This window comes from Tamlana crocina, assembly GCF_012037625.1.
In genome coordinates, this window is the sequence record NZ_JAAVJS010000004.1 from 1 (window position 1) to 208,384 (window position 208,384).

Annotated in this window: 173 protein-coding genes, 7 tRNA genes, 1 other RNA gene and 6 pseudogenes; 75 read left to right on the plus strand and 112 right to left on the minus strand. The window is 38.0% G+C overall.

Annotated features, from left to right (window positions below; all coding sequences use genetic code 11):
- Positions 1-104 (plus strand): annotated as a pseudogene (locus tag HC176_RS19950) (ISAon1 family transposase); the annotation flags it as partial.
- A 142-nt stretch (positions 105-246) separates the two neighbouring features.
- Here the strand turns inward: HC176_RS19950 and HC176_RS03485 are convergent.
- The 21 genes and pseudogenes from HC176_RS03485 to HC176_RS03585 all read right to left on the minus strand — a co-directional run bounded on the left by HC176_RS03485 (position 247) and on the right by HC176_RS03585 (position 42,345).
- A pseudogene (locus HC176_RS03485) lies at positions 247-1,438 on the minus strand (IS256 family transposase).
- Positions 1,439-1,664: 226 nt separating this feature from the next.
- The gene (locus tag HC176_RS03490) at positions 1,665-3,578 is read right to left on the minus strand and encodes an ulvan lysase-like protein (protein WP_167916807.1); all 1,914 of its coding nucleotides are present in this window, start codon (positions 3,576-3,578) and stop codon (positions 1,665-1,667) included.
- Positions 3,579-3,611: 33 nt separating this feature from the next.
- On the minus strand, positions 3,612-5,159 hold the full coding sequence (locus HC176_RS03495) for a T9SS type A sorting domain-containing protein (RefSeq protein ID WP_167916808.1): 1,548 nt from the start codon (positions 5,157-5,159) through the stop codon (positions 3,612-3,614).
- Positions 5,160-5,408: 249 nt separating this feature from the next.
- Complete coding sequence (locus tag HC176_RS03500) at positions 5,409-8,627, minus strand: BNR-4 repeat-containing protein (RefSeq protein ID WP_167916809.1); 3,219 nt, start codon at positions 8,625-8,627, stop codon at positions 5,409-5,411.
- Positions 8,628-8,965: 338 nt separating this feature from the next.
- The gene (locus tag HC176_RS03505) at positions 8,966-12,424 is read right to left on the minus strand and encodes a glycosyl hydrolase (protein WP_167916810.1); all 3,459 of its coding nucleotides are present in this window, start codon (positions 12,422-12,424) and stop codon (positions 8,966-8,968) included.
- Positions 12,425-12,522: 98 nt separating this feature from the next.
- Entirely contained in the window at positions 12,523-15,120 is a 2,598-nt protein-coding gene (locus HC176_RS03510; protein ID WP_167916811.1) for a glycoside hydrolase family 2 TIM barrel-domain containing protein, read from the minus strand.
- A gap of 28 nt (positions 15,121-15,148) precedes the next feature.
- Positions 15,149-16,894 (minus strand): sulfatase family protein, encoded by a 1,746-nt coding sequence (locus HC176_RS03515; protein ID WP_167916812.1) that lies wholly within the window; start codon positions 16,892-16,894, stop codon positions 15,149-15,151.
- A 68-nt stretch (positions 16,895-16,962) separates the two neighbouring features.
- Positions 16,963-18,090: a glycoside hydrolase family 88/105 protein gene (locus HC176_RS03520; RefSeq protein WP_167916813.1), complete on the minus strand. Its 1,128-nt coding sequence runs from the start codon at positions 18,088-18,090 to the stop codon at positions 16,963-16,965.
- Between the two features lie 6 nt (positions 18,091-18,096).
- A complete protein-coding gene (locus HC176_RS03525) occupies positions 18,097-20,358 on the minus strand; it encodes a glycoside hydrolase family 3 N-terminal domain-containing protein (RefSeq protein WP_167916814.1) in 2,262 nt (753 codons plus the stop codon).
- A 23-nt stretch (positions 20,359-20,381) separates the two neighbouring features.
- On the minus strand, positions 20,382-21,734 hold the full coding sequence (locus tag HC176_RS03530; protein ID WP_245234830.1) for a family 43 glycosylhydrolase: 1,353 nt from the start codon (positions 21,732-21,734) through the stop codon (positions 20,382-20,384).
- Position 21,735: 1 nt separating this feature from the next.
- Complete coding sequence (locus HC176_RS03535; RefSeq protein ID WP_209309651.1) at positions 21,736-22,707, minus strand: Gfo/Idh/MocA family protein; 972 nt, start codon at positions 22,705-22,707, stop codon at positions 21,736-21,738.
- Positions 22,708-22,970: 263 nt separating this feature from the next.
- On the minus strand, positions 22,971-24,830 hold the full coding sequence (locus HC176_RS03540; protein WP_167916815.1) for a DUF5060 domain-containing protein: 1,860 nt from the start codon (positions 24,828-24,830) through the stop codon (positions 22,971-22,973).
- An 11-nt stretch (positions 24,831-24,841) separates the two neighbouring features.
- Entirely contained in the window at positions 24,842-26,938 is a 2,097-nt protein-coding gene (locus tag HC176_RS03545; protein WP_167916816.1) for a BNR-4 repeat-containing protein, read from the minus strand.
- Positions 26,939-27,038: 100 nt separating this feature from the next.
- Positions 27,039-30,566 carry an alpha-L-rhamnosidase-related protein gene (locus tag HC176_RS03550; protein ID WP_167916817.1) on the minus strand — a complete coding sequence of 1,176 codons (3,528 nt, stop codon included), beginning with the start codon at positions 30,564-30,566 and terminating at the stop codon, positions 27,039-27,041.
- 3 nt (positions 30,567-30,569) lie between these two features.
- A complete protein-coding gene (locus tag HC176_RS03555) occupies positions 30,570-31,781 on the minus strand; it encodes a Gfo/Idh/MocA family protein (RefSeq protein WP_167916818.1) in 1,212 nt (403 codons plus the stop codon).
- Between the two features lie 3 nt (positions 31,782-31,784).
- A complete protein-coding gene (locus HC176_RS03560) occupies positions 31,785-33,128 on the minus strand; it encodes a Gfo/Idh/MocA family protein (RefSeq protein WP_167916819.1) in 1,344 nt (447 codons plus the stop codon).
- A gap of 2 nt (positions 33,129-33,130) precedes the next feature.
- Complete coding sequence (locus HC176_RS03565; protein WP_167916820.1) at positions 33,131-34,519, minus strand: 3-keto-disaccharide hydrolase; 1,389 nt, start codon at positions 34,517-34,519, stop codon at positions 33,131-33,133.
- Positions 34,520-35,090: 571 nt separating this feature from the next.
- Entirely contained in the window at positions 35,091-39,131 is a 4,041-nt protein-coding gene (locus HC176_RS03570) for a hybrid sensor histidine kinase/response regulator transcription factor (protein WP_167916821.1), read from the minus strand.
- Positions 39,132-39,290: 159 nt separating this feature from the next.
- On the minus strand, positions 39,291-40,349 hold the full coding sequence (locus tag HC176_RS03575) for a GntR family transcriptional regulator (protein ID WP_245234831.1): 1,059 nt from the start codon (positions 40,347-40,349) through the stop codon (positions 39,291-39,293).
- 740 nt (positions 40,350-41,089) lie between these two features.
- A tRNA-Arg gene (locus HC176_RS03580) sits at positions 41,090-41,163 on the minus strand.
- 186 nt (positions 41,164-41,349) lie between these two features.
- Positions 41,350-42,345, minus strand: a complete 996-nt coding sequence (locus tag HC176_RS03585; protein WP_167916822.1) for a metal-dependent hydrolase — start codon at positions 42,343-42,345, stop codon at positions 41,350-41,352.
- 161 nt (positions 42,346-42,506) lie between these two features.
- Between HC176_RS03585 and HC176_RS03590 the strand changes: the two genes are divergently transcribed.
- The 5 genes from HC176_RS03590 (at position 42,507) to HC176_RS03610 (ending at position 46,624) form a co-directional block, all read left to right on the plus strand.
- On the plus strand, positions 42,507-43,136 hold the full coding sequence (locus HC176_RS03590; RefSeq protein ID WP_167916823.1) for a Crp/Fnr family transcriptional regulator: 630 nt from the start codon (positions 42,507-42,509) through the stop codon (positions 43,134-43,136).
- A gap of 225 nt (positions 43,137-43,361) precedes the next feature.
- Entirely contained in the window at positions 43,362-43,919 is a 558-nt protein-coding gene (locus HC176_RS03595) for a YeeE/YedE family protein (protein ID WP_167916824.1), read from the plus strand.
- Positions 43,920-43,924: 5 nt separating this feature from the next.
- Complete coding sequence (locus HC176_RS03600; RefSeq protein ID WP_167916971.1) at positions 43,925-44,338, plus strand: DUF6691 family protein; 414 nt, start codon at positions 43,925-43,927, stop codon at positions 44,336-44,338.
- Positions 44,339-44,341: 3 nt separating this feature from the next.
- Complete coding sequence (locus tag HC176_RS03605) at positions 44,342-45,133, plus strand: sulfite exporter TauE/SafE family protein (protein ID WP_167916825.1); 792 nt, start codon at positions 44,342-44,344, stop codon at positions 45,131-45,133.
- A gap of 78 nt (positions 45,134-45,211) precedes the next feature.
- Complete coding sequence (locus HC176_RS03610) at positions 45,212-46,624, plus strand: MBL fold metallo-hydrolase (protein ID WP_167916826.1); 1,413 nt, start codon at positions 45,212-45,214, stop codon at positions 46,622-46,624.
- 43 nt (positions 46,625-46,667) lie between these two features.
- Here the strand turns inward: HC176_RS03610 and HC176_RS03615 are convergent, their stop codons facing one another.
- From HC176_RS03615 to HC176_RS03665, 11 genes are all read right to left on the minus strand, one after another.
- Positions 46,668-46,943, minus strand: coding sequence for an ATP-dependent Clp protease adaptor ClpS (locus tag HC176_RS03615; protein ID WP_167916827.1), 276 nt, complete (start codon positions 46,941-46,943; stop codon positions 46,668-46,670).
- A 30-nt stretch (positions 46,944-46,973) separates the two neighbouring features.
- A complete protein-coding gene (gene prmA, locus HC176_RS03620) occupies positions 46,974-47,810 on the minus strand; it encodes a 50S ribosomal protein L11 methyltransferase (RefSeq protein ID WP_167916828.1) in 837 nt (278 codons plus the stop codon).
- A gap of 36 nt (positions 47,811-47,846) precedes the next feature.
- Positions 47,847-48,482 carry a response regulator gene (locus HC176_RS03625; RefSeq protein WP_167916829.1) on the minus strand — a complete coding sequence of 212 codons (636 nt, stop codon included), beginning with the start codon at positions 48,480-48,482 and terminating at the stop codon, positions 47,847-47,849.
- Positions 48,472-50,403 (minus strand): tetratricopeptide repeat-containing sensor histidine kinase, encoded by a 1,932-nt coding sequence (locus HC176_RS03630; RefSeq protein ID WP_167916830.1) that lies wholly within the window; start codon positions 50,401-50,403, stop codon positions 48,472-48,474. The genes HC176_RS03625 and HC176_RS03630 overlap by 11 nt, the downstream gene beginning before the upstream one ends.
- 85 nt (positions 50,404-50,488) lie before the next feature.
- A complete protein-coding gene (locus HC176_RS03635) occupies positions 50,489-51,679 on the minus strand; it encodes a T9SS type A sorting domain-containing protein (protein ID WP_167916831.1) in 1,191 nt (396 codons plus the stop codon).
- 12 nt (positions 51,680-51,691) lie between these two features.
- On the minus strand, positions 51,692-52,828 hold the full coding sequence (locus HC176_RS03640; protein WP_167916832.1) for a right-handed parallel beta-helix repeat-containing protein: 1,137 nt from the start codon (positions 52,826-52,828) through the stop codon (positions 51,692-51,694).
- Positions 52,829-52,987: 159 nt separating this feature from the next.
- Positions 52,988-53,737 carry a triose-phosphate isomerase gene (gene tpiA / locus HC176_RS03645; protein WP_167916833.1) on the minus strand — a complete coding sequence of 250 codons (750 nt, stop codon included), beginning with the start codon at positions 53,735-53,737 and terminating at the stop codon, positions 52,988-52,990.
- A 35-nt stretch (positions 53,738-53,772) separates the two neighbouring features.
- Positions 53,773-54,264, minus strand: coding sequence for a TlpA family protein disulfide reductase (locus HC176_RS03650; protein WP_167916834.1), 492 nt, complete (start codon positions 54,262-54,264; stop codon positions 53,773-53,775).
- A 41-nt stretch (positions 54,265-54,305) separates the two neighbouring features.
- Positions 54,306-55,382 (minus strand): ABC transporter permease, encoded by a 1,077-nt coding sequence (locus tag HC176_RS03655; RefSeq protein ID WP_167916972.1) that lies wholly within the window; start codon positions 55,380-55,382, stop codon positions 54,306-54,308.
- 35 nt (positions 55,383-55,417) lie between these two features.
- Positions 55,418-56,728, minus strand: a complete 1,311-nt coding sequence (locus HC176_RS03660) for a BT_3928 family protein (RefSeq protein WP_167916835.1) — start codon at positions 56,726-56,728, stop codon at positions 55,418-55,420.
- Positions 56,729-56,841: 113 nt separating this feature from the next.
- On the minus strand, positions 56,842-57,381 hold the full coding sequence (locus HC176_RS03665) for a DUF1599 domain-containing protein (protein ID WP_167916836.1): 540 nt from the start codon (positions 57,379-57,381) through the stop codon (positions 56,842-56,844).
- A gap of 141 nt (positions 57,382-57,522) precedes the next feature.
- Here HC176_RS03665 and folP point away from each other — a divergent pair, with 141 nt between their 5' ends.
- The 3 genes from folP to HC176_RS03680 are packed head-to-tail and all read left to right on the plus strand — an operon-like array spanning position 57,523 to position 59,860.
- Positions 57,523-58,353, plus strand: a complete 831-nt coding sequence (gene folP, locus HC176_RS03670; protein ID WP_167916837.1) for a dihydropteroate synthase — start codon at positions 57,523-57,525, stop codon at positions 58,351-58,353.
- 5 nt (positions 58,354-58,358) lie between these two features.
- Entirely contained in the window at positions 58,359-59,039 is a 681-nt protein-coding gene (locus HC176_RS03675) for a hypothetical protein (RefSeq protein WP_167916838.1), read from the plus strand.
- Between the two features lie 35 nt (positions 59,040-59,074).
- Entirely contained in the window at positions 59,075-59,860 is a 786-nt protein-coding gene (locus HC176_RS03680; protein WP_167916839.1) for a diadenylate cyclase, read from the plus strand.
- Here HC176_RS03680 and HC176_RS03685 read toward each other — a convergent pair.
- Together HC176_RS03685 and truA are read right to left on the minus strand one after the other, a co-directional pair.
- The gene (locus tag HC176_RS03685; RefSeq protein WP_167916840.1) at positions 59,857-61,626 is read right to left on the minus strand and encodes an ABC transporter ATP-binding protein; all 1,770 of its coding nucleotides are present in this window, start codon (positions 61,624-61,626) and stop codon (positions 59,857-59,859) included. The genes HC176_RS03680 and HC176_RS03685 overlap by 4 nt on opposite strands.
- Positions 61,627-62,370 (minus strand): tRNA pseudouridine(38-40) synthase TruA, encoded by a 744-nt coding sequence (truA, locus tag HC176_RS03690; RefSeq protein ID WP_167916841.1) that lies wholly within the window; start codon positions 62,368-62,370, stop codon positions 61,627-61,629.
- Between the two features lie 91 nt (positions 62,371-62,461).
- Between truA and HC176_RS03695 the strand changes: the two genes are divergently transcribed.
- Entirely contained in the window at positions 62,462-62,959 is a 498-nt protein-coding gene (locus tag HC176_RS03695) for a metallophosphoesterase family protein (protein ID WP_167916842.1), read from the plus strand.
- Between the two features lie 125 nt (positions 62,960-63,084).
- Here HC176_RS03695 and HC176_RS03700 read toward each other — a convergent pair whose 3' ends face one another.
- Positions 63,085-63,495: a DUF4293 domain-containing protein gene (locus HC176_RS03700; protein ID WP_167916843.1), complete on the minus strand. Its 411-nt coding sequence runs from the start codon at positions 63,493-63,495 to the stop codon at positions 63,085-63,087.
- A 191-nt stretch (positions 63,496-63,686) separates the two neighbouring features.
- Between HC176_RS03700 and rho the strand changes: the two genes are divergently transcribed.
- The 5 genes from rho to arsB all read left to right on the plus strand — a co-directional run bounded on the left by rho (position 63,687) and on the right by arsB (position 67,996).
- The gene (rho, locus tag HC176_RS03705) at positions 63,687-65,318 is read left to right on the plus strand and encodes a transcription termination factor Rho (RefSeq protein WP_167916844.1); all 1,632 of its coding nucleotides are present in this window, start codon (positions 63,687-63,689) and stop codon (positions 65,316-65,318) included.
- Positions 65,319-65,428: 110 nt separating this feature from the next.
- On the plus strand, positions 65,429-65,758 hold the full coding sequence (locus HC176_RS03710; RefSeq protein ID WP_167916845.1) for an ArsR/SmtB family transcription factor: 330 nt from the start codon (positions 65,429-65,431) through the stop codon (positions 65,756-65,758).
- A 46-nt stretch (positions 65,759-65,804) separates the two neighbouring features.
- Complete coding sequence (locus HC176_RS03715) at positions 65,805-66,275, plus strand: DUF6428 family protein (protein ID WP_167916846.1); 471 nt, start codon at positions 65,805-65,807, stop codon at positions 66,273-66,275.
- Between the two features lie 21 nt (positions 66,276-66,296).
- Positions 66,297-66,929, plus strand: coding sequence for a low molecular weight phosphatase family protein (locus HC176_RS03720; protein WP_167916847.1), 633 nt, complete (start codon positions 66,297-66,299; stop codon positions 66,927-66,929).
- A gap of 2 nt (positions 66,930-66,931) precedes the next feature.
- Entirely contained in the window at positions 66,932-67,996 is a 1,065-nt protein-coding gene (arsB, locus tag HC176_RS03725; protein WP_167916848.1) for an ACR3 family arsenite efflux transporter, read from the plus strand.
- Between the two features lie 76 nt (positions 67,997-68,072).
- On the opposite strand, the gene HC176_RS03730 is transcribed toward arsB, so the two are convergent.
- Positions 68,073-68,471, minus strand: a complete 399-nt coding sequence (locus tag HC176_RS03730) for an acyl-CoA thioesterase (RefSeq protein WP_167916849.1) — start codon at positions 68,469-68,471, stop codon at positions 68,073-68,075.
- A 189-nt stretch (positions 68,472-68,660) separates the two neighbouring features.
- Between HC176_RS03730 and dnaA the strand changes: the two genes are divergently transcribed.
- The 5 genes and pseudogenes from dnaA (at position 68,661) to HC176_RS03755 (ending at position 72,724) form a co-directional block, all read left to right on the plus strand.
- On the plus strand, positions 68,661-70,088 hold the full coding sequence (gene dnaA / locus HC176_RS03735; protein ID WP_167916850.1) for a chromosomal replication initiator protein DnaA: 1,428 nt from the start codon (positions 68,661-68,663) through the stop codon (positions 70,086-70,088).
- 12 nt (positions 70,089-70,100) lie between these two features.
- Positions 70,101-70,556 (plus strand): low molecular weight protein-tyrosine-phosphatase, encoded by a 456-nt coding sequence (locus HC176_RS03740; RefSeq protein WP_167916851.1) that lies wholly within the window; start codon positions 70,101-70,103, stop codon positions 70,554-70,556.
- A gap of 156 nt (positions 70,557-70,712) precedes the next feature.
- A pseudogene (locus HC176_RS19955) lies at positions 70,713-71,563 on the plus strand (PQQ-dependent sugar dehydrogenase); the annotation flags it as partial.
- Between the two features lie 189 nt (positions 71,564-71,752).
- Entirely contained in the window at positions 71,753-72,007 is a 255-nt protein-coding gene (locus HC176_RS19960; RefSeq protein ID WP_245234834.1) for a T9SS type A sorting domain-containing protein, read from the plus strand.
- The gene (locus HC176_RS03755) at positions 72,008-72,724 is read left to right on the plus strand and encodes an SAM-dependent methyltransferase (protein ID WP_167916853.1); all 717 of its coding nucleotides are present in this window, start codon (positions 72,008-72,010) and stop codon (positions 72,722-72,724) included. It abuts the gene before it with no gap.
- A gap of 5 nt (positions 72,725-72,729) precedes the next feature.
- Here HC176_RS03755 and HC176_RS03760 read toward each other — a convergent pair whose 3' ends face one another.
- From HC176_RS03760 to dapF, 5 genes are all read right to left on the minus strand, one after another.
- Entirely contained in the window at positions 72,730-73,398 is a 669-nt protein-coding gene (locus tag HC176_RS03760; RefSeq protein ID WP_167916854.1) for a lysozyme family protein, read from the minus strand.
- Positions 73,399-73,510: 112 nt separating this feature from the next.
- Entirely contained in the window at positions 73,511-74,452 is a 942-nt protein-coding gene (locus HC176_RS03765) for a DUF2279 domain-containing protein (RefSeq protein WP_245234832.1), read from the minus strand.
- Between the two features lie 74 nt (positions 74,453-74,526).
- Positions 74,527-75,570, minus strand: a complete 1,044-nt coding sequence (gene mltG, locus HC176_RS03770) for an endolytic transglycosylase MltG (protein WP_167916855.1) — start codon at positions 75,568-75,570, stop codon at positions 74,527-74,529.
- Positions 75,571-76,098 (minus strand): GNAT family N-acetyltransferase, encoded by a 528-nt coding sequence (locus HC176_RS03775; protein WP_167916856.1) that lies wholly within the window; start codon positions 76,096-76,098, stop codon positions 75,571-75,573.
- Positions 76,095-76,868, minus strand: coding sequence for a diaminopimelate epimerase (gene dapF / locus HC176_RS03780; RefSeq protein WP_167916857.1), 774 nt, complete (start codon positions 76,866-76,868; stop codon positions 76,095-76,097). The genes HC176_RS03775 and dapF overlap by 4 nt, the downstream gene beginning before the upstream one ends.
- A gap of 173 nt (positions 76,869-77,041) precedes the next feature.
- Here dapF and HC176_RS03785 point away from each other — a divergent pair, with 173 nt between their 5' ends.
- The 14 genes from HC176_RS03785 to HC176_RS03850 all read left to right on the plus strand — a co-directional run bounded on the left by HC176_RS03785 (position 77,042) and on the right by HC176_RS03850 (position 92,532).
- Complete coding sequence (locus tag HC176_RS03785) at positions 77,042-78,469, plus strand: S1C family serine protease (protein WP_167916858.1); 1,428 nt, start codon at positions 77,042-77,044, stop codon at positions 78,467-78,469.
- A gap of 203 nt (positions 78,470-78,672) precedes the next feature.
- Entirely contained in the window at positions 78,673-80,121 is a 1,449-nt protein-coding gene (locus HC176_RS03790) for a glyceraldehyde-3-phosphate dehydrogenase (protein ID WP_167916859.1), read from the plus strand.
- Between the two features lie 141 nt (positions 80,122-80,262).
- On the plus strand, positions 80,263-80,871 hold the full coding sequence (locus HC176_RS03795) for a coiled-coil domain-containing protein (protein WP_167916860.1): 609 nt from the start codon (positions 80,263-80,265) through the stop codon (positions 80,869-80,871).
- A 124-nt stretch (positions 80,872-80,995) separates the two neighbouring features.
- The gene (locus HC176_RS03800) at positions 80,996-81,178 is read left to right on the plus strand and encodes a hypothetical protein (protein ID WP_167916861.1); all 183 of its coding nucleotides are present in this window, start codon (positions 80,996-80,998) and stop codon (positions 81,176-81,178) included.
- Positions 81,179-81,335: 157 nt separating this feature from the next.
- Positions 81,336-82,781, plus strand: a complete 1,446-nt coding sequence (locus HC176_RS03805) for a RimK family protein (RefSeq protein WP_167916862.1) — start codon at positions 81,336-81,338, stop codon at positions 82,779-82,781.
- Between the two features lies 1 nt (position 82,782).
- On the plus strand, positions 82,783-84,009 hold the full coding sequence (locus tag HC176_RS03810; protein WP_167916863.1) for a glutamate-cysteine ligase family protein: 1,227 nt from the start codon (positions 82,783-82,785) through the stop codon (positions 84,007-84,009).
- Complete coding sequence (locus HC176_RS03815) at positions 84,006-84,692, plus strand: N-formylglutamate amidohydrolase (RefSeq protein WP_167916864.1); 687 nt, start codon at positions 84,006-84,008, stop codon at positions 84,690-84,692. Before HC176_RS03810 ends, HC176_RS03815 begins: the two co-directional genes overlap by 4 nt.
- Before the next feature lie 623 nt (positions 84,693-85,315).
- Positions 85,316-85,870: a nucleotide exchange factor GrpE gene (locus HC176_RS03820; protein ID WP_167916865.1), complete on the plus strand. Its 555-nt coding sequence runs from the start codon at positions 85,316-85,318 to the stop codon at positions 85,868-85,870.
- A gap of 54 nt (positions 85,871-85,924) precedes the next feature.
- Complete coding sequence (dnaJ, locus tag HC176_RS03825; protein ID WP_167916866.1) at positions 85,925-87,043, plus strand: molecular chaperone DnaJ; 1,119 nt, start codon at positions 85,925-85,927, stop codon at positions 87,041-87,043.
- A 272-nt stretch (positions 87,044-87,315) separates the two neighbouring features.
- Positions 87,316-88,242, plus strand: a complete 927-nt coding sequence (locus HC176_RS03830; protein WP_167916867.1) for an ABC transporter ATP-binding protein — start codon at positions 87,316-87,318, stop codon at positions 88,240-88,242.
- A gap of 4 nt (positions 88,243-88,246) precedes the next feature.
- Entirely contained in the window at positions 88,247-89,551 is a 1,305-nt protein-coding gene (locus HC176_RS03835) for an ABC transporter permease (RefSeq protein ID WP_167916868.1), read from the plus strand.
- Between the two features lie 7 nt (positions 89,552-89,558).
- On the plus strand, positions 89,559-90,437 hold the full coding sequence (locus tag HC176_RS03840; protein ID WP_167916869.1) for a mechanosensitive ion channel family protein: 879 nt from the start codon (positions 89,559-89,561) through the stop codon (positions 90,435-90,437).
- 82 nt (positions 90,438-90,519) lie between these two features.
- Positions 90,520-91,365 (plus strand): DUF6268 family outer membrane beta-barrel protein, encoded by an 846-nt coding sequence (locus HC176_RS03845; RefSeq protein WP_167916870.1) that lies wholly within the window; start codon positions 90,520-90,522, stop codon positions 91,363-91,365.
- 3 nt (positions 91,366-91,368) lie between these two features.
- A complete protein-coding gene (locus HC176_RS03850; RefSeq protein WP_167916871.1) occupies positions 91,369-92,532 on the plus strand; it encodes a sigma-54-dependent transcriptional regulator in 1,164 nt (387 codons plus the stop codon).
- 182 nt (positions 92,533-92,714) lie between these two features.
- Here HC176_RS03850 and HC176_RS03855 read toward each other — a convergent pair whose 3' ends face one another.
- On the minus strand, positions 92,715-93,374 hold the full coding sequence (locus tag HC176_RS03855; RefSeq protein ID WP_342448662.1) for a YceI family protein: 660 nt from the start codon (positions 93,372-93,374) through the stop codon (positions 92,715-92,717).
- 119 nt (positions 93,375-93,493) lie between these two features.
- Here HC176_RS03855 and HC176_RS03860 point away from each other — a divergent pair.
- Positions 93,494-94,373: pseudogene (locus HC176_RS03860) on the plus strand (IS1595 family transposase).
- Between the two features lie 117 nt (positions 94,374-94,490).
- Here the strand turns inward: HC176_RS03860 and HC176_RS03865 are convergent.
- From HC176_RS03865 to recR, 14 genes and pseudogenes are all read right to left on the minus strand, one after another.
- The gene (locus HC176_RS03865) at positions 94,491-95,177 is read right to left on the minus strand and encodes a peptidoglycan DD-metalloendopeptidase family protein (protein ID WP_167916872.1); all 687 of its coding nucleotides are present in this window, start codon (positions 95,175-95,177) and stop codon (positions 94,491-94,493) included.
- Positions 95,178-95,271: 94 nt separating this feature from the next.
- Positions 95,272-96,576, minus strand: a complete 1,305-nt coding sequence (gene rimO, locus HC176_RS03870) for a 30S ribosomal protein S12 methylthiotransferase RimO (protein WP_167916873.1) — start codon at positions 96,574-96,576, stop codon at positions 95,272-95,274.
- An 80-nt stretch (positions 96,577-96,656) separates the two neighbouring features.
- A pseudogene (locus tag HC176_RS03875) lies at positions 96,657-97,025 on the minus strand (SRPBCC domain-containing protein); the annotation flags it as partial.
- 159 nt (positions 97,026-97,184) lie between these two features.
- Positions 97,185-98,159 (minus strand): signal recognition particle-docking protein FtsY, encoded by a 975-nt coding sequence (ftsY, locus tag HC176_RS03880; protein WP_167916874.1) that lies wholly within the window; start codon positions 98,157-98,159, stop codon positions 97,185-97,187.
- A gap of 407 nt (positions 98,160-98,566) precedes the next feature.
- The gene (locus tag HC176_RS03885; RefSeq protein ID WP_167916875.1) at positions 98,567-98,719 is read right to left on the minus strand and encodes a DUF4295 domain-containing protein; all 153 of its coding nucleotides are present in this window, start codon (positions 98,717-98,719) and stop codon (positions 98,567-98,569) included.
- Positions 98,720-98,731: 12 nt separating this feature from the next.
- Entirely contained in the window at positions 98,732-98,914 is a 183-nt protein-coding gene (rpmG, locus tag HC176_RS03890) for a 50S ribosomal protein L33 (RefSeq protein WP_154368514.1), read from the minus strand.
- Positions 98,915-98,939: 25 nt separating this feature from the next.
- Positions 98,940-99,176, minus strand: coding sequence for a 50S ribosomal protein L28 (rpmB, locus tag HC176_RS03895; RefSeq protein WP_027136933.1), 237 nt, complete (start codon positions 99,174-99,176; stop codon positions 98,940-98,942).
- 79 nt (positions 99,177-99,255) lie between these two features.
- Positions 99,256-100,509: a competence/damage-inducible protein A gene (locus HC176_RS03900; RefSeq protein ID WP_167916876.1), complete on the minus strand. Its 1,254-nt coding sequence runs from the start codon at positions 100,507-100,509 to the stop codon at positions 99,256-99,258.
- Between the two features lie 2 nt (positions 100,510-100,511).
- Positions 100,512-100,853: an Hpt domain-containing protein gene (locus tag HC176_RS03905; protein ID WP_167916877.1), complete on the minus strand. Its 342-nt coding sequence runs from the start codon at positions 100,851-100,853 to the stop codon at positions 100,512-100,514.
- A gap of 2 nt (positions 100,854-100,855) precedes the next feature.
- Positions 100,856-101,467, minus strand: a complete 612-nt coding sequence (locus tag HC176_RS03910) for a fumarylacetoacetate hydrolase family protein (protein ID WP_167916878.1) — start codon at positions 101,465-101,467, stop codon at positions 100,856-100,858.
- A gap of 86 nt (positions 101,468-101,553) precedes the next feature.
- Positions 101,554-102,330 (minus strand): 3'-5' exonuclease, encoded by a 777-nt coding sequence (locus HC176_RS03915; protein WP_167916879.1) that lies wholly within the window; start codon positions 102,328-102,330, stop codon positions 101,554-101,556.
- Positions 102,331-102,432: 102 nt separating this feature from the next.
- Positions 102,433-103,770: a dihydrolipoamide acetyltransferase family protein gene (locus tag HC176_RS03920; RefSeq protein ID WP_167916880.1), complete on the minus strand. Its 1,338-nt coding sequence runs from the start codon at positions 103,768-103,770 to the stop codon at positions 102,433-102,435.
- A gap of 86 nt (positions 103,771-103,856) precedes the next feature.
- The gene (locus tag HC176_RS03925) at positions 103,857-104,960 is read right to left on the minus strand and encodes a glycosyltransferase family 2 protein (protein ID WP_167916881.1); all 1,104 of its coding nucleotides are present in this window, start codon (positions 104,958-104,960) and stop codon (positions 103,857-103,859) included.
- A 72-nt stretch (positions 104,961-105,032) separates the two neighbouring features.
- A complete protein-coding gene (gene recR / locus HC176_RS03930) occupies positions 105,033-105,650 on the minus strand; it encodes a recombination mediator RecR (RefSeq protein ID WP_167916882.1) in 618 nt (205 codons plus the stop codon).
- Positions 105,651-105,889: 239 nt separating this feature from the next.
- Between recR and HC176_RS03935 the strand changes: the two genes are divergently transcribed.
- Positions 105,890-107,338: a sodium:solute symporter gene (locus HC176_RS03935; RefSeq protein ID WP_167916883.1), complete on the plus strand. Its 1,449-nt coding sequence runs from the start codon at positions 105,890-105,892 to the stop codon at positions 107,336-107,338.
- Here the strand turns inward: HC176_RS03935 and HC176_RS03940 are convergent.
- Positions 107,309-107,671: a CoA-binding protein gene (locus tag HC176_RS03940; RefSeq protein ID WP_167916884.1), complete on the minus strand. Its 363-nt coding sequence runs from the start codon at positions 107,669-107,671 to the stop codon at positions 107,309-107,311. The two genes, HC176_RS03935 and HC176_RS03940, sit on opposite strands and share 30 nt — an antisense overlap.
- 176 nt (positions 107,672-107,847) lie before the next feature.
- Between HC176_RS03940 and HC176_RS03945 the strand changes: the two genes are divergently transcribed.
- Positions 107,848-110,325: a TonB-dependent receptor gene (locus tag HC176_RS03945; RefSeq protein WP_167916885.1), complete on the plus strand. Its 2,478-nt coding sequence runs from the start codon at positions 107,848-107,850 to the stop codon at positions 110,323-110,325.
- A 419-nt stretch (positions 110,326-110,744) separates the two neighbouring features.
- Here HC176_RS03945 and HC176_RS03950 read toward each other — a convergent pair whose 3' ends face one another.
- Positions 110,745-111,749, minus strand: a complete 1,005-nt coding sequence (locus tag HC176_RS03950; RefSeq protein ID WP_167916886.1) for a 3-oxoacyl-ACP synthase III family protein — start codon at positions 111,747-111,749, stop codon at positions 110,745-110,747.
- Positions 111,750-111,964: 215 nt separating this feature from the next.
- Here HC176_RS03950 and htpG point away from each other — a divergent pair, with 215 nt between their 5' ends.
- The 7 genes from htpG to HC176_RS03985 all read left to right on the plus strand — a co-directional run bounded on the left by htpG (position 111,965) and on the right by HC176_RS03985 (position 118,869).
- Positions 111,965-113,875 (plus strand): molecular chaperone HtpG, encoded by a 1,911-nt coding sequence (gene htpG, locus HC176_RS03955; protein ID WP_167916887.1) that lies wholly within the window; start codon positions 111,965-111,967, stop codon positions 113,873-113,875.
- Positions 113,876-114,065: 190 nt separating this feature from the next.
- The gene (locus HC176_RS03960; protein WP_167916888.1) at positions 114,066-114,749 is read left to right on the plus strand and encodes a DUF4377 domain-containing protein; all 684 of its coding nucleotides are present in this window, start codon (positions 114,066-114,068) and stop codon (positions 114,747-114,749) included.
- Positions 114,750-114,881: 132 nt separating this feature from the next.
- The gene (locus tag HC176_RS03965; protein ID WP_167916889.1) at positions 114,882-115,343 is read left to right on the plus strand and encodes an FKBP-type peptidyl-prolyl cis-trans isomerase; all 462 of its coding nucleotides are present in this window, start codon (positions 114,882-114,884) and stop codon (positions 115,341-115,343) included.
- A 188-nt stretch (positions 115,344-115,531) separates the two neighbouring features.
- Positions 115,532-116,479 (plus strand): competence protein CoiA family protein, encoded by a 948-nt coding sequence (locus HC176_RS03970; RefSeq protein WP_167916890.1) that lies wholly within the window; start codon positions 115,532-115,534, stop codon positions 116,477-116,479.
- 35 nt (positions 116,480-116,514) lie between these two features.
- Positions 116,515-117,150: an MOSC domain-containing protein gene (locus tag HC176_RS03975; protein WP_167916891.1), complete on the plus strand. Its 636-nt coding sequence runs from the start codon at positions 116,515-116,517 to the stop codon at positions 117,148-117,150.
- A gap of 64 nt (positions 117,151-117,214) precedes the next feature.
- Entirely contained in the window at positions 117,215-117,595 is a 381-nt protein-coding gene (locus tag HC176_RS03980) for a hypothetical protein (RefSeq protein WP_167916892.1), read from the plus strand.
- Positions 117,596-117,627: 32 nt separating this feature from the next.
- Positions 117,628-118,869 carry a DEAD/DEAH box helicase gene (locus HC176_RS03985; protein ID WP_167916893.1) on the plus strand — a complete coding sequence of 414 codons (1,242 nt, stop codon included), beginning with the start codon at positions 117,628-117,630 and terminating at the stop codon, positions 118,867-118,869.
- A 54-nt stretch (positions 118,870-118,923) separates the two neighbouring features.
- Here HC176_RS03985 and HC176_RS03990 read toward each other — a convergent pair whose 3' ends face one another.
- Entirely contained in the window at positions 118,924-119,589 is a 666-nt protein-coding gene (locus HC176_RS03990) for a M15 family metallopeptidase (protein ID WP_167916894.1), read from the minus strand.
- A 39-nt stretch (positions 119,590-119,628) separates the two neighbouring features.
- Here HC176_RS03990 and HC176_RS03995 point away from each other — a divergent pair, with 39 nt between their 5' ends.
- Together HC176_RS03995 and HC176_RS04000 are read left to right on the plus strand one after the other, a co-directional pair.
- Positions 119,629-120,222: an alpha-ketoglutarate-dependent dioxygenase AlkB family protein gene (locus HC176_RS03995; protein ID WP_167916895.1), complete on the plus strand. Its 594-nt coding sequence runs from the start codon at positions 119,629-119,631 to the stop codon at positions 120,220-120,222.
- 560 nt (positions 120,223-120,782) lie between these two features.
- Positions 120,783-121,490, plus strand: coding sequence for a DUF4369 domain-containing protein (locus tag HC176_RS04000; protein ID WP_167916896.1), 708 nt, complete (start codon positions 120,783-120,785; stop codon positions 121,488-121,490).
- Between the two features lie 180 nt (positions 121,491-121,670).
- Here the strand turns inward: HC176_RS04000 and HC176_RS04005 are convergent.
- From HC176_RS04005 to HC176_RS04035, 7 genes are all read right to left on the minus strand, one after another.
- Positions 121,671-121,744 (minus strand) — tRNA-Thr (locus tag HC176_RS04005).
- A gap of 63 nt (positions 121,745-121,807) precedes the next feature.
- A complete protein-coding gene (locus tag HC176_RS04010; RefSeq protein WP_167916897.1) occupies positions 121,808-122,074 on the minus strand; it encodes a hypothetical protein in 267 nt (88 codons plus the stop codon).
- A gap of 135 nt (positions 122,075-122,209) precedes the next feature.
- Entirely contained in the window at positions 122,210-122,620 is a 411-nt protein-coding gene (locus tag HC176_RS04015; protein ID WP_167916898.1) for a 6-pyruvoyl trahydropterin synthase family protein, read from the minus strand.
- The gene (gene idi / locus HC176_RS04020; protein ID WP_167916899.1) at positions 122,617-123,144 is read right to left on the minus strand and encodes an isopentenyl-diphosphate Delta-isomerase; all 528 of its coding nucleotides are present in this window, start codon (positions 123,142-123,144) and stop codon (positions 122,617-122,619) included. The genes HC176_RS04015 and idi overlap by 4 nt, the downstream gene beginning before the upstream one ends.
- Before the next feature lie 42 nt (positions 123,145-123,186).
- On the minus strand, positions 123,187-125,148 hold the full coding sequence (locus HC176_RS04025) for an OmpA family protein (RefSeq protein WP_167916900.1): 1,962 nt from the start codon (positions 125,146-125,148) through the stop codon (positions 123,187-123,189).
- 11 nt (positions 125,149-125,159) lie between these two features.
- A complete protein-coding gene (locus HC176_RS04030; RefSeq protein WP_167916901.1) occupies positions 125,160-126,095 on the minus strand; it encodes a PorP/SprF family type IX secretion system membrane protein in 936 nt (311 codons plus the stop codon).
- A gap of 12 nt (positions 126,096-126,107) precedes the next feature.
- Complete coding sequence (locus HC176_RS04035) at positions 126,108-133,073, minus strand: DUF7507 domain-containing protein (RefSeq protein WP_167916902.1); 6,966 nt, start codon at positions 133,071-133,073, stop codon at positions 126,108-126,110.
- A 398-nt stretch (positions 133,074-133,471) separates the two neighbouring features.
- Between HC176_RS04035 and HC176_RS04040 the strand changes: the two genes are divergently transcribed.
- Together HC176_RS04040 and HC176_RS04045 are read left to right on the plus strand one after the other, a co-directional pair.
- Entirely contained in the window at positions 133,472-135,061 is a 1,590-nt protein-coding gene (locus tag HC176_RS04040) for a peptide chain release factor 3 (protein ID WP_167916903.1), read from the plus strand.
- 133 nt (positions 135,062-135,194) lie between these two features.
- On the plus strand, positions 135,195-135,473 hold the full coding sequence (locus HC176_RS04045) for a (4Fe-4S)-binding protein (RefSeq protein ID WP_167916904.1): 279 nt from the start codon (positions 135,195-135,197) through the stop codon (positions 135,471-135,473).
- Positions 135,474-135,535: 62 nt separating this feature from the next.
- Here the strand turns inward: HC176_RS04045 and HC176_RS04050 are convergent, their stop codons facing one another.
- The 18 genes from HC176_RS04050 to rpsU all read right to left on the minus strand — a co-directional run bounded on the left by HC176_RS04050 (position 135,536) and on the right by rpsU (position 150,906).
- The gene (locus HC176_RS04050; protein ID WP_139697966.1) at positions 135,536-135,853 is read right to left on the minus strand and encodes a DUF3467 domain-containing protein; all 318 of its coding nucleotides are present in this window, start codon (positions 135,851-135,853) and stop codon (positions 135,536-135,538) included.
- 96 nt (positions 135,854-135,949) lie between these two features.
- Entirely contained in the window at positions 135,950-140,251 is a 4,302-nt protein-coding gene (gene rpoC / locus HC176_RS04055) for a DNA-directed RNA polymerase subunit beta' (protein WP_167916905.1), read from the minus strand.
- Positions 140,252-140,335: 84 nt separating this feature from the next.
- Positions 140,336-144,148, minus strand: coding sequence for a DNA-directed RNA polymerase subunit beta (rpoB, locus tag HC176_RS04060; protein WP_167916906.1), 3,813 nt, complete (start codon positions 144,146-144,148; stop codon positions 140,336-140,338).
- 124 nt (positions 144,149-144,272) lie between these two features.
- The gene (gene rplL, locus HC176_RS04065) at positions 144,273-144,650 is read right to left on the minus strand and encodes a 50S ribosomal protein L7/L12 (RefSeq protein WP_167916907.1); all 378 of its coding nucleotides are present in this window, start codon (positions 144,648-144,650) and stop codon (positions 144,273-144,275) included.
- Positions 144,651-144,716: 66 nt separating this feature from the next.
- Positions 144,717-145,238: a 50S ribosomal protein L10 gene (gene rplJ / locus HC176_RS04070; RefSeq protein WP_167916908.1), complete on the minus strand. Its 522-nt coding sequence runs from the start codon at positions 145,236-145,238 to the stop codon at positions 144,717-144,719.
- Between the two features lie 20 nt (positions 145,239-145,258).
- A complete protein-coding gene (gene rplA, locus HC176_RS04075; protein WP_167916909.1) occupies positions 145,259-145,948 on the minus strand; it encodes a 50S ribosomal protein L1 in 690 nt (229 codons plus the stop codon).
- Positions 145,949-145,967: 19 nt separating this feature from the next.
- A complete protein-coding gene (gene rplK / locus HC176_RS04080; RefSeq protein ID WP_167916910.1) occupies positions 145,968-146,405 on the minus strand; it encodes a 50S ribosomal protein L11 in 438 nt (145 codons plus the stop codon).
- Positions 146,406-146,476: 71 nt separating this feature from the next.
- Entirely contained in the window at positions 146,477-147,031 is a 555-nt protein-coding gene (nusG, locus tag HC176_RS04085; protein ID WP_167916911.1) for a transcription termination/antitermination protein NusG, read from the minus strand.
- Between the two features lie 34 nt (positions 147,032-147,065).
- The gene (secE, locus tag HC176_RS04090) at positions 147,066-147,260 is read right to left on the minus strand and encodes a preprotein translocase subunit SecE (RefSeq protein ID WP_167916912.1); all 195 of its coding nucleotides are present in this window, start codon (positions 147,258-147,260) and stop codon (positions 147,066-147,068) included.
- Between the two features lie 44 nt (positions 147,261-147,304).
- Positions 147,305-147,377 (minus strand) — tRNA-Trp (locus HC176_RS04095).
- 63 nt (positions 147,378-147,440) lie between these two features.
- Positions 147,441-148,628 carry an elongation factor Tu gene (gene tuf, locus HC176_RS04100; protein WP_167916913.1) on the minus strand — a complete coding sequence of 396 codons (1,188 nt, stop codon included), beginning with the start codon at positions 148,626-148,628 and terminating at the stop codon, positions 147,441-147,443.
- A gap of 71 nt (positions 148,629-148,699) precedes the next feature.
- Positions 148,700-148,771, minus strand: a tRNA-Thr gene (locus tag HC176_RS04105).
- A 62-nt stretch (positions 148,772-148,833) separates the two neighbouring features.
- Positions 148,834-148,906 (minus strand) — tRNA-Gly (locus HC176_RS04110).
- Between the two features lie 79 nt (positions 148,907-148,985).
- Positions 148,986-149,068 (minus strand) — tRNA-Tyr (locus HC176_RS04115).
- Positions 149,069-149,136: 68 nt separating this feature from the next.
- Positions 149,137-149,210, minus strand: a tRNA-Thr gene (locus HC176_RS04120).
- Positions 149,211-149,311: 101 nt separating this feature from the next.
- The gene (gene hpf, locus HC176_RS04125; RefSeq protein WP_167916914.1) at positions 149,312-149,614 is read right to left on the minus strand and encodes a ribosome hibernation-promoting factor, HPF/YfiA family; all 303 of its coding nucleotides are present in this window, start codon (positions 149,612-149,614) and stop codon (positions 149,312-149,314) included.
- Positions 149,615-149,649: 35 nt separating this feature from the next.
- Positions 149,650-150,540: a tyrosine-type recombinase/integrase gene (locus HC176_RS04130; RefSeq protein ID WP_167916915.1), complete on the minus strand. Its 891-nt coding sequence runs from the start codon at positions 150,538-150,540 to the stop codon at positions 149,650-149,652.
- Positions 150,541-150,711: 171 nt separating this feature from the next.
- Positions 150,712-150,906 carry a 30S ribosomal protein S21 gene (gene rpsU / locus HC176_RS04135; protein WP_167916916.1) on the minus strand — a complete coding sequence of 65 codons (195 nt, stop codon included), beginning with the start codon at positions 150,904-150,906 and terminating at the stop codon, positions 150,712-150,714.
- A 192-nt stretch (positions 150,907-151,098) separates the two neighbouring features.
- Between rpsU and HC176_RS04140 the strand changes: the two genes are divergently transcribed.
- Positions 151,099-152,787, plus strand: coding sequence for a hypothetical protein (locus HC176_RS04140; protein WP_167916917.1), 1,689 nt, complete (start codon positions 151,099-151,101; stop codon positions 152,785-152,787).
- A gap of 32 nt (positions 152,788-152,819) precedes the next feature.
- Here HC176_RS04140 and HC176_RS04145 read toward each other — a convergent pair whose 3' ends face one another.
- From HC176_RS04145 to HC176_RS04170, 6 genes are all read right to left on the minus strand, one after another.
- Positions 152,820-153,989, minus strand: coding sequence for an acyl-CoA dehydrogenase family protein (locus HC176_RS04145; protein ID WP_167916918.1), 1,170 nt, complete (start codon positions 153,987-153,989; stop codon positions 152,820-152,822).
- Positions 153,982-154,869: a ComEA family DNA-binding protein gene (locus HC176_RS04150; RefSeq protein WP_167916919.1), complete on the minus strand. Its 888-nt coding sequence runs from the start codon at positions 154,867-154,869 to the stop codon at positions 153,982-153,984. Before HC176_RS04150 ends, HC176_RS04145 begins: the two co-directional genes overlap by 8 nt.
- 22 nt (positions 154,870-154,891) lie before the next feature.
- Positions 154,892-156,514: an alanine/glycine:cation symporter family protein gene (locus tag HC176_RS04155; protein WP_167916920.1), complete on the minus strand. Its 1,623-nt coding sequence runs from the start codon at positions 156,512-156,514 to the stop codon at positions 154,892-154,894.
- A 105-nt stretch (positions 156,515-156,619) separates the two neighbouring features.
- Positions 156,620-157,639 carry a potassium channel family protein gene (locus tag HC176_RS04160; protein ID WP_167916921.1) on the minus strand — a complete coding sequence of 340 codons (1,020 nt, stop codon included), beginning with the start codon at positions 157,637-157,639 and terminating at the stop codon, positions 156,620-156,622.
- A 6-nt stretch (positions 157,640-157,645) separates the two neighbouring features.
- Positions 157,646-157,870: a PspC domain-containing protein gene (locus HC176_RS04165; protein WP_167916922.1), complete on the minus strand. Its 225-nt coding sequence runs from the start codon at positions 157,868-157,870 to the stop codon at positions 157,646-157,648.
- Positions 157,871-157,905: 35 nt separating this feature from the next.
- The gene (locus HC176_RS04170; RefSeq protein ID WP_167916923.1) at positions 157,906-159,177 is read right to left on the minus strand and encodes a DUF2851 family protein; all 1,272 of its coding nucleotides are present in this window, start codon (positions 159,175-159,177) and stop codon (positions 157,906-157,908) included.
- A 66-nt stretch (positions 159,178-159,243) separates the two neighbouring features.
- On the opposite strand from HC176_RS04170, the gene HC176_RS04175 reads away from it, so the two are divergent.
- Positions 159,244-159,639 carry a DUF2721 domain-containing protein gene (locus HC176_RS04175; RefSeq protein WP_167916924.1) on the plus strand — a complete coding sequence of 132 codons (396 nt, stop codon included), beginning with the start codon at positions 159,244-159,246 and terminating at the stop codon, positions 159,637-159,639.
- Here the strand turns inward: HC176_RS04175 and HC176_RS04180 are convergent.
- Together HC176_RS04180 and HC176_RS04185 are read right to left on the minus strand one after the other, a co-directional pair.
- Positions 159,636-160,475 carry a sterol desaturase family protein gene (locus HC176_RS04180; RefSeq protein ID WP_167916925.1) on the minus strand — a complete coding sequence of 280 codons (840 nt, stop codon included), beginning with the start codon at positions 160,473-160,475 and terminating at the stop codon, positions 159,636-159,638. The genes HC176_RS04175 and HC176_RS04180 overlap by 4 nt on opposite strands.
- 226 nt (positions 160,476-160,701) lie before the next feature.
- Positions 160,702-161,193, minus strand: coding sequence for a YkgJ family cysteine cluster protein (locus HC176_RS04185; RefSeq protein WP_167916926.1), 492 nt, complete (start codon positions 161,191-161,193; stop codon positions 160,702-160,704).
- Positions 161,194-161,353: 160 nt separating this feature from the next.
- Between HC176_RS04185 and HC176_RS04190 the strand changes: the two genes are divergently transcribed.
- The gene (locus HC176_RS04190) at positions 161,354-162,058 is read left to right on the plus strand and encodes a class I SAM-dependent methyltransferase (protein ID WP_167916927.1); all 705 of its coding nucleotides are present in this window, start codon (positions 161,354-161,356) and stop codon (positions 162,056-162,058) included.
- Positions 162,059-162,176: 118 nt separating this feature from the next.
- Complete coding sequence (locus HC176_RS04195) at positions 162,177-163,331, plus strand: acyltransferase family protein (RefSeq protein WP_167916928.1); 1,155 nt, start codon at positions 162,177-162,179, stop codon at positions 163,329-163,331.
- Positions 163,332-163,343: 12 nt separating this feature from the next.
- Here the strand turns inward: HC176_RS04195 and HC176_RS04200 are convergent, their stop codons facing one another.
- Both HC176_RS04200 and HC176_RS04205 read right to left on the minus strand, forming a co-directional pair.
- Positions 163,344-165,101 (minus strand): porin family protein, encoded by a 1,758-nt coding sequence (locus HC176_RS04200; protein ID WP_245234833.1) that lies wholly within the window; start codon positions 165,099-165,101, stop codon positions 163,344-163,346.
- Positions 165,102-165,124: 23 nt separating this feature from the next.
- Entirely contained in the window at positions 165,125-168,163 is a 3,039-nt protein-coding gene (locus HC176_RS04205) for a tetratricopeptide repeat protein (protein ID WP_167916929.1), read from the minus strand.
- A gap of 190 nt (positions 168,164-168,353) precedes the next feature.
- On the opposite strand from HC176_RS04205, the gene HC176_RS04210 reads away from it, so the two are divergent.
- Both HC176_RS04210 and HC176_RS04215 read left to right on the plus strand, forming a co-directional pair.
- Positions 168,354-169,037 (plus strand): cell division ATP-binding protein FtsE, encoded by a 684-nt coding sequence (locus HC176_RS04210; RefSeq protein WP_167916930.1) that lies wholly within the window; start codon positions 168,354-168,356, stop codon positions 169,035-169,037.
- Positions 169,038-169,040: 3 nt separating this feature from the next.
- The gene (locus HC176_RS04215; protein WP_167916931.1) at positions 169,041-169,784 is read left to right on the plus strand and encodes a methyltransferase domain-containing protein; all 744 of its coding nucleotides are present in this window, start codon (positions 169,041-169,043) and stop codon (positions 169,782-169,784) included.
- Between the two features lie 17 nt (positions 169,785-169,801).
- Here HC176_RS04215 and HC176_RS04220 read toward each other — a convergent pair whose 3' ends face one another.
- On the minus strand, positions 169,802-170,638 hold the full coding sequence (locus HC176_RS04220; protein WP_209309652.1) for a 2OG-Fe(II) oxygenase: 837 nt from the start codon (positions 170,636-170,638) through the stop codon (positions 169,802-169,804).
- A 56-nt stretch (positions 170,639-170,694) separates the two neighbouring features.
- On the opposite strand from HC176_RS04220, the gene HC176_RS04225 reads away from it, so the two are divergent.
- From HC176_RS04225 to HC176_RS04235, 3 genes are read left to right on the plus strand one after another with little or no spacing between them, the layout of a single operon-like run.
- Positions 170,695-171,606 carry a glycosyltransferase family 2 protein gene (locus tag HC176_RS04225; protein WP_167916932.1) on the plus strand — a complete coding sequence of 304 codons (912 nt, stop codon included), beginning with the start codon at positions 170,695-170,697 and terminating at the stop codon, positions 171,604-171,606.
- Positions 171,606-172,511 (plus strand): glycosyltransferase family 2 protein, encoded by a 906-nt coding sequence (locus tag HC176_RS04230; protein WP_167916933.1) that lies wholly within the window; start codon positions 171,606-171,608, stop codon positions 172,509-172,511. The genes HC176_RS04225 and HC176_RS04230 overlap by 1 nt, the downstream gene beginning before the upstream one ends.
- Before the next feature lie 19 nt (positions 172,512-172,530).
- Complete coding sequence (locus HC176_RS04235) at positions 172,531-173,481, plus strand: glycosyltransferase family 2 protein (protein WP_167916934.1); 951 nt, start codon at positions 172,531-172,533, stop codon at positions 173,479-173,481.
- 14 nt (positions 173,482-173,495) lie between these two features.
- Here the strand turns inward: HC176_RS04235 and HC176_RS04240 are convergent, their stop codons facing one another.
- The 8 genes from HC176_RS04240 to typA all read right to left on the minus strand — a co-directional run bounded on the left by HC176_RS04240 (position 173,496) and on the right by typA (position 181,975).
- Positions 173,496-173,897: a sugar 3,4-ketoisomerase gene (locus tag HC176_RS04240; protein WP_167916935.1), complete on the minus strand. Its 402-nt coding sequence runs from the start codon at positions 173,895-173,897 to the stop codon at positions 173,496-173,498.
- Positions 173,898-173,999: 102 nt separating this feature from the next.
- Entirely contained in the window at positions 174,000-175,046 is a 1,047-nt protein-coding gene (locus tag HC176_RS04245; protein ID WP_167916936.1) for a glycosyltransferase family 2 protein, read from the minus strand.
- Between the two features lie 2 nt (positions 175,047-175,048).
- Positions 175,049-176,338 carry an O-antigen translocase gene (locus HC176_RS04250; protein ID WP_167916937.1) on the minus strand — a complete coding sequence of 430 codons (1,290 nt, stop codon included), beginning with the start codon at positions 176,336-176,338 and terminating at the stop codon, positions 175,049-175,051.
- A gap of 5 nt (positions 176,339-176,343) precedes the next feature.
- Positions 176,344-177,435: a DegT/DnrJ/EryC1/StrS family aminotransferase gene (locus HC176_RS04255; protein WP_167916938.1), complete on the minus strand. Its 1,092-nt coding sequence runs from the start codon at positions 177,433-177,435 to the stop codon at positions 176,344-176,346.
- Entirely contained in the window at positions 177,432-178,409 is a 978-nt protein-coding gene (locus HC176_RS04260) for a GNAT family N-acetyltransferase (RefSeq protein ID WP_167916939.1), read from the minus strand. The genes HC176_RS04255 and HC176_RS04260 overlap by 4 nt, the downstream gene beginning before the upstream one ends.
- A 32-nt stretch (positions 178,410-178,441) precedes the next feature.
- Complete coding sequence (locus tag HC176_RS04265) at positions 178,442-179,752, minus strand: O-antigen translocase (protein ID WP_167916940.1); 1,311 nt, start codon at positions 179,750-179,752, stop codon at positions 178,442-178,444.
- 173 nt (positions 179,753-179,925) lie between these two features.
- Positions 179,926-180,165: a uroporphyrinogen decarboxylase gene (locus HC176_RS04270; protein ID WP_167916941.1), complete on the minus strand. Its 240-nt coding sequence runs from the start codon at positions 180,163-180,165 to the stop codon at positions 179,926-179,928.
- A gap of 10 nt (positions 180,166-180,175) precedes the next feature.
- Positions 180,176-181,975 carry a translational GTPase TypA gene (gene typA / locus HC176_RS04275; protein WP_167916942.1) on the minus strand — a complete coding sequence of 600 codons (1,800 nt, stop codon included), beginning with the start codon at positions 181,973-181,975 and terminating at the stop codon, positions 180,176-180,178.
- A gap of 140 nt (positions 181,976-182,115) precedes the next feature.
- On the opposite strand from typA, the gene HC176_RS04280 reads away from it, so the two are divergent.
- Complete coding sequence (locus HC176_RS04280) at positions 182,116-182,478, plus strand: hypothetical protein (protein WP_167916943.1); 363 nt, start codon at positions 182,116-182,118, stop codon at positions 182,476-182,478.
- A 31-nt stretch (positions 182,479-182,509) separates the two neighbouring features.
- Positions 182,510-183,328, plus strand: coding sequence for a 3-deoxy-8-phosphooctulonate synthase (kdsA, locus tag HC176_RS04285; protein WP_167916944.1), 819 nt, complete (start codon positions 182,510-182,512; stop codon positions 183,326-183,328).
- A gap of 35 nt (positions 183,329-183,363) precedes the next feature.
- On the opposite strand, the gene HC176_RS04290 is transcribed toward kdsA, so the two are convergent.
- A complete protein-coding gene (locus tag HC176_RS04290) occupies positions 183,364-184,353 on the minus strand; it encodes a helix-turn-helix transcriptional regulator (RefSeq protein WP_167916945.1) in 990 nt (329 codons plus the stop codon).
- A gap of 78 nt (positions 184,354-184,431) precedes the next feature.
- Here HC176_RS04290 and HC176_RS04295 point away from each other — a divergent pair, with 78 nt between their 5' ends.
- Positions 184,432-186,759, plus strand: coding sequence for a TonB-dependent siderophore receptor (locus HC176_RS04295; protein ID WP_167916946.1), 2,328 nt, complete (start codon positions 184,432-184,434; stop codon positions 186,757-186,759).
- 101 nt (positions 186,760-186,860) lie between these two features.
- Positions 186,861-187,577, plus strand: a complete 717-nt coding sequence (locus HC176_RS04300; protein WP_167916947.1) for a DUF4198 domain-containing protein — start codon at positions 186,861-186,863, stop codon at positions 187,575-187,577.
- Between the two features lie 44 nt (positions 187,578-187,621).
- Here the strand turns inward: HC176_RS04300 and HC176_RS04305 are convergent, their stop codons facing one another.
- On the minus strand, positions 187,622-187,882 hold the full coding sequence (locus tag HC176_RS04305; RefSeq protein ID WP_167916948.1) for a hypothetical protein: 261 nt from the start codon (positions 187,880-187,882) through the stop codon (positions 187,622-187,624).
- Between the two features lie 36 nt (positions 187,883-187,918).
- On the opposite strand from HC176_RS04305, the gene HC176_RS04310 reads away from it, so the two are divergent.
- Both HC176_RS04310 and HC176_RS04315 read left to right on the plus strand, forming a co-directional pair.
- Complete coding sequence (locus HC176_RS04310) at positions 187,919-188,218, plus strand: hypothetical protein (protein ID WP_167916949.1); 300 nt, start codon at positions 187,919-187,921, stop codon at positions 188,216-188,218.
- Positions 188,219-188,221: 3 nt separating this feature from the next.
- Positions 188,222-189,766, plus strand: a complete 1,545-nt coding sequence (locus HC176_RS04315) for a PepSY-associated TM helix domain-containing protein (protein ID WP_167916950.1) — start codon at positions 188,222-188,224, stop codon at positions 189,764-189,766.
- Between the two features lie 177 nt (positions 189,767-189,943).
- On the opposite strand, the gene HC176_RS04320 is transcribed toward HC176_RS04315, so the two are convergent.
- Positions 189,944-190,672 (minus strand): hypothetical protein, encoded by a 729-nt coding sequence (locus HC176_RS04320; protein ID WP_167916951.1) that lies wholly within the window; start codon positions 190,670-190,672, stop codon positions 189,944-189,946.
- A 256-nt stretch (positions 190,673-190,928) separates the two neighbouring features.
- Between HC176_RS04320 and HC176_RS04325 the strand changes: the two genes are divergently transcribed.
- Entirely contained in the window at positions 190,929-191,258 is a 330-nt protein-coding gene (locus HC176_RS04325) for a hypothetical protein (protein ID WP_167916952.1), read from the plus strand.
- A gap of 4 nt (positions 191,259-191,262) precedes the next feature.
- A complete protein-coding gene (locus tag HC176_RS04330; protein ID WP_167916953.1) occupies positions 191,263-191,946 on the plus strand; it encodes a class I SAM-dependent methyltransferase in 684 nt (227 codons plus the stop codon).
- On the opposite strand, the gene HC176_RS04335 is transcribed toward HC176_RS04330, so the two are convergent.
- Genes HC176_RS04335 through HC176_RS04350 form a run of 4 tightly spaced genes read right to left on the minus strand, consistent with a single transcriptional unit; the run spans position 191,939 to position 194,785 of the window.
- A complete protein-coding gene (locus HC176_RS04335) occupies positions 191,939-192,316 on the minus strand; it encodes a DUF1801 domain-containing protein (protein WP_342448663.1) in 378 nt (125 codons plus the stop codon). The genes HC176_RS04330 and HC176_RS04335 overlap by 8 nt on opposite strands.
- 19 nt (positions 192,317-192,335) lie before the next feature.
- On the minus strand, positions 192,336-193,115 hold the full coding sequence (locus tag HC176_RS04340) for an SDR family NAD(P)-dependent oxidoreductase (RefSeq protein WP_167916955.1): 780 nt from the start codon (positions 193,113-193,115) through the stop codon (positions 192,336-192,338).
- Positions 193,116-193,146: 31 nt separating this feature from the next.
- Entirely contained in the window at positions 193,147-194,355 is a 1,209-nt protein-coding gene (locus tag HC176_RS04345) for an NAD(P)-dependent oxidoreductase (protein ID WP_167916956.1), read from the minus strand.
- Positions 194,356-194,365: 10 nt separating this feature from the next.
- Positions 194,366-194,785 (minus strand): DUF1801 domain-containing protein, encoded by a 420-nt coding sequence (locus tag HC176_RS04350; protein WP_167916957.1) that lies wholly within the window; start codon positions 194,783-194,785, stop codon positions 194,366-194,368.
- 174 nt (positions 194,786-194,959) lie between these two features.
- Between HC176_RS04350 and ssrA the strand changes: the two genes are divergently transcribed.
- Both ssrA and HC176_RS04360 read left to right on the plus strand, forming a co-directional pair.
- Positions 194,960-195,368, plus strand: a transfer-messenger RNA (tmRNA) gene (gene ssrA, locus HC176_RS04355).
- Positions 195,369-195,555: 187 nt separating this feature from the next.
- Positions 195,556-195,978: a DUF3995 domain-containing protein gene (locus HC176_RS04360; RefSeq protein ID WP_167916958.1), complete on the plus strand. Its 423-nt coding sequence runs from the start codon at positions 195,556-195,558 to the stop codon at positions 195,976-195,978.
- A gap of 79 nt (positions 195,979-196,057) precedes the next feature.
- On the opposite strand, the gene HC176_RS04365 is transcribed toward HC176_RS04360, so the two are convergent.
- The gene (locus HC176_RS04365) at positions 196,058-196,327 is read right to left on the minus strand and encodes a hypothetical protein (RefSeq protein WP_167916959.1); all 270 of its coding nucleotides are present in this window, start codon (positions 196,325-196,327) and stop codon (positions 196,058-196,060) included.
- Between the two features lie 374 nt (positions 196,328-196,701).
- Positions 196,702-197,019 carry a rhodanese-like domain-containing protein gene (locus tag HC176_RS04370; protein ID WP_167916960.1) on the minus strand — a complete coding sequence of 106 codons (318 nt, stop codon included), beginning with the start codon at positions 197,017-197,019 and terminating at the stop codon, positions 196,702-196,704.
- Positions 197,020-197,213: 194 nt separating this feature from the next.
- Between HC176_RS04370 and HC176_RS04375 the strand changes: the two genes are divergently transcribed.
- From HC176_RS04375 to HC176_RS04410, 8 genes and pseudogenes are all read left to right on the plus strand, one after another.
- Positions 197,214-199,364, plus strand: a complete 2,151-nt coding sequence (locus HC176_RS04375) for an OstA-like protein (protein ID WP_167916961.1) — start codon at positions 197,214-197,216, stop codon at positions 199,362-199,364.
- Position 199,365: 1 nt separating this feature from the next.
- Complete coding sequence (locus HC176_RS04380) at positions 199,366-200,562, plus strand: aspartate aminotransferase family protein (protein ID WP_167916962.1); 1,197 nt, start codon at positions 199,366-199,368, stop codon at positions 200,560-200,562.
- 135 nt (positions 200,563-200,697) lie between these two features.
- On the plus strand, positions 200,698-202,086 hold the full coding sequence (locus tag HC176_RS04385; protein ID WP_167916963.1) for a tetratricopeptide repeat protein: 1,389 nt from the start codon (positions 200,698-200,700) through the stop codon (positions 202,084-202,086).
- Between the two features lie 53 nt (positions 202,087-202,139).
- Positions 202,140-203,057, plus strand: a complete 918-nt coding sequence (locus HC176_RS04390; protein WP_167916964.1) for a polyprenyl-phosphate transporter — start codon at positions 202,140-202,142, stop codon at positions 203,055-203,057.
- A 2-nt stretch (positions 203,058-203,059) separates the two neighbouring features.
- On the plus strand, positions 203,060-204,076 hold the full coding sequence (locus HC176_RS04395) for a DUF368 domain-containing protein (protein ID WP_167916965.1): 1,017 nt from the start codon (positions 203,060-203,062) through the stop codon (positions 204,074-204,076).
- Entirely contained in the window at positions 204,073-204,813 is a 741-nt protein-coding gene (locus tag HC176_RS04400; RefSeq protein WP_167916966.1) for a shikimate dehydrogenase family protein, read from the plus strand. The genes HC176_RS04395 and HC176_RS04400 overlap by 4 nt, the downstream gene beginning before the upstream one ends.
- Positions 204,814-204,918: 105 nt before the next feature.
- On the plus strand, positions 204,919-206,916 hold the full coding sequence (locus HC176_RS04405; protein WP_167916967.1) for a DUF349 domain-containing protein: 1,998 nt from the start codon (positions 204,919-204,921) through the stop codon (positions 206,914-206,916).
- Positions 206,917-207,009: 93 nt separating this feature from the next.
- Positions 207,010-208,230: pseudogene (locus HC176_RS04410) on the plus strand (IS3 family transposase).
- Positions 208,231-208,384: the final 154 nt, after the last annotated feature.

The following is a 208,384-nucleotide window of genomic DNA, read 5'->3' on the forward strand; positions in this document are numbered from 1 at the left end:
CAGCGGAATCCTTTAATGCCAAAATTAAAGCGTTTAGAATGCAACTTAGAGGTGTAAGAAATAAAGAGTTCTTCCTGTTCAGATTAACTCAAGTTTATGCTTAGTCCCCAACTTTTGTACTTGATCCAAAAACACACACTTTTTAAAATTTTAACATTTGGAACTAAATTTTAATGGACTTGCAACAAAAAAATGGAGACACTATCCCGAGAAGTGTGTAAGTTATAAATCGAGGGTTTGGCTTGATTAAAGCCGGACCCTTTTTTCAAATATAGTCAAAAACTGGTTTAAAATAATGCCCCAGTTCCTAATGGGCATCGACCATTTTTTGGTAGCCTCTCGTAAAGCTAAAAAAGTGGACTTCATAACGGCCTCATCAGTTGGGAACGAGAGCTTGTTCTTGGTGTATTTCCTGATTTTTCCGTTAAGGTTCTCAATAAGGTTGGTAGTGTAAATGATTTTTCTGATTTCAACAGGGAACTCATAGAAAGCGGTAAGTTCTTCCCAGTTATCTCTCCAGCTTTTAATGGCGTAAGAGTACTTGTGTTCCCATTTCTGGGCAAAGTCTTCCAGAGCGGCTTTTGCTGCGCTTTTGGTGGGTGCATCGTAGATGTTCTTCATATCCTTTGTGAACTCCTTTTTGTCCTTCCAGACCACATAGCGGCAAGCATTCCTGATTTGGTGCACCACACAGATCTGGGTCTTGGATTCAGGAAAAACGTTTTTAATGGTATCTGTAAAACCGTTGAGGTTGTCCGTGGCGGTTATAAGCAGGTCCTGAACGCCCCTGGCCTTTATATCGGACACTCATCCAAAAGGCTGCCGATTCATTCTTGCCAAGCCAAAGTCCCAAGACTTCCTTTTTACCGTCCCTGCGCAACCCTACGGCGATGTACATGGTCTTGTTGATGACTTTGGAGTTCTCCCGAACCTTGAATACAATGCCATCCATCCAAGTAATTAAATATACGGGCTCCAGTGGTCTGTTCTGCCAGGCAACAATATCATTGGGCACCTTATCCGTGATGCGGGATATGGTGGAGGTGGACACATCAAAATCGTAGACTTCACGGATCTGTTCTTCTATATCGGAATTGCTCATTCCCTTGGCGTAAAGGCTGATAATAACGTTTTCTATGCCATCGACCATGTTGGTGCGTTTAGGGACCAGCATAGGATTAAAAGAGGATTCGCGGTCCCTGGGAACTTTAATATTGGTCTCTCCCAATGCTGTTTTTATCTTTTTGGAAGCATAGCCGTTACGGGTATTGCTGTTATCGGATTGTTGGTGTCTATCATAATCCAGATGCGCATCAAGTTCTCCCTCCAACATCTTTTCGATGCCCCGCTTTTGGATGGATTTTAGAAAGGAGGTCAGTTCGTCCCCTGTCTTGAACTGTTTTAAAAAATCATCGTTCAGAAAATCTTCTTTCTTCATAAGTGTATAAAATTTAAAATTAAACAAAAAAAAATATCGAGGGTTGCAACCCTCGATATTTAAACTTTACACACTTAGTGAGATACTGCCATTTAAAACAGATCTAATTCAAACTATTTTTTTGCCTTCTAAACGGCTAAAAAAAATCTTTTGAACGTCTAAATAGTAACCAAAAAAAGGTCAACCTATTTCAGTATAATACAGTCCACTAAACGCCAAGTTCAAATTACCCCACAGAAATACTAACTTCTATAAGCTTTGCTTTATTAAAGAATACTTCAAAAGGCAGTGCTTCCACCCCAGGCACCATGTTAAAAGTTCTTTCGCCTTCAAGAGCTTTCATTTTAATCGGTACGCTTGCTTTAATCGTAACTAAGCCTTCTGGTTTTTGAACTGTAATTTCAGTGTCACTCACCTTAGTTACTACTTCATTATTTGGTGAAACAATTGGCAATACAAAAGCTGTAGGAGAAGTAATTTCTTGATTCGTTTTAGCCAAAATAGTTGTTCCTTTGGCGCTGCATCTATAGGTAATATCAAAATCGCTTGCAGTTCCTTCTACTAATTCTCTATCTCCATTTTTCAATTTTACATGGGCAACCAAATCTACAATACCATCAGTATCTTTTGTGGCTACAGTAGCAGGTAAATCGTATAAATTGGTATACCAAACCTCATCTTTAAAAGTTTCTATACGCGGCGTTAAGCAAATGTCCTTTCCTGGTTGTACTTGTTGGTTATTCTTTTCAACCATTTCATATTTTGCCATACTTGCGGCACAGATTAAACCAACTTTATTGTGATACAAAATACCTAAACTACCACCTGACGCTTGCCTAAAATCTTCTTTGTAATGGTATTCGGCATCATAAGCACTTACCGTCCCCCTCCAGTCACCTTTGGCAAATAAGTATACATCCAAATCTTTAAAATGTGTTACACCGTCTGCCGAAGTTCTTGGCAACTCTGCGTTTGTATTTATTTCAGGAAGATGTTCCCAATGATCTAAAAGCGCTGTTAAAGGTTTTGCATGTGTAAAGGTGTGGTGAATACAAGGTAAAATACCTGCAGACACGTAATGCGGTCCGCCATGAATTAAACCATCTGATGTACATTGTTTTAAAAGCTTTGTGTTTTTTACAGCAGCTGTTCCAAAAGCGGGATTGATGTGCGCCATCATACCGAATGCTGGTTGACTGCCATCACAAGTTCTACTACCCCAATAGGTCCATTTGTACATGCGGTTACCCCAGCTGTTGTCCCAACCACCATCTGGCATCATAAATTCTAGGTGACTATTTAAAGATTTGGTTAATATTTGTATTAACTCCTCATCGTTATGTTTCAAAGCATACATCACCAAACTATTTAAAGTTTCCTCTACGTTATATCCCAAATCTACACCATGCAGACCTTTTTCACTTAGTTTACTGGAACTCTTTTTACATTCACCAAACAACAATCCTTCATTAGCTGTGAAATACGATTTTACTTGTGACGCCAACGTTTTACTCTTAGCTTTAAAATCGTCTCTTTTCACAACACCTCCAATTAAATCTAAACCATAGACTGCCGTACCTGGGTAATTGATATTTGTAAAATCAATTGTAAAGGTATCGTGAATATACTGTCCTGCTTTTTCAAGACGTTTTGTCCAAGCCTCACGAGTTTCTTTATCTAAAATATGACCATGATAATGCAATGCTTCCGCCAGTGCTATAGCGCCAAAAACAGTAATTCCTTTCCATGATTTTGGGTTTTTTATTACCGTCCAACTACCATCATCTTGAGACACGTTGTTTTCAGCCCAAAGCATTACGAGTTTTGCTGCATCAATATATTTTTTATTACCAGTTTTATCTGCCATATGTAAAAATGGATAGACGGCATCCATACAACGGCCATGTATATGCGAACAAGAAGGACAATCTAAAGCACCATGTTCCGCTACATTAGATGGGTTTACTATTTGCTGCTTTAACATGCCCTCGCACCAATCCTTTAAAAGCCCTGAAATTAATTTTTTGAATTCTATGGAATGTTCGGCATGGTTTTCACATGAATTCAAAATAACTGAAAATGGTAGAGAAACCCCGATTCCTGCAAGGGTGGATAGTTGGATGAAATTGCGTCTTTGCATTTTAATTTTTATATATTTTTGCTCCTAAAAATCTTATTTTATTACCAATTTAGAATTATATATTCGGTTGTCATTTGCCTTAGCTTTTACCAAATAAATCCCGGAAGGCATACTATTATTTTGGGGTATACTAATGACATTGTTGCTAGTTGAATTGCTGTAAACTAGCTCGCCAATTACATTATAAATTTCGATATTTTTTACTCCATCAATGTTTTTAAATGCTACAGTAAATTTGTCTTGTGTTGGATTTGGATATATTTTTAACGACGGTGATGTAAAATTGGCGTCCGCGAGGCTTAAGCTTTCTGCAATGAGTTGCCATTTACTTCTATCATCAGTAGCAAGAGCTTCTATATTAGTAACGTTACCTCCTACTTCGTGGTATATAAACCTTCCGCTGCTACCGGCTTCAAACCTATAGGTGTTGTCTGATTCGTTATAATGTACGGTCCATACTTTATCGCCATCACTTGCTGGAGGGACTTTGGCGGTACTAACAACCGCATAGGCTCCTCCAGAAAACCCAGAACCTGTGGCTCTCAAGATGCCGTAACTCTCACTATCGATATTATAAAAAGCCCCACTTTCAACGAAGTTCCAACGCGTGTTTTCTGCTTCATTTGAATCACTCATGGTAACGGGTGTTGCTCCAGCACCGGCATCGGTTAAAAATTTCCCTGTTGCCACATTTTTTAAACTGTACACCTCGCCAGTTAAACCAGGACTGCTATTATCTACAACTTCTTCCTTTTGGTAGGTTGTATTTGCCCATCTAATTTGGGCTCTCCCCCCTTTAACTCTATAAGCACCATACCTAATACCAGATTCTGTACCTCTTTCCGGTTCAGGAATATTCCATTTGAAATCTGTTCCTCCAATTTTCGCATTACAATAATGAATTTTCTTTGAGGCATTACTTGGGTTTTGTGCAAACCCGACTTCCAGCTCAAAGCTCGTTTCGGCATCTTTAAGAACATTTTTTAAAAACACGATTTCCCTTCCACTGCCTTCTCCTCCGCGAAACAAAATGCGCTCGGCATAAATATCGAATGACACCTGTTTACCAGCATTGGCGCCTGTGCCATAAACAGGTTTCGCCAAATACAAGCAAATTGCTGGATCTGGTGAACCACCACCTCCGGTGTGTTTTCCTTTGGCTTGCGCAATATAGCTGCCATCACCACCAGTACCCGAGGTATCACCAACTTCAAGAATTCGAAATGTTCCTGTGAACTTTGCATAGCTACCAATACCTGTTTCGCCAGATCTGCTCAAAGAACGTTCAATTCTGGGCTGCAAAGTTCCACCGAAATGATTTGAGCCATCCGTTATATTATATACTCCCCAAGTTTTACCATAAACGGAACTTTCACTATAATCAGCGTAACAACTGCGGTCATCAATGGTTCCTACATTAACTGGGTTTGGTAAATCTGATGATGTTCTCGTGGCATTTGTGAATTCAGGAGAACAGCTTAGGTCTGAACTTGTATCTTCATCGGGTGCTGTTTGCGCCGTTATAAAAAGCGAAAAGAGCATAAAACCGAAAAACAAGGGATAAAAAGTAGTTGTTTTCATAGCTATCTTAATTTATAGTTTAATTGATATTATATCAATCTTATGAAATTAAACAGTCCCCAATAAATCTCTGTCCTGTTTTATCCTGATTTCAGGAAAAACAAGGTAATTATTCATTAAAAGATATAAGCTAAGTTATATATAAGTATTAACAACCTTCAATTCACATTCAAAAAAAACAGTTTCAAAGCTGTTTTTTTTGAATGTGAATTTCATATCTCTTCAGTTAGTTCGATGTTATCTATCTACTTATTTCACAATTAACTTAGAATGATGCACCCTATGACTATCTGAAAACACTTTAATGAGGTACATACCAGATTCAAATATAGACTGGCTTTGTATTTGTAATGAATTATTTGATAAGGTATTACTATATACCCGTTCACCCAACAGGTTATAGATTTCTACGTGCTTTTCACCTAACATGTTTTCAAATTCTAATGTGAATTTGCCCATGGCTGGATTAGGATACACCTTTAAAGCTGCATTTTTTAACTGTTGGGGTTCGGCACTCAGCAACGGGCCTCCGGAGCCTATTACGCGCCACTTACTTCTACCATCATCAGCATCCGCTTCAAGGTTATAACACTTACCATCGGTTTGATGATAAAGAAACCTTCCGTAGTTTCTAGCTTCAAACCTAAAAGTATCATCTACTTCGTTATAATGTACTGTCCATATCTTATCAGTATCTGCTGCTGGCGGCGCTTTACCTGTGCTAACAGTTAAATATGGTCCCGCTGAAAAACCTTCTCCAGTAGCACGCAAAATACCATTAACATGGCTATCAATATTATAGTAATCTACACCATCTCGAGTGGTTTTTATAAACTCCCATTTGGTATCATTTGCATCTCCACTATCGTGCATTATCACTGGTTGGCCAGCAGTGGAATTAGTCCCTAGATATTTTCCGGTAGCCACATTAACGAGTTGATAAACGCCTTCGCCATCACCTCCAGTACCGCCACCAGTACTCCCAGATATTTTCATTTTATCGTAATTAAAACCACCTACTTCACCTACAACTTTAATGTTTTGAGCACCTTTTTGAAGCGAAATGGTTGCTTTAGTCCCTTTAAAGTTTGTTAAATTGGGGGTTTTGGTAAGTGATATTGAAGCGAGAATGGTTGTTCCTTTGACTATTTTTAGTTTTTTTGTGGCTCCAGGTGATGCAGCAAATACTTCAACCTCATATTCTCCATCTTCTGGCACATCTATAGTATATTCGGCAAAATCATTAGCTCCCCAAGAGTTTAGATAAAATACCGTATTACTCCATCTGGTAACATTTACCCCACTTTTAGAAGTATAATACTCTGCTTCTATAGTTGATGGAACTTGATGTATTTTAGGATTTACAGTAAGGGTTTTTGATGCTTGTGCGGAAGTAAAATAATCGTTTCCATTTTCTGAAACTGTTATCGTTGCACTACCTGCTCCCAAAATCTGCCTTACTTGGTCATCCCACACAACAGCAACTTGATTATTTGGGCATAAGAACCTTAAATTGGCATCTGGATTATTACTAGTTGCAACCAGACTAAATGCCGGATCTCCAGAAGTTACTTCGGGAATATCCTGAAAAATAATTTCCTGTTGACGTATTGGAACTGTAAGTTCGTGCCCCACAATTGGTGCCGCATTATATGTTTCGTCACCAAACTGTGTGGCATTTATTGTAGCTGTACCAGCACGCTTTACATGTAACTTATTCCCATCTAATATTTCAGCTACATCTGTATTTGTGCTTTCGTACTGTACTGGCAAACCAGAACTGGCGGTAGCATTTAAAGTTTCGTCTGGATTTCCCCAAATGTGAGTCGTTGTGGCTAAAGTGAAATCGATAGTTTGGTTTAACTTTGATGTGTTTGCATTAACCACTAAAGTTTGCCGTATCTCTGGAGCTTCATCATAAGTGCCATCACCTTTTTGGTTTGCAATAATTTCGCAAGACCCTACCCCGATAATTTGCACTTCATTGCCATTAACAATACGTGCAATATTTGGGTTTGAAGATACATAAGATACGGGTAATCCAGAACTTGCTGTTCCATTTAATGTAAAATTAGAATCCCCTTCTATTTTTTCTGCTAAGGCATCGAAACTGATGGTTTGTGCTGTGTATTCTTCTTTTTGTAACTGGAACACAAAACAATGAATTGGCACGGTATCGTTATTTACGGCCTCACTAAATACTACAGCAATTACTCCGTTATCCATGACTGTAATGCTCTTTCTATCGTTTATACCTATAGTAGTTCTAAAATCTTCCCGCCAATTATACGTGCCGGCCAAGGCACTTGTTACAATAAAATCGCCCCCGGTTAAGTTGAATTTATACATTCTGTTTCCATAAAACACCCCTAGAGAACCTTTGTTTCTGTCTTCTTCAAATGCTGTTTCGCCATCTTTTTTGAGGTAGTTGTACGAATCTGTATTTTTCGGATTTATATAAGCATAAATATCATTTTTAGGAGAAATCGCCAACTGTGGCCCTCCTGCCCAACCTGCATTATCTGGAACACTACGTGGGTCTGCAATAAAAAACGGGGTGTGGTCTATAATGGGTAAATCGTAACTTTTCCCATCAAGTGTAGTAGCTTTACTGTCCATACGGGCACCCAATTCCATAACATAAACGCCTTCGTTTAATCTTGTGGGAGATTCAGCCCATCTTGGTGAGTATACATAGTAAAATTTACCGTTAATATACTTAGCTGTACCATAGCAAAAATTGCGTTCGCCTTGGGTTACTTCGTTACCTCTTCCTTTAATAATAGTGACTTCTTCCGACCATGCATCGCCATTGTAATAGGTCATTACAATGTCTCCACCAACCGCAGAGCCCAATCGGCGTTCAAAATACATCTCCCCTTGATCGTTATTGAATAAATCTGGATAGGTAACACCGGTTACTTTTTTTCCTGGGATTAAATAATTTTGCTGCGGCAGAAAGTTGTCCGCTATAAAATCTTCATCTGGGCCAAATGCAATGTTCTTTTTAGACCTAATGTAATTCAAATCTTCATTATGGTGATCGAACATAAGATGTATGGTTCCATCTATTGGGCAAATGCCAATATTGGTGGTTAGATGGGTATCCCCCTTTCCGCCAACCAAACTCAACTTTGCTGGCAGCTCTACATGTACCCAATTACCCTCACCAATCTTTTTGCGAGATACCATTAAACTACGGTCTGCCCATCCGCCACGGTACCAAGTGTAAAACACATAACCGTTCGTTACTTTCATACAATTACCATGTGGGTTTATACTAGCTCCGTAGTGATACGGTTTTGGGTCATCTGGTTTCCAGAAATAAAATGCCTCATCGGTAATTTTTGTATTCTCTAAGAAAGTGACTTGTGCCGATAATTCTTTTGTGAATGCATTAGCCACCAAGAGGAACAATAAAAATAGTTTGTAATTCCTAAATAGTTTTAGTTGTAAAGTTGTTTTCATAATAAGTTTAGTTTGTAATATTTAGTTGGTATGTTTACTTGCCCTTTATTATTAGGTGCTCACAGCTTAGCCATGAGGGCCTATATAAAACCTGAGCTTGGTTATGTTACCTGAAGCTAATTAAAGGGAAGGCACTCCATTCCATATGTTATATGAAATAGAAACACCATCCTAAAAAAGAATGTAAAGGACTCTCTGAGATATGTTATGCATTATTGTGGTAAAGTTTAGTTGTTATAATTAGATGTAAATATCTAAAACACAACACATATAACTATCCTGCACTATATGGTTGGGTGTTCTCTTCTAAATGGAAAAAAAGAATGGGGTAAAATAAATTAATCTACCAACCTCAGTCTCACAGGCCCAATTAAACCAGAATCCTCAAGTTCTGTTTCGTGTTTTTTGGGAGGATTTGTAGTCCAAGTTTTTTTAGCCCCTTTAGCACGTTTATTATCAAAGATTAATTGATTACGCCAAGTGTTAGTCACTTTAATTTTAAGGGTGTTATCTCCTTTTTTTAGCCAATCAGTTATATCAAACTCAAAAGGCGGCGCCCACCTTACCCCCACTTTTTCACCATTACACCAAACCTCGGCGATATTGGCCACTTCACCTAAATTTAAAATTGTAGGTTTAACCATTTCTTCTATTAGCAATGATTTTGAATACGTCATGGTTCCTGAATAATGCTGAATGGCTTCATTGCTTAACTTTGTTAAAGACTTTAATTCTGGAAGTTGAATCGCTTCAGGTGTATCCCACCCATTTTCAAACTGTAAGTTCCAATCCTTTTGAAGTGCTATGTTTTCAACGGAAATCGTTTTAGTTATTTTGTTTCCATTTTGATGAAAGACATAATCTCCCGAAACAGAGGCTACAAACACATTTCCCTTTCTTGATAATTTTGGAAAATCAGCAATATCATGAATCTTAAACCAACCTATCTTTGAATCTAAAATAACCTGTTCATTCAGTGTTACTTTTGAAGCTAAAGCCGTTTTATCTTCTTTTGAAAATACCACAACAGCACTGCCACTCTTTGGCAAAGATAAGGCCACATTTGTTCTGTTATTCTCTCGACTCCAAACCATGGCGTCCTTCTGTTCTCCTGTTAAAGCATCCCAAATTTCTGGACTTAGGTTATTTTCCCTAAAACTTACCGCAACATCTATTGGTTTTTTGTGTTTTGAAGCTACAAAATAAATATGTGCATCAGCAGTTTCTCTATGTATCCAATTGATATCCAAACCTTCTGGAACGATAACATCAGGAGTTATAGTTTCCTCTTTAAGTACCTCATCTAAGGTTTTACCCCAATATACTTTTCCTTTACCAACTTGTTTTTCGCCGCTCTCGGTATCATCCCACATTTCATCCGCAATGGCAAGTAACTCTTTTACATCATCGTCATTATCCATTAAACTAGGTGAGTCTTTAGGTTTATTTCCTAAAATAACTGCCCCATTTTCAACAAGTTCTTTTAGTTTTCTAGCCGTAGAAAGCAACATATTTTCAGAATCCCGAAGTTTAATAACTCTGTAATCACCTCCATTTTCCACATGAATTTTACCGTTTTCCACACTCAGCTTTTCTTGAAGAATTTCAGCATTTAAGTAATCAAAACGATACCCTTTAGGGAATGCATCTAAATCAAACGGCGGACGCTCATAATGGTCGCCATAATACCACAGTACATCTGCCACATATTCGCCTTGCTGTAGTAAATACTGGTTTCTAGTTAAATAATCGGTCCAATCCTTCATGTATGGCCACCATGTTTGTTCTCTAACCAAAGGAAATCCAATATTACCTCCAAAGCTTGACCCTGGATACACCTTTTTTTGCGGTGTATGAGAAAAGGTATGAAACACTAAATGATTAACACCTTTGGCAAAATTATAATCGATTAAATATTTAACAGAAAACGGATGTTCATTCCACTTTACACCAACTTGTGTGCAAGCCTCGGCAGCCAACATGGGTTTGTTGTATAAATGGGTGGCCGAGGCCGCATTGTAAATGGGTTTGGCATACTCGTTTTGAGCCGACGGTGCACTGGGGTACCAAAACTCTGTCATAGGAATATCACTCACACCATAATATCTCATAGGGTCTACAGGCAGCACTTCCCCTCCTGCTCCTTCGGTGTAAACTTCGGCCCCCATATCGTGTGCTACGGTTGCAAAATGCTTGAAGAAATTGTCTATAAAAACTTCGTCCATCGTTTGCCTTAAATCTCTTAAAAATTTCGTAGTCGTTTTTTTGTTATCCACAATGTACCCCATAGTTGCCGGCAGGTATTTTTTCATACTGTAGCCACGTCTGGTTTCAAATTCTTTGAACATATCTTCAGAATTAATTGTCCAAGTTGGCACATGGCTCTCCCAGCTATCTATTAATAAGCCATGTAATTTTCCATCGCCTATGGGGCCGCCATCTTTTATTAAGTTTCCAATCATTCCATTTCGCAAATGGTTTTCAATAGCCACTTTATCGAGTTTGCTCGACTCCCAACCTGTTGCCTCGGGAACTGCTGGCTTATTGGTTAAACGCATATTGATATGGCCAAAACGAACAATAGTCCAATTGCCTTCCGGAATATCCCATGTTAATTTTCCATTGACAGACATTTTATCGGTTAGATTAACAATCGATTCTGTATTTATTATGGTATTTTCAGCATAATCAATCTCTACATATTTCTCTAAACGGCGTAACACTTTGGCGGCTTTTGCTTCATGATTATGCAACCTTGGCTTTGAATTTAATCGAATAAATTCTGGAGCAATACTATGGCTGCCTTCAAACGTAAAAATGAACTCTTTTGCTGTAGTTTCGGGAATGGTTAACGTGAGGTGTTTTCGTCGGTCATTCCAATTGGCATCAGGAATATTTAAGGTTGCAATCTTTACGCGTTTATTATCAATTAATGCTTCAACTTTAACATCAACATCTATAACGGGGTATTCTGTACCCATAATCATATGTCGTGTTTGCGGGAAGGTAATGGTTCTTAAAGTAACAGGTGCATCAAAACTTGTTTTCACCCAAGTATTTTGATTATTTACTTTTGATATACCTTTTGAACGATATGCTTCAAGAGGTTTGTCTAAACGCGTCGTTTTTCGGGTAACGATAATTTTTGAATTTGGGTTGAACATATCCTCCCAAGGCACTACAGTATTATTGGTTTCAATCTTTGAAGGGGTTAAAGGTTTTGAATCATCGCCTTCAACCGTTGGAAAAGCTAAAACTTGAATATCTTTATAATCAAAATCTGTGGTATGATATAAGGAATCTATTTCTAATATTTCATCGAAAGTTTTTCCTCCAGAAATGTGGTATGTGGCTTCAACAACTTCGCGTTGCGCCTCCTCAACAGGCACCCACGGACCACCAGTCATAGACCAGCCTGGACAATTTTGCATAGTAAACTTTAATCCTAGTCGTTGGCATTCGTCGGCCGCATGACGAATCATATCTTCCCATTCGGGCGAGAGAATCTTTATTGGGTCTACACCTGGGTAAGGCCTTCCCGCTTTATTAAACAAATGAATGCCTTGCAAACCAGCTTCTTTTATCGCCTCTAAATCTAAGGTCAAACCCTCTTTAGATATATTATTCCCGTTAAGGTGAAACCAAGTTTCGGGGCGAAACTGCTTTTCGGGATTATTAAAACCTTGACCTAGTTGTTCAAGGCTAATCGTGTTTTGAGCAGTTTTATTTTTTTCAAGTTTCGATTGACAAGTAAAAAATAAAATTGCAAAAAGGCTTAATACAGAAAGACTTTTCATTTGTAATTTTTATTAACTCAATATAATTTGCTGATTAAGCAGTAAATGATCGACAAGGTTTAAATCTATTGGAAATCTAGAAGTTTTTAGTCTCCAAATTAATTTACCTTTCTCAGCTTTATCCCACTCAATCGGGTTTCCCCTTTTTCGGCATTAAAGTCGACAGTTAAACCCTTATCGTCCTCAACAGTAATTAAAAAACGTTTAGAAACACTACAATCGTCCCCAAACTGTTCTTTCAAATTCAAATCCTTCCAAATTGGTTTTCCATTTATAGCGATAGTCATCACATTTTCACCTTTAGATTTGAGTTCAGCAAGCAATAAAGACAACTCATACGTTCCGTCTGGTACGTCAAATTTATAGGATTTAATGCCAATACGCTGGGTTTGATAAATCGGGTCGTTCTCCGTGCCCTTAACACTCACATTGGTACCGATATTATTTCTTCGTTTACTTTTGAACCTTAAAAAATCACCTCCAACATATCCAAAACCACCTTCTTCATAGGGTTTATCGGGCATCCATAAATAATCTACATTATCGGTTTCTATAAAATAGCAGTATGAACCCACATTAATGGCTATTTCTTGGAATGGATTGGTTTCACTTTTCAAATTTTTAGGCTGAAGGGTAAAATCTATAATTGCGAAGTCTTTAAGCGTTTTTCCATCTTTTTCTGAGACCACTTCAATTAAATTTTGCCCCTGTTTAAATGGTACCTCAAAGGTTGCCGTTGCAAAATCAAACTTTCGTTTTCCTTGTGAAGTGCCGTTTATGAACAACTCTACCTCTGTTCCATTTCCAACCACAGTTATGGGTTGGGTGGCCACATTAGTCCCTTCATTATCTTCAACACCGGAGCGCTTATTCCATCCCTTTGAAGAAATGGCTAAAAAGGGTGTTTTCTTTAAAAGTGCTTGATATAAATAATAGGCGTCTTTCTTTTCTCTTTCAGCAGAAACAATACCTTTATTATTGATATGTGGTACAGCGTCTATTCTATGTTCTACCTGAAAATCGGCATAATTCCAGACATTCGCCCCAACAATTTCGGGTATATCCAAAATGGCCTTCATATAAGCTTTATGTAACAAAAATTGGTACTCTACACTAAAATCAAATCGGGTGGGGTTGTAGGTTCTTAACCTTGGGTCCGAACCTCCCCCGTATTCACTTAAAATTAAGGGTTTATCAGGGTTAAAGGCCTGTGTTCGTTTCACTAAATCCCGCAAATTTTCATCTATTTGCTCCAGTTCATCCCTATACCAACCATAGTATTTATTATATCCAACTAGCTCTGTTACGCGAATACCTAACTTATCCTGATACGCCGGTTCCCTGAAGAACACGGTGTATGAATAGCGTGTTTCATCTTCTTCTTTTATCGTTTTAGCTAAAGCTTTATGCGTCTCTATAAAATGTTTTGTGTAATCTTCCCCTAACTTATCCGGGGCTTGCATCGTAGTTTCGTTTCCTAAATTCCAAGCTACAATAGATGGGTTATTATAATTAAAACGAATAGCCTCTCTAAGCATTTTAATACTGTTCTGTTTTCCGGCTTCATTGGCCGCCGCCTTATCCACAAAAGGGATTTCTAGTGTTGCCACAAAACCCATTTTATTACACATTTCTAGAATAGCAGGGTCTTGAGGATAGTGGGCAATACGTAAAAAATTAGACCCCATGTCCTTCAGTAGTTTCATATCGTTACGATGAATTTCATCACTTACCGCATTGGCTTTACCTAAAAAATCCTGATGGCGACAGGTCCCTATTAATTTGGTTTGCTTCCCGTTAATAAAAAAGCCTTTGTTAGCATCGAAACTAAACCATCTGAAGCCTACTGGGTTTTCGATTCTATCGTAAATATTTCCCTTTGTATCCACAATTTCTGAAACCAATTTGTACAGATACGGGGTTTCTGGCGACCATAAATTAGGATTTGTTATTGCAAATTCACTGAACACATCTTTCCCGTATGAAGACTTGGTTTTTACCTGCTTTACTAAACTACCATTCGCATCGTATAATGACTGCTTAACGTAATACCTTCCTTTTTTAGGTTGAACCAACTTAGATTGTACTGAAACTTTTGCCAATGTTTCCGAAACCTCTGGTGTTCTTATAAAAATAGCATTCGCCCCTAAATTGGCCACTTCAAAGTGTACAGGTTTTGTAATGATTAAATGCACGTCGCGATATATTCCTCCATAAAATGAAAAGTCAGCCGATTGCGGTATAATTTCGTCGTTATGGGCATTATCTACTTTTACGGTAATTTCATTTTTACCCGCTTTAAGTGATGCCGTAATATCTCTTGCAAATGTGGTATAACCACCAATATGATTTTCACCCACGGCTTTACCATTTATGTAAAGTGACGTTACTTGATTTGCCGCTTCAAAAAGTAAAAAGACCTGCTGGTTTTCATAAACCTGCGGAATATTTAGTGTCCTTTTATACCAACCCTCGCCACGATAATAACCATCCTCATCATCTAAAATATCTTCCGTATTCCATGAATGTGGGATAGTTACGTTTTCCCAAACAATAGTCTCGTCAGTATCAAAAGGTTGCTCTAAACTTCCTTTATAAAAATGCCAAGCTTCATTTATGGTTTCTATATGTCTTACTTGTTGTGCATAATTCCACAGAGAAGATAGCAATAATAGTAGTGATAGTAGTTTTTTCATTTAGTTTAGTATATTTCGAAAAATGATATTAGTTAAATTCAATAACATCGCTTGGTTCAAAACCTATACGATGCGCTTGAACCATTAACTTGTATCCTTTGGGCAGTTGTACTGGCTCTTGATACACTTCCCACGATTGTGGTGCGTTGCCGTTCTGATCCATAATTTTATAGCCAATAGAAGCTCCTTCTGTTTCACAAAACACTTGCACTAAGCCATCTTTAGCAGTAATAATGGGTTGTGCTGTTTCGGGCTTCGTGTCTTTACCGGACCATAGTTTTTCAACTAATTTAGCCTCGTCAAGATTTGGTTCGTCTCCAATTTCACTCAACCATCGATCCATTTCAGAACTGAGTTCGTCCAACTTTTCCTGATATTCTGGTTGGTCTGCCAGATTGTTCAGCTCGTAGGGATCAACCGCACAGTCAAATAATTCTTCCTTTGGCTTTTGCTCCCTAAACCATTGCATCTGGACATCGTTTAATTTACCTTCGGCCTTCAATCTTAACAATTCCTGCATGGTTGGTATTTTTTCCCTATAAGCCACTGGCAAATAGTAGCCTTGTTCTGGCCGGTAATTGCGGATGTATTTAAAGCGACTATCCCTAACGGCTCTTATGGCGTCCGTAAACCCATCAAACCTGTCGGCGGCGGCGTGGATGTATTTTCTATCTTCGGCTTTATGGTTTCCTAGAAAGGCTTGCCCTTGCATGTATGGTTTTGGTGCTTCCCCTATAATTGACAATAAAGTTGGCGCAAAATCTATAAAACTGATTAATTGATTATCCTTTGTACCTGCTTTCATTTTATTAGGAAAACGAATGATCATCGGGGTATTCAAACCAGAATCATAAATTAAGCGTTTTTCCCTTGGCAAAGGTCCACCGTGATCACCGTAGAAGCATATAATTGTATTTTCGAGCAATCCATCCTCCTCTAACTGTTTCAGTATGGTACCTACTTGGCTATCCATTTCAGCTATATTATTGTAGAGCTTCCACATATCGCGTTTTACGGCATCAGTATCTGGAAGATATGGCGGTATGTTAAATTCGGTATCTTTTGGTAAATGCTGTTTTGTTGCATCTTCAACTGTACGATTTTTGGCGTGATTCGCCCCTTTGTTCTTCCAACTGTAACTTCTATCTCCAGAATGGTAATGTCTGGTTTCTATTTGTCTGAAGCCATAAGGTTCAAATAAGCCAGACTCGTGGGTTTCCGTAAAATTAAACACGGCAAAAAATGGTTGATTATCCTTTCTATTGCGCCAGTGTGCATAAGGACTGCTTTCATCCCAGGCCGTAACGGGCTCCTTAAATTGATAATCGGTTTTGTAATTGTTGGTGCAATAATACCCCGCTTGTCTTAACCACTCACTTATCATTTTCGCTTCAGAGGGTGGTACAGCTTCATATTTTGGTATACCAATTTCATCATTATAAGAATTGACACGCATGTGATTAGCACCAATACTTGATGGGTACATGCCAGTTGCAATGGCGGCCCTACTTGGTGCACAAACCCCTGAGGTAGAATACAAATTAGGATAAATTACGCCCTCGCTTGCCAGTTTACTTAAATTAGGAGTGGCTACTGTGGAATCCCCAAAGGGCGGTATGTACGGCCCCATGTCTTCGGTTACCAACCATAAAATATTAGGTCTATCAGGAAGGCTTAAGGTGGCCTCCCCACTAACCGTTGTTTGTGATTTATCTTTTGAATGGCATCCCACCAAACAGACAAACGCGAATAATAAGGCTTGAAAAAATTTCATAAAAATAAAATGAAAAGAAAAAAGGATAGTAATTAAATTAATATCCTTTTTGATTCTTGTTTTTGAGTTTAGTCTAATTTTAAGATTTCGCTACCTGCCAATAAAAAGGCTCCTGTTCCAAAGTTCTGCCAGGAGTCAGCCGACGCAGGTTCTGGGAAGGCTCCAATATTTTGAACCCAACCTACACGTCCGTCATCGTGCTGACAGGCTTTTAAAGCATGCCAAGCTTTTTTAACAGCGGTCGTATGTTTTTTATCAATCAAACCATTATTAATGCCCCAAGCTAGTGCAAAGGTGTGGAAACCACTACCACTTACCTCTCCGTGGTCATAGGATTCTGGGCATAACAAACTGGTTCTCCATAAACCATCCTCTGGTTGCAATTTTAATATGGCTTCTGCCATTTCTTTATAAAGGTTCTCATAGAAGGGGCGATGCTCATAATCTGTTGGCATATCGTCTAAAATCAACGCTAAACCAGAAAACACCCAACCATTTCCTCTGGACCAAAATACTTTTTTACCGTTTGGCTCTTTAGTGGGATTATCATTGCCTTCCCAAACAAAACGCATATCTCTGGCAAATAATTGCTCTTCTTCATCGTACAACTGATTGTACGTTTGCATATAAAACTTATGCATTTCATCTAAATACTTGGGTTGTTTAGTATGCTTAGCATATAAATTAAGTACAGGAGGTGCCATAAAAAGGGCATCGCACCACCACCAAAGAATGGTTCTGCCGTATTCACTTTTATCAGTTCCTGCTTTCCAGTTATCATCTTCGTATAAATGCGCATCTAAGAACTTTTTAGTTGGCTCTAAATCTACAAAATTTTTCCTTTTCTCGTTCCTGTCGATGTATATATAACTATATGAAATAGCAACATCATCGGCATGATGCAAGCGTGTGTAGGTTTGCCAATTGTTCCAATAGGCTTGATTTTTTAGGGCGGCCATGTACATCATATCTTTGGTGGTCTTGTGGGCTCTTGCAACTCCTACATAATAGGCTCCTGCCGTCCAATCTGTTGGTGCTAAAGCAAAAATAGGGTGAGCTTCTTGCCATTCCAGAGCCTTAATCATAGAGGACTTGACCTCCTCTTTATTTATAGCCTGTACTTCTGCAACTTTTTGTGCAGTGGAACAATTGAATAATAATACAACTGCTAAAAGTGTTAAAATTGTTTTATTCATTATATCTTATTTTTTTAGTTTAAATGTTGTTTCTAAATAGTCTTTTGAAGACGTCCCAACCATTACGGTGTAATCGCCTGCCTCTAACACTTTTTCCATAGTGATGCCTGTAAACTCTAACATTTTAGGTGTAATTTTAAATGAAACCGTTTTACTTTCTCCTGCATTAAATTCTATCTTTTGGAATCCCTTGAGCTCTTTATCAGGGCGTGTAACTGAACCAATTTCGTCTTTAATATACATTTGAATCACTTCCTTGGCTTTCATACTTCCTTTGTTGGTAACCTTGACACTTACCTCGAGTTCCGTATCTGGTGTAATTTCTCCGTTAGAAATAGAAATGTCTGAATATTCAAAATCACCATAGCTTAAACCATGACCGAATGGATACAATGGTCCTTTACCTAAGAACAAGTATTCTTTCTTATAATTGATTTCCTTCATACTATAATGAAATGGAATTTGCCCAATAGACCTTGGAATAGTGACAGGCGATTTACCCGATGGCGACACCTCACCGAAAATGATTCTTGCAGTAGATTCGTCCCCAAACTCACTTAAATCCCAAGTATCCAGAATAGCATCAGCATGCTCCGCAATGGCATTAATAGAAAGTGTTCTTCTATGCTTTAATACCACAATAACTGGTTTACCCAAGGCTTTTACACGCTCAATCAATTCGTCTTGTGGCCCTACCGGATCTATGGTGGCTCTATCACCTAAGGCATGGGTAAAGAACGCTTCTTTTGACGTAAATTCATCGCCTCCCATAAATAAAACAATAACATCAGAACTTCTAGCAATGGATACCAATTTATCTAAGGCTTTTCCATCTCTTGGCAACAGTTTTGGTTCTCCACCTTTTTCATCTGTTAAATGAAACCCTTTTTCTGCAACAAATTTAATATTGTCGTCTGCCACAGATTCAAACATAGCTTTGGTATTTTCTGTAACAAGAGGACCTAAAAGCGCAATTTTAGTAGGTTTTTTAGCATCAAGCGGTAGCGTATTAGCTTCGTTCTTTAGAAGAATAATAGACTCCAAATCTGATTCTTTCGCTAATTCTAAAGACGATTCTGCTCTGTTTCCTTTCTCCACATCTTCGATATTAATGTAAGGATTATCAAAAAGCCCTAAAATGAATTTAGTTCTTAAAACACGTCTTACAGATCTATCAATTAGTTTTTCAAGTTCTGGATTTTTCTTTACCATTTCAGGAAGATAGGCATAAGAATCTTCTGCATATAAATCGATATCAATTCCAGCTTCTAGTCCCATTTGTGCAGCAGCTTCTGGAGATTCGGCAACATTCATAAAATAAAATAAACGGGCTATATCATTTGAGTCTGAAACTACATAACCTTCAAATCCCCATTGGTCTCTTAAAACACCAGTAAGCAACTCTGGATTACCATGAGACGCCACACCATTTATATCTCCATGTGATGCCATTATACCTAAAGTTTTAGCTTCCTTAACCGCAGCTTCAAAGGGCGGATATATTTCATCAATTAATGTTCTAGGAGAAATTTCAATAGCTGCAAAGTTAGAGCCACCTAACACTTGTCCGTAAGCTGCAAAATGTTTAGTCACTGCACCAATATGGGTACCATTACCTAAACCTTCGTAATTACCTTGTACACCAATAACAGCGTTTTTTACCATTTGCGTGGTTAAATATGTGTCTTCACCAAAAGCCTCACTCATACGACCAAAACGAGGATCGCGCACTAAATCTGCTTCAGGTGAATGGCACATGTGCATCCCTCGTAGTCTTGCTTCTCTACCCACAACATCCCATTGGCGCTGCACCAATTCTGGGTTAAAAGATGCTGCAGATGTCATTGGGCGTCCAAATCGAGTACACCCCTCTGCATCAACACCGTTGTATGACTCTGTTACGAATAACGCTGGTATACCCCAACGGTTATTTTCAATGATGTATTTTTGAAGCTCGTTGTTCATTTTTGCGGCGGCAACGGCATCAATATGCTCTCCAGGGTTCTTAATTCCTGCAATGCCCAACTTTAATTTTTCTATAACTTTTTTTGACAATTTTAAGTTGCCATTAGCATCAGGTTTTGTACCAATATTGGCATGAAAAATTCGCATTTGTGCCACTTTCTCTTCAATGGACAACTTTGGTAATAGTGCTTCTACACGTTCATCTATTGACAACGAAGCATCTTTGTAATCTTTGGAATTTGAGTCTCCCTTTTCACATGAAACAAAAACTGCCAATAACGCTAAAAAAAGTAATTTTCTCATTAGTTTGTAATGTTTGTATAGTTTTAGTTATTAAATGTAAATCGATTTATTGCTAAGGTTTGATCATTATTTTTAAACACAAAGCAAATTGAGGTTACATCTTTTAAATTTTTTATATCAAATTGTCTTTTTTGAAAGGTATAAATATCATTTTTAGGTATTTCTAGGATTGCTAATAATTTACCATCTGCATTGGAATCTCTTATTTCAATTTTACTAGCCTCGCTTGATAAAACTTCTAATTCCAACACTGTTTTATCATCCAACCCTTTCACATTAGGGTAAATTACATAATTGTTATCTTTTAATGGTTTAATAGAAAATCCTCCCAACGTGTTTTCAACTTTTTTGACACCCTTGGCATTAAAATAATCCTCTGCCTCAATACTCATATCGGCATCATAATTACCTACTCCAATACCATCAACTCTTATGGCCGCCATTTTGCCATCGTCCTTATAATGAATATAACTTATGAAACTTTCCCTAAAATAACGATTTCCTGTCTGACTAACATCACAATAAATATAATACCATTGGTTATGCCATTCAAAGAAAGATCCATGACGCCCTTGTAAAAATCCGTTAGGCCATGTGGGAGCCTCAAAACCTTCTGCAAAACTCGATTCCTTTATCACAGAATCTTTATAATCATACGGTCCATAAAGATTATCAGCCATAGCATAAAAACAACCCCATGATAAATAATACTTGCCGTTATATTTATGCACAAAAGGCTTATCGTCTGTTGGCATTTTTTTGTTGTCTCCATAAGGATTATAGGGCCCTCGCGGGTTATTTATTACAATTTTCTTTGGAGATTCTGCTAAACTTATCATATCCTCATTTAGTTTAGCTATATAATAATCCCATACACCAAATACGATATAATGTTCTCCATTGTCTTCAAAAATGGCCATATCGTATTCATGTGTAGGTGTTAAATCTGAGGACAATAGTGGTTTACCTAAAACATCCTTCCAAGGGCCTACTGGTGTTTCTCCAACTACCACCCCTGTTTGTTCGTTACCTTCGGAAAAATAAAAATAATAGTTCCCATTTCTATAGGCAGCATCGGTAGCCCAACATCTTGAAAATTCTTTTCCAATATAGGTGTCTTTGGGTCTTAAAACACTGCGTTTAGTCCAGTTAACCAAATCAGGCGAGGACCACACCCACCAATCTTCCATAATAAAATTATCATTGTCAATAGATTTATCATGCGAAGCATAAACGTAAGCAGTATCGTTGAATATATGAATATGAGGATCGTTTAACCCTACGTTCGGTACAATAGGATTTTGAGTAAATGCTGTTGTAATAACTAATAACATTACTCCTACAATTCCGTTTGATATTTTAATATTTCTTTTCAAATTATTCAATTCCACAAAAGCTATCCATAATTTTTGTAACTACTGCGACCTCTTCTACGGAGCATGGATTTTCGTTTTCTCCTAAAAAGTAGCTAACCACTTGTTCTATCATAGGTTGCTGCACGTGTTTAGGATTTTCGAACTTAAAAGTTTCCGTTTTATCACTAGTTTCAACACTAATTTCATCACTGTAAAAAGAAAACGAAATAGTGCCTTTTTCTCCAGTAATAATGCATCTATCCCTGTCTTTAGACGCAGCGAAATCCCAACTACCTTTAAAATGAACACCATTTTTAAATGCTACTTCACCCCTAACAACATCACCTGTTGAGATATTATTATCAATATACCCTTTGTTTATTTTGGTTACTTCACCAAAATAATGACACATTAAATCTATTTGGTGTGGTGCTATATCATGAAAATAACCACCACCCGAAATTTCAGGGTTTAACCGCCAATTTTCATCGGTTTTGGCTATTAAATTGGCGTTTTGAGATTGTGCAATATCAATTTCTGCCGAAGATACTTTACCAATTGCATTGGCTTCTAACAATTCCTTAACCTTGATAAACAAAGGTAAATTTCTACGATAATGCGCTACGGTAACCTTTACATTACTTTGGTTCACTATTCCTAAAAGCTCATCAGCCTCCTTACTGTTTAGTACCATAGGCTTTTCTAAGTACACATTTTTACCTGCTTGAATGGCTTGTTTTGTATAGTTTAAGTGTGAAGAAGGCGGAGTTGATATATACACTGCATTCACCTTTTTATCGTTAATTAACTCTGAAGCACTCGTAGTATAATTTGGCACATGATGCCGCGCGGCAAAATCCTTTACTTTTTCCTCATTTCGACGCATGACACTTATTAAAGACGAGTTCTGTACCTTTTGAAAAGCAGGACCACTTTTAATTTCCGCAACATCGCCACAACCTATAATCCCCCAATTGATATTTCTTATAGTCATATAATTACAAGTTATCTCGCTTAAAGTAGCATTTTGCACTTGAGATGATGTTTTGTCCGATTTTAAATAATGTAAATTGATAAATTCATTGACTAAAACCTCTACTTATGCCCGAGGGCAGAGGTCCTAAATTCAATTTTCAAAAATAATGTTAAAGATAAAATTTGAAATCTGTAGACCTGTCCTGTACTGTGCGGTAATTGCTAGGGAAAAAGAAAAAATCACTTTACATTGAACGAACAAACCATTTTGACCCAATTAGCTCAAATGGAATCTGTACTTACCAAAACCATCCAATCTTTATCAATTTCTGACGGTGGCTCTCCTAATCCAACTATTCCCGGGCCCTTGACCGAAGAAATCCTGCCTTCTTGCAAATCACCGCCCTTCCTTGGGTCAAACCATTTTATTTTATATGAGTTAGTAGAGGGTCCTAAATCTAGGTTTATTTCACCTGCATTCGCTTCTGTATAAATAGCATAAACCTCCCCTTCCTTGGCTAAACAATATGATATGTCTTCGGAAATCACTAAATCATCACTCGGTTCCATTTTCCAAAACGGGATATAATTATTGAAAAAGTGCAAAGCATATCTGTTTTGATCCCAAAACAAGTCGCGACTTCTAAAATCCTGACATGTTAAATCGGAATTAGGACTGGCATAGCCAAAATACCATTCAACCCCATAACCACCTGCCATCAGCGTACCGTACATAGCCCTTCCTCTGGCATAATTATGTTCTGAATCTTCATCGTCGGGTAATAATGCAATATTTGCTTTTCCCGGTTCATCAACGGCCAAAGCCCACTTTTTACCTGTGGCATACGATTTTTCCTGCCATTTTAAAACCCTTCCATGAACATCATTAAAATCTGGATGACTAAGTTGCAAAGACGCTCCCGTTAAGGGTGATTTGTCTCCAATAAAATCGTAGTACCTATCGTCCTTATTTGGGAAGGTATGCAGAACCAAATGACTCTTATAAGCATCTAATTTTGAAACGTAGTCCGCTACTTTTAGGACTTCCTCAGTAGGTTGATTATTTTCTTCTCCTAAATTCCAGTTCATTGACAAATGGTGCCCAAAACGTGCAATAAGCTCGCGGTAATACAATTTACCTTCTGTACCAAAAACGCCCTTATCCATTAAATGGTCGGTTTCAGTTTCGTGGGTTTTAAAATGTAAAAACATGCCTTTGGTTTCAGCATATTCAAATATGCGCTCCCATTGGTCTAGTTTAGAAACATCAAACCGTGTTTTGTGGAACATGCTTTCCCACGCTTCTTTATTTTTCTTTACACTGGCGTAAGTTTCGTAATCTTCAATCGGGACTTTTAATAAATGAGGGAAAATATTTCGGTCGTCTCCATCAACATTAAAGGTTAAAAAAGAAAATACATTTAATTCCTCACCGGCCAGATAATTAATAGCACCTAAAAGGTTCTTCCCTTTGGTTTCCTTCCATAAAAAAGGTGTCCCACTGTCGTCGAAATCTTTGGCATGTGGCTCCCATGTTTTTTGAAAATCGAGTGCATTGGTGGACACATCAAAATCAGTATAGGCGAGTAAATTCTCGGGAGCATCCACTCCTAATTTTATAAAATACTTTTGGCTGTCGGCAAATTTTAAATATGATTCACCAACATACTGTAACTTTCCTTTAGCTCTATTGTCAACACCCGTTTTATCAGATTCTGCAATGGTAAAACTACCCGTTTGCCCATCCATAAAACCGGCATTTGAGGCATTGGACACATCTTCTGCAATGGCAACATTTTCTCCTTCCTTAAAAGAAACGTTATAGGTCCATTCCCCAATAGCATTGGGCGTAAAACGGACCTGCCAAATATCTCCTTTATCTGCACTTGTATTGGCAGCATTGCCATCGGCAGCATAAAACCCTGGGACAACAAATGTGTTTTCACCATTTTTGAACGTTACATCCAAGCGATAGTTCAAAAATGGATTATTAGCATTCATTTCACTAGTTTCCGGGCCTTCAAAATTAAGCACAATTCTGTGCCACTTTTTTAATTGACCATCAATTTTAGCAACCTTTTGTTGTTGACAAGAACTGAGAATTAGGAGAAAGAAGAATAGAAAATTAAGAAGTTTATTCATTTTATATTGACTTAATCAACAACTATTTTTTTAACTAGCTTACTATTTCCATTGGATAATTCTAAAAAATAAATCCCTTGTATGTGGTTTGAAAAATCTACTATATTTTGAGAAACTATGCCACTTTGAATAATTTGACCTTGGATATTTAATAAGTTGTACCTAAGGTTTTGAATATTGGTTTTGATATTGAAAACACCTTCACTAGGATTAGGGTAAATCAGTACTTTTTGGATATTAAAGTCGTTTGTACTTAAAGCTGACTTCAACTCAAACTCAATTTTATCAGGTTCGCTTGATAATGATCTTCGTTGCGTAAGTCTTACTGTGTTTTCACCTTGATTTAAGGTAATATTTGGAATTCTTGTCTTTAAATATATATTCCAGTCAAAGGTCCTTGTAATTAAAACATCGTCATATAAAGTTCCGTTTATTTCAATATCCATGATGGAATCATCTCTATTTCTATTTGCGGCAAAAAGAATAAAATCATAACTACCAGCTGTGGCAACTTGAAATTTATGTTCTATAAACTGATTTGAAGCAAAAGCGTCTATATATTCTCCTCCTGATGCCGAAGTGCTCGACCCTATATTTATGTCAGTACTAGCTGTTGTATAATCTTCGGCCTCTAGTGATATCAAAACTGGGGCATCAACTTCAGATAGTGTAAATTCTTGAAAATACAATGGGCGCTTATCACCAACTCCAGGCGTATTGTTTCCAGTATCTTCCATGAGATAAACATATAGTTTATTACCATCAACAAAAGCATCAAAATGTGCATAATTTGTGCTTTCTGTACCTGCATAAACTATTTCCCAATTACTCTGATCCTCCAATGTAGTTTTGATATTTACTTTTCCGCCTAAAAGCTCTACCATAAACACATGGTTTTTGTAGCTATAAATTTCCCCACGAACTTGTGGATTTGGGATAAGTCCACCTACATTACTAGAAAAATTAGTATCAGTAGCCAACTTATAATAGTGCACATTTCTATTATCAACACGTTGCACAAAATGAATCGCACCATTTGCAGTAACGGTCCACGCTGGATCGGAAGACGACCGAGGCAATGAAGCTGTCCCATAATCATCTCCTGGTTGTGCTATTTGAACCGGATCTGAATTAGGATTAATATTATTTCTGATCGGTAAAGCAATAGAAGTATCATTTACATCAAACCAAGGTATAGATGCATTTGAAGGAATTCCATTAGTATAAGCGTAATATAATCCACTATTTAACATATATCCATTACTAGTATTAGTATCACTATTAGTGGAGTATCGTATAGAAAAACCAGAATAAAACTTGCCGTTTAAAAAACGCTCACCACCATACATATTGTTTCTATTAGGTAACGCAAGCGTACCTTCATGAAATAACCAATTATCACTCCACACACTACCATCATAATGTGCTAAAAGTATATCGCCATTACCAGAACCACCTTGCCTGTATCTCGCAATTAAACTTCCGTCATCGGCTCTGTGAATCATTGGGTAGGTCATTCGTTCATAATCCTCACCAGATTTTAAATAATTTCGTTTAGGATTGAAAATATCCAAAGTAAACTCATTATCAGGTACAAAAGCCATGTTTGCTTTTGAAACTGAATAATTAAAGAAATGATTGGGCAATGAAGATGACCTATAAGCGTGCATGTCATATAATATATGAATCGTATTGTCTATTGTACTCACACCAATAGCTGCTGTATTATGAGAATCGCCACGTATACCTGTACCATTTAGAAGTTCACCGCCTTGTCCTACATGTTGGTGAGGAAATTCAATAGTAACCCAATTGGAATTTGGTACATTCAAATTCTTTCTTGACAACATTAAATTTCGTGCATCCATTCCTCCTTTATACCAAGTAACAAAGGCATAACCATTAACAACATCTACACAATCGCCATGTGGAGTTATTCTTGGAGAAAACCTATAATTTACATTCCTAGCTCCTGCAAAATACAAACCACCTTCACCATCACCAGACACTCTAGTTGAACTATCTAAAGTAGCAACTAATTCATTTTGAGCTTCAACTAAAGAACAAAACACTAATAACAAACATAATACAAAGTAACTCTTTTTCATTTTTCATTTTTTTAAAAGTCTTGTCTTTATTACTTTAGAAGACTTACAAAAAAAGCCAGTAAAAATATAATCTTACTGGCCTTAAATTATTCATTCTACTTTAAAATGAATTAATTTTAAGCTGAATAGTGTGTTTACCCGGTGACAATCTTATATATTTAAAAGCAGATGGTACTTTTTCTCCATTATAGATTAGGTCTTTTCCTCCTAAGTCATTTAGCGAAAATTCGCCAACCATGTTTCCTGGAATTTCAATTTCGTAGGTTTGTAACCTTGGCCCATTATGAGTGTACTTTGCTTTTATACCACCACGTACAGTTGGTACAACTATTTCACTAGATTTTAGCTTGCCCATTTGTGGTTTTATGGTGGCTATACCAAATCCAGGAGTTTTTGGCTTTATGCCCCATAAGCCTCTTGGTATTATGTTGGCAGGTGCAGCACCCCAAGCATGATTCCAATCTAAATTTACTTTATAGTCGTAATCCCAAGCTTCTAAGGTGATTGTTGAACCTACTCTAATCATATTATACCAACTTCTTTTTGCTTTACTAGTTAATAACTCAAGCGCATAATCTTCTTCGCCTGCGTTATATAAGCCATCCATTAAAAATTGTGCTCCGTAAACACTACAAGCCAAGCCTCTCGATTTTACATAATCTACAACAGAGTCAAAATGTTCCTCTGGCACCAAACCAAAGGCTAATGGCATCATATTGGCATGCAATGAGGCATGATCGGTTCCTATTCCGTCTACATATATGCCGCGTTCTTTATCGAACATTTGTTCGTTAACCGCCTTTTTGGCTTTGGCTGCACGATATTCAAAGTCTAAAGCTTCTTGCGTTTTTCCTAAAAGCTGAGCAAATTCTGCCATGATTTTCATGTTTTCATAGAAGAAGGAGTTTATTACAGTACTGTAAGGCATGAAAACAAAACCATCGCGTTCACCTTTAGTTTTACTTCCTGCAAAATTCTTTGAGGGCCAATCTACAATATCGGTTAACGGTTTTTTGTATCCTTCAGGAAAGCCTAACTTTTTCATAAATTCGGCATCCACTTTTGTAGAGGTGATGAGTCCATCTTCATTGGAAAGTTCATAAAGTGACTTATGTTTTAGGGCTTCATAATAGCGCTCAATAAGCTCGGTGTTCCCTGTGTACATATAATCTGCATAGATGAGAAGGGGCACATGTTGTTGCCACTCTGTTGGCCAAGTAGGATGCTTCATGAAATACTCTATAGTTCTTCTTGCCATGGCATACTCCCTGTCTGTGGTATAGTGACTTAGCTGATTTAAGTAGGCATCTGCTTCATATGGAATACGCTCTCTGTCTCCATCAACATACAAACCATTGAAGGTTGTTGCCTTTATGGAGTATTTACATAAATCCCAAACTTGATTCAATATATCGTTATCACTTTCAAAATTACTGGCTTTGTCATCCCAATAGGTACGAAATGCCAGTTGCTCAACATCGCTTAATTTGATTTCCGACTGAGCGCCTTCAATTTCGGCATATCTAAACGGCACTAAGGGCGGAAAACCATCTGGCAATGGAATGGCCTGATTGGGGCGTGTATTCCTTTCATCGGTCTGTACCGGTATTCTGTACTCTGTTTGTCCTGGCTTAACATTAACCTTTAACTCTTGGTACCGAATATTACTTCTTGCCGGGGGCGTTCTGTTAACGTTTCCTTTATCGTCAACCATTTCTCCAACTCTTACCGTTAAAGTATGTGGGGTTTTCGCATGGTAAGTAAAATCCATGGTGGCAAAAGCGGCTTTACCAAAATCGATAAAATATACGCCATTTCTATTTTCAAATTTCGTTGGTTTTATTTTATCCGTAACAAATTGATTTTCGGTAGAAATGATATAGCTATCACTTTTTCCCGTTTTAAATTTTTGAGCTTTTGAATAATCAACCAGTCGATTTTCTTCGTCCCAAATTCTAACTTTCCAATAATAGGTTTTACCTATTTCTAAAGCGTTACCTTGGTATTCTACATCTGTAGATTGAGATGAACGTACTTGGCCGCTATCCCAAACGTTACCGTTATTAGCATTGATACTGGCTTGGTTTGATGCAACCAATATCTGGTAAGCCGATTGAAATTTTGAACCTAAAGGCACAGTCCAACCAAACTCTGGTTTCAAATCGAATACCTCAACTTCCATTTCTGGTTCTCTTATCAACTCGACCGTCAAATCGGTTGGTGCAGCTCTGTATTCATTACTATTTTTAGTTATTAGTTCATCAAGTTTTGCACGAAGCTTATCTGCTACTTTTAGATATTTTTTCTTACCGATTAAGTTATTAATTTCTTTTGGGTCTTTCTTGAGGTTATAAAGCTCTTCAATGGTTTTATCGTTAACATAACGGAAATATTTCCATTCTTCGGTGCGTACCCCCTCACTTGGAGGTATATTTTCAAAATCCCATAAATGCTCTATGAGAATTGTATCTCTACCCATGGTATTTGTTTCTTGCTTTACAATGGGCATTAAACTTTTACCCTGCCAAGATTCCGGAGCCTTTATTCCTGCTAAATCAGCTATGGTTGATGGCACATCAATATTAAGTGCCATATCGGTTATATCTTGATGCTTATTTACTCGCGGGTCAAAAACGATTAACGGTACGCGCACCGAGTTGTCGTACATCAACCACTTTCCTGCCAATTGGCGTTCGCCTAAAAAGTAGCCATTATCACCCATTAAAATGATAACCGTGTTTTTATCTACTCCCTTTTCTTTTAGCTTCTCCCTAATTTTTTTGATTTCCAAGTCTATTCCAGAAATCATTCTGTAATAACCCTTTAAACTGTGCTGGTACTTTTCAGGAGTATCGTAACGCCAAGTCCAGCGCAATCTATTAAACCCATCTCTAACGGCCTTTGGCTGTGCTTCAAAATACTTGTCCTCTCCTAATTCTGGATCCGGAATAGTGGTATTTTGCAAAAGATTGTCGGTGGTATTTTGCCAAAAGTATTGTTCGGGTGCACCGTCATGGGCATGAGGCGCGCTAAAGCTTAATGACAAACAAAATGGTTTTTCATTTTTAGCATTCTTTTCAATAAAATCGAGTGCCTGTTGCCCGGTATACCTCGTTAAGTGAACGGTATCTTTATCTATAGTCTTATAGTAATAACCTCGTCTATCTTTAAACCTATTATTGCGGTCATAGTCATCATGCTCATCAAATTGCTTATCTAAATCGTTATAACGCACACCATACTTACCGTAAAAACCAGTATAGTAACCATTATCCTTTAAAAGCTTCGGATATGAATTTGCCATATACTCCTCACGAACGTTCCCTGTCTGGAAATTGAAATTGTGTGACCTTTCGTGAAGCCCCGTTAATATGCTTGCCCTACTCGCAGCGCAAATAGGAGTTGTAACAACTGCACTATGGAAATACGTACCCGACTTAGCCAGGTTATCCATCTCTGGAGTGTCAACATATTTATTTCCGGCATAACCAATAGCATCAAACCGTTGGTCGTCGGTAAGTATAAAAATGATATTTGGTTTATCACTACTATTATTATTTTGGGCTTTGGCTACGTTTAAACCAGCCAACACACTCATTACTGCAATTAAAAAAATGTTGTTATACATATCTTAGTTTAGTTTATCGCTTTTTATTTTATGAAAATTGGTAGGCCACTCGACCACTTTGTTTCCGTATAGAGCATCAAGCCCCATCTGGACGCAAACCGCGGTATTTGCACCTGTATTAATATTTGATTTTGGTTGTTTTTGGCTATCAATAGCTTTTTTAAAATCCAATAGGGCTTGTTCACTTGGGTTTAAGTGCTCTACATTCAAGGAATAGCCTTTTTCTTCATCCCATGAATTTGTGGCACCGCTAACACCATCAACGTCCTTAACTATTTTATTTTTCTTTCCTTCAGGGTAAAACCAAGCTTTTTTGGTATCTATAACTATCGTTCCTTTATCACCTAATACCTTTATTTGATAACCATTATTGGCATTACCTGTTAAACAGGTAAATTTGGCTTTAACACCACTTGGATATGAATAGATTAGATGAACGTTGTCGAGGGTTTCCCTTCCATCCTTCCAGTAATCAATGCCCCCGGTACCAAAAACCTGACTTGGAACTTCATTTAAAACCCAATTCACAAAATCGATTTGATGCGAACATAACTCAGCTGTTAAACCACCCGAAAACTCTTTATACATTCTCCAGTTTACAGCCTTTTCATATTCTGGCTTTGGTACAGGTCGCCTCCAATTACCATGTCGGTTCCATTGACACTCGAAAGCTTGTATTTTACCAACCAAACCATTTTTTATCAACTCATGAACGTGGGTATAAAGCCGAGAACTATGGTATTGGTGTCCTGTTTGAAATATTAAATTGGATTGATTTACTTTTTCGACCAAATCATGAATCCCGCTATAACCCATGGCCAAGGTTTTTTCGCAATACACATGCTTTCCTGCATCAAGGGCATCACAAGCTATTTTTGAATGTGTGCTGAATGGCGTGGCTACAATTACAGCATCAACATTTTTATCATCCAATAATTTGCGATAATCAGTATATCCCACGCTTTTGGAATCGGCTCTCGACAGGCCTTTTTCTAATCTAAAAGGCAAAATATCGCAAGAAGCCACCACACTAATCCCATCTATTGAGTTGATAATAGAAGTAAGTCCTCCGCCTCTAGCACCTGTACCAACAACCCCAATATTAAGTTGATTATTAGCGTCGCTACCAGAGAACACATTACCGTACAACAATGATGAGCTGGCAATTGCTGCCGAAGCTATTCCTGCTTTTTGTATAAATAATCGTCTTTTCAAATTTTATAGTTTTGGTTCCCAACCTGGTTCATACTGTCTTGACCATAACTTCATGGCTTCCTTATCGTAAATTCTACCTGTTTGCTCATCGACCTCAAAACCTTTATTTACCCTATACGAGATATTTGCATAGTGGGTTAACATTTGTGACATAGCACCAATTTCGATAGGAGAGGTTAAGGCTTCCTTACCTCTAATCGCGTTAAAAAAGTTGACGGTATGCATGGTTGACAGGTTTCCGCCACCACCTAAAGCGACTCCGCCTTCTGAACTACCAGACTTCCATTCATCTATTTTTTCTCCACGTCTATCAAAAAGTTCATATCCGCTTCGGTCAATCATTGCAGAGCCCTCAGTTCCCATTATGATAGTCCCTCTGGCTTTACCGTATTTCTTATATGAATTTCTACTCACACCGTCCCATTGGATTACCTTGTCTTTTTCGAAAGTGTATGTTGCCAACATTTCATCATACATTTCCCAACCGTCGTCTTGAAAGTGGTTTTTCCAGCCCAAAGCCTCGACATGTTTTGGATAGTTTACGTTCAACGCCCAGCGTGCTATATCCAACTCGTGCGTAGCATTGTTTCCCATTTCTGCTGTTCCAAAATCCCATCCGTACCAATGCCAGTTATAATTCCATGTATCGTGGGTATAATCTTTTCGGGGAGAAGGCCCTTGGAACAAATCCCAATTCAAACCATTTGGAGGTGTTGCCTTTACAGGTAGAGGTACCTTCCCCCTAGCATTAGCGTAAAACGCAATGGCTTTGTAAGCCTCACCTATTTTTCCGTCATGGATTTCCTTTATGATTTTTATACTCTGCGCAGAGGAGCGTTGTTGATTCCCCATCTGCACTACTTTATTATATTTTTTTTGTGCAGCAACAACCAGCTCATTTTCGTGAGGGTTATGGCTACATGGTTTTTCTAGATAAACATGTTTACCCGCTTTCATAGCCATTATGGCTCCGGGGGTGTGCCAGTGATCTGGGGTAGCCATAAAAACGGCATCAACCTCTTTATCGTCCAGTATCTTACGGATATCTTCTTCTAAACTTGGCTTGTATTTAATTTTTTCACCCACCTTTTTAAGTGCCTTATCCATTTGACTAGGCATCACATCACATAAGTAACTTATACGGGCATTACTCTGTTTAGCAATTATCCCATCTATAAAAGCTCCATATCGTCTTCCTAAACCCTGAATAGCCACATTTATCCGGTCATTGGCACCAATTATATTATTATAACTTTGCGCCGTCATGGCATTTACACCACTGCCTATAGTTATTCCTGCAGTTGCCAATGTAGCTTTCTTTAAAAAATCTCTTCTTTTGTTATCCATAATTATTTCTTCTTCGGCACACGAATTTTAATATTTCTAAACGCCACTTTATCTCCGTGATCCTGCAACAAAATTTGTCCTTTCTCCAACATACCAAAGTTTGGCCATTTTTCGTATTTACTTTCAGATACCAGTTTTAAAAACGCATCGCTTCCACGGTCGTACTCCAACACCTTTACTCCATTTAACCAATGTTCTACATGATTATTAATCGATTTTATGTGCGCCGTGTTCCACTCACCAATCGGATTTATAGGCTTATTAGGATCGGCCTGAATTAAATCGTAAAGCGAAGCTACCGTTCTGCTCCCCTCATGCGAGCCCAACTTTGCATCAGGATGTAAATTGTCATCCAATATTTGATATTCCAAGCCTATGGACGAACCAGGACCTTTGTTAATTTCGGTATCTACATAATATTTTATACCGCTGTTGGCGCCTGGCGTTAGTTTAAAATCTACCTTTAATTCGAAATCGCCATAAGAGTCTTCTGTCACAATATCTCCACCTGCGGCAGATTCTGCTCCACCAGTATCGGCCACTATCAACTCACCGTTTTCAATAGACCAGCCCTTTTCCGGAAACCCATCAAGTTTAGCTCCTCGCCAGCCCTTGGTGGTTTTTCCATCCCAAAGCATTATCCAGCCATTTTTCTCCTCAAGCACCGTCAGGTTGTTTTTAGTTATAACAGGTTTTAGCGGTGATGTTCTGGAATATTGAGACAGGTTTTCAGTTAATATTTTAGCATTTCTCCATTTTACTTGCTTACCCAGTTTTTCTTTACTTTTCCCTATGGAGTGCACTTGCAACCCTATAAACCCTGATGCCGTTTTATCATCAATCAAATAGGCCGCAGGCACATTGTTTATCCATGTTTTAATAGTATCTCCTATGGCCTCTATTCTATAATGGTTCCAGTCGTTTTGCTTAAATGCTTTTTGCGCATCTTTATTGTGCTCTAGTGTATTGAGCCATTTCCGCCTACCCTCATCGTAAATACCTCCACTCCACGACCGTTTTGAAGGATCTATTTCTACTTGATAACCATGTACACGGCCATTTTCATAATACGGATAACTATTACTTCGAATTTGTATTCCGGAATTCATTACCGAATCAGCATTAAACTCAATCTCCAAAATAAAATCATCATACATTTTATCTGTAGTTAAAAACGTATTGGGTGTATTGGCCGCAGTAGTTCCTATTATAACACTATTTTCATTTTCATAGGTTGCTTCACCGCCTTTGATATTCCAACCTTGCAGAGAGCTATCTGTTATTAATTGTTTCCAAGGAATTTTGTTAGCCTCATTTTTACAGGAGTACAAGCCCAATACTGTTATTATTGTGAGAACCAAACTTAATTGAATATTTTTAACAATTTTCATTATCTGTATTTTTATTTTGGATGTTTGAATTTGAAACAATTGCTAGACGAAATAAAAGCCCTCTATATTTTTAAACAGAGGGCCCTTTAAACTAAACTCCAACGACTAACTCAATCAACTACTTTTAAACCTATCATTTTGTTATAATTACAATGTTAATGTTTTAGATTACAACCTCTGTCCTGTTTTGTGATGCTTTACTAAACAAAGTGCATCTTTTTCGTTCATTTATGGATCAGAAACCGTCGTCACCATTAAACTTCTTTATTTTTTCAAAAAACTACTCAGCAAAATAAATAATCATTAAAGAAAACAACACCATAATAAGAATTATGGTTAATTCCAAGAAACTTGTTTTCTTGTTTTTCATTCGCTTAATTAATTCGTTTTGCAATCACAAAAAAGATTATGAAATAAACTATTACTCGCTATAGTTTTTCAAAGTTAACAAATAACAGGAGTAAATATGTCCACAAAAGGGAGGAGATAATACTTTTGGACAGTGATAAACAAATAACTAACAAGTAGGCTTAGCTAAATTTGAAGAAAACCAACAAAACCTCTCTAATTATTAGTAATCTGAAAAGGTTTTAATATATTCAGTTGGAGTTTTACCGAATTTTTTCCTGAAACATTTACTGAAGTATTTTGGATTTTTAAATCCAAGATTATAACTGATTTGGGAAATATTGAGTTTGCCTTGCTCTAAATACTGAGCCCCCCTTTTCAATCGGATATGTTGAATAAAATCTTTTGGAGAGAAACCAGTCCACGCTTTTATTTTTTTAAAAAGCACTGTTCTGCTTACGCCTAATTCTTCACAAAAAAACGGGATGTCAAATTGTTCGTTACTTATATTATCTTCAACAATGGACAATGCTTTTTTGTATAACTTTTCATCTATTGAAGATAGCACAATATCATCGGGCTGAAGAACTTCATTAGAATTTATCTTTTCCTTTAAGCGCAAAATAGTCGCCAATACATTTTTTATCCTGAGCCTGAATTCTTTTACGTTAAATGGTTTACTGATGTAATCGTCTGCTCCACTTTCCAATCCATCCATTTTGAAAATTAAGGAAGATCTTGAGGTTAACAAAATTACTGGAATGTGGCTTGTCCTAATATCTTCTTTAATTAAAGAACAAAGTTCTGTACCGGTCATCTCTGGCATAACCACGTCGCTTACCACAAGATCAATCTGTTCTGCTATGGCCAATTTGTAGGCAACCTTACCATTTTCTGCTTCTAAAACGTTATAATCTTTTATGAGAATGTCCAGTATAAACTTTCTTAGTTGTTTATTATCTTCAACAATTAAAATAGTGGGTTTCTCATCAACATGTTTTCGTTCAAGTACATCTTTTTCAAGTAAAACTTGTTCGTCATCCAATTGCGTAACGTATTGCGATAAATCATCAGAAAATTTAAAATCTTGTATAATTTCAGTATCCTCCAAATGTTCTTTTCCTAATGGAAGTTCAACTGAAAAGACGGACCCTAAACCAGCCTCGTTATCAAAAACCTTAATTTGTCCTTTGTGCAGGTCTACGATATTTTTCACAATAGATAGCCCTATCCCCGTGCCCTTGTTATAGTTATTATCAGGTTTTCTGTTGATTGATAGCTCAAAAAACCGTTCAAAAATTTTATCTTTATATTCTTCGGCTATACCAACACCCGAATCTTCAACCCGAATACAAATTTTATCGGTCTCTTCAATAACTCTCAATGCTATTTTTCCTCCTTTCGGTGTGTACCTGAAGGCATTTGAAATAAGGTTGTAAAATACCCGCTCCAGTTTATAGCGATCGTAGTAAACCTGTATATCATCAGATGTGGCCTCAAAAGTATAATCGTAATTTCCATTTTTAGCGTATTCCGTGAAAGACAAATAAATTTCTCTCAAAAATTTTACCACATTGCCTTCTGCTGCCTCTAATTTCATCAAGTTGTTTTCAAGTTTTCTGAAATCCATCAACCGGTTTATTAACTGAAGCAAATGGTTGGCGCTACTTTCTATTACTTTTAGCTTTTTGTACATGGAACTGCTTCCTCTGTAATTATCCAATATTTGATTTAACGGCCCCAAAATTAGTGTAAGTGGCGTTCGAAACTCGTGGGACATATTGGTGAAAAATTCTAATTTAGCTTTATTCACATCTTTAGCTTGCTTTGCTTCGATTTGCTCTAAAGCCAACTGGTGTTTCAACTTTGTTCTTGATTTTAATATATTCATTAAATAATAGAGCACACAAAATATAAGTAATCCATAAAGTAAAAAGGCCCACCAAGATCGCCAAGGGGCAGGACTTACATAAACATTTAATCGTGTTGGTTCTTTATTGGAAAAGCCATCATTATTTATACCTTTTACTTCAAAGGTATAACTCCCTGGGGTTTGAATAGTGTAAGTTGCGGTGTTCCCTGTAGTTTCTATCCACTCTTCCTCTAGCCCTTTCAAACGATATAAGTACCTGTTTTTACTTGAATTGATAAAGTTGGGCATTGAAAACGTAATACTGAAATTTCCTTGGCCATGCGAAAGTTCTAGGTTATCCGTAAAGGTAATTGTTTGGTTTAGCACGCCATCACTACTATTTACGTCAACAGATTTATTTTTTATTTTAAAATCTGTAATCAGCACTTGTGGTGCATATTGGTTTTTTACTATTTTATTGGAATTAAAATAAGATACCCCCGATGGCCCACCGAACATAAACTGTGAATCCCCTATGCGCAAACTAGCATTATTGTTAAATTGATTACCCACCAAACCATCCTTTTTGGTATAGTGTTCAATAATGCTGCTCTCTGGACGGTTAAAACATACTATACCCTGATTTGTTGTGCCGAGCCATAAATTACCGTTATCGTCTTCAACTATGCTTCTTACCCCAATAACAGAAGCATCATCTTCAATTTTTAAATCTACCGGAACAAACTCTCCATCAACAAACCTAAAAAGTCCGTCAAACTCGGTTCCCGCCCATATTGTACCATTAGAATCTTCAAAAACAGTAGTGGCACTTAAGCCCATTTTTGTATTTAAATCATAAAAATAGTGGCTTATTGCCCCTTCTGGACTAATAGAATTAATTCCCCTTAACGTGTTTACCCATATATTATTTTTAGAATCTACATGTATTGATTTTACAATGTTAATGGCTAAACCTTCGTTTATAACACTAAAAGATTTATTTATTGGATTGTATTTTATTAAACCTTTTCCCTTGGTTCCAATTAATATGTTCTTGTTCAAATCTTCGCTTATTGAGCTTATACCTATGTTCTGGGTGTAATCAAGTAACTCTTTTGGTAAGATATTATTTATTGTTTTTTTATCTTTCAAGTTATACAAAGCCAGTCCATCTTCAAAAGTGCCTATCCAAAGGTTCTCATTTCCAGACAAAAACAAGGATTTAACATTATCGCTCTTTAAGCTAGGTGTATTTTTCGATGTTAAGTATTCAAAGGATTTATCTTTAGTGTTTAATATGGAAACCCCTCCCCCTTCTGTACCAAAAAACACTTTATCATTATAATTCACTATAGTACTTACCGCCTTAAACCCTAATCCTTTCCTACCTGATTTTTGAGTAATATTTATAAAATTGATGTTTGACACATCCCAAATATTAATGCCTCCATAATAGGTGCCTATCCAGATGGCCCCCTTTTTATCTTTGAATATACTTTTTATAAAATTACCACTAATTGATTCATCATCATTTATATCACTATAAAGAGGTAATAAATTTTTATTTTGATCTATTATTTGAACACCTCGATAGGTACCTGCCCATAAATTTCCCATATCATCAAATTGCAGTTCCCTAACATTTCTATCTACTTCCGTGAGTTGAGAATCATGAAGATAAGGCGTTAACGAATTGTCATGAGCATCATAGAGCAAAATATTTTGGGTTCGAGTCCCCAAAAGGAGTTTTCCACTTGGGCTTTCTTCAATATCTTGTATTACAATCCCTTCTGTAGCCTCCAACAACTTAAATTTGTACTCCTTTTTATCTTTATGAAGTAGCTTTACCAACCCATTATTGGTTCCTAAAAAAATTGAACCCTTTTTTGTTTCAAAAATGACGAGTACTTGACCGGTAACTAAAAAATTTTTAAAAGAATCTTCAGATACATTGTACACAGCAAGCCCCGAGGGGGTGCCCACCCAGATTTCTTTATTTGACAGCTCCTTAACTGTCCAAATGATGTTACTTACAAGTGAAGTGTTTTGTTCGCTTTTCAGAAAAGTCTCAAAGGTATCATTCCGGGGGTCGTACTTATTTAAACCAGAGTAAGTCCCCACCCACATGAAACCATCACTGCCATTTTCTATGCAAAGTACATCATTGTTGCTTATTGAGAGAGAATCATTTTTACTGTGTCTGTAAATTGTATACTCTGTCCCGTCATATTTATTAAGCCCATCTCTTGTAGCAATCCAAATTTGACCTAAATAATCCTGGTTGATATCTATTATTGTGTTCTGTGATAAACCATCGGCTGCTGTTAAATGCTTAAACTTATAAACATCATTTTGAGAGGATCCAAAGGTTACAAAACAAAAAATAAAGAGTATTGCAAAATACTTTTGCATATTTAAAAAGCACTGTTTAGTTAATGGTGTTTTAAGGTAAGGTAAAGTTAACCAAAGTTTTTGTTTCCCCAAGCGAGACAAACTAGATAACTTTAATTCTTTTATCTACAAATACCTGTTCTAATACTTTAAAAATATATCTTTAATTTAATATTTAAATTACACGGAAGCTCTATCTATAAAATAAAAAGGAACTTTAATTTTACTATTTTCGCCACTCAAAATCATTTGCGCCGCCATTTCACCCATTATTCTAAAATCTGTAGATACTACAGCTATTCCCAACAATTGCTTAAGCGGTGTGTCATTGTATGAGATCACCCCTACTTCATCTCCCATCTTGAGTTCATTTTCTCTTATCTGATTAACCAAATCAACCAAATCGGATTCCTCAATGGTTATAAACAGATCTCCTTTCTTAAATACCATATCGTCACACACTTCGCCCAGAATTTCATAATCAATTTCATTCTCTAAACAGAACTTTCTGAAACCATGTAAAATCCTTCTTGGAAACGGGTAAACAGAATTTTCCGGATAAATTAAAACCATTTTTTTATACTTAGATATTTTAGACATGCCATCATTCAACGCTTCGTAAATATCTTTGTCAAATTCTTGATAAACAGCCCCAATACCGTCTGTAAACGGAGGCATCAAATTATCTAAAATCATCAATTTGCTTTTTGGTATGGTGTTTATGGCTTTGATAACCGCATCTGTATAGCTAGTGTGCTGTAATGTTTCTGTTTTGAAATGGGGCATAATAACATAATAATCATACCCAGCCTTGTTATTTTTTAGGGTATTTAAAAAGAAAAATTCATCACAATGATAAACCACTAAATCTATTTTTGAGTTGAGCCCTATTCTATCGAGAAATGAATTGTACATTTTCATTTTATACGAACTCAGTTTGTTTACAAGAAACAGAATTTTCAACTTGTGCGTGGCCTCTATTTTAGATACATAATATCCCCTTCTCGGTATTGATACTATTATATTTCTCTCTTTTAATATACCGTATGCTTTTTCAACTGTATCACGTGATAAATAAAAATCCTCACTAATGGTATTGATAGAAGGTAGCTTCTCATTTAGAACAATGTTGCCATTAGATATATTATTGATTATCGAATCAACAATTTGTTGGTACATTGGCACCCTCGAATTCTTGTTAATGTCTATATAGTTAATTGCGTCCATCACTGTTTCCATAAATCAAAAAGCTTAAGGTTTCAAAAATTACAAATGCAATTTACTGTAAATAATGAGTTAAATTATACCTAAAAGGGGGCGAAAAGTACTTTTTGATGATATACACCCCTAAACGGAAAGAACTCCACAGTACTTCACATAATACTCTCTATATATTTAGATTTTTTTACCACCAGGATCTGTTCTCAAATTTAACTAATAATAGTTAAACTTCTGTTATTTCTTTACCTCTTTATCTTACCGAACCCTAAGTGAAAATTTACACTGAACAAAAATTGATTGATGTCTTTTTTTAATTCTAATTAGTTATAAATAAGTGGGCACCCTGATTCATTTGATTTACAAAACAGCTTCCTGTACTTATAATGCTTATAAATAGTTTTCCCAGTTAGTTTTCAAATGCTTTCCCTCCAACTAATTTATCAATACAATCTTGCCGAAAAAACAAAACCATTTAAGTTTGGTATAAAAGGTATGCACTAATGAAGAATGTGGAATATTTTGCTTTAACAATGAAGAGTTTACCTAATTTTTTTTCTATTCGAATTATAAAGCGCCACACACATCGGATAGCCGTTTTTTTGTCTTTCTTTGTGATATGAATAAAAAAACTGAAGCTTTCAAATTGCATACACTTTTAATACAATTTTACCACTTTTTGACACCAAAAACCAATGTTTTTAAAAATTTATTTTCGGACAGAAAACAAAAACCCCAGCATTGCTGGGGTTTTAGGAAAGTGACCACGCCAGGATTCAAACCTGGAACCTCTTGAGCCGTAATCAAGTGCGCTATTCAGTTGCGCCACGTGGCCGTTTTTGCGGTTGCAAATATACACTTTTTATTCAAACAAAAACAAATCTTATTTTAAAATAATTTGAAAATCTCGAGCGGTCATTTATAGTAGACTAAAAAAGAATTGATTAACATTTTGCAACTCACTTATAACCAAAATACAAATCCACTAAGTTTTTGGTGAGGTATAAGGTTTTAATCTTGTTTAATTCCCTTTTATTCGTTTCCATAGTTCTGCCATTAGTTTTTTAGCATCACGATTCGTTTTTGGCATTTCTACAAAACTCACCTTATCATCATCAACGTCAATTCTATATTGAAACACGAAGTTTTCAGAATTCAGGTTTAATCCCAAAAGCCCGAACCTCAAATCGTTAAAATATAGACTTCCCTCCTTTTCCCTTATGGTAAACCATCCTTCAGAAATGGCAATCATACGTTGTACTTTTTCGTTTTCAGCAAGGTTCCCTAACACATCATGATTTTTTGGATGACTTACAAATAAAATCGGTTGAGTATCAAAAAAAGAATAATTGGCCAGGAAATAAGCATCTTTGGTCTCTACATTGGCACTCCACAGCACCGTATTTAATGGCGACGGCCTAACATCTAGGTTTTTATAATCTATATTTTGGTTGTTCAACGCCTCTTGGAACGCCCCAAAAGCCATGTATTTCAATAAAAAAGTAAGAGCTAAATAAGCTGTACTAATCGTTAAGCCTAGCGTATTATAAAACCGCCGTTTGTGGGAGGTTCTCTTTCGAAACATAGCCAAAACCAAACACACTAAAAACGGCAGGGTGTAAAGCGGATCGATAACAAATATAGTTTTAAAGGCCAGGCGCAAATCTAAAGGCCACAATAATTGGGTTCCCCAAGTTGTGTGGGCATCTAATATAGGGTGCGTTATGAACGCCAAAAAAAACAACCACGACCAATCCTTAAAGGATTTATGCCTTTCAAAGCGAGAAACCAGCCACCCGAAAATGGGAGCAAATAACACCGAAAACACCACCGAATGCGTAAACCCACGGTGTATAGAAAGCGCTGTTACCGTATCTGCAAAATGCGAAGCAAACACGTCAAAATCAGGAATGGTACCCGCAATAGCACCATAAAGCATGGCTTTGTTTCCTACTTTTTTTCCTAAAGCCGCTTCTCCTACGGCAGCTCCTAATACAATTTGAGTTAATGAATCCATGGTCGGCATAAAAGTAAAGCATGTCAAGTTAAAAATGCAACATACCACACCCTTTTTAACTTAATTTATCCGCTAATTATAGACCTTAACACCTAAGTCACCTCCATCAGAATTATGTTTCCCTGCAACATAAGTTCTTTTTTAAATTGTTATTTTTGAGCATGGATAAAGACTTACTTCAAGAGAAATTTGCGCATATTTTAGACACCGAAATCTTATCGGAAATTTCTAAAATAGGAATATTTAAAACCTTTAAGCAAAACGATATCATTATTGATGTTAACCAACCCTTGGAGTATATCCCGTTGATTTTATCTGGCGACATTAAAATTTTACGCGAAGACCAAAACGGCAACGAACTACTAATATATTTTCTAGAAGCTGGCGAAACCTGTGCCATGTCGCTAACCTGCTGCTTAGGCACTCCAAAAAGTAAAATAAGAGCGGTTGCAGAAAAAGATTCGAGCTTAATAATGGTGCCGGTAGAAAACATGAAAAACTGGTTTCATAACAATGTTAGTTGGAGGGAATTCATTCTTCAAAGCTACCAAATACGCTTCGATGAAATGCTAAACACCATCGACAATATCGCGTTTATGAAAATGGACGAGCGCCTATACAACTACCTAAAAAGCAAAGCCATGCTAAATGGTTCAGAAAACATAAACATAAAGCACCAAGACATCGCCGAAGATCTGCACACCTCCAGAGTGGTGATTTCAAGAGTGCTAAAGCAACTCGAAAACGAAAACAAAATAAAACTTAGCCGCAGTAAAATCGAAATTCTTTAGCGGGCGCATCAATCGATTTGGGCGCCCCCCTTCCCTACAGCCACATCCATCGCCTGGGTCGGGCTTTCGGCAGTCGCTCTGTTCCAGGAGCTCCAACAATAGCCTCAATCCCTAGCGCAACCTTCCCAAGGTATTTGTCAGAATTAATTGTGCTTCACTTTCCTGAGTAACATTTATTACAAACAATAAAAACCTAAGATTTAATTTTGTGAAAAATATTAAAACATGGAACACATTTTAAACCCTTGGCCTTGGTATGTTTCGGGGCCTTTAATAGCCTTAGTCATGGCGCTGTTGCTCTACTTCGGAAAAACCTTCGGCATGTCTTCAAACCTACGAACGCTGTGTGCCATTGGTGGTGCGGGTAAGTTTTCAAGCTTTTTTAAGTTCAATTGGAAAAGCCAACTCTGGAACCTCACCGTAGTTTTAGGCGCTATTATAGGCGGGTTTATCGCTACCCAATATTTATCAAACGACAGCAAAACCGACCTCAACCCCAAAACCGTTGTCGAGCTTCAAAACATGGGCTTTAAAAACGCAGGAGCTACACTGGTTCCCGATAAAATGTTTAGTATCGAAGCTATCAATTCCCCAAAAATATTACTCATTTTAATTATTGGCGGTATTTTAGTTGGCTTTGGCACCCGATATGCCGGCGGATGTACTTCGGGGCATGCCATTACGGGGCTAAGCAGCCTTCAAAAACCTTCGTTAATCGCCGTAATTGGCTTTTTTGTTGGCGGACTAATTATGGCCAATTTAATTCTCCCCTTAATCTTTTAGTTATGATGAAGTTTATAAAATTTTTATTGGTCGGTATATTTTTCGGAATTGTTTTAGTAAAATCTGAAGCGGTTTCATGGTACCGTATTTATGAAATGTTCAGGTTTCAATCCTTTCATATGTATGGCATTATAGGCACAGCCATTGCTTGCGGCGTACTGTTTTTACAGATTTCAAAAAAAGGATTCATTAAAAGCATTAGCGGTGCCCATATTTTTGTCCCTAAAAAAGACAATAGTATAGCCAGATATATTATTGGCGGCTCTATTTTTGGTTTAGGTTGGGCCTTAATCGGTGCTTGCCCTGGCCCCATGTACATTTTGCTTGGTACAGGCGTTTACGCCATGCTTATTGTAATTGCCGCTGCCATTTTGGGCACCTTTATTTATGGTGTTTTAAAAGACAAACTGCCCCACTAAACTATGGATTACACCTCAATTTTTGGATATGTTGGCGCATTGCTCATAGGTCTCGTTTTAGGACTTATTGGCGGTGGCGGCTCTATTTTAACAGTACCGGTTATGGTGTATATTTTAGGCCTAAATCCCATTGTTGCCACTGCATATTCCTTGTTTGTGGTGGGTGTTTCGTCTTTGGTAGGCACCTTTCAAAAGCACAAAAAAGGGCTGGTCGATTTTAAAACTGGGCTAGCATTTTCTTTCCCATCGTTTTTGGCCGTATATGCTACCCGTCGTTACATAGTGCCCAGTATTCCGGATACTGTTTTTTCCATCGGAAGTACAACCTTAACCAAAGATGTCGCCATTATGATATTTTTTGCCATTATCATGTTACTGGCTTCGGTTTCTATGATAAAAAAACAAAAATCGAAAACTCTTAAAACTGAAAACCAATCCTACTACAAAACGTTTTTCCAAGGATTAATTATTGGAACTATTACGGGTTTAATAGGCGCAGGCGGCGGATTTTTATACGTACCAGCTTTGGTACTTTGGGCGAGAATCCCCATGAAAAAAGCCGTGGGCACCTCACTTATTATTATTACCATCAATTCGTTGATTGGCTTTTTGGGCGATGTTCAAACCCTTGAAATCGATTGGGTATTTTTACTTTTATTTACCGCTATTGCTATTTTGGGCATCGTTTTGGGTGTATTTTTTTCAAAATACATCAGCAGCAAAAAACTCAAAAAAGGTTTCGGTTTTTTTATACTCATTATGGCCGTTTATATCATAAACAAGGAATTGAATTGATAATCGATATGTAATACATGTTACAGATTGAAATAAAATCCTTTTGTAATTTTACTAAAAAGCACAAAGTTAAAAGCTATGAAAATAGAACAAATATATACAGGATGTTTGGCACAAGGTGCCTATTATATTGAATCGAATGGCCAAGTGGCGATTATCGACCCCTTGCGCGAAACCCAACAATATGTAGACAAAGCCAAGAAAAAAAATGCTAAAATAAAATACATTTTTGAAACCCATTTTCATGCCGATTTTGTTTCGGGCCATGTAGATTTAGCCCAGAAAACAGGAGCTACCATTGTTTACGGTCCGGGTGCAGAAACGGAATACGATATTTACTCCGCCAAAGACAATGAAACTTTCAAACTAGGAAATATCACTATAAAAGTGCTTCATACGCCGGGGCATACTTTAGAGTCTTCAACCTATCTCTTACTGGACGAAAGCGGAAAGGAACACGCCATTTTCTCTGGCGACACCTTATTTTTAGGGGACGTAGGCCGACCCGATTTGGCTATAAAATCCGATGTAACTAAAGAAGATCTAGCAGGCATGCTATTCGATTCGCTACGTAACAAAATTATGCCGTTACCCGATGATGTTATTGTTTACCCAGCTCACGGAGCAGGCTCGGCATGCGGCAAAAACCTAAGTAAAGAAACTGTTGGTATTTTAGGCGAACAGAAAAAAACTAATTACGCCCTTAGGGCCGATATGACCAAGGAAGAGTTTATTGAAGAAGTACTTTCCGGTATTGCGCCCCCACCACAGTATTTTGAAAAAAATGCCATGATGAACAAATTGGGCTATGATAATTTTGAGTCTGTACTGGAAAAAGGAAACACACCGTTAAGCCCAGAAACTTTTGAAAACGTTGCCAACCAATATGGCGCCTTGGTGCTTGATGTGAGAAAAGAAAAAGATTTTATTGAAGCACACATTCCCAACTCTATTTTTATTGGCCTTCACGGTTCGTTTGCACCTTGGGTTGGTGCTTTAATCACCGATTTGAAGCAGCCTATTTTGCTAGTTACTCCCGAAGGTAAAGAAGAAGAGGCCGTTACCCGACTATCGCGAGTGGGTTACGACAACACTCTTGGCTATTTAGAAGGTGGCATAGAGGCTTGGAAAGCCGCAGGAAAAGACATTGAAACCGTTAATTCAATTACCGCCAATGAATTTGCTGAAGATTTTAAAACCAAAAAGGTAAATATTCTTGATGTAAGAAAAGATGGTGAATACAAATCGGAACATGTAAAAAGTGAACAGGTGCAACATTTTGCTCTAGACTTTATAAATGACAACATGAACGCCATCAATAAAAAAGATACTTATTACGTACATTGTGCCGGTGGTTACCGTTCGCTCATCGCAACCTCGATTTTAAAGGCCCGTGGTTTCGATAAGCTAGTAGACATTGCCGGTGGCTTTGGCGCTATAAAACAAACAGATGTACCAACATCAGATTTTGTTTGCCCTTCAACACTATAATGAATGTAAATAGACCAAAGCTTTACCGTTAAAAGAACACTCCTTAAACAATTTCAGCACTCAAACCAGCTTCTAGAAGCATTGAGCATCGGGGTTTTAAATCGTCATAAACCCCGGTTTTCACCGTACATTTCCCTTTGTAGTGCACAATCAACGAGCACTGCTCGGCTTGTTCGGGCGTGTGGTCGCAAGCGTAAATAAGTGTATCAATAACATGATCGAACGTATTCACGTCATCATTATACAGCACAATCTCGTTTTGGGTAACAACCTCTTCTTCCAGTAATAATTCCTCTGATACTTTTTCTTGGGAACTCATAATACTCGTTTTTGGGGTAATTTTATGCCACTAATTTAAAAATTTTAAAGCAACCCATTGGTTTCTTTCTAATTTTTCATCAAATTTTAACATCTGATTTTCACAGGCTTGCCGAATAATCGGGATATCATCATTGTAAAAACCGCTCAAAAACAACACCCCATTTTTATTTAAGCACGCTGTATAAACAGCCATATCCTGAAGCAGGATATTTCTATTAATGTTGGCTATAATGATGTCGTATTTTTTGTTTTTTAATACGGAAGCATCGCCCTCAATCACTGTGATATGTTCACAATTATTACGCTCTACATTTTCCAAACTATTAAGGTAGCACCAATTATCGTAATCGACCGCATCAATGGGCTTAGCACCTTTCATTTCGGCTAGAATAGCTAAAACCCCAGTTCCGCAGCCCATATCGAGTACCGATTTATCTTTAAAATCGTTTTTCAAGATATGCTGAATCATCATATGAGTCGTTTCGTGGTGCCCCGTACCGAAACTCATTTTGGGCTCGATAACAATATCGAATTCTGTATTCGGTTTTTCATGAAACGGTGCACGAACCGTAACCACACCATCTACTGCAATAGGATTAAAATTTTTCTCCCACTCCTCATTCCAATTGGTCTGTTCGATTTCCTCTAAAGTGTAGCTGATTGTAAATTCCTCTGAATTCAAAATTTGAACGTCTTCCAAAATGGCATCATGCCATTCATCCTTTTGAATATAGGCCGTAACGCCGTCTTCGGTTTCAACAAAACTCTCAAAACCTGCATACCCCAGTTCTGCAATTAATATTTCAACAGCGGGCTGCAAAGGTTCTACCTTAAAATAATATCCTAAATAAATGGTATTCGACATGCTTACTTTTTGAAAGCACAAAGATAACCTTAAATGCTAAAGCAACTGCTTTTCAATAGCGATTTTGATGATGCCCACGCTATTTTTTGCACCAAGTTTGCTCATAATATTCATACGGTGGGTTTCAACGGTTTTAGGACTGATGAAGAGTTTTTCTGAAATTTCCTGTGTGGTCAATTCTTCTGAAATAGCCAAAAGCACTTCGTGTTCGCGACGTGTTAAATTCGGTTTCAATCCATTGTCTACCGTCTTTTTAGGAGCTTGACTCAATAAACGCTTTTGGATGTTTTCAGGCAAAAACAACTCTCCCTGCAACACCGTTTTCATGGCTTTAATCAATTCAATCTTGTCAGTATTTTTTAATAAATAGCCATTTACGCCGTTTTTCAACATGCGTTTCACATACGATAAATCCTCAAAATTGGTCAATGCTATAATTTTTAGTTCTGGGTATGCTTTCAGCAACCTTTTACTCAAATCAATACCGTTGATATCAGGGAGATTGATATCCAAGAGCAAAATATCAGGAGAATCCTTTTCTATCCTTTCCAATGTTTGACCAGCATTTTCATAAGCCCCCACCACCTGAATATCGGGTGTTCCTTCCAGCATCGACGCGATGCCGTTAAGCACCAAAGGATGATCGTCTGTTATGGCTATTTTAATTTTCATTGATCAAATTTTTATCAATATCTATGGTATATGAAGTGCCTTTGTCGTTTGAAATAAAATCAATCTCGGCCTTTAAATAATCCACTCTAGATTGCACGTTGCTCAACCCAATTCCCGAAGCGTCCACTTCGTTTTTGTCAAATCCTTTTCCCTCGTCTTCAACCGTAATTTGAACGTTATCGCCATGGGAGCTAATTTGTACGTTTATGGTGGTAGCTTCTGCGTGTTTTATACTGTTGGCTACCAACTCCTGAATGATTCGATAAGCATTTATCTCGGCCTTTTTGCGCATATTAACCGCATCGCCCAAATGCTGAAAAACAATATTTAATCCCGAATGCAATTCGTTTAAATTATCGCAATACACCTGTGTGGCCTCCACTAAATTAAAACTTTCTAAAGAAGGTGGCACCAAATTATGCGAAATGGCACGAACCTGTTTACAAGAATCGTCAATCATAGCAATAGCTTCCTTTATCACCGCATTGTTCATTTCCATAAGGGAAGACAGTTTATATTTTATGGCCGATAAATCGCCGTTTACCCCATCGTGCAACTCTTTGGCGATACGTAACCTTTCCTTTTCTTCACCTTCAATCAACGACTCTAAAGTTTTTATTTGGAACTCACGTTTTAAGGTTAATATCTCCTGGTTTTTGCGTTTTTGACGCTGTTTAAATAGGAAAAACAGCAAGATTGACATCAGTACCAAAAAAATAAGTGTTCCGAACATGAAGCTGTTTTGGGCTTCCTGTTTTTGCAGTTTTAATTGTTGTTCAACAATTGCCTTGTCTTTTTTCTCGGTTTGATATTTAATTTCAATTTCGCTGATGTTCTTTAAATTATTATCTAACAACACACTATCTTTAAACTGAGCGTGGTTTTTAAAATTTTGAAGCGCTCTTGAATGGTTGTTTTGAAGCACATAGCTATCGCTCATGGCCAAGTACACTTCAGATATCAATGATTTATCGTTTATTTTTTTGGCAATTTGCAGTGCCTTTGAAAAATGCAATTCCGATAGGGTTTCGTTTTTCATTTTTCCATAAACCGTTCCTAAAACCATTTGGGTTTCAATCTGCTCGTCTTCATCTTTTAAATCTTCCCTGATTTTCAAGGCTTTTTTGAGCACATGTAAAGCCTGTTCGAAATCACCCTTTTCATGGTAAACAACCCCTAAATTATTGTAATTTCTGGCTATTTCCTTGGTGTTTTGGTTTTCGGTATTGACTGCTAACGACTCGTTAAAATACTGCAAGGCCTTATCGTAATCTTTCAATTGTGCATAGCCTCCTCCAATATTGTTTAACAAAGTGCCGAGGGCGAATTGCATGTTTTCATTTTTTGATATTTTGGCCAACTTTAACGCTTGCAACTCATACTCTGTACTTTTGGTTAAGTTACCCATCTTGGAATAGACGTTCCCTATATTAATCAGCTTAATGAATTTACCATAGTCGTTATTGGTACTTTCATCGTAAGCTATGCCCTCAAAATAAGTATCAATAGCTTTTTCGTAATTCCCTTCGGCTTTATAAAGTATGCCCAATGAACTATAAACCGCAGATTTTTTTACATTGTACTGATCGCAAATTTTGGAAGCCGCATTAAAATAATATCGCGCCGAATCGTATTGATTGGTGAACATAAAGGCATTGCCAATATATAAATTGGCTTTTGCCCGCCCAGCGTGGAAACCCAACCGTTCTGCTCTTTTTAAAGCATCCCTCGCATAGACAAAGGACGTATCAATATTTTTGTACGAGTAGTAATAAGCCAGTTCATTTAAAATCTTAACCTGGACACTATCGGGTTGTGGTTTTGTCAATTCGAATTTCAAACTATCAATAGGCGATTCGTTTTGCGCAAAAGCACTTGTCAAAACAAACCACAGACCAACTATTGATAGTATCGATTTCAACGTTTTTATTTTTTTAGAATAAATTTAAGAAAATCAGCGCCCATTTCTTAACCTAGGTGCATAAATTAGGTATTCCATTTAACATTCAATGTTTTACAAACTTCCTTGAAACTTGGACGTTTTCAGTTTTCAAATAAAACAGATATACCCCTGGGCTTAAAAAACTAAGATCTATTTTATAATTTTCCAATTGGTTTTCGAACATTACTGCTCCCTTTAAATTAATGACTTTTAAGTCGAGAATTCCTTGATTCTGCAACTTAAAATGTACCACATCCTTCACAGGGTTTGGGTAAAACTTAAACTGTACTCTTTCCTCTTCAACAGCCGACAACGGGTCTTGCAACTCCCCTAAAGCATATAAACTCCATTGGCCATTGGTATTTTTAACCCGCATGTACAAAAAATGGTCGCCCTCTGGTAAATCGGTGGGCACATCAATGGCCATATCCATGTCAATCGTTTCCTCATCGTCCAAATCAATTGCCGTGGCATTTCCAATTCCGGGGTCGATATCAAAAAAATATTCCGCCGCCGTAATCAATGCCGTATTCGAATGGCCCTGATCCACATAAAACACATTTTTATCGTACAGACTCCACGTGTCATCGGTATTGACCATTCGAACATATAATTTATGAATACCGTTTGAAAGCCCAGTAGTTGGTATGCTCAAATTTTGATCAATTATATTGCCCGATACCGCTAAAGCTGTTCCGTTGCCAACCCCCGGATCGGTATCAAAAAAATATTCAGCGGAAGCGATATTTGCTGAATTTTCATTGTCCGGACTCACATAAAACACGTTTTTGTCGTACAGACTCCAAGTGCCATCGGTATTGACTAACCTTACATACAATTTGTGCACACCGCTTGAAAGTCCTGTGGTTGCTATGCTAAAATCTTGATCAACCACATTACCCGAAACGGTTAAACCCGTTCCGTTACCCACACCGGGGTCGGTATCAAAAAAATATTCAGCGGAAGCGATATTTGCTGAATTTTCGTTATTGGGATTCACATAAAACACGTTTTTATCGTACAAACTCCAATTTCCAGATTGATCTAAAACCCGCACATACAAATTATGCACGCCGCTTGAAAGTCCAGTTGTCGGGATATTAAAATCTACATCCAACTCATTGCCCGAAAGTGTTAACGCGATGCCGTTTCCTATCCCGGGATCATTATCGAAAAAATACTCTCCGGCGCTTATCTGCGCCCGCAACTCTGTAAAAGCCACGAGGATTATTAATATTAAAATAAGCCTTTTCATAATAACTGGATTTTAATTATTAAGATTGGCATTTGCCTTTATGTTAACATTCAAGGTACTTCCGGGAGTAATAATATTATTGAATATCACAAAATCGGTTAAATAAGGTAGTTCGGTTGGATAGCCTCGTGGACTAAACGGAAAACCGCCATTATAAACCCCTAAATCGTTACCATCTGTTCCTGCGTTTTCTGCTGGCGACCCCGTTTGAATGTGGTAATCGCTGGCCGTGGTATTTAACGATGCATTCGAGTTGAAGGCCACGAATTGAGGGTCTGCATTATCGATATTTCCTGAGCCTGAAAGTACATCTAAAGTACCGTTGTAGTTGTACGTTAAGTTATTCTGAAAACTTAAAGCGTTGTTTGACCCCAAATTGAAATTTGAAACACTCGTGCCTTTAAACAGAAAAATATTATTGGTAATTTGCGTGCCGCTACAATTAGCAAATAATTGAATAGCCCCGCTGCCGTTGCCGTTTTGCCGCGTCAATACAATGTTGTTATTAAAAATGATTGATGAATTAAATCGGTTGAAAGAGCCCCAAGTAGCACTTGTATTAGGCTGTTCTATAATATTGTTTGAAACAATCCAGTTTTGGGAATTGTAAGGGTCAATGGCATTAAAATTCGCATTTCTGATATAATTTCCAGAGATTACCACGTTATTGGCTTGGGTAGTGGTACTGTTCCCTACTATATAAGCCACCCTGTTGTTTGTAATCACCACATCATGGTTGGTGTAGGTTGTGTTATCCAAATAAATGTTATTGATGTAAAGCCCAGATAATTTTGATCCAGACGCATTGGCACTCCTGAAAAAAATGTTAGAAACACTGGCATACTGCCCCGCATTTAATTCTGGAATGTGCCCCAGTCCGTAAATGGTAATTGGTTTGGTCATATTTATGTTTCCATAACCGTTAGGTGACGGCTGAACATAAATGATATCATTTGCCGCTGCAGCATCAATAGCAGCCTGTAAACTCGTGAATTCCGCTCCCGAGCCTTGGTTATTATCTACTACGTAAACCGATTGGGCAGAAAGAATACAGCATAGCCCTGAAAGGAAAGTGAATGTTATTATACATTTTTTAAGATCAAAAAGATGGGCATTGACCAAATTACGGTGTTTGTTTGAAAGCTTCATGATTAAAAGTTTTATTGGTTAATAGACCTTCACAAGTTACTTTCAAACATTCGGAAAAAATTAAGGGCATTCCTTGATTTATTAAAAATCAGGGAATACCCTTAAAACTTAGTTATTTTTAATAAGATTGCCGCGCTATGCTCGCAATGACAGTCTTACTTAAAATGCATTTACAATAGCAAAAAAGTCTTCAGCGTTTAGTGAAGCGCCACCAATTAAACCTCCATCAACATCGGTTTTCGAAAAAATCTCTTCGGCGTTGTTGGGCTTTACACTTCCTCCGTAAAGGATGGACACAGACTCAGCGATATCACTTCCGTATTTATCGGCCAAAGTTTTTCTAATAAACGCATGCATTTCCTGTGCTTGGTCTGGGCTTGCAGTTTCTCCTGTGCCAATAGCCCAAACGGGTTCGTAGGCCAAAATAATATTTCTGAACGCCGAACCTTCTAAATGGAATAGAGCATTTTTTATTTGGCTTTCCACCACTTTTTCTTGGTTTCCAGCTTTTCTATCGGCCAATTCTTCACCAAAACAGAAAATAACATTCATCCCTTTTGCCAAAGCGGCATCAACCTTTTTTGCTAAAAGTTCGTCAGTTTCATTAAAATATTCACGACGCTCGCTATGTCCTAAAATAACGGTGTTAATCCCAATGCTCTTTAGCATGTTGGCACTAATTTCGCCTGTATAAGCACCATTTTCTGCAAAGTGCATGTTTTGCGCAACTACTTCAATATTTGAGTTTTTCAAACTGTTGTATGCCTGCCACAAGTTGGTTGCCGTTGGTGCTATCATCACCTCGGCGTTCGATGTATTTTTGTGTGACTTTAAAGCGGTAATTAACGTTTCGGTTTGTGCCAAATCGTTATTCATTTTCCAGTTTCCGGCTACTATTTGTTTTCTCATTACCTTGTTACCTTTTCAAAAAAGGATTTTTTATTTTAGTTATTAATTAAGTTCTCTATTATACGCTCGTCATCGGCCTCAACAGCCTCAAACAACTTTATGTTTCCTTGAGGGCCAACCACCATGTAACGCGGAATCCACCCCACATCGGCAAAGTCTGTAAACGCACTGTCATCAGCCGAAGGGATAAAATAATGCTCTCCGGTTACGTTATACTTTTCAATGCCTTTTTTCCAGGATTTTGGTCCTCTATCTAACGACAGAAACAGATAAACCACGTCTGTGTATTTCTCCTGAAGCGCCTTTACCTTAGGCATGTTTTTGATGCAATCGCCACACCACGAGGCCCAAACATCAACAAAAACGGTTTTGCCTTCGTATTGTTTCAATATGTCTTTAAACGCTATGGAGGAGCCATCTAAAGTAATCATGTTATCATTTAACGCAGCTTCCGAAAATTCTGTAGGTTCCTTAGTATTACAACTTAAAACCGTGAACAACAACACTACACCAAGTAACTTTTTCATTTATTCTTCTTTTATTTTTATCGCTTCCGCGGAATAATCTTCTACTCTAATTTTACTTTCGGATCCAGCCAAACGTAAATAACGTCCACAAAAATATTGATTATTATAAACAATACCGCGATAATTAACACCGAACCCATAATTACGGGCAAATCTAAGGTGTTTAGTGCATTTACGATTTCTTTTCCGAGGCCGTTCCACCCGAAAATATACTCCACAAAAACGGCACCTGCCAACATCGAGGCAAACCAACCCGAAATAGCTGTCACTACTGGATTTAACGCATTTTTAACAGTATGCTTTTTTATAATTTGATATTCGCTCAACCCTTTGGCTCGGGCGGTACGAATGTAATCTTGATTGAACACTTCCAATAGTGAATTGCGCATGAGTTGAATCACCACCGCCAACGGACGAATTCCCAAAACCAGAGCGGGCAGAATGAGGTTTTTCCATTTTATGTGCATGGCCTCGCCAAAATCGTCGAGTTCGTAAAGGCTCCCCGTCATTTCCAAGTTGGTATATTCGTGAAGGATAAACCCAAAAAACCAAGCAAACAAAATAGCACTGAAAAAGGAGGGCACGCTCATGCCCAAAGTACTCAATACTTGTATGGCTTTATCGAGCCATTTATCTTTATACAACGCGGAAACAATACCGAGGGACATCCCTAAAATCATGGCTATGGTTATGGCTGACATCGCCAAAACAAAGGTGTTGGGCAAAGTCTCACCCAACACTTCGCTCACCCGCTTGCCCTGCTTGGTGAACGATTCGCGTAAATAAGGCCACTTTATAACCGTTGTGGTATTTCCGATGGAAAACAATTTGGTGGCGCTGTACTTACCTTTTCTTAAAAAAGTGTAATCATCTTCGTTTTTTGAATGGAATGAAACAAGCGACAAATCGTTTAAATAATACAAATATTGTGTACCAATGGGCTTATCGAAGCCGTATTTTTGTTTAACGGCCGCCAATTGCTCGCTGTCTTCGTTTTGCCCCATCATCATTTGTGCGGGATCGCCCGGAAGCACACTGAACAAAAAGAATATCACCGTTACCACTCCAAATAGGGTGAGCAGTGCGTAAAAGGTTTTATTTATCAGATAGGTTATCAGTTGCTTGTTATTGGTTTATGGTTATAGGCTGAAAACTATTCTTCTTTAAGTTTAATTTCAATTTTACCCGTGTAAAATGTATTATTTTGTGCATTTAACTCGTTAAGCAGAATCGAATCCTTAAGTACATTCACACTTTCTATTTTCGATGAATCCAAAGCCTCAACCGCTTCTTTTGAAGAGGGTTCACCGTTTACAAAATAAGCGATATTTTGGTCGATGGTTTTTGGTTTTTCTTTTCGCTCAACCTTTGGCAATTTTAAATCCTCCAAATCGTTCCAATGTACTTTTTGCTTTATCGTTCCGCTGTCCAATTCCAAAATCCCAGGGTTAGAGCGCACCACGGTTTTCAGTGCTTTTTCGTCACACAAATACCAATTGAAATCCAATTTGTAGGTCTTGTTAATGTACGCTTTGGCCTCTTTGCCCGAGGCTGTCAGACCGATAACTGTATAACCATTTTCAATCGCTTTATCTTGTAAGGCTTTCAGCTTTAAAGCACCATCGCGTTCTATCTTTTCCAAACTATACGAAATGACCACAATCAGGTTTTCTTCGTTTAAAAAGTGTTCGGTTAAATCTTCATCTTCATTTTCAATTGAAAAATCGACCACCGGTGGCGTGTAACCTTCCTCAATCACTTTGGTATCCACCCCAATAAAATCGCCTTCCACAGAAGGGTACGAGCCGTTGGTAACAATGGTTTGTTCTTCGCCATTTACATTGAATTTCCAAGTATATTCAATTACTGGTTTTGGAGCATCTTCGGGAATGGCCATGCCTTCCTTTATGTTGTTTCCAATCTTATAAGCTCGGAAATCGATGGCAGGCAAATGCATGAGTACATGGTAGGCAAACCACAGGCTCAAAATAAAACTCAACAGTGCCAAAACTGTAGTTTGCAATCGGCCAAAAACAGGTTTTATATGCTTTACGCCAAAAAATAAAATGAGGATAAAAATGAGCAGCACCACATCTTTTGTGAAGCTTTCCCAAGGGGTGAGCTTAAGTGCATCGCCAAAGCAACCGCAATCTTTTACCTTATCGAAATAGGCCGAATAGAAGGTTAAAAAGGTAAAAAACACAATCATAGCCAACAAACTCCAAACCGTAAATTTGGGTTTGTAGCCAATGATTAAAAACACGCCCAAAACGACTTCAAAAACCACCACCAACACCGAAATAATCAGTGCATAGGGCTCCAAAAACGGCATATTCAAAACATCTGGGCTGAAATACTCCTGTAATTTATATGAAAACCCTAGCGGATCGTTCAGTTTTATAAATCCGGAAATAATGAATAGGATTCCGACCAGTATTCTGCTTAAACTTACGAGTACTTTCATGCTTTTTTTATATTCTTGGAAGGAAAGGAGCCCTTTATATTCTTAATTAATTTTTATCAGTGAATGCTGCTTTACAATTCGACTGCGCTCAGTGTGACACAACTGAATGCTCGCTATTTTTCATTAAGGTGAATCAATGCAAATACCGAATAATTAATCATATCCTGGTAATTGGCGTCGACACCTTCGCTCACTTGGGTTTTTCCTTTGTTGTTTTCAATAGATTTAACGCGCAATAGTTTCTGCAAAATCAAATCGGTTAAACTACTCACCCTCATATCTCGCCAAGCCTCGCCATAATCGTGATTTTTGTTTTCCATGAGTTGTTTGGTTTCGCCTATCTTTTCAGTGTACAATTCAACAGCTTCCTCGGTGGTCATGTCCGGTTGTTCTGCCACACCTTTTTCCAACTGGATTAAAGCCATTATACAGTAGTTGATAATACCAATAAACTCACTCGCTTCACCTTCTTCTACTCTTCTAACCTCGTTTTCCTGAAGACTTCTTATGCGCTGTGCTTTTATAAAAATTTGGTCTGTAAGCGATGGCAATCTCAATATGCGCCAAGCACTGCCATAATCACTCATTTTCTTCTCAAATAAACTTTTGCAAGTATCTATTACGGCATCGTACTGTTGTGAGGTGTTTTGCATGTATCTATTGAATTTTGCGTAAATTTCGCTTAAATTGTTAAGAGTTCAAAGTTACAGATTCTAAATTCAAAATTTTTATTGATTTTGAGCATTTTTAAAACTAAAACCTTGAACTTTGACGTCGAAATTTGAAACCAAAACATGACCATTAACTGTAAAGGACAACTCATTGATTTGTCGTCGCCCAAAGTGATGGGCATTTTAAACCTTACGCCCGATTCGTTTTACGATGGCGGAAAACACAAAAACGAAAGCGATATTTTAAAACATGTGGAACGCATGCTTGCCGAAGGAGCTACGTTTATAGATGTTGGCGCCTACAGCTCGCGCCCCAATGCCGACCACGTGGACGAAGCCACAGAACTAAAACGCATACTCCCTATTGTTACACTTATTTTAAAGGAATTTCCAGAAACACTGCTCTCAATCGATACGTTTAGAAGCAAAATAGCAAAGGAATGTGTTGAAGCTGGCGCGGAACTAATCAATGATATTTCGGCTGGAAAATTAGACGAACAAATGCTTCCAACGGTAGCCAGTTTGCATGTGCCTTATATAATGATGCACATGCGCGGCACGCCAAAAACCATGCAGCAACAAACGGACTACAATAACTTAACAAAAGACATCATTTTTTACTTTGCTGAAAGAATACATGCTGCACAAGCTTTGGGCATAAAAGATATTATTGTTGATCCCGGTTTCGGGTTTGCCAAAACTTTGGAGCAGAATTTTGAATTGATGAATCAATTGGAACTTTTCAAAATAATTGAAAAACCTTTGTTGGCAGGTGTTTCAAGAAAATCAATGATTTACAAAACCTTGGGCATATCGGCCAAGGAAGCCTTAAATGGCACATCGGTTTTAAATACCGTTGCTCTACAAAAAGGTGCTTCTATTTTAAGGGTGCACGATGTAAAAGCAGCTATGGAATGTATTAAGTTGGTTGGAAAATTAAAAGTCAGATATTAGTTGTTATGAAATATGTAATGGGTATTATAACCTTGATGGTTTTGGCATGCGCAAATGAAAAAACCATCCAATTACCAAAAATTGAACATTCTGAAACCACCGAAATACACGACATATCGGCAGCCTATTTGTTTTATGATGAAACCCAAAAGGACAGTGTAGAATTCAACCGAAAAAACCTGATTGGCACTACCAATTGGTTGGTAAATGTTGATAAACGACTGACTTTAAAACAAGCAATTCCCCACATAAAATATTTACAGGACAAAAGACGAAACTCCCAAATGCACAAAAACGAAAACGCTAAAAATTATTTTACCTGCAACGATATCAGTCGGAACAATTTGGGGTTTATTGAGTTTACGGAAGTGAAATATAAAACTCCTGATGAGGAAACCATTAATTCTGAGGAAGATTCCGATTCAATTTTATTTGCAACAGAGATAGATTTTGATTCGAAAGAGTCTATAAATATTCATCAGTCCGATGGAAATCACGCCACAATGAACTGGAAAGATTTATTAAAAAACTATAACAATTTCGACTTCGAGTTAAACAAAGATTCAATTTACATTTCATTTGATAAAAACTTGCCATTTCAAGATTATATTACTTTTAAATCATTCCTAAAGACAGTGGAGGAAAAAGGAAATTTAATATCAAAAGAAGAACTCATTTCAAATTAACCATAAATCACTAAATTTACCAAAACCCATTGCCCTTGGAAATTTTTAAAGATATTCTTGACCTTTCTGTAGTAGACATCATCGATGTTATTTTGGTAGCACTCCTGCTCTACTATGTTTACAAACTGGTAAAGGGCACCGTGGCCATTAATATTTTTATAGGCATCATCATCATTTATCTGGTTTGGAAACTGACCGATTTTCTTGAAATGGAACTGCTTACGGGTATTTTTGGTGGTTTTATGCAAGTGGGGATTATCGCATTGATTGTGGTTTTTCAGCCCGAAATACGAAAGTTTTTGCTCATGGTAGGATCGACCAACTTTAACCGTCGGAAAAAATTCATGCAGCAGTTCAAGTTCTTAAAAACCGAGCAAGATGTTGAAACCGACGTAGATGCCGTAGTTTCTGCCTGCAACAAAATGAGCATGTCTAAAACGGGGGCACTTATTGTTTTTGAACGCAACAATAACCTCGATTTTTTATCGGAATCGGGCGATGAAATGAATATTAAAGTCACCCAACCCATCATTGAAAGTATCTTTTTTAAAAACAGTCCGTTGCACGATGGCGCCATCATCATCAGCAATAACGTGGTAAAGGCCACTAGGGTTATTTTACCCGTAAACAACGACAAAAATATTCCACAACGCTTTGGTTTACGTCACCGCGCAGCCATTGGCGTTACCGAAAAAACCGATGCTGTAGCCTTGGCCGTTAGCGAAGAAACCGGGCATATTTCGTATTTTAAAGATGGTGAGTTTGTAGTTTTTGAAGACAGCTCTGAACTCAGTTCCATGATAAAAAAGGATTTGGGTTAAACCGCCTCTTCCTGCAAAAACTGCACTTCGTAAAGGTTTTTGTAATAACCGTTTTCTTTACTTAACAATTCGTTGTGTGTGCCTTGTTCCACAATTTCTCCCGCATCCATCACAATAATATTATCGGCTTTTTTAACTGTTGCCAATCTGTGGGCAATCACTATTGAAGTACGCCCTTTAGTGATTTTATCGGTAGCATTTTGGATAAGTTGTTCCGAATACGAATCGACCGAACTCGTCGCTTCATCAAGCACCAAAATACTGGGGTTGGTTACATAAGCCCTCAAGAACGAAATCAGTTGACGTTGCCCGGAAGACAACATGGCCCCACGTTCCTTGACGTTGTAGTGGTAACCATTGGGCAGGCTCATAATAAAATCGTGAATACCAATATCTTTTGCAGCTTGGTACACCTGCTCTTCAGAAATCTCAGGATGATTTAGAGTAATGTTGCTCATAATAGTATCGGCAAACAAGAACACATCCTGCAAAACCACAGCAATTTGGGTCCGTAACGACGCCAATGTCACCTCCTTTATATCAACTCCATCAATGGAAATCGTGCCACCTTTTATTTCGTAAAAGCGGTTCAATAAATTGATGATGGTCGATTTTCCGGCTCCGGTAGCCCCAACAATGGCCACAGTTTCACCCACATTCACATTAAATGAAATTCCCTTTAAAACATCTTCGTCTTCAACATAATTGAAATAGACATTGTTAAATTTTATTTCACCTTTAAACCCATCGGCTTCAATAAGGCCATGGTCATCAATTTGTGAGGTGGTATCGAGCACCTTAAATACACGGGTTGCCGCAACCATGCCCATTTGCAGGGTATTGAACTTATCTGCTATTTGGCGCAATGGCCTAAACAACATGGGCACAAACATAATGAATGCCACCAAATCGCCCTGCGATACATTGGTCCCGTCAAAAACCACATTGAGTCCGCCGTACCAAGCCACCAAGCCAATGGTTACCGACGAAGCCAAATCGGCTATCGGGAAAAATATGGAATTGTACCAAACCGTTTTTAGCCAACCTTTTTTATGGCGTTCGTTTATGGTTTTGAATTTTTCGTATTCAACAGTTTCACGCGTGAACAACTGCAAAATTTTCATTCCCGTAAGGCGTTCCTGCACAAAAGAGTTTAAGTTGGACACTTCGGTACGCACTTCCTCGAAAGCTTTTTTCATGTATTTTTGGAATACCCGCGTCGCGTAAAGTAAAATGGGCAACATGGCAAAAACGATAAGTGAAAGCTTCACATTGATGTAAACCATTACGGCGAAAACCACTGCCATGGTAAGCAAATCACGCACAATCATAAACAAGCCCTGCCCGAAAATATCGGCGATACGTTCCATATCTGTTACGGCACGGGTAATGAGCACGCCCACTGAGGAATTATCGTAATATTTCATTTTGAACTTCAAAAGGTGGTCGAAGAGTTTTACGCGAACGTCCATCACCAAATTCTGCCCCAACCAAGCCGCGTAATAAATAAACAGCAATTGGAATACGGTTTGTAGCACCAAAACACCCAACATCAACACCATATAAAATAAAAAGTTTTTGGTGTCTTTGTTAGTGATGCTATCATCAATAGCATCTTTGGTAATGTATGGCGTGGCCGAACTAAAAATGGCCAAAAGCACCACCAAAACGATAAGCCCCATAAAAACACCTTTATACGGTTTGATATATTCAAAAAGGCGCTTGAACAGTTGGTAATCAAAAATACTTTCCTTTGTCTTGCTCATTTATAATTTTATATCCTCCGGATATTCAATTTTTGTTAAATATAAGGCATGCGCTGGTACCGAAAACCCGGCCTCGCTCCTATTTTTCGATTGGATGATTTGATGCAAATCGCCCACCTCGATCTTGCCTAAACCAATGTTTACCATGGTGCCCACAATAGCTCGTACCATGTTTCTTAAAAATCGGTTGGCCTTTACCACAAAATGTAGCTCACCATCCTTGAAAAACCAATCGGCCTGCACCACATCACAATAATACGTTTTTACATCGGTTTTACTTTTTGAAAAGCATTGAAAATCTTTATAGTGCAACAAGATTTTTGAAGCTTGATTCATTTTTTCAACATCCAATGGTTGTTTCACATAATAGGCCGAATTGAAATTAAACACATTTTTGCTTAGGCTTATACGATATAAATATGTTCGGCTCAAAGCATCAAAACGTGTATGTGCTTCTGGTTTCACTTTAAAAACATCGTGAATAGCGATATCTTTTGGCAAAAAGGAATTGAGCTTGTAAGCTAAATCAGTTTCATTAATATCCTTTTCCGTATCGAAATGCGCGAACATTTGACTGGCATGCACACCAGCATCGGTACGTCCGGCACCCACAATAGCCATATCTTCCGCCAAAAGTGTCGACAACCCTTTTTCTATAACTTCTTGCACAGAAATGGCATTGGGCTGGTTTTGCCAACCGTGGTAGGCTGTTCCGTTATACGAAAGTTCTAAAAAATACCTCAATGTGTTTTAATACTTTTGTAGTTGCACAAAGATAACACAAACACCCAAGCTTGAAGACGGATGCCTGAAGTTTTAAGAATAGTTTAATGAAATGACAAAAATTTTACTCCTTTCTGATACCCACGGGTATATTGACAACGACATTTTAAAATACGTTAAGCAAGCCGATGAAGTGTGGCACGCCGGAGATATTGGCGATTTAAAGGTGACGGATGCCATTAAGGCTTTAAAGCCATTAAAAGCAGTTTACGGCAATATTGATGACGCCAAAATAAGAGGTGAATTTCCTGAGCACAATCGCTTTATGTGCGAAGACATAGATGTTTGGATAACCCATATTGGAGGCTATCCGCCAAAATACAATGCCCGTGTTTACAGCGCAATCAAACAAAATCCTCCACGAATTTTTATTTGTGGTCATTCGCATATTTTAAAGGTGATGCCCGATAAAAAATTGAACTTAATCCACATGAATCCAGGCGCTGTGGGCAAACATGGGTTCCATAAAGCACGTACCATGTTGCGCTTTACCATTGATGGAAAAAAGATTGAGAATTTGGAAGTTATTGAGTTTGATAAGCGATATTAGAAAAGCTTTTTTTAGAGTTGAGTTTCTCCTTCCCTATGGGAAGGGCTAGGGATGGGCTTTCATTAAAAAAACCCAAAGCTTTCACTTTGGGTTTTTAACGCACTAATACTACTAAGATGTTAGGTTTAACGCAATCGATCCACAGATTTTACAAGATCTTCATCCTTTTTGATGGCTTTATTGGCCAAGGCCAAAAACACGATAGAAACAATGGGGAGAAGCATCCCAATACCTTTCTCAGAAACCGCCGTTTCTCCAGATAAATTTAGCGATCGGTACACGAAAAATCCTAGTAAAATAAAGTTCAATATGATGTTAAGTCGCCCCAAAACAAACTGAGACTTCCTATTTTTATAACTCATTATACCAACCAACGATAACAAAACCGACAACAAAAACCCCGCTAAAACAATGGGCACATCGGCTGCAAATACTTTTTCGGCATCATCGGTTTGCCACAATTCAAACACGAAAATCAAGCCTCCGGAAATTCCGGCAGCAATTAAAAGATAAACAGTTTGGATACGCTGTAGCATACTTTTTTTTAAAACTAGACCGCAAAAATAAAAGAATTAGCCGTAAAAAATAAAATAAAGTTGTATAATTGCAGTATTAATTCTCAACAACCGCAGTTACAAGCGGTTATTTCTTCAGAAAATAAAAAAAAATCATTTTTCAGAATATAACTACAGTTTGTATTCACAAATAAAATCTTCAATTAACATAGATGTTTGAAATTTCACAACTAAAAGCAAAGAAGCTCGCTGAACTACAGGAGATTGCTAAAAAATTGAACGTTCCAAAATACCGTTCGTTAAAAAAGCTGGATTTAGTGTACCAAATACTAGACCAACAAGCTGCCGACCCTACCGCCGTGAAGGAAGCAGTTGCCCCAACCACAACAGAGGCAAAAACAGAAGATAAAGATAATAGTAAGCCCGCAAGAAAGCCAAGGCAAAGGGTACAGCGCAAAGCGCCTGCTAAAGCCGACAATAAAACGGCTTCTGAAAAAAGCAACGACGCACCTAAAAAAGAAGAAAGCGCACCAAAACAAAAAACAGACGAACAAAAGGCCGATAGCAGTTCTAATCAAAAAAACCAGAACCAAAATCAGAACGATAACCAGCCTAAGCAAAATAAAAGAAACCACAACAACAAGGGCCAAAACAAAAACCAAAAGAATAGCAACGTAGATAAAGGCAATAAGGACAACAGAAACCGCTATCGCGAACCTGATTTTGAATTCGATGCCATTATTGAAAGTGAAGGTGTGTTGGATATTATGCAAGATGGCTATGGGTTTTTACGCTCTTCAGACTATAATTATTTATCATCTCCAGACGATATTTATGTATCGCAATCGCAAATTCGATTATTCGGACTTAAAAAAGGCGATACCGTTTTAGGAAATGTACGTCCGCCAAAAGAAGGCGAAAAATATTTTCCACTCATTAAAGTAAACCGCATTAACGGGCAAAAACCTGAAGTGGTGCGCGACCGCGTATCGTTCGAGCACTTAACGCCTTTATTTCCACAGGAAAAATTCAATATTGCCGAAAGACAGAGCACCATTTCCACAAGGATAATGGATTTATTTTCCCCTATCGGAAAAGGGCAACGTGGTATGATTGTCTCTCAACCCAAAACAGGTAAAACCATGTTGTTGAAAGATGTAGCCAACGCCATTGCCGCCAACCACCCTGAGGTTTACCAAATGATTTTATTAATCGACGAGCGTCCTGAGGAAGTTACCGATATGCAACGTAATGTGCAGGGCGAAGTTATTGCGTCTACTTTCGATAAGGAAGCTCACGAGCACGTAAAAATAGCCGACATTGTACTTGAAAAAGCTAAACGCTTGGTAGAATGCGGCCACGACGTGGTAATTCTTTTAGACTCCATTACCCGTTTGGCGAGAGCTTACAACACGGTTCAACCGGCATCGGGCAAAATATTAAGTGGTGGTGTTGATGCCAATGCACTTCACAGACCAAAAAGATTCTTTGGTGCGGCCAGAAATATTGAAAACGGCGGGTCACTAACCATTATCGCTACGGCACTTACAGAAACTGGGTCGAAAATGGACGAAGTAATTTTTGAAGAATTTAAAGGAACAGGTAACATGGAACTTCAGTTGGATAGAAAAATCTCCAACCGTAGAATTTTCCCAGCTATCGACCTGACGTCTTCGAGCACGCGTCGTGACGACCTATTGTTGGACGACAATACTATTCAGCGTATGTGGGTAATGCGTAAATATTTGGCCGACATGAATCCTATCGAGGCCATGGAATTTATTAACGACCGCATCAAACAAACCAGAAACAACGAAGAGTTTTTGATTTCAATGAACGGTTAATTCCATCAACAAAAACATATTAATAAAAAAAGACCTTAAAAAAATTTTTAAGGTCTTTTTTTTGCTAAACAACTTATTAATCGTAATATTGCAATATATAAATAATAACAATGGGAATTTCTAAAACTGAAATATTTACCGAAGCGCAAAACGAAATCGCTGTTTTTGCAAAAGTATTTGGGCACCCTGCCAGAGTCGCCATTTTACAGCATTTGTTTAAAATAGACACTTGTGTTTGTGGCGATTTGGTTGATGAAATCGGCTTGGCCCAACCCACCATTTCACAACACTTAAAAGAGCTTAAACAATTAGGGCTAATAAAAGGCAGCGTGGAAGGCACTAGCGTTTGTTACTGCATCGACACCGAAAACTGGACTAAAATGAAAAATGTAATGCTCCAATTTTTAGACCAAGACCTAAACAAGCAAAGTTGTTGTTAAAAAAATTTAGAACCTTTAATCGTAAAATTACAATAAAACAATTAATATGAAACTTTCAGAAATAAAAAACATCCTCGAAAAGACGAACAGCATCGCCTTTCAATTACCAAACGGACAATTGGTACCAAAACATTTTCATGTTACCGAAGTAGGGAAAATAACCAAGCACTTTATTGATTGCGGCGGCACCGTTCGCAACGAGGAAGTAGTAAACTTTCAATTATGGAGCGCCGATGATTACAACCACCGTTTGCACCCAGAAAAGCTACTGCACATCATAGAGCTTTCTGAAAAAACCTTAGGCATTGGTGGCGATTTAGACATTGAAGTGGAATACCAAGGAGAAACCATTGGCAAGTTTGGATTGGAGTATAACGGTGAAAACTTCTTGCTCACAACCAAACAAACCGATTGTTTGGCCAAAGACAACTGCGGAATCCCCGCCGAAAAACCAAAAGTACGATTGTCTAACCTCAACAACGAACCTTGCTGTGAGCCTGGAGGAAACTGCTGCTAATTAAAAAAAACACAATTAATAATGATATCAACACAAACCCACTTATTCACCGAAATAGAACAAACCATAAAAAGTCTGAAACCAGAAACCATTTCAGAGGAAAGAAAGGCGACTTTACAACCTTTAATTGAGTTTGTTCAAGAAAAAGTGTCAAACCAACAAGACATCCGAATTAACTTTATTTGTACGCACAATTCGCGACGTAGCCACTTATCCCAAGTTTGGGCACAGGCTATTGCAGCGTACTTCAACATAAAAAATGTATTTTGTTATTCGGGAGGCACCGAAGCTACGGCACTGTTCCCCATGGCCGCCGAAGCGTTAAAAAATTCAGGATTCTTAATACAAACCCTTTCCGAAGGTAAAAACCCTGTTTACAGCATTAAGTATTCTGAAAATGCCCATCCGGTTATTGGCTTTTCAAAAAAACTGGACGACGATTTTAACCCGAAATCTGCTTTTGCAGCCATTATGACCTGTGACTCGGCTAATGAAGCTTGCCCATTTGTTCCCGGAGCCGAAAAGCGCATCCCCATTACTTTTGAAGACCCAAAAGCATTTGATGGCACCCCACAACAAACTGAAAAATATAACGAACGTAGCATCCAAATTGCTACCGAATTGTTTTATGTATTTTCAAAAATTCAATCGTAAGCATGGGAAAAACTAAAAAATTAAGTTTCCTCGACAGAAACCTAACCCTTTGGATTTTTGTTGCCATGGCCCTTGGGGTGGGTATTGGGTATTTCTTCCCCACATTTCCAAATGTTATCAATGCCATGAGCAGCGGGACTACCAATATCCCCATAGCCATTGGCTTAATTTTGATGATGTACCCACCATTGGCCAAAGTGAACTACGCGCTATTACCGAAAGTGTTTAAAAACACTAAAATCCTTTCCATTTCATTGGTTTTAAACTGGATTATTGGCCCCGTGTTGATGTTTGTATTGGCCATCACATTTTTAACGGACTACCCCGAATATATGGTCGGACTCATTTTAATTGGGCTCGCACGTTGCATTGCTATGGTTTTAGTATGGAACGACTTAGCCGATGGAAGCAGTGAATACGGCGCAGGATTAGTTGCGTTAAACAGTATCTTTCAAGTGTTTGCGTACAGCTTTTACGCTTGGATTTTTATTACCATCCTCCCGCCCTATTTCGGATTTGAAGGCGCTATTATAGATATTTCTATTGCTACCATTGCCGAAAGTGTAGCCATCTATCTGGGGATACCATTTTTAATGGGCATTTTAAGCAGATGGATTTTAGTAAAACTAAAAGGTGAGACTTGGTACAACCATACCTTTATTCCGGCTGTTTCGCCATTAACGCTCATTGCGCTTTTATTCACCATTATAGTCATGTTTTCTTTAAAAGGTGAGTTGATTGTTGAAATTCCGATGGATGTGGTAATCATTGCCATCCCACTATTGGTTTATTTCACTTTAATGTTCATCATTGGCTTTTTCTTTACCAAAGCCACGGGAGCTGAATATGACAAAACCGCATCGGTAGCTTTTACGGCTGCGGGAAACAACTTCGAATTGGCCATTGCCGTGGCCATAGCCGTTTTCGGTCTCAATTCTGGACAAGCATTTGCCGGGGTCATTGGTCCGTTGGTTGAAGTTCCAGCTCTAATTTTATTGGTGCGCGTTTCATTTTGGCTTCGGAAAAAATATTACGGAAAAAAAAATGCGGCCACCAAGGCGGCATAAACATAATAAAAACGGTTCCGTTGTAATGAGCGGAACCGTTTTTCATTATTTATCTTTTAAATTAAAAAAAAGAAATCTATTCTTCTAACAAATCTATAACATATTTAGGTGCCCTAATGGGGCGGTTGGTTTTCTTGTCTATAAATGCCAAAACGGTATTTGCAGTAGTTAAAATTTCACCTGCTTCATTGGTAATCTCATAGTCGAATTCAATCTTCGCCGAGGGCTTCTTCTTAAGTTGCGTTTTTACAAGAATTACATCATCATAAACCGCTGATTTTTTATAATTTATGCTCAATGAAATAACCGGAAGCATCACTCCGTTTTCTTCCATCGATTTATACGATATTCCGTGCTTTCGCAACCACTCAATCCTACCCATTTCAAGATATAATGCGTAGTTTCCGTGGTATACAATGCCCATTTGGTCGGTTTCACCGTACCTCACTCTTATTTGTATTTTGTCGAATTTCATAAGTCTATTTGGATATTTTTTTGTAGCTTCGGCATAAGATAAACATGCGGAAAAAATTCTAAAAATTCAACACTATTTGATTTTTTTTTTAAGAATTTTGTTCACATATTTGCCACTCCTAATGGGGGACACAGAAAGGTATTTTTCTTTCATTATCTAGCTAACTTTTAAAAATCTGTATATTTAAAAATGAGTGTAACTGCGCAATCGGTTTGGAATAACTGTCTTGAATTTATAAAGGATAATATCCAACCGCAAGCATACAAAACATGGTTTGAACCCATCGTTGCAGTGAAGCTTACAGATACTGCTTTGAGCATACAAGTGCCCAGTAAGTTTTTTTACGAATGGCTTGAAGAGCACTATGTGAAAATTTTAAAAGTAGCCCTTACCAAAGAGTTGGGCGAAACTGCCAAGTTGGTTTACATTATTAAAATGGAAAACACCTATGGCAACAAACAACCTTTTACAGAAAAAATTCCTAGTTCTAACCGAAGTGCGGTAAAATCGCAGGATGTTGATATTCCTTTAAATAACAAAAATCCAGAGTTGCGAAATCCATTTGTTATTCCAGGAATAAGAAATGTTAAGATTGAGTCGCAACTTAACCCGAACTACAGTTTTGAAAATTTCTTGGAAGGCGATTCCAACCGATTGGCCAGAAGTGCCGGCTTAGCAGTAGCCGCCAAACCAGGAGGCACATCGTTTAACCCTTTGCTTATTTTTGGAGGTGTTGGTTTAGGAAAAACCCATTTGGCGCATGCCATTGGTGTAGACATTAAAGACAAATACCCCGAGAAAACGGTACTGTATATTTCTGCGGAAAAATTTACCCAACAATATATCGATGCGATAAAAAAGAATAACCGAAACGATTTTATTCATTTCTATCAAATTATTGATGTGTTGATTATTGACGACGTACAATTCCTTTCTGGAAAAACAGGAACGCAAGATGTTTTCTTCCATATTTTTAACCACTTACACCAAAACGGCAAACAAGTGGTATTAACCAGTGATAAAGCACCGGTTGATATGCAGGACATTGAGCAACGTTTGTTATCACGTTTTAAGTGGGGACTATCGGCCGAATTGCAGAGCCCCGATTTTGAAACCCGTGTTTCTATTTTAAGAAACAAACTGTACCGCGATGGTGTTGAAATGCCCGAGGACATTATTGAATATGTCGCCAAAAACATCAAGACCAATGTTAGAGAGTTGGAAGGCGCCATCATTTCATTAATTGCACAATCCTCGTTCAACAAAAAGGAAATCACTTTAGATCTGGCCCGAGTCATTGTTGAAAAATTTGTAAAAAACACCAAAAGAGAGGTGTCTATCGATTATATCCAAAAGGTGGTTTCAGATTATTTTCAAATGGACGTAGATACGCTGCAATCGAAAACCAGAAAACGCCACATCGTTCAGGCCCGCCAATTGGCTATGTTTTTCGCCAAAAAATTCACTAAAGCGTCATTAGCCAGTATTGGTTCGCAAATAGGAAAACGCGACCACGCTACGGTACTGCACGCTTGTAAAACGGTAGACAACCTGTCTTCAACCGATAAGCAATTCAGAAAGTACGTTGACGATATTACTAAAAAACTGTCGGTTTAAAATCTTTTAAAAATGACAAAAATACTCATGGTTTGCCTCGGAAACATTTGCCGTTCTCCGTTGGCAGAAGGTATTTTAAAATCTAAATTACCCTCTAAGGGTTTTACTGTAGATTCGGCTGGAACCGCTGCTTACCATATTGGAAGCACACCCGACCAACGCTCGGTGGCCGTGGCCAGAAAACACGGATTGGATATTTCAAAGCTAAGAGGACGCCAGTTTGAAATTGAAGATTTTGACAGGTTCGATTTCATTTATGTCATGGATAGTTCCAACTTTCAAAACGTGATAAAACTGGCAAGAAACGACAACGACATCTCGAAAGTAAACATGATACTGAACGAAGTTCACCCTAAAAAAGACTTCGAAGTGCCCGACCCTTATTACGGCGGCGACCAAGGTTTTGAAAATGTTTATAACATGCTTAACGAAGCCTGCGATATTATCGCCCAAAAAGTAACCCACTAATTTAATGACATTTAGCACCTTATTTATTAACTTTACGTAAAAAGGTGCACTATAAAAAATTTAACTACGCTTGGTTTTTGCCTTTTAACTATTTTAAATTTTTCACAAACCATCCAACTCGAACCCTTTGCTTCTGGGTTTTCAAATCCTGTTGAAATCGCTCACGCCAACGACAACCGATTATTCGTTGTTGAAAAGGCAGGAACTATTAAAATAGTCAACCCAGATGGGAGCATCAACTCTACTCCGTTTTTAGATATTTCAAACTTGGTGGGCTCCGGCGGCGAACGTGGACTATTAGGCTTGGCTTTTTCGCCAGACTACAGCTCTTCAGGAAAGTTTTATGTGAATTATACCGATAACTCCAGCACCAACACCCCCAACACAATCATTGCAAGATATACCGCAAGCGCCAATCCGGATGTCGCAAACACCAACGGAGAAATATTGTTAACTTACCAACAACCTTACAGCAATCACAATGGCGGCAAATTGGCTTTTGGCAATGATGGTTATCTGTATATTGGATCGGGTGATGGCGACAGTGGTGGCGACCCACAAAATAGAGCACAAAATACAACCACCTGCTTGGGAAATTATTACGCATTGATGTGAGTGGAAACAGCGGCTATACCATCCCCAATTCAAATCCCTATTCTAATTCGGCCAACGGACCTGATGACCCAAGACCCGAAATTTATGCTATTGGATTACGAAATCCATGGAAATTTTCATTTGATAAAACTACCAGCGATTTGTGGATTGCCGACGTGGGCCAAAATGCCTACGAAGAAATTAATATGGTAAGTGCATCGGGCGCACCCGGCCATAATTATGGTTGGCGGTGTTACGAGGCCAGTCACGAATTCAACACCAGTGCCAATTGTCCGCCTGGCGGGTTCAATGCTACTGTAGCCCCCATTGCCGAATACCCTCACGAAGGCAGCGGTTGCTCTGGCTCTGTTACAGGCGGTTACGTTTACCGCGGTACAAACTACCCCAGTTTTAACGGGAAATACGTTTTTGCGGATTATTGCAAACAAAACATAGGCCTTTTAACAAACAATGGAAGCAGCTGGACCTTAGACTTTCAAACAGCAAATATAACCCACGGCTGGACCACTTTGGGTGAAGATGCCAGTGGCGAATTGTACATTGCCGGAGGTTCTAACATTTACAAAATAACTGATGCCAATTTGAACACCACTGCCATCATTAATACGGATTTCGATGTACTCCTGAACCCTTCCACAAAACGGGTTTCTGTCCAGCTCCCTAGTTTAACAACAAACATTTTAATTTATAATATTCAGGGCCGACAAGTAAAAACCTACTACCCTACTGAAAAAACATTTCAATTTTCTGTTGAAACTTACCAAAAAGGGCTTTATTTTGTGGAGGTAAATTTGAACTACGGTTCAAGAATTTCTAAAAAGCTCATCATTTATTAAATGACAAAAACAATAGGCCAACTTTATTTGATTCCGACCACTTTGGGCGACAACGACCCTATGGAAGTGCTCCCGGCTTCAGTAAAACACATAGTTGAAAACACAGATACTTTTATTGTTGAAAACGAAAAAACGGCAAGACGTTTTATAAAACGCATTTGCCCGGAAAAGCCACAACCATCACTCAACATTTTTCTGTTGAATAAATTCACTGAAGCCACCGAGGTGCCCAGTTTTTTAAATCCTTGCCTACAAGGAACAGATGTTGGTCTGCTTTCGGAAGCCGGATGCCCTGGTGTGGCCGATCCTGGAGCCGATGTGGTAAAAATAGCCCACGACAAAAACATAAAAGTAGTGCCGCTTGTTGGCCCTTCTTCTATTCTAATGGCTATGATGGGTTCGGGCATGAACGGACAGCGTTTTGCCTTTAATGGTTATTTACCCATCGATAAGAACGAGCGCAAAAAAGAAATAAAACGTTTGGAACGCTTATCATTCGAGCATAACCAATCGCAAATATTTATTGAAACCCCTTACCGAAACAACAAAATGCTCGAGGGGCTAATTTCTGTTTTAGACGCCAATACAAGTGTGTGCGTGGCATGCGACATTACACTTCCATCTGAATTTATAAAAACCCAAACCGCCAAGCAATGGAAAAAAAATATGGTAGACCTTCATAAAAGACCTACCATTTTTATAATCCATAAATTCTAACCTAATTAAATCGCTTTCGCCTTTCTATTGGGTTTTACGAAGGATGTATCATATCCAGAAAAACGCTTCATGTAGTAATAAACCGTTGTTCCGTAGCCATCGGCAAAATTGTCTAAACCATAACTGCGCAAATACTTTTTCACACTACCTGGTCCAGCCAAGTGGGCGGCTGCCAGAATACCTGACTCGGTTACAACAATACCGTTAATGCGCTTTCCAACGAAGTTTTTAATATCGCGTCTTAAAATCCACTTGTTACGAGCCGTATTGGCCAAAAAAGCTTTTTCTTGTAACCTTGGGTTCTTTAAAAACTTAGCAGGATTGTGTATGCCTATAAGTTTTAAGGTAGATGCCCCAAATTGGTACTTTCCTAAATACCCATAAGTATTCACCGAATTGTAATTACCGCCAGACTCTTTAAACGCCAAGGCCTCTTTAAAGCCAACAAACGATTTTCCTAAGTACGGAGTAAACGCTTCATCGGAATCATTCTCATTCAACAACGCCAAAAGTTCGTCGCTTTCTTGAATATCGTCAATAACGGTGTAGTTTAAATTTAAGCCTTCTGTAGAATAGTTGCCCAAATCAATGGTTTCATCAGTTTGAAACGAAGTGCCCAAAAGCACTATTACTGTAAGCGTAAGGGTTGTAAAACCTGCTATATGCTTTACCATAGTTTTAAATTTTTTCAGCCTACTTAAGTACAAAAAGTGTGCCTTGAAATTTGAGCGTGCAAAAGTAGTTATAATTTCAATAACTTCAAAATTAATCGATTAAGTACTTTTTTTAATGGAAGAATAGATGAAATGCAGACCCTTTCTTGCTGATTTCCAGTGTAGGAAAGGGTATTTTTATCATATTAAAAACATCAAAAACAGTCATCAATAATCTTGATTCGGTTCTAATCTTACTCAAATTTATATCAAAACTTAAATAGAACTGCCTGTACCTATCGTAATTTGTTAACAACTGATTGTCAATATCTTTTGAACCATACAGCATCCCTTCTGCACCATACCCCACCGCAACGTTGAGCCACCGTGGAATATTACTCTGCTTAAAAAAAGCATGCAGATTAAAACTTAACCAATACGTTTGCCCGTTATAATCCTTTAAAATTTGCTCTATATACGTTGCCCCGAGCTTATTTGGATTTAAGGATGCGTATTTTGTTTGGTGAAACGAATACTTTAAGGCAATACGTTGCTCATTCCAAAGCAATTCCTGCCCAACATACAGCCCTGCCCCTAAACCATTGGCAGCGATATCGCCCCACGAAAAGCCCCATTCTTTAGAGTAACCATCGAGCGCCTCAACAGCCGCTAAAAAGGTAAAACCTAAAGTAGCACCATAAAGTAGCTGGTCTTTTTTTTGTACGCCACTCCAGTTTAGAAGTTGAGCCCCATGTTTTCCCATTTGGTAAGCCGTAAAGACATGCCCCAACTTATCCATTTGTAGCCATTGGCTATTATCATTAACCGTATGGAATTTTGAGCGCTCGAAATCAGCATACCAGATCTGGTTAAGCCCCAGCAACGTTAAGGAGGATAATGATGCTTCGGCTGCAACCACAGCGTTTCTTCGTGATGTATTTAAACTATCGCTGGGTGTTAGAAAAGTATTGAACTTAGATTGTGAAAACAAGCTAAACGGCAAGAAAACAATACAAACGATATGTTTAATCACCCATGTTTTCATATGTTTTTTTAATTGTTTTTCAAATGTCATGCTTCGGCTCCACTCAGCACCGGCATGCAATATTCATTTCGCTGTCTGACCAGGTTTTTGCAATGGATGTTTCACTACCTGTTGATGCCCTGTTGTGATAGGTAACGCTGGTATGCCCGTGCATTAGCATTATGTTGGGAAAGGTTTTTGGCAAACTTATGGAATCCCAAACGACTGGCATCGGCAGCAAAATATAAATACTTGTGCTTTTCGTAATTGAGCACTGCATTTATGGCCGAAATATCGGGCATAGCTATTGGCCCAGGAGGCAAGCCTCTTCTTTTATAGGTGTTATAAGGCGATTCGATTTCTTTATGAACATTCAAAACGCGTTTAATAATGGTATTTTTATATTTTGGAAGCTGATAAGCGGCGAACTTTAAAGTTGGGTCGGCTTGAAGTGGCATGCCAATTCGCAGTCTGTTCATGTATACACCGGCAATTCGTGGCTGTTCGCTGGCTTGTTTAGATTCTTCGTGAACGATGGACGCCAAGGTAATGACCTCGGCTGGCGTAAGCCCAATGGCCTTAGCCTTAGCCAATCGGTTTTCGTTCCAAAACCGATTGTATTCTTTTAACATTCGGCTTCTAAAATCTTCCGCGGAAGTATTCCAAAAGAATTCATAACTGTTTGGTAAATACATCCCCAATGCAGTGGCTTCACTAAAATCATTTTCCGATAAAAACGTTTCTTCGGTCATCGCTTCCAAAAGTGACAAACTATCGGCTTCAATTTGATTGGCCACCCGTCCGGCCAATTTTTCTAAAGTTTCCTGATTGTTGAACGATAACTTTATGGGCATGTTTTTACTTCGAATGGAATTGATAATATCGTTATTGCTCATGCCCTTTTTTATCATGAAACGGCCCGCTTTGATATTTGAAGTGTATTTTTTCCGTTCGGCTAAAGCATCAAACGAGTCCATATCGTCGAGCAAAGTTTCCAATTGGCTCCTAACTTCATCGTATGAAGTATTTGTAGGCACATAGATATAAGCTTCCTCGTTATTAAATGCTGTATTGGGCCTTAGCATGGCGTTGTAAACAAAGTAGGCAAAATAGGCGGCCACTACCAAACCTAAAACCGCGATGGCGAGGAGTATCTTTTTTATGTACATTTAATTGTTTTTAATAAGCTGAAATAGATATTCGTTTTTAAAACTACCGTTAACTACGTTCCAATCTTTTTTAAGGCCAACTTCCTGAAATCCTTGATTAACGAACAACTTTTTACTGGCTTCGTTTTCTTCTGAAATATTACAGTACAGTTGATGCAAACCCAAGTGGACAAAACTGTAATTAACCACCAATTTTAAAGCTTCCTTACCGTAACCTTTAGCACGATCACTGACCGATTTTACCAAAATGCCCACTCCGGCACGTTTGTTTTTAAAATCGAAATCGAACAAATCAATCAATCCGATAGTTTCATTATGGTAATTTGAAATTACCAAACGCAATTGCTTCACCTCATAAATATCTTTATGGGCATTCTCTAAATATTGTTTGATTAAAAATTTGGAATACGGCGTTTGCGTATTGCTGATTTCCCAAACGGCTTCATCGTTTTCTACCTCATGGACAAACTCTAAATCTTCAGGCTCAAGCGCACGCAAAAATATGTTTTCGCCTTTTAGAGTAATCATATCGTTCCTTTGAAAACAAATTTAGCAGGGCCAATGAGCCAAACATTTTTATAGGCACCGTTTTCAACATCGAAACGTACTTGCAGTTTGCCGCCTTCAACATTCAGGTTTATTAAGTTTTTTTCGGTTTCGCCAATATAGTGCATACCAATGGCTACCGCGGTAACGCCCGTTCCACAAGACAGGGTTTCATCCTCTACCCCGCGTTCGTAGGTGCGTACCCGAAAGGCATCATCGGCCATCTTTTTTACAAAATTTACATTAGTGCCCTCTTGATTATATGGTTGCCCGTATCTTATTTTTGCACCGATATTCTTTATGTCGAAACCTTCAATTTTATTTTCAAACTGAACGTGGTGCGGCGAACCCGTATTTAAAAATACGTGGTTACTAAATTGCTCAACCTTATCGACATCCTGCATTTGCAATTCAACAATGCCGTCGTTTATTTTGGCGTGGTGCAGGCCGTCAATAGCCTCAAAGGTGCATTCGTTTTCTATTACGCCGAGTTGTTGGGCAAAGGCCACCAAGCAACGTCCGCCATTACCGCACATGGTACTTTCGTTACCGTCGGCATTGTAATACACCATTTTAAAATCATAATCATCATGATTTTCCAATAGAATTAGGCCATCGGCACCTATGCCAAAACGTCGGTCGCACAACCAATTTACACGTTTGGTATTATTTTTGTCGAATGTTTGTTGACGATTATCAATCATCACAAAATCGTTTCCCGTTCCTTGATATTTGTAAAAAGTCTGCTGCATAATTTGCTGCAAAGATATGAATATTATAGCGTTTTATCGACTGTTAAATCACCGTTAAACGTGAAGTTAAAAATCGTTAAAAGCAGAATGGGCAATTCAATAAATAATTAATTTTAATCGTTAAATAATTACTCAATTAACAGTAAAAACAAAAAAAGGATAAATTTTAAATTATGAAGAAGTTTTTTGCACTAGTAATGGTTTCTGTGCTAGGAGGTATTTTCACTCTGGGAGCCTACAAGCTTTTTTTAGAAGAGAAACAACCCGTTGTGGTAACCTCACAAACGGACACCCCAACATTTTTACCCACAAGTAATATTGGCAATTTAAATAGCATTTTAGAGGCACCCGATTTTTCCCTTGCCGCAGAAAATACGGTAAATGCCGTGGTGCACGTTAAAAATGTAACCCTAAGTTCTGGTCAGTTTACGTTACAGGATTTGTTTTCCGGACGGCAACCACAACAGCGCGCCCAGATGGGAACAGGCTCGGGAGTGATTATAAATTCCGATGGTTACATTATTACCAACAACCACGTTATTAAAAACACGCATGAGCTTTCGGTAACACTGAACAACAATAAAACCTACACGGCGGAACTGATTGGTGCCGATGCCAAAACCGACATCGCGCTATTAAAAATCAATGCCGATGAAGACCTACCTTATGTTACTTTTGCAGATTCAGACACGGTAAAAGTTGGTGAATGGGTATTGGCGGTGGGCAACCCGTTCAACCTGACTTCAACGGTAACGGCAGGCATTGTTAGTGCCAAATCGAGGGATTTATCAGGAACCAGTTCGCAATCGTTTATTCAAACGGATGCAGCGGTTAACCCAGGAAATTCTGGAGGTGCTTTGGTAAACACCAACGGTGAATTGGTGGGCATCAACACGGCCATTACCTCTCAAACGGGATCGTACATTGGTTACTCGTTTGCCGTACCCAGCAACATTGCTCGAAAGGTAATTGAAGATATTATGGAGTATGGTAACGTTCAAAATGGTATTTTAGGTATTGAAGGCGTTCCTTTACCCATTGACGATAGAACAGCAGAGCGCTTAGATATTGACATATCTGCGGTAAAAGGCGATACCGAGGGAATTTACATTGGCGGTGTTGTTGAAGATTCGGGAGCCGATAAAGCCGGATTGAAAAAAGGCGACATCATCAAGGAAATCGACAACATTAAAGTATCTAAATTTTCAGATTTAACAGGCCATTTAAGTGCCAAACGTCCTAACGACGTGGTGCAATTGAAGCTGTCGAGAGATGGCAATATTGAAACGGTACCTGTAACATTGGCCAAACGCCAAACCTACAACATGCCTTTGGTTGGCCTTGTAAAGAACGCTAAAGCCGCAGACTTGAAAAAGTTTAAAGCGCCCAACGGTGTTAAGATTTTAGAACTTAACGACCGTTACGAAGAATATTGGAGAAGAAATGGCATTACCGAGGGTTGTATCGTTACGGCCATAAATGATGAAAAAGTAAATTCGGTTGATGACATCCAAAGAATTTTGAAAAATAACATGACCTCTGAAATGCGCATTGAACTCATAAACGCTAACGGCGAAAAAGAGCGTTATAATTTCAGATAAAAATTAAAAACCTATTGTAGCTATACCCCGTTAAAATTTTTTAGCGGGGTATTTTTTTTTGCACTTTCTCGATAAAAACAGCCCTAAAAACAAGCCTCATCCTTTCTTATTTACTGATGAACGATTTTTTTCTCAAATACTTTACGAAAACGTTTGAAATATGGTATTTTAGAGTAACCAAGTACAACTAAAACTAAACGCTCATGAATTCCATTAAAACTTACGACAAAGAACTCGCCTTCCAGGCCGATCGCAGAAAAGCCACCGTAGAATTCATTAAAATTGTAAACGATTTGTGGTACGACAAATCCATCGAGTTGGTCATTTTCAGAAACCAGTTGATTGACAAAAATGTGAGCCAAATTTTAAATCTACACGAGTACGCTGGCAAGTTTGTGCAAAAACCCATTTCTATTTTCGATTCTGTTGAAATAGCGCAAGCAATAAAATCACTAAATATTCCGCCGGCAAAACTAGATATAGGAAAACTTACTTACGAATTCCATTTAGAAGAGAACAGCCAAATTAATGCCACCCAGTTTGTGGCGTCTAAATTAAAAGACGCCCACAAAAACGGCAGTTTTGCCCCAAAAGATGTGGTTCTTTACGGTTTTGGGCGTATTGGGCGTTTGGTAGCTCGCGAACTTATGGTACGCACTGGAAAAGGCAGCCAACTACGGTTACGTGCCATTGTAACCCGAGGAGAACTCAACGAAAGTGTTTTGGAAAAACGTGCTGCACTATTGCGAAACGATTCGGTACACGGCGAATTTTCAGGAACGGTTTCGGTCGATTTGAAGAAAAAAGCTCTTATTGTAAACGGCACCACGGTTTATATGATAACGGCAAATTCCCCCGAAGAGATAGACTATACAACCTTTAATATAAACAATGCTCTTGTTATAGATAACACCGGTGCTTTTCGAGACAAACCCGGACTTAGCAAACACCTAAAAGCCAAAGGTATTGATAAAGTATTGCTAACCGCCCCGGGAAAAGAGGTGCCCAACATTGTTTATGGGGTTAACCACAAAGATTACAGCCCCGATGCTTTGAATATTTTTTCGGCAGCATCGTGCACAACCAATGCCATAACTCCCGTTTTAAAAGCAATTGAAGATTCTTTCGGCGTTAAAAGTGGCCACTTGGAAACGATACACGCCTATACCAACGACCAAAATTTAGTGGATAATTTCCATAAAAAATACCGTCGGGGTCGCGCTGCAGCCCTAAACATGGTAATTACAGAAACTGGTGCCGGCCAAGCCGTTGCCAAAGCATTGCCGGCTTTGGAGGGCAAACTCACCTCCAGCGCCATTCGCGTTCCGGTTCCCAACGGATCTTTAGCTATCCTCAATTTAGAATTGAAAAACAAGACTTCGTTAAATGGCGTTAACACCATCTTAAAAAAATATGCTTTGGAAGGCGATTTGGTAGAACAAATTAAATATGAATTGAGCGACGAGCTGGTATCGAGCGATATTGTTGGTTGCTCTGCCCCTTCTATTTTCGACAGTAAGGCCACCATAGTTAGAAAAGATGGAAAAAACTGTATTCTATACATTTGGTACGATAACGAGTATGGTTATAGCCACCAAGTGATTAGGTTAGCAAAATATATTGCCAAGGTAAGACGTTATACCTATTATTAAAATAAAAACATCTAAAATAAACTTAGCTTCGTATATAAAAAAGCCTCATTTTATGGGGCTTTTTATATGATTTATAATCAATTAATAAACAATATTTTATAAATTCGCACACCAAATACATTTATTAAAATCACACCCGAAATGAACCCTATCAAATCGTTATTTTTTATAGTATTTACATGTCTTGTTACATTTAATTCATTTTCGCAAAACGACCAAGAGGAAGAAAAACTATCGTTGAACAGTGGCTCTATCGACAATCAATTTGAATTTGTAATAAGACGTTCCAACAGCTGGCAAGAATACAAAACCGTAAAAAAAACGTGGCTCTATACTTTAAAGGCCCATACTTTAGATTCCTTAAAGGCCGTTCATAAAGATTTGGCCGAAACCCAGGCCGTAGTAAAATCACAGGCTAAGGAAATTGAAGATTTAAAATCGAACCTGTTAAACACTCAAGATAAGTTAGAAAAAACCAATGCCGAGAAAGACAGTATGGCGCTGTTTGGCATGCAGATGAGCAAAGGTGGCTACAACGGGCTTATGTGGTCTATCATCGCCGGACTATTGGCTTTGCTACTATTATTCATTTATAAATTCAAGAACAGTAACGCTATTACCCGAGATGCCAGAAAATCGTTGGCTGAAATTGAAGAGGAATTTGACGAACACCGAAGAACGGCTCTAGAGCGCGAACAAAAGGTAAGACGTCAATTGCAAGACGAAATTAACAAACAGAAGAAAATTTAACGCTCTTTAAACTCCAATAGCTGCCAAAATTTCATGGTGCGGTTTCTTCTAAAATTGGAACATTTTTTGCAAGTGAATTCAGTGCTAATTTTATAGTTTAATCTTTTTTTAAAAATTTTAGATTATGGAAAAAACACCTGTAAGCGTTCAGCTCATTGGAAAAGAAAAGGAGCATTACCTTATCAAGTTTCCAAATTTAAAGATTCCCGTTAAGGTTAACCACAACCTTTACACCAAGATGAAGCATAGTAAAGACTATGTTTTCAAGGAGCAAAACAAAAAACGTTTTAAAAATAACTCGGCATAAACAATACATAAATCCATACATCAAAAGGTTGAATTCAGAGCTGAATTCAACCTTTTTTTATTCATAAAAACCCAAACAACAGAAGAAATAAAAAATCAGTTTGAATTCAAAAAAACACTAATTTTGTTTAAACTATTTTTCGTTGTACATTACCTAAATGCAGAAATATATTGTTGTCAATCAGCCAGAAAAATGGAATTTTTCGATTGAGAATATTACGGTAATTTCATCTCAAGATTACCTAACCAATCCCCAATTTTCTTTACTTAAAAAAGCTCGTATTTTTAATCTTTGTAAAGATTACAATTACCAATCTAAAGGCTATTACGTATCTCTTTTGGCAGAAGCCCGAGGGCATTTGGCCATTCCTACGGTAAAAAATATGGTCGATTTAAAAACCTTAAAACTGGTACGCATCGTATCGGATGAGTTTGACGACATCATCCAACAAAGCCTAAAAAACATTAAGTCGCGCGAGTTTACTTTGAGCATTTATTTTGGGCAGAACGTGGCTCAAAAATACAAGGAGCTCAGCAACCTATTCTACAAGCATTTTCAAGTGCCTTTTTTTAGGGTGAAATTCAATTATAGCACCAAATGGAACATACAGAGCGTTAAGGTGATTTCGGAATCGGAAATTCCCGATGAACACTTGGAAAGCGTGCAGCAGTTCGCCAACCAGTATTTTTCCAAAAAGCGCTACGATACGCCCAAATTGACGAAAAGCGATTTCGATTTGGCCATTTTGGTAAATCCCAACGACCCCGCACCGCCCAGCAATCCGAAAGCGTTAAAGAAGTTTGTCGATATGGCTGAAAAGATGAACATTTATGCCGAGATTATCGAGCCCAAAGATTTAACGCGCTTATCATCGTTCGACGCCCTGTTCATTAGGCAAAGCACCGAGGTGAACAACGAGGCCTATGCTTTTGCCCGAAAGGCGCAACAGGAAGGCATTGCTTTGGTGGATTATCCCGATGCCATTTTAAAATGCTGCAATAAAGTATATATGGCCGAAGCGCTGCAAAACGCCAACATTGCCACGCCCAAAACCATCATTGTACACAAAGAAAACCTGAACGAGGTGTTGGCAACAACCGGGCTGCCCTGCGTGCTAAAAGCACCCGATTCCACCTTTTCATTCGGGGTAAAAAAAGCTAAAACCGAAGAAGAATTTGGTGCATTGGCCAATAAAATGCTGAAAGAATCCGATTTAATTATTGCCCAGGAATATTGCCCATCCGATTACGATTGGCGCATTGGCATTATTGACGGTAAACCCTTTTTCGCCTGTAAATATTATATGGCCAAAGGGCACTGGCAAATCTATAATTGGAAAGCCAAAAAGAAAAACGAACAGGATGGCGATGCCGAGAGTTTCCCCATTGAAAAGGTGCCTAAAAACATTATTAAAATGGCATTGAAATCGGCGAAACTCATTGGAAAAGGTCTGTTGGGAATCGATATAAAAGTGGTGGACAACAAACCGATGGTGATTGAAATTAACGACAACCCCAACATCGATTTTGGTGTTGAGGATGCCTTTTATGGCGATTTGGTTTACACCGAAATATTAACGGCCTTAAAAACACGAGTGGATTAGCATGGGAAAAAAGTATCATTTATTTGAAGTCTTCGGTATTGAGTTGGAATACATGCTCGTTAACCGCTCCAATTTAAACGTGATGCCGACTGTGGACGAACTATTAACAGCCAAAAATGGCACATTGACTTCCGATGTTGAAAATGGCGACATCGCATGGAGCAACGAACTGGTAGCCCATGTAGTGGAATTAAAAACCAATGGTCCCACCAATAATCTTGATGGTCTGTCGGCGTTATTCCACAAAAACGTTACAGAAATCAATACGCTTTTGGCCAGCCAAAATGCCCAATTGTTGCCCACGGCGGCCCACCCTTTTATGAATCCGCTCACCGAAACCCAACTTTGGAAACACAGTTACAGCGAGGTTTACGCGCTGTACAACCGTATTTTCAACTGCAAAGGTCACGGTTGGAGCAATGTACAGAGCACCCACATCAACCTGCCTTTTTATGATGATAGTGAATTTGAAAAACTACATGCCGCCATTCGGATTATATTACCGCTCATTCCGGCTTTGTGCGCCAGTTCACCTATTTTGGAAGGCCAACAAACGGCTTTTAAAGATGCCCGATTGAACTATTACAAAACCAACCAAAAGGAAATTCCGGAAATGACGGGACTGGTAATTCCAGAGTCTGTGTTTACAAAAACCGATTACGAAAACACCATTTTCAATCCCATAAAAAAAGCCATTAAACCGTTCGACACCGACAATATTTTAGATCATTATTTTTTAAACTCACGTGGTGCCATCGCTCGTTTTGATAGAAATGCCATTGAAATCCGGCTTATCGATATTCAAGAATGTCCGCAGGCCGATATCACCATTTGTGTGTTTATCATTGAAGTTTTAAAACTATTGGTTTCTGAAAAATTGGTCGATTTAAACACGCAAAAGTCATGGCAAAAAGAACCGCTTTTTGAGATTTTAAATGCCTGTATTAAGGATGGCGAACTGGCCATAATCACGAATACGAATTATTTAGCGCTTTTTAAAATTGAAAACGAAAGCACCGCACAGAATGTTTGGAAACAGCTTTATCAATTGGTGAAACCAAATATTGACAACAGTCACCATCAAGCCATTGAAACCATTTTGGAACACGGTACTTTATCCACCCGAATTTTAAAGGCTGTTGGAAACGATTTTTCGGAAAAGCACTTAAAAACCGTGTATTTTAAATTGGCTGAATGTTTACAGAACAATAAACTATTTATGCCGTGAAACTGGTATTTACTTGCGAGCACGGCGGAAACCATATTCCTGAAGAATTTAAGCCTTGTTTTAAAAACCAGGAATCTGTTTTAAACACGCACCGCGGTTACGATATTGGTGCACTCGATATGTTCCGTACGTTGCAACCTTTGGCCGTTTATTCAAAATACTCGAAAACCAGCCGGCTATTGATTGAACTGAACCGCTCGTTGCACCACCCCAATTTGTTTTCGGAGTTTACCAAAGGGCTTTCAAAACCTGAAAAGCAGCAGCTGATAAGCCGTTACTACCTACCCTACCGAAACGCAGTGGAGCAAACTATAAAAAACTGGATAGCCAAGGGCGAAACGGTTTTACATCTTTCGGTGCATTCCTTTACCCCTATTTTAAACGGCGAAGAGCGCTACTGCGACATCGGTTTGCTATACGATTCCTGTCGCATTGAAGAAAAAGCATTTTGCGAACAATTCAAAAAAGAACTACTGCTGCAAAACCCAAAATTAAATGTGCGCTTTAATTATCCCTATCTGGGAAAGGCGGATGGCTTTACTACTTATCTTCGTAAACAATTCGATAAAGATTATTTGGGCATTGAATTGGAAGTGAACCAAAAGTATGTTGTGGGTAATCAGTTTCCGGAGGAATTAAAATCGGTTTTGGTTTTGGCTTTAAAGCAACTTTTAAAACATTAGTGTTTTTCGACTTATATTTATAGAAAATTTCAACTAGATTCGTTTAACGACGAATATAAGTCATTGAAACGACACATATCCCAAAAGTTAGGCTAATATAAAAAACCTAATCAGAAATACAACCCAATCGACCTAATCGTTGAAAGGTTAGCGGATAATTTTTTCAAAATAAAGGACTTTGGTAAACTTCAAGATTAGGAAGAAGGAAAAAAACTGTTTGACTTGATAATCAAATCAACTTCGGAAATGAAAAATTTTCAAACCTTATTCCCGAATTATTACATTCCATCTGCAAATAAATCAATTGCGGACAGTTGGACTCAAATTTAAAAGTCTAAATACAAACATTTATTAAATATTTCAAAAGACAACTAAAGGAAAATCTACACGAAACTGTACAACTTGGTTACGTTGGACTTTTCCATAAACATGAGTCTTATTTAAAAGCTTTAATTGATGCTAAAACTTCTTTCTGAAAGAGGTTAATGAAGAAAATAATCTTTTAAGTATTGAGGAATAAAAAGAAATACAAAATAAATTTTTAATGCCATTATGGCATTTTTACAATAATGGCAGTACTTTTGCCAATCAATTTTTGTATTCTATTAAAACTAAGATACGTAATGAGCAAAAAAAACAAAGCAAACGATATAGAAAACCCGCAAATGGAAGAGGCCGCACAAAACGAAACGGTTGAAGTTGAAGAACAAGTAGCTGAAGAGCAAAGCGTCGAAGAAAAACTTAAGGAAGAGTTGCAACAGGAAAAAGATAAGTTTCTACGCTTGTTTGCTGAATTTGAAAATTATAAAAGACGTACTGCCAAAGAGCGTATCGATTTATTTTCAACGGCCAGCGAAGATGTTATGAAAACCTTACTGCCCATTATTGACGATTTTGAGCGCGCCCTAACGCATATTAACGAAGACAAAGAAGCTGAAGAATTGCGCAAAGGCGTTTTGTTAATTTACCAAAAACTGGTAAATACTTTAGAGCAAAAAGGACTTAAAGCCATTAAGGTAGAACAAGGCGACACCTTTAACGCCGATGCCCACGAGGCTGTAACGCAAATACCTGCACCAAGCGACGACCTTAAAGGAAAAATTATCGATGTGATTGAAAAGGGATACAAACTTGGCGAAAAGGTAATCCGTTTCCCTAAAGTGGTTATCGGGCAATAAATTACAAAACACAAAAGTCCTTTTTTTTTTATACAAGGATTTTAAATTACGATTATGGCGAAAAGAGATTATTACGAAATATTAGGTATTGACAAAGGGGCAAGCACTGCCGAAATTAAAAAAGCCTACCGTAAAAAGGCGATTGAATTTCACCCCGACAAAAACCCAGACGATAAGGAAGCCGAAGCCAAATTTAAAGAAGCGGCCGAGGCTTACGAGGTTTTAAGCAACCCCGACAAAAAAGCACGCTACGACCAATTTGGTCACCAAGCCTTCGAAAATGGTGGTGGCTTTGGCGGTGGCGGCGGCATGAATATGGATGACATATTCAGCCAATTTGGCGATATTTTTGGTGGTGGATTTGGCGGCGGATTCTCTGGTTTTGGCGGTGGCGGAGGCCAGCGTCGCGTAAAAGGCAGCAACCTACGTATTAGAGTAAAATTAACCCTCGAGGAAATTGCCAACGGCGTTGAGAAAAAAGTAAAGGTAAAACGTAAAGTACAGGCACCGGGCACAACTTATAAAACCTGCCCTACTTGTAACGGTTCTGGCCAGGTTACCCGTATTGCCAACACTATTTTGGGCCGCATGCAAACCTCTGCGCCTTGTAACGCCTGTGGCGGTGCAGGGCAAATCATCGATAAAATGGGCAGCGGGGCCGATGCACAAGGTTTAAAAGTTTCGGAAGAAACCGTTTCAATAAAAATACCTGCAGGTGTGGTTGACGGCATGCAGTTAAAAGTATCCGGTAAAGGAAACGAAGCTCCGGGCAATGGTATTTCGGGCGACTTAATTGTTCTTATTGAAGAAGAACAGCACGCCAAATTACAGCGCGAAGGCGATAATTTACATTACGATTTATATGTAAGTTTCCCTGAGGCCGTATTGGGAACTTCAAAGGAAATTGATACCGTTACCGGAAAAGTACGCATTAAAGTTGAAGCCGGCGTGCAATCGGGAAAAATATTGCGCTTACGCGGAAAAGGCATCCCGAGCATCAACGGTTACGGTAAAGGCGACCTTTTGGTACACGTTAATGTTTGGACTCCAAAAACCCTTAGCAAACAGCAAAAAGAGTTTTTTGAAGCCATGCAAGACGACGAACATTTTTCGCCAAAACCGGAGAGCTCAGACAAATCGTTCTTCGAAAAAGTAAAAGATATGTTTTCATAAAAAATGAACAATAAAATTAAAAAATCCGCTAAAAAAGCGGATTTTTTTTGTTTAAACCTTTAACATATCAATAAAATTTGCATTTCGTATGAAAAAAAAAACTATATTTGGCTATCACTAATTCACTTTAGTGGTAATTTTTCTTTTTCATAGCAATTTTTTTCCCATCCTTATCTTTTTAAGGGTGGGTTTTGTTTTTATTCGATTTTTTGCTTCAAATTCGCAAAACTTCTCCCTTAACATTTAATATATTTACCATTTAAAACGTACGTATGGCGAACCTACTTGAGGTCAATAAAGTTTCAAAAAGTTTTGGCAACCATAAAGCCCTTAACGAGGTATCTATTACCGTTCCTAAAGGAAGTATTTTTGGGCTTTTGGGTCCCAATGGCGCTGGAAAAACCACATTAATCCGTATAGTAAACCAAATCACATTGCCCGATTCGGGTTCGGTACTTTTGGACGGTGAGCCACTAAAGCAACTCCACATAAAAGACATTGGCTACCTGCCCGAAGAACGCGGCTTGTACAAATCGATGAAAGTGGGCGAACAAGCCTTGTATTTGGCCCAGCTAAAAGGCTTAAGCAAAGCTGAAGCCAAAACCCGATTGAAATATTGGTTCGATCGTTTGGAAATTGGTGATTGGTGGAACAAAAAAATACAAGAGCTCTCCAAAGGAATGGCACAAAAAGTGCAGTTTGTGGTTACCGTATTACACCAACCTAAACTTTTGATTTTTGACGAACCCTTTTCGGGCTTCGACCCTATAAATGCCAATTTGATTAAAGATGAGATTTTAAAGCTGCGCGACGATGGTGCTACCGTGATTTTTTCAACCCACAGAATGGAATCGGTGGAGGAATTGTGCGACGATATTGCGCTAATTAACAAATCCAACAAAATATTGGAAGGGCAGTTAAATGAGGTAAAACGGCAATACAAAATAAATACTTATGAGGTGGGCATAAAAGCCGATAATCAATCTGCTTTGAGGCAACGGCTCGCTGACAAATTCAGCATCAGCGACGCCCATTTCAAGTCGTTAGACAATGAGCTGAAGTTAAATATAAAACTCACGCCCGAGCAATCGCCCAACGCCCTTTTAAACTACTTAACACAACAAGGCGAAGTATCGCATTTTATAGAGTTGATACCGAGTGTTAACGACATTTTTATAAAAGCCGTAAAGAACAATTAAATTCATGAACCACTTACCACTAATTATAAAACGGGAGTACTTAACCAAGGTTAAAAACAAGGCGTTTATTATCATGACCTTTTTAAGCCCCATTATTTTTATAACGCTCATCGCGGTTGTGGCCTACTTAACGCAACTCAACAACGAGAGCACAAAAGTCATTTCCATTTTAGACGAAACCAATACCGTTGAAAAAAGCTTTAAAAGTTCCGAAAACACCACTTATACCATTTTAAACATGCCCTTAAAGGACGCCAAAGGATTGGTGCAAACCACACAGGGCTACGGTTTGTTACACATTAAAAAAAATAGTGACGGCAGTTCAAATACGATTACATTTTATTCAAAAGAATCACCTTCGCTAACTTTAATTTCAGATATCGAAAGGACTTTAGAAAAGGAGTTCACCAATTTAGAACTTCAAAAAAGAGGCGTTGACCCCAATATGATAAACGCGTCAAAAGTAACTTTAAACATTGCCCAAGAAAGCTTTGAAGGCGAAAAAACTTCAAAAATCGATAGCATCATCAAACTCATATTTGGAGGGGCAGCAGGCTATCTACTCTTTATGTTCATCATTATTTATGGCAATATGATTATGCGCAGCGTTATTGAAGAAAAGACCAGCCGAATTATCGAAGTGATTATTTCTTCGGTAAAACCCGTTCAATTAATGTTGGGCAAAATCATTGGCACCTCTTTAGCTGGTATTACACAATTTGTTATTTGGATTATTTTAGGCGGTATTTTAATGTTTGTGGTGTCACTTGTTTTGGGCATCGATATGTCTCAAATGCAAACACCGCAACAGGAAATGATGCGACAAGCCATGGAAAATCCCGAAGTAAACCAACAAGCCCAAGATTTAGCCAACGCCTTTATGCATTTGCCATTGGTGAATCTAATATTTGCATTTATCCTGTTTTTTATTGGAGGTTATTTACTTTATAGTTCGTTGTACGCTGCTATTGGCGCTGCCGTGGATAACGAAACCGACACCCAGCAATTCATGCTTCCTATTTTAATGCCGCTTATTTTAGCCGTTTATATTGGTATATTTACCGTGGTTGAAGATCCGCATGGTACGGTTTCAACCATTTTTTCGTTTGTACCGTTTACCTCTCCGGTGGTGATGCTTATGCGTATTCCTTTTGGGGTGCCGCTTTGGCAACAGTTGGTATCGTTGCTTATTTTGATAGGCTCGTTTATCTTTACGGTTTGGTTTGCAGCCAAAATTTACCGAGTTGGCATTTTAATGTACGGCAAAAAACCATCGTACAAGGAAATTTTTAAATGGATTAAATATTAATTTAAAAATGATTCAGAACCTGGAAAACATCGAGGAAAAAATAAAAGAAAGTTCGGCTTGGGAGAGTGTTCAGAACTTTCTGAATCTCCATATCAATTTCACTGAAAAGATTAGCGTTTCTATTATGGACCTCATCATAGTAGTTACCGCTATTTTTATTACCACCATTTTTTTAAGGGTGGTTTTAAAACTTCTGACCAAAAATTTACCAGAAAACGACAAATCGAAATTCAATGTGGTTTATGGCTATTTTAGGTGGCTGGTCTATTTGGTCATCCTACTTATTACCCTGCATTCGGTAGGCGTTAATGTTACGGCCGTTTTTGCTGCTTCTGCTGCCTTGCTCATTGGTATTGGTTTGGCTTTGCAAACGCTGTTTCAGGATATCATTTCGGGCATTTTTATACTTGTTGACCAAACCGTTCATGTGGGCGACATTATTGAAATTGAAGGCAAAGTAGGCCGTGTTGAAGAAATCAAATTAAGAACCACCAGAGCGGTCACCATCGACAATAAGGTTTTAATCATTCCCAACCATTTGTATTTAGAAAACAGTTTGTATAACTGGACCCAAAATGGCACTACCACAAGAGAATCGGTAAGCGTAGGGGTTGCCTATGGCAGCGATGTACAGTTGGTAAAAAAACTATTATTGCAGGCAGCCAGTACGCACCCCGACGTGTTAAGCGAACCGGAACCCACTGTAATTTTTACCGATTTTGCAGATAGCTCGCTAAACTTTAACATCGTTTTTACCCTTAGCGATAGTTTTAAAGCACAATTTCCGAAAAGCGATATACGTTTTGAAATAGACAGAATCTTTAGAGAACACAACATTACCATTCCGTTCCCACAGAGAGATGTGCATATTTATAATTCGAAATAATAACCTATAATTTTTTAAATATAATTTCCACCTGAAAACCTCCATTTCAAATACAGCTATTAGATTTAAAACCTTGTGTTTTATGCTGATGCTTGTTCATTTTGGCCACGCGCAACTCACCGATTTGGCCCGTTTGGAATATTCCTTTATACCGAAATCGGATTCCGAAGACCAATACACCAGACTAAGAGCGCTTTTAAACTACCCCGTAGAACTTAAAAACGATTCGTATTTGGTAATTGGTGGTGAATACAACAACGTTATACTCAACCTAGAGGACCGTTACCCGTTCGATACCTCTACGCTTAATAAAATCCATGTCATTGACCTCAACATTGGCTACACCTTTAAATGGAACGAAAAGTGGCGGTTTGGTGCCAAATTCAACCCGAGAATCGCTTCTACGTTAAGCCAATCGCTCACTTCTGATGACTATTTTATGAACGGTGGGATTTACGCCATTAATGATCGTACTGATGCAGATGACCTAAAACGACCCTACCGACTCATTTTGGGGCTAACCTACAATGCCACCACCGGCATACCCTTTCCGTTGCCTTTTGTAAGTTACTACCGCGAGGTTAACGCCCATTGGAGCTTTAATTTAGGTGTACCAAAATCGAATGTAAAATACGCCTTAAACGAAAAAAACAACATACAAACCTTTGTGGGTCTTGATGGCTATTTGGGGCATTTACAGGAGCCTTCGGTAATAAACGGCGAAAGTGTAGACCACATTTCTATGTCGGTAGTTGTTGGCGGTTTGGGCTACGAATATTTACTATCGAAACATTTGGTAGGGTATTTGTACACAGGTTACACGTTTAGAATGAACAATGTTTTGCGTAACAAAGACCGCGACGAAATTTTTAAATTAGACGATGTCAATGCGTTTTATTTAAGAACGGGAATAAAATTCAAAATATAGAATATGCCAAAAATATTAGTAATTGAAGACGAGGCCGCCATTAGAAGAGTGTTGGTAAAAATCCTTTCGGAAGAAAACGACACTTACAAAGTTGAAGAATCTGAAGATGGTTTGAGCGGCATAGAAAAAATAAAAAACGACGATTTCGATTTGGTGCTTTGCGATATTAAAATGCCCAAAATGGATGGTGTTGAAGTACTGGAAGCCGTAAAAAAAATAAAGCCCGAAATACCTATTGTAATGATTTCTGGTCACGGCGATTTAGATACCGCTGTAAACACCATGCGCTTGGGCGCCTTCGATTATATTTCGAAACCGCCAGATTTAAACCGACTGCTGAATACGGTGAGAAACGCATTAGACCGCAAGGAATTGGTGGTTGAAAATAAAATCCTGAAAAAGAAGGTCAGCAAAAAATACGAAATGATTGGCGAGAGTGATGCCATCGTTCAAATTAAAGACATGATTGATAAGGTGGCTCCCACCGATGCACGTGTGTTAATTACTGGCCCTAACGGTACGGGAAAAGAATTGGTAGCCCATTGGTTGCACCAGAAAAGCGCCCGTGCCAAAGGCAATTTAATAGAAGTTAACTGCGCCGCTATTCCCTCAGAACTTATAGAAAGTGAGCTGTTCGGCCATGTAAAAGGGGCTTTTACCAGCGCCAATAAAGACCGCGCCGGAAAATTTGAAGCCGCCAATGGCGGGACTATTTTCCTGGATGAGATTGGCGACATGAGTCTTTCTGCACAGGCCAAAGTACTCCGTGCCTTGCAGGAAAACAAAATACAGCGAGTAGGCAGCGACAAAGACATAAAAGTAGATGTGCGCATTGTTGCCGCCACCAATAAAAACTTAAAACAAGAAATTGAAGACGGCAAATTCCGTGAAGATTTGTACCACAGGTTGGCCGTTATATTGATTAAAGTTCCGGCGTTGAACGATAGGCGTGAAGACATTCCGTTACTCATTAATCATTTCGCAAAAAAGATTTCGGAAGAACAAGGCACGGCCAACAAGTCATTTTCAGACAAAGCCGTTAAGTTACTACAAGAATACGATTGGACCGGAAACATCCGCGAACTTAGAAATGTCGTGGAGCGGTTAATTATTCTAGGCGGAAATGAAGTGAGTGAACAGGATGTAAAAGCCTTTGCTTCAAAGTAACGTACCTTAAGGTAGTATCTCTTAAAGTGCTATTAATTTATACAACCAAATAAGATTACATGTATCTTTAGATTATAAAACACCAAATATGGTATATTTAAAAACAGCGTAAATCAATTTTTTAACTTGTAGTCATATTTCAGGACTAGACAGTTTCCGTAAAACTTAAATTATAATTTCCACTAAGCCTTTGTAGCTTTTACAGTTACTTTTAACTCGATATCGTCGTTAATAAACTTATCGCCCAAGTCATCAAAAAACGATTTAGAACCGTATTTTACGTTCCATTTAGAGCGGTCAATTGTAAAAGTTTCACTCTCTAAAATAAGTTCATCGCCATTTTGCGATACCGACACCGGAAAGATAATGTTGTTTTTAGCATCCTTCAAAGTTAAATTACCCGACAGCATGGTTTTTCCTTCTCCATTTTCAGCTCCGGTAATTGTAAAAACAGCATTAGGGTACTTTTCAACATCAAAAAAATCGTCACTTTTTAAATGTCCCGTAAGCTTGGTGTTCTTTTCATCGTCGGCTGGTAAATCGTTCACCACGATAGAGTTCATATCAATAATAAACGAACCACCAACAACTTCTCCATTGGTTACATCAAAAGTGCCGCTTTCTATATCAATTGTGCCATAGTGTTCGCCTGTAGGCTTAAACCCTTTCCACTGAATGGTCGAAGCATCCACATTAGCCTTGTAGCTTTCGGCAGTGGCCTCGGCAGTTGCAGGCATTTCGGCTTCGGTGGTTTCGGCTTCCTTGGCTTTATCCTTACAGCTTAAAACGCTAACCGATAAAGCGGTTATAAATAATAGTGTTGCAAATGGCTTTCTCATCATGATTGTTTTTAATGTTTATCGTAAAATTACACAATCAAATGTTAAAATAAAATTAAAATAAATTTTTAGAGATCAGTAGATAATTTCATTACTTGTGTGTCTGTAAAAATAGGAGGGGTATGGAAATTTTTAAGGGTCAAAACCTCCTAGAGTTTACGGAACGCTTCAAAACGGACTTGGATTGTAAAGAATATCTGGGTCAAATCAAGTGGAAGGACAGCTATATTTGTCGAAAATATGGCAACAGCAGTTACCAATTGCGCAAGAATTTTTCAAGAGCGTGCAATAAATGTGGTGACACAGAAAGTCCAACGGCCATTACCATTTTCCACATAGTCAGGTTTGGTGTTCGTAAAGCCTTTTTTGTATGTTTTGAAATGGCAACCACCACCAAGAGCTTATCCGGTATCCAAATGGGCGTACGCTATGGCTTAACAGAGAAGACCGTTCGTTTGTTTATGCTTTAGGTAAGAGAAGCTATGGCTTCTAGTGAAAACAACCCCATGGATGGCAATGTACAGGTTGATAAATTTGTACTTGGCGGATATGAGCAAAACAAGATTGGGCGCAGTTATGATGCCAAAAAGAAGAAAGCTATTACTGCTGTTTAGCTTACTGATCATGGTAAGGTCAAGCGCATGTACGCTCTTAATATCAAGGACTTTTCCGCACGTCACTTTAGTATATATACATCATGCATGTTGACAGAAACGCTCGAATCACTACCAACAAACGGAAAGGCTACAGGCCTATTGCTAAAGTATACAACATCACTCAAATCGATAGCAATAAGGGGTAGAACTTTAAGGCATTGCAACGATGGTTCATCAAATAAAATCGTGGATTAGAACCACTTATTATTGGGTAAGTGAGTTTAATCTCAATCGATATTTTAATGAATTTTGTTTTAGAATTAATCGTTCCCAAAACAAAAATACAATAATAACCAAAATGGTCAATAGTGATAAAACCTATCAAAGTGAAATTATGTGCAACTAACTACTAACCTGTATAAAAGTATAAATCAAACGGCTGGATTTCAGCGAAATAATCCTGCGGATAATTCCACAACGAAACCATAGCCAAAACGTTAAATGAACAAACTCTTCTGAAACCTCACAACCGTAACAACAAGTCAGGTTTAAGACAATTACTTTCATAAAACGTTAAATCGCTTTTTCGACACACTCCTGGGTAATCGCCTATAAAATCTTGCAGGTCTTTTATAATCTGGAAGTGCAAATGTGGCGGATAATCCCCGTTTACAGAAGCACTGCCCAAAGCACCAACTATAGTTCCCTTTTTAAAATTTTGCCCTACTTTTAAATTAGTTATCGAGGCCAAACTTAAATGCCCGTAAAGCGTAAAAAACGCAACACCGTTTATGTTGTGTTTTAAAATAATGGTGGGGCCGTAATCGCCAAAGTTGGTGTTGTTTTTAAAACTGTGCACCACACCATCCAACGGAGCGTAAACGGGCGTTTCGGCAGCACACCACAAATCGATGCCCAAATGGATGTTTCGGCTTTCTGTGTTTTCAGCATTAAAATATCGGCTGCGTTTGTAAATATTGCGTTGTTCCAAATAACCACCATAAGCGACTGATGCTTTATGGGTTTTCAGGTGGTTATTGATAAATTCAGTAAACTTAGCTGTGGACGATAAATCTTCATCGGTCAATTCCGGATTGCTTTCCGATAAATCAATCGGTGCGTACTTGGTTTTAGCAATGGACTTGCCCAACACCGGAAAACATTCGGCGCTGATGATTTCTAAGAATTTTTGGAATTCATTGGAGTGCACACCTTAGAATTTTAAACTGGGGTTAAACATATATTCCAAAAAACTCATTTCGACTGCACTCAATGAACATAAAAGAATTAATAACCAAAAATTTTTAGCTTATCACTTCCCCATAAAGGTCGAAATCTTCAGCATCAATAATTTTTACGGTAGCAAACTCACCAGTTTTTAAATAGGTTTTACTGGCGTCAATCAATACTTCGTTATCCACGTCGGGCGAATCGAACTCGGTGCGTCCAACAAAATAATTACCTTCTTTTCTATCGATCACCACTTTAAATTCCTGACCGATTTTCTTCTGGTTCAGTTCCCACGAAATTTGCGATTGTACTTCCATAATTTGGTTGGCACGATCTATTTTTACTTCCTCGGGCACATTATCTTCCAAATTAAAGGCATGGGTATTTTCCTCATGGCTATAAGTAAAACAGCCCAAACGCTCAAAACGCATATCCTTCACCCATTGCTTCAACTCTTGGAAATTTTCCTCGGTTTCACCGGGATAGCCCACAATTAATGTGGTTCTGATAGTCATGTTCGGAACGGCTGCTCTAAACTCCTTGAGTAATTTAGTGGTTTTCTCTTTGGTGGTACCGCGACGCATGCTTTTCAGAATGCCATCAGAAATATGTTGCAACGGAATATCCAAATAATTGCAAATTTTAGGCTCACGGTTCATTACTTCCAAAACGTCCATCGGGAACCCCGTAGGGAACGCATAATGCAAACGGATCCATTCCAATCCCTCTACTTTTACCAAGGCTTCTAGCAATTCTGCCAAATTTCTCTTTTTGTATAAATCGAGTCCGTAGTAGGTTAAATCCTGAGCAATAAGAATCAATTCCTTTACGCCATTGGCGGCCAGTTTTTCGGCTTCGGTCACCAAATCTTCAATAGGCGTACTGCGGTGTTTTCCGCGCATAATTGGAATAGCACAAAATGAACAGGGCCTGTCGCAACCTTCGGCAATTTTTAAATACGCGTAGTTTTTTGGCGTAGTAGTCAAACGTTCGCCAATTAATTCATGCTTGTAATCAGCACCCAAGGCTTTCAACAGCCCGGGCAATTCGGTAGTACCGAAATACTGGTCTACATTCGGAATTTCCTTTACCAAATCCGGTTTATAACGCTCGCTCAAGCAGCCCGTTACAAACACTTTATCCACATCACCTTCTTCCTTTTTTTGAACGTACTCCAAAATGGTATTAACGCTTTCTTCCTTGGCATTATTGATGAAACCGCAAGTGTTGATGACCACAATATTGCCTTCATCCTCGTGCACCACATCTTTTCCGCTGGCCTTTAATTGCCCCATAAGCACTTCGCTGTCGTAAACATTTTTACTACAGCCCAGTGTTACCACATTAATCTTGTTTTTCTTTAAGGATTTTGTACGCATAAGTTCTTCCGAATAAGGGCGCAAAGATACGGAATGATTATGGATTTTCGTCTGATAACTTAAAAGCCTGTTAATCTGTTTTACTCACGATCCCCAAAAGGCACCACGATGCCTTTTTCTAAATAGTTTTTAAGTCCGTTTAGCAACAATGCCCAACAAAAGGACGAATGTTTATAGTGATTATTCGCTTCGGGCCAATTGATATGGCTAAATTGAACCATGGTGCCCTTTTCGGTTTTTTCTAAATCGAAGCCGAAGGTTGTGGGATTCCAGTCGGCATCGGCCTTGGTTATTTTTAAATGGAAGGATTGGTTGGGAATTACCTTTGAAACTTTACGGAACCAATCGTATTTATCGGTAAAATTGAGGTTGTACTCTGCACCAAGTTCTGGTGTTCCAGAAGATTTTAGCCTCCACCAATTATCGAGATGTTTGGGTTGCGACACACCGTCAAAGACTTGTTTTTAGGAAGCTTTGATTAGAAAGTTATGGTAGATGCTGTGTGCCATTTCCACTCATTTTCATGAAGTTATATAAAAATAAGCAAAATGACTGGATTCCCGCCTTTACTTCGACTGCGCTCTGCACAAGCGCGGGAATGACAAAAATTATTTAAAAAACGAATCGACAAACTCAAACTTATTGAACACTTGCAAATCTTCAATACCTTCGCCAACGCCAATATATTTAACGGGAATTTGGAATTGGTCTGAAATACCAATCACCACGCCGCCTTTGGCCGTTCCATCCAATTTAGTTACTGCCAACGAGGTTACCTCGGTTGCTGCAGTGAACTGTTTGGCCTGTTCGAATGCGTTTTGACCAGTAGAACCATCCAACACTAAAAGCACATCGTGTGGCGCATCGCCCACTACTTTTTGCATAACGCGCTTTACTTTGCTCAACTCGTTCATCAAATTGACTTTATTATGCAAACGTCCAGCCGTATCGATAATAATGACATCAGCATCTTGGTTTACACCCGATTTCAGTGCATCGAACGCCACCGAAGCCGGATCACTTCCCATATCTTGGCGTACCATAGGCACGTCTACCCTATCTGCCCAAATTTGAAGTTGGTCTATCGCGGCAGCTCTAAAGGTATCGGCGGCACCTAAAACCACTTTTAAGCCTTTCTTTTTAAATTGATATGCCAACTTACCAATGGTAGTGGTTTTGCCCACACCGTTCACACCAACTACCATAAGTACATAGGGTGTTTTTTTGCCATTATCCAATTTAGGAAGTTCGGGGATGGTGTAGTCGGTTTCTTCGCCAGAATTGGTTTCGCTCAACAAGCCTGCAATTTCTTCTCTAAGGATTTGGTTAAGCTCGTCCGTACCCAAATATTTATCTTTTGAAACGCGCTCCTCGATACGCTCAATGACCTTTAACGTAGTGTTTACGCCCACATCGCTGGTTACCAAAACTTCTTCGAGGTTGTCGAGTACCTCATCGTCCACTTTCGATTTTCCGGCTACCGCCTTGCTCAGTTTACCAAAAAAACTGGTTTTCGATTTTTCCAACCCCTTATCTAGGGTTTCCTTTTTTTCGGAAGAAAATATTTTTTTAAAAAAGCTCATTTTAACTTGGTTGGTTGTTTATTCATTTATGGCTTCGGGGCTTTTTTTAAAAACCCTTCTGTCTTTATCCCGTATCATCGGGATAAATCCACCTTCCCTTTTAAGGGGAAGGATTTTATACTTAGTAATTCTCCTCCTATTAGAGGAGGAGTGGCTTTATGTTTACATTAAAAACATAAAGACGAGGTGGGTGCGTTAGCGATAGCAGCCCTTCGACTCCGCTCAGGGCAAGCTATTGAACCCTACCTCCCGATAACTATCGGGAGTGGTAACGCACAGATTTTCATGGTCAATTATCTTACCAATTTTTGCTTTCTGAAAATCTGTCAGTTAGCCTTTCAAATATAAAATAAAAAAAGCCGCTTTCTAAAAGAAAGCAGCTTATAATATTTTTGGAACGTTACTTTTTAGTTTTTGCTTAAAAAGTCGTTTACTTCTTCTGGACTCATGATAGATTCAACAAACATGTAAGCACCTGTTTTTGGCGACTTTACCATTTTTATTGCTTTTGTTAATCTTTTAGATCCTGTTTGTAATGATGCTACTGATTTCTTTGCCATGACCTATCTCTTTTATTTAATTTCTTTATGAACTGTCATACGCTTAAGAATAGGATTGAATTTTTTAATCTCCATTCTTTCTGGCGTATTCTTTTTGTTTTTGGTAGTAATATATCTTGAAGTTCCTGGTTGTCCAGACTCCTTGTGCTCCGTGCACTCTAAAATTACCTGTACTCTGTTACCTTTCTTTGCCATGTCTTTTCCTTATTAAAAACAGCTATTATTTTAAAAATCCTTTTGATTTTGCTTCTTTAATCGCTGCAGATATACCTATTTTGTTGATAGTTTTTAAAGCAGATGTAGAAACTTTTAAAGTTATCCAGCTGTCTTCTTCTGGAATGTAAAAACGTTTCTTTACCAAGTTCGCGTTAAATTTGCGCTTAGTTCTGTTTAATGCATGAGACACGTTGTTTCCAACCATAGCCTTCTTCCCTGTAAGTTCACAAACTCTTGACATTCTATATAACTTTAAATTCGTTGTTGCTTAAAATCGAGGTGCAAATATACAAATTCTTTATATTATGCCAACCTTATTTTTAGGTATTTTTAAAAATTTCTTTTAAGAGCATTTCCAAAGCCTTATTTATGGCTTTGTTTATCACTTTTAAGCGCAGATTTCCGAAGTTGAATTTTTGCGAATATATGCCTTTTTTTGTAGCAATAGCAACGAAAACGGCACCAACTTCGGCATCGGAATCGCCTTTTGTAGGCCCAGCATTGCCCGTTGTGGCGATGGCATAATCGGATTGAAAAAGATTCAATGCATTTTCGGCCATAGCTTCTGCTACTTGCGAACTTACTACCGAATGGGCTTCGATTAGCGACTTTGGCACATTCAAAACATTGATTTTAGATTGTGTAGCATAGCAAACCACGCCTCCTTTAAAAAAGGCTGAAGCGCCTGAATTTACAGTAAAACGCTCTGCCACACCTCCTCCGGTGCAGCTTTCAGCAATAGCCAATGTTTTTCCCATTTTGGTGAGCTGCTTGGCGATTACGATTTCAACGGAACCTTCGTCGTCCTCAAAACCAGCAAATTCATCTTTTATGTACGGAAGCACTTTATTGATTTGTTCTTCCACTTCCTTTTTTAGAAGGACTTCATCAAAACCTCGTGTGGATAAACGCAATCGCATTTGTCCTAAATTGGGTAAGTATGCCAATTTAATATGCTTGGGGAGTTCGTTTTCCCAAGGCTCGATACGTTCGGCCAAATCACTTTCGCCCAAACCATAAACCATAAGCGTTCGGTGCAAAATATACGGACAATGGTACTTTTCCTTTAATTTGGGGAGCATTTCGTTTTCAACCAAAGCCTGCATTTCGTAGGGCACACCTGGAAGCGACACAAACACTTTTTCGCCTTTTTCCATCCACATGCCCGGGGCTGTCCCCAAGGTGTTCATCAAGGGCTTGGATTTCGAAGGAATTAACGCCTGATCTCGATTTACTTGCAGAAGCCTCGTACGAACGTGCTGTTTCCAAATCGATTCGATGTTTTCGAGAACCGCGTCGTTTTTCACCAACACATCATCAAAATATTCAGCAATGGTCTTTTTGGTAATATCGTCTTTTGTGGGACCCAAACCGCCAGTAAGAATAATGATATCCGCTCGATTTTCGGCTTCGTTCATCGCCTTTAGGATGTGTTCCTTTTCGTCCTGAACAGAAGTTATCTGGTAAACGGACACACCTATCTTGTTAAGCTGTTTGGCAATAAACGCAGAATTGGTATCTATAACTTGCCCGATAAGAAGTTCGTCGCCGATGGTAATGATTTCGGCCAGCATAGTTACAGTTTAAAATCGGATTTAATTTCTGCAGAAGCTTTTTCTACAGCCGTGAGCACAATTTCCAACTCCTTGGATATATCCATGTCACGTTTTTCAAATTTACCCCAATCCTGTACTTCAATTAGGGTATCTAGCACACCTAGTTCAAACAAATCTACCGTCGGTTTCATTTTATGTGCCGCTTGGTAAGCGTTGTGGTAATCTTCCTCGGCCACAGCCACCTTTAGTCGCTCTGCATCAACAGGAACTTCTTCCAAGAACGTTTCGGCCAACGCTTTGATAAAATCTTCATCGTTATCAGCTAATTCTCTTACTCGGTGTAGTTTGTAGTTTAATTCCATTTTTACTTCACTGTTATTGAAAACATTTCTTGGTTTTCTATAAATCCACTTAATTTATCATTGGCTTCAACTTGGCCAACTCCAGACGGTGTGCCTGTAAATATAATATCTCCAATCTTCAAAGTAAAATATTTCGACACATATTCTATTAATTCATCAATTTTCCAAAGCATGTGGCTGGTATTTCCGTTTTGTACAATTTTATCGTTCTTTTTTAACGAAAACCCTAAACGGTCCAAATCGGCAACCTCACTTTTTTCCATCCATTTACCAATTACCGCAGCGCCATCAAAACTTTTTGCCTTTTCCCAAGGCAAGCCTTTGTCCTTCAATTGCTTTTGCAAATCGCGGGCGGTAAAATCGATACCCAAACCTATTTCGTTGTAATATTTATGGGCAAATTTTTTATCGATGTACTTCCCTACCCGATTGATTTTTACCAAAACCTCAACCTCATAATGTACATCGTTCGAAAAATCTGGAATAAAAAACGGTTGCTTTTTCAGCAAAATGGCCGTATCGGGCTTTAAAAACACCACCGGTTCGGTAGGTTTTTCATTTTCCAGTTCTTTTATGTGCTCGGTATAATTTCTTCCTATGCAGATTAATTTCATATTCAACTTTCTGCGAAAGCAGAAATCTCATTTTAAGTTTAGCTTGTTTCAAAAAGTGGATTCCTGCCTTCGCAGGAATGACAAAACTATCCCAATTTATTATTGAAACTTCTCAATTTAATCGCTGTTAACACCTTTTTGGTATACAACGGAAAATCGGCATTGAGCAGCCAGCCAAAATAGCCGGGTTCTTTTTCTAAAACTTCGGCAACCAATTTCCCTTTGTGCTTTCCGAACGAAAAACACTCTTCACCTTTTTTATTGTAAGTGATAAAACCGGCAAAATCGGCAAACTTTTTTCGGGAACTGAATTCGGCCAAAAATTTGGTATTGTTTTCCAACTCGTCGTACTTTTCTACTTGGGCTTTCAATACTTCATAAGTGGCATTGGTATCGGCCTCGGCGCTGTGCGCATCTTCAAGGGTTTTATCGCAGTAAAATTTATAGGCCGCACTAAGGGTACGCTGTTCCATTTTATGGAAAATGGTCTGTACATCAATGGCCAAACGGTTTTTCATATCGAAATCAATATCGGCCCGCAACATTTCCTCTGCCAACAGTGGAATATCGAATCGGTTGGAGTTAAACCCGCCCAAATCGGAATCCTTAATCATATTGTAAATGTCTTTTGCCAATTCTTTAAACGTCGGTTCGTTGGCTACTTTTTCATCTGAAATGCCGTGAATGGCGGTGACTTCCTTCGGAATGGGCATTTCTGGATTTACCAGCCAGGTTTTGCTTTCCTGTGTACCGTTGGGAAATACCTTTAGTACCGAAATTTCTACAATACGATCTGTTGTGATGTTAACCCCCGTAGTTTCCAGATCGAAAAAACAGATGGGTTTGGTTAAATTGAGTTGCATTAATTTCTTTTGATTTTTCTAGCCAGTTAATCGGCCTTTGCAAAAATAAGAAAACCCAACCGTTTAGCGGTTAGGTTTTATACTTTGTTTATTTTGTTAGATTCAAATTTCCCTGTTGCAATCCCAAGCTTCCAAATAATCTTTTACAGCCTTAACAAACATGCCGCCCAAAGCACCGTTTACCACGCGGTGGTCGTACGAATGCGATAAGAACATTTTGTATCGGATACCTATAAAATCGCCCTCTGGAGTTTCGATTACCGCTGGCACTTTTCTAATAGCCCCCAAAGCCAAAATACCCACTTGCGGCTGATTGATTATAGGCGTGCCCATAATACTTCCAAAGGTTCCCACATTGGTTACAGTGTAAGTACCCCCTTGAACTTCATCGGGTTTAAGTTGGTTGAGTCGAGCACGGTTGGCCAAATCGTTTACCTGTTTAGTCATACCTACCAAGTTAAGTTGATCGGCATTTTTTATGACTGGAACAATCAAGTTTCCATCGGGCAAGGCAGCTGCCATCCCTAAATTAATCTTTTTCTTTTTGATTATGGTATCGCCTTTTACGGAAATATTCATTAGCGGGTAATCACGTAACGCCTTGGCCACCGCTTCCATAAAAATTGGCGTAAAGGTTAAATTTTCACCTTCTCGCTTGGCAAAAGCGTCCTTTACTTTTTTACGCCAATTCCAAATATTGGTGACATCGGCTTCAATGAAACTTTGCACATGTGCCGAAGTTTGCACCGAATCGACCATGTGCTGGGCCACTAATTTCCCCATTCGGGTCATTTCGATAATTTCGTCGTCGCCACTGCTCAAAACAGGTGCTGCTGGCTTGGGCTTATTTGATGGGCTTTCTTCTTTTTTACTAGTGGACTGTTTTTCCGGTTGTACCGTTTCTGGCGTTGAGTGCGGCCTGTCCCCATTAGGGCTCTCTAAATAAGCCAAAATATCGTTTTTCGTTACACGTCCGTCTTTTCCCGTTCCTTTAAGGGCATCTAATTCCTGTTGGGTAAGTCCTTCTTGTTTGGCAATATTCTTAACCAATGGCGAATAAAACCGATCGCTATTGGAAACTACCGGAGCTACCATTTCTTTAGCTTTGGTAATGGTTTGCGTAAGCTCCTCGACTACTTCCTTTTCTGCGGGAACTTCATCAACCTCTGCCTGCGTTGACGTATCGTCGTCACTATCACCTTCCGTTTCTATTATGGCTAAAACTTCACCTACTTGCACGACATCATCTACATTAAAAAACTTTTCAACCAACACACCGTCTACCTCACTCGGCACCTCACTATCTACTTTATCGGTCGCTATTTCTAAAATTGGGTCATCCATTTCAATGGAGTCTCCCACATCCTTCAACCAAGATGTAATGATTGCTTCTGCAACGCTTTCGCCCATCTTCGGCAACTTAAGCTCAAATTTTGCCATATCTATAACGTATTACCTCTTTTACTTTATTTATTTTGCAAAAGTACTAAAAAACAACACTTCCGTTAAATTATATTCAATAAAAACTAATTCAGCATAATGACCTCGCCTCTGCTGAAACCATCATCGCTACCCACAATAAAATTAGAATTGTTGGGCAATATCTTGTAAGTAACTTCTTTTTCTTTTTCAAAATTTTGCTCCATAGTTTTGATGATACTTTTATAGCTCATGGTATTTCCATTAAAAATAACCTCGGTTCCGTTGGAGTATTTTTCAGGTTGGGTTTGCAATTTCACCGAACCTGACAAATTTTGCTGTATCCGGTCGTCCATTTTATTGGAAACGAATATGTATTGGTTCACAGATTTACTTTTTTCTGCCCTTATTCTCCTGAAAAAATAAGCCATTTTTATGCCCAACCAAACAAACATATCGAAAAACCTATTGCTTTTGAAATGCTTACTGTAAAATATTTGCATGGCCCCAAAAAATCGCTTGGCATAGTTTTTATCTTTTAAGGTACTTTCCCCCTTAAAATGAACGACCGTTAAACTGCCCAAATAGTAATTTTTGTAACCTGCCTTTAATATACGGTACGACAAATCAATGTCTTCGCCGTACATGAAATAATCTTCATCGAATCCCCCTACTTTATTGTAAACCTGTCGTTTTAAAAACATAAAGGCCCCCACTAAAATATCGACTTTACCAATGGCATTCGCTTGTAAATGGGTCGCGTAATACTCAGAAGGATTTCCAAGCATTTTCTTTACTGAAGCTTTGACATATGGGATATTCCGTTTACTTTCCGGAAGAAACAAGCCGGCACCATTAATCAATTTACAGCCTATTGCCCCTAATTGCGTTTTGGTTTCGGCAAATTCCAATAATCTTTCAAAAGTATCTTCGGCAACTACCGTATCGGGGTTTAAAATGCACAAATACTCACCTTGCGCTTGTGCCACTCCAACATTATTCCCTTTTGAAAAGCCCAAATTCTCCGTATTGGCAATGAGTTTCACGTCAGGAAACAAGGTTTTTACCATGTCGCAACTATCGTCTTCCGAATGATTATCGACCACAATAATTTCGGCATCGATATTTGAAATAGACTTACTAACACTTCTTAAACATAATTCAAGAAAGTGACGAACGTTATAATTTAAAATAACAATTGAGAGTTTCAAAAAAAGTTTCTTTTTAGAACGCGGTTGGTTTAAAATTAATGTTTCCTTTATCTGAAATTGACATTTTTTCGATTATGATTTTAGGGATGCTTCAAAAGGCACTCGGTTTACAATACTCCTACCCAAGGTGATTTCATCGGCATATTCCAGTTCATCGCCCACTGAAATACCCCGCGCAATGGTTGATGTTACCACATCGTAATCTTGAATTTGTTTGTATATGTAAAAATTGGTAGTATCACCTTCCATCGTCGAACTTAACGCAAAAATAAGCTCCTTTGTTGTGCCTTGCTTCACTTTGTTCACTAATGTTTCAATATTTAAATCGTGCGGACCAATACCGTCCATTGGTGAAATTTTTCCTCCCAAAACGTGATAAACCCCTTTAAAGGAACTGGTGTTTTCAATAGCCATAACATCGCGAATGTCTTCAACTACACAAATAACTTCGGCATTTCTGTTCGGGTTGGAACAGATTTCGCACAACTCCACATCGCTAATATTATGGCACGATTTACAAAACTTCACATCGAGCCGCATGGTTTGCAAAGCCTCGGCCAATGCCGTAGTTTGCTCTTTGGGCTGACGCAATAAATGCAACACCAAACGCAACGCCGTACGTTTGCCGATACCCGGCAACTGCGACATTTCGTTAACAGCACGCTCTAAAAGTTTTGACGAAAATTCCATAAGCGCGAAATTAACACTTTTTACGGCAAATTCAATAATAAAAAGAGTGTCTTAAAACCAAGTTCCATTGGTAAACCATAGGTAACATTTCGATTGTTTCATTTTTGGACTTTGGAGTCAACCACCAAAATTCTACTATTCAAACTCCAGTTTCCGCGGGAATGACAAACTCATTTCAATAAAAATTCCAAAACAGACTTTAAGTTATTTTGTATTTTGGCTGATTAAAAATAGAATTTATGTCGCCCACCCAAATATTGTTTCTTATTGCAGGCTATTTTGCTGTATTGATTTTAATATCATATTTCACCGGAAAAGAAGACAGCAACGATGCCTTTTTTAAGGCCAACAAATCGGCACCGTGGTATTTAGTGGCTTTCGGGATGATAGGTGCTTCGCTCTCTGGGGTGACTTTTATTTCGGTACCTGGTGCGGTTGAAACCAAACAATTTGGGTATCTACAAGTGGTTTTTGGGTATTTTTTTGGGTACTTGGCTATTGCTTACGTGCTTTTGCCCATTTATTACAAGTTGAATTTAACCTCCATTTACACTTATTTAAAAGACCGCTTTGGCAACGTGAGCTACAAAACGGGATCGGTGGCATTCTTGATATCGCGGATGGTAGGTGCGTCATTCCGGTTGTTTTTGGTGGCCAAAGTGCTGCAACTTTTGGTGTTCGACCAATATGGCATTCCCTTTGCCGCAACGGTAGTGATCACCATTCTTTTAATTTGGCTCTATACCTTTAAAGGCGGCATTAAGACCATCATCTTTACCGACACTCTGCAAACGCTTTTTATGCTGGTTTCGGTAGTAATCACCATCGTGTTTTTATCCCATGCTTTAGATTTAAACGGCATTTCTGAAATTTACCAAAATGTAAAACAGGACGCCATGAGCAAAGTTTTCTTTTTTGATGATGTTAACGATGCCCAATATTTTATAAAAAGTTTTTTTGCTGGTATGTTCATCACCATTACCATGACGGGGTTGGACCAAGATATGATGCAAAAAAACCTCACCTGCAAAAATTTAAAGGAAGCACAGAAAAACATGGTATCGTTTAGTGTGGTACTGATTTTTGTAAATATTCTGTTTTTGGTTTTAGGTTTGCTTTTAACCCAATACGCCCACCAACACGGCATTACGGCCACTAAAGACGATTTATTCCCCACCATTGCCATGCTACCCGAAATTGGTGTACTGACCTCAGCATTTTTCCTATTAGGATTGATTGCTGCCGCTTATTCCAGTGCTGACTCGGCCTTAACTTCGCTCACCACTTCGTTTTGTATCGACATTATAGAGCTGGACAAAAAACCGAAAGACATCCAAAAGAAAATCAGAAAACGCACCCATATTTTTATCAGTTTTGTGCTCGTAGTAGTCATCATTCTTTTTGATGCTATTTTTAAAGATGTTTCTGTGATTTGGGAACTGTTCAAAGCAGCAGGTTATACTTATGGGCCACTACTCGGTTTATTCGCCTTCGGCATTTTCACCAAACAACAACTCAAGGACAAATACGTTTGGATTATTGCCATTGTGGCTCCCGCCTTATCCTATCTATTGAATGAATACTCGGTAGATTTACTAAACGGCTACCAAATTGGTTTCGAAATATTAATCATCAATGGACTACTCACCTTTTTGGGCTTAATACTGATTCGTAGAAAGCAACACTAAAGTACAAGCCGGCTCAAAAGCGATGTTATTCTCTTGTAAAATCTGATAAAACTCTGGGTTTTCGGTACCTGGATTAAAAATCACCCGTTTCGGATTCAATGAAACGATGTAGTCATAATATTCCCGCTGCCGCATCGGGTTCAAATAAAGAGTAACCGTATCTATATTTTCAAAAGGCAATTGTTCAGTTGCAATAGACACTCCATCGACTTCGCCAGTTCTTAGCCCCACAGCTACCGTTTCAATTTTGTTGGCCACCAATCTTTGAATAGCATAATGCGAATACCGGTTTGGCTTTAACGAAGCCCCCAATACTAAAGTTTTTTTATTCATAAATTATCTTTTCAGCAATTTATAATTCAGTAATTTAATCATTTTAAGCTCACCGGCAAATGTTTATCAACAGCCAATTATGTTAAAAAACTGTTAAGAAACACGCCACTCCGTAACAAGATTTGAGTTTCAGCGTCTACCTTTGTAGCATCAATCAAAAAACAATCAATCAAATTATGCAAAGAATTATCTTTTTGTGTTTTATTTTATTGAACACAATCACCCACGCCAACCCCAAAAATCCCGAACCCGAAAACGCAAAAAAAGGCTCCATTTCAGGAATTGTTCTAGACGCCCTTTTAAAGCAGCCCTTACCCTATGTTAACGTTATTGTGAAAAACAATGCCAACGAAACCATTACCGGAGGCATTACCGCTGAAGACGGCTCTTTTTTAATCGAAAAAGTTGAAGAAGGCAATCTCGTGGTAAGCGTTCAATATATTGGCTACAAAACCATTGATAAGAATATTGCCATTGGAAAGAACAATTACGACATCAATTTAGGGCAAATTTATCTGGAAGAACAGGCTGAAGGTTTGGACGAAGTCACCGTTATTGCAGAAACATCCACCATTCAACAAAAGGTAGATAGAAAAGTAGTTACCGTTGGAAAAGACTTAACTACCGCCGGGCCAACAGCAAGCGATATAATGAACAATATACCCTCTGTTAGCGTAGACCAACAAACAGGCAACATTAGCTTACGCGGCAACGAAAATGTGCGAGTTATGGTTGATGGCAAATTAAGCAATGTACCTATTGGCCAATTATTAAAGCAAATCCCTTCCACCTCCATAAAACAAATCGAGTTAATTACCAACCCATCTGCCAAATACAACCCCGAAGGCATGAGCGGTATCATCAATATAAAACTCCACAAAAACACACAAATTGGTTTTAACGGTAATGTAAACTTTGGTCTCACCAAAGAAATTTTTGCAAAATTCAATAGTTCCATTGACATGAATTACCGTAACGGAAAGTTTAATTTCTACGGAAATTATGGGAATAATATTGGCAAACACGACAATTTTGGAGAAATTACCCGTGAAGACGACAACTCAAGGCAAGATTTTAAATTTGGAAACAACAACAAATCGCATCTTTTTAAAGCTGGTATTGATTATTACGTTAACGACAAAAACACTTTATCTTTCTTTACAAACCAAAATATTTTTGATGGTAAAGGCTTTGGAAACACCCTAATCACAAACCCCAGCATCATCCAGAGTCAATTGTTTGGCAACATTTCAGACAATACCTCAGGGCAATACAACCTGATTTATAAACACGAATTTGACAATGAAGATGAAACCCTTGAAATTGAAGCAGACTACAACAATTTCAACCAAGATGAAATAGCCGATTTTGACTTCATTAATTTCAACTTTCCGCCAGATTACATCGACAATGTGGACACCAAAAGAAACCAAACCACCATAAATGTAGATTATGTAAATCCCTTAAACGAAAAAACAAAAATTGAAGCTGGGCTTGAGGCTCGACTCTTCAACACCGATATAGCGTATATGTCTACAGGGCAAACCTTTTCGAGCACAGGTAATATTACACCAACTCCAAGCACAGATTTTGATTACAAAAGAGACATCTACTCGGCTTATTTTACATTAGGAAAAACCTTGGAAAAGTGGAGCTATCAAATTGGCGTGCGTGCAGAGCAGGTCATGGTCGATGCCAATGCCTTAAAAATTTTCGACGACAACAGCACTGAAGCCATACCCTTTGAAAACAATTATTTTCAGGTATACCCTTCAGCCTTTTTAACCTACACCCCTTCAGATAAAAACTCATACCAATTAAGCTTTAGCCGCCGAGTAGACCGGCCAGGCCTGCAACAAGTCAATCCCATCAGGGAGTGGAGCACGCCACGTGTTTCCTCCTTCGGAAACACCGAGTTGCAACCCCAGTTCACCAATTCTATCGAAACCAATTATACACGCCAATTAAAAAAAGGAAGCATTACTGCTGGTGTGTTTTACAGAATTATACAAGACAACATTAACCGTTTTGTCTATATAGACCGCACTAATATAAGTGCTGCAAACTCCATTTTATCGTACGACAACTTTGACAACACAACCGCTTTCGGAATTGAATTCTCAACCAATTACAGACCAACAAAGTGGTGGGACCTTAACGGTAGTTTCGATTTGTATTCGCAAAGCCAACGTGGTATCACCGAATTTATAGATACAGATGATTTAGAAAACGCCACGGAAAATGATATTTCTACACAAAACACCGAAGTAGACAATGTAGTTTGGAACTTAAGAGTTTTCAATAATTTTAAAGCCACTAAAAAATTAAACTTTTCGGTTTTTGCGATGTACCGTGGGAAAGAAAAAGGCATTCAATTTACCAGAAAGCCCATGTTTATGTTAAATACAGGCTTGCGCTACAGTTTCCTAGAAGAAAACCGAGCTACTTTTAGCTTCAATTACAGCGATATATTGAACACCATGAGGTTTGAGTTTGAGGCCGACACCCCTTACCCGGCTTTAGGGCAATTTAACTGGGAAAGCAACACCTGGAATGTTACGCTTTCCTATAGGTTTGGTGGCGGAAAATACCGAGCCATTAAAAGAAAACAAAGGGATGATAACACAGCCTCTGGTGGTGGCGGCTTTATGTAAGAGCACATTTATGGCGAATTGTAATCAATACTTTACACAAGTTAGAGATATTTCACAAAACACTGAAAATCAGCAAAAAAAATGTTAAAATTTCATTTTTAGAACAATACCGATTGCTTTTTTTACGTTAAAGTAAAATACAATCTAGCCAAACACGAATAATAATTATTTAGAGTTAGTCATCTACACATTTTTCAAATTCGTTATTTAAGATTCGTATAACAAAACCCGAAGTTAACACTTCGGGTTTTTATGTTAAAAAACGTTAAAAATCAGAACGTTATGCAATTTATTTCACTTTTTTACGTCTAATAGAATAAGATTCTTCACATTAGTGTTAGTTGAAGTTGATTAATAGCTGAGAAAACCCGAGACTTTTGTTTCGGGTTTTCTGTTTTTTGATTAAGGGAATAGTCCTTTTAACTCCACTTTATTATCGCACTGCCCCAAGTAAAACCACTACCAAAGGCCGCCAATACCACGTGGTCGCCGGCTTTTATTTTGCCTTCCTCCCAAGCTTCGGTAAGTGCAATGATAACGGATGCCGCTGTGGTATTTCCGTATTTCATAATATTGTTAAACACTTGGTCGTCCTTCAGTCCAAATTTTTGTTGTATAAACTGTGCTATCCTTAAATTGGCCTGATGCGGAATAAGCATATCGATATCTTCTTTTTGCAACCCGTTTTTCTTTAAGCCCTCCATTATCACTTCGCTAAATCGCACTACGGCATGCTTAAAAACAAAAGTGCCGTCCATATACGGAAAATACGACGTATCGTCTGGGTTCTCTAAAATTTCGGGCACCCAATGCGCTATACTTGGGCCCTTTACCATCAACTTTTCGGCATGTTTCCCTTCACTGTGCAGGTGAGTCGATAAAATCCCTTTGGTGTTATCTTCTTCTCTGGAAAGTACGCATGCGCCTGCCCCATCACCAAAAATAACCGAAACACTTCGGCCGCGGGTGGTTTTGTCCAACCCGTTGCTATGGTATTCAGCACCGATTACCAAAACATTTTTATACATACCTGTTTTTATAAACTGATCGGCCACCGAAATAGCATACACAAAGCCCGAGCATTGGTTACGCACATCGAGCGCTCCAATGGTTGGCATCTCCAAAATATCCTGTACTTGCACCCCACAACCAGGGAAATAATAATCAGGACTCAACGTAGCAAAGACTATAAAATCGATATCATCTTTGGTCAACCCCGAACGCTCAATAGCTATTTTGGCAGCTTTCGCACCCATTACAGCCGAAGTATCGTCACTACCCTCCTTTATCCAACGGCGTTCCTGTATACCTGTGCGCTCCTGAATCCACTCGTCATTGGTATCCATCATTTGAGATAATTCCTGGTTGGTCACCACATTATCCGGTACGTATTTACCTAAACCTATTATTTTAGAATTGTACATATGCCTTCGTTTTTGTTTAACCAAAATACAAAATTATCAACGGATTATACAAAATTTAAAAATCCAGATGCCGTTTTTACACTAAAATTAAATTCATGTGCCAGTTTGTCACTTCCGCTGTATTGGCATTTTTGTTGCCAAGTGAATTAATGTAATTTAAAATGACATTTAATCCAATTCCCGCTTTCAAGGGAATAACAAATAATTTATTTATCATGACAAAAGGAAACATTAATGTATCGGTTGAGAACATCTTCCCTCTCATTAAAAAATTCTTGTACAGCGACCACGAAATATTTCTACGTGAGCTAGTGAGCAACGCCACAGATGCTACTTTAAAACTAAAGCACCTTACCAATGTTGGCGAAGCAAAGGTTGAGTACGGCAACCCACAGATTGAAATTAAAATCGATAAAGAAGGCAAAAAACTTCATATTATAGACCAAGGTTTGGGAATGACCGCCGACGAGGTTGAGAAGTACATCAACCAAGTGGCATTTTCCGGAGCTGAAGAGTTTTTAGATAAATATAAAGATTCTGCCAAAGATTCTGGAATTATTGGACACTTCGGTTTAGGATTCTATTCAGCGTTTATGGTGGCCGAAAAGGTTGAAATCATCACCAAATCGTTTAAGGATGAACCTGCTGCACACTGGACATGCGATGGTTCGCCAGAATTCACTTTAGAACCTGCAGAAAAAACAGAAAGAGGCACCGAAATCATTCTTCATATTGCTGAAGATTCTACTGAATTTTTGGAAGAATCTCGCATCCGCGAGTTGTTGAACAAATACAACAAGTTTATGCCTATTCCCATTAAATTCGGAACTAAGGAAATAAACGACCCAGAGCACGAGCCTGCAACCATTACCGATAAAGACGGCAAGGAAACCAAAGAACCACACAGAAAAATTACGGTTGACGACATTATAAACAACCCAAACCCAGCGTGGACCAAGCAGCCTACCGATTTAAAGGAGGAAGATTATAACAACTTCTATCGTGAGTTGTACCCCATGCAGTTTGAAGAGCCGTTGTTCCACATTCACTTAAATGTAGATTATCCTTTCAACTTAACGGGTATTTTGTATTTCCCAAAGCTGAGCAACGACATGCAAATCCAAAAGGATAAAATTCAGTTGTACCAAAACCAAGTATTCGTAACCGATAATGTTGAAGGTATTGTTCCTGAATTCTTAACCATGTTGCGTGGTGTTATAGATTCGCCAGACATTCCATTGAACGTGTCGCGTTCGTACTTACAGGCCGATGGCGCGGTGAAAAAGATTTCATCTTACATTACCCGTAAAGTAGCCGATAAGTTAAAGTCACTTTTCAATAACAACCGTGAGGATTTCGAAAAGAAATGGGACGATATTAAAATCGTGATTGAGTACGGTATGCTTTCCGAAGAAAAATTCTTTGAAAAAGCCGAAGCCTTTGCGCTTTACCCAACGGTTGACGGTAAATACTATACTTACGAAGAGCTTTATAACAAAATAAAGGCGAACCAAACCGATAAGGACGATAAATTGGTAATTCTTTACGCTTCAGATAAAGATGCGCAACACAGCTACATCGAGGCTGCTAAAGCTAAAAACTACGAAGTGCTGTTGTTAGATTCGCCTATTGTTTCACACCTTATCCAAAAACTTGAGGGTACTAAAGAAAATATTTCGTTTGCACGTGTAGATGGCGACCACATTGACAACCTCATCAAAAAGGACGAAAACACCGTTTCGAAACTGGACGACGAGCAAAAGAAAACTCTGGATGAATTATTGAAAGAAGTCATTCCTTCTGAAAAATTCATGGTACAGTTAGAAGCGATGGATAGCAATGCGAATCCGTTTATTATCACCCAGCCCGAGTTTATGCGCCGTATGAAAGAGATGCAGCAAACTGGTGGTGGCGGTATGTTTGGCATGGGCAATATGCCAGAAATGTACAACTTGGTAGTGAATACCAACCACGAATTGGTGAGCGAAATTTTAAATACTAAAACCAAAAAGAAGCAAGAGCGCTTGATTAACCAAAGTTTAGATTTGGCCAGACTTTCGCAAGGTTTATTGAAAGGCGAAGAACTGACCAACTTTATTAAGCGTAGCTACGAAATGATAAAGTAGGCTTGGTTTCATGCTGAACTGTCATCCTGAGCGTAGTCGAAGGGTGGATTCGGCATTTCACATAAAATTCCCAAAAAACCACTCTCCAAAGAGTGGTTTTTTTATATCCAAAACCGTTTTTTATGATTCCTTTAACGCAACCATCGCGTTAATGCTGTATCTTAAAATTGTAAACTCAAAATCACACTTTATGACATTTATCAAAACTCTACCAGCATTACTATTTATGGCTATTTTAAGCGTATCGTGCAACTCTGAAGATGACACCAAAACAACCACATATTGGGTAAACAGTTTAAAAACGGAATGCGATGCCGGTGCCGGAAAAGCCCAGTGCTTGCAAGTTTATAACGGCGATGATGTAACCAACGCCACCTGGACTTTGTTTTATGCCCCCATTGAAGGCTTTAGTTTCGAAACCGGATACCTTCAAAAAATAAAAGTAAAAGAAACCCAACGCGATGCCGCCAACGTTCCTGCCGATGCCTCGTCCATTAAATACGAATTGGTTGAAGTCATTGAGAAAAAGCAAGACAAAAAAACATTGCTTAATGATATATGGGCCGCTACCCATATTAACGGCACAGCCATTGCAACCGAAAATGTTCCAACTTTAGAAATCAATCTATCTAAAATGCAAGCTTTAGGTAAGGACGGTTGCAATAATTTCTCAGGAAAAATCACCGATTTAAATGATGAAACACTCACCTTTGGTGCGTTGGCCTCTACAAGAAAAATGTGTCCAGACATGACCATTCCAGACCAATTTAACCAAGCTATTAACCAAACCGCAAGCTACAAATACGAACAATTAACGCTATATTTATACAATGCCTCGGGAGATGAAATCTTACGTTTTAAAAAAGTAGATTAGCTTTATAAATATCAGTTATGCTTTTCGATAAAACTCGTCAATTCAAGTGAATTTTTCGATTGAAATAAGAAAAATTTCTATCGAGAATTAGAGTTTTATCAATCAATACATTTTAAATTTCAACAAAAACACATGAAACACCTTTTAACCCTAGCCCTAAGTTTATTCATTTTAACATCGTGTACCAACGACGACGAGAGAACACCAGTAGATTACAGAGAACAAAACGAAACCGACATCCAAGCCTATATTACGGACAACGAATTGAATGCCACGCGCACCGATTCGGGACTATACTATGTTATTGACGAGCAAGGCGAAGGCGAACAGCCAGTCGCCAATAGTAACGTTACCGTAGCTTACAAGGGCTATTTTCTTAATGGTAACGTATTCGACCAAAGCGACGCTGAAGGTGTTACGTTTAATTTACAACAAGTTATCCCGGGTTGGACCGAAGGCATCACCTATTTTAACGAAGGCGGCAGCGGCATGTTATTGGTTCCTGCCCACTTGGGTTACGGCAGTTTTTATTACAATGGCATTCCTGGCGGTTCGGTATTAATTTTTGATATCGAGCTCTTGGCCGTTAACTAGCCTTAATTAAAAAAATAAACCCTAAGCCACTTTTAAACGAAGTGGCTTTTTAATTATACAATGTTGCATTAATTATATAGTATAGTTTAATCTGTAAGGCTTTATTACTTTGGAGAAAATTAAAAATTCGATAACTTAGTGAATTGCAAACTATTGAATACCTTAACCAAGGTAATAAAAAAAACTAAGTGATTGAAAGACTAATTTATGGTTTACAAAATGGGAAACTAGTAACAATTGATGACGTCCAAAGTGGATTATCTTGTGGTTGTGTTTGCCCAAATTGCAAATCAAAATTAATAGCAAAAAAGGGCAATATTCGAGAACATCATTTTGCTCATATCAATAATAATGACTGCTTTTGGAGAGGGGAATCATTGATTCATTTAAAATCTAAAGAAATTATATCTAATTCTAGAACAATTAAATTACCTAAACTTATCTGGAGTTACAACCCTGAAATTTTAATATTTGATGAAGTAACTATAACTATTGACAAAGTTACCTTAGAAAGAAAAGTTAATGATTTTATTCCAGATATTATAATTGAAAGTAAAGGAAGGAAGCTGTTGATTGAAATAATATATAGCCACGGAGTTAATAATATAAAATATAGAAAAATTAGAAAAACAGATATTCCAGCAATTGGAATAAATGTTAAAGACATAGTTAATTCCTTATTCAAAGAAAAGGATTACTTTTTTAATAGCAATAAATTTAAAACTGAATTAATCAATTCAGCCAAATATAAATTTTGGATTTACAATCCAGAACTAATCAAATTAAGAAAAATTTTAAAAAGTAAATATGCGGAAAGACACGTAATACAAACTTTAAAATCTAATAATGTTTTTTTCGATGACATGATTTATTCAGAGTATTGTCCAATAGCAAAAAGAACATGGCAATCTGGTATATTAAAAGGGGAATCTTACGCAAAGCTTTATGAAGATTGCGAAAATTGTAAATATTATTTAGGACGTGATGAATACGAAATCATTGGATGCAATTCTGGAGTGGTCATTGATAAAAAACCTGCAATATATTGTATTGGACATTTGGGAAGCCCTTTTGATTTAGACATACGAAATGTAATAAACAAGCATAAGAAAAAAATAAGACAAAATAAATCTTAACGCAAACAAACCCTATTAATAAAATTCAAAAAAACATGCACATCACCTCCACCAACATATCAAACCCCACTACCATTATTTGGAATGGTAAAGAAGAGCAAACCGGTATTTATAAAACGCCCACCGATACGCCTATCTTTTTGGGAAAAACCGATGTAAAACACGACACGGTAATCGATAGGAAACACCATGGCGGTGAGTTTAAAGCCTGTTATCTATTTTCAGAAAACCAATATAATTACTGGAAAAACTTGTATCCCAACCTCGATTGGAAGTGGGGCATGTTTGGCGAAAACCTCACCGTAAATGGTTTGGACGAATCGCAAATTTATGTGGGCGACATTTACAATGTGGGTGATGCCGTTGTGCAAATAACCCAACCGAGGGAGCCCTGCTATAAATTCGGAGTAAAATTCGGTACGCAAAAAGTTTTAAAACAATTTATTGCACACGGCTTCTCAGGCACCTACGTTCGTGTTTTAGAAGAAGGTTTTGTAAAATCGGGCGACCAATTAGAGCGCATCGAACACAACAAAAACAGCCTAACTACCACCCAACTTTTCCAATTGATTTTTTCAAAAGAAAAAGACCAAAAGTTTCTGGAACTTGCTGTTAACAACGATGCGCTTCCCGAATATAAACGGCAACATTTCATGCGCTTTTTAGGCTAATAGTTTTCGGTTGCGAAAACATCATTTCGTCCTTTTAAAATCATTTTTTTTGTATCTTTAGGTTATGCGAACACTACTAGACAAATTAAAACTAAAAAAGTGCGGCGACCTGTACATTTTGAATGTACCCGATAATTTTGCGCCCGTATTTAAAGATATAGAGCATCATGAATCTTTGGTCATCACCTCTTGTGTACAATGTGCCATTGTGTTTTCTAACACCAAAGAAGAATTTATGAACCAAATGCTCACCCTATTCCCTAGGCTTTTAGATGGTTCTACCATTTGGGTGTTTTACCCCAACAACACCACCAAGGGCGAAATTTCGAGTTTGCACGAAGAGTACGATTGGGATTTTTTGGGCGACTACCGTTTAAAACCCACAAAACAAATTATGGTGGATAGCCAATGGAACGCCATGAAAGTAAAACCCATACCTGCCTAAAATTGACGTACCTTTGCCGGAAATCATTTTAAATGTCGTTTAAAGACCTTCAATTAAACAAATCGCTATTACGGGCTGTCGCCGAAGCTGGTTACGATAACCCTACCAAAGTTCAGGAACAAACCATCCCACTGGTTTTAGAGCAAAAAGACTTGGTGGTTTCTGCACAAACAGGCACCGGAAAAACAGCGGCGTTTGCCCTGCCTATTTTGCAATTACTGTTCAACCAACAGGATAGCGAAAAAGGCGGAAAAAAGATAAAAGCCCTAATTGTAAGTCCTACCCGCGAATTGGCCATACAAATTGAAAACAATTTTAAAACCTACAGTACTTATACCAATTTAAGGACTACCGTCGTTTTTGGTGGAGCTTCCATTGAACCGCAAAAGGACATTTTAAAAAAAGGCGTTGATATTTTAATTGCCACACCTGGTCGTCTGCTCGATTTACATAAACAGGATATTGTAAACCTAGACTTTGTTGAAATCTTAGTTTTGGATGAAGCCGACCTCATGCTCGACATGGGTTTTATTGACGACGTTAGAAAAATTGAGCGCCTCTGTACCAGAGAAAAACAAATCTTGCTGTTTTCGGCCACCGTGCCACATAAAGTAGAGTTTTTGGCGAATACCATACTAAAAAATCCCGAACGCATCGAAGTTGAACAGAATGCCTCTACTTCCAAAAATGTTAAGCAGCTCCTGTATTATGTGCCGAAGCGGAATAAAATAGAATTGTGTTTGCACTTGCTTAGGAATAGCATAAAAGGCAATATCATTATTTTTAGGCGTACCAAATTTGGTGTGGACAAGCTGCAAAAAACATTGATAAAAAACGGGTATAAAGTAGACAGCATTCATGGCGATAAAAGTCAGTCGGCACGGCAGGACGCTCTTAACCGTTTTAAAAATGCCGAAGTGAATATTTTGATCGCTACCGATGTAGCCGCCCGCGGTATTGATGTTGACGGGTTGGATGCCGTCATCAATTTCGACTTGCCCAATATTCCCGAAACTTACGTGCACCGTATTGGCCGTACCGCCCGTGCCGGTAAATCAGGCATAGCCCATTCTTTCTGCTCGGCAGACGAAAAGAATTATGTAAAAACTATTCAACAGCTTATTGAACAGGATATTGAAATTGAACAAAACCATCCTTATCCGTTAGACCCAAAGGCCAAGCCCATAATCCACAAATCGAAAAAAACAGGGAGCAAACATAAAAAAGGCCGAAAAAGTACAGCTTCAAAAAAGAAAAAGAAGCGTTGGTATTAAAAAGCATGAAACTTAAGACTGGAGACTGCTCAATGGAGGCTACATACTTAAACCCTATTCAATAGGAAAATCAAAATAAGTTTTTGGAAAAGGCTCCCAACGCAACGTAAAGTGCCACCACTCTTTTGGGTAATTCCTAAAACCGTGTTTCAGCATCACCTTTTGCAGTAACTGTCTATTGGCTTTTTGTCTTTCGGTCAACCCCTCGTAAGCTACCCACGATTCTTTTCCAAAAAAATCAAACGGACTGCCCATATCCAATTCTTTTCCGGTGTTACCGTCAATTATAGTTAAATCGACTGTGCTGCCCTTGCTATGGCCAGACCTTGAAGCGATGTAACCAGCTTTGAATAAATTTCGTTTTTTCACATCAGGATAAAACTGTTGCTTGTTAATGGTGTCGTTCCAATCACGCGCCCACTTTATAAAATGGTTTACGGCTTGTTGTGGTCGATAACCATCGTACACCTTTAAACAGAGGTTGTTCATCAATAATTCTTCGTGTACCTTTTTGAGTGCCTTCGTGGCTTCGGCCGTTAAAATTAATGTGTTGGCTTTGTATCCATCAATTGGTTTTCCAACAAAATTATTGGAGCCATAATAGCGTAATTCCACTTCCATATCTGGAATGGAATCACTAACATAAACAAAACCTTCAGGCAATTGAGCCAAGGAACATAATGACCAAAACAGAAAAACAATTCGTACTGCGTATTTCATTTTCAATTTGAATTATGCTAATTTAGAAAATAAAAAACAATGCGTTTAGCTTCTGAAACGAATTTGAATTTAAAGGATGCCGATGTGGCGTATTATCCAAGGTTTTTCGACATGAATGAAGCCGACTACTTTTTCAAAACGCTTTTAGAAACCATTGATTGGCAGCAAGACTACATTACTATTTTCGGGAAAACCCATCCACAACCCAGACTTACGGCCTTCTTTGCCAATAACAACAAAAATTACAGCTACAGTAATATTAAAATGAAGGCTACTCCTTTTACGCAAGAATTACTTCAAATTAAGCACTCTATTGAAAAGGAGTTGAACATTTCATTCACCAGCTGTTTGGCTAATTTGTACCGTAACGGAAACGATAGTAATGGATGGCACGCCGATAACGAAAAGGAACTGGGTAAAAACCCCGTTGTAGCCTCAATATCATTTGGGGCCGAAAGGATATTCCATCTAAAACACCGTAGAGATAACACACAAAAAGCAAAAATTAATTTAGAACACGGTAGTTTATTACTTATGAAAGGCGAAACACAGCACCACTGGCTGCACCAAATACCGAAAACAAAAAAAGAAGTGGGAAAGCGAATTAATTTAACCTTTAGAATAATTGCATAAAAAAAAACCGGGTTCCCTCAAACCCGGCTCTTTCAATTTGCTTTCTATATTATGATGCTAGATTTGGGGTCTCCTTATCAACAACATAATGCAAATATTAATTAATTAATCCATTGAACTAAAAAGTGTGTTATTTAGTACACTCCAAATATATAATTATTTCAAGCTTAAAAACGACAAAAAACACATTAAATCGACAAAACACATGTAATTTTAACATTTAATGACAAAAACATGCTTTTAATCGATGAAATACAATTTTAATTATCCTAGGCTTTAGGGAAACCTCAACAAAAACGGCAAAAAAAAAGCACCCAAAAACGGGTGCTTTCTTACTAACTAACCAACCAAAATATGAAATACAATCTTTTAAGTTTAAAGTAACCACTCAATAAACTATTTTGTAAGAGTGCATCTGCCAATAACACAACAATACTTGTGCCAAAAGTCGTCTAAAACATTTTTTGTGTTTTTTTTAACATCTTTAAAATAATGTACTGCCATTAGCATTTAAAATATAATTATAAGATATTTGCCTTCGTTAAAAAACTACCTATTTCATGAAAAAAATTTTGGCATTGTGCATTGCCATTTGCGTACTTGCTTGCGGCAATAATGAAGACAACTTAGTTGTTAAAGGACATATAAAAGGATTAAAAAAAGGCGTGGTTTACCTTAAAAAGGCACAGGATACGAGCTTGGTTACTGTCGATTCAATGGTTGTAAGCGGAAATGCTTCTTTTGAATTACAAACCACTATAGAAAGCCCAGAAGTGTTTTTTCTTTATTTGGACAAAAACAGCGCTATTGAAGACAGGATTGCCTTTTTTGCCGATAAAGGAATTACAGAAATAAACACCTCTCTTAAAAACTTTGCTTTTGATCCAAAAATTAATGGCTCTGAACAACAAAAAGTATTTGAGGAATACCGCAATACACTTTCAACCATCAACAACCGAAGATTGGATTTGATAAAAGCGGCCTTTGAAGCAGAAAAAGCTGGTGACAGCGCGAAAATTGATTCTGTTGAAAAAGTATCGAACAGCATTACAAAGCGCAAATATTTGTACACCGTAAACTTTGCTCTAAACCACAAAGACAGCGAAGTGGCTCCCTATTTAGCTTTATCTGAAATTTACAACGCCAATTTGAGTTTACTCGACACGATTAATAATTCGTTGACACCAAAAGTGAAATCTTCAAAATACGGTAAGGAATTGGATAAGTTTATCAAAGAAATTAAGGAACAAGAGGCTGAGAACAAATAAGCTTCTGTTCACTTCGTAAGATGATAAAAAAATGCCTTTCAAAATTTGAAAGGCATTTTTTTTGAAGAGCCGATAGAGGGACTTCCTTCGACTAAGCTCAGGATAAACTTCTCGTCCCTTAAAACTGATTAATAAAAAAAGGTAATCCAAATTTCTTAGATTACCTTTTAGTTTTAAAAGAGCCGATAGAGGGACTCGAACCCACGACCTGCTGATTACAAATCAGCTGCTCTAGCCAGCTGAGCTATATCGGCTTTTAATAACGGGTGCAAATATAATCTCAAAAATTAAATCTGCAAGCAATCCGTTAAAAAATTTTAAAGCTTGTTTATCTTTTCAATTAAGGCGTTTCCTTTAGCCTCCAATTCATTTCGCACGGCGTTATAATGCGCTTTAGGGTTTTCAATGTTTTTAGCATTTACTTTGGCCATCAACTCATCAAAACTTTCAATAGCCTCGTCTATAATCGCTCCACTTTTTTCGGTACCTTTATCTGTATTGGAATATTCCCAAACGTAAACAGATTCTATAATATCGCCTAAAACGTAATTAATATCTTTTTTAAGGTCTCTAACATTTGCCATTTTTGTAGTATTTAAAATTTAGACAAAAATAGGTAATTATTCAACAGCAATGCTGTGCTTTTTTATAATAATTATTGGTTGGATTTTATAATGAGAAGTTTTATCAATTCCAAAAACAACTAGCCAAGAACAGAACTATTCCCCAGAAAAACGCACAAAATTACGAGGGGTTTCGTAAAGGGTGATTTCCAAATCGAGTTCTTTCTCTAAATGGGGTTTTATTTTATTGTAAATGACAACGGCAATATTTTCGGCCGTAGGGTTTAGTTTTTTAAATTCTTCAACTTCAAGATTTAAATTTTTATGATCGAAAGCTTCTTCTACTTCCGTCCTAATAATATCCTTTAGTATTTTCATATCTACCACATAGCCCGTTTCTTCATCAATCGCTCCGGTTACGCTCACAATAAGTTCGTAGTTATGCCCATGAAAATTAGGGTTGTTGCATTTTCCAAAAACCGCCTCATTTCTTTCCTCGTTCCAATCGGGCCTATACAGCCGATGTGCCGCATTAAAGTGTGCTTTCCTACTTACCGTAACCCTCATTGCTTTATGTTTATGTATTCGTAGAATTTATCGAAAATCACTTTGAACCATGCCGTATAGTTTTCCGGTTTTTTGGCGATATCGGTTTTCACATCTTCCAAAGCCATCCATTTCCAAGATGCCACTTCATCGGGGTTGATGTTGGGCTCGCCATTGTACTTTCCGAGTAAAATATGATCGTATTCATGCTCGGTCAACCCATTATCGAATGGCGCTTTATAAATGAATGAAATGGATTCTTCTAAATCTGTTACAAAGCCCATTTCTTCCATGAGGCGTCGTTTTCCGGCTTCAATATTACTTTCGCCCTCACGCTGGTGGCTGCAGCAAGTGTTGGTCCATAACCCTGGTGTGTGGTACTTATGCAAGGCACGTTGCTGAAGCATCAACTCATTTTTATCATTAAACACAAACACAGAAAACGCACGATGAAGCAATGCTTTTTCGTGCGCCTCCATTTTGGCCATTAATCCAATTTGTTCGTCCTTTTCGTTTACCAGTATTACTTGTTCTTCTTTTTTCATAGAACAACAAAAATACAAAACAGACAGGGTTTATCGATTGTTTTAATCTAAAATTATAAACATCGACCTTCTGTTTAATTGGTGTTCATCTTCGGTACACTCCACTCCATTGGAACAGCTATTAATTAATCGGGTTTCACCATAACCCTTGGCCGAGAGCCTTTCTTTACCTACACCTTTGTTGTAAAGCCACTGCAAGGTGGATTGTGCCCTACGTTGAGACAGTTTAAGGTTGTAGGCATCGCGCCCTCTAGAGTCGGTATGAGACTCTATATGAATTTTTAATGTGGGGTATTCGTTTAAAGCTGTTAGAATTTTAGCCAGTTCTATTTCTGCATCTGGGCGAATATTTGATTTATCATAATCAAAATAAATGGGTTGAAGCGTTAACCTACAACCTAAATCGTTTGGCGGACAAGGATCGGTCGGTTTCAAATTCATAGGGATATTTAAAGTAATGGGCATCTCTATGGTTTTTGGATTTTTCGGTGTTTCTATTACCTGTTCTTTTGGGTCGTAACCTTCCTTTTTTGCTCTGATCAAATACTGTTCGTTACAATTTAAGGTAAAGGTAAAGATGGCATCATCTCCAACAACTAGGGTTTCAATTTCTTCATTATTTGAATCAATTAGTGTGACTTCTGCTCCAGGAATGAGGTTTCCTGTTTTTTCTTCGGTCACCGGGCCTTGTATTACAATTTCGCAATGTTCCCATATTTGATAAATATCGTCGCTTTTACTCCCCTCATCACCGTCTCTGTTGGATGCTAAATAGCCTATTCTACCTTCTTTAATAATGAAACTAAAATCGTCCTTAGAGCTGTTTATTGGAGCAGAAAATGTTGAAATCTCACCATGTCCATCTTCATCTTCAGTTAATTTTGCCGCAAAAATATCCAAGCCTCCCATTCCTGTATGGCCATCACTAGAGAAATAGAGGTTTTTGTCGTCACTAACAAAAGGGAACGTTTCGCGAGCGGGCGTGTTAATGACATCGCCCATATTTACAGGGTTGCTATAAATATCGTCTCCCAATATTTTAACATACCAAATATCTGACATACCATAGGTGCCGGGCATATCGGAAGCGAAATACAACTTATCTTCGTTAGGGTTCAATGCTGGATGGCCTACGGAATAACTATCGTCGTTAAAAGGCAGTTCTATTATATTTCCCCAAGTATCGCCTGTTTTGGTTGCCTTGAAAATTTTGAGCCTTATAACGTGGTCTTTATCCCTTCTTTTTTTACCGTCTAAATAGTTGTTTCTGGTAAAATACATGGTATTACCATCTTTAGTAAATACAGCTGTTGACTCGTGGTATGGTGAATTTACACTGCCTTTTAAGGCTTTTGCGTTTACCAAGTTTAAATCTTTATCGGGAGTAGCTTGGTACAGATCTAAAAACGGTTGATTGTCCCAGCCGGATAAATCGACCGACTTACTCTCGAAAGTCCCCATTGAACCGCTACTGGATGAAAACACCAAGTTTTCACCATAAAACGCCGGACCAAAGTCTGAATAATTAGTGTTTACCGCTATTCTTTCTATTTCGAATACTTTATCCTGAACACGTTTTTTAAACAAGGTATCGGCTATGTTTTCGTAGGTGCTCACGTTTATAGCTGTTCCGCCCTTTACTTTGTATATATCCATCAGCCTTTTTGATTCTTCCAGTTCGCCCATGGTTTTAAAGCATTTGGCCGCCCTGAAATAGTCTGTGGTCTCCGCTTCTTCCGGAAACTCCTTGGTGATTTGATAGTACCATTTGGCCGCACCACTATAATCGCTGTTAAAGTAATAGGTATCACCCAATTTGCGATAAATTTCAGCAGAGCGATAACCATTATCGACCACTTTTAAGTAAATTTTTCGGGCATCGATATAATCGTATTTATCGTATTTTTCATTTGCCTTTTCTACTTTGCCTATTTGCCCAAAGGTATTCAGACTAAAAAGAATGGTGAAAAGGTACAATGTATATTTATATGTAGTAATGTTCATAATCTGAAGGTTTAGAAAAATCTTGGGGTTAGTATACGTTCTGTTTTGTTAAATAGGTCGAACCTTAAGAACACTTCGTAAGAACCGTCACTATACTTTTCAATGTCGGTGGTTTGAAAATCGTACCCCATACCAATAAACAACTGGTTGTTAATTTGAAATCCGGCCATGGCACTAATGGCAGCATCCCACCTGTAGGCCGCCCCAAGGGTAAATTTCTCATTGAACAAAAAATTAGCAGAAACATCGGCCTGTAAAGGCGAACCACTTACCCATTTAAACATGGTAGCAGGTTTAAATTTTATATTATCGCTAATATCAAACACGTAACCAGCTATTAAAAAATAGTGCAAACGATCTACTGCCAAAACCTCAGCATCAACATCATCTATATTGTCCGAGTTGTAATGCTTAGAGTTTAAAAAATTTGGAACGGATACCCCCAAGTACATTCTATCTGTATTGTAATAAATACCCGCCCCCACTTGTGGCTGCACTTTTTTATCTACATTTTGTCCAAAATGTGGGTCGTTATCATCGGCCAGATTCAGCCTTGAGTAGTCGATATCAAGAAAGTCGCCCCCCCCTTTTAAACCAAATGACAGCCTAGAATTTTCGGCCAGTATTAGCGAATAGGCATAATCTACCACAAAAACAGTATTGTTTGAAGGACCTATTTTATCGCTAACAATTGAAACCCCTAAAGCATTTCGTTTATGGTCGCCCAACGGGGTATTAAAGGTGAAACTTCCTGTTTTTGGGGAACCGTCAAATCCGGCCCATTGCGTTCGGTACAGCAAACCGAAACCCAACGCATCTTTTGATCCTATATAACCAGAATTAATAATCTGCGTGTTGTACATATACTGCGTGTATTGTGGGTCTTGCTGTGAATATCCTATGCTTACACTTATAAGCAATAAGAGTAGTATTAAATAATATTTCATGGTAGTTTGGGTTTATTTTCTTTTTATGTATAAATATCCTTGGTTAGTTAAGGGGTCTTGATTGGTTACTCGGCGTGTTAAAATGTAGAAGTAAGTTCCAGTAGGCAACTCTTCATTTCTATTGACCGTTACTCGCCCATCAGACAATCCTCTAAACACCTTACCATTAATACCATACCCTTCGGTTTCGTAAACCAACACGCCCCAACGGTTGTAAACTTTAAGGGTGTTATCTGGGTAATTTTCTATCCCTTCTATTAAAAAGAAATCGTTTAACCCGTCACCATCTGGAGTAATACCATTGAATATTTCAAAATTGGCCCCCAAAATGCCCGGTAAATTAATTACGGTTTGGTCGTCGGGTTCACCATCATTATTGATGTCTATATCTTCCAAATTATTAGGATCATCTGAAGTGTCTGTTACTGGGTTGCCCAAAACATCTTCTGCAGTTACAGTCGCTTGGTTAGTCACTGTTAAATCAAATAAATCTCCTTCCTCTACGGTATAAACGGCTGTAAATGTTGAACTATCTGACTCTCCAGGTAACAATTGGGCAATAGGACCACCTTGTATTACAATTCCGGGAAGAGGATCCTGAATGTTGATATTATAAAGAGTTACCTTCCCTGTATTATACACCGTAAATGTATAAGTTATGGTTTCGCCAACCTGTACTGCGCCACTACCGTTTTCGTCGTTGAACACGCCTACTTTTTCAAGTGAAATGGCACTAGGGATACAAAGTGGGGTTTCAGTTGTATCGTCTTCCAAAATACTATTGTCATCTGATAAATCACTAACATCAACACCTAAAGTACTTGTACCAACAACCACTGCTTGGTTGCTTACTAATCCCATATTGATATCGGATTGGGTAATTGTATAATCGGAAGTATATATCCAAGTTTCTGTAACGTCCAACTCATTATCGGCATCGGTATCGCCAGAGGCCAAGGCCAAGGCTCCGCCCAACAACGGATCGTCCAATACCACATTGGCAATACTCACGTTTCCTTGGTTAGTCACCGTAAAGGTGTAGGTTATTGTTTCGCCCACATCACTACAACCATCATTATTGGTATCGTTGAATATTGCTGTTTTAATTAAGGCGATATCTGAGGATTGACATAAGGTCGTTTCAGTAGTATCGTCTTCAGCAATATTATCATCATCTGATAAATCGCTAACACCTACACCACCTGCACTTGTTCCCGTTACAGTGGCCTGATTGCTCACTAATCCAATGCTAATATCAGATTGAGTAATCGTATAATTGGAAGTATATATCCAAGTTTCTGTAACGTCCAACTCATTATCGGCATCGGTATCGCCAGAGGCCAAGGCCAAGGCTCCGCCCAACAACGGATCGTCCAATACCACATTGGCAATACTCACGTTTCCTTGGTTAGTCACCGTAAAGGTGTAAGTTATCGTTTCGCCTACATCGCTGCAACTATCATTATCGGCATCATTGAAAATACCTGTTTTTATTAGAGCAATACCGGCAGATTGACACAAGGCTGTTTCTGTGTTTTCGTCTTCAATAATGCTGTCGTTATCCGATAAATCGCTGACATTTAATCCGTTTACGCCAGTTCCGGTTATGGTAGCCTGGTTGCTTACCACCCCGGTATCGATATCTGCTTGGGTAATGCTATAATCTGAAGTATAAATCCACGTTTCTGTAACGTCCAACTCATTATCGGTATCATCATCACCTGATAACAGTGCTATAGACCCACCCAATAGTGGGTCGTCCAGCACCACATTGGCAATGCTTACGTTGCCTTGATTAGTCACCGTAAAGGTGTAAGTTATCGTTTCGCCTACATTGCTACAACTATCGCCATTGGTATCGTTTAAAACACCTGTTTTTATAAGCGCTATATTGGCCGATTGGCATAAAACCGTTTCTGTAATATCATCTTCCAAAATGCTATCGTCATCCGATAGGTCACTCACATCTGCACCTCCCGTACTTATTCCAGTTACTGTGGCCTGATTGCTTACCGAACCGGTATCGATATCGGTTTGGGTAATCGTGTAATTAGAAGTATAAATCCACGTTTCGGTAACGTCCAACTCGTTATCGGCATCATCATCACCTGATAACAGTGCTATAGACCCACCCAATAGTGGGTCGTCCAGCACCACATTGGCAATACTCACGTTTCCTTGGTTAGTCACCGAAAATGTATAAGTAATCGTTTCGCCCACATCGCTACAACTATCACCATTAGTATCGTTGAAAACGCCTGTTTTTATAAGAGCTATATTGGCCGATTGGCACAAGGTCGTTTCTGTTGTATCATCTTCTGTAATATTATCGTTATCCGATAGGTCAGATACTACAACTCCCAACGAAGACTCCCCACTAACACTTGCCTGGTTACTTATTGACCCAAAATCGATATCTGCTTGGGTTAAGGTATAATTGGCTGTAAACACCCATATCTCGCCTACATCTAAAATATTATCTGTATTTAAATCGCCAGAATCTAAGCTAATATCTCCTGCGTTTGGAAACATTGGGTCGGTTAAAGCCACATTTTGCAAGCCTGTATTACCTTGATTGGTTACTGTAAACGTATAGGTAAGCGTTTCACTGGCATCACTGCAATTATCGGCATCGGCATCATTTAAAGTTGCTGTTTTTATGATAGCAATGGCAGGTGTTTGACACAAATCGACGGTAGTACTGCCGTCTTCCAAAACACTATTATCATCTGATAAATCTGTTACCGGATTTCCTGAAACGCCTATGGCTTCTACCAAAGCTTGGTTAATTACTTCAGCATTAGTTATATCGCTGCTTGTAATGGTATAAGGTACTGAATACACCCAAGTTTCATTGACATCCAACTCACCGTCACTATCGTCATCGCCTGTCGGTATAGCTGCAATGGCACCACCCAACAGCGGATCGCTTAAACTTACCGATGTTAGGGTTGTATTTCCTTCATTGGTAACCGTAAATACAAAATCTATAGTGTCGTTTTCTACCGCACAACCACTTGGCTCGGCCGTATTAACACTTCCTTGCTTTATAAGCGCTATGGCCTCTTCTTGGCATAGTGGGGTTACTGTTTGGTCATCTTCCGTAATGCTATCATCGTCTGAGGAATCGCTTACAGGGTCTCCTCCCGTGCTTGTTCCAGCTACGGTGGCCTGATTGGTTACCGAGCCAGCATCGATATCATCTTGTGTGATAGTATAGTTTAAGGTATAAACCCATGTTTCATTAACCCCCAACATATTATCGCCATTATCGCCTGTTGGGACAGCTGCTATATTGCCGCCCAGAAGAGGGTCGTTTATCACTATCGTGTTTATGCTGATGTTGCCTTGGTTAGTTAAAATGAAAGTATAAGTTATGGTTTCACCTACATCGGTACAGCCATCTCCGTTTTCATCGTTAACAACACCTTGTTTTACTAAAGCAATTTCTGCTTGGTCACAGAATGTTGTATTGGTGGTATCGATATAAGCACCGTAAACTTCAATAGAATTTATCACCCCAACTAAAGAACCAACCGTTAATTGCACCTCGTCGAAACTTAGGGTAGTAGTAAACTTTACAACATAAAAACTATCGGTTGTAGTTGGTGTTATATTTACCAGCCCCAAAGCCTCTAAAGCCAATAAATTATTAGCTGTTTGTTGCTCTTGCTGAACGCCATCCAAATAGGTTGTGATGGTTAAAGCATTTAATAAATCTGCTTGTAATAAATTGTTTGTGTCTCTAATGACGAAACCTGCTTCAGTACCGACAGGGTAATCGGCAAGGACGTCCTGTACCGAAAGAGATGCTGTTCCCGCAACCCCGGCCACAATGTTAATTAATGCAAAATCGGAAGTATCTTCAGAAATGGCATTTACCGCATTATCCACCTCACAAGCCACACACGCAACACCATCGGTACCTGTATTATCATTATTTATAATTACCGAATCGCTAGGGTTTGAAAGCACATAAGGCTCGTCGCAATTAATGGTTCCGGGGCAGAACGTTTGTAAAACCATACCGTAAACACGTGTACTTCCTAAATCTAAAGACACCAATTGATTTAATGACAGTTGCACCTCATCAAAGGGTTGGGTTGTAACGAACCCCAAACGTATAGATTGGCTTCCAGTTAACAATAAACCTGAATCTACAGGCACCAATTCGGTAGTGCCCGTTTTAGACTCCACCTGAACACCATCCAAATAGGTGGTTATGGTTATAGCATCAAGTAAATCGGTGCTTAAAACAGAGGCATTTTCAATATCGAATCCGGCGTAAGTAGTTGCAGGGTAATCGGTAAGTTCATCCTTAAAAGCAATAGAGGCTGTCCCTGCTACACCCGCCAACAAATCGATAGTGGCATAATTATTAGGGTTGGAATCTATAGCTCTATTAATATCGTTTACGCCGCCCAATGTTAACAAACCACCTGTTCCTGTATGCTCTTCAACTACGCGAACTGGAAAATTGGGTTTGGTGAGTCTGGTTACCGTATTACATTCTAAATCTGGGCCTGGACAAAAACTACTGGTTACGGCATGATATATTCTTGTTGTTGACAATACATCGGCTAAACTGGCAATTGAAATTTCAATTTCATCGTAATCCATAGTGGTATAAAACCCAACATACGATTGGCCCGAACCCAAAATTGGGCTATTTAAAGCTATAAGTGAAGTACTGGTATTGGTTTCTTGCTGAGCGCCGTTCAGGTAAGTTGTTACGGTTATGGCATTTAATAAATCCACTTGAAGCAAAGCACTGTTTTCAATCAAAAACCCTGCATAGCCTCCAGATTCAAAAAATTCGCTTACCGTGTTATCTGTTACTGAAATAGTATGGTAAACCCCTAAACCTAACGTTGTTGAAATCTCGGCATAATTAGTTACATCGGCATCGATAATATTATCCAAGCCCGTTGCGGCTATACCATTGGTATCTTCTGTAACGGTTAAATCGGTAAATCCGGCATGGGTTATCGGCACAGGATTTTCTGTGTTACAGGGCACAGGATATTGAACACCATCGGTATATACAATGAACTCGGCGGTAGATTGGCAGCCTTCTGCATCGGTTACCGTTACCGAGTAAGTTCCCGCTGATAGTCCAGAAATTGACGGGGTAGATTGACCGCCTGGGCTCCATGAATATGAATAAGGTGGCGTACCACCTTCTGCACTTACAGAAATTGTTCCGTCGGAAGCACCGATTGCGGTCTCACTTCCCACCGTACCTTCAATAATAATGGATTTATCTACATAGCTTCCATACACCTCGATACTATTAACAACACCTACAAGCGAGCCGACAGTTAAACGCAACTCATCGAATGTCGTGGTAGTTCTGAAACCAACCAAACTAAAGCCATCGGTTGATGATGGGGTTATCTCTACTAGCCCTAAAGCTTCTAAAGCTAAAAGCCCACTTCCTGTTTCTGATTCCTGTTCTTCACCACCTAAATAAGTTGTAACGCTCAAAGAGTTCAACAAATCGACCTGCAATAAATCATTGGTATCTCTAATTACAAATCCAGCGTGACTACCCGAAGGAAAGGTTTCCAACACATTTTTAACTCCAATTGAAGCCGTATTAGCAACTCCTGCTGTTAGATTTATAGAAGCAAAATCAGTATTATTTTCATTAATAACATGTGTGGCGTTGCCTACCTTACAACCTACACATGCTAAACCATCCACTCCCGTATTTACACTATTAATAATTACAGGTTGCGATGGGTTATTTAATACTGTTGCTGTACTGCATTCTAATATACCTTCGCAAAAAGATTGCAGCACCAAACCATAAACCCTAGTACTTCCTAAATCTAAAGCAAGAGTTTGCTGAATACTAAGTTGAACTTCATCAAAAGGCAAAGTTGAAACAAAACCTACTTGCCAACGTTGTGTTCCCGTAAACAATAAGCCACTATCGACCGACAATAGCTCATCATTACCTGTTTGGCTTTCTTGCAAAACGCCATCTAGGTAGGTTGTTACGGTAACCCCTTCTAATAAGTCTAAATTTAGAACAGATGCATTTTCTATATCGAACCCAGCATAAGTACCTTCTGGATAATCTACCAACTCATCTTTTATCGCCAAATTACCGGTTGCCAACACTCCTGCAGTAAAATCAATACTAGCAAAGGTATTAGCGTTGGAATCTATAGCATTATTGGCATCAATTACACTACCAACACTTAATACTCCACCTATTCCGGTATGTTCTTCTACTATTCTTGCAGAAAAATCGGGTTTAGCCAAAAGGGTTGGCACGTTGCACTGCAAAACTGGTCCCGCACAAAAACTATTGGTTACGGCATGATACACATTTGTTGTGGACAACACTCCTGCCAAACTTGAGATGGAAATTTCAATGGCATCAAAATTTTCAGTTGTATGGAAACCCACATAATACTGATCGGCACCTAATAAGGTACTCCCTATTGCGGCTAAAGATGCACTGGTGTTACTTTCTTGTTCTACACCATCCAAATACGTTCTTACCACAACGGCATCCAGCAAGTCGGCTTGAAGCACCGAGCTGTTTTCTATTAAAAAACCTGCAAAACTACCTGCTGTATAAAACTCATCGACCGTGTTATCGGTAACCCTAATGGTATGGGTAACCCCCAAACCTATTAAAGTTGAAACACTGGCTGAATTTGCTTCATCAGCATCAATCATATTGTCTTCATCAGCAATACCACAACCAACAACACAAATACCTGTTGTATTGGTGGAAACCGATAAATCGGAATAGTTTAATGATGTAATCGGTACCGGCAAATCGGTATTACAGGGCACTGTAACCGGTGGAATAAAATTGCTAATAGCTCCATTTTTATGATTAGCTATTGCATTTGAAGTTACAGAGAGCACAAACATTAACGCCATAAAAACGATTATGGGCTTTGTTTTTTTTGAAAATTTAACAAGTAAAGAACTTGTATAGGTAGTTTTGTTCATAATGAAAAAGGTTTGGGTTTAACTATATTTTGTATTTCTCTATTTAGTGTCACTTAAAAACACTAAATAGAAAGAAATCAATTGCTTAAAACGAAAAACCTTAGTCTTAAATACGAATAGAGAGAAGTTAAAATGATCTAGAACTAAGTTTAAAATCCAAAAGGATTTTTTATTCTAGTACGAATAACACAATTCAAAAAAAACATATATTTCTTACAAACACAAATTAAATGTTGTTTTTTCGATGTAATACATCATAAATAATTACAATTTAAACGACTTTAACCTACATTTTATAGACAACAAATCTTTCACAAAAGAAGCCGAAAAAGTACACTATGCATAGGTTTCTATTGTATTAATAAATAGTATCTTTGCAACCCATTTGTAAAACAGTTATGAGTTTTTTAAAAGAAATACAGCGCAGACGAACTTTTGGTATCATTTCGCATCCCGATGCTGGTAAAACCACTTTAACCGAAAAATTGCTTCTTTTTGGTGGCGCGATTCAGGAAGCGGGTGCCGTAAAAAGCAATAAAATAAAAAAGGGAGCCACGAGCGATTTCATGGAAATTGAACGCCAACGTGGTATTTCGGTGGCCACTTCGGTATTGGCTTTTGAGTATGATGGTATTAAAATCAATATTCTCGATACGCCCGGTCACAAGGATTTTGCTGAAGATACTTTTAGAACGTTAACTGCTGTTGATAGCGTTATCGTAGTGATTGATGTGGCGAAAGGGGTTGAGGAACAGACCGAAAAACTCGTTGAAGTTTGCCGTATGCGCAACATCCCCATGATTGTTTTTATCAACAAATTGGATCGCGAAGGAAAAGATGCGTTCGACCTTTTGGATGAAATCGAGCAAAAACTGGGATTGACTGTTTCCCCTTTAAGTTTCCCCATTGGAATGGGCTACGACTTTAAAGGCATATACAATATCTGGGAAAAAAACATCAACTTATTTAGTGGCGACAGCCGAAAAAATATAGAAGAAACTATTGAGGTTTCTGATTTGTCATCGCCGGAACTGGATGAGTTAGTAGGAGAAAAAGCGGCAAATACGTTGCGTGAAGAAATTGAATTGGTGGAAGGTATTTATCCTCAATTTAATAAAGACGACTATTTAAAAGGAAATCTACAACCCGTGTTTTTTGGTTCGGCCTTAAATAATTTTGGTGTTAGGGAACTATTGGATTGCTTTGTTGAAATTGCTCCAAAGCCCAGACCAAAACAGAGCGAAGAGCGATTGGTTGAGCCAAATGAAGACAAATTCACTGGGTTTGTGTTTAAAATCCATGCCAATATGGATCCTAACCACCGAGACCGATTGGCATTCGTAAAAATAGTATCAGGTAAATTTGAACGGAACAAGCCTTACCTACATGTTAGGCACAACAAAAAGCTGAAATTTTCGAGTCCTAATGCCTTTTTCGCCGAGAAAAAAGAAATTGTTGACGTATCGTATCCGGGGGATATTGTCGGTTTACACGACACCGGAAACTTTAAAATTGGTGATACCCTCACCGAAGGCGAAGAAATAAACTATCGAGGAATACCAAGCTTTTCTCCTGAGCATTTTAGGTATATCAATAATGCCGATCCATTAAAATCGAAACAACTTTACAAAGGGATTGACCAATTGATGGACGAAGGAGTGGCCCAGCTTTTCACCCTAGACCTAAACGGCCGAAAGGTAATCGGTACTGTAGGTGCCCTTCAATATGAAGTGATTCAATACCGATTGGAGCACGAATACGGCGCCAAATGTACCTATGAAAATTTGAATGTATTCAAAGCGTGTTGGGTTGAAGCCGAAGATGAAAAAAGTGAAGAATACAAAGACTTTTTAAGGGTAAAACAACGCTTTTTGGCCAAAGACAAACATGGACAATTGGTATTTTTAGCAGACTCACCGTTTTCTTTACAAATGAGTCAGCAAAAGTACCCGAGCTTAAAATTTCATTTTGTTTCAGAATTTAATTAATAAAGTAACCGTTTAACTAAGTATATTTTCTAATTAACTATTGTTTTTAATTTTTGAACGATTTTTTAAGGATTCTATGAAAGTGTTTAATAACTTTAAGTATCAACTAAATCGTCCCCAAATTGCTTAAACCATGGAAATCAATGCGAACAAATTCAGTAACAAAGAGGTTACTGTAACTTACGACCCGTGCACTTGCAAACTTTCTGGCAGGTGCTACAAAGAGCTTCCTGAAGTATTTATGGATTCGGTTATACCGTGGGTTGACCTCGAGGGTGCACCGGCTGAAGCCATTCAGGAACAAGTAAACCGATGTCCCACTGGTGCTTTAAAATTTCATTATAAAAACCCACCAGTTAAAGTTTCAAAGGAAGAACAAAAACAAAAAGCTAAAAAAGCCCTTGCTTATTAAATCAAGGGCTTTTTTTTGCCTTTATAGAACAGAAACAAAGTTTCGTCCTTGATATTTTTAAATTAAGCCTGCCCTGTAGGACCAAAATTTAATGGAATGGGTGGTTGTTCGTAATCTTTAATTTCCCCATGTGCGTTCTCAAAACGGGCTACATTATCGCCCAAAGCCTTCAGTAAACGCTTAGCATGCTGTGGTGTTAAAATAATTCTCGATTTTACCTTATTCTTGGGGACGCCCGGCATAATATTTACAAAATCCACTACAAACTCAGAAACCGAATGGTTGATGATTGCTAAGTTCGAATACGTACCTTCTGCTACCTTTTCGTCCAACTCAATATTAATTTGACCTTGTTTTGGTTGGTCTTTTTCGTCTGCCATAATATTTTTAATGTTTAATTAAAAAAGCCTTCTCGTAATAAATACTTGAAGGCTTTTGTTGTGATTTATAGCTTCCCGCCTTCGCGGGAATGACTATTAATTATAATTCAATTCTTGCTTTACCTGCATCATTTCGTCAAACTCTTCTTTAGAGCCAACAATGATATCAGAATAGCTTCTCATACCTGTACCTGCAGGAATTCTGTGTCCTACAATTACATTTTCCTTCAATCCTTCTAAAGTATCCACTTTACCGGCTACGGCGGCCTCGTTAAGTACTTTAGTGGTTTCCTGGAAGGATGCTGCAGAGATAAACGACTTAGTTTGTAGCGATGCTCTGGTAATACCTTGCAATATTGGCGTTGCCGTTGCAGGCTTGGCATCTCTGGCCACTACTAATTGTTTATCTTCTCTACGTAAAATAGAATTCTCGTCTCTCAATTCACGTGGTGAAATAATCTGTCCGGCCTTAAGCTTAACAGAATCTCCAGCATCTTCGATAACTTTCATTCCGAAGATTTCATCGTTCTCTTGAATGAAATCAGCCTTGTGAACCAATTGATCTTCTAAGAAAATCGTATCACCAGAATCAATGATTCTAACTTTACGCATCATCTGTCTTACAACCACCTCAAAGTGCTTATCGTTAATCTTTACACCCTGTAAACGGTAAACTTCCTGTACTTCGTTAACCAAGTATTGCTGTACCGCAGATGGACCTTTGATATCCAAGATATCGTTAGGCGTAATAGAACCATCTGAAAGTGGCATACCGGCTTTTACATAATCGTTTTCCTGTACAAGAATTTGATTTGAAAGTTTAACCAAGTACTTCTTAACCTCTCCAAGTTTAGATTCTACGATAATCTCACGGTTACCACGCTTGATTTTTCCGAAAGAAACCACACCATCAATTTCACTTACAACCGCAGGGTTAGATGGGTTACGTGCCTCGAACAACTCGGTTACACGTGGAAGACCACCTGTAATATCACCCGCTTTGGCCGATTTACGTGGAATCTTAACTAAAATCTTACCAACGCTAACCTTCTCGTTATCGTCAATCATTAAGTGAGAACCTACCGGTAAGTTGTAGGAACGAATGGTTTCACCCTTGCTATCTTCAATGTGAAGCGTTGGAATCAGCTTTTTATTTCTAGATTCTGAAATTACTTTTTCTTGGAAACCGGTTTGTTCATCAATTTCTACTTGGTAAGTCACACCCTGCTCGATGTTTTCATACTTCACTTTACCAGCAAATTCTGAAATAATTACACCGTTATATGGATCCCAGGTACAAACTACATCACCTTTTGAAAGCTCCTGTCCATTCTTAATATGAAGCGTAGAACCGTAAGGAATGTTGTTATTGCTTAAAACAATACCTGTTTTCTTATCAACCAATTTAAGTTCAGAGGTTCTAGAAATAACGATATCAATTTCGTTACCTTCACCATCCTGACCTTTAACGGTTTTCAAGTCTTCGATTTCAGCGATACCGTCAAACTTAACGGCTAATTTATTATCTTCTGAAATGTTACCTGCAATACCACCAACGTGGAATGTACGCAATGTAAGCTGTGTACCAGGCTCACCAATAGATTGGGCAGCAACTACACCAACAGCTTCACCACGCTGTACCATTTTACCGGTAGCCAGGTTACGTCCGTAACACTTCGCACAGATACCTTGTAAAGCCTCACAGCTTAATGGTGAACGTACTTCGATTCTCTCTAACGGAGAGGCTTGGATGTTCTTAGCAATTCTATCATCAATCAACTCACCTGCAGCAACCAATAACTCATCTGTTAATGGGTTGTGCACATCGTTTAATGATACACGGCCAACAATTCTTTCTTCTAAAGTTTCAACAACTTCATCATTCTTCTTCAATGGCTCTACTTCAACACCTCTCAACGTTCCACAATCTTCAGTATTGATGATCACATCTTGAGATACATCTACCAGACGACGAGTTAAGTAACCCGCATCGGCAGTTTTAAGTGCGGTATCCGCAAGACCTTTACGAGCACCGTGCGTTGAAATAAAGTATTCTAAAATTGAAAGACCTTCCTTAAAGTTAGAAAGAATAGGGTTTTCAATAATCTCGCCACCACCAGCATTCGACTTTTTCGGCTTAGCCATCAAACCACGCATACCGGTAAGCTGACGAATCTGTTCTTTAGATCCACGAGCTCCAGAATCAAGCATCATAAACACAGAGTTGAATCCTTGTTGGTCTTCACGAATACGCTTCATAGACAATTCGGTCAATTCAGCATTCGTTGAAGTCCAGATATCAATCACCTGGTTGTAACGCTCGTTGTTAGTGATAAGACCCATGTTATAGTTTCCAGTAATACCGTCAACCAATCCATTGGCTTTATCAATCATTTCTTGTTTTTCCGGTGGAATAATAATATCACCTAAACTGAACGACAGACCACCTTGGAAAGCGAATTGGAAACCTAAGGTTCTAATCGCATCAAGGAACTCGGCTGTTTCAGGAACCGAAGTTGCCTTTAAAATATCACCAATAATATCTCTCAGCGATTTTTTGGTCAATACCGTATTGATGAAACCTGCGGCTTGAGGTACATGTTGGTTAAACAACACACGCCCTACAGTAGTTTCAACAATCATTCTATCCAGTTTTCCTTCTTCATTAATATCAAGCGTTCTTACCTTGATACCAGCATTCAGGTCTACACGCTTTTCATTGAAAGCAATTTCAACTTCTTCTGGAGAATAGAATGTTAACCCTTCACCTTTAATTGGCACTTCTGGAGTAGATTTACGCTCTTTGGTCATGTAGTACAGACCAAGTACCATATCCTGAGAAGGTACCGTTACTGGCGAACCATTCGCTGGGTTAAGGATATTGTGAGACGCCAACATTAATAACTGGCACTCTAAAATAGCCTCTGGGCCAAGTGGTAAATGCACCGCCATTTGGTCACCATCAAAATCCGCGTTAAATGCCGTACACACTAATGGGTGTAATTGAATCGCTTTACCCTCGATTAACTTAGGTTGGAACGCTTGGATACCCAAACGGTGAAGCGTAGGAGCACGGTTCAGTAATACCGGGTGTCCTTTAAGAACATTTTCCAAGATATCCCAAACCACTGGCTCTCTTTTATCTATAATTTTCTTTGCAGATTTTACCGTTTTTACGATACCTCTTTCAATCAGTTTTCTAATGACGAAAGGCTTGTAAAGTTCGGCTGCCATATTTTTTGGCAATCCGCATTCGTGTAATTTTAATTCTGGTCCTACAACAATTACCGAACGTGCCGAATAATCTACACGTTTACCCAATAAGTTTTGACGGAAACGCCCTTGCTTACCTTTTAGGGAATCGGATAATGATTTTAACGGACGGTTAGAATCGGTTTTTACCGCAGATGATTTACGAGTGTTGTCGAATAATGAATCTACCGACTCTTGAAGCATACGCTTCTCGTTACGTAAAATTACTTCAGGCGCTTTAATTTCAACCAATCTTTTCAAACGGTTGTTACGAATGATTACACGACGGTATAAATCGTTCAAATCTGAAGTCGCAAAACGACCACCATCAAGCGGCACTAACGGACGCAATTCTGGCGGGATGATTGGAATAACCTTCATAATCATCCACTCTGGGCGGTTTTCACGATTTTGGTTCGACTCACGTAAAGACTCCACCACTTGTAAACGCTTCAACGCTTCAGTTTTACGCTGTTTAGACGTTTCGGTGTTGGCCTTATGACGTAATTCGTATGATAATGATTCTAAATCAATTCTTTCCAACAACTCAATTAAACACTCAGCACCCATTTTAGCCAAGAACTTGTTAGGGTCTGAATCATCTAAATATTGGTTGTCTTGCGGAAGTGATTCTAAAATGTTCAAATATTCTTCTTCCGTGAGGAAATCCATTTTTTGTAATGGTTCACCTTCTTCATTTTTGGCAATACCAGGCTGAATTACTACGTAACGCTCGTAGTAAATAATCATATCTAATTTCTTAGATGGTAAGCCCAATAAATAACCTATTTTGTTTGGTAAAGAACGGAAGTACCAAATATGAGCCACAGGCACAACTAAGTTAATGTGCCCTACTCTATCGCGACGTACTTTCTTTTCGGTTACCTCTACTCCACAACGGTCGCAAACAATTCCTTTATAACGGATTCTTTTATACTTCCCACAGGCACATTCGTAATCCTTTACCGGGCCGAATATACGCTCACAGAATAAACCATCGCGTTCTGGCTTGTGCGTACGGTAGTTAATGGTCTCTGGTTTTAAAACCTCGCCTCTAGACTCTGCTAAAATAGACTCTGGTGAAGCTAAACCAATCGAGATTTTATTAAACCTCTTTACTGTATTTTTATCTTGTTTTCTTGCCATTTCTTTTGAATTAGTTGTTGGCTGTTGGTTGTTGGTTGCTGGTTCTAACAACTACCAACAAACAACTAACAACCGTTAAAAATTTTACTCTTCTAATCTAATATCCAAACCTAAACCTTTCAACTCGTGCATTAAAACGTTGAAAGATTCTGGCAATCCTGGATCTGGCATTGGTTCTCCCTTAACGATACTTTCGTAAGTTTTGGCTCTACCAATAACATCATCAGATTTTACAGTTAGAATCTCGCGTAAGGTACTTGATGCGCCATAAGCCTCAAGTGCCCAAACTTCCATCTCACCAAAACGCTGACCACCAAATTGGGCTTTACCACCCAATGGTTGTTGAGTAATTAATGAGTAAGGTCCGATAGAACGTGCGTGCATTTTATCGTCAACCATGTGTCCTAATTTCAGCATGTAAATCACACCTACTGTAGCGGGCTGGTCGAAACGCTCACCTGTACCACCATCGTAAAGGTAGCTATGTCCGTATCTTGGAATTCCAGCTTCGTCTGTTAATGCATTGATTTGATCGATATTGGCACCATCGAAAATAGGCGTAGCGTACTTACGACCTAATTTTTGTCCGGCCCAACCTAAAACGGTTTCATAAATCTGACCAATGTTCATACGAGATGGTACACCTAATGGGTTCAATACAATATCAACCGGTGTTCCGTCTTCCAAGAAAGGCATATCTTCCTGACGAACGATACGGGCAACAATACCTTTGTTACCGTGGCGTCCTGCCATTTTATCGCCTACTTTTAATTTACGTTTTTTAGCAATGTAAACTTTCGCTAATTTGATGATACCTGATGGTAATTCATCACCCACAGAAATGGTAAACTTCTCGCGACGCAAAGCACCTTGCAAGTCGTTTTCCTTGATTTTGTAGTTGTGAATCAAATCGGCCACCAATTGGTTGGTATGGTCGTCTGTTGTCCATTTTCCAGATACCAAGTGGGCGTAATCATCAACAGCGTTAAGCATTTTTAAAGTGAATTTCTTACCTTTTGGTAATACCTCTTCACCTAAATCGTTATAAATACCTTGAGCCGTTTTTCCGTTTACGATGGCAAAAAGTTTTTCAACCAAAACATCTTTCAGTTCGTCAAACTTTCTGTCGTATTGAGCTTCCAAAGCCAAGATATCATCTTTATCCTGAGCTCTTTTACGCTTATCTTTTACCGCTCTGGCAAATAATTTTTTATCAATTACAACACCATTTAATGATGGCGAAGCTTTTAACGATGCATCTTTTACATCCCCCGCTTTATCACCAAAAATGGCACGTAATAATTTTTCTTCAGGTGTTGGATCAGACTCTCCTTTTGGAGTAATCTTACCAATAAGGATATCGCCAGGTTTTACCTCGGCACCAACGCGAATCATACCATTTTCGTCAAGGTCTTTTGTAGCCTCTTCCGAAACGTTAGGAATATCGTTAGTCAACTCTTCGTTACCTAGTTTGGTGTCTCTTACTTCTAAAGAATATTCATCAATATGGATGGATGTGAATATATCTTCACGAACCACTTTTTCAGAAATCACGATCGCATCCTCAAAGTTATACCCTTTCCAAGGCATGAAGGCTACTTTCATGTTTCTACCAAGTGCCAACTCCCCTTTTTGGGTAGCGTAACCTTCACACAATACCTGTCCTTTGGCTACTTTATCACCCTTAACCACAATAGGCTTAAGGTTTATTGACGTACCTTGGTTAGTCTTTCTGAACTTTACCAATGGGTAAACTTTCACATCGCTGTCGAAACTAACTTTAGCTTCGTCTTCGGTTCTATCATATTTGATACGAATTTCTTTGGCATCAACATACTCTACAACACCGTCACCTTCAGCATTAATCAATACACGCGAATCTGAAGCCACTTGGCGCTCCAATCCAGTACCAACGATAGGCGATTCTGGACGCAATAATGGAACAGCCTGACGCATCATGTTTGATCCCATCAAGGCACGGTTCGCATCATCATGCTCCAAGAACGGAATCAATGATGCCGAAATAGATGAAATTTGGTTTGGCGCAACATCGGTATAATGAATCTCTTTAGGATCAATTACCGGGAAGTCACCTTCCATACGTGCAATTACTTTATCATGAAGAATAGTACCTTCACCATCCACTTTAACGGTAGCTTGCGCGATCAACTTTTCTTCTTCTTCCTCTGCACTTAAATAGATTGGTTCGTTTTTAATATCAACAACACCATTTTCTACCGGACGGTAAGGTGTTTCGATGAAGCCCATTGAATTTACCTTGGCAAAAACCGAAAGTGAAGAAATCAAACCAATGTTTGGACCTTCAGGCGTTTCAATAGGACATAAACGACCGTAGTGAGTATAGTGAACGTCACGTACCTCGAAACCTGCTCTTTCACGCGATAGACCTCCAGGCCCAAGTGCAGAAAGACGACGCTTGTGCGTAATTTCTGCTAACGGGTTGGTTTGATCCATGAATTGAGACAACTGGTTAGTACCAAAGAACGAGTTGATTACTGAAGAAAGAGTCTTCGCGTTAATCAAATCGATTGGTGTAAATACCTCGTTATCGCGAACGTTCATACGCTCACGGATGGTACGTGCCATACGTGCTAAACCAACACCAAACTGTTGTGACAACTGCTCACCTACGGTACGCACACGACGGTTAGAAAGGTGATCTATATCATCAATCTCAGCTTTAGAGTTGATCAGCTCGATTAAATATTTTATAATGGTAATGATATCTTCTTTGGTAAGCACTTGCTTATCCATACCGATATCAAGACCTAATTTTTTGTTCATTCTATAACGACCTACTTCCCCTAAAGAATAACGTTGGTCACTAAAGAATAATTTATCGATAATACCACGAGCAGTTTCCTCATCGGGCGGCTCGGCATTACGTAATTGTCTGTAGATATGCTCTACCGCTTCTTTTTCTGAGTTGGTAGGGTCTTTTTGTAGCGTATTGTGGATGATGGCGTAATCACCTTGCTCGTTCGATTCCTTGTGTAAAAGAATGGTTTTTACATCGGCTTCGATAATTTCTTCGATATTGTCTTTATCTAAAACCGTATCACGATCTAAAACAATTTCGTTACGCTCGATAGATACTACTTCACCTGTATCTTCATCAACAAAATCTTCGTGCCATGTGTTAAGCACACGCGCCGCTAATTTTCTACCTGTGTATTTTTTTAAACCTGTTTTTGATACTTTAACCTCTTCGGCCAAATCAAAAATTTCTAAGATATCCTTATCACGCTCAAACCCAATAGCACGGAAAAGTGTAGTAACCGGTAACTTTTTCTTTCTATCGATATAGGCGTACATTACCTGGTTGATATCTGTAGCAAACTCAATCCACGATCCTTTAAATGGAATAACCCTTGCTGAATATAATTTTGTTCCGTTGGCATGGAACGACTGCCCGAAGAATACTCCCGGCGAACGGTGTAACTGCGATACTACTACACGCTCGGCACCGTTAATAACAAAAGTTCCACTGGGCGTCATGTAAGGAATAGTTCCTAAGTAAACATCCTGGACAATGGTCTCGAAATCTTCATGTTCAGGATCCGTACAATATAACTTTAACCTGGCCTTTAGCGGAACGCTGTAAGTAAGTCCTCTTTCAATACACTCTTCAATGGCATATCTTGGTGGATCTACAAAGTAATCTAAAAATTCTAATACGAATTGATTACGTGAATCTGTAATTGGAAAGTTTTCCATGAAGGTGTTATAAAGCCCTTCATCACCTCTTTCTTCAGATTTAGTTTCTAATTGGAAAAAATCCTGGAAGGATTTAATCTGAATATCCAAAAAGTCGGGATATTCCGTTCTATTTACAATAGAGGAGAAATTTAATCTTTCAGCTTGTGTTGACAACATCAATGGACGGAATTTTGATTAAAAAAATAGTAAAAGCGTATCTACTCGTTATATACGCAAAATGGTTTAGGTCTCAGAGATTCCTTCTCCAGACCTAAACCGTTATGAATTTTTGGTGCTAAGCTTACTTAAGCTCAACCTCTGCTCCTGCCTCTTCTAATTGAGTTTTAAGAGCCTCAGCTTCATCTTTAGAAACTGCTTCTTTGATAGCGCTTGGCGCCTCATCAACTAAACCTTTAGCTTCTTTTAATCCTAAACCAGTTAATTCTTTAACTAATTTTACAACTGCTAATTTAGAACCACCAGCTGCTTTTAAGATTACATCAAACTCAGTTTGAGCTTCACCAGCGTCGTCGCCTCCACCAGCTGGACCAGCAACAGCAACTGCAGCAGCAGCAGCAGGCTCGATACCATACTCATCTTTTAATATAGTTGCTAACTCGTTTACTTCTTTTACAGTAAGGTTAACTAATTGTTCTGCGAAATCTTTTAAATCTGCCATTTTTCTATCGTTTTAATGATTTTTTTTTAAATAATATATTTGTAATAAAGTGCGTACTGCTTAATACTATCCTTCTCTTTCAGATAGCGTTTTAATAACACCAGCAATTGTGTTTCCACCCGATTTAAGAGCAGACACAACGTTTTTGGCTGGAGACTGTAACAATCCTACAATTTCTCCTAACAACTCTTCTCTAGACTTGATATCAACCAATGTATCTAGTTGGTCATCGCCAATGTAAATCGCTTCCTCGATGAATGCTCCTTTTAATAAAGGCTTTTCAGATTTTTTACGGAAGTTCTTTATCAACTTAGCCGGTGCATTACCTGCCTCAGCATACATCACAGATGTATTCCCTTTTAATACCGAAGGAAGATCTCCAAACTCTTTGTCTGAAGCTTCCATGGCCTTTGCAAGCAATGTATTTTTAACAACTGCCATTTTCACGTTAGCCTTAAATGCGGCACGACGTAAATCTGAGGTAGTTCCTGCGTTTAATCCTGAAATATCGGTTAAATAGATATTGGCATTTTCGGCTAATTCTGCAGTTAAGTCCTCAATTACTTGTGATTTTTCTTCTCTTGTCATAATAAAAGTTTTAACTTAAATTAACCAACCTTAGGATCAACCGCAATACTTGGGCTCATGGTAGAAGACATAAAGATGCTCTTCACATAAGTTCCTTTTGCAGCTGTTGGTTTCAATTTAATAAGTGTTTGAATTAATTCATTTGCGTTTCCAGCAATTTTATCAGCACTGAATGATGCTTTTCCAATGGCAGCGTGTACAATACCGGTTTTATCAACTTTAAAATCGATTTTACCAGCTTTTACTTCGCTAACTGCTTTTGCAACATCCATAGTTACTGTACCAGTTTTTGGGTTTGGCATTAAGCCACGAGGACCTAACACACGTCCTAAAGGACCTAATTTACCCATTACACTTGGCATAGTAATGATAACGTCTACATCTGTCCAACCACCTTTAATTTTATCAAGGTACTCGTCCAATCCAACATAATCCGCACCTGCTTCTTTAGCCTCTGCTTCTTTATCTGGAGTTACCAATGCTAATACTTTCATATCTTTACCAGTACCATGTGGAAGTGAAACAACACCTCTTACCATTTGATTAGCTTTACGTGGATCTACACCCAAACGCACAGCGATATCAACTGATGCATCAAACTTGGTATTGGTAATTTCTTTAACTAGGGCAGATGCTTCATCTAATGAATACACCTTTCCTTTTTCAATCTTCGCTAAAGCCTCTTTTTGCTTTCTTGTTAATCTTGCCATTTTTTAATGCTTTAATAGATTAAGAAGGAAATTTTCCTGTTACGGTTATTCCCATCGATCTTGCTGTACCAGCAACCATTTTCATAGCAGATTCTACTTCAAATGCATTTAAGTCTTGCATTTTATCTTCTGCGATGGCCTTAACCTGGTCCCAAGATACTTTAGCTACTTTTTTTCGGTTTGGTTCACCTGAACCTTTTTTCACCTTGGCCGCTTCTAATAATTGTACTGCAGCTGGAGGAGTTTTAATAACAAAGTCGAACGACTTGTCTTTGTAAACAGAGATAACCACCGGTAATACTTTACCAGCTTTATCTTGGGTTCTAGCATTAAATTGCTTACAGAACTCCATAATGTTTACCCCAGCAGCACCTAAAGCGGGTCCAACCGGTGGCGACGGATTCGCAGCACCTCCCCGAACTTGTAACTTAACTACTTTACTTAATTCTTTTGCCATTTTTAATAATTTAAGTCGATACGTTTTATTGTGGAAGCTAAAAACGCATCATTTATCTAGTGTAACAATTATTATACTTTTTCAACCTGCATATAGCTGAGCTCTAAAGGTGTTTTTCTTCCGAAAATCTTAACCATTACCTCCAGCTTACGCTTTTCTTCATTTATCTTTTCAATAGTACCATCAAAACCGTTGAATGGCCCATCAATAACTTTAACTGTTTCCCCCTTAGTGTAAGGAATCGCAACATTGGCACTTTCTTCAACAGCCAATTCGTCAACCTTACCTAACATTCTGTTTACCTCAGATTGTCTTAACGGCACAGGGTCTCCACCTTTGGTCTCACCCAAAAAGCCAATAACGTTGGTTACCGAACGGATAATATGCGGCACCTCTCCTGTTAAGTTGGCTTGAATCATGATATAACCAGGGAAAAATACTTTTTCCTTATGAATTTTTTTTCCGTTACGGATTTGAACTACGCGCTCAGTAGGAACCAGTACTTGGTCAACATAATCTTGCATACCCAATCGAGCGATTTCATTCTCAATATAGGTTTTGATTTTGTTTTCTTGACCACTTACGGCACGAACTACATACCATTTTTTATCACTTACTTCAGACATACTCTTTTCTTTTTACCGATTTAGTAATTCTTCTTTATCCAATCCATTGAAAGTAAGCTGCAATAACTTTACTGAACACAGTATCTACGCCCCAAATAGCAAGAGAAAATATAATTGAGAATAAGGCTACCAAAACCGTTAAGCTTTGCGCTTCGGCCCAAGTAGGCCACGTAACGTTGTTTTTTAGCTCGCCAAACGATTCTTTTATATAATTTACAATTCCAGCCATTTTGTTTTTGTTTTATAAATTGAAACCTATTCAATTTATCATTGCACGGGTTGAGAGACTCGAACTCCCGACACCTGGTTTTGGAGACCAGTGCTCTACCAACTGAGCTAAACCCGTAAATATAAGTCAAGGTATTTCGGATAAACGAAATACCTCAACTTTTATATTTGTTTAACTGTATTAGTCTAGGATTTCAGTTACCTGACCTGCACCTACAGTTCTACCACCTTCACGGATTGCGAAACGTAAACCTACGTTCATTGCAATTGGTTGAATCAATTCAACAGTGATAGTTAAGTTATCTCCTGGCATTACCATTTCAACACCATCTGGAAGAGAAATGTTTCCAGTTACATCAGTTGTACGTACATAGAACTGAGGACGGTAGTTGTTGTGGAATGGAGTGTGACGTCCACCTTCTTCTTTTTTCAAGATATAAACCTCAGCTTTGAAGTTTTTGTGAGGCGTTACAGATCCTGGCTTAGTGATAACCATACCTCTTGAGATTTGAGTTTTCTCAATACCTCTTAATAAGATACCTGCGTTATCTCCAGCTTCACCTCTATCTAGGATTTGACGGAACATTTCGATACCTGTGATAGTAGAAGTTAACTTCTCTGCACCCATACCGATAATCTCTACAGGGTCACCAGTTTGAGCAACACCAGTTTCAATACGACCAGTTGCTACAGTACCACGACCAGTAATAGAGAATACGTCTTCGATTGGCATCAAGAAAGGCTTGTCCATATCACGTACTGGCTCTTCAATCCAGTTATCGCAAGCTTCCATCAATTCCAATACTGTATCTACCCATTTTTGCTCACCGTTAAGTGCACCTAAAGCAGAACCTGAAACTACAGGACCATTATCTCCATCATACTCATAGAAGCTCAATAAATCTCTTACTTCCATATCTACAAGCTCTAAAAGCTCTTCATCATCCACCATATCAACTTTGTTCAAGAAAACAACGATACGAGGGATACCTACCTGACGTCCTAAAAGGATGTGCTCGCGAGTTTGTGGCATAGGACCATCAGTCGCAGCTACCACCAAGATAGCACCATCCATTTGCGCAGCACCAGTTACCATGTTCTTTACGTAATCGGCGTGACCTGGACAGTCAACGTGAGCATAGTGACGCTTAGCTGTTTGATACTCTACGTGAGAAGTGTTAATTGTAATACCTCTTTCCTTTTCTTCTGGAGCGTTATCAATTTGATCGAAAGATCTTGCTTCTGAGAAACCTGCATCAGCTAATACTTTAGTAATAGCAGCAGTTAAAGTTGTTTTACCGTGATCTACGTGTCCAATTGTACCAATATTCAAGTGTGGTTTTGAACGATCGAAAGTTGCCTTTGCCATGTTTTTTAAATAATTTTAATCTTAGTTATATAATAATATTAGTGTATCCTAATTTTCACTCTCTAATATAGAGCCAATGACGAGATTTGAACTCGTGACCTCTTCCTTACCAAGGAAACGCTCTACCCCTGAGCTACACCGGCGTTTTGATTTACGATTACCGATTTTTGATCTACGATTATAACTCGTAATCCGTAAACTTTTGAGCGGGAGACCGGGTTCGAACCGGCGACATTCAGCTTGGAAGGCTGACGCTCTACCAACTGAGCTACTCCCGCAATGCATTCAAAATTTAAAGTTTACCATTCAAAGTTTTAAAACCTTGAACTTTTCAACCTAAAATCTTGAACTATTAAGTGGGGAGAGCAGGATTCGAACCTGCGAAGTTAAAAAACAACAGATTTACAGTCTGTCCTCGTTGGCCGCTTGAGTATCTCCCCAATTCGTTTTTCAATATTTTAAAGACCTTTCTCAAAACTTTGAGACTTCTGCTTTCGCAGGAATTAAGAGCCTCCAGAGGGACTCGAACCCACGACCTGCTGATTACAAATCAGCTGCTCTAGCCAGCTGAGCTATGGAGGCATTTTTATACTTTTTGAGCATAAAAAAAAGCCCGTTATTTCTAACGGACTGCAAATGTATAGATTTTTTATTTTATTCAAAACATTTTTTGAGAAATTTTATTAGAAATGTGCCCTTAATTTTTCTTTTCTCTTTTTTAGCTGGCGTTCTAACGAGGCAACGGCCATATCGGCACCTTCCTCAAACGTTTTGCATTGTTTTTTTACCACAAAACTATCGCCCGGAACACTTACTTTGGCCTCGAAAATTTTATTTTCTTTTTGGCTGGTATTTTCAACCTTTAAAAACACATCGGATTTTATCACCCTATCGTAAAACAAATCTAATTTATCCATGCGTTTCTGGATAAAATTTATCAACTTTTGGTCTGCGTTGAAATTTACGGATTGCGTGTTTACTTTCATACTAATACACTTTATTGGTTAGACAAAAACTCTCGCTATTTTTTGCTTCTGGGATGTGCATTAACGTGCACTTTTTTTAGCTCGGCAATGCTATTGTGGGTGTAAACCTGGGTAGCGGCCAAACTGGAATGCCCTAAAAGTTCTTTAACAGCGTTTAAATCGGCACCTTGGTTTAACAAATGTGTTGCAAAAGAGTGCCTGAGTATGTGCGGACTCTTTTTTACTTTTGAAGATGCCAAACTAAAATACTCATTTATTATTCTGTAAACAAGTGTTTCATATATTTTAACGCCTTTTTTCGTTAAAAACAGCATATCGTTATCTGAAATGTTGGGCAAATTAGTCCTTTTCTCCAAATACAAAAAAGCGGTTTGCACTACCGAATTTAATAACGGCACAATACGCTCTTTATTACGTTTCCCTAAAACTTTTAGGGTTTTATTTTTGAGGTCGATACTGCTCAACTTAAGCTCAATAAGCTCGATGCGCCTAATACCGGTGGAATAGAACAGTTCTATTATAAATTTGTTGCGCACACTTTCAAAATCGTCGCCCAGAGCTAAATCGTCAAGCACGGTTTTTACTTCGGCTTCCGAAAACGGCACTTGCACCTTTTTGCTTGTTTTTAAGGCTCGGTGCTTGGCCAACGGGTTCACCTCAATATCGCCCACCTTTAACAGGAATTTGTAATAACTGCTCAACGCCGATACCTTTCGGTTTACGCTTCGGTTGGTGAGGCCACTTTCTACCAATTGCACTATCCAACTTCGTATTTGGGGGTAATTTACATTAGCCATGTTTTGGTCGCCGTATTCGTCTTCAACAAAACGCTTAAAACTTCCCAAATCGGTTTGGTAGGCCTTTAAGGTTAAGGCCGAATAGTTTTTTTCGAGCAGCAGATAATCTAAAAATGCTTGGAACACCATGGTTTAGGTTAAGTTGAATGTTTAAAGTTAAACGTTTGTCGTGCAAAACGCAACTATTTTTATGATACTCGGGCAACGTTTGATGCTATACCTCCAGCTACTGCTAACTTTTGCGCATAAAAAAATCCCGCTTTGTGGGCGGGATTTCTATATTATCGAGATATACATTAATTATATATCTTCTGCATCTCTTAATTGTTGGATGTACTGCGCTTTTTGGATTTGCGCTCTACGAACTACAGATGGCTTTTCAAACTGCTTGCGAGACTGCAATGCACGCTTGGTACCGGTTCTGTCGAACTTTCTCTTGTAACGCTTTAGCGCTCTATCTATATTTTCTCCTTCTTTAATTGGTATTATTAACATAGTGCCTTAACCTCCTCTCTTTTAGATTTTCAGGCTGCAAATATAACAACTAATTTATTACCCGCAATTATTGGTTATTATTTTTTTTAAAAAAGTGCAACTTGAAATAGGGGTTGACTTTGTAGAAAATTTCATCTATATTTATCAAGAAACTGAAAAACAACACTATAACTCTCAATTAATCTTAGAATCATGAAAAAATTCATTCTAGCCTTATTATATACAGGTCTGACATTTGCTCAAATACCACTGAGTGAACGCTGCAATGAACCAGTAGGCAACTTTCAAAATCCAAACGGTAATGGTTGGGTTCTTATTTCTCAACCTACTTTTGACTTAACAATAAATAAAAATGAAGTTTTCTATGGCACATTGGGTGTAGACATCTCTTTCAATGAATTCCAGAAAAAATATCGTTACAATGGCAAATTATACGGCCCTGAATCATATAACTACAGAATAAATTCTACAAAGCCTAAAGGAGATGAAACTAAATTTTCAGGTAAACTCATTTGTAATATAAACAAGCAAAAGTTTGTTGAAAATGTCTCTTTTTCAACTTATGAGTTTAGAACAGGTTGGATAGAACGCACACACATACTGTTAAAAAAAGGAGATAAAAACTCTATTTTTTTCCAAGAACTGAATGAAAACCCAAACGATTTAAATCCTTGCAAAGCTTGTAGTCTTCATCTCAAAATAAGTGTTTATACAAATCAATTTGCCGAAAATAATATCAATGAAAAAACTCAGAAAAATGACACTGCCCTAAAAGAAAATCCCGCTACTGTGGACAATTCAATAATGGACAACTCCTCAAAGCAAAATGATTCTCAAAATAAAACATATAAAAAACCCTATGAATACTCAAAGCAGGAATGGGATACAATGAGCAAAAAAGAACAACAGGCCAGTCTTCAATATCAAATGGACAATATACTTGAAGGCTCTTCGGATACCCAAGAGAGCAAAATAGACACACAACTCCAAACAAAAGCTTATCAATTGGCTGGTCAAGGGGATTATGCTAGCGCTATGCAAACCTTCAGTGCCGCTGGTGACCATACAAGTGCTTTAGCTGCTGGTGGGATAGCAATCATAGATTCATGGTCTAAAGCTGCTGAAGAACGTAAAATGAGAAAAATTTCTGAAAGAGAACAAAATTTAAGAGCCACTCTCAACGATATTAGTTTACTGAGAAAAGAAGCTACACAGCTTTTTTATTCAAATCAAATAGACGAATATTTTGAAAAAGAATTAGCCATAAGGGATAAGGAATTATTTGCCATTTTTCAAGCTTTAATGTTGTCAAGAAAATCAAAATCAATTCAAGACAAAAATTTTGTTGTAGAATTGGAAAATGACTTTAAGGAAAAAACTGACTTCTTAATAAAAAGCGATTTTTTAAGTAGCTATCAAAAGTTGAACCTTTTTTTCTCTAACTCCTTTTTTTTTGATGATACTAGTTCGATAGATATCTTAAAAAAAGAGTTTATTAAGCTGGATGACAAAACCAAACAATCATTGGTAATAAAATGCATTCAACATTACGATTATCTTAGATATGATAAAAATCATTACTTAGCTGAATTAAAACTATCTGCTTACGGTTACCCAACCGAAAATCTAACAGAGTACAAAAGTAAACATGATTTAAAATTACTCTTAGCCCTTGAAAGTTCACTTGACTATCATTTTTATATTAAACCAATCTTGCAGGTAGAAGTTATGCTTTGGACTAACCTTCAGAAGATGAGCTTCAAAGATTACATTTATAAATTTAACATGAGAAGCTCAAAAAAACACCTGAAAAACCAAATTAAAAAGGACAAAACTGAAACAGGCAAATCATATGATGAGCTTTTAAAAGAAAAAAATTAAAAAACAAATTCCATAGACAATTATTTACTACTCTATTTCGTAGCCGCCTTATATTCCTTCTTGTCGATAATTATTTTGGCGATAATTTCGCGAAGAATTTCCGAAGTACCTCCTCCAATAGGCCCCAATCGGCTATCACGGAACAAGCGTGCCATCGGGTAATCTTCCATATAGCCGTAACCGCCTAAAAATTGCAAACATTGGTAAATCACCTCATCGGCCATTTTGGTCGATTTCAGTTTACTCATGGTCGCTTCCTTTACAACATATTCGCCTTTATCCAATCGATAGGCTACCGAATAGTTAAAGGCCTTGCACACTTCCATTTCTGTGTACAAATCGGCCATAGTATGTCGCAAGGCCTGGAACTTATCAATCGATTTTCCAAAGGCATGTCGCTCACTCATATATTGTTGCGCGTACTCTAGAGCAAATTCGGCACGGGCATGTGCATTAACGCCCATAATTAAACGCTCTAGCGCAAAATGCTGCATGATATACGAAAAACCTTTGCCCTCCTCGCCCATTAAGTTTTCGGCGGGCACTTTCACATTATCGAAAGCAATCTCTCCAGTATCAGATGCACGCCAGCCTAATTTATCCAGTTTGGTGGCCGAAATTCCTGCCGTTTCCCGATCAATAACAAACATACTCACCCCTTTGTTGCCCAACTCAGGATTGGTTTTTGCCGCCACCACCAAATAGTCGCTTAACACCCCATTGGTAATAAAGGTTTTAGACCCATTTATTATGTAATGCTCGCCCTCTTTGACAGCAGTGGTACGCATACCGGCCACATCGCTACCCCCAAACGGTTCGGTAATGCACAGGCAGCCTATTTTTTCACCAGCTATGCTAGGCACTAAATAGTTTTGTTTAATGGCTTCGGCACCTTCAGCGTTAAGATGCGTCATCGCCAAATAGGCATGGGCCCACATAGCCGCAGCGAAACCTCCAGAGTTGATTTTTTGCAACTCTTCCAAAAAGATAACTGTATAAAACAAATCGAGGTTTAACCCACCGTAAGCTTCAGGATAATTGATGCCAAAAAAACCCATATCGCCAAATTTCTTCCAAATGAATCGGTCGATATTTCCAGTTTTTTCCCAAGTTTCAATATGGGGCATCACTTCTTTCTTTAAAAAATCTTGAAGGCTTTTTCTAAAAAGAACATGCTCTTCGGTGAAGTACATATTATTCATCTATTTGCTTTTCGAGGTGCAAATATAATTTAATTATCTCGATTTTATTTGACGGAAAGCCGTTTACTTTATTTAAATCTTCAAACGATTCAAAGCCTTCTCGCAATTGGCGCTGCTCTACAATTTCGGCAGCCAAATCGTAATCGATATGCGGCACGGTTACCAACTCACTAACCACGGCCGTATTTAAATTCAACTTTTTTACAGGGCTCGGCGTTTTAACCGTAAACCGTTCTTTTATTCTCTCGACTACTTCGGGCGTTAGTCCATAAACATCATTGAGCTGAACATCATCCAAAAAACCACCCACGTGCTTGTTTCTGAATTTTACAATGCGCTCTGAAATCACCTTGCCAACCCCATTCACTTTTTGAAGTTGTTGTGCCGTAACGGTATTTAAATCCTGTTTTTCTCCGTATGTTTTCGGTTTGTTGTTTTGACTAAAATGCGTTTTTGGCTTAGGGTTTTCTACCCAATCGGGGAACTTAAAATAAGGCGAAATGAATTCTAAAAGCGAATCGGAAACCTGTGTGACTTCCTGAAATTGCTTTGCGGAATTAATCCATTTATTTTGTTTCCGGTAGTTGAGCAACCTGTCAATTTCTTCGTTACTCATGCCCAACGTTGAACCTTTATAATCGGTAATATAATTGGGGTTGAACGGATATATTTTCGGTTTGCTGTTTTCAATTTCAATTTGCCGAAGGGAGTCGATTTCGTTGGTAAACTTTAACAGCTCGTTTTCATTAATTTGAAGTTCTTCGGAAGCCCCCTTTGACGAAACGACATAAAAATAAACACTTTGTAAGGCGATGATGAGGAGCAATAATAAAAAAATCCCATTCCGTTGTTCTTTTGAAAACTTGAAATGGGATTTCATACAATCTATTTAGTTTAGTTGATTACATGTGTTTGGTGAGGTCTTCAGCGCCTTCATCTAAAGCTTCTTCTTTTACGTTGATAGCTTTCATGTATTTTTTAAGCTCTCGGCTAATTACTGGCGAAAGCACAATTACACCAATAATGTTTGGTACTACCATAGCAAAAATCATGGCATCGGAAAAGTCGATTACTGCACCCAGACTAATGGAAGCCCCTACTACAACAAAAAACAGGAATAAAATTTTATAAACCAAATCACTGAGCTTTCCTTTTCCGAATAAGAAAATCCATCCTTGCATACCGTAGTACGACCAGGAAATCATGGTTGAAAAGGCAAATAAAATTACTGCAATGGTAAGTATAATCGAGAAGTGTGGTATTACGGTATCAAATGCTGAAGCTGTAAGCTCCACACCTTCTTTAATCGGCACACCGTACTCCATAAATTGGCCATCGAAATTGGTAATCACAATCACCAAGGCCGTCATCGTACAGATTACCACCGTATCTACAAAAGGCTCTAATAACGCCACAATACCTTCACTTGCAGGGTACTTGGTACGTACGGCAGAGTGCGCAATGGCCGCACTACCCACACCGGCTTCGTTAGAGAACGCTCCCCTTCTAATGCCTTGAATCATGACACCTACCAATCCGCCGGCAATACCCAATCCAGAAAATGCACCTTCAAAAATCAATCCGAAAGCATCATCAATTAAATGCCAGTTAGCTCCAAGGATAATCAATGCTGCCAAAACATAAATTCCCGCCATAAACGGCACAACTTTTTCCGTAACGGAAGCAATCCTTTTAATACCTCCAATAATTACGATAGCCACCAAAAAGGCCATTACAAAACCAAAGTACATCCCAGCGTTAGAGCTTTCCATATCGAACAACTTGGTAAACTGTGCCGCCGCTTGGTTGGCTTGGAACATATTACCGCCTCCAAATGAACCACCAATAACAAAGATGGCAAACAGCACCGCCAATACTTTACCGAAGCCTTTCATGCCTTTTTCGCCAAAACCTTTGGTTAAATAGTACATAGGACCACCATAAACGGTACCGTCTTCGCCAACATCTCGGTATTTAACCCCCAAGGTACACTCGGCAAATTTCGAGGCCATGCCTAAAAGTCCGGCCATAATCATCCAAAAGGTTGCCCCTGGACCACCAATGGATAAGGCTACGGCCACACCGGCAATGTTACCCAAACCAACGGTAGCCGACAATGCGGCTGTTAATGCTTGGAAATGCGATACCTCGCCATGGGCGCTATCGTCTCTTAAGGTTTCAATGATATTTTCATCTTCATTGGGTGTTTGGTCGCCGTAAAGTGTATCTGCACCATGCTTTTCGATGTCTTCATATTTTCCTTGAACCACCCTAATGGCTGTTCTAAAACCCGTAAAATTTATAAACTTAAAGTTTATTGTAAAAAAAAGGGCGCCACCTATTAAAACGATTAGCACCCACGGAATTTGATATGTTTCAGAAAACGGAATCTCATAAAAAATGGCATCAACAAACCACCCTGTATATTCCTTAAAAACCCTATCGATTTTTTCAGAAGAGGTTTCTTGTGCAAATGTTAAAAATGGAAGTGTTAATGTAAATAATGAAAGAAGATATTTCTTCATAAAATGCTTGTTAGTTAATTTTAAGTGAATTTTATATTAAGAATGGAGCAATATGCTAAAAAAAAATGGTTTATTAAAACTAAGCCTGTTAAAATAAGTGTTTCGCTACTCGATGTTGTATTCAGAATTGAGTGCTTTTATTTGTTCGGGGCGACCCAAAACAATAATTTTTGAATGGGGAGCCAAACTTAAATCAGCCTCGGGGTTTACGGTATATTCACCGTTTTCGTTTTTATAGCCTATAACGGTACAACCTGTTTTTTTCCTTAAATCCAAATCCTTTATCGTTTTTGGCTGATTGGTGTTGTACAATTTTTCAACGGCCACTTCTTCAATGTTGATATTGGATTTCCCCACAATAGACAAGTTATCGACAAACTCCATTAACCCAGGCACCACCACCAACGATGCCATATGGTCGCCACCAATTTTATCGGGAAGGATAACGTTATTGGCTCCAGCAAATTTCAATTTATCATATGACGATTCATTGGAAGCTCTGCTAATTATGTTAACTTTCTTATTCAATTGCCTCGCCGAAAGTACTACAAATAAATTATCAGCATCGTTGGGCAAGGCCGAAATGAAACAATCAGCACGATCCACCCCAGCCATGACCAAAACTTCATCTTCATTGGCATTTCCTATTACGTAAGGCACTTCGTCCAACTGGAGCCGCTCTTCCATTTCCTTGTTCTTTTCAATCACCACAAACTGCTTGTTGTACGCCCTAAGCTTTCGGGCAGCCTGTTTGCCATTCCTTCCATAGCCACAAATCACAATATGGTTGGAAAAACTATCTATCTGTTTCTGCATTTTTTTGTGCTTTAGTTCTTCAATATCATTCTTACTTAAAATATATTCGGTGATGATGGACAATGCGTAACCCACAATAACCACACTCCCTAAAATTAAAAAAATGGTGAAAATTTTCGAGGTATCGTCCAATGGCACTACTTCGCCAAAGCCCACAGTTGTCATGGTAATAACCGTCATATAAAACGCATCAACCCACGAGTAGTGCGAAATCATCCTGTAACCGGTAACACCAATAACCATAACAATTCCCAAAAGAAGAACAGCGGTGTAAATTTTGGTTCTAAAGAATCTAATAAGTGGGTTCATATCGATTTAAAGATCAAATACCGATGAACGTTTGGTATAAACCAAATCTTTAATGCGCATCCAAAAGGCCAAAAACAAGTACAAGGCAAAACCAAAGCCCAAGGTTACAAAAGTAAGGTACATAAACGAAGTACGAACTACTTTCGCACGAATGCCCAAACGATCGGCAATACGCTGGCACACATAATAACCGTGCTTTTGAAAAAAATATAAAGGTTTATAAATGTTCATGCTGCAATTTAGTATTTACTTTTTTCGTTTAAAAGTTATTTATTTAAAAGTTGGTTGCCCACCGCACACTGTAAACATTTGTTTTTATCACAGTACTGGGTTTTAAGCTGAATGAGGGCCTGCGAGTCCAATGCCGAATCGCTCATGGGTTTTAAACTATTAAAAGCCTCAACAATGCTGTTTTTTTCTGAAGTAATGCCCGAAGCGATTTTAACGATGGCTTCGCTAGCCGTTTCGCCTTTATGGTTGCTATAGCTGAATTTTAATGGCAAAATGGTATTGATGACTAACAAATCGATGAACGATTTCGTCAATTTTTTTTCTGAATGTTTTGATGTTTTTTGAAAGGTGAAATGGCTTTTCCAAAATTTTGATACCGCCACTGAAAACAGCTTATAGAAATCTTCTAAATTTTCAGCATCCATCACTTTTGAAAACAAATTTTGATGACCGTGGTACAAATTTGCCAATTGCGACAAGCGGATAGTGGGAAAATTAGGCGGACGCAACCTAAAAAACTGAACGGGCAACACGCTTTGATTGTCCAACTTGAATTTCTGTTTTAGAAAATCGTATTCTTTTTGCAGATTATTGAAATAAGCCCCCTCGGTATCCGCATCCAGTAACCCCGATTGTCCAAAAAACAAGGCTTCCAATGCCAAAAGATTAGAATGTGTTTTCCTAACGATTGAAAAATCGATAGACTGTGCCATGCTCAAAAAGGCTTCGCCGTTCACCTTTAATCCGAAATTTTTAGCAAGCATTACGAACAATACCGCTTCCCAGTTATTTTTTGAAGTTTTCAATAAGCCTTCAATATCATTCGATTTTCGTTCCAAACGCTCAAAAAACAAACGTTCTTTCCAATGATTTAAAATAAAATCATCAACAGATGGCAGTTCATTTTCACAATTAATCCATCGGTTTTGCTTGGAAAACAGCTTTTCGAAATTTTCTAAAACATCCTGCTCTACATAATCCTTCAACTGCAATGTTGCCATAGGTGTATTATCTTTTCTGAACACTTCGGTATCGTGTTCCCAAACCACATGCAGAATCACGTTGTCGTAATTTGGGTCTTGCTCATGATTATGTAAAAACCAGTCGGACGATTTCACATGTATTTCTACATTACCCGCCCAAAGCTGTTCGCCAATTTTTAACTGTGCATTGAAAAAATCTGGACCCGAATTAAAGTTATGCTGGCCCACAGACACCACCCCAACAGACTCGCCAGATACGGCACTCAAACTATGTATTTGAAATTTTCTGTGTTTCCAGATGTAATGTAGAAAATCTTCTTGCATACTACTAAAATAGAAAATACCGCGAATTTTCCTCTTAAGTTCTATATTTTTGAAGAAACTTTTATCATGGAACAGCTAACACTAACTACACCTGCGCTTTTATTTTCGGCTATTTCATTAATTATGCTGGCCTATACCAACCGCTTTTTAGCTTACGCCGCAGTGATTCGCGAACTACACGCCAAATACAAAAAGAACCCCAACCGCGTGTTAATTGCACAAATTAAAAACATTAGGCAGCGGCTTTACCTTACCCGTTACATGCAAATTTTTGGCATTACCAGTTTGCTACTTTGTGTACTTACCATGTTTTTAATTTACATACAACAAGACACCCCTGCCGTTTGGGTATTCGGCATCGCGCTACTTTTATTGATTGTTTCTTTGGGTTTGTTGATTATAGAAATTCAAATTTCGGTGAAAGCTTTAGAGCACCATATTAGCGATATTGAAAAGGGTTAAACCTCATCTTCCATCGTCGTGGGTTTTCGGCATTTTTGAAAAGGCTGTTTTAGCAAATCTTTTATATTGCTATTTTCCTTTTCATCAGGAAACACATCTACACCGTAAATAATTTTATCAGTATCCAGTTTTTTAAACGTTCCGAAAATTCTATCCCAAACCGAAAAAATATTTCCGTAGTTGCTATCGGTATAGGGCATTTTGTAGTGGTGGTGAACTTTGTGCATATCGGGTGATACTATAAAATAACTCAACCAATCATCCACTTTTTTGGGCAATTTAATGTTGGCATGGTTAAATTGTGTGGCCACTACCGACAACGATTGATACAGTAGCACCAAACCAATGGGAGTTCCAACAATCACCACCCCCAACAACGTAAACACATAGCGGATAAGACTCTCCAACGGATGGTGCCGATTGGCCGTTGTGGTATCCACATAATGATCGGAGTGATGCACTAAGTGAACCATCCACAGTGGTTTTACTTTATGCTCAACAATATGCGGCAGGTAAGCACCAACGCCATCCAACAAGACAAGTCCCAAAATCACGTAAAGCCACAGCGGCATTTCGGGCAACCAATTTAATACACCAAAGTTTTCCGCCATCACCCAGTCTGATGCTTTTAACAGTAAAAAGGCTAAGGGCAAATTCACTAAAATGGTGGTTATCGTGAAAAAGATATTCGGCACTGCGTGATGCCACTTCTTATATTTAAGCCCTATTAATGGCACTATGCCTTCCAGTAACCAAAACAAGGTTAAGCCACCGACAATAATGGCCGCTCGATGGTGCGAAGGGATGGTTTCGAAGTAATTTAGGATGGTTTCCACGGGTGTAAATTTAATGTATCTACAACTTCACACTGTTTAAATGAACAACTTTTGTCACCTTGAGTATTGATTGAAAAAGAAATATATTTTCTTTAAAAGCACCTTGTAAAGCAAAACGAAGGGTTTATTGAAACAAAATTCATTGGGTTTCGACAGCGTTCAACCTAACAACTTCAAATTAAAATCATTGTTAACGTCTAAACCTGCAAATACACACTAAATATACTTATTTTATTTTTTGCTTCATGGTCTCTACAATGTTAAAAGCCGCTGGGCAAATGGCCACATTTTTTAAAGTAAGATTTGAAATTTGCTGAAATTTTTTCCGGTCGGTATGCGGAAATTCACGGCAGGCCTTGGGGCGCACATCGTAAATGGAGCAGTAATTATCAGCGCCCAAAAACGTACATGGCACACTTTGCAGCACATAATCGTTTTCCTCATCTATACGCAAATACTGCTCAATAAATTGTTGAGGCTTCATCCTAAAATGTTTGGAAATGCGATCAATATCCTTATCGGTAAATAAAGGCCCTGTGGTCTTACAGCAGTTGGCACACTCCAAACAATCAGTGCGCTCAAATTCGTCGTCGTGCAAATCCTGCATCACATAATCCAAATTCTTGGGCGGTTTCTTTTTTAGCTTCGCAAAGAATTTTTTGTTTTCGTTATGCTTATCTTTGGCCAGCTTTGGAAGGTTATTTATGAAGTCTTGCATGGCGCAAAAATACTAAATTTGATGAGATGCTGAATCAATCCCGAAAGCTTTCGGGACAGCATGACAGAAGTAATCTTTATATAGTCAAGAACTTGATTTCAACAGATTCCTTCACTTTGTTCGGAATGACGACTTTTTTAACAGACTAGACACAATTGAAATGAAAGACCTTTTCGGAAAAGCCCTGCTCGATTACCACAACGGAAATTACACTGAAGACATCATCACTTCCACTAGCATTTCGGATGATGATGAGCTGCCCCTGCCCTATTTGTTCCGTAGTTATTCTGAAATGCCTCATTTGGAACAAAAAGCCCTAAAACTTTGTAAAGGCAAGGTGTTGGATGTGGGCTGCGGTACTGGAAGCCACAGTCTGCATTTACAGGTAAAAGGTTTCGAGGTTAAAGCCATCGATATATCTGAAGGTGCTATTGAAGTATCCAAAAAGCGGGGTGTTTTAAACGTCGAAAATATCTCGGTTTTGGATGAAACCGAAACTTTCGATACCATTTTACTATTGATGAACGGCACGGGCATTTTTCAGGAACTTACCCAAGTTTCCAAATACTTGAAGCATTTGAAAAGTTTGCTAAACAGCGGCGGACAAATTTTAATTGATTCGTCCGACATTAAATACATGTACGAAGACGAGGATGGCGGCTTTTGGATGGACATGAACGCCAATTACTACGGCGAACTCGATTATTTTTTGAGCTACAAGGGCGAAAAGGAAACCTCGATGAAATGGCTCTACCTCGATTTTGAAACCTTAAAATTGGCCTGTGAAACGGTTGGATTGAACTGTGAATTGGTTGCCGAAGGGAAACATTTTGATTATTTGGCCAAATTGCATGAAACCATCTAAACTTATTTTTACTGACAAATATCATTCTAGAATAAAAGACTTACATTACGGTAACCCGTAGGAAAATCTTCTTATTTTATTTTACTATTGCACATCAATAATTCTCTTCAAAACATCGATGCGCACACTCCCCCCAAAAAAAGGCTATTTATATGGCCTCAACACTTTGAGGTTCATAGCTGCTTTTTTCATTATTGCAAAACATATACAGCACAACCAATTAACCGTTGGATTACCCACTTTACCCAAATATGCGTTTTTAAGTAAGGGAGGGGTTTCTTTTTTCTTTACACTAAGCGGCTTTTTAATAACCTACATTAGACTAGGAGAATATGACAAACACAAAACAATAAACCTAAAAAAATTTTTCGTCAACCGTTTTTTTAGACTAGCCCCCGTTTATTATCTAGTGATATTAGCTGGAGTAAGTTTATACACTTTTGTTCTACCTTCATTAGACGTAGACTTTTCCGGAAATTTTGACCCATTTATAGCATTCCTATTTTATTTCTTTTTTTTTCCAAATGTTTACAACAGCTTTTATCACGTTGGGGGAATTTTAAATATCACTTGGTCTATAGGCATTCAAGAACAATTCTATTTATACTTTCTTCCATTTATAAAATCAAAGATGAAGTACATTCAAATCTTTTTATGGTTAATTATCATAACCTCCGCATTAATCTATATCTTAATCTCCATAGAATCAGTTCCGCTTTCAAAAAATATAAAAAAATTAATTAAAAACACATTAAACCTTCACTTCATGGGGTTTGGAGCATTAATGGGCTACTATTTGAAACGTCATAAAGAAAAACTTTTAAGTTTGTTCATCTTTTCAAAAAAATGGCCTCAATTTATTCTTGCCTTTTTAATTGTTGGCTGGTATTCAATAAAAACTTATAGTCCTGTATTAGATGCAGTTTTGAGCCTTCCTTTAAGCCTACTTTTCGGTTGGTTGATAATTAATGTATCATCAAATCCAAATAACATTATAAAAATAGATTACAAAATCCTAGATTGGATTGGCCAAAGAACTTATGGGATTTATATGTATCACATGTTTGTGATCTACGCCATAAGCTTCTTTTTTCTAAAAACCTCCCTATTTTTGAACAACTTGATTTTATATCAGATAACTTATTATTGCTTAGTGTTAGGAATAACTGTATTTGTTGCAAGCCTGTCATATAAATACTTTGAGACTCCCATCATCAAATGGCACAAAAAAAGAACTGGGAAAAAACCTGAAAAAAGAATAATTACTTACTAACAATAATTTTTTTTAAAAATCAAACTTATAAGTAGCCCCTGCTAAAAACTGAATGCTCTGTACCGGGAAATTTTGCCACTTTTGATAGGCTTTGTCGGCGATGTTATTCACTTTTCCGAAAATAGAAAACTGCTCGTTAATATGGTAACCCACATGGGCATTGGCGTCAAAATAGCTGTCTAGAACTGTTATCTCGGTTGTAGTTGGCGTTAACGAACCTTCTGTTTCCAAAATATCCTTGCGCTCGCCAATGTAAAACAAATTAGCCCCGGCAAACCAGTTGTCGTCAATTTGGTAATCGACAAACAACGACCCTTTAAAATCGGGCAAATTCCAAGCTTCGGCTTCGCCATCCGTATCATAGGCAAAATATTCAGCCTTTAATCCTAATTTGAAATTTCGGTTTACATCGGCATTAATTTCACCCGAAACCCCAAAAGTGTCCACATTATCGTAAACGATGCCGAAAGAGTTGCCGTAGTCATAATCATTTTCAGCCAAAACACCATCTTTAATTTCATTCGTTCTGTACAGCGCTTTGTTCCTATCGGAAATGTATTTTCCGCTGAAATTATAGCTCATATTGCTGGATATTTTTCCTTTTAACCCTACATAAGCATTGTACAATTGGTCGGTTGGCCTAATGAATAAAGTGGGCGATACAAACGGATTTTCATTGGCGAATTCGCGATATGAATTTTGAATTAAATCGCCCTGAATGCCCCCGTAAGCAATCAGTACATCGTTCACCAGACGGTAAGACGCGGTAATGTTGGGGTACACGTAAAATTTGCTTTCGCCGGACGGCCTGTCGTTTAAATAGGCCAAAGACACCCCTAAATTAAGGGTTAAATCGTCTTGCTTCAATTGATAGGTGGGTGCCAGGTTTATGGTGAAATTTCCGTATTCCAAAGGCACGTCTACCGAATAAATCCTGTCTAACTCACCGCCTAAATAATCAATTTTTAATTCGGTTGAAATCTCTTCGTAATTAATCGGCACATCAACTTTTCCTTTTAACACCAATCGGTTTTCACCAGAACCTTGGTTATCGCTAAAACGTCTAAAAAGGAAACTTCCAGAGTTGATATAAGTATCTTCAAAAGACACGTCGCCTCCCAAATGCACATCAAAAAACGAGTGGCCCACATCAATATTATTGGCCTGCGCTTGTGTAATTTGCGACTGTGGCACCCCGTACCAATTGTACATTTGGTGCTGCGCCCCTACTTCGGCATTCCATGACAAATCGCGCATTTGGCTGGAGTAATTTACATTGAGTTTGGAGTTTGAAAAATTATCATCAAACTGAACGCCTTCAATATCGCCACCAGACGAGTGATGGCTAACATAACCGCCCACCGTTTCGTTTCGGCTTATGGCGTGGTTTAAATACACCTCACCCAAAATAGTGGTGTAGCTGCCCACGCCTAATGTGGCGTAATTATCAAACAGCTTGATGGGTTTCGCTTTTTCAACCACAGCGGCTTTTCCCTTGGCTGGAGTAAACGTTGAGGCTACCGGAAAAGAGAAAATGTTGTACTTCACCTCTTTTTTGGTTTCGGTGGTTTCATCGTCCACCGACGGGGTTTCTTTTACCTTAAAGGCATCCGAAATACTGGGCGTATAGGGTTTAACCACATCGATAACTCCGGTATCCAAGGTGTCGGTTGGTTTCCTTTGTGAAAATGCGACAACAACATTAAGTAAAAAAATAGCGGTGATGATATATTGGGTTTGCTTTTGCATGTTTTGTTTATTTAATTTCAAAATTCAACTTTTAACTTCGAAAATTAATCTTGGGGTTGAACGGATGAATTGGTTTTGGCTTCTTCGGTTTTTATCTTACTCAATTCGGCTTTGGCCTCGCTGACCACATCCTCAAATTCAGCAAAATTCTGAATAACACTTTCTAAAATGTATGTAGCCTGAAACGCATCGTTGAGCGCATAAAAATTCTTGGCCATCAACACCAAGCCTTTGGCACTGTAATATTTGTAACCTGAAAAATCTTTGGCGAGTTTTTGCACCGTGTTATTTGAGGCTTCATAACTGCCATCCTTATTTTTAAAGTAAGCATTGAAATACAGAGCTTCGGCTGCCGTTTCGCCCGTGGCTACTTTTTCAACTTGTGCGTAGGCCGATTCGGCTTTAGTTTCGTTATCCGTTTTCATGGCTGAACGCGCGATAATAATATGGGCATCGGTCTTTATTTTATTGTCGATTGTTGAACTGCCCAACACTTTTTCGGCATACGTTACCGCTTGCGAATAATTTTCCAATTGGTAATGCGCCTTCATCATATTCGATTGCGCAAAAGTGACATTCTGCAGAAAATTAGCCTCTTGCTCCAATCGTTGCAACAGTGGCATAGCTTGGTTCCAATTTTTCTTCTCTAAATGAAATTGTGAAAATCGGGTAAGTGCTTCCTCGGTATATTCACTTTGTGGTGCCTCGACAATATATTGGTAATGCGGCGCGGCGTTTTCAACCAAGCCCTTTTTGTAATACAATTGCGCTACGTAAAAATGAGCGTTTTGGGCATGCAGTCCGTTCGGGAATTGGTTTAAATACCCATTAAACTGAGAAATAGCCTTATCTGTATTGTTATCCAAATATTGCTTTTCAGCAGCCTCGTAAGTGGCATCGTCCAAATCTTTATCGGTTACCTCAACATAATCCAAGGTTTTAACCCAAGCGGCATAATCGTCTACACGGCCCAAATCAATGTAAATCAAACGTGCGGTTGAAACAGCTTGCTCGGCTTCCGGCGAACCAGCATAATCGCCCGCCACCTTTTTGAATTTGGTTAAAGCCTGTTCGTTCTTTCCGCCATTATAATACACCAAACCTTGACGCAACAGGGCTTTCGGCACAAACGAACTCATACGGTATTCGCTCGCCAATTGGTTATAAGCGCCCATCGCTTTTTGGGTGTCGTTGGCTTTTACATAAGAATTACCCAATTCGTACAAAGCATCATCCCGTAATTTTGAATCGGGATATTTCGAAATGAATTGTTCCAATTCCTGTATTTTTTTTGACGATTGCCCCGCATAACCCACGCTAATAGCCTTTTGAAACGCCGGATAATCGGTATCGATTTCATTCAGTTGAATGGCATCCCGATAGGCTAAAACGGCATTTTGGTATTCGCTCGACACAAAATAAGTATCGCCCAAACGCAAATAGGTATCATTCAGCCTCACTTTATCACCGTTTCTGGCAGCGATGTATTGCTTAAAATGGTCGATAGCCTTTCCGTAGTTTTTTAATTTGAAATAGGTGTAGGCCAAGTTATAATCTACATTTTTGAATTCTGGCACTGTGATGGATTCAGCCTGTAGCTTGAACTGTTTAAAACCAATTAAAGCCTCATCAAAGTCACCAAGGTTATAATCAGTTTCCGCCTTCCAAAATGTAGTCCTCGACGTATAAACGGCATCTTGCTGTTGGCTCAACGATTCGTCAAAAAGCCTTTCCGCTTCTATAAATTGGCCTTCATTATAAAGTTCCAATCCTCTGTAAAACGCCACTTTTTGGTAGGCGACTTTGTTTTCAAAACTTCTTTTGCCTTTCAGCAATTCTAATGCTTCTTTGTAGTTTTTTGAAGTGATATATGAATCAATTAACAGGGTTTCCACTTCTTCCTTGTAAGCCGTATTAGGATATTTTTCCAAATAGCCCGCCAAAACCTGTGGCGCAGGCTGATAGGGGTTACCAATTTCGTAGCTTATCTTGGCATAATTTAGCCAAGCATCTTCCTGGATTTTCAAATCGAAATCCATTTGAGAGGCATTTCTAAAGGCATTTAAAGCCTCTTGCTTTTTGCCCAAATGCACATAACTTTCGCCCAAATGGTAATAGGCATTTTGAGCGATACTGTTGGTGCCCCCAATAATTCTATTGAATTCTGAAATCGCTTTTTCGTAATCTTTTTGCTTATAGTAGGCATAGCCCAATTGGTAATAATCAGTGTTACTCCATTTTCCGGTTCGGTCACGAGGACCTTTCTTTCCTTTGTAGGCCTTTAAATATGGAATGGCTTCGGCATATTGCTCTAAGTTGAAGTAGCTTTCACCAATGATTTTAGAGAGTTCGGATACTTCATTGGCATCACTTTTCTTTAATTGCTCCTTGGCCAGCTGAATGGCCTTTTCAAAATTCCCTAGTTTAAAATTTAAATCGGCTTGGTAGTACGACAGTTTTTCTTTGTAACGCTCTTGGTTACCTACTTGTTCGAAATAGGTGTTGGCCTGCTCGTAATCGTCGCCTTCATAAGCCATATAACCAATGTAATATTTGGCCTGCGAACCGTACTCCTGAGAACTTTCCACTCTACTTAAATACTTCTTCGCATCCTTATATTGCTTGGTCGTAAAGGCCGTATAACCGTTGTTGAAGTAGAATTTTTCCTTTTCTTTTCGTGACAATCCGCTTTCATCAACTTTATCGTACCATTTTCTAGCATAAGCGTATTTTCCGTTGGCAAAATAATAATCGGCCACGTCGACATAAGCGGTGTTTTTTTTCGTACTAGTTGGATATTCTTCCACAAAATCTTCCACCAATTGGTCGGCATTTTGTTGGTTTAAACGTACGGCACAATTAGCGATGTAATAGGCACAATCGGATTCCAAAGTGTGTTCGTTTGTAGTTTCCTTTACGTCCTTAAACAGGGTTTGTGCAGCTTGGTATTGTTGATTGTTGTAAAGCGACAGAGCCTTTTGGTATTCGACCAAATTACTAGTGTAAACGGCCGATTGCTGCGCTATAATATGAAAACTAAAACTCAATATCGCTAGGCACGATAGGATGCTTTTTTTAGTCATTAAGGGTTTGTTTTTAAGTTGAACCAAAGATAAATCAATATCATCTCTATAACGAAATAATCATGCCATAATTATAAAAGGGAATAAATATTCTAACCAAAACAAGAAATAAACCAAACTTTTGGACGTTAACTTTAAGGTTTAACTTTTTAGTGATATTTTTACGCCACATGAAAAACTAGCTTACTTTATGCCAAACCCGATTTTACAATTAAAAGACGCCTCTATTTATCAAGGTGACAGTTTAGTGCTGTCCAACGTTAATGTTGAAGTTTACAAAGGGGATTTTGTGTATTTAATTGGTAAAACCGGTACTGGAAAAAGTAGTTTTATGAAAACACTTTATGGCGACTTGCCACTCACCGAAGGCGAAGGCCACATTGTCGATTTTAAACTGAATGGCTTAAAGGAAAAAGACATCCCTTTTTTACGTCGGAAATTGGGCGTGGTTTTTCAGGATTTTAAGCTACTCACCGACAGAACCATAAACAACAATTTATTATTTGTTTTGAAAGCCACCGGTTGGAAAGACAAAGAAAAAATGAATACCCGTATTGAGGAAGTCCTCACCAAAGTAGGCATGAAAACTAAAGGATTCAAATTTCCGCACGAGCTTTCTGGAGGTGAGCAACAACGTGTGGCCATTGCAAGGGCTTTGCTCAACGACCCAGAATTGATTTTAGCCGATGAGCCTACCGGAAACCTCGACCCACAAACCAGTGTGGAAGTGATGGAAGTACTCCAGGAAATAAACAAAAACGGCAATACCATCCTTATGGCCACCCATGATTATGCCCTACTTTTAAAATACCCTAGCAAAACCCTAAAGTGCGACGACAATCAAGTTTATGAGGTGGTGCAACGTAAGGCTTAAATTATGTACAGCTCAATAAAAAAAGCCTTAAAAACTTGTATTCCTAAAACATTCTTATTCAAAAACGAACTGTTTTTTCGTAAAATCCACAGTCTATTTTATTTGGGCAACAAGCACCAATGTAATATTTGTTCTCAAAAATTAAGTCGGTTTATCAATTTAAACCACAGCGATTTAATATGTCCGTCGTGCGGTAGTTTATCAAGAAACCGAAGACTTTGGCACCTGTTAAGTCTGCAAGACAAAACGGGGAATTGGCTTCATTTTTCACCTTCGAGAAGCTTGTACAGAACGCTAAAAAAAGATTCCAACATTAATTATCACAGTACCGATTTCGAAAATGAATTTTTAGCCAACTACAAATTTGATATCACCAACATCGACCAACCCGATGACCAATTTGACGTTATAATTTGCTATCACATATTAGAACATATTGAAAAAGACCGTTTGGCCATGAAAGAGCTTTATCGGGTTTTAAAGCCAAACGGAACCATTTATATACAAACCCCTTTTAAGGATGGTGATATTTATGAAGATGATAACATAACAACGCCTGAAGCCAGAGCGGAACATTTTGGGCAAAACGACCATGTAAGGATATATTCGGTTAAAGGATTAAAATCAAGATTGGAAAGGGTAGGTTTTAGTATTGAAATTAAAACTTTTGAAAGGTCTAATAATGATTTTTACAATGGTTTTATTTCGCCTGAAACGATTTTAATTGCTACGAAATTAAAATCTTAATTGACTCATGTTAAGCTTTAATACTTATCTAAATCCGTTTCCTTTTTATAAATATGAGGGTTCTTCCGAATGCCTTTTTTAAATATTTTTCTAATCAACATTCTTATATTCGCATCTACATCCAAAATTATATTTGTAAAGGTATCTTCAGGCCTACCTCTAAATTTTGTAACATGAAACTTATCATTTTCTCTCAGTGGATTATCACTAAAATAATAGTTGGAAATACAACATCTCGGTTTATCCACAACCACTTTATTGACCGAATGCCATGACAAATCGTGAGTTGCCATAATTACAAGTCTGTTAAATTTACTTTCTATTACCGTGGGCGATTTACTTGGTCCTTCAGGCCAAAGCTCAAGATTTCCGCCATAAGATTCTTCCCAATATGGCGTAACATAATAAAGCAAGTTAAGTGACCGCCAGCAGTTTCTATCTGCATCATGTGAATTATCCAGATGAGGATGTAAAAAATTGTCTTTATTCATCAGTGAAAGACCTCCAGCATAGAGTGAATCATCGGGATAAACAGATTCTAAATCACAAACTTCGCCTATTAATTCAACTACCCTTTTATCCTGAAATGCATAAATTACTTTTTCTAACAAATCATTATGTTTATCCATTTGTGCAGACACATACTTGTATTCCCTTATGCTTTTTAAGCATCGCATTTCTCCTGGTTTAGGAAAGACTTTAAAACACTCAAAAGCTATTGTTTCTGGCAACAAATCATCAACATAAAAGTAACCTATGTTATTTTTAGTCTGATTATACATAATCTTCAAACTGTGCCTCTCACTTTCCAGTCTTTTTAAAATCAACTCCACAATTTGCATCCTATCAATCATACAAAACCTTTAACTTTTCTTTTTATAATATTTTAATTATCAAAGAAAATGTATTTTTGGAAACAATCAAAAAATTAATGATATCCATATTAATTCCAACCTACAACTACAATGTTTTTCCTCTGGCTAAAAGCCTTGAAAAACAATTTATCGAATTGGGCTTCCCTTTTGAATTAATCTGTATTGACGACGGTTCATTGTCTGAAACCAATATTAAAAACGAAAAAATAAATAATTTAAAAAACTGTAAGTTTATAGCATCAAAGGCAAATTTAGGCCTGAGTTCTAACAGGAATTCTCTTGTCGAAAAATCAAAATACGAATACCTGCTATTCATTGATGGCGACTCTGTTATAGCGGACAATAATTTTTTGAATAAATATTCCATTTTCGCAAATGGAGCATTTGATGTTGTTTATGGAGGCAGGGTACACCCTAGTATTCAAAACAAAAACCAAATTTTAAGGTGGAAATATGGGGTTTACAGAGAAGACAAAATTGCCCGCAAAAGAGAAAAACACCCTTATAAATGCACTTTATTTAATAATACTTTGATTAAAAAGGATATATTTAACAAAATAGGCTTTAACAAGGACATAACTGATTATGGACATGAGGACACATTATTTTCATTTCAACTTAGTAAGCTTAAAGCCAAAGTAAAACATATTGACAACCCTGTTTTACATGGTGACATAGATCTAAATTCTGTCTTCTATAAAAAAATGCACAAATCTATTCAAAACCTAAAATATATTTATAACAACAACTTGGTTGACCCAGATTTTGTTACTTTTCTTTCTATATATTCTAAGATAAAAAAACTAAAACTCAATTACCCTTTATCACTAACGTATAAAATTTTAAAACCTATTTATAATTATCAGCTTACTTCTAATTATGCATCACTATTTTTATTTGATGCATTCAGGCTTACCTATTTTTGCTATATTAATTTAAAAAAATAATGCCGTTTTTTTCTGTAGTCATACCGTTATACAATAAGGAAAAGTACATAAAAGAGACTTTAAATAGTGTACTTGCCCAAACTTTTCAGGATTTTGAGATTATTATTGTAAACGACGGCTCTACCGATAAAAGCTTGTCCATAGTTGAGGCTTTTCAAAATAAAAAAATCACAGTTTACAGCAATAAAAATCATGGTTTATCATTCACCAGAAATTTCGGAATAAAAAAGGCCAAGGCACAATACGTTGCGTTTTTGGATGCTGACGACCTTTGGGCTGAAGATTTTTTGGAAACATCTTTCAATGTTATAAACAAACATCCTAATAACAATGTTTTTACTTCAAAAGAAAAACCTTTTCGGAACGTTAAAGACATATCTTTAGTAAAATCAAACGAGCCAATAGAGGAAATTGTCATATCTGATTTTGATACGCATTCAAAATTCCTTGTCGGTTTTAGTTCTTTTGTAGCCAATAAAAACACCTTTAACGACATTGGTTTTTTTAATGAAACCGTGAACTACGGTGAAGAATACGACTTTTTCATAAGGTGTTTTTCTAAATACCCTTTAGTTTACATAAACAACTACAAAGCGTTTTACAGGTTTGGAACAGATAGTCAATTAACGGCACCCAACAAAAACTTTAAGCGCATCATCCCAGATTACGAAATCTATTTTAAAAGCAATCATAAACCGGGGCTAAAAAAATACCTTAACAGGATCCACTATCTTTTAATGGTACTTTATAAAGCGGAAAGAAATAAAGAAAAAGCCCGGTTTTACAAGAAAAAGGTAAACATAAGTAACTTAAATTTTGTTCAGAAAATAAAATATTATCTACCCATCTGGGTATTCTATTACAGTAAAAGGATTTATATTTGGATTTCTAAATTCCCATTTTAACCTTATTTTTAGTCAGTGAATGGATTCTCAGCCTCTACTTTCGGTACACGTACTCACTTACAATAGTGAGAAATATATCGAGGGCACGATTCACTCAATTTTGATGCAAAAAACATCTTTTCGTTTTGAGGTTGTGATTGGTGACGACAATTCATCAGATAATACGCCCAGTATATTAACCCAATTTTCAAAAGCGCACCCCAATCTTATTCAATACAAACGTAACGAATCGCAACTCGGCATACTTAAAAACTTTAAAACAACTTTAGATCGATGTAAAGGAAAATATGTCTTTGATATAGCCGGCGACGATCTGTTTAAGCACCCCTATTCGCTACAAAAAATGGTGGATATTTTTGAAAAAGACAGCAGTCTGGGGTTTGTTGATAGTGGCTACGACATCTATTTTGAGAAGACCAAAAAAACAAAGGGTTTTGCCAATAAAACCCTGATTAATTCCCCTAAAGAAGCATACAAAAACTTATTGCTTTTGGGTCAAATAACGCCTGCAGGGACATGCTATAAAAGACAAGCACTTTATGATTTTGTTGATTTTGACACTTACATTAAAAACGAAATTGCATTTGAAGATTACCCCATTTTGGTCGATCTCGCTATGAACACCGATTTTTGCAGAATCAATGAATCGTTACATATTTACAGAACGCATGGTGAATCCTCTACGCACATAAAAAACTTTAAGCAACAGGTACTATTTAAAGACCAATTGCTTGAGTTGGCCACCCACTTCAGTGAAAAATATAATTTGCCACCACATGTTTTAAAAGGCCACAAGAAAGGATACAACGAAGGAATGCTTTATTTGGCTGGAAAATTCGGGCAAGTAAGCTTAGGCAGGCAAATGTTCTTTAAACTAAAAAAGCCTTTTAACGCGAGATATTTAGGATATTATTTATGCAGTCAATTCAAACTGTTTAGAACAGTGGCTAACAGATTCAGGAAAATTTAGCGAGACCATTTCTGTTAAACACAATTGTTCTTCGACTTCAAAAAATCATCAAATTCCCTGATATAATCACCTTCTTCAAAAACTTCAGAAGCCAAAACCAAACACACCGCTCCCGACGAGAAATTTTTAATTTCCCTCCAAACCCCTGTTGGAATAAGCAACCCCTCATAAGGTTTGTTTAAAGTGATTTTAGATTCCTGTTTACCGTCGTGCAAAAAAACATCGAAACTTCCCGAAAGTGCAACCAAAAACTGTTTTAAATTTTTGTGGGCATGTCCACCTCTCTCAGCCCCAGCTGGCACATCGTACAAATAATACACGCGTTTGACTTCAAAAGGAACGGTTTCTTTTTCAATTACAGAAAGGTTGCCCCTTCGGTCTTCTATCTTTGGTATTTGTATTAGTTTAGGAGTCATTATCAATTTCAAAGTCCCTCTTGCTATTTTGAAAATTTTAAGTACTTATTGCCAAACTTTAAAACAAATGTATCATTTTTATTGTTCAATAAACACCAACATTTAATCATTTTGATGGGAAACATTAAGTTTTCTTTCCCATTTTATTTTGATGTACATGGAATAGACTGGTTTTACCAAATCAAACAAAAACGTTATGCTGTAAACCATGGAAAATATCATGTATTTTAATTTAAGCCGCGTTATGACATAATTTAAATTCTGGAATACAAATGCATTGGTGAACACATTTTTTTTAAAGTCGATTAAAAAGTCTCTTGTTTTTTCCTTTTCTATATTTGATTTGAAATTAAAAAATGAATGGATGGCCGAAAACCCAAAATGATTTCCCAATAAAGTTTGTTGAGCCTGAAAAACATACTCTTTAGGCACATCGTTTTCATCCAGTAAATCGTACATTTTTTTAGCTGTATTTAATGTGTAAATATTTTTTGCCGAAAAGGTTTTTGTTATGGCATTTTTGTTATCCTGCCTGTAAAAAAAACAACCTTCACTAAAAACGACTTTATTACTTTTTAAAAAAAGTTTTCTTGTGATATACTCATCAGAATCAAAGGCATCTTCTGGAAAATAAACACCCTCTAACAAACTAGTTTTAAACAGCGCAAAACCATGTATGGCCCAGTCAAGCGACGCAATCAACGCTTCTTTTCCCGTCAACTCAATATTGCGATTTCCATTTAGACCAACAATTGTTTTGTTTTCAGGATTATTTTCGTGGTAAAATTCCATGTCGGGCAAAACAGTATCTGCTTGGGTTTGTATTTGCTTTTCAACCATACTTTTTATGAGGTCTTCCGAAAAAATATCATCCTGCGATGAATAATAAAAACAATCCCCATTAATGTGTGGTTTTATAAAATTCATGGTTTTGGGCACCATCCCGCCTCGCTCTTTTTTAAACACCTTAAACCGATTATCGTTTGCAGCAAATGCATTCAAAATAGAAAGGCTTGAATCTGTTGATGAATCATCTATAAATAACACTTCAATGTTTGAATACGCTTGGTTTTTAACAGATTCCAAAGTTTCTTGAAGGTATTTTTCCCCATTGTAAACAGGTATGATAACTGAAACCAAAAACGACATAGTTATGACTTATTTTTTTCCGTTCTTTTAAAACCGATAATCAGAATGGCAATTACCACAACAAAATACAAAATGTACCTTATAAAATTAGCTATAACAACGCCCTCTGTACCATGAGTGTCAATCAAACAACACGCCAACGCATAGAATGTAAGCACAGAAAACAACTCGGTAAACACAAAGGCGGCTACCATTTTTTTCGCTAAAAACTGAAATGCTACAACCATAGAAGCCAAGCGCACAAAATCGGCCAACAGTTGCCATTTAAACAAAGGCTCAATGCCACTAAACCCGGGATAAACCAGATCTACAATTGTATTTCTAAAAATAAAAACCAACACCAATCCAACAGCGAACAACGGTAACAACGTTTTATAAATATTTAGCACTTCGTTCTTAAAATCTACGGCTGTTTTCAAACCTGCAAACTTGGGCAACACATATATTGAAAAAATGCTTGATGCGAATATCATGTAATTTTTAGAGAGATTGGTCATGGCCGTCCAATACCCTGCCTCATCAACATTAAGCTTTTGAATGATGATATTCCGTAAATCAATTTCCACATAATTGAAAAGTATATGTCCTGAAATAGACATAACCGAAAACCCTAATAACGATTTATAAAAAGGTACTTTTAACGGAAAAGGGCTGAATTTAACCATTCGTTTTATCGCCTTCCCATAAACGCACAGCAATACGATTAAGTAAAAAATTGGGCCAATAGCTATAGCAACCAACACGCCATTTAAACTGTAACTGTACAAGGCAATTACCAATATGATGCTTGATAAAATATAAGCCAACAGCTCCGAAATGGCATAGACCTTATAGGCCATCAACCCATTTACAACACCAGCACAAATACGGTATAGCGCAATAAAAGGTACTACAACGGCCACTATTTTTATCACATCGGCATACTCGGTTGTACTGAATAATTTTTCTGAAAAGAACGATGCTCCCCAAAAAAGCACTACCATGGAAACAAATGATGCCAAAACAGCAAAAACAAATGTTGTTGAAAATAATTTTTCCAACGCTTTTTTATCATCTTTAGATTCGGACACGTATTTGATAATACCGCTAAAAGTGCCTAATGTTGAAAAACTGGCCAGCATATCCATAATGTTACGCAATTGGCCTATTTTTGCGATACCGGCTTCACCCACCATTATAGCTAAAATACGCTGAACAAACACCGAAATGGCCAATTTGGCCAAAATAACCACCGAATTTAAGGAGGTTATTTTCAGTACCAAATTATTCGATATGAATTTTGGAAATCGCATAGTATTCAAAAAGCGTTAACGGCACTAATAATTTCCGATACCTCGTCATCTGTCAATGTACTGTTAATAGGTAAACTCAATACTTCCCGATGTATTTTTTCGGTAATGGGCAATGATAAAGACTTCCACTCCTCCAAAGCTTGCTGTTTATGCGGCGGAATGGGATAATGAATCAAAGCTTCAATATTCGCTTTCTCAAGATGCTTTTTTAATGCACCTCTATTTTCCGTACGGACAACAAACAAATGGAATACATGGTTACTGCTACCATCCCAATACGGCAATATGATTTTTTTGTTTTTGATTTCAGACAAATACCGCTTGGCTATTTGTCGCCGTGCCTCGTTTTCCCGATCTAAAAACGGCAATTTTATATTTAAAAATGCTGCTTGAATTTCGTCTAGTCTAGAATTCACACCAATATATTGGTTTTCGTACTTTATGGCCGAGCCGTAATTTCTCAACTTTTTTATGGTATCGGTTAAATTCGAATCATTGGTTACAACCATTCCGCCGTCCCCGAGTCCTCCTAAATTCTTACCCGGATAAAAACTATATGCTTTGGGATTACTATGTTCCGCTGTATTATTGTAGCTTACCCCGTGGGCTTGGGCGGCGTCTTCAACCACCAACAAATTGTGCTTTTGGGCAATGCTATTAATTTTGTCCATTTCACATAATTGTCCGTATAAATGAACGGGCAAAATGGCTTTGGTTTTATCGGTTATATGCTGCTCGACCAAATCGGGGTTAATATTAAAAGTTTCCCATCTGGGCTCAACAAAAACGGGAACCAACTTGGCATTCAACACCCCAATTACCGATGCAATAAACGTATTGGCTGGCACAATGATTTCATCGCCCTCCTTTAGCTTACCCATTTCTATATAAGCCCTGAAGGTTAAGGATATCGCATCCAGCCCATTGCCCACACCAATTGCATATTTACTGCCACAATACTCCGCAAAATTGGATTCGAATTTCGCAACCTGTTTACCCAATATATAATTACCTGAGCTTAAAAAACCATCAAATCTGGCTTTAAACGCTTCTTCAAATTTTGAGTTTATTTTTTTTAGGTCCAAAAACTTAATCATAACATTACCGATTTTAGCGCATGATAATTACCAATATTGATACTATAAAATTCCTGCACCATGGTTCTGGCGCCAAAACCTTCCTTCCAAAACTGCAAGCCGGTGTTAATGTTTTTTCCATCATTTTCGTTGGAGGATCCGAAATCAAAATAAGCCTTTTCAACGAAAACATTTTTTATTAAATGTTGAAAAAGAAAATCTAAACTGCCAAGTTGGTTTTTATCTGCATTGCCCGAAATATATTGGCAATGTGCTACATTTTCGGTTAAAAACATAGTGGCGCCGGCAACAATCTTTCGGTTCTGGTACACATTGAATTGCTTTATGTTCTCAGGAAATTTTTGTTTTAAATAACTAATTTCCTCAAGTGTATGTACCGGAGTTACTTGATGCTTTTTTATTAAATTCGGAATCAATATTTCATTCCAAAATGATTTAAAATCAGTTTCCTCAATAACCTTCAATCCGGTTTTCAGGCCTCGTTTGCATCCCTCCAACCTGTTTTTTGAAATCGGTACGGGATTTTTTTGATTGATTACAGATAGTGTTTCACTTTTTACCAAGTGGGCATTCAGGACAAACAATAAATAGTTTAACTCTTGGTTTGGTAATAGCGTATAAAATGATGGTAACATTTTTACTTCTAAAACCTTAAAATGCTTCTTATCCAAAAACTCTAAAAGCGTATAGAATATGTTTAAAACCTCTCTTAACTTAGTTTCATCTTTTAAAAGTACCCCGCCGTAACTCAACCCTTGATGTGAATATATTTTATCCCCGGATTTATTGGCCGGAAACAAAGCGATCAGTTTCCCTTTTTTGAAAATCATCAACGAAAAATCTTCAAATCTATCAGCATGGTATTCCATAAAATCTCGATGGAACAAAAATGTAGCATTTTTGGAATTCAACAAAAAATCATTCCATGCTTTACAGTATAACGACGAATATTTGACTACGGTATATTCTTCCATTTTATCCTGTTTTTCTACAAAAACAATAAAACTTATTTCTCAAAGTTCTTATCTGCATCAACCCCAAAAAGCGAACTGCCAAATATGAGTAATATAATACCAAAATACATTAAATAACTCACAAAGTGGCCTATTACCGCGCCTTTAGCTCCTCCTACCGAATTGATAAAATACACACTGGTGGTATAAAGAATGATCACTAAAAACGCCTCGGTCAATACATAATGCCAAAACATTTTCTTGGCCAAAAACTGGTAGGCAATTACAATGCTGAGCACCTTAACAAAATCGCCCAACAACTGCCAAATAAATAAATCCTCTACAGGCTGAAATTCATCAGTAAAAATCGCCAAAACTATATAGTGCTTTAAAAGGTATATAATCAATAGGCCTACCGCTAGTACCGGAATAATGGTTTTATAAAAACTAAACACCTCTTTTTTAAATTCCTTGGTGCTATCAATTTCAGCAAATCTAGGAAGTAGATATAACGCGATTAACGAACTAATAAACATTAAATAGTATTTGGAAATTCGTGTCATGGCTTCCCAAAAACCAGCATCCTTAAAGCCTACATTATCGATAATGTAAGTACGGATGGCTATTCCAACCAACGGCAATAAAATAGCAGAAAACACTGCCATTAATGAATGCGTGCCCATGTTCTTAAAAAACTGAAAACTAACATTTCTGGCCTTTATCAAGGGCACTAAACTGCGTCTATTGATGATGCCGACTAAGGTGATTAAAAAAATCAATGATTCGGCAATAACTACCGAAATCAGTGCCCCATCAATTTGGTTTTGGTATATTAAAAGTAAAGCGATTGAGACACTTAAAATCTGCCCAATAATATTGATTACAATAAGAATTTTGTATTTCGAGAACCCATTCATTATGGCAAACGAAAACAAATTCAGTGCATAAAAAGGCAACACAATGGCAAAAATCTGGATAACGTAGGCATAATCATTGTATATGGGGAATATAACCGTGTTTATCCATTCGGCCTTAAAATAACAGAAGAACGACACCAAAATGGTAAAAACAAACCCTGTATAATAAATGGTTGAAACAGTTTTGCTTAAATTATAAGCATCCTCTTTAAATTCCGAAATATATTTTACAGCCCCTTTGTAAAATCCTCCGGTAGCAATGGTTTGAAAAGCTTTTACAAAATCACGTAGGTTCCCGACAAGAGCCAAGCCCACGGGGCCAATAAAAACAGCAATGGCTTTTGATGTTAATATGCCCGCAACTATTTTAGTGATTACAGAAACTATTTGCAATGAAGCCATCTGCACTAAAACCTTGCTATTTATGTAGTCTATTAATCTTTTCAATTAATACGATTTTTTTCCGTAGTAGGTGATGACAATTTAACAAAACTTTTAGCTATAACACTAAACTCGGTTTATTTATTATCGCTTTTTCCAAAAAAAAATCAATATCCAAACCATTTTTAAGCTTATGATATTTTGATTTAGCAAAACAAAAACAACAGGAGGGAAAAAGATTAGTTGGAGTGTTCTTTTTTTAAAATGTAAAACAAGTTTATACAGAAGATGGCCACATTAGTAATAATGATGGGCTTTGAAATAGGCTGAAGCACAAAGCCATAAAACACAAATAGTAAACACCCAAGGGCATTTACTATTCGTAATTTGTTGACGGATTTCATTAAAAAGGAAACCAAAACGGTAGCCATGGCGGCATAGCCTACCCATTCTACCCAAGGAATCCCTAAATCATCCATGTTATATCGGTTATATAGATTTGTTTCGCTTGCGGTCCACCTCTTTCAAAAAGATTTTGCGGATACGCAAGTGGTTTGGCGTCACCTCAACGTATTCATCTTTTTGGATGTATTCCAAGGCTTCTTCCAAAGAAAATTTAATTGCTGGTACAATTTTGGCTTTGTCGTCTGCTCCAGCAGAACGTACGTTACTCAGCTTTTTAGTTTTGGTTACGTTTACAGTCATATCATCACCACGTGAGTTTTCACCAATAACCTGGCCTTCGTAAATATCTTCTCCCGGATCGATAAAAAACTTACCGCGCTCTTGAAGTTTGTCGATAGAATACGGAATAGCTTGTCCGTTTTCCATAGAAACCAAAGATCCATTTTGACGCTCTGGTATACCGCCTTTTAATGGCTGATACTCCTTAAAACGGTGCGCCATAATCGCCTCACCAGCAGTAGCCGTTAGCAACTGATTTCTTAAACCAATAATACCTCTTGATGGAATAATAAATTCACAAACCATACGGTCGCCCTTGGCTTCCATACTCATCATTTCTCCTTTTCTCATGGTCACCATTTCAACAGCCTTGCCCGAAACTTCCTCTGGTAAATCGATGGTCATTTCTTCGACAGGCTCGCATTTTACGCCATCAATTTCTTTGATGATAACTTGAGGCTGCCCAATTTGAAGTTCGTATCCTTCGCGACGCATGGTTTCTATTAAAACGGATAAGTGCAATACCCCACGGCCAAAAACCATGAACTTATCAGCACTGTCGGTTTCTTGAACTCTAAGAGCTAAGTTTTTTTCCAACTCTTTGGTCAAACGATCTTTAATATGGCGAGAGGTGACGTATTTACCATCTTTCCCAAAAAACGGCGAATCGTTAATGGTGAATAACATACTCATGGTTGGCTCATCGATAGCAATGGTTTTAAGTCCTTCCGGATTTTCAAAATCGGCAATCGTATCGCCAATTTCAAAACCTTCAAGTCCAACAACCGCACAAATATCTCCTGCTTGAACTTCATCTACTTTTTTACGGCCAACGCCTTCAAAGATATGAAGTTCCTTAATTCTATTTTTTACCACTTTGCCATCTCGCTTTACCAACGAAATGTTTTGGCCCACTTTAAGCTCGCCACGGGTTAAGCGCCCAATAGCAATTCGTCCTGTAAACGACGAGTAATCTAATGATGTGATTAACATTTGGGTAGTGCCTGCTTCTATTTTTGGTTCAGGAATGTGCTCAATCACCATATCTAAAAGTGGCTCGATGTTATCGGTTGGCTTTTGCCAATCTTCGCTCATCCAGTTGTTTTTGGCCGAACCATAAACGGTTGGAAAATCCAACTGCCACTCTTCCGCACCCAATTCGAACATCAAATCGAATACCTTTTCATGAACCTCATCTGGCGTACAGTTTTCCTTATCCACTTTGTTTACCACCACGCAAGGTTTCAACCCTAAATCAATGGCTTTTTGTAACACAAAACGGGTTTGTGGCATGGGGCCTTCAAAAGCATCAACCAACAGCAATACGCCATCGGCCATGTTCAACACACGCTCTACTTCACCACCAAAATCGGCGTGACCCGGCGTATCGATAATGTTAATTTTGGTGTCTTTATAAGTTACCGAAACGTTTTTTGAGGTAATGGTAATACCTCTTTCACGCTCCAAATCGTTGTTATCGAGAATTAAATCACCAGTGTTCTCGTTTTCACGGAACAACTGACAGTGATACATAATTTTATCAACCAAGGTGGTCTTTCCGTGGTCAACGTGTGCAATAATTGCAATGTTTTTGATAGTAGCCATATATAGTGCCTTTTTTAAGGCTGCAAAGGTACATGTTATTAGTTAAATATTTGTTATATTTAAAAGGTATTATGTTTTAAAATTTGTGTTTTCGTTAATTTTATAAAGAACTGATGTTCAATAGCAAAGATTAAGAAAACATGACTACCCTGATAAATAGATACACAAATAGCATCCCGTACCTTTATTTTATTGCCATTTCGGCTTATTGGTTTACGGCGATAAACAGAACCGATGGCATTACAGCCTACCCCATTTTATTGTTTGCCGTTCCGTTTTTATGGCAAATTATTAAACCGAATAAAAACCTTAATTTCACTTTAGGAATTACTTTTGTATGCATATCGTCGTACCTTATTTTGGCATTTTTGTCCGATATGCTAAAAATCATTTCCATCTCTTATCCTTTGAAACAGCTTTCGTTTTATGGCGGACTTTTTCTTTTCGCCAATTTAATTATGGCATTGTGGATTATAAGAAATAGTTTAAAAGGACATATTTAATTCTTAAATTTGTGGCTTAAATTTTAAGCTAATGACTCTTTCTGAAGTTCCGAAAATAAAACACACCTATTCCAATAATTTCTTTTTACTGTGTGGCCCGTGCGCCATTGAAGGCGAAGATATGGCCTTAAGAATTGCCGAAAAAGTGATTGAAATTACGAACAAACTGGAAATCCCCTATGTTTTTAAGGGCAGTTTTAAAAAGGCCAACCGAAGTCGAATTGACAGTTTTACCGGAATTGGAAATGAAAACGCACTAAAAATTTTAAAAAAGGTTTCTGAAACCTTTGATGTACCCACAGTTACCGATATTCACGAAGTAAGTGATGCCGCTATGGCTGCCGAATATGTAGATGTATTGCAGATTCCTGCCTTTTTGGTGCGCCAAACCGATTTGGTGGTGGCTGCCGCCGAAACGGGAAAAGTGGTGAATTTGAAGAAAGGGCAATTTATGAGTCCCGAGGCCATGAAACATGCTGTACAAAAATTTAAGGATTCTGGAAACGATAAAGCGTGGATTACCGACCGCGGAACCATGTTTGGCTATCAGGATATGATTGTTGATTTTCGAGGCATTCCAACAATGAAACAATACGCTCCAGTGGTTTTGGATGTTACCCACTCCCTTCAACAGCCCAACCAAAGTGCAGGTATTACCGGCGGAAGACCCGATATGATTGAAACCATTGCCCGTGCTGGAGTGGTAAATAATGTTGACGGACTGTTTATTGAAACCCATTTCGACCCCGCCAACGCCAAAAGTGACGGTGCCAATATGCTACATCTCGATAATTTGGAAAAACTATTGACCAATTTGGTAGCCATCAGAAAAACGGTTAATAGCCTGTAACAACAGGCTCTCGAAAAAAAGTTATCGTTTTGGTGTTACACCTTTAATCGATAGTTTTTCGGCGTTTCGTTATAAAACCGCTTAAAAGCCGCACTAAAATGTGTCGCATTTTTATAGCCTACTACTTCTGAAATTTCATAAATAGGGCTATCTGTATTTTGCAATAGCGATTTAGCCTTTTCCATTTTTTGCTCCAAAAAGTATTGGTTCACTGTGCAATTGAAAGTGCGTTTAAATTCTGATTTCAAGATATTTTCGCTCAAGCCTATTTCGTTGGCCAATTCGATTATTGCATAATTTTGGTTAAGGTTGGCCTTTAAAAACTGTTTTAAAAGAAACAGCTTTTTAATATACTTTTGATTTGATTGGGCATTATGCTTCTGCTTTAAGTTTTTATAATTTTCCAATTGCAAAGCGATAACCTCAATCACTTTTGCGCCCAAGTGCAATCGTTTTACCAAGCCCCTTCCATGCTCTTGCTGCAAATTTTCAATTACCGGAAGTACTTCATCTGTTATCGGTATAATGAGATTTTCTTCCGTGATTTGCTTGAATTCCGATATATCGTTTAGTCCGTGCTTTTTCAAAAAATCTTTACCAACCCTTATTTTAATCCCTTTAAAAAGCTGATTTTTATAAAACTTAAAAGTACCGTTAACAGTCTCTACATAAGCCATAAAGGATTCCTTTTCATCATACGGTATTTCTTCATTCTGGGAGTTGATTTGAACAACCATATCACCTTTCAATAAAAAAGAAAGGTATAGCCCATTCAGCTTAAAATCGTTGTGAAATTTGAAATTTTTATGAAACGTAAACTGGTTAATCGAGATACTAACATCCTCAAAACAAAACTCGATGATGTGCCCTTTTCCAAATTCCGGTAAAACCGAATATTCCTTAGTTAATAAACCACAACTACCGTGCTGTTTATCCTTTTTACTTATAAAATCTTTAAAACCGCATTGTTCTTTAGTTAAGTCTACCGTTTCAAAATTTTCAGTTTCACGTCTTTTTTTTTCCAAATCGCGTCATTTATTAATGAGAGTCTAGCTCTATTTTTGCATCAAATTTTATTTAGACTAATTACAAATAACAAACTTATGATAAAAAAATTATTACTCCTAACAACTTTAATTTTTTCATCAGCAACTCTTTTATCACAAACGGGAAGCCTGAAAGGTAAAGTGGTGTCTCATCAGAAAAAAAATTTAGAATACGTAAACGTATCTATAAAAAACTCCCGGCATGGAACCTTTACCAATAGTGCGGGGCAATACACTTTAAGTAATATTGAGCCGGGCGACTATACCTTACATATTTCGTATGTGGGCTATAAACCACAAGATTTGTCGGTTTCTATTAAGGCCAACCAAGTAACAAACGTGCCCGAAGTTGTTCTTTTAGAAGACCAAGAAAATTTAGGGGAAGTTATTGTTAACGGACACACCAACAAATACGCTGAGCGGGAAACTTCAACCTCACTTCGTTTAAAGGGCGAATTGGTAAAACTACCACAAAACATACAGGTAATTAGTAATGAACTGCTTTTAGACCAACAGGCTACCAACATGATGGATGGTATTATCCGTAACGTTAGTGGGGTTACCATGCTTGAGCACTGGGGGCATTTTGCCCGTGTAAATATGCGTGGTTTTAGGTTACCTGCTTTTAGAAATGGGGTTAACGTTCAGGATTCATGGGGGCCATTGTCTGAAGATATGAATACCGTAGAACGCATAGAGTTTGTAAAAGGCCCTGCCGGTTTTATGATGTCGGCGGGTGAACCTGGTGGCTTCTACAATGTAGTGACCAAAAAACCTACCGAAAAACGTATCGCACAAATATCGTTATCTGGTGGAAGCTTTGATTTTTACAGAGGAACCGTTGATTTAGGCGGAAAACTAACCGACGACGGAAAATTGTTGTACCGTTTCAATGGGATGTACCAAACTTCCGACAGTCACCGTGGCAATGAGGACGTAACCCGCTATGGCATCGCTCCATCTCTTACCTATAAATTCAGTGATAAAACCTCGATTACTACCGAAATGAATCTGCAACAGGCAGAGTCGTATATTGGTTCGGCATATATTTTTGCACCATCAAGTGCTGGGTATGCTAGTTTAGACCGAGATTTTAAATTCACCAATAACGATTATCCCGTAACCGATATTCAAGAGGTGACGTTCTTCACAAACGTAAAACATCAGTTTTCAGATAACTGGAGCGTTGAAGGACAATTGGCTTATTTACGATATGACCAAGTTGGGAATTCAACATGGCTAGTCGGTATTGAAGAAAATGGCGATGCCACGAGATACGTTTCAAAATGGGATGCCCTTTCGTTAGGAAAATACGCCCAAGTTTACATTCACGGGGCATTCAATACCGGAAGCATAACTCACAAAGTAATGGGTGGATTCGATTTTAGCGACAAGCAATATTGGGCCGATTGGTTTGAATCTTCCGTGGTTGATACCACTGCGCCTTTCAATATTTTCAATCCGGTTTATGGCGTAAGCCCAACACCAAATTTTGGCCGCTCGGTGCCCGTTCAATATAGAAACGGCGGCGACCCGTATGGGGCCAATTCAATAAGAGCCTACTATGCGCAAGACGAAATTGGCTTTATTGAAAACAAAATTAGATTAACCCTTGCCGGAAGATACACCAACCTGCACACTTTAGGGAAAGCCGAATCAGACAACGTAGTAACACCGCGCGTTGGCTTGAGTGCCGACATTATCCCCAACCTAACCGCTTATGCGTTATTCGACCAATCCTTTTTGCCCCAAAGCGGAATAAACAGTACAGGCGAATTGCTGAACGACCCCATTGAAGGTAAAGATATTGAAGGGGGAATAAAATTAAAGTTGTTTAACGGACACCTGAATACGTCGTTGGGTGTTTACAAAATCAACAAAAACAAAATATTGGTGGGCGACCCCGCGTTCCCAACTGAAAACTTTTCCATCTACTCCGGTAAAATTGAATCGAAAGGTATTGAGTTTGATGCCCAAGGACAAATCACTCCAGAACTTAACATCATCCTGAATTATGCCAATACCAATGTAGAGGACAAATCGGGAAGTTTGGTGGCCGGCCACTCGAAACATGTTACCAACGGATGGTTAAACTACAACTTTGCCGAAACTACAGCACTTCACGGATTTGGTGCATCGTTGGGTTACCAATACCAAGTAGACCGTTCCTCTTGGGCTTGGGCGGCCGATAACCAATCGGATTTGCCAGATTATTTCAGATTGGACGGAGCCCTTTCGTGGAAAAACAACAAAATGCGCATTCAGCTAAACGTTAATAATATTCTTGATGAATACCTGTACTCAGGATCTAACTACGGAAGCTACCTGTACTGGCAATCAGAGCCGGGCATCAACGGTAGGCTAACCGTTACATATAAATTTTAAAGACTTCAAATGTCAGCAATTTGAACATCAATTTTTTTGGTTTGTGCAGTCCTCTTTTCAACTAAGGGGACTGCCTTTTTAACATTATTAAATCACTCATTATGCAAAAAACATTAATTACTATCGTACTCATTGCCTTCACGGCTACCAAATCGTTTGCCCATTATCTTTGGGTTGAAACCGCCCCAACAGGACACATCGGAAAAGAACAACTTATAAAAGTCCACTTTGGCGAATACACCTATGGCGTTATTGAAAAAGTAAATGGCGACGCCTTTAATAACGTTAACCAATTTGATTTATGGGTTGTTGATGCCAAAGGCAACAAAACGGCCTTAAAAACCACAGCTCAAGACGATTATTATTTGGCCAAATTCACCCCAAAAGCAAATGGCACTTTTACCGTTATTTTGAACAATAATAAAATAGATGTTATTGATTATACTCAGTATGATTTCGGTATTTTCAAAACGCATTACCATTCCACAGCCAAATTTCAAGTTGGTAAAAATTCGAATGAAACCGTTGCCCTAAACGATTCGGGCATTGTGGTAAAAGACATTTCAAAAAGCAAAAACGAAGTAAAACTTCAAGTGTTGTTTAAAAATGAACCTTTAGCAAAAAATGAATTAAAGGTTTTTGTATCCGATTTATGGTCCAAAACCTTAGAAACAGACGAAAACGGCTATGTTTCCTTTAAACTGCCTTGGGAAACCAAATACATAATTGAAACCACCAAAAAAGAAGAAGTGCCCGGCAAATATAAAGACGAAGATTACGAATTTATTTGGCACTGTGCCACATACTCCATTCAATAATTTCACATGGCTTCAATAATTTTATTCCTTGTGTTTATAGCATTTTACGTGCTTTGCAACACCTCAAAAAAGGCTATTTTAAATCCCAATTTCGGGTTTGAAGGCTGGTTATCAAAACAACATAAAACAAGCAGGTTACTGGGGTTATTTATCCTGGTAATTTCCTGTTTGCTAAGTAGTATTTGGTTCGGCATAGGCACTGGCACATTATACTTTTTTATCGTTTTAATGACTTTAGGAAGCCTCATCGTGCTTTTAAACCCCATAAAATTATTGAAGCCTGCCGCCATATTGACCGTGTTCATTGTTTCACTTTGTTTCGAATTTTTAATTTTCAACTGATGCCCGCAAACCCAAAATACCTCTCATCCCCTTGGCAACGTGTTGCAAAAATATCAGCTGGTTTTATCGGTGGATATTTGGTAACCATCACGTTTCACATGGCGCTCTCTTTTTGGTTAAACCACGTAAACGTTATAATCACCGCCACATTTACAGGATTTATTTTATGGGCATCATTAATGGTCATTGCTTTTCTTTCAAAAAACGGATGGAAAATCTGGGGAATCTACCTGTTGCTTAGCCTACTTTTTTCTGCCATTATTTATATCGGTAAAATGTGCAATCCCATTATAAGTTAACCCATGAAAAACAGAGCTTACAACATTCTTTTTCATACCCATACCGTTAGTGGCATCGTCATCAGCGTAGTGCTTTACGTGATATTTTTCGCGGGTTCTTTTTCATTTTTTAGGGATGAAATTGTAAACTGGGAACGCAATGAATCGGTTGAAATCACAGACGATTTTACTATCGATTTTAATGCGACTTTAGATACGCTTAAAACCCGATATGATTTATACGGAAGGGATATTGAATTCAGAAAATATTACGTTCAGCAGCGTATTGGGGTGTCCCTTTCTGCTTCAAAAGATTCATTGGCTCCCGAAGAAGCCAAAAAACCGGAATTCTTCTATCTGGACACCAAGCAGTTTACACAACACACTTATCAAAATTCCTATTCGCTAGGCGAATTTTTATATCGTCTTCACTTTTTGGCGCAAATTCCTTATCCCGTTGGGTATTATCTCTCGGGTTTTGTGGCCTTCTTTTTTCTATTTGCCATCATCACCGGCGTTTTGGTACATTGGAAAAAAATAGTGTCGAATTTTTACGTGTTCCGTCCCTTAAAAAAGCTGAAAACTTTATGGACCGATGCCCATACGGCATTGGGCATGATTGGCTTGCCCTTTCAGTTTGTGTATGCCGTAACCGGTGCCTTTTTTATGATAAAATTGGTTTTGGTGGCGCCGAACGTTATGGTGCTATTTAATGGCGACCAAGCTAAATTTTATGAAGAATTAGGTTATAGTCATCCGCATTTTGAAATGGAAAATGACTCGCTCGAAACCTCAATAAACCTCAATCAGTTCATTGAAAAAACCAAAAATCAGTGGGATGATTTTAATATATCCGAAGTCCATATTTTTAACTACGGAAATGAAAACATGCACGTCTTAACTGATGGTCATTTAAACTATTCCGATAAATTTTCAGGTGTAGGAGAAGCCATTTATAAAGTAAGTGATGGCGAGCTCGTTTCACAAAAAATTCCCGAAACCAACAACTCGTATCTTGATGGTGTAAAAAATGCGCTTTACAGATTACATTTTGCCGATTATGGTAATTATGCTTTAAAAATCGTCAGTTTTGTTTTAGGGCTAATTTCGTGTTTTGTTATTATTTCTGGTGTCATGATTTGGCTCGTGGCCCGCAACAAAAAAAACATCCCCGAAAAGAAACGCCGTTTCAACCTTCGCGTGGTTCGTGTGTATTTAGCGGTTTGCTTAAGCATGTACCCCATCACGGCAGCTTCATTTATTGCGGTTAAAGTGTTTCAACCCGAAGGAAAAGCTTTTATTTACAGTTTCTATTTTATTGGCTGGTTGGTGCTTTCGGTATTTTTTATTTGGAAAAAAGAACTTGGTTTTATCAATAAATACACCCTGTTATCTGGAAGTATTTTAGGATTTATGGTTCCCATCACCAACGGTTTAGTGACACAAAATTGGCTTTGGAATGCGTTCGCTAACCAGCAATTTCAAATCTTTTTTATAGATGCCTTTTGGTTGGTTTTGGCCTCAACGACACTTTGGGTATTTTTTAAGCTAAGGAAAAAATACGTTTGACAAAAACGTTCGAATTTGTATTTAAAATAAGGATTGAGATAGTTTGAATTCTACATTCACAATGAAATTTTAACTTTATTGCATTCCAACTTCTAAAAACCCCAATTCGGACAATCTCATATTAATCTTTATTGAAAAGTCTTGATTGCCGATTAACTTTCAACTCCGTCTCTTTGATCAATTGTTAATTTCAAAGTTAAGTTTTTGTTCTAAAGTTAAAAGCATGCATATTAAAACCCGGTCTTCAATAAAGGCGTGGATATTCAAATCGTGCTCAAAATAATGTAGTTTTTCCAATAAAATCCTAAATGAAGAAGCATTGGTTTCAGGCGGTTTGTACCTTGAAAGCACACATATAACCTCATACAATTCAGCTATAGTATCGGAATGTTCTTCAATGAAATGATTAATTGAATTATTTCGAAAAAATTCAATTAAAAACGACAACTCCTTCCGGAAGTAAACCGCTTTGTAAAGTTTCTTCGCATACAGGAATATACCTTCTTCTTCTTCCTTAAAATGAGTTTCTAAATCCACTTTGTATTTAAAGTAAAACTTATGTAAAACATTTTTTAGTGCATGATGCTCAGGGTAATTATTAAGTAAATTGGAAATACTCTGCCCTATTTCAGGCAAAATTTTGCTCCTGTAATAATTATGAGACCGTTCTAAATAATCTATTATGGTAAGGACTGAATATTTTGAAAACATATCAATATCAACCTCTTTGTAGTTGCAAAACACGTTTAAAACATCTACCAAAAAATCCGGATTAATCTCGGTTAACGCAGTGTTGTTTAAAATTTTATCTTGACTAAATGAGTCAATTTCAAACCTATTAAACACATGCTCTGTAATCCTGAACTGAGAAGTTACTTCTCGTGGTGAAATATTGTTGGTAATCATAACCTTTCATTTTATTTAACAACTTCTTTTTTCTATCTGCCTTTAATCATCAAAAATTCTTAACTAACCATCTCCACTTAAATTCTATTTTTTTCCTTAAATCCTAACAGCTATTCGCTTAGCAAAGGGTTTGTTATAACAAAATTTTAATAAGATTTGGTTTTATTTAGAATAATTCTAAATAATATAATTATATTTGTGTCAAATTTATTAAGATTCATTCTAAATAACAAAATAAAATTTTAAAATTACTCGAATGGAATTGCTATACCAAAATGAGTACGGTGCCAGTTACGCTTTAGAAAACAGTTTTGACAGTGAAATAAAATTTCAAATTGTTATTGGCTCTGTAGGTATGTTTCTAACACAAAAAGATATTGACGAATTACAAGATTTAGTTCAAGACTGTAAAACAGAAAGCCTAAGAAACAAAAAAAACTATGATACTATATGGAAGCATACTTGTTTCGCAGACGTACGTATAAAACTTAACCAACCTCTTTTGCACCTACTTGAAGACCTTGTTAATGGCACCCATTTTGTAATAAATATGAACGCGACTTTACGGAAAAACAAAATCAATTAAACACATGACACACCTAGTTGAAGATTTAAAAGCCCCCTATACAGATATAAAAAACTTGGCTAGCCAACTAAGTTGCCCCAACGGAGATGAAGGCATAGCTATTGGAAAAATAATGAACCAGTCTAACCAAAACATGGTATTACAGAGTATAAAAGCTCTAAATTTAGAAGAAAAAAATAGAGTTCTGGAACTAGGTCACGGTAATGCAGCACATGTACCTCACTTAATGAAGCAAGCTATAGACCTCCGTTATTTTGGAATGGAAATATCGAGCACCATGAAACAACAAGCCGAACAGAACAATACCAGGTTAATTAAAAAAAAATGGGCTTTGTTTCAGTTATACGATGGTAAAAATATTGATTACGTTCCAAAATTTTTTGATAGAATTCTCACAGTAAATACCATCTATTTTTGGGAAAAACCTCTAGAATTCCTTAATGAAATGTTCAGGCTATTGAAGCCTGAAGGTTTGTTCGTTTTAACTTTTGTAGACAAAGACTTTATGGAGAGACTTCCTTTTGTCTCCGAGCAAATATTCAACCTTTACAATACACCAAAACTCAAAAAATTAATTGAGCAAACCCAATTTAAAACGGTTAGCATAAAAAGCCAAGTAGAGCCAGCGTTAAGCAAAACAGGTGAAATGGTTAATAGGGAATATACCATTGTAGCACTAACTAAATAAACCAAGGTCTTTTGCTTTGTTTTACTTGATGGGCCGCTGCAATTAATAATTCAACAAATTGTTCTTGGTCCAAATCTTCAAGGGTTTTCAATGGAATGGAGCGTACTTGTTTGCGGTTGTGGTTATATTTCAAAATAGGGAAATCATTTTCCAACAACACGCCCTGTACAAAGGCCACATCAACATAATCCGTTCCTTTTAAGATATTCAAATACAGCAAAGGTTTCTTATCGATGTTATAAAACGGAATTTTATAACTGTACCGCTCCACTACTTCAGGCAACGTATTCAAAATCACGCTCCGCACATAAAGCATTATGGATTGGTACGGTTCTTTTTGACTAAGAAAATAGTGGTCAACGGGTTTCACGATCAATAAGTAAATTATTTTAATCCCTATTTTTTTCCTGGATTTTCCGAACAATGGCGGTTGCAGCCTTTCGGGTAACCAACCTCGGAATAACCGCCAAAAATTTATTGAACCTTCCAGGGATGGCATACACTTTCCCCTTAAGCATGGCCTGATAACCATACAAAGCCACCTCTTTGGCCGATGCCATATTAAATGTAATTTTATTATCGGAAGCTGCCTCTGAAACCGTTTTTTGAAAATCGGTTTTTGTTGGCCCCGGGCACAACGCTGTAACCGTTACACCTGTACCCTTGAGCTCGTTAGCAATGGCTTCAGAAAAAGATAACATATAGCCTTTTGAAGCGTAATAGATTGACATTAATGGTCCGGGTTGAAAGGCCGCCAGAGAAGACATATTCAATATTTTCCCCGAACCCCGCTTTACCATACCTTCTAGTACCAATTTGGTTAAATGCGTACTGGTTAAAATATGAAGATGCAACATTTTAGACTCGCGTTCCCAATCGGTATCCACAAATGAGCCGAAGAGGCCAAAACCCGCATTATTTATCAAGACATCAATGGATACGTTACCAATTTCATCCATAATTTCTTGTGCCACGTTTTGCAAACTCAAATCTTTAACCAAAGTATCCACTTCTACATTATGGGTGTCTTGTATTTCGGTTTTAACATCGGCCAATCGGTCGGAATCAATATCAACCAAAAACAACTTATAACCATCGTTTGCCAAAAGCAAAGTTAGCTCGTACCCCAAACCAGAAGCGGCTCCTGTTACCAAAGCTGTTTTCGTCATAAACTAAATTAAGTGGATTATGGCCGCAAAGTTATTCCTTTTCATCTACATAATCTTGCAAATACGAAAAACGTTTTGTGAGTTTTCCGTTTTCGGTGATTTTGGCACGTTGCAAAAAACCATTTTTATCTCCATTGAAAAAGGCCGGGATAACGTGCTGTAAAAACATATCGCCAAACCCTTCGCTGGCATCACTTGGCAGTTCGCAGGGTAAATTATCTACAGCCATTACGGTTATGGCATTATCGTTTTGGTAATCCACTTCACTTTCGGTTTGTGGGTCGTAACCATAAATCGGGTTTTCGATGGTTGAAGCCCGAAGCGTTGTTGCCACAGGTCCATCTACATCGCAACTGATATCGGCCACCACTTTAATATTGAAATCGACCGATTTCACATCTTCTCGGGTATACAAATATGGTGCACCGTCGCCATAAAAATGTCCAGCAATATAAAAATCGGCTACTTTGGCGAATCGCATAAAGTTAGATTCGTAACGTTCTGGATGGTTAAAAAAGTCGAAAACATCGGTTGCGTTAGTCCCATCCAAACGTTTGTTATAATCCAACACATCAATTTTGCAGTACACGGGTTCTGCAAAGTGTTCTTCTATAAATTCATCAACAGTAACTGGCTTTATGCCCATGGCATCTAATATTTCCTGTGCGCCATTCGATACTTTTCCGCTACCCGTTAGCAGTATTTTTATATTCGGCACATCGAGCTCTTTCAATTTAGAAATAAGTGCTGCTTGATTAGGCAACTTACCCGCTTTGGGCAATTCCCATGAATTGTACTTTAAGCCCCAAGCCCGAAATCCATTATAGGTTCCAACAACACCAGCGTAATATCCGAAACCAATTAACCGAAATCCTTCTTTGTTGACAATAGTTTCGTGGTCGTAAAGCTCGATGTTTTTATCTAAAATAGCCTTTAGCAACTTTCGGTTGTAAGGTTGCTTTTTTATGGTGTGCGAAAAGAAAAAATATTTTTTATTGGGAATAAGTGCCTCAACGGGCACTTCTTTTACCCCAATCATAACGTCGCAGTCTGATACGTTTTGGGTAACCTCAAAACCTGCTTCGCGATATTCATCGTCAATAAACACGCGAATATCTGAAGCTTCCACCTTAAATTCGGCTTTTGGGAATTTGGCTTTGGCTTCTTTTAATCTTGTAGGCGAAAATACCACGCGACGGTCGGGCGGATTTTTACGTTCTTTTATAATAGCAAATTTCATATTGTGGTTTTTAGGCTCCTAAAAGAGGTAAATGCTTTAATTTATGGTAAGTCAATGCCAAGGCTATACAGTGCTTCAGTTCGTTTTCGGGAACTTTTTCGTCCAGTTTGAACACAATACCCCTGTGGCCTTCAAAGGTAAATGTGCTTTTATAAATGGTTTTGAATGTTGGTACCAACCTCGACGTGCACTGAAAATACATGGCGTATTGGTTGGGTTTTTTCGCTTTCCAGTCCATACGCAAAGTACTGCCGTGTTTGGTAACGTAACTGGGCTCGCCCCATTTTAGGGTTTCTTCGAGTTTTTCAAGGCCTTGAATTTCTGAGGCGGTTTTTATCACCAATTCCCGTAAATAATACATTTGTTGACTTACCGATTTCGGGTAGTCTTTAAAAACGCTTTCTACTTTTGGGTTACTGACAATTTGCATGTAATTGGAAACTGGAATAATATTTGCTCTAATTTAACGGGATTTAAAATGATTTACAAACTTTTTGATACCTTTGCTGCCCGCGTTAAGGATTGAAACGATATCCTTTTGCTTTTGGCAAAAGATTTAGTGAAAAGCCTGACCCGATAGGGTAACGCCATTACTATTTTAATTGGGGTCGACTGGTTTTGACAGCGAGATTAATTAAATGGTAAGCACGTCGTGTAATGGTTTTGAAACACGTAAAAGGCTAGACCAAATTTTAAACGGCGAGAATAACTACGCTTTAGCTGCATAATCTGAATTATAGTAAGATTGGCCTAGGTACACAAGGTGTACAAGCTAAATGTCTCCAGAAAGCCTTGGTTAGTGGCGTTCTCCCGATAACTATCGGGATTAGAGGCATCGTAAAAATTGACCAAGATTTGGCAGCGCTTTGATGCCATTTCGAGATTAAAAAGCTAAGTTGTAAGTAGGTGGTCTTTTGCCAGCTTGCAATCGAAAAATCAAGTTTAGACTAAACGTGTAGAAAGCCCTTTGGTTACTTGTTTGGACGAGGGTTCGAATCCCTCCGACTCCACAGAAACCCCTTGAATTCACAGGCAATTCAAGGGGTTTGTTTTTTAACGCTTCTATTAAAAGTAATAATCCCCGTCATTTTCCAAAAGATCTATTTACTACTACGATTTATTATTATATTTATCATTACAATTATTTTCAGTATTTAACTGAAAATAATTGTCCGTTTGAAAAATATGAACTGAAAATTTATGATTTTATCAATTTCATTAAGCACAATATTTATCACACTTGGAGCGATTCATTTTAATTGGGTAGTTGGAGGCACATTCGGTTTTGCGGAATCGCTACCTACAAAGGAAAGTGGCGAAAGAGTTTTAAACCCTAAAAAAATGGATAGCGCAATAGTTGGAACTGGATTGACTCTGTTTGGTGTTTTTTACATTTTTAAATCTGGGATGACCGAAAACATTCTGCCGAATTGGCTTCTGGAATATGGCGGATGGGTAATACCAATAATATTTATTTTGAGAGCCATTGGCGAGTTTAAATATGTTGGCTTTTTCAAAAGCGTGAATAAAACAGATTTTGCAAAACTAGACACCAAATTATACTCCCCACTTTGTTTGGTAATGGGTGTGATGGGAATAGCTATTCAACTCCGGCTGTTTTAAAAAAGTTGGCTGGCCAAAATAAAAAACCCGTATAAACTAACATGTATACGGGTTTTTTGATGAAAGAAAATTAAGTGGACTAACTAACTCGTTGCTTGTTCTTGATTTTTTCAAGCAACATTAATTCCTTTTGAATTTCTTCTTTCCGTTTATTGAATTTTTCAACTTTTTCGTCAATCATAGCTTGGTAGGCCAAACGCCTTTGACGCCTAAGTTCCTGTTTTTCGAGTTCATTCTTTTTTTCACGGTTCTGCTTGATTTTCTCGCGATAAACCGACAAATATGAATACCCGTACATGCTTAAAAATAAAAGGGCTATTATTCCTAAAATTACATATCCGTTTTCCATGTTTTTTAAAATTATTAACCTAAAAAGGCTGATGACTGAAAATATTTCAAAAATCATTTAAGTATTCTGCTATTAATTAGTAAAGGATATATAAAATTAAGAAATCGATAATCCTCCGAAAAATAAAAAAGGTGAACGACTTAAAAAGTAGTTGAATGTAAAACTAACTGTCTTTTAGGAGAGTAATTGACATTATTTTGATTTGGCGGAAGTATATGCGCCCTAAAATTTAAACCTAAGAAAAGGTACGGTGAAGTATAAAAAAAGAGACCGTCTAAAAAAGTTTTGGAAGTCATTTTACAATCAGCAACTTGATTTAAAATTGCTCAACAAAGATGTAAATGACATTTTTTTAGACAGCCTACATAAAAAAGTTATTCTTTGTCAACAACATCGCCGGTCCATTCCAGCATGCCGCCTTCAAGGTTATAGGCGTTTTCAAAGCCCAGTTGCTCCATTATTTGGCAGGCCTTACCACTTCGGTTGCCCGAACGACAGTATACGTAGTAGTTTTTACTTTTGTCCAGTTCTTCTATTTCATCAATAAACTCCTGGCCCTTATAAATATCAATATGAATGGCGTTAGGAATAATGCCTTCTGCAACTTCATCATCGGTTCTTACATCTAAAACCACTGCATTGTCATCGTTTGCCAATTGCTCTGCCCACTCTTCTTGTGTTAAATCTTCCATGTATTCTAATTAAAATTGTTCTTTACAAAATTAGCACTTCTACCGTAATAGACGAAAAAAATCACCGCCAATTACAACCACCAACAACAGTGGGCTACCAATAATTTATTGACAGAAAAATTTGGAGCGTTTTTTGTTGTTCTATCATAAAACAACTTTTTAATCATTATTTTTGCGACAAAATTTATTTGATTTTGAATAAACTACAGGTTTTACTTTTCACGCTTTTATTGGGATTAGTTACAACGAATCTTTTTTACGGACAAACCAAAAAGAAAATCCAAATTGAATATGCCGGAAAACTGACCATTGACGAAGAGCGTTATCCGGGCGCAAAAATATTAACCCGCGACGATGCCCAACAGGTACACGTTGAACACAATGGTGCAAACATGTGGTGCGATAAGGCCATCCATTATAGTAAAGAAAATTTTATTGAAGCCTACGGAAACGTGACTATCAAGCAAGGCGACACCATCAACATGGCCTCTAAGTATGTAGAGTACAGCGGCATTACCGAACTGGCCTTTGCCCATGGCGATGTGGTTTTAACCGACCCAAATTCAACTATAACTACCGATACACTTTATTTTGATAAACTGAACGAACAGGCTTTTTATAAAAGTGGTGGCACTGTGGTAAAAGATTCCTCTGGGACGATTACCAGTAAAATTGGGCGCTATTACATGGCTCAAAAAAAATATCAATTCGTTGAAGATGTGGTTTTGGTAAATGATGAATCGACCATAAACTCCAATTATTTCGATTTTTATTCCGATACAGGGCATGCTTATTTATTCGGCCCATCCACCATCACCACCGAAACGAGCAAAACCTACTGCGAAAAGGGATTTTACGATACCGAAAACAATGTGGGTTACGCTCTAAAAAATGCTAAAATTAATTATGACAACCGCATTATTGAAGGTGACAGCCTATATTTTGATGATGCCAAAAGTTTTGCTTCGGCCAGTAATAATATAAAAGTCACCGACACCATAAACAACAGTATTATAAAAGGTCATTACGCCGAAGTTTTTAAAGAAAAAGATTCAGTTTTTATTACCAAACGTGCATTGGCCATTACGGTTCAGGAAAACGATTCGGTTTACATACACGCCGATAAAATCATGGTGACCGGAAAACCAGAAAACCGAATTATCAATGCGTACTACGGTGCAAAAATGTATAAATCGGATATGAGCGGAAAGGCCGACTCCATTTACTCCAACCAAAAAACGGGCCTCACGAAATTGATTAACATAGGCAAATTTACAACCGGTGACAAATTTTCAGTGAAACGAAAACCTGTTTTATGGAACATGGAAAACCAAATGACAGGCGATACCATCCATTTAATTTCGAATAACGAAACCGAAAAAATTGATTCGTTGTTGGTTTTTAACAACGCGTTTATCATCAGTCAGGATACCATTAGCAAAACGGGGTACAACCAAATTAATGGTTTAAGTTTGGTCGGTCTTTTTAATGATGAAAACCAATTGCGTCAAGTTGATATTACCAAAAATGCACAATCTATTTTCTATGCCCGTAATGACAAACAAGAACTTATTGGTATCGACAAAGCTAAATCGGGCAGTATTTCGATGCTTTTTTCAAACGGAGATATTGAAGAATACACCAGACTAAACCAAGTGGACGGGAATTTATATCCAGAATCAAAATATCCCGAAAAGGAAAAATTTCTAAAAGGCTTCGACTGGCGGGAAGAAGAACGCCCAAAAAGTGTTGAGGATTTATTTAAAGACGACGAACCTTATAATCTCCCCAGTATAAAAGGATTAGACGACTACGTTCCCCAAGATGCCTTTTTCAACGAAGCTATGATGGAACGGATTGAGCAGGCGGGCCAAATCTCCCCAACACTTATCAGTTCAAGTATTATAGCCAGTAAAGAAAATAATTTGTTAAAATTCCCTAATAATTATGAGTCAAATATTTGGGATAAAATAGGTCTCAGAGTTCTTAATGTGAACGAAATTGCTCCCAACGGAGATAAAATATCACAAAAGCTTAAAACCAAAACGGACAAAACATATAGCTATCGGTGTATCATTCAAACCATAAAAGAGGCAACTGGAACTTTTGAATTTTCAGTTTGGTTAAAAGGGCAAGGTAAAATATCCTTAAAACTTCAAGAAGCAGGTGGAGATTACTCCAACTATGTGAGCTCGGAAGTCACTCTGACTAAATACTGGAAAAAACATACCGTAACCTCCCAAAAAGACCAAGACAACAATAACCTAAGAGCTGTACTAATAGGTATAGACGAAAACGATGATTTTTTACTTTGGTCTCCTGCATTGATAAAATTGATTGATTAAGATGCAACAAGAATTCCTAAAATACCAAGCACAAACCTCGCCCCATCCCTTGGCCATGGAAATCTCGCATGCCAAAGGTTCATTTATTTACGATACCAACAATAAAGCGTATTTAGATTTTGTTGCAGGAGTTTCAGCTACGCCCTTGGGGCACAACCACCCCAAAGTGATTGATGCCATAAAAAAGCAATTGGACCAATACATGCATGTAATGGTTTATGGAGAATACATCCAAAAACCAGCAGTTGAACTCACCAAACTTTTGTACAAAAATTTGCCCGAACCTTTAGAAAAAACCTATTTGACCAATTCGGGCACTGAGGCTATCGAGGGCGCCTTAAAACTAGCCAAACGAGCTACGGGGCGAACCGAAATAATCGCGGCCAAAAATGCTTACCATGGAAACACCATGGGCTCGATGAGTATTATGGGCTACGAAGATCGTAAACAAGCCTTCCGACCATTATTGCCCGATGTAAAATTCATCCAGTTCAATGATGAGGAAGACCTTAATCAAATAACCACCAAAACCGCATGTGTTATTTTGGAAACCATTCAAGGTGGCGCTGGTTTTATTGAACCTGAAAACAATTATCTTAAAAAAGTACAGGAGCAATGCCACAAAGTCGGTGCGCTTTTTATTTTAGACGAAATTCAACCTGGCATTGGCCGCACTGGAAAACTCTTCGGTTTTGAAAACTACAACTGCCAACCCGATATTTTAGTTACCGGAAAAGCTTTGGGCGGCGGCATGCCCATTGGCGCTTTTACAGCCTCCAAAGAATTAATGGATTTACTGCGAGACAACCCAAAATTGGGCCATATTACTACATTTGGAGGTCACCCGGTTATTGCTGCTTCAGCTTTGGCGACATTAAAAGAAGTTACCGAAAGTAACTTAATGCAGCTAGTTCTTGAAAAAGAACAACTATTCAGGTCGCTTTTGGTTCATCCATTAATCAAAGAAATAAGGGGAAAAGGCTTAATGCTCGCCCTCATCCTTCCTTCATCAGAAATTACAAACCAACTCATTTTAGACTGCCAAGATGCCGGATTAATTCTTTTTTGGCTCCTTTTCGAAACAAAAGCAGTAAGAATTACGCCACCACTAACCATCTCAAATGAAGAAATAAAACATGGATGTAAGGTCATTTTGGAAATTCTGACTAAAATACAGGAGCAACAAACAAAACAATAAAACACTGAAAATCAACAAACAAACATCAAAAACCAATTAAGTGTTGATTATTTTGTTAAAAACATTTGACCAAATCATCAAAAAAGAACAAATAGAGCCTTAAATTTATTCAAGTAGAACCTCACAAATGTGCGTATGGAGTTTAGTCATAACGACAACAACAATTTGCCGCTTACCAAGTTTGAATCAATGTTGAAAACAAATCATGTTTTATTTTTTGATTCGGAAGAGTTTGAAAACATTATTCACCATTACCTTAACCAAGGAAAAATCGCTTTAGCCAAAAAGGCCATTAAGTTAGGATTGGGGCAACACCCTACTTCCGTTAACTTAAGGCTATTTAAAGTGGAGGTTTATGTTTTTGAGGATAAAATAGAGGAAGCGGATGCCTTACTGAACGAACTTTATAACATCGACTCTACAAACGAGGAAATCTACATCCAAAAAGCCAATATTTTTTCAAAACAAGATAATCACGAAAAAGCTATCGAGGTCTTGAAAAAAGCCTTAACGCTCACTGATGATACTGTAGACCTCTATTCTTTAATCGGCATGGAATACCTGTTTCTTGATGAGTACGAGAACGCCAAGAAATATTTTATGAAATGTCTTGAGGCCGATATCGATGACTATTCGGCGCTTTATAACATTATTTATTGCTTCGAGTTTCTGAATCAATACGAAGACGCCATTTCATACTTAAACTTGTTTTTAGATAAAAACCCGTATTGCGAAGTAGCTTGGCTCCAACTGGGCAAGCAATACCTTATGCTTGAGGACTATGATAAAGCACTCGCTGCCTTCGATTTTGCAATTATTTCAGACGACACTTTTGTTGGAGCTTATTTGGAGCGCGGCAAAGTTTTGGAAAAATTGAAACGCTACGAAGAAGCCATTGAAAACTATTCCGTTACCTTAAAATTGGACGACCCCACCTCGTTCGCCTTACTCCGTATTGGCCATTGTCACGAAAGATTGAAAAACAATGAATTGGCTTTGCAGTACTTCGACAGAACGGTTCACGAAGACCCGCTTTTAGATAAAGGTTGGATTGCCATCACCAAATACTACAAGAAAAGACACAATTTTCAGAAAGCACTATACTACATAAATAAAGCCATTAATATCGATTCTGAAAATGTGCAGTATTGGAAACTCTACTCACAAATAAACCAGCGATTGAATTTATTCGAGGAAGCCGAACGTGGTTTCAAAAAAACCCTCGAATTGGGCAACTACGAATTGAATACGTGGTTATCTCGTGCCGACTTATTGGTTAAATTAGGTGAATTGGAAGGTGCCATTTTTAATTTGGAACAAGCCCAGGATTTTTATCCAGAGAATGCCGAAATAGAATATCGCCTAGCTGGAGCCCATTTTTCCCTAAACCAAAACAACAAAGGCTTATTTTATTTGAAAAACGCGTTAAAGCTCAATGAAGATTTTAGTTTTATTCTCGACGAACTTTTTCCAGACGTTATCAATAAAATAGCTGTAAAAAAATTGCTTAAAGCCAATCTTTAATCCACCTTTTAAAGTAAAATACATACCTTTGGTTTTTGCTTAAAAAACCGAGTATGCAAAGACGATTAATTGACTATCTTGTTATTTCATTAAAAGGGCTGGCCATGGGAGCCGCCGATGCCGTTCCTGGGGTTTCAGGTGGCACCATCGCATTTATTTCAGGCATTTACGAAGAGTTGATAGACACCATAAGCAATGTCAATGCCTCTCTATTTAAAACCCTGTTTAAAGAAGGGATTAAGCCTTTTTGGCAGCAATTAAATGGTAACTTTTTGGTAGCTCTTCTTTCGGGAATCGTCATCAGTTTTGTATCGTTTATGCGCTTGGCAAAATATCTTTTGGAATATCATCCCATTTTAATTTGGTCGTTCTTTTTTGGGCTCATCATCGCCAGTATTTATTTTGTGGGCAAACAAGTTACTAAATGGAATATCGGTAGCATTTTCAGTTTTGTAATTGGCGCCGCCGTGGCATTTTATATTAGCAAATTACCAACCTTGGCCACAAACGAAAACATGTGGTTTTTATTTTTAGCCGGTGCTATTGCCATCTGCGCCATGATTTTGCCGGGCATTTCGGGTTCTTTCATTTTAATTATTCTAGGTGCTTACAAAACTTTGAGCAACGCCATACATGACGTTGATATTAAAAAACTACTCATTTTTATCTCTGGTGCTGTTATCGGCCTACTTAGCTTTAGTCATGTTTTAAAATGGCTCTTTAAAAATTACCATAACGCTACTTTAGCGGTATTAACAGGGTTTATTTTTGGATCATTAAACCGGGTGTGGCCTTGGAAAAATACGTTAACATGGCATACCAATTCTAAAGGTGTAAAAACACCATTGATCCAAGAAAGCATCTCCCCGTTGGCTTTTGAAGGCAATAATCAACTCGTTTTTGCTATATTTTTAATGATTTTAGGCTTTTTAACTATTTTTATTCTTGAACGGCTAGGCTCTAAAAAATAAACATGCAAAGCACCAGAACATTTAGCGACAGATTGTTTTTAGTCCTGAAAGGATTGGGCATGGGGACGGCTAATAAAGTGCCCGGTGTTTCTGGTGGCGTCGTCGCTTTTGTCGCTGGCTTTTACGAAGAGTTTATTTACTCCTTGAAAAAAGTAAACGGCAAAGCGTTTAGGCTACTCATCAACGGGCGTTTCAAAAGTTTTTACAGATACATTAATGGACGCTTTTTGGGGCTCCTTTTCTTAGGAATGGTGATTAGTTATTTTAGTGTTTCGAAATTATTGGACTATTTGATTGAACATTACGAACTCTACGTTTGGAGTGTTTTCTTCGGAATGATTATCGGTTCCATTTATTACATCAACAAAGACTTTAAGGACTGGAATTACAGAACCTACACCGCCATGGCTATTGGCATTATTTTGGGTGCCGGCATCAGTTTTTTGAATCCCGCCAAGGAAAACGACAATTTATGGTTTGTTTTTTTCTGCGGAATCATTAGCGTTTCGGGCATGACACTTCCTGGCTTTTCAGGATCTTTCATCCTCATTCTTATAGGAAATTATGTACTGCTTTTGGTCGATTCGGTAAACGCTTTGTACGATACCTTTTCCGATATTTTTAAAGGCGATTTCAGTTTTACCGAAAACACCGAACGCATCAGGATGCTCACCGTTCTCGCCGTTTTTACCTTAGGTTCGGTTACGGGTTTGGTCACCTTTTCACATGTGCTCAGTTATATACTAAAGCACTACAAAAGCATTACATTGGCTTCTATTATTGGTTTTATTATAGGCTCGCTGGGTGTGGTATGGCCATGGAAAAAAACCATTTATAAAACGGCCACCGATGGCAGTTTTATACTCGATTCCGCCGGACAAAAAGTAACACAAAACTACCAACGTTATATCCCCGAAGCCCAAACCGAAACTTATTATGCCATTGGTTTCATCCTTTTGGGCGTGGCCATTGTTTTGGCTTTGGAATGGTACGGACAAAAAACAAGAAAGATAAAATGAACAAACTAGGACTTTTAGGCAGAAACATTTCATATTCATTTTCAAGATCATATTTCAAAAAAAAATTTGAAAACGAAGGCATTGAAAACACCACTTATGATAATTTCGACATTGAAAACATTGACCGTTTTCCTTCAATCATTAAGAATACCAAAGGCTTAAAAGGCCTTAATGTTACCATTCCGTACAAACAAGAAGTAATGCCTTTTTTGGATAAAATCAATAAAAAAGCCAAAGAAATCGGAGCGGTAAACACCATAAAAATCACAAAAAAAGGAAAACTTGTCGGCTATAACACGGATTGCTACGGTTTTAAAAACTCACTGAAACCACTACTGAAACCGCAGCACAAAAGCGCATTAATTTTAGGTACGGGCGGTGCCAGCAAGGCCGTTGCTTACAGCTTGAAGGAGTTGGGCATTTCGTATCATTATGTTTCGCGAAAGCTTTCCGAAAACGTAAGCTTCAGTTACGATACGCTAACCGAAAACGATATAAAAAACCACCAAATCATCATCAACTGCTCGCCAGTGGGCACATTTCCAAATATTGAGGACTGTCCCAACATTCCTTATAACGGTATTTCCAAACATCATATTTTATACGATTTAATCTATAACCCGGAAGAAACTTCATTCCTTAAAAAAGGGAAAGAAAACCAAGCAACAACTATTAACGGACTGAAAATGCTAGAGTTACAAGCCGAAAAAGCCTGGAAAATCTGGAACCTCGAATAAAATCAGTATAATTCCATTAAATCTTTTTCAACAACTTTGTAAATACTTTACTTGTTAGTATCTTTAAGGTTCTTATAAACAAAGCGAACCTTAACATTTTTAAAAATGTCTGATATTAATAAACCACAGGATGCCGACGGTGTTGAAAACACTAATCCTAACGAAAACCCATCTGGATTAGACCACAACAAGGCCAACAGCGAAAACTCGAATGCCGATCAAGAATCTGCTAAGGAAGCCTCTGCCGTTTCTGAAGAAAATACTGCTGAAACTGCGAATGTTTCAAATGAATCTGCTTCAAATGAGGACGACGAGGTTTTGAATGAAATTGAGGAATCGAACGCTGAAGATGCCGAAGACGAAGGCAACAAAGACCGGCATACCATTGAGGTGAAAGCCTACGATACCATGTCGTTGGAAGCCCTGGCCATCGAGTTGGAAAAACTGCTTAAAAATGAAAAGGTTCAGGCTATTAGAAATCACGTGAGCCAAATCAATGCCGAATTTAAAACCAAATTTCAGGCACTGGTTGATGAGAAGAAAGAAGATTTCATTAATGATGGTGGCAATGAAATAGACTTTTATTACTCATCGCCCGTTCAAAAACGATACAAAACAGCGTACCGTGATTACCGAAAAAAGTTAAACGAGCACTATCAAAATTTAGAAAAAAACCTAAAACAAAATCTTAACGATAAGCTTGAAATTATTGAAGAATTAAAAGGGCTTATTGATGTTGAAGAAAACATTAATTCCACTTACAAACACTTTAAAGAGCTTCAGGAACGTTGGAGAAATACGGGGCCTATTCCACGTGATAAATATAACAATGCTTGGAACAGCTACCACCACCATGTAGAAATGTTTTACGACTTTTTACATTTAAACCGTGATTTGCGTGATTTGGACTTTAAGCACAATCTTGAAAAGAAACTTTTAATTATCGAACGCGCTGAAGAATTGGACAAAGACGACAATGTGATGCGGGCGTTTAGGGAGTTGCAGGAACTCCATAAAATGTGGAAAGAGGAATTAGGGCCAGTAGCACGAGAGCACCGCGAAGAGATTTGGAACCGTTTTAAAGCGGCCACAAAAATCATCAACGATAAACGTCAACTTTATTACAAGGAAATCGATAAGGTCCACGAAAAAAACCTTGAAAAAAAGCTGGATATTATTGCCAAAATTGATGCCGTAACAGCTCAAGATGGCAATACACACGGCGCATGGCAAAAGAAAATAAAAACTATTGAAGCCTTGCGCGAAGCGTTTTTCAATGCCGGTAAAGTACCCATTAAAGTGAACGAAGACACTTGGGCAAAATTTAAAGATGCCGTTAGGACTTTTAACAGAAATAAGAACGCCTTTTATAAAAGCTTAAAGAAAGAACAGTACAAAAACTTACAGCTTAAGCTCGATTTAATCAAAGTTGCGGAAGACAATAAGGATAGCGAAGATTTCGAAACCGTTACGCCTTTGATGAAAAAAATTCAGAGTGATTGGAAAAAAATCGGGCATGTGCCCAGAAAGGACAGCGATAAAATTTGGAAACGTTTCAAAGCGGCCTGTAACCATTATTTTGACCGCATTCACGCCAAACGAAATGCAGCCAGCAAAGAACAATTTGAAGCATTCAATAAAAAGAACGATTTCTTAAATTCACTTAAAGATCTTAAGCTACCTAAAGACAAAGAAAAAAGTCTAGAGCTGATAAAAGAACAGATTGCCCAATGGCAAACTTTCGGAAAAGTAGCCAACGACAAGCGCTTTATCGAAAGTAAGTTCCAAAAAATGGTTGATGATTTATTGGGCGGATTGGATATACCGAAGAACGATATCGAAATGATTAAGTTCGAAAACAAAATTGAAACACTCAATGCTTCGGATAACAACCGAGATTTAGACAACGAGCGTACCTTCATTAGAAAGAAAATTGACGAGGTAAAAAGCCAAATCAATCAATTGGAAAACAACCTTCAATTTTTCACCAATGTGGAAGACGACAACCCTGTGGTAAAAGAAGTTAAAGACAATATAAAAGCCCAAAAGGAATCGCTAACCCTTTGGGAGGAAAAACTGAGTAAAATTAAGGAGCTTTTCTAAAACCTAGTTTATTATCTTCAAATTAAAATTGGACTTACTATATTTGACTGGACATTAAGTTGAGGGAATAACAGTTACATAGTTTACCTTTGAATTATATCAAAACACAAAAGAAATTACACAACAGACTTTAAGAAAAAAGCTGTAGAATTAAGTTATGCTAGAGGCAGTATAGCCCAAGTATGTAGAGAATTGGATATTCCTTCCTCAGTACTGAGCCGTTGGCGAAGAGAATTTAGTGAATATGGTAAAAACAGTTTTCCAGGGCGCGGTAAGCCAAAATTAACAGAAGAACAACGGGAGATTGCCAACTTGAAGAAACAATTAAAAGATATGCAATTAGAACGTGATATCTTAAAAAAGGCGATCAGCAAAATACCCAAAAACAGTGTTTTCTCCTCTTAATATCAAATCTCCGAGAGCGACAGGAAAAATTTAGGTTCATAAAACACCATAAGTTTAAGTTTCCAGTTGAGAAGATGTGCAGTACATTAGGGGTTAGCAAAAGCGGGTATTATAATTGGTTGAAACCAGGCCCAGCCAAGCGATGGTTAGAGAACGAAGCTGTATCCCTAGAAATACATGATATTTTTCAAGATAGTTTTGAGAGTTACGGAGCTCCAAGAATTAGGATTGAATTGTTAAAACGAGGTTATCGTATTTCCGGATCTAGAGTCGCTAGACTGATGAGGGCCAATAAATTATTTGCCAGAAGAAGACGTAAATTTATAGTCACTACAGATGCTGACCACAACTATCCTATAGCCCCTAATATCTTGGATCAAAATTTTTTAGTTGATAGAGAAAATCAAGTTTGGGTCTCGGACATTACTTAGTATACAAACTGGTCAAGGCTGGATGTATTTGACTGTCATTATAGACCTGTTTCATAGAAAAGTTGTAGGATGGTCAATGAGCCAAACATTAAGTACTAGTGACACTATCATTCCTGCTTTCAATATGGCTGTAGCATCAAATACTATTACTGAAGAACTTATATTCCATTCTGATAGAGGAACTCAATACGCTAGTTATAAATTTACCAATATCTTAAAAAGCTATAAGGGACTTATAAAACAATCTATGAGCAGGAAAGGAAACTGCTGGGATAATGCAGTAGCTGAAAGTTTCTTTAAAAGCTTAAAGGTAGAATGGGTGTATAAACACAATTACTGGCTTAGGTCAGATGCTGAGCTATCTATATTTCAATGGATAGAAACTTGGTATAACAGAAGAAGAATAAACTCTTCTTTAGGGTATAAATCTATAGAAGTGTTTAAAACAGAAATGTTTAATCAAAAAGTAGCTGCATGACTCTTATCTAATTGTCCACTTTTTTATTGGCAGTATCTCACTAAGTGTGTAAAGTTTAAATATCGAGGGTTGCAACCCTCGATATTTTTTTTTGTTTAATTTTAAATTTTATACACTTATGAAGAAAGAAGATTTTCTGAACGATGATTTTTTA

Bases quoted from the DNA above. Each gene is read 5' to 3' on its own strand.
- HC176_RS03665 (WP_167916836.1), bottom strand. From the start codon at position 57,381: ATGCAAAACACCTCACAACAGTACGATGCCGTAATAGATACTTGCAAA.
- HC176_RS03595 (WP_167916824.1), top strand. From the start codon at position 43,362: ATGGAACACATTTTAAACCCTTGGCCTTGGTATGTTTCGGGGCCTTTA.
- HC176_RS04345 (WP_167916956.1), bottom strand. From the start codon at position 194,355: ATGAAATTTGCTATTATAAAAGAACGTAAAAATCCGCCCGACCGTCGC.
- HC176_RS04145 (WP_167916918.1), bottom strand. From the start codon at position 153,989: ATGAATAATATGTACTTCACCGAAGAGCATGTTCTTTTTAGAAAAAGC.
- HC176_RS04245 (WP_167916936.1), bottom strand. From the start codon at position 175,046: ATGTCGTTTTTGGTTTCAGTTATCATACCTGTTTACAATGGGGAAAAA.
- HC176_RS04400 (WP_167916966.1), top strand. From the start codon at position 204,073: ATGAACAAACTAGGACTTTTAGGCAGAAACATTTCATATTCATTTTCA.
- HC176_RS04370 (WP_167916960.1), bottom strand. From the start codon at position 197,019: ATGGAAGATTTAACACAAGAAGAGTGGGCAGAGCAATTGGCAAACGAT.
- HC176_RS04315 (WP_167916950.1), top strand. From the start codon at position 188,222: ATGAAAAACAGAGCTTACAACATTCTTTTTCATACCCATACCGTTAGT.
- HC176_RS04185 (WP_167916926.1), bottom strand. From the start codon at position 161,193: ATGCAAGACTTCATAAATAACCTTCCAAAGCTGGCCAAAGATAAGCAT.
- HC176_RS03785 (WP_167916858.1), top strand. From the start codon at position 77,042: ATGAAGAAGTTTTTTGCACTAGTAATGGTTTCTGTGCTAGGAGGTATT.
- HC176_RS03830 (WP_167916867.1), top strand. From the start codon at position 87,316: ATGGCGAACCTACTTGAGGTCAATAAAGTTTCAAAAAGTTTTGGCAAC.
- HC176_RS04300 (WP_167916947.1), top strand. From the start codon at position 186,861: ATGCAAAAAACATTAATTACTATCGTACTCATTGCCTTCACGGCTACC.
- HC176_RS04155 (WP_167916920.1), bottom strand. From the start codon at position 156,514: ATGAAGAAATATCTTCTTTCATTATTTACATTAACACTTCCATTTTTA.
- HC176_RS04030 (WP_167916901.1), bottom strand. From the start codon at position 126,095: ATGAAATATTATTTAATACTACTCTTATTGCTTATAAGTGTAAGCATA.
- HC176_RS03650 (WP_167916834.1), bottom strand. From the start codon at position 54,264: ATGAAAAAGTTACTTGGTGTAGTGTTGTTGTTCACGGTTTTAAGTTGT.
- HC176_RS04250 (WP_167916937.1), bottom strand. From the start codon at position 176,338: ATGCGATTTCCAAAATTCATATCGAATAATTTGGTACTGAAAATAACC.
- dapF (WP_167916857.1), bottom strand. From the start codon at position 76,868: ATGCAGCAGACTTTTTACAAATATCAAGGAACGGGAAACGATTTTGTG.
- HC176_RS03810 (WP_167916863.1), top strand. From the start codon at position 82,783: ATGGGAAAAAAGTATCATTTATTTGAAGTCTTCGGTATTGAGTTGGAA.
- secE (WP_167916912.1), bottom strand. From the start codon at position 147,260: ATGGCTGGAATTGTAAATTATATAAAAGAATCGTTTGGCGAGCTAAAA.
- HC176_RS03695 (WP_167916842.1), top strand. From the start codon at position 62,462: ATGACAAAAATTTTACTCCTTTCTGATACCCACGGGTATATTGACAAC.
- recR (WP_167916882.1), bottom strand. From the start codon at position 105,650: ATGGAATTTTCGTCAAAACTTTTAGAGCGTGCTGTTAACGAAATGTCG.
- HC176_RS04295 (WP_167916946.1), top strand. From the start codon at position 184,432: ATGATAAAAAAATTATTACTCCTAACAACTTTAATTTTTTCATCAGCA.
- htpG (WP_167916887.1), top strand. From the start codon at position 111,965: ATGACAAAAGGAAACATTAATGTATCGGTTGAGAACATCTTCCCTCTC.
- HC176_RS03610 (WP_167916826.1), top strand. From the start codon at position 45,212: ATGAAAATAGAACAAATATATACAGGATGTTTGGCACAAGGTGCCTAT.
- HC176_RS04175 (WP_167916924.1), top strand. From the start codon at position 159,244: ATGGAACAGCTAACACTAACTACACCTGCGCTTTTATTTTCGGCTATT.
- HC176_RS03790 (WP_167916859.1), top strand. From the start codon at position 78,673: ATGAATTCCATTAAAACTTACGACAAAGAACTCGCCTTCCAGGCCGAT.
- HC176_RS03525 (WP_167916814.1), bottom strand. From the start codon at position 20,358: ATGAGAAAATTACTTTTTTTAGCGTTATTGGCAGTTTTTGTTTCATGT.
- HC176_RS04360 (WP_167916958.1), top strand. From the start codon at position 195,556: ATGATTTTATCAATTTCATTAAGCACAATATTTATCACACTTGGAGCG.
- idi (WP_167916899.1), bottom strand. From the start codon at position 123,144: ATGAAAAAAGAAGAACAAGTAATACTGGTAAACGAAAAGGACGAACAA.
- rpmB (WP_027136933.1), bottom strand. From the start codon at position 99,176: ATGTCAAGAGTTTGTGAACTTACAGGGAAGAAGGCTATGGTTGGAAAC.
- HC176_RS03560 (WP_167916819.1), bottom strand. From the start codon at position 33,128: ATGGATAACAAAAGAAGAGATTTTTTAAAGAAAGCTACATTGGCAACT.
- HC176_RS03900 (WP_167916876.1), bottom strand. From the start codon at position 100,509: ATGCTGGCCGAAATCATTACCATCGGCGACGAACTTCTTATCGGGCAA.
- HC176_RS03980 (WP_167916892.1), top strand. From the start codon at position 117,215: ATGCGAACACTACTAGACAAATTAAAACTAAAAAAGTGCGGCGACCTG.
- HC176_RS03985 (WP_167916893.1), top strand. From the start codon at position 117,628: ATGTCGTTTAAAGACCTTCAATTAAACAAATCGCTATTACGGGCTGTC.
- rplJ (WP_167916908.1), bottom strand. From the start codon at position 145,238: ATGACAAGAGAAGAAAAATCACAAGTAATTGAGGACTTAACTGCAGAA.
- dnaJ (WP_167916866.1), top strand. From the start codon at position 85,925: ATGGCGAAAAGAGATTATTACGAAATATTAGGTATTGACAAAGGGGCA.
- HC176_RS04130 (WP_167916915.1), bottom strand. From the start codon at position 150,540: ATGGTGTTCCAAGCATTTTTAGATTATCTGCTGCTCGAAAAAAACTAT.
- HC176_RS03845 (WP_167916870.1), top strand. From the start codon at position 90,520: ATGCTGATGCTTGTTCATTTTGGCCACGCGCAACTCACCGATTTGGCC.
- ftsY (WP_167916874.1), bottom strand. From the start codon at position 98,159: ATGAGCTTTTTTAAAAAAATATTTTCTTCCGAAAAAAAGGAAACCCTA.
- HC176_RS03730 (WP_167916849.1), bottom strand. From the start codon at position 68,471: ATGAAATTCGACAAAATACAAATAAGAGTGAGGTACGGTGAAACCGAC.
- HC176_RS03625 (WP_167916829.1), bottom strand. From the start codon at position 48,482: ATGAAAATTAAAATAGCCATAACAGACGATCATCCTTTGGTGCTTAAC.
- HC176_RS03905 (WP_167916877.1), bottom strand. From the start codon at position 100,853: ATGGAATTAAACTACAAACTACACCGAGTAAGAGAATTAGCTGATAAC.
- HC176_RS03585 (WP_167916822.1), bottom strand. From the start codon at position 42,345: ATGGATTCATTAACTCAAATTGTATTAGGAGCTGCCGTAGGAGAAGCG.
- HC176_RS03520 (WP_167916813.1), bottom strand. From the start codon at position 18,090: ATGAATAAAACAATTTTAACACTTTTAGCAGTTGTATTATTATTCAAT.
- HC176_RS03710 (WP_167916845.1), top strand. From the start codon at position 65,429: ATGGGAATTTCTAAAACTGAAATATTTACCGAAGCGCAAAACGAAATC.
- HC176_RS03760 (WP_167916854.1), bottom strand. From the start codon at position 73,398: ATGGTAAAGCATATAGCAGGTTTTACAACCCTTACGCTTACAGTAATA.
- HC176_RS03965 (WP_167916889.1), top strand. From the start codon at position 114,882: ATGAAACACCTTTTAACCCTAGCCCTAAGTTTATTCATTTTAACATCG.
- HC176_RS04390 (WP_167916964.1), top strand. From the start codon at position 202,140: ATGCAAAGACGATTAATTGACTATCTTGTTATTTCATTAAAAGGGCTG.
- rpoC (WP_167916905.1), bottom strand. From the start codon at position 140,251: ATGGCAAGAAAACAAGATAAAAATACAGTAAAGAGGTTTAATAAAATC.
- prmA (WP_167916828.1), bottom strand. From the start codon at position 47,810: ATGTCGAATACCATTTATTTAGGATATTATTTTAAGGTAGAACCTTTG.
- HC176_RS03575 (WP_245234831.1), bottom strand. From the start codon at position 40,349: ATGGAAACAGTGATGGACGCAATTAACTATATAGACATTAACAAGAAT.
- HC176_RS04350 (WP_167916957.1), bottom strand. From the start codon at position 194,785: ATGCAAATTGTCAGTAACCCAAAAGTAGAAAGCGTTTTTAAAGACTAC.
- rpmG (WP_154368514.1), bottom strand. From the start codon at position 98,914: ATGGCAAAGAAAGGTAACAGAGTACAGGTAATTTTAGAGTGCACGGAG.
- rho (WP_167916844.1), top strand. From the start codon at position 63,687: ATGTTTGAAATTTCACAACTAAAAGCAAAGAAGCTCGCTGAACTACAG.
- HC176_RS04010 (WP_167916897.1), bottom strand. From the start codon at position 122,074: ATGGCAAATGTTAGAGACCTTAAAAAAGATATTAATTACGTTTTAGGC.
- nusG (WP_167916911.1), bottom strand. From the start codon at position 147,031: ATGTCTGAAGTAAGTGATAAAAAATGGTATGTAGTTCGTGCCGTAAGT.
- HC176_RS04385 (WP_167916963.1), top strand. From the start codon at position 200,698: ATGGAGTTTAGTCATAACGACAACAACAATTTGCCGCTTACCAAGTTT.
- HC176_RS03920 (WP_167916880.1), bottom strand. From the start codon at position 103,770: ATGGCAAAATTTGAGCTTAAGTTGCCGAAGATGGGCGAAAGCGTTGCA.
- HC176_RS03960 (WP_167916888.1), top strand. From the start codon at position 114,066: ATGACATTTATCAAAACTCTACCAGCATTACTATTTATGGCTATTTTA.
- rpoB (WP_167916906.1), bottom strand. From the start codon at position 144,148: ATGTTGTCAACACAAGCTGAAAGATTAAATTTCTCCTCTATTGTAAAT.
- HC176_RS04160 (WP_167916921.1), bottom strand. From the start codon at position 157,639: ATGAACCCACTTATTAGATTCTTTAGAACCAAAATTTACACCGCTGTT.
- HC176_RS03940 (WP_167916884.1), bottom strand. From the start codon at position 107,671: ATGAATAAAAAAACTTTAGTATTGGGGGCTTCGTTAAAGCCAAACCGG.
- HC176_RS03660 (WP_167916835.1), bottom strand. From the start codon at position 56,728: ATGAAAGTACTCGTAAGTTTAAGCAGAATACTGGTCGGAATCCTATTC.
- HC176_RS04365 (WP_167916959.1), bottom strand. From the start codon at position 196,327: ATGGAAAACGGATATGTAATTTTAGGAATAATAGCCCTTTTATTTTTA.
- HC176_RS03945 (WP_167916885.1), top strand. From the start codon at position 107,848: ATGCAAAGAATTATCTTTTTGTGTTTTATTTTATTGAACACAATCACC.
- HC176_RS03950 (WP_167916886.1), bottom strand. From the start codon at position 111,749: ATGTACAATTCTAAAATAATAGGTTTAGGTAAATACGTACCGGATAAT.
- HC176_RS04280 (WP_167916943.1), top strand. From the start codon at position 182,116: ATGACTACCCTGATAAATAGATACACAAATAGCATCCCGTACCTTTAT.
- HC176_RS03720 (WP_167916847.1), top strand. From the start codon at position 66,297: ATGATATCAACACAAACCCACTTATTCACCGAAATAGAACAAACCATA.
- HC176_RS04165 (WP_167916922.1), bottom strand. From the start codon at position 157,870: ATGAACATTTATAAACCTTTATATTTTTTTCAAAAGCACGGTTATTAT.
- HC176_RS04330 (WP_167916953.1), top strand. From the start codon at position 191,263: ATGACACACCTAGTTGAAGATTTAAAAGCCCCCTATACAGATATAAAA.
- HC176_RS03820 (WP_167916865.1), top strand. From the start codon at position 85,316: ATGAGCAAAAAAAACAAAGCAAACGATATAGAAAACCCGCAAATGGAA.
- HC176_RS04150 (WP_167916919.1), bottom strand. From the start codon at position 154,869: ATGAAATCCCATTTCAAGTTTTCAAAAGAACAACGGAATGGGATTTTT.
- HC176_RS03490 (WP_167916807.1), bottom strand. From the start codon at position 3,578: ATGCAAAGACGCAATTTCATCCAACTATCCACCCTTGCAGGAATCGGG.
- HC176_RS04240 (WP_167916935.1), bottom strand. From the start codon at position 173,897: ATGACTCCTAAACTAATACAAATACCAAAGATAGAAGACCGAAGGGGC.
- HC176_RS03935 (WP_167916883.1), top strand. From the start codon at position 105,890: ATGTCGCCCACCCAAATATTGTTTCTTATTGCAGGCTATTTTGCTGTA.
- HC176_RS04230 (WP_167916933.1), top strand. From the start codon at position 171,606: ATGCCGTTTTTTTCTGTAGTCATACCGTTATACAATAAGGAAAAGTAC.
- HC176_RS03740 (WP_167916851.1), top strand. From the start codon at position 70,101: ATGACAAAAATACTCATGGTTTGCCTCGGAAACATTTGCCGTTCTCCG.
- HC176_RS03605 (WP_167916825.1), top strand. From the start codon at position 44,342: ATGGATTACACCTCAATTTTTGGATATGTTGGCGCATTGCTCATAGGT.
- HC176_RS03765 (WP_245234832.1), bottom strand. From the start codon at position 74,452: ATGACATTTGAAAAACAATTAAAAAAACATATGAAAACATGGGTGATT.
- HC176_RS03835 (WP_167916868.1), top strand. From the start codon at position 88,247: ATGAACCACTTACCACTAATTATAAAACGGGAGTACTTAACCAAGGTT.
- HC176_RS03775 (WP_167916856.1), bottom strand. From the start codon at position 76,098: ATGATTACTCTAAAAGGCGAAAACATATTTTTGCGTGCGCTTGAGCCT.
- HC176_RS03535 (WP_209309651.1), bottom strand. From the start codon at position 22,707: ATGACTATAAGAAATATCAATTGGGGGATTATAGGTTGTGGCGATGTT.
- HC176_RS03800 (WP_167916861.1), top strand. From the start codon at position 80,996: ATGGAAAAAACACCTGTAAGCGTTCAGCTCATTGGAAAAGAAAAGGAG.
- HC176_RS03685 (WP_167916840.1), bottom strand. From the start codon at position 61,626: ATGAGCAAGACAAAGGAAAGTATTTTTGATTACCAACTGTTCAAGCGC.
- HC176_RS04190 (WP_167916927.1), top strand. From the start codon at position 161,354: ATGAAAGACCTTTTCGGAAAAGCCCTGCTCGATTACCACAACGGAAAT.
- HC176_RS03675 (WP_167916838.1), top strand. From the start codon at position 58,359: ATGAAATATGTAATGGGTATTATAACCTTGATGGTTTTGGCATGCGCA.
- HC176_RS04040 (WP_167916903.1), top strand. From the start codon at position 133,472: ATGAGTTTTTTAAAAGAAATACAGCGCAGACGAACTTTTGGTATCATT.
- dnaA (WP_167916850.1), top strand. From the start codon at position 68,661: ATGAGTGTAACTGCGCAATCGGTTTGGAATAACTGTCTTGAATTTATA.
- HC176_RS03640 (WP_167916832.1), bottom strand. From the start codon at position 52,828: ATGAAGCTTTCAAACAAACACCGTAATTTGGTCAATGCCCATCTTTTT.
- HC176_RS03590 (WP_167916823.1), top strand. From the start codon at position 42,507: ATGGATAAAGACTTACTTCAAGAGAAATTTGCGCATATTTTAGACACC.
- HC176_RS04035 (WP_167916902.1), bottom strand. From the start codon at position 133,073: ATGAACAAAACTACCTATACAAGTTCTTTACTTGTTAAATTTTCAAAA.
- HC176_RS03795 (WP_167916860.1), top strand. From the start codon at position 80,263: ATGAACCCTATCAAATCGTTATTTTTTATAGTATTTACATGTCTTGTT.
- folP (WP_167916837.1), top strand. From the start codon at position 57,523: ATGACCATTAACTGTAAAGGACAACTCATTGATTTGTCGTCGCCCAAA.
- HC176_RS04270 (WP_167916941.1), bottom strand. From the start codon at position 180,165: ATGGATGATTTAGGGATTCCTTGGGTAGAATGGGTAGGCTATGCCGCC.
- HC176_RS03545 (WP_167916816.1), bottom strand. From the start codon at position 26,938: ATGAAAAAGAGTTACTTTGTATTATGTTTGTTATTAGTGTTTTGTTCT.
- HC176_RS03500 (WP_167916809.1), bottom strand. From the start codon at position 8,627: ATGAAAACAACTTTACAACTAAAACTATTTAGGAATTACAAACTATTT.
- HC176_RS03565 (WP_167916820.1), bottom strand. From the start codon at position 34,519: ATGAAAATTGTTAAAAATATTCAATTAAGTTTGGTTCTCACAATAATA.
- HC176_RS04025 (WP_167916900.1), bottom strand. From the start codon at position 125,148: ATGAACATTACTACATATAAATATACATTGTACCTTTTCACCATTCTT.
- HC176_RS03510 (WP_167916811.1), bottom strand. From the start codon at position 15,120: ATGAAAAAACTACTATCACTACTATTATTGCTATCTTCTCTGTGGAAT.
- HC176_RS03505 (WP_167916810.1), bottom strand. From the start codon at position 12,424: ATGAAAAGTCTTTCTGTATTAAGCCTTTTTGCAATTTTATTTTTTACT.
- HC176_RS04380 (WP_167916962.1), top strand. From the start codon at position 199,366: ATGCAACAAGAATTCCTAAAATACCAAGCACAAACCTCGCCCCATCCC.
- rplL (WP_167916907.1), bottom strand. From the start codon at position 144,650: ATGGCAGATTTAAAAGATTTCGCAGAACAATTAGTTAACCTTACTGTA.
- HC176_RS03515 (WP_167916812.1), bottom strand. From the start codon at position 16,894: ATGAAATTTTTTCAAGCCTTATTATTCGCGTTTGTCTGTTTGGTGGGA.
- mltG (WP_167916855.1), bottom strand. From the start codon at position 75,570: ATGTACATAAAAAAGATACTCCTCGCCATCGCGGTTTTAGGTTTGGTA.
- HC176_RS03995 (WP_167916895.1), top strand. From the start codon at position 119,629: ATGCGTTTAGCTTCTGAAACGAATTTGAATTTAAAGGATGCCGATGTG.
- rpsU (WP_167916916.1), bottom strand. From the start codon at position 150,906: ATGTTAATAATACCAATTAAAGAAGGAGAAAATATAGATAGAGCGCTA.
- HC176_RS04395 (WP_167916965.1), top strand. From the start codon at position 203,060: ATGCAAAGCACCAGAACATTTAGCGACAGATTGTTTTTAGTCCTGAAA.
- tuf (WP_167916913.1), bottom strand. From the start codon at position 148,628: ATGGCAAAGGCAACTTTCGATCGTTCAAAACCACACTTGAATATTGGT.
- HC176_RS04235 (WP_167916934.1), top strand. From the start codon at position 172,531: ATGGATTCTCAGCCTCTACTTTCGGTACACGTACTCACTTACAATAGT.
- HC176_RS04255 (WP_167916938.1), bottom strand. From the start codon at position 177,435: ATGATTAAGTTTTTGGACCTAAAAAAAATAAACTCAAAATTTGAAGAA.
- HC176_RS04405 (WP_167916967.1), top strand. From the start codon at position 204,919: ATGTCTGATATTAATAAACCACAGGATGCCGACGGTGTTGAAAACACT.
- HC176_RS03600 (WP_167916971.1), top strand. From the start codon at position 43,925: ATGAAGTTTATAAAATTTTTATTGGTCGGTATATTTTTCGGAATTGTT.
- HC176_RS03805 (WP_167916862.1), top strand. From the start codon at position 81,336: ATGCAGAAATATATTGTTGTCAATCAGCCAGAAAAATGGAATTTTTCG.
- HC176_RS03700 (WP_167916843.1), bottom strand. From the start codon at position 63,495: ATGCTACAGCGTATCCAAACTGTTTATCTTTTAATTGCTGCCGGAATT.
- HC176_RS03615 (WP_167916827.1), bottom strand. From the start codon at position 46,943: ATGAGTTCCCAAGAAAAAGTATCAGAGGAATTATTACTGGAAGAAGAG.
- HC176_RS04260 (WP_167916939.1), bottom strand. From the start codon at position 178,409: ATGGAAGAATATACCGTAGTCAAATATTCGTCGTTATACTGTAAAGCA.
- HC176_RS03910 (WP_167916878.1), bottom strand. From the start codon at position 101,467: ATGAAATTAATCTGCATAGGAAGAAATTATACCGAGCACATAAAAGAA.
- HC176_RS03635 (WP_167916831.1), bottom strand. From the start codon at position 51,679: ATGAAAAGGCTTATTTTAATATTAATAATCCTCGTGGCTTTTACAGAG.
- HC176_RS03495 (WP_167916808.1), bottom strand. From the start codon at position 5,159: ATGAAAACAACTACTTTTTATCCCTTGTTTTTCGGTTTTATGCTCTTT.
- HC176_RS03550 (WP_167916817.1), bottom strand. From the start codon at position 30,566: ATGTATAACAACATTTTTTTAATTGCAGTAATGAGTGTGTTGGCTGGT.
- arsB (WP_167916848.1), top strand. From the start codon at position 66,932: ATGGGAAAAACTAAAAAATTAAGTTTCCTCGACAGAAACCTAACCCTT.
- HC176_RS04015 (WP_167916898.1), bottom strand. From the start codon at position 122,620: ATGAGGGTTACGGTAAGTAGGAAAGCACACTTTAATGCGGCACATCGG.
- HC176_RS04210 (WP_167916930.1), top strand. From the start codon at position 168,354: ATGCCAAACCCGATTTTACAATTAAAAGACGCCTCTATTTATCAAGGT.
- hpf (WP_167916914.1), bottom strand. From the start codon at position 149,614: ATGAAAGTAAACACGCAATCCGTAAATTTCAACGCAGACCAAAAGTTG.
- typA (WP_167916942.1), bottom strand. From the start codon at position 181,975: ATGGCTACTATCAAAAACATTGCAATTATTGCACACGTTGACCACGGA.
- HC176_RS03540 (WP_167916815.1), bottom strand. From the start codon at position 24,830: ATGAATAAACTTCTTAATTTTCTATTCTTCTTTCTCCTAATTCTCAGT.
- HC176_RS04050 (WP_139697966.1), bottom strand. From the start codon at position 135,853: ATGGCAGACGAAAAAGACCAACCAAAACAAGGTCAAATTAATATTGAG.
- rplA (WP_167916909.1), bottom strand. From the start codon at position 145,948: ATGGCAAGATTAACAAGAAAGCAAAAAGAGGCTTTAGCGAAGATTGAA.
- rimO (WP_167916873.1), bottom strand. From the start codon at position 96,576: ATGCGTACAAAATCCTTAAAGAAAAACAAGATTAATGTGGTAACACTG.
- HC176_RS04170 (WP_167916923.1), bottom strand. From the start codon at position 159,177: ATGCAAGAAGATTTTCTACATTACATCTGGAAACACAGAAAATTTCAA.
- HC176_RS04340 (WP_167916955.1), bottom strand. From the start codon at position 193,115: ATGACGAAAACAGCTTTGGTAACAGGAGCCGCTTCTGGTTTGGGGTAC.
- HC176_RS04320 (WP_167916951.1), bottom strand. From the start codon at position 190,672: ATGATTACCAACAATATTTCACCACGAGAAGTAACTTCTCAGTTCAGG.
- HC176_RS04310 (WP_167916949.1), top strand. From the start codon at position 187,919: ATGCCCGCAAACCCAAAATACCTCTCATCCCCTTGGCAACGTGTTGCA.
- HC176_RS03855 (WP_342448662.1), bottom strand. From the start codon at position 93,374: ATGATGAGAAAGCCATTTGCAACACTATTATTTATAACCGCTTTATCG.
- HC176_RS04195 (WP_167916928.1), top strand. From the start codon at position 162,177: ATGCGCACACTCCCCCCAAAAAAAGGCTATTTATATGGCCTCAACACT.
- HC176_RS03975 (WP_167916891.1), top strand. From the start codon at position 116,515: ATGCACATCACCTCCACCAACATATCAAACCCCACTACCATTATTTGG.
- HC176_RS03715 (WP_167916846.1), top strand. From the start codon at position 65,805: ATGAAACTTTCAGAAATAAAAAACATCCTCGAAAAGACGAACAGCATC.
- HC176_RS04000 (WP_167916896.1), top strand. From the start codon at position 120,783: ATGAAAAAAATTTTGGCATTGTGCATTGCCATTTGCGTACTTGCTTGC.
- HC176_RS03755 (WP_167916853.1), top strand. From the start codon at position 72,008: ATGACAAAAACAATAGGCCAACTTTATTTGATTCCGACCACTTTGGGC.
- HC176_RS03840 (WP_167916869.1), top strand. From the start codon at position 89,559: ATGATTCAGAACCTGGAAAACATCGAGGAAAAAATAAAAGAAAGTTCG.
- tpiA (WP_167916833.1), bottom strand. From the start codon at position 53,737: ATGAGAAAACAAATAGTAGCCGGAAACTGGAAAATGAATAACGATTTG.
- HC176_RS03915 (WP_167916879.1), bottom strand. From the start codon at position 102,330: ATGCAACTCAATTTAACCAAACCCATCTGTTTTTTCGATCTGGAAACT.
- HC176_RS04215 (WP_167916931.1), top strand. From the start codon at position 169,041: ATGTACAGCTCAATAAAAAAAGCCTTAAAAACTTGTATTCCTAAAACA.
- HC176_RS04325 (WP_167916952.1), top strand. From the start codon at position 190,929: ATGGAATTGCTATACCAAAATGAGTACGGTGCCAGTTACGCTTTAGAA.
- rplK (WP_167916910.1), bottom strand. From the start codon at position 146,405: ATGGCAAAAGAATTAAGTAAAGTAGTTAAGTTACAAGTTCGGGGAGGT.
- HC176_RS04305 (WP_167916948.1), bottom strand. From the start codon at position 187,882: ATGAACACGGTCAATATGGCGGCAGGCTTCAATAATTTTATGGGGTTT.
- HC176_RS03570 (WP_167916821.1), bottom strand. From the start codon at position 39,131: ATGCAAAAGTATTTTGCAATACTCTTTATTTTTTGTTTTGTAACCTTT.
- HC176_RS04045 (WP_167916904.1), top strand. From the start codon at position 135,195: ATGGAAATCAATGCGAACAAATTCAGTAACAAAGAGGTTACTGTAACT.
- HC176_RS03990 (WP_167916894.1), bottom strand. From the start codon at position 119,589: ATGAAATACGCAGTACGAATTGTTTTTCTGTTTTGGTCATTATGTTCC.
- HC176_RS04205 (WP_167916929.1), bottom strand. From the start codon at position 168,163: ATGACTAAAAAAAGCATCCTATCGTGCCTAGCGATATTGAGTTTTAGT.
- HC176_RS04220 (WP_209309652.1), bottom strand. From the start codon at position 170,638: ATGATTGATAGGATGCAAATTGTGGAGTTGATTTTAAAAAGACTGGAA.
- HC176_RS03850 (WP_167916871.1), top strand. From the start codon at position 91,369: ATGCCAAAAATATTAGTAATTGAAGACGAGGCCGCCATTAGAAGAGTG.
- HC176_RS04140 (WP_167916917.1), top strand. From the start codon at position 151,099: ATGAAAAAATTCATTCTAGCCTTATTATATACAGGTCTGACATTTGCT.
- HC176_RS03885 (WP_167916875.1), bottom strand. From the start codon at position 98,719: ATGGCAAAGAAATCAGTAGCATCATTACAAACAGGATCTAAAAGATTA.
- kdsA (WP_167916944.1), top strand. From the start codon at position 182,510: ATGACTCTTTCTGAAGTTCCGAAAATAAAACACACCTATTCCAATAAT.